General features: G+C 40.1%; 169 protein-coding genes, 13 tRNA genes, 3 rRNA genes and 1 riboswitch (1 of these 186 only partly in view). Of the genes, 69 read left to right on the forward strand and 116 right to left on the reverse strand.

Annotated elements, in window-relative coordinates:
- The 6 genes from ACXYSN_RS06305 to leuS form a co-directional block, all read right to left on the reverse strand.
- Nucleotides 1-299 carry the 5' portion of a toxin-antitoxin system YwqK family antitoxin gene (locus ACXYSN_RS06305; RefSeq protein WP_458636515.1) on the reverse strand. 181 nt of this gene lie to the left of the window's left edge, so the window shows 299 of its 480 coding nt (coding positions 1-299); the start codon lies at nt 297-299; its stop codon lies off the left edge, out of view.
- Nucleotides 300-1,218: 919 nt separating this feature from the next.
- Entirely contained in the window at nt 1,219-1,791 is a 573-nt protein-coding gene (locus ACXYSN_RS06310) for a nucleotidyltransferase family protein (RefSeq protein ID WP_458636516.1), read from the reverse strand.
- Nucleotides 1,772-2,770, reverse strand: a complete 999-nt coding sequence (gene ruvB, locus ACXYSN_RS06315) for a Holliday junction branch migration DNA helicase RuvB (protein WP_317628362.1) — start codon at nt 2,768-2,770, stop codon at nt 1,772-1,774. Before ruvB ends, ACXYSN_RS06310 begins: the two co-directional genes overlap by 20 nt.
- A 180-nt stretch (nt 2,771-2,950) precedes the next feature.
- Nucleotides 2,951-3,373, reverse strand: a complete 423-nt coding sequence (locus tag ACXYSN_RS06320) for a GNAT family N-acetyltransferase (RefSeq protein ID WP_458636517.1) — start codon at nt 3,371-3,373, stop codon at nt 2,951-2,953.
- Between the two features lie 11 nt (nt 3,374-3,384).
- Nucleotides 3,385-4,077: a GNAT family N-acetyltransferase gene (locus tag ACXYSN_RS06325; RefSeq protein WP_458636518.1), complete on the reverse strand. Its 693-nt coding sequence runs from the start codon at nt 4,075-4,077 to the stop codon at nt 3,385-3,387.
- A gap of 362 nt (nt 4,078-4,439) precedes the next feature.
- The gene (gene leuS, locus ACXYSN_RS06330) at nt 4,440-6,941 is read right to left on the reverse strand and encodes a leucine--tRNA ligase (RefSeq protein WP_458636519.1); all 2,502 of its coding nucleotides are present in this window, start codon (nt 6,939-6,941) and stop codon (nt 4,440-4,442) included.
- Between the two features lie 150 nt (nt 6,942-7,091).
- On the opposite strand from leuS, the gene ACXYSN_RS06335 reads away from it, so the two are divergent.
- The 14 genes from ACXYSN_RS06335 to ACXYSN_RS06400 all read left to right on the forward strand — a co-directional run bounded on the left by ACXYSN_RS06335 (nt 7,092) and on the right by ACXYSN_RS06400 (nt 23,676).
- The gene (locus ACXYSN_RS06335) at nt 7,092-8,741 is read left to right on the forward strand and encodes a sensor histidine kinase (RefSeq protein ID WP_458636520.1); all 1,650 of its coding nucleotides are present in this window, start codon (nt 7,092-7,094) and stop codon (nt 8,739-8,741) included.
- The gene (locus tag ACXYSN_RS06340; protein ID WP_004250617.1) at nt 8,734-9,504 is read left to right on the forward strand and encodes a response regulator transcription factor; all 771 of its coding nucleotides are present in this window, start codon (nt 8,734-8,736) and stop codon (nt 9,502-9,504) included. Before ACXYSN_RS06335 ends, ACXYSN_RS06340 begins: the two co-directional genes overlap by 8 nt.
- 299 nt (nt 9,505-9,803) lie before the next feature.
- Nucleotides 9,804-10,844 (forward strand): ABC transporter substrate-binding protein, encoded by a 1,041-nt coding sequence (locus tag ACXYSN_RS06345; RefSeq protein WP_458636521.1) that lies wholly within the window; start codon nt 9,804-9,806, stop codon nt 10,842-10,844.
- Between the two features lie 161 nt (nt 10,845-11,005).
- Nucleotides 11,006-12,052, forward strand: a complete 1,047-nt coding sequence (locus tag ACXYSN_RS06350) for an ABC transporter substrate-binding protein (protein WP_004250612.1) — start codon at nt 11,006-11,008, stop codon at nt 12,050-12,052.
- A 12-nt stretch (nt 12,053-12,064) separates the two neighbouring features.
- Nucleotides 12,065-13,156 (forward strand): ABC transporter ATP-binding protein, encoded by a 1,092-nt coding sequence (locus ACXYSN_RS06355; RefSeq protein WP_004250611.1) that lies wholly within the window; start codon nt 12,065-12,067, stop codon nt 13,154-13,156.
- Entirely contained in the window at nt 13,146-14,804 is a 1,659-nt protein-coding gene (locus tag ACXYSN_RS06360; RefSeq protein WP_004250610.1) for an ABC transporter permease, read from the forward strand. The genes ACXYSN_RS06355 and ACXYSN_RS06360 overlap by 11 nt, the downstream gene beginning before the upstream one ends.
- A 145-nt stretch (nt 14,805-14,949) precedes the next feature.
- A complete protein-coding gene (locus tag ACXYSN_RS06365; RefSeq protein WP_441348773.1) occupies nt 14,950-15,966 on the forward strand; it encodes an NAD(P)H-dependent glycerol-3-phosphate dehydrogenase in 1,017 nt (338 codons plus the stop codon).
- A gap of 21 nt (nt 15,967-15,987) precedes the next feature.
- Nucleotides 15,988-16,887, forward strand: a complete 900-nt coding sequence (galU, locus tag ACXYSN_RS06370; RefSeq protein WP_303943314.1) for a UTP--glucose-1-phosphate uridylyltransferase GalU — start codon at nt 15,988-15,990, stop codon at nt 16,885-16,887.
- Between the two features lie 124 nt (nt 16,888-17,011).
- Nucleotides 17,012-19,546, forward strand: a complete 2,535-nt coding sequence (gene pbp1b / locus ACXYSN_RS06375) for a penicillin-binding protein PBP1B (protein WP_458636522.1) — start codon at nt 17,012-17,014, stop codon at nt 19,544-19,546.
- Between the two features lie 42 nt (nt 19,547-19,588).
- A complete protein-coding gene (locus tag ACXYSN_RS06380; RefSeq protein WP_458636523.1) occupies nt 19,589-20,521 on the forward strand; it encodes a DMT family transporter in 933 nt (310 codons plus the stop codon).
- Nucleotides 20,522-20,584: 63 nt separating this feature from the next.
- Nucleotides 20,585-21,283, forward strand: coding sequence for a 2,3,4,5-tetrahydropyridine-2,6-dicarboxylate N-acetyltransferase (gene dapD, locus ACXYSN_RS06385; protein ID WP_235083502.1), 699 nt, complete (start codon nt 20,585-20,587; stop codon nt 21,281-21,283).
- A 61-nt stretch (nt 21,284-21,344) separates the two neighbouring features.
- On the forward strand, nt 21,345-22,475 hold the full coding sequence (locus ACXYSN_RS06390) for an N-acetyldiaminopimelate deacetylase (RefSeq protein WP_458636524.1): 1,131 nt from the start codon (nt 21,345-21,347) through the stop codon (nt 22,473-22,475).
- A 3-nt stretch (nt 22,476-22,478) separates the two neighbouring features.
- Nucleotides 22,479-23,018 carry a 5-formyltetrahydrofolate cyclo-ligase gene (locus tag ACXYSN_RS06395; RefSeq protein ID WP_458636525.1) on the forward strand — a complete coding sequence of 180 codons (540 nt, stop codon included), beginning with the start codon at nt 22,479-22,481 and terminating at the stop codon, nt 23,016-23,018.
- Nucleotides 23,002-23,676 carry a rhomboid family intramembrane serine protease gene (locus ACXYSN_RS06400; RefSeq protein ID WP_458636526.1) on the forward strand — a complete coding sequence of 225 codons (675 nt, stop codon included), beginning with the start codon at nt 23,002-23,004 and terminating at the stop codon, nt 23,674-23,676. The genes ACXYSN_RS06395 and ACXYSN_RS06400 overlap by 17 nt, the downstream gene beginning before the upstream one ends.
- A gap of 57 nt (nt 23,677-23,733) precedes the next feature.
- On the opposite strand, the gene ACXYSN_RS06405 is transcribed toward ACXYSN_RS06400, so the two are convergent.
- From ACXYSN_RS06405 to ACXYSN_RS06425, 5 genes are all read right to left on the reverse strand, one after another.
- Nucleotides 23,734-25,113, reverse strand: coding sequence for a glycoside hydrolase family 1 protein (locus tag ACXYSN_RS06405; RefSeq protein WP_458636527.1), 1,380 nt, complete (start codon nt 25,111-25,113; stop codon nt 23,734-23,736).
- A gap of 110 nt (nt 25,114-25,223) precedes the next feature.
- A complete protein-coding gene (locus ACXYSN_RS06410; protein WP_458636528.1) occupies nt 25,224-27,077 on the reverse strand; it encodes a proline--tRNA ligase in 1,854 nt (617 codons plus the stop codon).
- Between the two features lie 16 nt (nt 27,078-27,093).
- Complete coding sequence (gene rseP / locus ACXYSN_RS06415; RefSeq protein WP_303943336.1) at nt 27,094-28,350, reverse strand: RIP metalloprotease RseP; 1,257 nt, start codon at nt 28,348-28,350, stop codon at nt 27,094-27,096.
- Between the two features lie 21 nt (nt 28,351-28,371).
- Nucleotides 28,372-29,175, reverse strand: a complete 804-nt coding sequence (locus ACXYSN_RS06420) for a phosphatidate cytidylyltransferase (RefSeq protein WP_414312151.1) — start codon at nt 29,173-29,175, stop codon at nt 28,372-28,374.
- A gap of 7 nt (nt 29,176-29,182) precedes the next feature.
- A complete protein-coding gene (locus ACXYSN_RS06425) occupies nt 29,183-29,935 on the reverse strand; it encodes an isoprenyl transferase (RefSeq protein ID WP_454385602.1) in 753 nt (250 codons plus the stop codon).
- A gap of 213 nt (nt 29,936-30,148) precedes the next feature.
- Between ACXYSN_RS06425 and ACXYSN_RS06430 the strand changes: the two genes are divergently transcribed.
- The 5 genes from ACXYSN_RS06430 to ACXYSN_RS06450 all read left to right on the forward strand — a co-directional run bounded on the left by ACXYSN_RS06430 (nt 30,149) and on the right by ACXYSN_RS06450 (nt 37,583).
- Complete coding sequence (locus tag ACXYSN_RS06430; protein WP_006151340.1) at nt 30,149-30,544, forward strand: helix-hairpin-helix domain-containing protein; 396 nt, start codon at nt 30,149-30,151, stop codon at nt 30,542-30,544.
- A 262-nt stretch (nt 30,545-30,806) separates the two neighbouring features.
- Nucleotides 30,807-31,394 (forward strand): flavin reductase family protein, encoded by a 588-nt coding sequence (locus ACXYSN_RS06435; RefSeq protein ID WP_458636529.1) that lies wholly within the window; start codon nt 30,807-30,809, stop codon nt 31,392-31,394.
- Nucleotides 31,372-31,941, forward strand: coding sequence for a GNAT family N-acetyltransferase (locus ACXYSN_RS06440; protein WP_458636530.1), 570 nt, complete (start codon nt 31,372-31,374; stop codon nt 31,939-31,941). Before ACXYSN_RS06435 ends, ACXYSN_RS06440 begins: the two co-directional genes overlap by 23 nt.
- Before the next feature lie 29 nt (nt 31,942-31,970).
- The gene (locus tag ACXYSN_RS06445; RefSeq protein WP_458636531.1) at nt 31,971-34,622 is read left to right on the forward strand and encodes a valine--tRNA ligase; all 2,652 of its coding nucleotides are present in this window, start codon (nt 31,971-31,973) and stop codon (nt 34,620-34,622) included.
- Between the two features lie 75 nt (nt 34,623-34,697).
- Nucleotides 34,698-37,583 (forward strand): DUF3427 domain-containing protein, encoded by a 2,886-nt coding sequence (locus ACXYSN_RS06450; protein WP_458636532.1) that lies wholly within the window; start codon nt 34,698-34,700, stop codon nt 37,581-37,583.
- Nucleotides 37,584-37,606: 23 nt separating this feature from the next.
- Here ACXYSN_RS06450 and ACXYSN_RS06455 read toward each other — a convergent pair whose 3' ends face one another.
- The 16 genes from ACXYSN_RS06455 to ACXYSN_RS06530 all read right to left on the reverse strand — a co-directional run bounded on the left by ACXYSN_RS06455 (nt 37,607) and on the right by ACXYSN_RS06530 (nt 50,155).
- Complete coding sequence (locus ACXYSN_RS06455; protein WP_458636533.1) at nt 37,607-37,999, reverse strand: (deoxy)nucleoside triphosphate pyrophosphohydrolase; 393 nt, start codon at nt 37,997-37,999, stop codon at nt 37,607-37,609.
- Nucleotides 38,000-38,031: 32 nt separating this feature from the next.
- Complete coding sequence (locus tag ACXYSN_RS06460; protein WP_458636534.1) at nt 38,032-38,631, reverse strand: response regulator; 600 nt, start codon at nt 38,629-38,631, stop codon at nt 38,032-38,034.
- Nucleotides 38,632-39,729: a sensor histidine kinase gene (locus tag ACXYSN_RS06465; RefSeq protein ID WP_458636535.1), complete on the reverse strand. Its 1,098-nt coding sequence runs from the start codon at nt 39,727-39,729 to the stop codon at nt 38,632-38,634.
- On the reverse strand, nt 39,729-40,466 hold the full coding sequence (locus ACXYSN_RS06470) for an ABC transporter permease (protein ID WP_414331268.1): 738 nt from the start codon (nt 40,464-40,466) through the stop codon (nt 39,729-39,731). The genes ACXYSN_RS06465 and ACXYSN_RS06470 overlap by 1 nt, the downstream gene beginning before the upstream one ends.
- Before the next feature lies 1 nt (nt 40,467).
- Nucleotides 40,468-41,352: an ABC transporter ATP-binding protein gene (locus tag ACXYSN_RS06475; RefSeq protein WP_458636536.1), complete on the reverse strand. Its 885-nt coding sequence runs from the start codon at nt 41,350-41,352 to the stop codon at nt 40,468-40,470.
- Nucleotides 41,339-41,533 carry a hypothetical protein gene (locus ACXYSN_RS06480; RefSeq protein WP_000709296.1) on the reverse strand — a complete coding sequence of 65 codons (195 nt, stop codon included), beginning with the start codon at nt 41,531-41,533 and terminating at the stop codon, nt 41,339-41,341. The genes ACXYSN_RS06475 and ACXYSN_RS06480 overlap by 14 nt, the downstream gene beginning before the upstream one ends.
- Nucleotides 41,530-41,736 (reverse strand): hypothetical protein, encoded by a 207-nt coding sequence (locus ACXYSN_RS06485; RefSeq protein WP_025171227.1) that lies wholly within the window; start codon nt 41,734-41,736, stop codon nt 41,530-41,532. The genes ACXYSN_RS06480 and ACXYSN_RS06485 overlap by 4 nt, the downstream gene beginning before the upstream one ends.
- A 125-nt stretch (nt 41,737-41,861) precedes the next feature.
- Nucleotides 41,862-43,529: a DAK2 domain-containing protein gene (locus ACXYSN_RS06490; RefSeq protein ID WP_458636537.1), complete on the reverse strand. Its 1,668-nt coding sequence runs from the start codon at nt 43,527-43,529 to the stop codon at nt 41,862-41,864.
- A 2-nt stretch (nt 43,530-43,531) separates the two neighbouring features.
- Nucleotides 43,532-43,897 carry an Asp23/Gls24 family envelope stress response protein gene (locus ACXYSN_RS06495; protein ID WP_000216443.1) on the reverse strand — a complete coding sequence of 122 codons (366 nt, stop codon included), beginning with the start codon at nt 43,895-43,897 and terminating at the stop codon, nt 43,532-43,534.
- A gap of 153 nt (nt 43,898-44,050) precedes the next feature.
- A complete protein-coding gene (rpmB, locus tag ACXYSN_RS06500; protein WP_001140948.1) occupies nt 44,051-44,239 on the reverse strand; it encodes a 50S ribosomal protein L28 in 189 nt (62 codons plus the stop codon).
- 106 nt (nt 44,240-44,345) lie between these two features.
- On the reverse strand, nt 44,346-45,020 hold the full coding sequence (locus ACXYSN_RS06505) for a LiaF transmembrane domain-containing protein (RefSeq protein ID WP_458636538.1): 675 nt from the start codon (nt 45,018-45,020) through the stop codon (nt 44,346-44,348).
- Between the two features lie 4 nt (nt 45,021-45,024).
- Nucleotides 45,025-45,471, reverse strand: a complete 447-nt coding sequence (locus ACXYSN_RS06510) for a LytTR family DNA-binding domain-containing protein (RefSeq protein ID WP_414273117.1) — start codon at nt 45,469-45,471, stop codon at nt 45,025-45,027.
- A 118-nt stretch (nt 45,472-45,589) separates the two neighbouring features.
- On the reverse strand, nt 45,590-46,093 hold the full coding sequence (locus ACXYSN_RS06515) for a phosphatase PAP2 family protein (protein ID WP_458636539.1): 504 nt from the start codon (nt 46,091-46,093) through the stop codon (nt 45,590-45,592).
- Nucleotides 46,094-46,190: 97 nt separating this feature from the next.
- Nucleotides 46,191-47,951: an ABC transporter ATP-binding protein gene (locus ACXYSN_RS06520; protein WP_458636540.1), complete on the reverse strand. Its 1,761-nt coding sequence runs from the start codon at nt 47,949-47,951 to the stop codon at nt 46,191-46,193.
- On the reverse strand, nt 47,941-49,710 hold the full coding sequence (locus tag ACXYSN_RS06525) for an ABC transporter ATP-binding protein (protein ID WP_458636541.1): 1,770 nt from the start codon (nt 49,708-49,710) through the stop codon (nt 47,941-47,943). Before ACXYSN_RS06525 ends, ACXYSN_RS06520 begins: the two co-directional genes overlap by 11 nt.
- The gene (locus ACXYSN_RS06530) at nt 49,694-50,155 is read right to left on the reverse strand and encodes a MarR family winged helix-turn-helix transcriptional regulator (RefSeq protein WP_458636542.1); all 462 of its coding nucleotides are present in this window, start codon (nt 50,153-50,155) and stop codon (nt 49,694-49,696) included. The genes ACXYSN_RS06525 and ACXYSN_RS06530 overlap by 17 nt, the downstream gene beginning before the upstream one ends.
- A 208-nt stretch (nt 50,156-50,363) precedes the next feature.
- On the opposite strand from ACXYSN_RS06530, the gene ACXYSN_RS06535 reads away from it, so the two are divergent.
- Entirely contained in the window at nt 50,364-51,047 is a 684-nt protein-coding gene (locus tag ACXYSN_RS06535; RefSeq protein WP_458636543.1) for a hypothetical protein, read from the forward strand.
- 44 nt (nt 51,048-51,091) lie between these two features.
- On the opposite strand, the gene ACXYSN_RS06540 is transcribed toward ACXYSN_RS06535, so the two are convergent.
- Nucleotides 51,092-51,808, reverse strand: coding sequence for a YebC/PmpR family DNA-binding transcriptional regulator (locus ACXYSN_RS06540; protein ID WP_006146163.1), 717 nt, complete (start codon nt 51,806-51,808; stop codon nt 51,092-51,094).
- Between the two features lie 96 nt (nt 51,809-51,904).
- Entirely contained in the window at nt 51,905-53,275 is a 1,371-nt protein-coding gene (locus tag ACXYSN_RS06545) for an MATE family efflux transporter (RefSeq protein ID WP_075227037.1), read from the reverse strand.
- A gap of 108 nt (nt 53,276-53,383) precedes the next feature.
- Here ACXYSN_RS06545 and ACXYSN_RS06550 point away from each other — a divergent pair, with 108 nt between their 5' ends.
- On the forward strand, nt 53,384-53,938 hold the full coding sequence (locus tag ACXYSN_RS06550; RefSeq protein WP_006149589.1) for a GNAT family N-acetyltransferase: 555 nt from the start codon (nt 53,384-53,386) through the stop codon (nt 53,936-53,938).
- A gap of 46 nt (nt 53,939-53,984) precedes the next feature.
- Here the strand turns inward: ACXYSN_RS06550 and recA are convergent, their stop codons facing one another.
- The 6 genes from recA to ACXYSN_RS06580 all read right to left on the reverse strand — a co-directional run bounded on the left by recA (nt 53,985) and on the right by ACXYSN_RS06580 (nt 60,068).
- Nucleotides 53,985-55,133, reverse strand: a complete 1,149-nt coding sequence (gene recA / locus ACXYSN_RS06555; RefSeq protein ID WP_178894464.1) for a recombinase RecA — start codon at nt 55,131-55,133, stop codon at nt 53,985-53,987.
- Between the two features lie 54 nt (nt 55,134-55,187).
- The gene (locus ACXYSN_RS06560; RefSeq protein ID WP_458636544.1) at nt 55,188-56,444 is read right to left on the reverse strand and encodes a competence/damage-inducible protein A; all 1,257 of its coding nucleotides are present in this window, start codon (nt 56,442-56,444) and stop codon (nt 55,188-55,190) included.
- Between the two features lie 76 nt (nt 56,445-56,520).
- Nucleotides 56,521-57,597, reverse strand: coding sequence for a glycopolymer--peptidoglycan transferase LytR (gene lytR, locus ACXYSN_RS06565; protein WP_458636545.1), 1,077 nt, complete (start codon nt 57,595-57,597; stop codon nt 56,521-56,523).
- A 4-nt stretch (nt 57,598-57,601) separates the two neighbouring features.
- A complete protein-coding gene (locus ACXYSN_RS06570; protein WP_458636546.1) occupies nt 57,602-58,123 on the reverse strand; it encodes an N-acetyltransferase family protein in 522 nt (173 codons plus the stop codon).
- The gene (tsaE, locus tag ACXYSN_RS06575; RefSeq protein ID WP_458636547.1) at nt 58,113-58,556 is read right to left on the reverse strand and encodes a tRNA (adenosine(37)-N6)-threonylcarbamoyltransferase complex ATPase subunit type 1 TsaE; all 444 of its coding nucleotides are present in this window, start codon (nt 58,554-58,556) and stop codon (nt 58,113-58,115) included. The genes ACXYSN_RS06570 and tsaE overlap by 11 nt, the downstream gene beginning before the upstream one ends.
- Before the next feature lie 90 nt (nt 58,557-58,646).
- Complete coding sequence (locus tag ACXYSN_RS06580; RefSeq protein WP_006149586.1) at nt 58,647-60,068, reverse strand: NCS2 family permease; 1,422 nt, start codon at nt 60,066-60,068, stop codon at nt 58,647-58,649.
- Between the two features lie 193 nt (nt 60,069-60,261).
- Between ACXYSN_RS06580 and ACXYSN_RS06585 the strand changes: the two genes are divergently transcribed.
- Nucleotides 60,262-61,074: a Cof-type HAD-IIB family hydrolase gene (locus ACXYSN_RS06585; protein ID WP_006149640.1), complete on the forward strand. Its 813-nt coding sequence runs from the start codon at nt 60,262-60,264 to the stop codon at nt 61,072-61,074.
- 137 nt (nt 61,075-61,211) lie between these two features.
- Here the strand turns inward: ACXYSN_RS06585 and ACXYSN_RS06590 are convergent, their stop codons facing one another.
- From ACXYSN_RS06590 to uvrA, 10 genes are all read right to left on the reverse strand, one after another.
- Nucleotides 61,212-61,637 carry an SP_0198 family lipoprotein gene (locus ACXYSN_RS06590; protein WP_070678394.1) on the reverse strand — a complete coding sequence of 142 codons (426 nt, stop codon included), beginning with the start codon at nt 61,635-61,637 and terminating at the stop codon, nt 61,212-61,214.
- A gap of 84 nt (nt 61,638-61,721) precedes the next feature.
- Nucleotides 61,722-62,972, reverse strand: a complete 1,251-nt coding sequence (locus ACXYSN_RS06595; protein WP_458636548.1) for a bifunctional folylpolyglutamate synthase/dihydrofolate synthase — start codon at nt 62,970-62,972, stop codon at nt 61,722-61,724.
- A gap of 265 nt (nt 62,973-63,237) precedes the next feature.
- Nucleotides 63,238-63,543 (reverse strand): DUF1292 domain-containing protein, encoded by a 306-nt coding sequence (locus ACXYSN_RS06600; RefSeq protein ID WP_004250503.1) that lies wholly within the window; start codon nt 63,541-63,543, stop codon nt 63,238-63,240.
- A gap of 15 nt (nt 63,544-63,558) precedes the next feature.
- Nucleotides 63,559-63,978, reverse strand: a complete 420-nt coding sequence (ruvX, locus tag ACXYSN_RS06605; protein ID WP_006149608.1) for a Holliday junction resolvase RuvX — start codon at nt 63,976-63,978, stop codon at nt 63,559-63,561.
- Between the two features lie 3 nt (nt 63,979-63,981).
- Entirely contained in the window at nt 63,982-64,248 is a 267-nt protein-coding gene (locus ACXYSN_RS06610; RefSeq protein ID WP_004250500.1) for an IreB family regulatory phosphoprotein, read from the reverse strand.
- A 98-nt stretch (nt 64,249-64,346) separates the two neighbouring features.
- On the reverse strand, nt 64,347-64,919 hold the full coding sequence (locus tag ACXYSN_RS06615; RefSeq protein WP_303943379.1) for an SP0191 family lipoprotein: 573 nt from the start codon (nt 64,917-64,919) through the stop codon (nt 64,347-64,349).
- Nucleotides 64,920-64,979: 60 nt separating this feature from the next.
- The gene (gene spx / locus ACXYSN_RS06620) at nt 64,980-65,378 is read right to left on the reverse strand and encodes a transcriptional regulator Spx (RefSeq protein WP_006149601.1); all 399 of its coding nucleotides are present in this window, start codon (nt 65,376-65,378) and stop codon (nt 64,980-64,982) included.
- A gap of 135 nt (nt 65,379-65,513) precedes the next feature.
- Complete coding sequence (mgtA, locus tag ACXYSN_RS06625) at nt 65,514-68,174, reverse strand: magnesium-translocating P-type ATPase (RefSeq protein WP_458636549.1); 2,661 nt, start codon at nt 68,172-68,174, stop codon at nt 65,514-65,516.
- Between the two features lie 192 nt (nt 68,175-68,366).
- Nucleotides 68,367-68,520: riboswitch (M-box (ykoK) riboswitch) on the reverse strand.
- 53 nt (nt 68,521-68,573) lie between these two features.
- Nucleotides 68,574-69,635: a M24 family metallopeptidase gene (locus ACXYSN_RS06630; protein ID WP_458636550.1), complete on the reverse strand. Its 1,062-nt coding sequence runs from the start codon at nt 69,633-69,635 to the stop codon at nt 68,574-68,576.
- A complete protein-coding gene (uvrA, locus tag ACXYSN_RS06635; RefSeq protein WP_458636551.1) occupies nt 69,628-72,459 on the reverse strand; it encodes an excinuclease ABC subunit UvrA in 2,832 nt (943 codons plus the stop codon). Before uvrA ends, ACXYSN_RS06630 begins: the two co-directional genes overlap by 8 nt.
- 142 nt (nt 72,460-72,601) lie before the next feature.
- On the opposite strand from uvrA, the gene ACXYSN_RS06640 reads away from it, so the two are divergent.
- From ACXYSN_RS06640 to ACXYSN_RS06650, 3 genes are all read left to right on the forward strand, one after another.
- A complete protein-coding gene (locus tag ACXYSN_RS06640) occupies nt 72,602-73,546 on the forward strand; it encodes a magnesium transporter CorA family protein (RefSeq protein WP_458636552.1) in 945 nt (314 codons plus the stop codon).
- A gap of 12 nt (nt 73,547-73,558) precedes the next feature.
- Complete coding sequence (locus ACXYSN_RS06645) at nt 73,559-74,233, forward strand: DUF1129 domain-containing protein (protein ID WP_458636553.1); 675 nt, start codon at nt 73,559-73,561, stop codon at nt 74,231-74,233.
- Nucleotides 74,234-74,432: 199 nt separating this feature from the next.
- Nucleotides 74,433-74,696 (forward strand): SemiSWEET family transporter, encoded by a 264-nt coding sequence (locus ACXYSN_RS06650; protein WP_049496815.1) that lies wholly within the window; start codon nt 74,433-74,435, stop codon nt 74,694-74,696.
- A 57-nt stretch (nt 74,697-74,753) separates the two neighbouring features.
- Here the strand turns inward: ACXYSN_RS06650 and ACXYSN_RS06655 are convergent, their stop codons facing one another.
- The 4 genes from ACXYSN_RS06655 to mutL all read right to left on the reverse strand — a co-directional run bounded on the left by ACXYSN_RS06655 (nt 74,754) and on the right by mutL (nt 78,655).
- Nucleotides 74,754-75,422, reverse strand: a complete 669-nt coding sequence (locus tag ACXYSN_RS06655) for a lysostaphin resistance A-like protein (protein ID WP_458636554.1) — start codon at nt 75,420-75,422, stop codon at nt 74,754-74,756.
- The gene (locus ACXYSN_RS06660) at nt 75,419-75,982 is read right to left on the reverse strand and encodes a DNA-3-methyladenine glycosylase I (protein WP_458636555.1); all 564 of its coding nucleotides are present in this window, start codon (nt 75,980-75,982) and stop codon (nt 75,419-75,421) included. Before ACXYSN_RS06660 ends, ACXYSN_RS06655 begins: the two co-directional genes overlap by 4 nt.
- A gap of 9 nt (nt 75,983-75,991) precedes the next feature.
- Nucleotides 75,992-76,585, reverse strand: a complete 594-nt coding sequence (gene ruvA / locus ACXYSN_RS06665) for a Holliday junction branch migration protein RuvA (RefSeq protein WP_458636556.1) — start codon at nt 76,583-76,585, stop codon at nt 75,992-75,994.
- 120 nt (nt 76,586-76,705) lie between these two features.
- Nucleotides 76,706-78,655, reverse strand: coding sequence for a DNA mismatch repair endonuclease MutL (gene mutL, locus ACXYSN_RS06670; protein WP_458636557.1), 1,950 nt, complete (start codon nt 78,653-78,655; stop codon nt 76,706-76,708).
- A gap of 183 nt (nt 78,656-78,838) precedes the next feature.
- On the opposite strand from mutL, the gene tyrS reads away from it, so the two are divergent.
- Together tyrS and ACXYSN_RS06680 are read left to right on the forward strand one after the other, a co-directional pair.
- Nucleotides 78,839-80,095: a tyrosine--tRNA ligase gene (gene tyrS, locus ACXYSN_RS06675; protein ID WP_458636558.1), complete on the forward strand. Its 1,257-nt coding sequence runs from the start codon at nt 78,839-78,841 to the stop codon at nt 80,093-80,095.
- Between the two features lie 52 nt (nt 80,096-80,147).
- Entirely contained in the window at nt 80,148-80,996 is an 849-nt protein-coding gene (locus ACXYSN_RS06680; RefSeq protein WP_458636559.1) for a putative RNA methyltransferase, read from the forward strand.
- A gap of 54 nt (nt 80,997-81,050) precedes the next feature.
- Here the strand turns inward: ACXYSN_RS06680 and glgP are convergent, their stop codons facing one another.
- Nucleotides 81,051-83,309, reverse strand: coding sequence for a glycogen/starch/alpha-glucan family phosphorylase (gene glgP, locus ACXYSN_RS06685; protein WP_235083538.1), 2,259 nt, complete (start codon nt 83,307-83,309; stop codon nt 81,051-81,053).
- A 22-nt stretch (nt 83,310-83,331) separates the two neighbouring features.
- Nucleotides 83,332-84,849, reverse strand: a complete 1,518-nt coding sequence (gene malQ / locus ACXYSN_RS06690; RefSeq protein WP_458636560.1) for a 4-alpha-glucanotransferase — start codon at nt 84,847-84,849, stop codon at nt 83,332-83,334.
- A gap of 418 nt (nt 84,850-85,267) precedes the next feature.
- Between malQ and ACXYSN_RS06695 the strand changes: the two genes are divergently transcribed.
- The 5 genes from ACXYSN_RS06695 to ACXYSN_RS06715 all read left to right on the forward strand — a co-directional run bounded on the left by ACXYSN_RS06695 (nt 85,268) and on the right by ACXYSN_RS06715 (nt 90,796).
- Nucleotides 85,268-86,536 carry an extracellular solute-binding protein gene (locus ACXYSN_RS06695; protein WP_458636561.1) on the forward strand — a complete coding sequence of 423 codons (1,269 nt, stop codon included), beginning with the start codon at nt 85,268-85,270 and terminating at the stop codon, nt 86,534-86,536.
- 123 nt (nt 86,537-86,659) lie between these two features.
- On the forward strand, nt 86,660-87,949 hold the full coding sequence (locus tag ACXYSN_RS06700) for a carbohydrate ABC transporter permease (RefSeq protein WP_302851376.1): 1,290 nt from the start codon (nt 86,660-86,662) through the stop codon (nt 87,947-87,949).
- Nucleotide 87,950: 1 nt separating this feature from the next.
- The gene (locus ACXYSN_RS06705) at nt 87,951-88,793 is read left to right on the forward strand and encodes a sugar ABC transporter permease (protein ID WP_006149616.1); all 843 of its coding nucleotides are present in this window, start codon (nt 87,951-87,953) and stop codon (nt 88,791-88,793) included.
- Nucleotides 88,794-88,999: 206 nt separating this feature from the next.
- The gene (locus ACXYSN_RS06710; RefSeq protein WP_458636562.1) at nt 89,000-89,800 is read left to right on the forward strand and encodes a DUF1189 domain-containing protein; all 801 of its coding nucleotides are present in this window, start codon (nt 89,000-89,002) and stop codon (nt 89,798-89,800) included.
- 9 nt (nt 89,801-89,809) lie between these two features.
- The gene (locus ACXYSN_RS06715; RefSeq protein WP_458636563.1) at nt 89,810-90,796 is read left to right on the forward strand and encodes a LacI family DNA-binding transcriptional regulator; all 987 of its coding nucleotides are present in this window, start codon (nt 89,810-89,812) and stop codon (nt 90,794-90,796) included.
- 110 nt (nt 90,797-90,906) lie between these two features.
- On the opposite strand, the gene ACXYSN_RS06720 is transcribed toward ACXYSN_RS06715, so the two are convergent.
- The 13 genes from ACXYSN_RS06720 to hisS all read right to left on the reverse strand — a co-directional run bounded on the left by ACXYSN_RS06720 (nt 90,907) and on the right by hisS (nt 105,628).
- Entirely contained in the window at nt 90,907-91,848 is a 942-nt protein-coding gene (locus ACXYSN_RS06720) for a YitT family protein (protein ID WP_458636564.1), read from the reverse strand.
- Complete coding sequence (aspS, locus tag ACXYSN_RS06725; RefSeq protein WP_458636565.1) at nt 91,826-93,589, reverse strand: aspartate--tRNA ligase; 1,764 nt, start codon at nt 93,587-93,589, stop codon at nt 91,826-91,828. The genes ACXYSN_RS06720 and aspS overlap by 23 nt, the downstream gene beginning before the upstream one ends.
- 137 nt (nt 93,590-93,726) lie before the next feature.
- Entirely contained in the window at nt 93,727-93,942 is a 216-nt protein-coding gene (locus ACXYSN_RS06730; protein ID WP_006149636.1) for a hypothetical protein, read from the reverse strand.
- A gap of 18 nt (nt 93,943-93,960) precedes the next feature.
- Nucleotides 93,961-94,602, reverse strand: a complete 642-nt coding sequence (locus tag ACXYSN_RS06735) for a lysostaphin resistance A-like protein (RefSeq protein ID WP_458636566.1) — start codon at nt 94,600-94,602, stop codon at nt 93,961-93,963.
- A 9-nt stretch (nt 94,603-94,611) separates the two neighbouring features.
- Nucleotides 94,612-95,313 (reverse strand): DUF3169 family protein, encoded by a 702-nt coding sequence (locus tag ACXYSN_RS06740; protein ID WP_458636567.1) that lies wholly within the window; start codon nt 95,311-95,313, stop codon nt 94,612-94,614.
- A 14-nt stretch (nt 95,314-95,327) separates the two neighbouring features.
- Nucleotides 95,328-95,678, reverse strand: coding sequence for a PspC domain-containing protein (locus ACXYSN_RS06745; RefSeq protein ID WP_458636568.1), 351 nt, complete (start codon nt 95,676-95,678; stop codon nt 95,328-95,330).
- On the reverse strand, nt 95,675-95,878 hold the full coding sequence (locus ACXYSN_RS06750; RefSeq protein ID WP_458636569.1) for a hypothetical protein: 204 nt from the start codon (nt 95,876-95,878) through the stop codon (nt 95,675-95,677). The genes ACXYSN_RS06745 and ACXYSN_RS06750 overlap by 4 nt, the downstream gene beginning before the upstream one ends.
- On the reverse strand, nt 95,878-96,081 hold the full coding sequence (locus tag ACXYSN_RS06755) for a helix-turn-helix transcriptional regulator (protein WP_000916944.1): 204 nt from the start codon (nt 96,079-96,081) through the stop codon (nt 95,878-95,880). Before ACXYSN_RS06755 ends, ACXYSN_RS06750 begins: the two co-directional genes overlap by 1 nt.
- Nucleotides 96,082-96,244: 163 nt before the next feature.
- Nucleotides 96,245-99,208, reverse strand: coding sequence for a glycosyltransferase PgfM1 (pgfM1, locus tag ACXYSN_RS06760; RefSeq protein ID WP_458636570.1), 2,964 nt, complete (start codon nt 99,206-99,208; stop codon nt 96,245-96,247).
- 23 nt (nt 99,209-99,231) lie between these two features.
- Nucleotides 99,232-100,191, reverse strand: a complete 960-nt coding sequence (gene pgfS / locus ACXYSN_RS06765) for a glycosyltransferase PgfS (protein ID WP_373113880.1) — start codon at nt 100,189-100,191, stop codon at nt 99,232-99,234.
- 77 nt (nt 100,192-100,268) lie between these two features.
- On the reverse strand, nt 100,269-102,242 hold the full coding sequence (locus ACXYSN_RS06770) for an Ig-like domain-containing protein (protein WP_458636571.1): 1,974 nt from the start codon (nt 102,240-102,242) through the stop codon (nt 100,269-100,271).
- A gap of 260 nt (nt 102,243-102,502) precedes the next feature.
- A complete protein-coding gene (locus tag ACXYSN_RS06775; RefSeq protein WP_458636572.1) occupies nt 102,503-104,137 on the reverse strand; it encodes an Ig-like domain-containing protein in 1,635 nt (544 codons plus the stop codon).
- 210 nt (nt 104,138-104,347) lie between these two features.
- Nucleotides 104,348-105,628: a histidine--tRNA ligase gene (hisS, locus tag ACXYSN_RS06780; RefSeq protein WP_458636573.1), complete on the reverse strand. Its 1,281-nt coding sequence runs from the start codon at nt 105,626-105,628 to the stop codon at nt 104,348-104,350.
- 196 nt (nt 105,629-105,824) lie between these two features.
- Here hisS and ACXYSN_RS06785 point away from each other — a divergent pair, with 196 nt between their 5' ends.
- On the forward strand, nt 105,825-106,400 hold the full coding sequence (locus ACXYSN_RS06785; RefSeq protein WP_458636574.1) for an MptD family putative ECF transporter S component: 576 nt from the start codon (nt 105,825-105,827) through the stop codon (nt 106,398-106,400).
- 21 nt (nt 106,401-106,421) lie between these two features.
- Here ACXYSN_RS06785 and ACXYSN_RS06790 read toward each other — a convergent pair whose 3' ends face one another.
- The 12 genes from ACXYSN_RS06790 to ACXYSN_RS06845 form a co-directional block, all read right to left on the reverse strand.
- Nucleotides 106,422-107,114 carry a methionine ABC transporter permease gene (locus ACXYSN_RS06790; protein WP_074324940.1) on the reverse strand — a complete coding sequence of 231 codons (693 nt, stop codon included), beginning with the start codon at nt 107,112-107,114 and terminating at the stop codon, nt 106,422-106,424.
- Between the two features lies 1 nt (nt 107,115).
- Nucleotides 107,116-108,177 (reverse strand): methionine ABC transporter ATP-binding protein, encoded by a 1,062-nt coding sequence (locus ACXYSN_RS06795; RefSeq protein WP_458636575.1) that lies wholly within the window; start codon nt 108,175-108,177, stop codon nt 107,116-107,118.
- Nucleotides 108,170-109,543: a M20 family metallopeptidase gene (locus tag ACXYSN_RS06800; RefSeq protein WP_458636576.1), complete on the reverse strand. Its 1,374-nt coding sequence runs from the start codon at nt 109,541-109,543 to the stop codon at nt 108,170-108,172. The genes ACXYSN_RS06795 and ACXYSN_RS06800 overlap by 8 nt, the downstream gene beginning before the upstream one ends.
- A 125-nt stretch (nt 109,544-109,668) precedes the next feature.
- Nucleotides 109,669-110,535, reverse strand: a complete 867-nt coding sequence (locus tag ACXYSN_RS06805) for a MetQ/NlpA family ABC transporter substrate-binding protein (protein WP_458636577.1) — start codon at nt 110,533-110,535, stop codon at nt 109,669-109,671.
- Between the two features lie 152 nt (nt 110,536-110,687).
- Nucleotides 110,688-111,530, reverse strand: coding sequence for an amino acid ABC transporter substrate-binding protein (locus ACXYSN_RS06810; RefSeq protein ID WP_458636578.1), 843 nt, complete (start codon nt 111,528-111,530; stop codon nt 110,688-110,690).
- A gap of 102 nt (nt 111,531-111,632) precedes the next feature.
- Nucleotides 111,633-111,956 carry an AzlD domain-containing protein gene (locus ACXYSN_RS06815; protein ID WP_458636579.1) on the reverse strand — a complete coding sequence of 108 codons (324 nt, stop codon included), beginning with the start codon at nt 111,954-111,956 and terminating at the stop codon, nt 111,633-111,635.
- Entirely contained in the window at nt 111,946-112,641 is a 696-nt protein-coding gene (locus tag ACXYSN_RS06820) for an AzlC family ABC transporter permease (RefSeq protein ID WP_458636580.1), read from the reverse strand. The genes ACXYSN_RS06815 and ACXYSN_RS06820 overlap by 11 nt, the downstream gene beginning before the upstream one ends.
- Nucleotides 112,642-112,708: 67 nt before the next feature.
- Nucleotides 112,709-113,311: a hypothetical protein gene (locus ACXYSN_RS06825; RefSeq protein WP_458636581.1), complete on the reverse strand. Its 603-nt coding sequence runs from the start codon at nt 113,309-113,311 to the stop codon at nt 112,709-112,711.
- Nucleotides 113,312-113,376: 65 nt separating this feature from the next.
- Complete coding sequence (gene tsaD / locus ACXYSN_RS06830; RefSeq protein WP_458636582.1) at nt 113,377-114,387, reverse strand: tRNA (adenosine(37)-N6)-threonylcarbamoyltransferase complex transferase subunit TsaD; 1,011 nt, start codon at nt 114,385-114,387, stop codon at nt 113,377-113,379.
- Nucleotides 114,377-114,814, reverse strand: a complete 438-nt coding sequence (gene rimI / locus ACXYSN_RS06835) for a ribosomal protein S18-alanine N-acetyltransferase (protein ID WP_303943406.1) — start codon at nt 114,812-114,814, stop codon at nt 114,377-114,379. The genes tsaD and rimI overlap by 11 nt, the downstream gene beginning before the upstream one ends.
- On the reverse strand, nt 114,811-115,494 hold the full coding sequence (gene tsaB, locus ACXYSN_RS06840; RefSeq protein ID WP_458636583.1) for a tRNA (adenosine(37)-N6)-threonylcarbamoyltransferase complex dimerization subunit type 1 TsaB: 684 nt from the start codon (nt 115,492-115,494) through the stop codon (nt 114,811-114,813). Before tsaB ends, rimI begins: the two co-directional genes overlap by 4 nt.
- Nucleotides 115,495-115,604: 110 nt before the next feature.
- Nucleotides 115,605-115,811 (reverse strand): hypothetical protein, encoded by a 207-nt coding sequence (locus ACXYSN_RS06845; RefSeq protein ID WP_235083557.1) that lies wholly within the window; start codon nt 115,809-115,811, stop codon nt 115,605-115,607.
- A 418-nt stretch (nt 115,812-116,229) separates the two neighbouring features.
- Between ACXYSN_RS06845 and ACXYSN_RS06850 the strand changes: the two genes are divergently transcribed.
- Nucleotides 116,230-116,463 carry a DNA-dependent RNA polymerase subunit epsilon gene (locus ACXYSN_RS06850; protein ID WP_006149645.1) on the forward strand — a complete coding sequence of 78 codons (234 nt, stop codon included), beginning with the start codon at nt 116,230-116,232 and terminating at the stop codon, nt 116,461-116,463.
- 1 nt (nt 116,464) lies between these two features.
- Nucleotides 116,465-118,150, forward strand: coding sequence for a ribonuclease J1 (gene rnjA / locus ACXYSN_RS06855; protein WP_006149607.1), 1,686 nt, complete (start codon nt 116,465-116,467; stop codon nt 118,148-118,150).
- A gap of 40 nt (nt 118,151-118,190) precedes the next feature.
- Here rnjA and ACXYSN_RS06860 read toward each other — a convergent pair whose 3' ends face one another.
- From ACXYSN_RS06860 to ACXYSN_RS06890, 7 genes are all read right to left on the reverse strand, one after another.
- The gene (locus ACXYSN_RS06860; protein ID WP_458636584.1) at nt 118,191-119,228 is read right to left on the reverse strand and encodes an aldose epimerase family protein; all 1,038 of its coding nucleotides are present in this window, start codon (nt 119,226-119,228) and stop codon (nt 118,191-118,193) included.
- Nucleotides 119,229-119,241: 13 nt separating this feature from the next.
- Nucleotides 119,242-120,405: an SIS domain-containing protein gene (locus tag ACXYSN_RS06865; protein WP_458636585.1), complete on the reverse strand. Its 1,164-nt coding sequence runs from the start codon at nt 120,403-120,405 to the stop codon at nt 119,242-119,244.
- A 99-nt stretch (nt 120,406-120,504) separates the two neighbouring features.
- Nucleotides 120,505-120,909, reverse strand: a complete 405-nt coding sequence (locus tag ACXYSN_RS06870; protein WP_458636586.1) for a PTS sugar transporter subunit IIA — start codon at nt 120,907-120,909, stop codon at nt 120,505-120,507.
- 3 nt (nt 120,910-120,912) lie between these two features.
- A complete protein-coding gene (locus ACXYSN_RS06875) occupies nt 120,913-121,734 on the reverse strand; it encodes a PTS system mannose/fructose/sorbose family transporter subunit IID (protein ID WP_458625445.1) in 822 nt (273 codons plus the stop codon).
- On the reverse strand, nt 121,721-122,626 hold the full coding sequence (locus ACXYSN_RS06880) for a PTS mannose/fructose/sorbose/N-acetylgalactosamine transporter subunit IIC (protein WP_303943411.1): 906 nt from the start codon (nt 122,624-122,626) through the stop codon (nt 121,721-121,723). The genes ACXYSN_RS06875 and ACXYSN_RS06880 overlap by 14 nt, the downstream gene beginning before the upstream one ends.
- Nucleotides 122,627-122,651: 25 nt before the next feature.
- A complete protein-coding gene (locus ACXYSN_RS06885) occupies nt 122,652-123,128 on the reverse strand; it encodes a PTS system mannose/fructose/N-acetylgalactosamine-transporter subunit IIB (RefSeq protein WP_006149635.1) in 477 nt (158 codons plus the stop codon).
- Entirely contained in the window at nt 123,125-124,912 is a 1,788-nt protein-coding gene (locus tag ACXYSN_RS06890; protein WP_458636587.1) for a glycoside hydrolase family 35 protein, read from the reverse strand. Before ACXYSN_RS06890 ends, ACXYSN_RS06885 begins: the two co-directional genes overlap by 4 nt.
- Nucleotides 124,913-125,236: 324 nt before the next feature.
- Here ACXYSN_RS06890 and ACXYSN_RS06895 point away from each other — a divergent pair, with 324 nt between their 5' ends.
- Nucleotides 125,237-125,953 (forward strand): GntR family transcriptional regulator, encoded by a 717-nt coding sequence (locus ACXYSN_RS06895; RefSeq protein ID WP_006149619.1) that lies wholly within the window; start codon nt 125,237-125,239, stop codon nt 125,951-125,953.
- Nucleotides 125,954-126,220: 267 nt separating this feature from the next.
- Entirely contained in the window at nt 126,221-126,736 is a 516-nt protein-coding gene (locus ACXYSN_RS06900; RefSeq protein ID WP_458636588.1) for a YSIRK-type signal peptide-containing protein, read from the forward strand.
- 47 nt (nt 126,737-126,783) lie between these two features.
- Here ACXYSN_RS06900 and purB read toward each other — a convergent pair whose 3' ends face one another.
- The 24 genes from purB to yfmF all read right to left on the reverse strand — a co-directional run bounded on the left by purB (nt 126,784) and on the right by yfmF (nt 154,855).
- A complete protein-coding gene (purB, locus tag ACXYSN_RS06905; RefSeq protein ID WP_458636589.1) occupies nt 126,784-128,082 on the reverse strand; it encodes an adenylosuccinate lyase in 1,299 nt (432 codons plus the stop codon).
- Between the two features lie 56 nt (nt 128,083-128,138).
- Nucleotides 128,139-129,395 carry a DUF4041 domain-containing protein gene (locus ACXYSN_RS06910; protein ID WP_458636590.1) on the reverse strand — a complete coding sequence of 419 codons (1,257 nt, stop codon included), beginning with the start codon at nt 129,393-129,395 and terminating at the stop codon, nt 128,139-128,141.
- Nucleotides 129,396-129,400: 5 nt separating this feature from the next.
- Nucleotides 129,401-130,492: a 5-(carboxyamino)imidazole ribonucleotide synthase gene (gene purK / locus ACXYSN_RS06915; protein WP_458636591.1), complete on the reverse strand. Its 1,092-nt coding sequence runs from the start codon at nt 130,490-130,492 to the stop codon at nt 129,401-129,403.
- Nucleotides 130,479-130,967, reverse strand: a complete 489-nt coding sequence (purE, locus tag ACXYSN_RS06920) for a 5-(carboxyamino)imidazole ribonucleotide mutase (protein ID WP_000805604.1) — start codon at nt 130,965-130,967, stop codon at nt 130,479-130,481. The genes purK and purE overlap by 14 nt, the downstream gene beginning before the upstream one ends.
- 234 nt (nt 130,968-131,201) lie before the next feature.
- The gene (purD, locus tag ACXYSN_RS06925) at nt 131,202-132,467 is read right to left on the reverse strand and encodes a phosphoribosylamine--glycine ligase (protein ID WP_458636592.1); all 1,266 of its coding nucleotides are present in this window, start codon (nt 132,465-132,467) and stop codon (nt 131,202-131,204) included.
- 121 nt (nt 132,468-132,588) lie between these two features.
- A complete protein-coding gene (gene purH, locus ACXYSN_RS06930) occupies nt 132,589-134,136 on the reverse strand; it encodes a bifunctional phosphoribosylaminoimidazolecarboxamide formyltransferase/IMP cyclohydrolase (protein ID WP_458636593.1) in 1,548 nt (515 codons plus the stop codon).
- 70 nt (nt 134,137-134,206) lie between these two features.
- Nucleotides 134,207-134,761 carry a phosphoribosylglycinamide formyltransferase gene (gene purN, locus ACXYSN_RS06935; protein WP_458636594.1) on the reverse strand — a complete coding sequence of 185 codons (555 nt, stop codon included), beginning with the start codon at nt 134,759-134,761 and terminating at the stop codon, nt 134,207-134,209.
- The gene (purM, locus tag ACXYSN_RS06940) at nt 134,761-135,783 is read right to left on the reverse strand and encodes a phosphoribosylformylglycinamidine cyclo-ligase (protein WP_458636595.1); all 1,023 of its coding nucleotides are present in this window, start codon (nt 135,781-135,783) and stop codon (nt 134,761-134,763) included. The genes purN and purM overlap by 1 nt, the downstream gene beginning before the upstream one ends.
- Before the next feature lie 35 nt (nt 135,784-135,818).
- Nucleotides 135,819-137,261: an amidophosphoribosyltransferase gene (purF, locus tag ACXYSN_RS06945; protein ID WP_458636596.1), complete on the reverse strand. Its 1,443-nt coding sequence runs from the start codon at nt 137,259-137,261 to the stop codon at nt 135,819-135,821.
- 12 nt (nt 137,262-137,273) lie between these two features.
- Nucleotides 137,274-140,999, reverse strand: a complete 3,726-nt coding sequence (locus ACXYSN_RS06950; protein WP_458636597.1) for a phosphoribosylformylglycinamidine synthase — start codon at nt 140,997-140,999, stop codon at nt 137,274-137,276.
- A gap of 63 nt (nt 141,000-141,062) precedes the next feature.
- The gene (gene purC, locus ACXYSN_RS06955) at nt 141,063-141,770 is read right to left on the reverse strand and encodes a phosphoribosylaminoimidazolesuccinocarboxamide synthase (RefSeq protein WP_458636598.1); all 708 of its coding nucleotides are present in this window, start codon (nt 141,768-141,770) and stop codon (nt 141,063-141,065) included.
- A 449-nt stretch (nt 141,771-142,219) separates the two neighbouring features.
- Nucleotides 142,220-143,260, reverse strand: coding sequence for a translation elongation factor Ts (tsf, locus tag ACXYSN_RS06960; RefSeq protein ID WP_006150917.1), 1,041 nt, complete (start codon nt 143,258-143,260; stop codon nt 142,220-142,222).
- Nucleotides 143,261-143,339: 79 nt separating this feature from the next.
- Complete coding sequence (gene rpsB, locus ACXYSN_RS06965) at nt 143,340-144,119, reverse strand: 30S ribosomal protein S2 (RefSeq protein ID WP_006150920.1); 780 nt, start codon at nt 144,117-144,119, stop codon at nt 143,340-143,342.
- A 270-nt stretch (nt 144,120-144,389) separates the two neighbouring features.
- Nucleotides 144,390-145,601, reverse strand: coding sequence for an aminoacyltransferase (locus tag ACXYSN_RS06970; RefSeq protein ID WP_458636599.1), 1,212 nt, complete (start codon nt 145,599-145,601; stop codon nt 144,390-144,392).
- 212 nt (nt 145,602-145,813) lie between these two features.
- Nucleotides 145,814-147,031, reverse strand: coding sequence for a peptidoglycan hydrolase PcsB (gene pcsB, locus ACXYSN_RS06975; protein ID WP_458636600.1), 1,218 nt, complete (start codon nt 147,029-147,031; stop codon nt 145,814-145,816).
- Nucleotides 147,032-147,123: 92 nt separating this feature from the next.
- Nucleotides 147,124-147,618: a rod shape-determining protein MreD gene (gene mreD, locus ACXYSN_RS06980; RefSeq protein ID WP_025170039.1), complete on the reverse strand. Its 495-nt coding sequence runs from the start codon at nt 147,616-147,618 to the stop codon at nt 147,124-147,126.
- A complete protein-coding gene (mreC, locus tag ACXYSN_RS06985) occupies nt 147,615-148,436 on the reverse strand; it encodes a rod shape-determining protein MreC (protein WP_235083574.1) in 822 nt (273 codons plus the stop codon). Before mreC ends, mreD begins: the two co-directional genes overlap by 4 nt.
- A gap of 31 nt (nt 148,437-148,467) precedes the next feature.
- Entirely contained in the window at nt 148,468-149,262 is a 795-nt protein-coding gene (locus tag ACXYSN_RS06990; RefSeq protein ID WP_303943423.1) for an energy-coupling factor transporter transmembrane component T family protein, read from the reverse strand.
- Nucleotides 149,255-150,094, reverse strand: coding sequence for an energy-coupling factor transporter ATPase (locus ACXYSN_RS06995; RefSeq protein WP_373113922.1), 840 nt, complete (start codon nt 150,092-150,094; stop codon nt 149,255-149,257). Before ACXYSN_RS06995 ends, ACXYSN_RS06990 begins: the two co-directional genes overlap by 8 nt.
- Nucleotides 150,079-150,906 carry an energy-coupling factor ABC transporter ATP-binding protein gene (locus tag ACXYSN_RS07000; RefSeq protein WP_458636601.1) on the reverse strand — a complete coding sequence of 276 codons (828 nt, stop codon included), beginning with the start codon at nt 150,904-150,906 and terminating at the stop codon, nt 150,079-150,081. The genes ACXYSN_RS06995 and ACXYSN_RS07000 overlap by 16 nt, the downstream gene beginning before the upstream one ends.
- 2 nt (nt 150,907-150,908) lie before the next feature.
- On the reverse strand, nt 150,909-151,448 hold the full coding sequence (pgsA, locus tag ACXYSN_RS07005; RefSeq protein WP_458636602.1) for a CDP-diacylglycerol--glycerol-3-phosphate 3-phosphatidyltransferase: 540 nt from the start codon (nt 151,446-151,448) through the stop codon (nt 150,909-150,911).
- Between the two features lie 11 nt (nt 151,449-151,459).
- On the reverse strand, nt 151,460-152,287 hold the full coding sequence (gene rodZ / locus ACXYSN_RS07010) for a cytoskeleton protein RodZ (RefSeq protein ID WP_235083578.1): 828 nt from the start codon (nt 152,285-152,287) through the stop codon (nt 151,460-151,462).
- A 40-nt stretch (nt 152,288-152,327) separates the two neighbouring features.
- Nucleotides 152,328-153,608 (reverse strand): EF-P 5-aminopentanol modification-associated protein YfmH, encoded by a 1,281-nt coding sequence (gene yfmH / locus ACXYSN_RS07015; protein WP_458636603.1) that lies wholly within the window; start codon nt 153,606-153,608, stop codon nt 152,328-152,330.
- Nucleotides 153,605-154,855, reverse strand: coding sequence for an EF-P 5-aminopentanol modification-associated protein YfmF (gene yfmF, locus ACXYSN_RS07020; RefSeq protein WP_458636604.1), 1,251 nt, complete (start codon nt 154,853-154,855; stop codon nt 153,605-153,607). The genes yfmH and yfmF overlap by 4 nt, the downstream gene beginning before the upstream one ends.
- 159 nt (nt 154,856-155,014) lie before the next feature.
- On the opposite strand from yfmF, the gene yaaA reads away from it, so the two are divergent.
- Nucleotides 155,015-155,383, forward strand: a complete 369-nt coding sequence (gene yaaA, locus ACXYSN_RS07025) for a S4 domain-containing protein YaaA (protein WP_235083580.1) — start codon at nt 155,015-155,017, stop codon at nt 155,381-155,383.
- A gap of 2 nt (nt 155,384-155,385) precedes the next feature.
- Nucleotides 155,386-156,477: a DNA replication/repair protein RecF gene (gene recF, locus ACXYSN_RS07030; RefSeq protein WP_254727386.1), complete on the forward strand. Its 1,092-nt coding sequence runs from the start codon at nt 155,386-155,388 to the stop codon at nt 156,475-156,477.
- A gap of 55 nt (nt 156,478-156,532) precedes the next feature.
- Here the strand turns inward: recF and guaB are convergent, their stop codons facing one another.
- Nucleotides 156,533-158,011, reverse strand: a complete 1,479-nt coding sequence (gene guaB, locus ACXYSN_RS07035) for an IMP dehydrogenase (protein WP_016466527.1) — start codon at nt 158,009-158,011, stop codon at nt 156,533-156,535.
- A gap of 162 nt (nt 158,012-158,173) precedes the next feature.
- Nucleotides 158,174-159,199, reverse strand: a complete 1,026-nt coding sequence (gene trpS / locus ACXYSN_RS07040; protein WP_458636605.1) for a tryptophan--tRNA ligase — start codon at nt 159,197-159,199, stop codon at nt 158,174-158,176.
- A gap of 205 nt (nt 159,200-159,404) precedes the next feature.
- Between trpS and ACXYSN_RS07045 the strand changes: the two genes are divergently transcribed.
- Nucleotides 159,405-161,027 (forward strand): ATP-binding cassette domain-containing protein, encoded by a 1,623-nt coding sequence (locus ACXYSN_RS07045; RefSeq protein WP_458636606.1) that lies wholly within the window; start codon nt 159,405-159,407, stop codon nt 161,025-161,027.
- A 90-nt stretch (nt 161,028-161,117) separates the two neighbouring features.
- Here the strand turns inward: ACXYSN_RS07045 and ACXYSN_RS07050 are convergent, their stop codons facing one another.
- Nucleotides 161,118-163,760 (reverse strand): YhgE/Pip family protein, encoded by a 2,643-nt coding sequence (locus ACXYSN_RS07050; protein ID WP_458636607.1) that lies wholly within the window; start codon nt 163,758-163,760, stop codon nt 161,118-161,120.
- 129 nt (nt 163,761-163,889) lie between these two features.
- On the opposite strand from ACXYSN_RS07050, the gene ACXYSN_RS07055 reads away from it, so the two are divergent.
- On the forward strand, nt 163,890-164,432 hold the full coding sequence (locus ACXYSN_RS07055; RefSeq protein ID WP_303943431.1) for a TetR/AcrR family transcriptional regulator: 543 nt from the start codon (nt 163,890-163,892) through the stop codon (nt 164,430-164,432).
- 39 nt (nt 164,433-164,471) lie between these two features.
- Here the strand turns inward: ACXYSN_RS07055 and ACXYSN_RS07060 are convergent.
- The 6 genes from ACXYSN_RS07060 to rlmH all read right to left on the reverse strand — a co-directional run bounded on the left by ACXYSN_RS07060 (nt 164,472) and on the right by rlmH (nt 167,506).
- A tRNA-Asn gene (locus tag ACXYSN_RS07060) sits at nt 164,472-164,545 on the reverse strand.
- A gap of 5 nt (nt 164,546-164,550) precedes the next feature.
- Nucleotides 164,551-164,622: transfer RNA gene (locus ACXYSN_RS07065), tRNA-Glu, on the reverse strand.
- Between the two features lie 51 nt (nt 164,623-164,673).
- Nucleotides 164,674-165,426: a competence system response regulator transcription factor ComE gene (comE, locus tag ACXYSN_RS07070; protein ID WP_006150540.1), complete on the reverse strand. Its 753-nt coding sequence runs from the start codon at nt 165,424-165,426 to the stop codon at nt 164,674-164,676.
- Entirely contained in the window at nt 165,423-166,742 is a 1,320-nt protein-coding gene (gene comD, locus ACXYSN_RS07075; protein WP_458636608.1) for a competence system sensor histidine kinase ComD, read from the reverse strand. Before comD ends, comE begins: the two co-directional genes overlap by 4 nt.
- 169 nt (nt 166,743-166,911) lie before the next feature.
- Nucleotides 166,912-166,985 (reverse strand) — tRNA-Arg (locus ACXYSN_RS07080).
- A 41-nt stretch (nt 166,986-167,026) separates the two neighbouring features.
- Entirely contained in the window at nt 167,027-167,506 is a 480-nt protein-coding gene (gene rlmH, locus ACXYSN_RS07085; RefSeq protein ID WP_006150541.1) for a 23S rRNA (pseudouridine(1915)-N(3))-methyltransferase RlmH, read from the reverse strand.
- Nucleotides 167,507-167,689: 183 nt separating this feature from the next.
- On the opposite strand from rlmH, the gene ACXYSN_RS07090 reads away from it, so the two are divergent.
- The 28 genes from ACXYSN_RS07090 to ACXYSN_RS07225 all read left to right on the forward strand — a co-directional run bounded on the left by ACXYSN_RS07090 (nt 167,690) and on the right by ACXYSN_RS07225 (nt 189,367).
- The gene (locus ACXYSN_RS07090) at nt 167,690-168,865 is read left to right on the forward strand and encodes a S1C family serine protease (protein WP_006150556.1); all 1,176 of its coding nucleotides are present in this window, start codon (nt 167,690-167,692) and stop codon (nt 168,863-168,865) included.
- 56 nt (nt 168,866-168,921) lie between these two features.
- Complete coding sequence (locus ACXYSN_RS07095; RefSeq protein WP_235083589.1) at nt 168,922-169,683, forward strand: ParB/RepB/Spo0J family partition protein; 762 nt, start codon at nt 168,922-168,924, stop codon at nt 169,681-169,683.
- Between the two features lie 211 nt (nt 169,684-169,894).
- A complete protein-coding gene (dnaA, locus tag ACXYSN_RS07100; RefSeq protein WP_458636609.1) occupies nt 169,895-171,250 on the forward strand; it encodes a chromosomal replication initiator protein DnaA in 1,356 nt (451 codons plus the stop codon).
- Between the two features lie 158 nt (nt 171,251-171,408).
- Complete coding sequence (gene dnaN / locus ACXYSN_RS07105; protein WP_458636610.1) at nt 171,409-172,545, forward strand: DNA polymerase III subunit beta; 1,137 nt, start codon at nt 171,409-171,411, stop codon at nt 172,543-172,545.
- 66 nt (nt 172,546-172,611) lie between these two features.
- Nucleotides 172,612-172,806, forward strand: a complete 195-nt coding sequence (locus ACXYSN_RS07110) for a DUF951 domain-containing protein (protein ID WP_004250933.1) — start codon at nt 172,612-172,614, stop codon at nt 172,804-172,806.
- Nucleotides 172,807-172,890: 84 nt separating this feature from the next.
- Nucleotides 172,891-174,006, forward strand: a complete 1,116-nt coding sequence (gene ychF, locus ACXYSN_RS07115; protein ID WP_235083591.1) for a redox-regulated ATPase YchF — start codon at nt 172,891-172,893, stop codon at nt 174,004-174,006.
- 72 nt (nt 174,007-174,078) lie between these two features.
- The gene (gene pth, locus ACXYSN_RS07120) at nt 174,079-174,648 is read left to right on the forward strand and encodes an aminoacyl-tRNA hydrolase (RefSeq protein ID WP_004250929.1); all 570 of its coding nucleotides are present in this window, start codon (nt 174,079-174,081) and stop codon (nt 174,646-174,648) included.
- Nucleotides 174,641-178,144 carry a transcription-repair coupling factor gene (gene mfd, locus ACXYSN_RS07125; protein ID WP_458636611.1) on the forward strand — a complete coding sequence of 1,168 codons (3,504 nt, stop codon included), beginning with the start codon at nt 174,641-174,643 and terminating at the stop codon, nt 178,142-178,144. Before pth ends, mfd begins: the two co-directional genes overlap by 8 nt.
- Nucleotides 178,145-178,207: 63 nt before the next feature.
- Entirely contained in the window at nt 178,208-178,474 is a 267-nt protein-coding gene (locus tag ACXYSN_RS07130) for an RNA-binding S4 domain-containing protein (RefSeq protein ID WP_006150557.1), read from the forward strand.
- Entirely contained in the window at nt 178,467-178,835 is a 369-nt protein-coding gene (locus ACXYSN_RS07135; protein WP_458636612.1) for a septum formation initiator family protein, read from the forward strand. The genes ACXYSN_RS07130 and ACXYSN_RS07135 overlap by 8 nt, the downstream gene beginning before the upstream one ends.
- A gap of 6 nt (nt 178,836-178,841) precedes the next feature.
- The gene (locus ACXYSN_RS07140) at nt 178,842-178,964 is read left to right on the forward strand and encodes an SP_0009 family protein (protein ID WP_006146040.1); all 123 of its coding nucleotides are present in this window, start codon (nt 178,842-178,844) and stop codon (nt 178,962-178,964) included.
- On the forward strand, nt 178,957-180,225 hold the full coding sequence (locus tag ACXYSN_RS07145) for a serine hydrolase (RefSeq protein ID WP_303942974.1): 1,269 nt from the start codon (nt 178,957-178,959) through the stop codon (nt 180,223-180,225). The genes ACXYSN_RS07140 and ACXYSN_RS07145 overlap by 8 nt, the downstream gene beginning before the upstream one ends.
- On the forward strand, nt 180,222-181,499 hold the full coding sequence (tilS, locus tag ACXYSN_RS07150; protein WP_006150539.1) for a tRNA lysidine(34) synthetase TilS: 1,278 nt from the start codon (nt 180,222-180,224) through the stop codon (nt 181,497-181,499). The genes ACXYSN_RS07145 and tilS overlap by 4 nt, the downstream gene beginning before the upstream one ends.
- Nucleotides 181,500-181,503: 4 nt before the next feature.
- Complete coding sequence (gene hpt / locus ACXYSN_RS07155) at nt 181,504-182,046, forward strand: hypoxanthine phosphoribosyltransferase (RefSeq protein WP_006150551.1); 543 nt, start codon at nt 181,504-181,506, stop codon at nt 182,044-182,046.
- A gap of 16 nt (nt 182,047-182,062) precedes the next feature.
- A complete protein-coding gene (ftsH, locus tag ACXYSN_RS07160; protein ID WP_006150554.1) occupies nt 182,063-184,021 on the forward strand; it encodes an ATP-dependent zinc metalloprotease FtsH in 1,959 nt (652 codons plus the stop codon).
- A 180-nt stretch (nt 184,022-184,201) separates the two neighbouring features.
- A 16S ribosomal RNA gene (locus ACXYSN_RS07165) occupies nt 184,202-185,246 on the forward strand.
- Between the two features lie 50 nt (nt 185,247-185,296).
- Nucleotides 185,297-185,369 (forward strand) — tRNA-Ala (locus tag ACXYSN_RS07170).
- 124 nt (nt 185,370-185,493) lie between these two features.
- Nucleotides 185,494-188,395 (forward strand): 23S ribosomal RNA (locus ACXYSN_RS07175).
- Between the two features lie 76 nt (nt 188,396-188,471).
- A 5S ribosomal RNA gene (gene rrf / locus ACXYSN_RS07180) occupies nt 188,472-188,587 on the forward strand.
- Together the 16S, 23S and 5S rRNA genes with 10 tRNA genes alongside form the textbook arrangement of a ribosomal RNA operon.
- A gap of 4 nt (nt 188,588-188,591) precedes the next feature.
- Nucleotides 188,592-188,664 (forward strand) — tRNA-Val (locus ACXYSN_RS07185).
- A 2-nt stretch (nt 188,665-188,666) separates the two neighbouring features.
- Nucleotides 188,667-188,739: transfer RNA gene (locus ACXYSN_RS07190), tRNA-Asp, on the forward strand.
- A gap of 18 nt (nt 188,740-188,757) precedes the next feature.
- Nucleotides 188,758-188,830, forward strand: a tRNA-Lys gene (locus ACXYSN_RS07195).
- Nucleotides 188,831-188,835: 5 nt separating this feature from the next.
- Nucleotides 188,836-188,917 (forward strand) — tRNA-Leu (locus ACXYSN_RS07200).
- A 12-nt stretch (nt 188,918-188,929) separates the two neighbouring features.
- Nucleotides 188,930-189,002 (forward strand) — tRNA-Thr (locus ACXYSN_RS07205).
- Nucleotides 189,003-189,029: 27 nt separating this feature from the next.
- A tRNA-Gly gene (locus ACXYSN_RS07210) sits at nt 189,030-189,101 on the forward strand.
- A gap of 7 nt (nt 189,102-189,108) precedes the next feature.
- Nucleotides 189,109-189,194: transfer RNA gene (locus ACXYSN_RS07215), tRNA-Leu, on the forward strand.
- An 11-nt stretch (nt 189,195-189,205) separates the two neighbouring features.
- Nucleotides 189,206-189,279: transfer RNA gene (locus ACXYSN_RS07220), tRNA-Arg, on the forward strand.
- A gap of 14 nt (nt 189,280-189,293) precedes the next feature.
- A tRNA-Pro gene (locus ACXYSN_RS07225) sits at nt 189,294-189,367 on the forward strand.
- Nucleotides 189,368-189,370: the final 3 nt, after the last annotated feature.

Consider the following 189,370-nt stretch of genomic DNA (forward strand, 5'->3'; position numbering starts at 1 on the left):
TATTTCTTTTGAAGCCCATCAGCTGCACCGCAATCTTGAGGATTGATACTTTCAATATTTCCATTAGGATAAAACAATACATTCATTCCATGACGGAACCCATCTTTAATATAACCATAATATTCTAATTTACCATCTGGATATAAATCATAAGCTAAACCTGTAAATGGAATTTCTTCGCCAGATTCGTTCTCACAAACAATCTGTTCATAATACCATCCACCCCAATCAAGCTCTTCTTCAAAACAAACACCATTTTGAAGCACTTCTTCTTTTGTTAAAATCTTTTCTTCCATCATTCTTCAACCTTAGAATTTATTTTATAGCGTTCCTTCCACAACCAAATCATATGGAGCATACGAAAGCTCTTCGCTAGTTAATCGTTAACCAAATTAGTTTTTTTATCACTTTATTCCTCCTATGGACATTATTTACCACACAGATGTAGAGAATGAACAAGACAACAGAATAAATCAGCAATCCTAAAAACTTTGCATAGACCAGGTAAGCTATCAAGGAACCTATCAAACTGATACTACTAATACAAATAAATAAGAAAGCAAGAGTTCCATTTTTCTTTGCTATTTCAAAAAACTCGGAGTACTCAAGGTCCGTAAACAATGCAGGAAAAAGATCCAAGTCTTTGTTATAATAGTCAACTACAAATTTCCCTATGAGTAAGGAAAGACATGTACAGAGAATGAAGCTAGAGTATTTGATAGTAGGTATACTAAAAATCGTTAATCCATTCAGCAATCTAATAATGGGGAGAGAGAGTAATGTGAGTCCAAGAGTGTAGTAGTGCTGATTTTTTGATGTTTTTTCGAGAATTGAAAAGTAAAGTCTCTTTTCTTTTAAGTCAAAATAGACTATTTTGTTTTTATACAATCCTAGATTAACTAGCTTCCTATTGTTATTGATTCTTTTAGTCATCGTTCAACATCTCTTTCTCAGCCCACTGGACTTCCATTTACTCTATTCTCAGAAAATCTCTGGCCTTACTTCTTATACTAGAGAAATCTTTGACCTTTGTCAACATTTCGCAGGTGTTGGCCTTTGATAAAAACCATCATCACCTCGAGTTCGCAACAAAAAAAGCCGCCTGATTGGGCGACTTAATTTTTTTATAGGGAGATTATTATGAAAAAGTTTTAGGAGTATAAGTTAAGCTCTTCTTAACTTATGAGATAAGTATACAGCTCCTATCTTAAAGTTTCCTTAAGTATTTTTAAATGTGAGATTTTTCCATTTTACTTGCCAGTTTTTCTTAGATAAACGCTGTTGATAAAGCTTCATCCGGTCAGGATTTTCTAAGAAATGAGGAGTTGGACGAACCTGAAAGTTCAAAATATCCTCTAAACCATAAGGCGCAAAAAGCTCTAAAGTTGCGTTAGCTTGCAAGCGAAGTCCTACTGCCGTACAACGTTCGGGATATTTACTCATGGCATCGCAGGAATTTCTATACGGAGGCGTATGGGGACTGTGTTGATGCATATAGACTTGATTTTTCAATTCCCATTGGTACTGGGGAAAATCCTCTCTCAGCTTGTTTTCTATAGCCAGCGTTTCTTCATAGCTTACATCTGGATCAAAGAAAATCACATCCACATCTGTTTCACGGTCAAAGGCTGGCTTATCTGACAAGAGATTCCAGATAAAATTTCGGACCGAGCCAGCCGCCAACCAGGAATCTTTCAACTCCAAGTCACGGATGATGGTCAGAATAGCCATCATATCAGGATTTTCTCTGAAAGAGTCTAAGATTTCATCTTTATTTTTCAATGTATTCATACCCCAAATGTTCATAAGCCTTGGCTGTCGCGACCCGTCCTGAACGAGTTCGCATGATAAAGCCTTTCTGGATCAGGTAAGGTTCATACATATCTTCTACCGTCTCACGTTCTTCCGCGATATTAACAGAAAGGGTACCTAGACCGACAGGACCGCCACCGTACATTTCAATCATGGTACGGAGAATTTTCTGGTCAACATAATCCAAGCCTTCATGGTCTACATCCAGCATAGTCAAAGCCTTATCCGTAATCACATCATCAATCAAGCCATCGCCCATAATCTGCGCAAAGTCGCGCACGCGCTTGAGAAGACGATTGGCGATACGAGGAGTTCCACGACTACGGAGAGCCAACTCAGCAGCAGCTTCATGGGTAATTTCCATCTCAAAGATATCTGCCGTCCGCTCGACAATCTCTGTCAAGTCATCATGGGTATAGTATTCCATATGACCAGTAATCCCAAAACGGGCACGAAGAGGATTTGAAAGCATCCCTGCTCGTGTTGTCGCACCAATCAAGGTAAAAGGTGGCAAGTCTAGATGGACACTACGGCTAGCTTCCCCCGCACCAATCATGATGTCGATATAGAAATCTTCCATAGCACTGTAAAGTACCTCTTCTACTGACATGGGCAAGCGATGAATCTCGTCGATAAAGAGCACATCTCCTGGCTCCAAGTCATTCAAAATCGCTACCAGATCACCAGCTTTTTCGATAACAGGACCTGACGTTTGTTTGAGATTGACTCCCAATTCATTGGCAATGACAAAAGCCATGGTTGTTTTCCCGAGACCTGGAGGACCAAACAAAAGAACATGGTCCAGCGCTTCATCACGCATTTTTGCTGCTTCGATAAAGATTTGAAGCTGATCTTTAACCTTGTCCTGACCGATATATTCACGTAAATATTGGGGACGGAGGGTACGTTCTACCAACTCCTCATCACCCATGATTTCATTATCTAAAATTCTACTCATGCTCCTATTATAGCAAAAATCCGGCCCGCAAACAAAAAAGCCACCTGATTTGGTGGCTTCTTTAGGGAGATTATTATGAAAAAGAAAAGTTTAGGATTTCTATTAAATAAAGTTAGGAGGTCTTTACTTAATGATTACATGATACATGAGTAAACTTAAAGTTAACTTAAGATAAAAAAATTATTTTAATTTTTTTCGATCTACCCAAATCATTCCTGTACAATCGTAAGTAGATAAGGTTTCAAACCCCAGAGAACGGTAAAACCCCAATGTTTTTTCTGTCTGTTCAGTCGCTAATTGGACTTGGTAGGCATCCTTATAGTCAGCTAAGGCTTGCTTCATCATAGAACTTCCAATCCCTTGGCGCTGATAGCTAGGCAAAACAATCAAATCCTGGACAAAAACGGATGAAAAACCGTCTCCAACCAAACGCGCTAAACCAACGATTTTCTCACCATCACGGGCAAGATAAGTCGCTAGCGAATGAGACAAGGCCTGGGCCAACATCTGTGGCTGATTGGTATAGTTTGTCCAACCAACTGCCTGGTAGAGATGCAAAACATCATCTAGCTTGACAATTTCTTGCTTTTTAATAGTAATCATCTCAACACCTCTTAAAGCTCTCTCAAGCTCTTGTACTGCCGTCCATTTTTATCAAAGTTTTCAGGATCCAGCCATGCTTCAAAACAAGCTTTAACCCTTGGCCAGTCCTTATCAATCATAGACATCCAGTCCGTATCTCTGGTACGCCCTTTATAAATAACAGCTTGACGGAAAGTGCCTTCGTAGATAAAACCCAAACGTTCTGCTGCTTTTCTAGAAGGTAGATTTAGTGCATCACATTTCCACTCATAACGGCGATAGTTAAGTTCTTCAAAGACATAACGAGCAAGCAAATAGTGGGCTTCTGTTCCCATTCTTGTCTGTTTGAGAGCCGGAGAAAAGGTCACCGCACCAACTTCAACCACGCGATTGGCTTGATCAATGCGCATGAGGGAAAAAGTCCCCAGTGCCTTACCAGTTGCTTTATCGATAATCGCATAATAGAAGCGATCCTTGCGCTCAATCATCTGCTTTAAAGCGACGATTAATTCTTCGAGATTTTCTACTGGTGGTTGAAAGAGATAGGTCCACATCTCTCGAGGTGATTCTGGACCATAAACAGCCAGCAAATCCTCCGCATGCTTTTCCACTGACAGAGCTTCGATAATCGTATACTGTCCTTCTATCTGTACAAGCGACGGTAAAACTCCAGGTGTATCGTCTACAGGTTCACCAATCATCTGACCATATTCATTTACAGGCATAGCTTTCTCCTTATCTCACTCTTATAAGTTTAAAGATGTGAATAGTATATCATATCTCTCAGGTAATCTACAAAAAATCCTTCAGATTCTACTCTGAAGGATTCATTTCTTATTTAACAACGATATTTACGAGTTTAGTTGGCTCAAACAACTTGGGAAACTGTTTAAGGTTGGAAATCAGCAAATAAATTGGTTATTTCACAACAATATTAACCAATTTAGTTGGCTTCAATAGTCCAGTGGACTATTGAAGGTGGCAGATAGGGCTAATAAACTCGTTATTTAACGACGATATTTACGAGTTTAGTTGGCGCAAACAGTTTAGGAAACTGTTTGAGGTTGCAAATGAGCAAATAAATTGGTTATTTTACAACAATGTTAACCAATTTATTTGGTACACTAATCACCTTCACGATTTCCTTACCATCGACCTCTGCTTTGACTTTTTCGTCAGCCAGAGCCACTTCTTGCAATTCTTCACGTGAAAGATCCTTCGCAACCATGAGTTTGGCACGGACTTTACCTTTGATTTGAACGACGATTTCGATTTCGTCTTCAACCAATTTGCTTTCGTCCCATGTTGGCCAAGCTACATAAGAGATTGACTCACCTGTTGCTGCCACTATTTGCCAGAGTTCTTCTGCCAAGTGAGGCGCAACTGGGGCAAGCAATTGGATAAAGCCTTTGGCATAATCCACATAGAGTTTGTCTTCCTTGTTAGCAGCATTGACAAAGACCATGAGTTGGGCAATGTCTGTGTTGAATTTCATTGACTCGATTTGCTCTGTGACAGATTTAACAGTTTCGTTATAAACCTTGTCAAGAGCACCATTGTTTTCCGCAACGATTTCTTTGCTTGTAATCAAACGGTAAACACGGTCGAGGAATTTACGGCTTCCTTCCAATCCTTCTTCAGACCAAGCGATGGAAGCATCGAGTGGTCCCATGAACATTTCATAGACACGAAGGGTATCGGCACCGTATTGTTCCACCACATCGTCTGGGTTCACCACGTTCTTGAGGGATTTAGACATCTTGGCTGGCGCTTGTTCCAACTCTTCGCCTGTTTCCACATGGAAGAAGGAACCGTCACGTTTTTCAACCTTATCAGTCGCCACAAGAGCACCACGATGGTCACGGTAGCTAGTTCCCAAGATCATTCCTTGGTTAAAGAGTTTTTGGAATGGTTCTTTAGTCGGAACGACACCGAGGTCATAGAGGAATTTGTGCCAGAAACGAGCATAAAGCAAGTGAAGAACGGCGTGTTCTGCACCACCCACGTAGATATCGACTGGCAACCATTGTTTGAGAAGGTCCTCATCAGCCAATTTCTCTGTGTTGTGTGGGTCGATATAGCGGAGATAGTACCAACTTGAACCAGCCCATTGTGGCATGGTGTTGGTCTCACGACGACCTTTCACTCCATCCTCACGAGTCACTTCCAGCCAGTCTGTCAAGTTAGCCAATGGGCTTTCACCAGTACCTGAAGGGCGGATGTCCTTGGTTACTGGCAAGACAAGTGGGAGTTCACTTTCTGGAACGGCTGTTGAAGTCCCATCTTCCCAATGAATGATTGGAATTGGTTCACCCCAGTAACGTTGACGGCTAAAGAGCCAGTCACGAAGACGGTAGGTAACCTTTTCTTGACCAAAGCCTTTTTCTTCTAGCCAAGACACGATTTTAGCAATCGCTTCTTCTTTGTTGAGACCGTTCAAGAAGTCAGAGTTGACGTGAAGGCCGTCGTCTGTATAGGCAGCTTCTTCAACATTTCCACCTTCAAGTACTTCTACGATTGGAAGGCCGAATTGGTTAGCAAATTCCCAGTCACGTTGGTCGTGGGCAGGTACAGCCATAACAGCACCTGTACCATAGCTAGCAAGAACATAGTCGGCAATCCAGATTGGAATTTCTTTACCATTGACAGGGTTGATAGCATAAGCACCAGTCCAAACCCCTGTTTTTTCCTTGGCAAGGTCAGTACGAGCCAAGTCTGATTTGAGGCTGGCTTGGTGTTTGTAGTCCGCTACAGCCTCAGCTTGTTCAGGACTTGTGATGGCATCTACCAAGTCATGCTCAGGAGCCAAGACAGTGAAGGTCGCACCAAAAAGGGTGTCAGGGCGAGTGGTAAAAACTGTGAATTCCTTGTCTGTCCCTTTTACCTTGAAAGTTACGTTAGCACCTGTTGATTTCCCAATCCAGTTACGTTGCATGTCCTTGATAGATTCTGGCCAATCCAACTCATCCAAGTCATTGAGCAAGCGTTCTGCATAGGCCGTGATTTTAAGCATCCATTGGCGCATTGGTTTACGAACAACTGGATAGCCACCACGCTCAGATGTTCCATCTGGAAGAACTTCTTCATTGGCGATAGCTGTTCCCAATTCTTCCACCCAGTTTACTGGCACTTCAGCTTCATAAGCCAAACCTTTTTCGTAAAGCTTAGTGAAGATCCATTGCGTCCACTTGTAGTAGTTCGGATCTGTAGTATTGACTTCACGGTCCCAGTCGTAAGAGAATCCAAGCGCATTGATTTGGCGTTTGAAGTTGGCAATGTTTTCTGCTGTGAATTCCGCTGGGTCATTACCAGTATCCATAGCGTATTGCTCTGCAGGTAAACCAAAGGCATCCCATCCCATTGGGTGAAGGACGTTGTAGCCTTGCGCACGTTTGAAACGGCTAAGGATATCTGTTGCTGTGTACCCTTCTGGGTGTCCTACGTGAAGACCCGCTCCAGATGGGTAAGGGAACATGTCGAGTGCATAAAACTTAGGTTTTGAAGCATCTGTTCCTGTCTTAAAAGTATGATGGTCAGCCCAGTATTTTTGCCACTTAGGCTCGATTTCTTTATGATTGTAAAAACTCATGCTGTCTCTCCAATTTTCGTGATGCTCCTATTATACCATTTTTAGAGGGAATTAGCCTCTTTATTCTTAACTCTTTTCTTTTTTGACCTTGCCTTCCATTTTTAATACTGCTATACTTACTTTAACAGACTCTTCCCAAAGAGGTAAATTATGCCCCATTCTTTCAAAAATTCTCTCCAAAAAGAGATTCTTCACCGTAGTTCTTTAGCTGCCCTAGCGACTTCTCTCTTACTCCTTATCCTTCTATTTGGATTTTCCTATTTCCTTCAAAAGCAGCAACTAGCTAAGGATACTCAACAAATTTCTCAACATGTTCAAGACATGAAACAAGCAAATTATGAATTATTGGAAACCATGAATAAAAAAATGGTTCCAGAATTTATAGAAGGTAAACACACTGATAGAGAATTATTTAGTCTATTTTATGAAACAAAAGCTCAACTAAAACTCAGTTCTGATTTTGTCATTCTCGATGAGACTGGCGAACTTTTATTTAGCACCAATCGCAATCATAAAGAAACTCTTTTAGCTCCCTATTATTTAAAATTATTAATTCAAAACACTACCCAAGGATCCATTTCAGAGAAAGTTGCTCTATCGATGGACAAGCAACATTATGCTGTCTTTATTATGCCCATAGTTCACAACCAGCGAGTACAAGTTTACAGTATTTCCTTTGTGAATGAGAACGACTTTGTGTCAAGCATCCCCTTGATTAATTCAAAATACGTCATCACAGACACTTTCGGTAATATATACTCGAGCAATACCAATCAATTCACACAATCAACTCTGGAAAAATTTGATGAGAAATCGCTCCGTTCAAAAACACATTGGTTCGTTGAAAATCCAATTTTGATTGAAAAACGTAAAGTTGATTCAATTTTTTCAATTTACACTTTCCAATCATTCTTTCCTATTCCTAGCTTACTTAGCCTTGCTTCCATACTAACACTTTGTATCTTTCTATTATATTTTTGGCAGGCTAGAAGAATTGCCCATAAAATCGCAACCCATAATGCTGGCCCTATTGAAAGTTTAGTCTTTCAATTACATGAAATTCCTAAGAAAAAAGAAAAGAAACTTACTCTCCATACTGAGGATGAATTTGAACTGATAGCTGAGAAAATTAATGATATGCTGCAGGAGTTGGACGAGCTTCATCAAAAGATGTTAACTATCGAGAAGGAAAAATGGGTTTTTGAAAGAAAGATGCTAGAAGCTCAGTTCAATCCTCACTTCCTCTACAATACCTTGGAAACCATTAAAATCACGAGTATGATTGATGCGAGTATTACACAAGACCTTATTCAAAATCTCACACGCATCCTGCGATACAGCGTGACTGAATTAGAGAAAGAAACGACTCTTGGACAGGACTTAGAGATTATTGAAGCTTACCTAAAGATTCATCAAATCCGCTTTGAACAATTTTCTTATCATATTGACTGTTCTCAAAAACTATATTCCCAAGTCATCCCAAAACTTTTCCTATTACCCCTTGTAGAAAATGCTCTAAAATACGGAAGACAGTATCGTATCGACCTTGCTATCTCTATAAAAATCACTCAAGATCAGGAAAAACTAACCTTTATCGTTATGGATAATGCCGGTGGTTTGACTAAACAAGAACGACTACATATCTTAGAATCTCTGAATAGTCCACATACGCAACATGGTATTGTCAACAGTTATAAACGATTAAATAACTTTTTTGATACTGTCGAATTGGATTTAGGAGTGAACCCTAAAGGCGAAACCTGGGTAAAATTTGTAACGAAAGGAAGAACACATGTTTAAACTTATCATTGTCGAAGACGAACATCTAATTCGAAAATGGCTTGAGATTGCTGTAGACTACTCTTCCTTAGGTATTCAAGTTGTAGGAACCGCTAGTCATGGACAAGAAGGGATGGAACTGATTCAAAAACTAAAACCACATATTGTGCTGACGGACATCACCATGCCAATCATGGATGCTTTCATGATGTTTGAAGCTACAAAGTCTCTCTCTTATGAAAAAGTAATCCTATCTGGTCATGACGATTTTCAAAATGCTAAAAAAGCTATGCAATATGGAGCAGTTGATTTCTTATCCAAACCAATTGATACCAAGGAGTTGACAGAATGTCTTCAAAAAATTGTTTTGCGATTACGAGTTAGCACTCGTCAAGAAACTCCTTTTTTAGAAGAATATCAAACTTTACTCACCTCTATCCAACAAATTGATACACAAAATCAAATCATTCAGCAAATTCTTGAATTTGTGCACCAACACTACTGCATGCACTTTACCATTTCTACCATTGCAGAGAATCTAGGATATAGTGAAAGTTATCTATATAAGGTTATCAAAGAAGACTTCCCAATGACGCTAAATGAATATATCTTACGCTACCGCCTCAAGCAAGCTATAGATAAAATGGCTGAGTCCCCTAATTCTCCCTTAAGCGATATCTCTGAACAAGTTGGATTTTCAGACTATAAATATTTTGCCAAAGTTTTTAAAAAATATCTCCATATTTCTCCAAAAGAATTAAAACTCATGGATAAAAACCATTGATGTAAAAGGATTGCTCAAATCAGGCAATCTTTTTATTTTGTACTTATACTAGAACAAACTAGGAAACTCGCTACAAGCTGCTCAAATCATAGCTTTGAGATCACAGATAAAATGACGTGCTTTGAAGAGGATTACCATCGAAATCCCAGTTACAGTTTCCCCATCCTTGCGCGAGATACCCATTTCCTATTCCCCGTTTTAGATTTCTTTAAGGTTTTTATTATATCCTGTAGAACTCTGCAAATTATAAACATTAAGCAAGTCGTAGAGTAAAAACGTTCGTAAAAAAGGAAATACTTATGAAAAAAATACTATTCTTTCTCTCTTGTGGATGGATATTTCTTACTTTATCAGGATGTTCTTCAACAACAGAAGCGGAAACTAGCGCTGAAAAAGATTCAGATAACACTTTGGTTGTCTACTCGCCTAACCCTGAAGACCTTATCGAAGAAATAATCCCAGCCTTCGAAGAAAAATATGGTATTAAGGTTGACTTAGTACAAGCCAGCACTGGTGAATTGTTTAAAAAAGCTGAGTCAGAAAAAGAAGCTCCTGTAGCGGATGTCATTTTCGGAGGCTCCTACGCCCTCTTCTCTTCTAACGAAAATCTTTTTGAACCTTATATTTCTCAAGAGAACGACCAGATAATCCCTGAATATCACAATGAAACTGGATTCTACACTCCTTATACACTTGATGTCAGTGTCATCATTGCCAATTCATCTCTTACAAAAGGTATTAAAATTGAAGGCTACAATGATCTACTCAATCCTAAATTAAAAGGAAAAATCGCTACTGCTGATCCAAGTAATGCTTCTAGCGCCTTTGCACAACTAACAAACATGCTTGTAGACCAAGGTGGATACGAAAATGAACAAGCTTGGACCTATGTGAAAAATCTATTTACCCTAGTAGATGGAAAAATTGCATCTAGCTCTTCGAATGTTTACAAAGCTGTCGTCGATGGAGAAATGGCTGTAGGACTCACCTATGAAGATCCTGCCTTAAAACTCTTAAATGATGGGGCTGATGTAAAAGTCATTTATCCAAAAGAAGGAACCGTCTTTTTACCTGGTAACGCGGCTATCGTCAAAAACGCCAAACATATGGAAAACGCTAAGAAATTTATCGATTTCCTCCTTTCTCAAGAAATCCAAGATAAGCTAGGAACTGAAACAACCATCAGACCCATTCGTAAAAATGCTAGAACCAATAAAAATATGAAGGCTATGACAGAAATCAATATTGCCACTGAAGATTCCGATTATGTCATTAAAAACAAATCCGCTATTCTTAAAAAGTACAATGACATTTTTACAGATATCCAATCTAAAAAATAAAATTTGACTTACCAGTTATTAACTGCCAAACCCTGCTATAAAATCAAAAAGATTACTTCCGTTTTTGTAGAGAATTTTACCCTATTAGGATAGAATTCTGAGTTTTAAAAACGCTTACATTTTTTTACAATAGTATTATCAAAACTTTGGAGGTATCCATCATGAAAAAGAAATGGATGTATTTTGCTGCTTGTGGACTTGCTATTTTGGGGCTGACTGCCTGTTCTTCTGATGACGCTTCAGGAGATAAAGCTACTGAAAACGGAGGTAGCGATACTCTTGTAGTCTATTCGCCAAACTCAGAAGGACTAATTGGTGCAACAATCCCTGCCTTTGAAGAAAAATATGGCATTAAAGTTGAACTCATTCAAGCAGGAACTGGTGAACTCTTTAAAAAATTGGAATCTGAAAAAGAAGCACCTGTTGCAGATGTCATCTTTGGTGGTTCTTATACTCAATATGCTACTCATGGGGAGCTTTTTGAAAACTATGTTTCTCCTGAAAATGAAAATGTCATCAAAGAATATCAAAATACAACTGGTTACTCAACTCCTTATACATTGGATGGTAGTGTATTGATTGTAAATCCTGACTTAACTAAGGGTATGAATATCGAAGGATATAGCGATCTTATCAAACCAGAGCTCAAAGGAAAAATTGCAACAGCTGACCCTGCTAACTCTTCTAGTGCCTTTGCTCAACTAACAAACATGCTACAAGCTGAGGGTGGCTATACAGATGAAAAGGCTTGGACTTATGTCAAAGATCTCTTTACTTTAATTGATGGTAAAATCGGTTCAAGTTCATCTGGTGTTTATAAGGCAGTGGCAGATGGAGAAATGGCTGTTGGTCTTTCATATGAAGATCCTGCAGTTAAACTTCTAAATGACGGTGCTAACATTAAAGTTGTTTATCCAAAAGAAGGAACTGTTTTCTTACCAGCAAGTGCTGCTATTATCAAAAACGCAAAAAATAAAGAAAACGCTAAGAAATTTATCGATTTCATCATTTCACAAGAAGTCCAAGACACCCTTGGTACAACAACTACTAATCGTCCAGTTCGTAAAAATGCTAAAACTAGCGAAAATATGAAACCAATCGAACAAATTAAAACACTAACTGAAGACTATGACTATGTCATCAAAAACAAATCAGACATTGTTAAGAAATACAACGAAATCTTTACAGATATCCAATCTAAACAATAATAGGGGTTGACCATGAGCGAGATTAAAATTATTAATGCTAAGAAAATTTACAATGATGTACCCGTTATCGAAAATTTAAATGTTACAATTCCTAAGGGGAGCCTTTTCACTCTCCTTGGGCCTTCAGGATGCGGGAAAACAACTTTGCTTCGTATGATTGCTGGATTCAACAGTATCGAAGGAGGAGAATTTTACTTCGATGATACCAAAATTAATAACATGGAACCTAGCAAACGAAATATTGGGATGGTTTTCCAAAACTATGCGATTTTCCCACATTTGACAGTGCGTGATAACGTAGCATTCGGACTCAAGCAAAAGAAAGTTCCGAAAGAGGAACTCATCAAACAAACAAATAAATACCTTGAGTTGATGCAGATTGCCCAGTACGCTGATCGTAAACCAGATAAACTTAGTGGTGGTCAGCAACAACGTGTTGCTCTAGCACGCGCCTTAGCTGTTAATCCAAGCGTTCTCCTCATGGATGAGCCCCTCAGTAACCTAGATGCCAAACTTCGTCTAGATATGCGTCAAGCCATTCGCGAAATCCAACACGAAGTTGGCATTACAACTGTCTATGTAACTCACGACCAAGAAGAAGCTATGGCCATTTCTGACCAAATCGCGGTTATGAAAGATGGTGTTATTCAACAAATTGGTCGTCCAAAAGAGCTATACCACAAGCCCGAGAACGAATTTGTCGCAACCTTTATCGGTAGAACAAACATAATCCCTGCTCGTTTAGAAAAGCAAGCTGATGGAGCTTACATCGTATTCGAAGACGGCTACTCTCTTCGTATGCCAGATCTTGACCAAGTTGAAGAACAAAATATTCGTGTCAGCATTCGTCCTGAAGAATTTATCCGTGATGAAAATGGCACAATCGATGGAACAATTACCGACAGCGTTTACCTTGGCTTGAATACTGAATACTTCATTGAAACAGGATTTGCTCCAAAACTTCAAGTGAGTGAAGAATCTACATTCGAAGAAGATTTAGAAAAAGGAAATCATGTTCGTTTACGTATCAATACTCAGAAACTCAATGTCTTCTCTGAAGATGGTTCTCGGAATCTCATAAAAGGAGTCAGCCATGGAGCGTAAAAAACTTAATATCTGGACTGCATCTTCCTTCTTCATTTTTCTTACATACTTAGTTTTCTTAGTCTACCCAATCGTGACTGTATTAAAACAAGCGTTGATACATGAAGGTAGTTTCTCTTTAGAAAATTTTGTAACATTCTTTAGCAAATCTTATTATTCTGAGACACTCATTAATAGTTTTAAGGTTTCTGTAACTGCCACAATCACTTCTGTCGTTGTTGGTACCTTGCTAGCTTATCTTTTTTCAATGTATGACTTCAAGGGAAAGAAATTTTTACAAATTTTGATTATCATCGCATCCATGTCAGCTCCCTTTGTAGGTGCCTATTCTTGGATTCTACTTCTTGGTAGAAACGGAGTTATCACAAAATTTCTAACCAACACACTACATTTGCCAGGCTTTGATATCTACGGCTTTAAAGGTATTGTACTTGTCTTTACACTCCAACTTTTCCCTCTCGTCTTCCTTTATGTAGCTGGAACTATGAAGAGTATTGACAATTCCCTCTTGGAAGCTGCGGAAAGCATGGGATCTTTTGGCTTTAAACGTATTGTAAAAGTCATTTTACCTCTTTTGGTCCCAACTTTATTAGCAGCAGCCCTACTGGTATTTATGAGAGCTTTCTCTGACTTTGGTACTCCAATGTTGATTGGAGAGGGATACCGTACCTTCCCAGTGTTAATCTACACACAGTTCATTAGTGAAGTTGGAGGCAACTCAGCATTCGCATCTGCCTTAGCAATCATGGCTATTACAATTGCACTGGCTATCTTCCTCATCCAAAAGTACATTTCAAATCGTTATAGCTTCAGTATGAACTCGCTTCATCCAATCGAACCTAAGAAAACGACAAAAGGAAAGATGGCTGCTATTTATGTGACTGTTTATGGCATTATCTTATTCTCTGTATTACCTCAAGTTTACTTGATTTATACATCATTCCTTAAGACATCCGGTATGGTATTTGTTAAAGGATACTCATTAAATAGTTATAAGACAGCCTTTAACCGTATGGGGTCTGCTATTTTCAATACCATTCGAATTCCTCTACTTGCCTTGGTTCTTGTTGTTGTCTTTGCGACCTTCATCTCATACCTTGCAGTTCGTAAGCGCAACCTATTTACGAATCTAATCGATAGTCTTAGTATGGTACCTTATATCGTGCCAGGAACCGTTCTCGGTATTGCCTTTATCTCTTCATTTAATACAGGTATTTTCGGAAGTGGCTTCCTTATGATTACCGGAACAGCCTTTATCCTAATTATGTCCTTATCTGTAAGAAGACTTCCTTATACTATTCGCTCTTCAGTTGCTAGTTTGCAACAAATTGCTCCTAGTATCGAAGAAGCTGCCGAAAGCTTGGGAAGTAGCCGTCTCAATACCTTTACTAAAATCACAACCCCAATGATGCTTTCAGGTATCATTTCAGGAGCAATCCTATCATGGGTAACAATGATTTCAGAACTTTCTACTTCGATTCTCTTATACAATGTTAAAACTAGAACAATGACCGTAGCAATCTACACTGAAGTACTTCGTGGAAATTATGGCGTGGCAGCTGCTTTGTCAACTATCCTCACTGTCTTGACAGTTACTTCATTGTTACTATTTATGAAAATTTCTAAAAACAATAGTATTACACTCTAGTTTTTCTCCTAAAAACAGTCAGATTTCTTATTGGCTGTTTTTTATTTATACTCTCTATAAGTTAATTCTTAATAAATAATATTAATGCAAGTTAGTGCTTTTTATGGTAGAATATAGGAAAGTGCTTTCTCAGAAGGAGGGAAAAATGAACAAACAAACCATCGCTGTTTTAGGGCCTGGTTCTTGGGGTACTGCCTTGTCACAAGTCCTCAATGACAACGGACACCAAGTACGTATCTGGGGAAATATTCCTGATCAAATTGATGAAATCAATACACAACATACTAACAAACGTTATTTTAAAGAAGCTGTATTAGACGAAAAAATTGTTGCCTATCATGATTTGGCAGAAACCTTGAAGGGTGTTGATGCTATCTTGTTTGTGGTACCAACCAAGGTAACCAGATTGGTAGCTCAGCAAGTCGCTGCAGTTCTTGATCATAAAGTGGTTGTTATGCATGCCTCCAAAGGGCTTGAACCAGATAGCCACAAACGTCTCTCTACTGTTTTGGAAGAAGAAATTCCTGCTGAATTAAGAAGTGATATTGTCGTCGTCTCTGGACCTAGCCATGCTGAGGAAACCATTGTCCGTGACATTACCTTGATTACAGCAGCTTCAAAAAATCTGCAAACAGCACAGTATGTTCAATCACTCTTTAGCAACAACTACTTCCGTCTATATACAAATACGGATGTTATTGGAGTTGAAACAGCTGGAGCTCTAAAAAATATCATCGCTGTTGGGGCAGGGGCTCTCCATGGACTTGGATTTGGAGACAATGCTAAAGCTGCTATTATCACGCGCGGTCTTGCAGAAATTACACGTCTAGGAGTAAAACTTGGAGCAAATCCACTGACTTATAGCGGACTTTCAGGTGTCGGTGATTTGATTGTTACAGGAACTTCTGTCCACTCACGTAACTGGCGAGCAGGTGATGCTCTTGGGCGTGGCGAAGCCTTGGCAGATATCGAAGCCAATATGGGAATGGTCATCGAAGGAATTTCAACAACCAAAGCTGCTTACGAGTTGGCACAAGAACTTGACGTTTACATGCCTATCACCCAAGCTATTTATCAAGTTATTTATGAAAATGTTAATATTAAGGATGCCGTTGCTGAACTTATGAGCAATGAGTTCAAATCGGAAAACGAGTGGTCATAATCACCGTTAGAAAGGAAGCTCATGAAGCAAAAAGTGAGAAAAGCCGTTATCCCTGCTGCAGGACTTGGAACTCGTTTCCTACCCGCAACCAAAGCCTTGGCCAAAGAAATGTTGCCAATCGTGGATAAACCAACCATCCAGTTTATCGTTGAAGAAGCTCTCAAGTCTGGAATTGAGGATATTCTTGTTGTAACAGGGAAGTCAAAACGCTCCATCGAAGATCATTTTGACTCAAACTTTGAGTTGGAATTCAACCTTAAGGAAAAAGGAAAAACTGATCTTTTGAAATTAGTTGATGAAACAACTGGTATGCGTCTTCACTTCATTCGTCAAACCCACCCACGTGGTCTCGGAGATGCCGTTTTACAAGCCAAAGCTTTCGTCGGGAACGAACCTTTTGTGGTCATGCTTGGGGATGACCTCATGGATATCACTGATGACAAAGCTGTTCCATTGACCAAGCAACTCATGAATGATTATGAGAAGACTCATGCTTCTACTATCGCTGTGATGCCTGTACCACACGATGAAGTTTCTTCATACGGTGTCATCGCTCCTCAAGGTGAAGGAAAAGATGGACTTTACAGCGTTGAAACCTTCGTTGAAAAACCAGCTCCTGAAGATGCACCAAGTGATTTAGCGATCATCGGTCGTTACCTACTCACACCTGAAATTTTCGGTATTCTTGAAAAGCAAAAACCAGGTGCCGGAAATGAAATCCAACTAACAGACGCTATCGATACACTTAACAAAACTCAACGTGTATTTGCTCGTGAGTTTAAAGGCTCTCGTTACGATGTCGGAGACAAATTTGGATTTATGAAGACATCTATCGAATACGCCCTGAAACATCCTCAAGTCAAAGATCACTTGAAAGACTACTTGATCGATCTTGGAAAAGAACTTTCAGGAGAAAAATAATTGATAAAACCAGGTTCAAAATGTTCCTGGTTTTTTTGCTGCCTAAACACCTCCAAATCTTGTCTAAGCCTAATTTCTTGCAATAGATGCTTTTATGGTATAATAATAAGAAGTGAGGAAAGAAATGAAGAATAAATTGTTAGAACTTAAAGAAAAAGGACTGGCTTTCCTTCAGTCTCTAAAAACAAAACTAAAAAATATAGATTTAGGCAAAATTAGTCGTAAAGACTCTAAGAAGAAAAAACAAACTAAGACCAATATCTGGACAATCTTTGCTAATATCTTATTGGGAATCAAGGCAACCTTTAATACCCTTTTTATCATCGCCTTTCTTGGTGGACTTTTGGGCACTGGGGTTGTTTTCGGTTATGCGGTTTCTCTATTTGACAAAGTAACCGTTCCTCAGACGGAGGATCTGATCAAACAGGTGAATGATATTTCATCCATCTCTGAGATTTACTATGCTGACGGATCCATGATCGGTGCTATTGAGAGCGATCTTCTGCGAACATCTGTTGCGTCGGACGCTATTTCAGATAATCTCAAGCAGGCTATCGTTGCAACAGAGGATGAACATTTTGCAGAACACAATGGTGTCGTTCCTAAAGCTGTTATTCGTGCTAGTCTAGGAAACTTTATCGGTCTTGGTTCTTCGAGCGGTGGATCTACTCTGACACAACAGCTCATCAAACAACAAGTTGTTGGTGATGCCCCTACACTCGCTCGTAAAGCTAGTGAAATTGTGGATGCCTTGGCTTTAGAGCGAGCAATGAGCAAGGATGAAATCTTGACAACTTATCTCAACGTCGCTCCATTTGGCCGTAACAATAAAGGTCAAAATATTGCGGGGGCTCAACAAGCAGCCAAAGGTATTTTTGGGGTTGATGCAAATCAGCTAACAATCCCTCAGGCAGCCTTTATAGCAGGATTACCACAAAGTCCTATCTCTTACTCCCCTTATGAAGCGACTGGTGAGATGAAGAGTGAAGAGGATATGGAACTCGGAATCAAGCGTTCCAAAGATGTTCTCTACAATATGTATAGAACTGGAGTGCTCAGTCAGGAAGACTACGAAACCTATATAGCATATGACATTAAGCAAGACTTCTTGCCAGCAGAAAGTGTAAACCTAACAGCTAAGGGTTATCTTTACTTCACTGCACTTGATGAAGCGACTAAAGTCATGTATGATTATCTGGTCAAAAAAGATAACGTTTCCGAACAAGAGCTTAAGAATGAATCTATTCAGAAATCTTATCGTGAATTGGCTGAAAAAGAAATTCAAAATGGTGGTTACCGTATCACTACTACAATCGATAAAACGATCCATAATGCAATGCAAAATGCAGTGGCAAACTATAGCTACCTTCTAAATGATAGTAGTGGTCAACCTGAAGTCGGAAATGTCTTAATGGATAATAAAACAGGAGCCATCAAAGGATTTGTAGGAGGACGAGATTACCAAAGCAATCAAAATAATCACGCCTTTGACACAAAACGATCTCCGGCTTCGACTACCAAACCCATCTTAGCCTATGGTATTGCTATTGACCAAGGCTTGATGGGAAGTGCTAGCATCCTATCAAACTATCCAACGAACTTTGCCAACGGAACTCCGATCATGCACGTCAACAGTCCGGGAACAGCTATGATAAACCTAAAGGAAGCTCTCAATTATTCCTGGAATATCCCGGCCTACTGGACTTATCGTATGCTTCGTGAAAAAGGAGTTGATGTCCGCTCCTATATGGAAAAAATGGGGTATGAAATCCCAGAATACGGTATTGAAAGTCTTCCTATGGGAGGAGGAATTGAAGTTACTGTAGCTCAACATACAAACGGATACCAAACCTTGGCCAACAATGGTGTTTACCATAAAAAATACATGATTTCGAAAATCGAAAAAAGTAGTGGAGAAGTTATCTATGAACATAAAGACGAACCTGTTCAAGTTTACTCAAAAGCTACTGCAACCATTATGCAAAGTCTACTAAGAGATGTACTTTCATCCCGGATAACTACAAGTTTCCAAAGCGATCTTTATGGTATCAATTCCAGTCTAGCAGGTGCTGATTGGATTGGAAAAACTGGTACAACTAACGAGGAAGGTGATATGTGGCTCATGCTTTCAACGCCTCGATTGACTCTTGGTGGTTGGATTGGTCATGATGATAACAGTCCGTTAGCCAAAGGCGCATATTATCGTAATGCTAAGTATATGGCCCACCTCGTAAACGCTATTCAACAAGCTTCTCCTTCTGCTTGGGGAACTGAGCGTTTCAGCCTTGATTCAAGTGTAACATCTTCTCAAGTCCTTAAGTCTACTGGACAGAAGCCTGGTAAGGTCACTATCAACGGCAAAGAGATTGACCTTACTGGAGAAATGGTAACAAGTTACTGGGCTAACCAAGCTGGTGCTCCGACTACTACCTACCGATTTGCTATTGGTGGAAGTGACTCTGATTACCAAAAAGCTTGGAATACGATTGTTGGAAATTTAATAAAACAAGACAACAAAGATAAAGATAAAGATAAAGACAAGGATAAAGACAAGGATAAAGATAAGGATAAGGATAAAGATAAGGATAAGGATAAGGATAAGGATAAAGATAAAGATAAAAATAATAACAGCTCTTCTTCGAATAGGTCCCAACGCTAACATACTTATTATCAAGAGTATGTCACCTAACTCGACTTTTATATGAATCACTATCAAAAAAATATTTTCAAGGGAACCATATATTCCCTCCTTTCCGGATTAATATGGGGTATTTGTGGTATTTTAGGAGAATTCTTCTTTACACATTATCCAGTCTCCTCTGGTTGGATTACTTCTATGCGACTAAGCCTTGCAGGTGGTTTCGTACTCATCTTGTCCGGCTTTAAGTTTCGTTCACACTTATTCGACCTTTGGAGAAATCGTCACAACTACCTACCTTTTCTGGCTTATGCTATCTTAGGAATTTTCTCCGTTCAGTATTTCTTCTATCTCTGTGTAGAATACTCTAATGCAACAACGGCAACTATCCTACAATTTATCAGCCCTGTTTTCATTCTCATCTACAACCGTCTTATCTACAAGAAAAAAGCTTCTAAAAAAGCAATCTTTTATGTTCTGACAGCTATGCTTGGAGTCTTTTTGATGGCTACCAAAGGCGATTTGTCTAAGCTATCCATTACTCCCCTCGCATTGCTGACAGGCCTTCTCAGTGCTCTGGGGGTTATGTTTAATGTCATCTTGCCCCAACCGTTTGCTCGAAAATACGGTTTTGTGCCAACTGTTGGTTGGGGAATGATGCTGGCTGGACTCTTTAGTAATTTTCTCTATCCTGTTTATAAAATTAGTTTTCAGCTTGATTGGGTGAGCATCTTGATTTGTTTGACCATTGCCTTTTTGGGAACTGCTTTTGCCTTTTTCCTATCGATGAAGGCTGTCTCGCTCGTTTCCCCATTGGTGGTATCAGTCGTCAGTGCTAGCGAACCTTTATCATCTGCTATTCTAAGCGTTCTGTTTCTAGGTCTGGTCTTAGATGGGTACCTGCTACTAGCTATGATCTTGATTATTATTCCGATGATTTTCTTATCCATTGAAGAATCAAAAGATAAACTGAAAGAATCCTCTTTTAACACTTAAGGCTTCAAAATTGAAGCCTTTTTTGGTAGAATAGTAAGCATTACAAAAAGTGAGGAGACACCTATGACTGCTACAAAAATGAATGCACAAGAAATTATCCAATTTATCGCAAATGCTGAGAAAAAGACAAGTGTAAAAGTGACCTTTGAAGGGCAACTTGATGGAGCCATCCCTGCTTCTGTTATCAAGCTTGGGAATGTTCTTTTTGGAGACTGGAAAGATATCGCTCCACTTCTTGAAGGACTTACAGAAAACAAGGACTATGTTGTTGAACAAGACGCCCGCAATTCAGCTGTACCTCTCCTTGATAAACGTGATATCAATGCTCGTATCGAGCCAGGCGCTATCATCCGTGACCAAGTTGAGATTGGTGACAATGCTGTTATCATGATGGGAGCTGTTATCAATATCGGTGCAGAAATCGGTGCTGGCACTATGATTGATATGGGAGCTATTTTAGGTGGACGTGCTATTGTCGGTAAAAATAGTCACGTAGGTGCAGGTGCTGTTCTTGCAGGTGTCATCGAGCCAGCTAGTGCTGAGCCTGTCCGTGTCGGTGACAATGTTCTCATCGGTGCTAACGCTGTAGTTATCGAAGGTGTTCAGATTGGTAGTGGTTCTGTGGTTGCAGCAGGTGCCATCGTTACTCAAGATGTTCCAGAAAATGTTGTGGTAGCAGGCGTTCCAGCTCGTGTTATCAAAGAAATCGATAGCAAAACCCAACAAAAAACAGCGCTAGAAGATGCGCTTCGCACCTTGTAAATAGTAACAGAGGCGGAAACTTTTCCAGCCTCTTTATCGTATTAGTAAAAGGAAAATAGATATGTTAGATTTGATTCAAACTCGACGCGATCTTCACCAAATTCCTGAGATTGGTTTAGAAGAATTCAAGACTCACGCTTATTTACTCAATGTCATTAAGAAATTAACAGCTGACAAGGATTTTGTTCAGATTCGTACTTGGCGAACCGGTATTTTAGTATACTTACAAGGAAGTCAGCCAGAACGTACCATTGGTTGGCGGACAGATATTGATGGACTCCCAATCGTTGAACAAACAGGCCTTCCTTTTGCCTCTCAACACCCAGACCGCATGCATGCTTGTGGGCACGACTTTCACATGACCATTGCACTTGGAAGTCTCGAACGTGCTCTAGAAAAGCAACCTAAAAACAATCTCCTCTTTCTCTTTCAACCTGCGGAAGAAAATGAGGCCGGCGGTATGCTCATGTATGAAGATGGAGCTTTTGGCGACTGGTTACCTGATCAATTCTACGGACTCCATGTTCGCCCCGACTTAAAAGTTGGACAAATTGCGACCAATACCCATACACTCTTTGCAGGAACTTGCGAAGTCAAGATTCGCTTTAATGGTAAAGGGGGACACGCTGCCTTTCCACATGAGGCAAACGATGCTCTGGTTGCAACTAGCTATTTTGTGACCCAAGTTCAGTCAGTCGTCAGCCGTAATGTCGATCCTATCGAGGGTGCTGTCGTCACTTTCGGTGTTTTTCAAGCTGGGACAACCAATAATGTCATTGCTGATACAGCCTTCCTGCATGGAACCATTCGAGCTCTTACACACAATATGAGTCTATTGGTACAAAAACGTGTCAAAGCCATCGCTGAAGGTGTCGCAGCTGCTTTTGATATGGATGTGGAAGTTGAACTCAAGCAGGGAGGTTACCTACCTGTCGAAAACAACCCTAAATTAGCCCAGGAATTGATGACTTTCTTTGATGAAAAAGAGGGAATTGAATTAATCGATATCGAACCTGCCATGACAGGAGAAGACTTTGGTTATCTTCTCTCTAAGGTTCCTGGTGTCATGTTCTGGCTGGGCATTGACAGTCCCTATGCTCTTCACCATCCAAAGATGAGTCCTAAGGAAGAAGCTCTGGCAATTGGAGTTGAGGCTGTATCAAGCTTTTTAGCCAAGAAAGCTGCGGAGTAGACTATGAAAAAAGCCATACGCAAGCAGGTCTTGCAAGAACTCAAATCTATATCCAAAGAAGAAAAGGAAGTCATGGACGCTTGGTTGACTGAGCAACTCCTTCAACATCCTTTTTACAAGGAAGCACAAACAATCGCTACTTATCTATCTTTTCCCCATGAATTTCAGACTCTTACATTCATCGAACAGGCTCAAAAAGATGGAAAGACTATTCTCATTCCAAAAACTTATCCTCATGGGAAAATGGACTTTGTTCTATATGAACCAGAGAAACTCGAAAGAAATTCTTTTGGACTCCTTGAACCCCAAGGAGAGTTCACTATACTTGAACATTCCCAGATTGATTTGATCCATGTTCCCGGCCTAGCCTTTAATACAACTGGCTACCGAATTGGCTATGGTGGTGGCTATTACGACCGCTACTTGGAGCATTTCTCGGGCCATACCATTAGTACGCTTTATCCATGCCAGATTCAGGATTTCCAACCGGATCACTACGATATTCCAGTTGAGGAGGTACTCATCTATGAAAGAGATTTTTGATCGTCGTTATCCCACCACGAGCCTCTTTCTCCTCGTGACAACCCTAGTTTTTATCATCATGTTTCTAACTAGCGGGTTCAATTACACAAGTGCAGCTACCTTGTACCAGTTCGGAGCTATTTATCCTCCTGCTATCAAGGCTATGCCTGAACAAATCTGGCGCTTATTCTCGGCCACCTTTGTCCACATTGGCTTGCAACACTTTTTTGTTAATATGCTGTCCCTCTACTTTTTGGGACGTCAGATGGAGCAGATCTTTGGCTCCAAACAGTTTTTCTTTATCTACCTTCTATCAGGTATGATGGGGAATCTCTTTGTCCTCGTTTTTAGCCCGAATGCTATTACCGCGGGTGCTTCAACTGCCCTCTACGGGATGTTCGCTTCTATTGTCGTTCTTCGTTATGCTTCACGCAATCCCTACCTTCAACAGCTCGGTCAATCCTACCTTTCCCTCTTAGTCATCAACCTAGTAGGTAGCGTTTTAATGCCTGGCATCAGCCTTGCTGGACATGTGGGTGGTGCCGTGGGTGGTGCCCTTCTTGCGATTGTCTTCCCAGTTCGAGGCGAACGAAAGATATACAGCCCAGGCCAACGTGGTCTAGCAACCCTAGCCTTTATTGCTTTATCAACTCTACTACTTTTTATCGGACTATTATAAAACAAGAAAACCATTGAGAAGTTCCAATGGTTTTTTTGAATCTATTTGAAAAGTAGCTTAAAATCCATTATTGTCACTGAGCTCTTTGAACCAGTGGCCGGATTTTTTCAGGCGGCGTTCTTGTGTTTCTAAGTCTAGCTCGACCAAACCATAGCGATTTTTGTAGCTGTTGAGCCATGACCAGCAATCGATAAAGGTCCAAATCAAATATCCTTTACAGTTAGCACCGTCTTCGATAGCACGATGAAGCTCACGAAGGTGACCTTTGACAAAGTCAATACGGTAATCATCCTGAATCATGCCATTTTCACGGAATTTATCTTCACCTTCAACACCCATACCGTTTTCAGTTAACATCCACTCAATATTCCCATAGTTTCCCTTGATGTTTTGGGCAATGTCATAAATTCCTTGCTCATAGATTTCCCAACCGCGGTGCGGATTAATCTTACGACCTGGCATCACGTAAGGTTCATAGAAATGTTCTGGTAAGAGTGGACTATCAGGGTGCTTAGCAAAACGTGGCGCCATAACACGCAAAGGCTGATAATAGTTGACTCCTAGGAAGTCAACGGTGTTCTCACGAATGAGTTCCAACTCTTCGGCTGTGTATTCTGGCAACAAGTCATGCTCAGACAAAATTTCCACTAACTCTTCTGGATATGTTCCTAAAACAGACGGATCTAGGAAAGATTGTGCCTGGAAGAGATCTGCAATACGAGCAGCTTTCACGTCAGCAGGATGTTGGCTACGTGGATAGGCTGGTGTCAAGTTGAGGACAATCCCAATCTTAGAGCCTGGTAAGACTTTATGACAAGCCTTAACTGCAAGAGTGCTCGCCAATTGTGTATGATAGGCAACCTTAACCGCTGCTTTGGCATCTACCTTGTGAGGATAATGGGCATCATAAAAATAACCAAACTCTACAGGAACGATAGGCTCATTGAAGGTAATCCATTGGTCCACAAGGTCACCGTAGGTCTCAAAACAGAAACGAGCATAGTCTTCATAAGCCTTAATAGTTGCTTTATTTTCCCAACCATCCCCATCTTCTTGAAGGGCGAAAGGCAAGTCAAAGTGATAGAGATTGACTAAAAGACGAATTCCCTTAGCCTTGATGGCTTCAAATACCTGACGGTAGAAAGCCACCCCTTGAGGATTGACTTCTCCACGCCCTTGTGGGAAAATACGAGACCACTGGATAGAGGTTCGAAAAGCTGTATGTCCTGTTTCTAACAAAAGTTCGATATCTTTTTCCCAGTTTTCATAGAAGGTCGATGTCTTATCAGGTCCAATGCTATTGTAGTAACGATTTGGCTCTACTTGGTACCAATAATCCCAGAGATTATCTCCCTTGCCGTCACCAGGCACTCGTCCTTCTGTCTGTGGTCCAGAAGTTGAGGAACCCCAGACAAAATCCTTTGGAAATTTTAGCATAGCTCTACCTCTTTATTTACTCTTTTTATGTTTATTTTATCCCATTATAAAGAAAAAACAAGGCAAAAACTAGTTACATTTTTGTCTTGTTTTTCTTCTGATTATAGATTTTATTTGTTGGTTAAGATTTCAAGAGTTTCAAGCAAGTTATCTGCATGAACTTCGATTGTATCTCCTGTCGCCTTAATCTTGACTTCTACGATACCGTCCGCTGCTTTCTTACCAACAGTGATACGGATTGGAAGACCAATCAAGTCGCTATCGCTGAATTTAACACCGACACGTTCGTTACGGTCATCTGTCAAGACTTCATAGCCTTTGTTGACCAAGGCTTCTTCGATACGATTAGTCAATTCAAGACTTGCTTCGTCCTTGACATTAACTGGAATCAAGTGCACATCAAATGGCGCCAATTCTTTAGGGAAGTTGATTCCCCAAGCGTAACGGTATTCACCCTTTGGAGTTTTGTTAACAAAGAGGCGAGCATGTTGCTCCATAACTGCTGAAAGGAGACGGCTGACACCGATACCGTAGCATCCCATGATGATTGGCACAGCGCGGCCATTTTCGTCCAAGACATCTGCTCCCATACTTGCTGAGTAACGAGTACCCAGTTTAAAGATGTGACCAATTTCAATACCACGCGCAAAGTTGAGAACACCTTGTCCGTCAGGAGAAATTTCACCTTCACGAACTTCACGGATATCCACATACTCGGCAGTAAAGTCACGACCTGGGTTTACACCAGTCAAGTGGTAGCCATCTTCGTTGGCACCAGCAACCGCATTACGGCTATCTTGTACCTTGCGGTCAGCGATAATCTTAACATTTTCTGGAAGATTTACTGGGCCAAGAGAACCAAAGTCCGCTCCCAACAATTCTTTCACTTCTGCCTCAGTTGCAGGTTCTAAGAAGTCTGCTCCAAGATAGTTTTTCAATTTAACTTCGTTGAGTTGGTCATTGCCAACGAGTAGAGCCACAACTGGCTCCTCATCTGCAATATAAACCAAGGTCTTGATTGTTTGTTCTTCAGAGACATTCAAGAAAGCAGCCACTTCATCAATCGATTTGACACCTGGTGTTTCTACGCGAGCCACTTGATCTTCAGTCACAACACGATTGCTTGGTTTGTACTCGTTCGTTGCCATTTCCAAGTTAGCTGCATAGCTTGATTCACTTGAATAGGCAATGGTATCTTCACCAGAAACCATCCATTTGAGCAATTCTGCCTTGATTTCTTCTTGCACTTCTGCTGGGATTTCATCAAATGATGAGACAGACTTGTCTAAAACAACCCAACGGTCAAGGTCTGTACGAGCAGGTGTGATGGCCATAAATTCTTGGCTATCCTTACCACCCATAGCTCCACCGTCACCGATGATGGCTTTGAAGTCCAAGCCACTACGAGTGAAGATACGCTCATAGGCTGCCTTGTACTCATCATAAGTTACATCCAAGCTATCATAGTTAGCGTGGAAGCTATAACCGTCTTTCATGATGAATTCACGCGTACGAAGAAGTCCATTACGTGGACGTTTTTCATCACGGTATTTAGGTTGGATTTGGTATAAGTTCAGTGGCAATTGCTTGTAAGACTTGACAGAATCACGAACAATCGCTGTGAAGGTTTCTTCGTGAGTTGGACCTAGGATGAAGTCAGATCCTTCACGGTTTTTCAATTTGTACAAGTCTTCACCGTAGGTATCATAACGGCCAGACTCACGCCAAAGATCTGCACTGAGAAGGGCTGGAGCCAACATCTCAACCGCACCAATCTTGTCAAATTCCTGACGCATGATCTTCTTAGCTTTTTCGATAACACGGTTAGCAAGTGGCAGGTAAGAATAGACTCCTGCTGATACTTGACGAACATAACCAGCACGCAACATAAGTGCGTGGCTGATAACTTGAGCATCGCTTGGCATTTCGCGAAGCGTTGGGATTAGCATTTTACTTTGTTTCATATTTTTCCTCTAATTCTTAAAAGAAGGTTCGCATGATGTCGTTCCATGTAACGGCAATCATCAAGACAACCATAATCACAACTCCGACTAGAGTAACATAGGTTTCAATTTCTTGTTTCAGTGGTTTGCGGCGAATAGCTTCGATGATGTTGAGCACGATTTTCCCACCATCAAGTGCCGGGATAGGAATCAAGTTGAAAATCCCGATATTGATAGAAATCATAGCCAAGAAGAATAGGACGTTTTCAAGTCCATTCTTAGCAGCATCGCTACTTGCCTTAAAGATGGCAACAGGACCACCCAGTTTATTCAGGTCAGGTTGGAAAATCAAGTTTTTCAAGGCATTGAGAATGCGCAAGGCTGAGTCAGCTGCAGATGTGAATCCACCTACAAACATAGACCAGATATCTGATTTTAGTCTCGGTTGAACACCCAAAATATAACGCCCTTGGCTTTCCTCAGGTGTCACACTGACTTGTTTTTCAGTTCCATTTTCAGAGACTGTCACATCTAAAACAGGTGCTGTTTTATCCTTGGTCTCTGCTTCCACTGCCTGAATCAAATCTTGCCAGTTACTGATTTCGTGTGAACCGACTTTAGTGATTTGGGCCGTATTTTCAATACCGACCTTTGCAATCGCGCTATCAGGGATGATACTAAAGTTATTACTTTGTGTATCACGAACACCACCTTGCATGAAAATCAAAATCCAGAAGACGACAACTCCTAGGATAAAGTTATTCATGGGGCCTGCAAAGTTGGTAATCAATTTGCCCCAGACAGTTGCATTTTGATATTGAACGTCTAGCGGAGCGATACGAACTTCCGTTCCATCAGATTCCACAATAGTTGCATCATGGTCTACGGAGAACGTTTTTTCCTCTTCTAAGACCAAACCTGTGATAAAGAGTTTATCCTCAAAGTCATATTGGGTTACCTGCATCGGAAGGGCTGTTTGGTCGACCTTCTTACCAGAAAGATTGATACGCTTAACCTTGCCATCCTCGGCCAAAGTCAAACTAACAGGAGTTCCTGTCTTAATCTCTGTGGTATCCTCGCCCCAACCTGCCATGCGGACATAACCACCCAACGGTAGGAGACGAATCGTGTAAGCTGTCCCGTCTTTCCCGATATGGGAAAAGATTTTTGGTCCCATTCCAATGGCAAATTCACGAACCAGAATGCCAGACTTCTTGGCAAAGTAAAAATGTCCGAACTCGTGAACCACCACTATAATTCCAAAAACAAGGATAAAGGTTAATAATCCTATCATTTAATTTCTGTTCACCTTTCCTTAAAATAAGCCAAAGAGGTGCATAATGGGGAAAACTGCTAGCATAGAATCAAAACGATCCAGTACTCCGCCATGCCCTGGGATAAAGAATCCTGAATCCTTGACTCCAAAATGGCGTTTCATGGCACTTTCAATCAAATCACCTAATTGACCTGCAATACTAAAGAAAATTGCAAAGAGCATCATTTTATAAATGCCGTAAGGAAGGGCAACTGTGCTATCCACTAACATAAAGATGAGTGTGACAAGCATAGCAGCTACAATCCCACCAAAAGCTCCTTCTACTGATTTGTTAGGAGAAACTCTTGGAGCCAATCTTCTCTTTCCAAAATTCATACCCACTAGGTAGGCACCACTATCTGTTGCCCACACGATACAGAGAGCCAAGAGTGCTTTATCCAAGCCAGCGATTCGAGCATCGACTAAAGCGTTGAATCCAAAACCAACATAGAAGCTCATAGCAATTGGGAAGGCGGCATCTTCAATCGTGTAGTTTTTGCTGAAGACAGTCGCTCCAAGCATAACAAAAATTACAACACTGTATGCGACGACATTTCCATCTACGGGCAAAAAGGTCAGATAGTTTTCCAAGGGGATGGTTAGTACGAAAGTTGCTAGCAAGGTTAACAAGCCCTCAGGGGTCATGGTATTTAAACCTTTCATCTGGAGCAATTCACGAACCCCAAGCATGGCTAAAATTCCCATCACAATCTGTAGCCACAGTCCTCCAACCATCAAGAGTGGGATAAAGATAGCTAGGGCCAAAGCGGCAAATATGGTCCTCTTTATTAAGTCCTTTTTCATAATTTTCCTATACTCCTCCAAATCGACGATTGCGACGGTTAAACTCTGCAATAGCTTCCTTCAAGGCTTCCTCATCAAAGTCAGGCCACAAGACATCTGTGAAATAAAGTTCACTATAAGCTGCTTGCCAAGGCAAGAAATTACTCAAACGAAGCTCGCCACTAGTTCGGATGATCAAATCTGGATCGCGTAAAGTTTTCGGCAAATGCCCCGTAAAGAGATATTCCCCAATCAACTCTTCTGTAATATCGCCCGGATTTACCTTGGCATCCAAAACATCCTGCGCAATCAACTTGACTGCCTGTGTAATTTCAGCTCGTCCACCGTAATTAAGGGCAAAATTGAGAATCAAACCTGTGTTTAACTTGGTCAACTCTTCTGCCTTTTTTAAAGCTTCAAAAGTCTGTTTAGGCAAACGATCAGTCTCCCCAATCATTTGAATCTTCATGTTCTTTTGGTGCAACTCAGGAACATACTTATCATAAAATTCAACCGGAAGGTTCATGATAAACTTAACTTCCTGGTCTGGACGAGTCCAGTTTTCAGTTGAAAAAGCATAAACTGTCATAGCCTTGACACCCATATCACTAGCAGCAATGGCTACTGTTCTCAGAGCATCCATCCCAGCCTTATGACCAAAGACACGTGGCTGCATGCGTTTTTTAGCCCAACGACCATTCCCATCCATGATAACTCCGATGTGAGCTGGCACTAGCGCCGGTGTTTCTGTAACTTTATCTTTTTTTAAAAATCCAAACATGATTGTATTCCTATTCAAAAATCTATCGTTTCATTATACCATATTTTTCGCATTTCTTCTAACATCTTTTCTTATTCTAAGGCGGAATTTCCTATATAACTCCTATCTTTCTAAACTAACAAGCCTTGCATTTCCCAAAGAAAGTTGATACAATAAAACATAAAGATTTATCCTTGTTCAGTCACAGGGGTTTTTTATTGAAAGGATCTTATCATGTCAAAAAAACTACAACGTAAAAAACAATTAAGAAACAGTCTTCGTCGCTCAGGCGCACTTTCAAACGCAGTAAACAAGGTTGTCGAAGAAACAAAAAAAGTTGTGAAACACGCTGAAAAAGCTGCAAACAACGCAGGTAAAGCTGTTTCTAAGCAAGTTGAAAAAACTGTAGAAGCAACTAAAGAACAAGCTCAAAAGGTTACAAGCTCAGTAGAGGAATTCGCAGCCAACCTAGGTGGACTTTCAGTCGACCGTGCCAAGACTTTCTACGATGAAGGAATCAAATCTGCTGCTGACTTCAAAAACTGGACAGAAAAAGAACTCCTTGCTTTGAAAGGAATTGGTCCAGCTACAATCAAGAAATTAAAAGAAAACGGCATCAAGTTCAAGTAATCTTTCTTGTTCCTTGCTTTTCCGTCAAAAACTTGTTAAAATATAGCCATTAGAGGTGTTTTGAGTCCCACATTTTACAGAAAGTGGCGGTGCTGAGAAGTCCACAAATGTGTCAAAACTGGTTGCTAATGGATGAAAATGAAATAAACAAAGTTGCGGGCTCTGCCCGAAATTGGGTGGTACCGCGGATAAACACATTCGTCCCTGTCAGATTGATGGCAGGGGCGATTTTTTTGTTGCGACCTAGTAAAAGGAGGTTGTCATGAAACAATCTTTTAAAACCAGCAAACTCTACTTTGGTTTTCCAATCTTCATTTTGGGGTATCAGGACCAGAACTTTGGACACAATATTACGACCTGCAGTTCCTCCTATAGTCTAGGCGATTGGCTGGTCATCGGGGTTGGTGCTGAGGAAAATGCGGCTAACCAGATTAAGCATTACCAGAAGTTCACTGTAAACATCCCTGACGAAAACCTCATGCTTGAGATGGAGCGGGCTGGCTTTATCAGCCATCGGGAGAAATTGAAACACCTGGGACTTGACTATGAGATTTCTGAACGAACTCAGGCTCCGATTTTGGAGGCTTGCCCAGTCGTTTTGGATTGCCAGGTGGATCGGATTATCGAGGAAGATGGCATCTGCCATATCTTTGCTAAGATTCTCGAGCGACTGGCTGATCCAGAGCTCTTAGATGACAAGGGACATTTTATAAATGACCGTTTTGCACCGACTTACTTTATGGGGGACGGCCATCAGCGCGTTTACCGTTATCTAGATGACCGAGTCGATCCCATGGGAAGCTTTATGAAGAAAGCGAGGCAGAAGAATGACAAGAGCAACATTACCTGAACGAATCGAAACGGAGCGACTGATCTTACGAGTCCGTACAGTAGCGGATGCTGAGGATATTTACACCTACGCTAGTCTCCCAGAAGTTTCTTACCCAGCAGGCTTCCCACCCGTCAAGACCTTGGAAGATGAGATTTATTATCTAGAGCATATCCTTCCCGAGCGCAATCAAAAGGACAATCTCCCAGCAGGCTATGGAATCGTGGCCAAAGGGACTGATAAAGTTATTGGCTCAGTTGATTTCAACCATCGCCACGAAGACGATGTGCTGGAGATTGGCTATACCTTGCACCCAGACTATTGGGGGCGAGGCTATGTACCCGAAGCGGCACGTACCTTGATTGACCTGGCTTTTAAAGAACTGGAGCTTCACAAGGTAGAATTGTCTTGCTTTGGTTACAACCTTCGAAGTCAACGAGTCGCTGAGAAACTTGGCTTCACCCTCGAAGCTCGCATAAGAGACCGCAAAGATGTTCAAGGCAACCGCTGTGATGATTTGAGATACGGCTTGCTGAAGAGTGAGTGGGAGACTCAAGGTCAACATTAAAAATAGAATTAATTAGAAAGGACAAACACATGTCTAAAGAACTTTCACCTAAATACAATCCAGCCGAGGTTGAGGCTGGTCGTTACCAAAAATGGCTTGACGAAGATGTTTTCAAGCCTTCAGGCGATAAAAAGGCTAAGCCCTACTCTATCGTGATTCCACCACCAAACGTAACTGGTAAACTTCACCTTGGTCACGCTTGGGATACGACTTTACAGGATATCATCATCCGTCAAAAACGCATGCAAGGTTTTGATACACTTTGGCTTCCTGGTATGGACCACGCGGGGATTGCGACTCAGGCTAAGGTTGAGGAGCGCTTGCGTGGTGAGGGCATCAGCCGTTATGACCTCGGTCGTGAGAAATTCCTTGACAAGGTCTGGGAATGGAAAGACGAATATGCCACTACTATCAAAGAACAATGGGGCAAGATGGGGCTCTCTGTAGACTACTCTCGTGAGCGTTTCACACTTGATGAAGGTTTGTCAAAAGCGGTTCGTAAGGTCTTTGTGGACCTATACAAAAAAGGCTGGATCTACCGTGGTGAATTTATCATCAACTGGGACCCAGCGGCTCGCACAGCCCTCTCTGATATTGAGGTAATCCACAAGGATGTCGAAGGTGCCTTCTACCACATGAACTACATGCTAGAAGACGGTTCACGCGCCCTTGAGGTTGCCACTACTCGTCCTGAAACTATGTTTGGGGACGTAGCCGTTGCGGTCAACCCAGAAGACCCACGCTACAAGGACTTGATTGGTAAAAATGTAGTCCTTCCTATCGCTAATAAACTCATCCCAATCGTTGGAGACGAACACGCAGATCCTGAGTTTGGTACTGGTGTCGTGAAAATCACACCTGCCCACGATCCAAATGACTTCTTGGTTGGTCAACGCCACAACTTGCCACAAGTCAACGTCATGAACGACGACGGAACTATGAATGACTTGGCCTTCGAATTTGCAGGCATGGACCGTTTCGAAGCTCGTAAGGCAGTCGTTGCCAAGTTGGAAGAAATCGGTGCCCTTGTTAAAATCGAAAAACGTATCCACAGCGTTGGTCACTCAGAGCGTACAGGTGTTGTGGTTGAACCACGCTTGTCTACGCAATGGTTCGTCAAGATGGACCAATTGGCCAAAAATGCCATTGCCAACCAAGATACAGACGACAAGGTAGAATTCTACCCACCTCGTTTCAACGACACCTTCCTTCAATGGATGGAAAATGTCCATGACTGGGTAATCTCTCGTCAGCTCTGGTGGGGTCACCAAATCCCTGCTTGGTACAATGCTGAGGGTGAAATATATGTCGGCGAAGAAGCTCCAGAAGGTGACGGATGGACTCAGGACGAAGACGTCTTGGATACTTGGTTCAGTTCTGCCCTTTGGCCATTCTCAACTATGGGCTGGCCTGATGTGGACTCAGCAGACTTCAAACGTTACTTCCCAACTTCAACCTTGGTTACAGGTTATGACATTATCTTCTTCTGGGTGTCTCGTATGATCTTCCAATCTTTGGAATTCACTGGCCGTCAGCCATTCCAAAACGTTCTGATCCACGGTCTCATCCGTGACGAGCAAGGACGCAAGATGTCTAAATCTCTTGGTAACGGGATTGACCCAATGGATGTCATCGAGAAATACGGTGCTGATGCCCTTCGTTGGTTCCTTTCAAACGGTTCTGCACCAGGGCAAGACGTGCGCTTCTCTTACGAGAAAATGGATGCCTCATGGAACTTCATTAACAAGATTTGGAACATCTCTCGCTACATCCTCATGAACAATGAAGGCTTGACACTCGAGCAAGCAACTGCCAATGTGGAAAAAGTTGTCAACAAGGAAGCTGGAAATGTCACAGACCGCTGGATCCTCCACAACCTCAACGAAACAATCGGCAAGGTTACTGAAAACTTTGACAAATTTGAGTTTGGTGTAGCTGGTCACATCCTCTACAACTTCATCTGGGATGAGTTTGCGGACTGGTATGTTGAGTTGACTAAGGAAGTCCTTTATAGCGACAACGAAGAAGAGAAAGTCATCACACGTTCTGTTCTCCTTTACACTTTGGACAAGATCCTTCGTCTCCTTCACCCAATCATGCCATTCGTGACAGAGGAAATCTTTGGACAAATCTCAGAAGGTTCTATCGTTACAGCAGAATACCCAACTGTCAACCCAGCCTTTGAAGACCTTGCGGCTCACACAGGTGTCGAAAGCCTCAAAGACTTGATTCGTGCCGTTCGTAATGCGCGTGCGGAAGTAAACGTAGCACCAAGCAAGCCTATCACGATTCTTGTTAAGACTAGCGATAGCGAGTTGGAAGCCTTCTTTAACAGCAATGTCAACTACATCAAACGCTTCACAAATCCAGAACACTTGGAGATCGCATCAAACATCCCTGCACCTGAACTCGCAATGTCAAGCGTCATCACAGGAGCAGAAATCTACTTGCCACTCGCTGACCTCCTCAATGTCGAAGAAGAACTCGCTCGTCTCGACAAGGAACTGGCTAAATGGCAAAAAGAACTGGACATGGTCGGTAAGAAGCTCTCTAACGAACGCTTCGTAGCCAATGCCAAACCAGAAGTCGTCCAAAAAGAACGCGACAAACAAGCCGACTACCAAGCTAAGTACGACGCGACCGTCGCACGTATTGATGAGATGAAGAAGTTGGTAAAATAAACACAGAAACACGGTGTAATGCCGTGTTTTTTTGGTATAATGAATGTGTTAAAAAGAATAGAAAAGAGAAGCTCTATGCCAGAAGGCGTTACATTATTTCAAGATACCTTGATCAAATCTTTAAAGTTTGGTTTTATTGATAATGTTAAATTTCAAGAAGGAGGATACTCTCCTCAAATATTAATCAATGACCCAGAGTCTAAGCGTTATGTATTGAAGGATATTCAAGAAGAATTATCAAAATGCCAAGCCTTTTATATTTCTGTAGCATTTATTACCCAATCAGGGATTGCTCTGATTAAATCCCAATTATCCGATTTAATGGATAAAGGAATAAAAGGTAAAATTCTTATATCTCCTTATCTTGATTTTAATGATCCAGTTGCTATGCAAGAATTACTAAAGTTGAGAAATGTTGAAGTTCGACTCACTCCTGAGAGTCTTCAAATGCATGCTAAGTTTTATCTTTTTGAGCACGATGGGAAACAAGTTCTTATTTCAGGAAGCTCAAATTTAACTCATAATGCACTAAAGATCAATTACGAGTGGAATATAAAATTAACTTCAACTCACAACGGGGAGTTAATTCAAGCTACTAAAAAAGAATTCGAAAAAATTTGGAAAAAATCCGATATTTTAACGGTAGAGAAGATTGATTCTTATGCTAGAAAGCGTAAGAAAACAATTCTAGTAGAGCAGATTCGAGAAGAGGAGATAGCAGAATATCAGGTATCAAGCATTGAACCTAACAAGATGCAAAAAGAAGCATTGAAAGGTCTGCAGGCTATTCGCGATTCAGGGAAAAAGAAAGCTTTAGTTATCAGTGCTACAGGGACAGGGAAAACATATTTATCAGCTTTTGATGTTCAACAATTTGAACCGAAAAGAATGCTCTTTATTGTTCATAGGGAACAAATTCTCCAAAAATCTTTAAAGGATTTCCAAAAGGTTCTACAGTTCCCGGAATCAGAAGGTTTGATTTATCATTCTGGAGCAGATTTGACAAATAAGAAGTATATTTTTGCGACAATTCAAACATTATCCCGTGATTCACATTTGAATCTATTTACAGAAGATTATTTTGACTATATTTTAATCGATGAGGTTCATAAAGCTGGAGCTGATTCATACAAAAAAGTGATGGCGCATTTCAATCCAGAATTCTTTTTAGGAATGACTGCAACACCTGAGAGAACAGACGGGCAAAATATTTATGAACTATTTGATTATAATATCGCCTATGAAATTCGTCTACAGGATGCTCTTGATAATGATATGCTTTGCCCATTTATTTATTTTGGGGTAAAGGATATTGAGATAAATGGACATCTAATCGATGAAAAGACAAATATATCAAACTTAACATCTAATGAACGAGTTAAACATATTCTTCAAAAAATTGATTTTTATGGCGTAAGCGGAGAAAAAGTAAAAGGGTTGATATTCTGTTCCTCTAAACAGGAAGCACATGAGCTATCTTTAAAATTGAATCAACATGGAAAAGCTTGTCGAGCATTGACAGGCGATGATAATATTGAAACACGAAATGAGGTAGTTTCTCAACTCGAAAAGGGTCAACTAGACTATATTTTAACAGTGGATATTTTTAATGAAGGGATTGATATTCCTTCTGTCAACCAAGTGGTCATGTTAAGAAATACTCAGTCTAGTATTGTTTTCTTTCAACAACTGGGACGTGGTCTTCGTAAACATGATAGTAAAGAATATGTCACGATCATTGATTTTATTGGTAATTATAAGAATAACTATCTAATTCCAATCGCTTTATTTGGTGATAAATCAATGAATAAAGATAATTACCGAAGAGAGCTAAGAGAGCCCAATATCTTAAATGGTCTAACAACTATCAATTTTGAAGAGGTTGCTAAAGAACAAATCTTTAAGTCTATTACTAATACATCCTTATCAAATATGAAAATATTACAGGAAGCATATAAAGACTTAGAAAACAAGTTAGGTCGTTCTCCTTTGCTGGTTGATTACTTAAACTATAACAGTATTGATCCCTTAGTTTTCTTTGAGAATACTCAGTTTAAAAATTACATTGATGTTTTAAATAAATTCTCTAAAAATAATATCATTTTATCTAAAAATGAAATTACTTGGTTAAATTTTTTGACTTTTGAGGTACTGACTGGCAAACGAAAACATGAATTAATTCTCTTATGTCATTTATTGAAAGATGGTAACATATCAAAAGAACATTTTATTTCTATTCTGAGAGATGAGAATTTACCGAATGATGCAAAAACTATTTCCTCGGTAGAGTCTGTTCTAAAATTAACTTTTTTAAAAGCACAAGAGATCAAGAAATTTGGAACCGACCCACTATTAATCTGTACTGATTTTGAATATATTTTGCAAGAGGAATTTGCCCAGTTATTAAAACGAGATGAGTCTAGGCATGCTGTGGAAGACATTATTCAAGCAGGATTGCTCAAATCTATAGAGTATCCATATATATTTACGATCGGTCAGAAATATTCTCGACGTGATGTTGCAAAACTACTCAATTGGTCAAAAGACGAACCGCCATTAAATATTGGTGGTTACAAGATTGATAAATCAACGAATACTTGTCCAATTTTTATCACATATCATAAGAATGATGAAATCAATGATACCATTAAGTACGAAGATGAACTTTTGAATGAGTCAACATTAAAATGGTTTTCTAAGAACAAGCGAACACTAGAATCTCCAGATGTAAAGGCTATTCTAAATTCACCTACTAATGGTTTAGATTTGAAATTATTTATAATTAAGGACGATGCAGAAGGAGGAGATTTTTACTATCTAGGAAATTTAAAACTAATTCCTTCTTCAGTCGAAGAAATGGTACGTCCATTAGAAAAAGGTGATGAAAGTATTGTAACTATGCAATTTAAACTTGATAGTCCGGTTTCCGACACTCTCTATCGTTATATTACAAACAAATAAGAACATGGTTTTATTCCATATTCTTATTTGTTTGTTAATAATTCTACAGCTGGACGGTCAACTGGAGCCCAGTTGAGAGTATCTAGTTCATCGGGAGTTAACCAAGTTGAATTTTGGTGTTCAAGCAACTCTAGATTCCCTGATATCAGCTTTGCATGATAGGTCTTCATGACAACTGTCCCAAAATCATAATCATATGAAGCTTCATTGATATAAGAAATAATTTCAATATCAGAATTTAGCTCTTCTTTAATTTCACGGACTAAAGCTTGTTCAGGAGATTCTCCTATTTCTAATTTCCCACCCGGAAATTCCCAAAAACCTCCTAAACTTTTACCTTCAGGTCTTTGTGCACAAAATATTTTACCATCTCGTTCTATGGCTGCTGCAACAACATTTATTATTTTTTTTGACATAAGTTATCTCCGATAATTTTTTCTTTCTCCCCTCACAACCAGCCTTCTTCTTCGGCAGTTTTGGCTGCTTCGGTTCGGTTGCTGGCGTTTAGTTTGGAGAGGATATTGGTCATGTAATTACGGACAGTGCCGTTTGAGAGGTAGAGCTTATCTGCAATTTCTTGGTTGGAGAGGCCTTGCGCAACTCCATGCAAAACAGCGACTTCTTGCTCGGTCAAGGGATTGGGATGAGTCATCATGACTTCCATCAGCTCTGGAGAATATTCCTTGCGTCCCTCTAACACCGTATGCAGGGTTTGCATGAGCTCAGAGATGCTTCGCTCTTTCAAGACATAGGCGTCGACTCCTGCTTTGACCGCTCGTTCAAAATAGCCTGGACGTTTAAAGGTTGTAACGATAACCACCTTGGTTTCAGGTACTTCTTGTTTGATCCACTCGAGTGCTTCTAGTCCCGTCTTGACTGGCATTTCGACGTCAAGGATAGCAATATCTACTGCTTCTTTCTCCAAAACCTCGATAGCCTCGGCTCCATTTTTCGCCTGCAAGACAGTCTCCACATCTGGTTGAAAGCTCAAGAGCTGGCACATGGCGTCTCTAAGCATACTTTGATCTTCTGCGACTAATACTTTCATCTACTTTCTCTCCTTATAAGGCAGATGCACGCGCACCTCTGTAGGACCTTTCAAACTGACCAGCTCTACTTCCCCTGAGAAGGCTGCAGCACGATCTCGGACTGTATGGAGTTCATTCCCTTTTACAGTTGCAAAGCCTTTCCCGTCATCTCTAACTGTCAATAGCAATTCATGGTCTGTGCGTTCCAGTTTTAGATAGGCTTTTTCAGCGCTGGCATGCTTGATGATATTGGTCGCCAGTTCTAACAAAATCATAGCGGCTGTCGACTCTACATCCTGGGTCAAACTAGCCTTGTCCAATTGATTGTCAACCTCAACCTCAATCCCAGCAATTTCCAGCATCTTCTTAACAGTCTCAAGCTCTGAAGCTAGGGTCCGTGATTTCAGATTTTCCACAATGGTTCGCACTTCATTCATGGAATCCTTACTGATCTGGTGAATTTCTTTTAATTCCTTTTCCACCTGTGGATAAGCCTCCATCTGAAATAACTGCAAGGCTAGATCTGTCTTGACACTGAGCATGGCAAAGGTATGTCCTAAACTATCATGCAAATCCTGACCGATACGACTGCGTTCATTTTCAGCAAGCAATAGATTTATCTGGGCATTTTGCTTGGCCTGAGCTTCTTTCAAATCCTCGACAATGCGAATCCGAACCAAACCCAATGTCATCAGATCGACAAAAGTAAGAATCCCGAGCTCAAAGGCTACAGCCTCAGTTTCGACTGACTGAAACATCATGAGTTGTCCAACAACAAGAACTTGAGCAAGGAGAAAAGTCCAGACATGAAGAGAACGTAGGCTACGCACTCTAAAATGATAAATCAAGAGATTGGCAAGGAAAAAGAAGAACCAGACATAGTTGCCATAAATAAAGACGGTATTCCCAGCTACATAGGCTAGCATGATAATCCAAAAGAGCCAGGATAATCGCTGGCTCTTGGTTGTCAAAACGCCTAAGTAAGCCACCACAAATAGAATATCAACTAGTAAATGCCAGCTAGGAATCTCCCCAACTACTGCAGAGAGGATAGGAAAAACCATAAAAATCAAACTGGCCCAAAACATATAGTGTATGCTTTTCAGTCTTTCAAGCATTAAGCATTCTCCTTATAACCTTGAAGGTAAATAGTCAAACCAAATAAAACTGCTGAAAAAACAAGTAGATAAACTGTGGCTGATAAATTGATGCCACCCTCGTTTAAGAAGGTTTTGAGCAACTCCATCAACTGATAAGTTGGCAGGCACTTACCGATTGCTTGCATCCAGTCTGGAAATAAAGAGATGGGCATCCAGAGTCCGCCTAAAACAGCCAATCCTAGATAGAGGAGATTGCCCACGACAGACATCAGCTGACTAGACGGTAAGAGTGTCAGGATCAAGCCAAGCGCTACAAAGGCTATACTTCCCACAATCAGCAAGAGCGCAGCCCCAATCCAGCTTCCTAGAGGCATATCCACACCCCTGACCAAGTGCCCAACTGAGAAAACAACCAGGATTGAAACCAAATAATCAACCATCATACTTGTTATCTTTGATAGATAATATTCTACCATATTTACTGGAGTATGGCGTAATGTTTTCTGCCAGTTGTTGATTTTATCAGTATGTAAAACAGCTGGGAATGAAAACATAGCTGTCGACATCATGGAAAAGGCCGTCATAGAGATAAGGTAGTCGCGCATAAAATTAGCTGGCCCATCTGGTGTATCCTGGTACATGCCTGAAAAGAATAAATAGAAGGCCGTCGGCATCCCTACGGATAATAGATAATAGACTAATTGTCGTTTGGTCAATAGAAATTCTATCTTGTTTAGTGCGATCCATCGTTTCATCTTAGTCATCTCCCTTTTGTGTTTCTTCAAAGATTGTATCTAGCAAGCTACGGTTATTGACTTCAATTTCTTGTATCCTACAGCCTGCCTGGACTAACAGTTCCCAGAAAGCATTTGCTTCACGTGTGACTACTTGCAGGGCATCTTGTTTTTGCGACCAGTTTTCAACCAAGTTAGACTGTTCGACGACTTCCTTGTAAGCTAGAGGTAGGATGAAGTGCTTTTCAATCTCCTCACTACGCATGGCTAGAGGTGTCGTATCACGAATCAACTCTCCCTTATTTAAGACCAAAATCCGGTCCGCTGTATGCTCTACCTCTTCGATATAATGGGACGAATAGAGAATGGTAACTCCCTGCGCTTTTAGATCCTGGACAATTTCCCAAAAACGTTGGCGTGTTGAGGTATCCATGGCCGCAGTTGGCTCATCTAAGAAGACAAGTTTTGGTCGCCCAATCAAGGTCAAGACAAAAGAGAAAAGACGCTTTTGCCCACCTGACAATTTTTCTGCCAACTGCTCTTTTTGTTGTTTGTCAAACTGCAATAGTTGATCGATTTCCTGATTGTTCAAGGGATTTGGATAAATACTTTGAAAGAAAGCAATCAACTCTTTAACCTTTAATTTCTGAACAATGACATTTTCTTGAGGGAGGTAGCCTCTAATATAGTCTAACTGAGAACTCGTCACTGGCAAGCCTTGGATGGATACTCGACCGCTTGTGACTAGTTTATCTCCAAGCAAACAGTCCAAGAGTGTTGTCTTACCGGCACCATTTGGACCAATCAAGGCGACGCATTCACCTTCAGCTACCTCAAAGGAAATATCCTTCAAAATAGCCTTGCCCTTGATGGTTTTATTTAAGCTTTCTACCTTAATCATGTTCATGATATTCTCCTTTCAGCCACTCCTTTCCCATCGGAAAGGCGATAAAAATCATAAATCCTAGTCCCCAGGCACCGCGAATGACTTGGTGAAGGAAGGCTTGGTCAAACCAACCTGTAAACATTTCGACCAACCATACCACTAGTGATAGTGCAATAAAAAGATAGAGAATCGCTTTTTTCATTTTTCAAACTCCTTTTTCACATCTGAGACCAATTTCAAACCTTCTCGGATTAACCAAGACATCATGCCAAAGCCTGCAAATAACTCCCAAGGAAAATGATAGAAGCCTTCGTCCAATCCTGAAAACATGAGATAAGTCATGACTCCTGCTGCTACTAAACTCATTGCGATAATTACTTTATGTTTCATTTTTTCTTCCTCCATTTGATACATCTAGTATAATTCTTTGAAGGTAGAATCACTAGAAGCTTCTGTCATTAGGAAATATGACAAATGTCACAAAAAAAGAAAGTTGATTTCTCAACTTTCTTTTTCTTATTATTTAATCTTTATTCCACACTGAAAAGATATGGGTAAACCGGTTGTTGACCTTGGTGAATTTCTACTTCAACATCTTCGAATTCTTCTGCGATTTCTTGAGCAATTTCATTTGCCAATTCTTCACTTCCGTCTTCTCCAATATAGAAGGTTACGATTTCACTGTCTTCATCCAGCATATGTTTCAATGTTTCAGTCAAGGTTTGGTGCATATCAGGGTTTGATACGAGGATCTTCCCATCAACCATACCAAGATTGTCATTTTCATGGATTTCCAAACCATCGATAGTTGTATCACGAACGGCTGTTGTTACACTACCACTGATGACATCGCCAAGGGCTGCAGTCATGCGTTCTTGGTTTTCTTCAATTGATTTGCTTGGGTCAAAGGCAAGAAGACTAGTCAATCCTTGAGGAATTGTACGAGCTTCTACCACAACAGCTGGTTGTTCCAATACTTCAGCTGCTGATTGAGCTGCCATGAAGATATTTTTGTTGTTTGGCAAGAAGATGATGTTGCGAGCATTGACTTGCTCAACAGCCTTGACGAAGTCTTCTGTCGAAGGGTTCATAGTTTGTCCACCTTCGATGACATAATCCACACCTTGGGCACGGAAGATGTCTGCCAAGCCTTGTCCAGCTACTACTGCGATAAGAGCATATTCTTTTTCTTCAGCTGGTTTGCTAACTTGAGCTGCTTCTTTTTCTACTTGCGCTTCGTGCTGGTTACGCATGTTATCGACTTTAACCTTGACCAAGCTACCGTATTTAAGTCCTTCTTGCAAGACAAGTCCTGGATCTTCTGTATGGACGTGAACTTTAACGATTTCATCGTCATTGACAACAAGTAGAGAATCTCCAAGGTCGTTCAAGTAGTTACGGAATTCTTCGTAGTCAAAGTCTTTAGCATAAGTTGGGCCTTGTTTGAGGGCAACCATGATTTCAGTACAGTAACCAAAAGTAATGTCTTCTGTTGCTACATGTCCAGCTACAGATTTGTGGTGTTCTGCATTGATCATCTCACTCATGTTTGCTGGAGTCGCTACAAAGTCTTCAGACGCGCTGTATTCACCAGTTAGAGCTGAAAGGAAACCTTCATAGATGAAGACCAAACCTTGACCACCTGAGTCCACAACGCCAACTTCCTTCAAAACTGGAAGCATGTCCGGAGTTTTAGCAAGGGCTGCTTTAGCTCCTTCCAAGGCTGCACGCATAACTTCAACTGCGTCATCTGTCTGCTCAGCTTTTTTCTTAGCACCGATAGCAGCTCCACGTGATACCGTCAAGATTGTTCCTTCAACTGGCTTCATAACAGCTTTGTAGGCAACCTCAACACCTGATTGGAAGGCAAGAGCTAGGTCTTTTCCTGTTAACTCTTCTTTTGTCTTGATGGCTTGTGAAAATCCACGGAAAAGCTGAGAAGTGATAACTCCAGAGTTTCCACGCGCACCCATCAAAAGACCTTTAGCCAAGATGCTTGCAGCCTCACCAACAGTTGAAGCTGGTTTGTCTGCTACTTCTTTAGCACCATTTTCGATCGTCATTCCCATGTTTGTTCCTGTATCTCCGTCTGGAACTGGGAAGACGTTCAATGAATTGACATATTCGGCTTGCTTGTTCAAACGAGTTGAAGCAGCCTGTACCATTTCTTGAAATAAGCTTGTAGTAATATTTGACACGATTATTCTCCTACAACTTTGATATTTTGAATGTAGACATTCACAGTTTGAGCAGTGATCCCAAGTTGGTTCTCTAAGCTAAAGCGAACACGTTCTTGGATGTTTTTTGAAACTTCACTGATTTTTGTACCGTAGCTCAATACAGTATATACATCAACTGCAATACTACCGTCTTCAGCTGCTTTAACGACTACACCTTTTGAATAATTTTCCTTACCAAGAAGGGCTTGGAAATTATCTTTGAGGGCATTTTTACTAGCCATACCGACTACACCAAAAATTTCAGTTGCTGCACCACCTACAACAGTAGCGATCACATCATCTGTCAGTTCGACTTGACCATCTTTTGTATTAATTTTTACAGTCATTTTTTTTACCTCAAATAGTTGATACTCTATTTTATCATATTTCAGCCCAACTGTAAAAGCAGAATGATGTATCGGCGGATATTTGCTTGATTTTTCAAATGATTTCAGCTTTCGAGTAAAAGAAAAAAGACCCCTTAGGTCTTTTCTTGTTTATTAAACGCGTTCTACTTTTCCTGATTTCAAAGCACGAGCTGAAGCCCAAACTTTTTTAGGTTTACCATCGATAAGAACAGTAACTTTTTGAAGGTTTGGTTTTACGGCACGTTTAGTTTGGTTCATCGCGTGTGAACGGTTGTTTCCTGATACAGTCTTACGACCTGTAAAGTAACATACTTTAGCCATTGTGTTTTCCTCCTATTAGATCTAATATAGCGGATGTGCTAGCACCACATACCGTACTATGTTATCACACTTTCTTATTTTTGGCAAGGGAATTGAAAGACTTTTTTTATTTAACGTGGACAACTTCTAGTTTCCCAAAAGCTACGTCTCCACGGATAATCAAGGTTTTGCTGGTTGGTTCTAGAGGGGCATCTGCTTTGGCTGCACCACAGAAAGTCTCCACCTTCAGATCCACTCTCCAGTGTTGAGGCACATAGATAACTGCATTTCCAAAACCGACTTCTATCTTCAAGGTTGCACTATCTCCCAACATCTCTGCATTGTCATAATAAATCTTGGCGTTCCCAAAACCGACTTCAAACTCGTCTTCTACCAATTCTTGATCTTGCTTGTAAAATGTACCTGTCCCAAAAGCGACTTCCTTATCTGTCAGAATAGTCTTTTCACCATTCTTCCACCATTTGTTGCCATTCCATGTTCTGTTGGCATGAGTCAGCATACTAACTCCGAGAACGATTAGAACCCCCGCCCAAAACAAAGATTGGTTTGGAATAGGAAAAATGTTATAAAAATGATTGGCAATCAATAGGGCCACTAGGGCTGTAAAAGAGGCTGAAGTGAAGTGGCGACGAAGCAAAGCTCCAACTGATTGATAGGCAAAAAATCCAATACCAATCAAGGGCCAAATTTCCCCTTCAAGTGAAGGAATTCCAAAATTCCCCTGTAATAATACTAAAGCTGCCAATACTAGCAAGACAATACCAAATGCTTTCTTTTTCATCTTCTTACCTCATGTTTCTTAGATTTTCTTTTAGGAGGGATTGGTAGTGCCGTGACACGTGAACCTCCTTGTGGGTCTGATAAAAGGAAATAGTTCCTGTACCTGAGAAGGACTTATCCACCGAGTAGACCTGCCGAAGATTGGCAATGGTCGACTTGGATACTCGACTGAAATAGCGGGGCAGGATGGACTCCAGTTCATAAAGCTTGAGTCGAACCTCGTAGGCTTCTTTCTGGGTATGGGCGTAAATCTTGTTGCCTTCTGTCTCAAAAAAGAGAATTTCTGACAAGTCTAAGTAATACTCCCCCGTCCCCTTATAAAAAATCAACCTAGGAGCCTTGGTTTCTTGCAAGAGTCGTTGCAAATCAGCTATTTCATCTGTCAGGGCTGCAGCCTTGATGACAATCTCTGTCTCAGTTAATTCACTATCAATCTCGATTCGTAACTTCATCCTATCTCCTTTCTGCATCTACTATACCAAAGCCTAAAAGACTTTACAAGGGCAAAAAAGCAAGTGGTCACTTTTGACCCGTAAGTGGTTACGAGGCCAAGCCCACTTGCTTTGCTTCTTACAAAATAAAGAAAAGAATTCCCAAGAGGAGGCCACAGGCGTAGCCAACTAGAACATCCTTAGGATAATGAACACCACCCAAGACCCGCACAAGACCGAGAAGAGCTGACAAGACCAACAAAATCAAGCCCACAGGCAGATTTGCATGCAAACAAGCCATAGAAATGATGGTTGCCGAAAAAACATGGCGGCTAGGCATTGAATTGCCAGAACTGTCCTTGTCTAGTAGCGGGACAATTTCCCAAGCCTCATAAGGTCGAGGTTGATTGATCCACTTACGAACGAGCGTCAATAGAACAAAGCCAGAAGCTGGCACTAAGATATAAGCATAAAGGTCGTTTCCAATCCCTTTACTTACAAAGTTTGTTCCCAACAAGGTCAAGTAAGCTAAGGGCATCAGAACTGTCATCATACGATTAAAGACTCGCATCAGTTGCAAAAGCTGTGGATGTCTAAGGAGATTTGATTTCCTTTTATCATACCACTCTTGATAGTTTTTCATTATTTCTCGATATTCCTATTCTTTACACAAGAAGCCTGTTAGCTTCTCCTACTCTAGTATAGTGTAGAAAAAGAAGGCCGTCAAGCCTTCTTTTAGTTTATTCTTCTACTTCATCTTCTGTAAATTGACTATTGTAGAGGTCAGCATAGAAACCACCCTGAGCCATGAGTTCTTCATGGTTTCCTTGTTCGATGATGTTTCCATCTTTCATGACTAGGATCAAGTCAGCATTACGGATCGTTGACAAGCGGTGGGCAATGACAAAGGATGTGCGTCCTTCCATCAAACGGTCCATAGCCTTTTGAATTAACTCCTCTGTACGTGTGTCCACTGAGGATGTCGCTTCGTCCAAAATCAAGAGTGGAGCATCCTTGAGTAGAGCACGAGCGATGGTCAAGAGTTGTTTTTGTCCTACTGAAAGAGTTACTGTATCATCCAAGACGGTATCGTATCCGTCAGGTAAGGTTGTGATAAAGTGATGGATTCCTACTGCTTTGGCAGCTTCAATCACGCGCTCATCACTAATTCCTGTTTGATTGTAGATGAGATTGTCTCGAATGGTTCCTTCAAAGAGCCAGGTATCCTGCAAGACCATTGAAAAGGCATCGTGTACTTCTGAGCGCTTCATAGCCTTGGTATCCACACCATCAATGCGAATACTTCCCTTATCAATCTCATAGAATTTCATCAAGAGGTTAACAATAGTCGTCTTCCCAGCTCCAGTCGGCCCAACAATGGCAACCTTCTGCCCTGCACGAGCTGTCGCCGAAAAGTCGTGGATGATGGTCCGCTCAGGTGTATAGCCAAATGAAACTCGATCAAAGACCACTTGGCCCTTCATACCAGACAATTGTGTTTCCTTATGAGATTCGTCTTCCATCTCAGCTTCACCTAGAAACTCAAAGACACGAGTCATGGCTGCACTAGCCTGTTGTAAGCTCGTAATCCCTTGAGCAATCTGTGATAAGGGTTGTGAGAAGGTCCGAACATAGACCATGAAGGCTACAATAATCCCGATACTGATATGGCCTTCAAGAGCTAAAGCAGCACCTACAATAATGACTAGAACATAGCTAAAGTTTCCAACAAAGATCATGGCTGGCATCATGATCCCAGAAATAAATTGAGATTTCCAGATACTATCATGTAGATTCTGATTCAAGCCTGCAAATGTTTCTTTTGTTGGTTCCACAGCATTATAACTAGTCACCACATTGTGGCCAGAGTACATTTCTTCCACATAGCCATTCACAGCCGCTAGGTTGTTTTGTTGAGCTTTAAAGTAACCTTGAGATTTAGCCATAATCACTGAAACTGCCGCAAATCCAACAAAGGTTGAAACAACAGTTACCAGGGCCAAAATCCAGTTCATCCCAAACATGGTAATCAAAACAGCAATCAGTAAAAAACTAGCTGAAAGAACTGTCCCAAGACTTTGGTTGAGAGATTGAGCTGCGGTATCAACGTCATTGGTTACACGAGAAAGAGTGTCCCCTTGAGAATGACGGTCAAAATAAGCAAGAGGCAAACGATTGATTTTCTCAGCAATAGCTGTCCGCAAACGTTTTGAGAAATGTTGGATACTAGTTGAAAAAATGTAGGCTTGTGTATAGTTAAGGATAACACCAATCACATAGAGGATAACCAAAAAGCTAGCAATACTTGACACAGCCTCTAGGTCAATTCCAGTCATCAACCCATCTGAGATCAAGTTGGTGATTTCTTTGATTTTAGTTGGCCCATACACCGTAATAATGCTTGAACATACAGCCGCCACAACTGCGACTAGTAGAGGAAGTTGGAGACCTGCTAGAAAAGGTCTACACTGTTTCCATAAGGACATTTTCTTATTTTCCATGTTCCAATTCCTCCTTCGATAGTTGTGAGTAGGCAATTTCTTGGTAAACTTCATTGCTTGCTAGAAGTTCTTTGTGGGTGCCTTGTCCCACGACTTTACCCTGATCCAAGACTAAGATCAGGTCTGCATCCATGATGGTTGAGATGCGTTGAGCAACGATCAACTTGGTCATGGATTGTGTTTTTTCAGCTAATTCTTGGCGCAAAATACGGTCTGTCTTGTAATCCAAAGCTGAGAATGAATCATCAAAAATGAGAATCTCTGGTTTACGAGCCAAGGCGCGTGCAATGGCCAAACGTTGTCTTTGACCTCCTGAGAAGTTAGTCCCACCTTGAGCCACTTCTGAGTCAAGACCCGCTTCCTTGTCCTCGATAAAGTTTTTAGATTGAGCCAACTCTAGAGCTTGCCACATATCAGCCTCACTTAGTGGTGTTTCTTGACTCTTACCAAAGTCGAGATTGCCCTTGACATCTCCAGAGAAGAGGACCGCTTTTTGAGGAATATAACCGACTTTATTACGCAAGTCTTCCAAGTCATAATCTTGCACATTGACGCCGTCGACTAGGATTTCTCCATCTGAAACATCATAAAAACGAGGCAAGAGGTTCACAAGCGTTGATTTACCAGAACCAGTTGAGCCGATAAAGGCAATGGTTTGCCCTGCTTCTGCCTTGAAGCTGACATGTTCCACAACTGCTTCTGAATTTTTAGAGTAGCGGAAGGTTACGTCGCGGTATTCCACTTGACCGTTCACAGAAGAGTTCGCCGTCTGTGGGTGACTAGGATTCTCAATAGAGGAATGAAGATCCAGTACTTGATTGATACGTCCTGCAGAAACTATCGTACGAGGAAGGACGATAAAGAGAGCTCCCATGAGCAAGAAGCCCATCACAACCTGCATGGCATAAGACATGAAGACCACCATATCACTAAAGAGAGGTAGACGTTCAGTCAGACTAGCATCGTTGATAATATAAGCACCAATCCAGTAAATCGCTAAACTCAAGCCACTGGAAATCGCCATCATAATGGGATTCATAATGGCCATCAAGCGGTTGACAAAGAGATTAAGACGAGTTACTTCGTCGTTAGCTGCTTCAAATTTCTTATCTTGGTAATCCTCAGCATTGTAGGCACGAACCACTCGAATCCCTGTCAAACTTTCACGAGTGATACTATTGAGTTTATCTGTCAATTTTTGGATGACAGATTGTTTAGGAAAGGCTAGAGTCATGAGAACAGTTGTCATTAAAACATTGACAATGACGGCCACTACAACAGCCCAGAGCCAGTATTCTGACTTGCCAAGGATTTTCCCAATAGCCCAGATAGCCATGATAGGCCCACGAGTGACCACCTGAAGTCCCATGGTAAAGAGCATCTGAATCTGCGTGATATCATTAGTCGTCCTAGTCAACAGACTGGGAATAGAGAAACGTTTAATCTCTGTCTGAGAGTAATCCAAAACACGATTAAAAATATCGCTTCGCAGGTTAGTAGTGTAAGATGCTGCGACTCGAGAAGCGAAGAATCCAACTATTACGGATGATAGAAAAGCCAAAAGCGACAAACCCATCATCTTAATAGCTGGTGACCAAAGTGCATCCAACTGCGTTCCTGGTGTTCCTATTAATGCAGTAATTTCTGAAATATAAGTCGGCACTTCTAACTCGAGATAGACCGAGAAACAGGTAAAAAGAATAGTCAAGAGAATCATGCCCCACTCTTTTCCTGTGATACGCTTAGCGAGTTTCTTCATCTGCTCCTCCTATTTTTTCTATATTGGCTTGTAGTTGACCCATGACTTCCTCAAAAATAGCTAGTTTTTCCTCGGATACGCCATCGAGTAAACTCCTATCAATTCGATCAAAGAAAGATTTGATTTGCTGCATTTGAGAACGTGATTTTTCGGTCAAACGAACAAATTTCGCCCGTTTATCACTTGGGCTTGCCTCCAATTCCACCAAACCATTTTGCACCATGCGCTTGACTAAATTACTAGCAACTGACTTGGTAATATTGAGCTCTTGTTCAATATCCTTGATGAGCGTCAGTTCTTGTTCATGTTCACGGTGATCTAAAAAACGAAGGACCTGCCCTTGCGGTCCACCCATAAATTCAATACCACAACGTTTGGCTTCCTTTTGCACCATGAGGTGTATCTGGTGCCCAAAACGTTTAAAGACCAACATCGGTTTATCCATACTTTCTCCCTTCTAATTATAAATAGTTCTCTTAAGAACAATTAAGTTTTCATGAGAACTATTTTATCACTTTCAAATAGGATGTCAAGAAAAAAGTTCCTATGAGAACTATTTTATTTAAAATTGACATTAGGGCTCATTTTATCTATAATAAACACTATCTTACACGAATAAGATTCCACCCTGACTAGAAATGAGAAAGCCACAAATGAAACAAAAAGAAGAGAAAATCTTAGGAATCATTGCTATCATCTTGGGAACCCTTGCACTTCTCGGATCCTGGTTGCCAATTATCAGCGTACTATCTTTTTTCTTTGCTATTATTGCAATAGGTCTAGGTGTTTTTGGTATCATCCTCAATCTCCAAAACCGTAAAATATTGGCGATTATTGGAACCGCCCTAGGCATTGGATCCATTTTCCTTGTTTTGATAACGCAAGTACTCCCTTCTGGTGTTTTTACCGACTTGGCTAGAAATTTTCGTCACCCATACAGAAGTTTAACCTCTTTAACAGATGATGACGATTTCGGAACGCTACCAGATAATAGCACCGATGAGGATAATGATGAGGAAAATACGGAAGATAGCGATTCCTTCACTTGGACCAAGGAACAATTCGATGCTTTGATAGAAGGTGATACTGCAAACAGAGGAAAAGGTGGCTCCAACTACAAAGATATTATCAGCAAGCATGGACAGCCAGATTCTGAAATTGAGTCAACTTCAGGCGACTATGAGATTAAAAAAATCTCCTATGTCTCACTCGGTTCTAATACTAAGACAGTTGTACTGACTTTCGTAAAACAGGAAAATGGTCAGTTCCTTCTCATCCGTAAATTTGCCCTAGGATTAGACAGAACAGAGCGAACTGATGATGGAGTAAGAGTCTAAGATAACTAAAAAGCGAACAGACTTAATAGCTGCTCGCTTTTTTATTAGAATCCATCTACGTTTGTGTAGATTTTTTGTACGTCTTCGTCGTCTTCAAGAACACTGTAAAGTTTTTCAAAAGTTTCCAAATCTTCGCCTGACAACTCAACTTCTGATTGAGGAATCATTTCTAATTCAGTTACTTGGAATTCTTCAATACCAGATTCACGCAAAGCAACGATAGCCTTGTGAAGGTCAGTTGGAGCTGTGTAGACAGTGATTGTTCCTTCTTCTGCTTCTACATCGTCTACATCGACATCTGCTTCAAGCAAAAGCTCAAAGATGGCATCAGCATCATCACCTGCAAAGACGATAACACCTTTGTTGTCAAATAGGTAAGATACAGAACCTGAAGCTCCCATGTTTCCACCGTTTTTACCAAAAGCAGCACGGACATTGGCAGCTGTACGGTTAACGTTTGAAGTCAAGGTATCAACGATCAACATTGAACCATTTGGCCCAAATCCTTCGTAACGTCCTTCTGTAAAGGTTTCGTCTGTATTTCCTTTCGCTTTATCGATAGCCTTATCAATAACGTGTTTTGGCACTTGCGCTTGTTTAGCACGATCGATAACGAATTTCAAAGCAGTGTTTAATTCTGGATCTGGTTCACCTTTTTTAGCTGCTACATAGATTTCTACACCAAATTTTGCATATACTTTAGAGTTAGCTCCATCTTTAGCCGTTTTCTTGGCTACGATATTGGCCCATTTACGTCCCATTAGGAATCTCCTTTTTTCACATTTTAATCTTTCTTATTATAACACAAGTCTAGCTGATTTTCACTAGAGGAAATGGATTTTCTTTTGTAAACCAGGCTAAGATTTTCCACCGACTGCCACGATTTTCTTACCTTCTTTTATCCAAGGATGTTGGGAGAGGGAGAAGTAAAGTTGAACAGTCATCACAAGCCAGAGTAGCGGTTCACATAGGATAACACCTGTGTAGCCTGTCCAAGGGATGATCCAAGCCACGAAAATAATTTTCCCAAACAACTCGATAAAGCTAGATACGAGGGGCAAGAGTTTTTGCCCTAACCCCTGCAAGCTATTTCTATAGATCAATAACAGGCTTAAAAATGGATAGAACACCGAACTAATACGCAGGTATAAAGTCCCGTTTTCAATCAGGTAGCCGTCTGTCGAACTTGCCAGGAAAGAAACTAGGCTAGGACTTGCAAAAAATAGGAAAACACAGGCAAAGGTTGCCCAAGACATACTCAAATAACTCCCTATACGAAGTCCTTGGACGATACGTTCGGGACGTTTTGCCCCAAAATTTTGAGATATAAAAGTTGTCATGGAAGCTGAAATAGCTGTCATCGGCAATAAGGCAAAGGCCATGATTCTGCGTGCTGCCGTTTGGGCGCTGATAATAACTGCTCCAAAACTATTGACAGAGGATTGCAAAATGACGCTTCCGATAGAGACGATTGAACCCATCAAGCCCATAGCTAACCCTTGCTCCAAAAGGTCAACATAGAGAGCCTTATTCCATTTGAAATGTTTGAGACCTGGAAGAAGCTCTGGAACACTCTTGCGAATATAGAAATAACAGAGGATTGCTGACAAACCTTGCGAGATAATGGTTGCAAGACCCGCAGACTGAACTCCCAACTGAAGTTGTGTAATAAAATACAAATCCAGAATCACATTAACAATAGCTGAGAAAATTAAAAAAGCAAGAGCCGCAAGGCTATCTCCAATCGAGCGTAATAATCCTGCAAAGAGATTGTAAGCAAAGCTAACTCCCACACAGCTAACAATCATGGAAATATATTCATAAGATTGGGGGAGAATTTCTGCAGGTGTTTCTAGGTACTGCAAAAGTGGATAAAGACCAAAGAATCCCATCAGCATGACAAGACCACTCAGGATGGCACCCAAAATCCAAGTCGCCGCGACAGCTTCCTTAATCTTAGCGAAATTACGAGCACCGTAAAGACGAGCGATAACAACTCCCATCCCATTTCCAACTCCGAGGGCAAAACCGATAATTAAATCAAAAATGGCTGTCGTAGCTCCGACTGCCGCCAAGGAATCTTGTCCCAAAAAACGCCCCACAATCAAAATATCAGCTGTATTGTATAGTTGCTGAAAGATATTGGATAGTAAAATTGGCAAAGCAAAACTAATCAGTGAAGGAAGGATAGGACCATGAATCAAGTCCACCGTTGATTTTTTATTCATAAGGGTATTATATCAGCTTTCTAGTAGAGGAACAAGGGAGCTTCATTAAGAAAGCGTTGCCTAGATACAAACAATCTGGTATAATCGTGACAGAAAAGGAGGGTAGGTATGACCTTAACCAGCCAGTTAATTACAGATGTATTCCCAGACCTTGAAAAAGTTGAACAATTAAACAAGGAAGCCTTCCCTGAAGAAGAACGCGTCTCTTTGGAAGAATTTTTAAGTTACCAAGATAGAGATGACGCTCACTTTTTCGCCTTTTATAACGAAGAAGAATTTGTTGGATTTGCTTTTGCTATCGCTAACCAAAAAGCATTCTACATCAGCTTTTTTGCCATTATGCCCCATCTCCGCAGTCATGGGTACGGGAGAGAAATCATTGAAAAACTCATTGATTTTTACCAGCGTACCATGATTCTTGAAGTGGAGCGATTGGACGAAGACTGCGATAATCTCGAACAACGAAAGGCCCGCATGGACTTCTACTTACAAAATGGTTTTAAAACTGCCAATGCTTTTTTAGAATATGAGGGAATGAGCTTTGAAATTCTCTATCGTGGCGACCATTTTGACGAAGAAGCCTATCGGAATATCTTTCAAAAATTGCAAGAAGAGAATTACTTTGACTTTCGCATCAAATACCGACGTTTTAGCGAACATTAGTTCTCATGAAATAAAAAAAGTAGCAGTTCTCTGCTACTTTTATTTTTTATTCTTCAATTTCGATTTCAAGAGCATCGCCCAAATCAAGAGTCACTTCTTGGTTAGAACTTGTTTCTGCTGCTGAACTTGCTTTAGAGCCTTCTTCCTCTTCAATCAAACCATATTGAACACGAACTTGGTGGTCAATCTCATCAAAGATTTCTGGATGATCTGCCAAGTATTTCTTCGCATTTTCAGAACCTTGTCCGATTTTTTCACCCTTGTATGAGTACCAAGCACCTGCTTTTTGGATAATATCCAAATCACTAGCAATCTTCAAGAGTTCACCAGTTCTAGAAATACCTTCTCCGTACATGATTTCAACAAGAGCTTCTTTGAACGGTGGAGCAACCTTGTTTTTCACAACTTTAATCTTCGTTTCTTTACCGACGTTAGTATCTTTTTGGTCGCCAGTTCCCTTAATTTGTGTGCTTCCACGAACGTCTAAACGAACTGAAGCATAGAATTTAAGGGCACGTCCACCAGGAGTTGTTTCTGGATTACCAAACATAACTCCAACTTTTTCACGCAACTGGTTGATGAAGATAGCAATTGTTTTTGTCTTGTTGATAGAAGCTCCGAGTTTACGCATAGCTTGGCTCATCATACGAGCTTGAAGACCAACGTGGCTATCTCCGATATCTCCATCGATTTCCGCACGAGGTACAAGAGCTGCAACTGAGTCAATAACGACAAGGTCAACTGCACCTGAGTCAATCAATTTTCCTGCAATTTCAAGACCTTGCTCACCTGAGTCTGGTTGTGACAAGAGCAATTCATCAATGTTAACACCAAGAGCTGCTGCATAGGCTGGATCAAGCGCGTGTTCCGCATCGATAAAGGCTGCAATTCCGCCTTCTTTTTGCGCCTGTGCTACAGCGTGAAGGGCTACTGTTGTCTTACCTGATGATTCTGGACCGTAGATTTCAATGATACGTCCCTTAGGATAACCACCTGAACCAAGTGCAATATCAAGGGCCAAAGAGCCTGAACTCATCACTTGTACTTTTTGCTCTGCGCGTTCACCCAAACGCATGATTGAACCCTTACCGAAGTCTTTTTCAATCAATTTAAGCGCATCATTCAAAGCTTTTTCACGATCAGCTCCAAATTTTTTCCCAATTTCATCTAATTTTTTTGTTGGTTTTTTCGCCATTTTGTTCTCCTATATTTTAATGATTCTAAGAACCTTCTTCTATTATATCAAAAGTCAGTCACTTAATAAAGCTTTGCGAACTAAGTTAAACGCATGCATAACCGCAATCTTACGAACATCCGCTCGGCTTCTTCCAGCTATATTGACTTGAATGACTTCGGTACCTGATGCTTGAGATAGGCCGATGAAAACTGTCCCTGCTGGATGCCCTTCTAGGCTATCCGGACCAGCTACTCCTGTCAAGCTAATCCCAAAATCTGACTGGGTTTTGAGGCGTGCCTGCTCAGCCATTTTTTCCGCAGCAAATGCTGAAACGACTCCATATTCTTCCAACTCTACTTGTGGAATGTCTAACATCTTAGCCTTTTCTTCCAGGCTATAAGTGACAAAACCACCTTTAAAGATTGTTGATGCTCCCGAAAAGTTTGCCAAAGTCGCTTGGAAAAGCCCTGCTGTCAAACTTTCTGCAGCTGTGATGGTTTGCTTTTTCTTTTTCAACTCCTCAACAACTACGCTGGCTAGACTCGCTTCTTCGCCATAACCATAACAGATATCCTTTAAAGCAACCCCTTCAAAGGTCTGACGTGCAAGGATCTTTTCCTCCAGATTATCTAAGGCCTTTTGAGCCTCGTCTTGACTAGTGGCCTTGGTGGACAAGCGCAGAGTCACCTCTCCCGTTTTTGCATACGGTGCTATGGTTGGATCCGTCTGCTCTTCAATCAAATCTGATAAAATCGTCACTAGCTGGCTCTCACCAATGCCAAAGAAACGTAGCACACGTGAGTACAACTTAGCTCCTGTTGTCAATCTTGGTAGTAGCTCATTTAAAACCATTGGTTTCAGTTCACTTGGCGGACCTGGTAGGACAACATAAGTCACGCCATCTACCTCAATCATACCACCAACTGCTAGTCCTGTTTCATTTGGGAGTGGGATTGACCCCTCAACAATTTGAGCTTGGCGTTCATTATTTGGAGTTCGAGCATAGTCTGGGCGATGAGCAAAGAAATCATCCAGTTTAGCCTGTGCTTGAGGATCAAAAGTCAAATGACGCCCTAGAAATTGAGCCAATGTTTGTTTGGTCAAGTCATCCTCTGTCGGCCCCAATCCTCCCGTTAAGATAACCAGATTACTACGTTTCTGAGCAATCTCCAACAGGGATATGAGTCGAGTTTCATTGTCTCCCACGGCCGTCTGGAAGTAAACATCGACTCCGATTTCAGCTAGCTTTTCAGACAAAAACTGAGCATTGGTATTGACAATTTGACCAGTTAGAATTTCTGTCCCAACAGCTATTATTTCCGCTTTCATTTTTTCCTCCTACTTATCTATTCGAATTTCTTTGAAAAAATCGCAGGAAAATTCCTACGATTTCAGTATTTATTTCTTATTGTTCTGGTTGCTCTTGCTGCACTTGAGGCACTTGTTGTCCTTGCTGTTCCTGATCTGCAATAGATCCGGTTGTTTGTGGCAAGCGACCATAAATATTTTCATACAAGACAACATTTGTCTCTAATTCCGTAACTTCTGGTTTGTCCAATGAACGACGCAAAAGATTTTGCATCTCTAACATATGGGCAGATGACACGATTTGGTAGGATGTTCCGTCAATCATTGCATCCTCTCCACGCAATTGCTGAGACTCAATATTCTTAAATGAATCTTGGTAGCCCATCAACTGAGGAATGGTTGTTGTCGTAATCTCGATATTTGTCTGCATATTATCGCTAAGAGCCTTCAGAATTTCTTGGTAGTGACTCACACTATTCAAGCTAAGAATCTTCTCAACAATCTTTTGAATGACTTCGCGCTGACGTTTCTGACGACCGTAATCTCCTTCTGGATCTTGATAGCGCATGCGTGAATACACCAGCGCCTCTTCACCATTTAGAGTTTGCTCTCCAACGCCAATAGAAATCGTATTAAACGGTTCTTGATCTTGGATAGAGATAGGGAAACCTAGAGTGTTGTTTACTGTGATTCCACCGACAGCATCAACCATTCTTTGAAGGCCATGCATGTTGACCATCACATAACGATCGATGTGGATATTCATCATTTTTTGAATGGTTGAAATAGCAAGTTCTGCTCCACCATCAGCATAGGCGGAATTGAGTTTCGCTTCTCTAACACTACCGTCTGGTTGTTGGATTTGTGTCAGAATATCACGTTCCAAACTCATCATAACAACTTTCTTGGTTTTAGGATTTACTGTTACCAAGATCATCGAATCACTGTTACCCGCCCATGGGTCTGTACGTTCAACGTTACCCGTATCCACACCCATCAGTAGGATTGTCAGGGGTTCAGTTGCCTCGATAACCTTCGTTTCTTCCCCGATTTGTTTATAGGTTTTAGCTAGAGTCTGTGTACTTTGTTGGTAGATCGTATAGGCATAAGCTCCCACACCAAGCACTGTCACAAGGACAAAGCCTAAAAACATTCCGATTATTTTTTTTGCCATATGTTTATTTGTCTATCAGTCGACCCATTTGGTAAACGTCAAGAAACTCTCCTCCCTCTATACAAGCACCACGTTCCTGTAAGCCTTCTATGATGAAGCCCATCTTTTTATATAGATGAACAGCCGCAAGATTGCGTTTTTGAACTGTCAGTTGTAAGCGTCGAATACTTCCACTCGATTTGGCCCATTCAATAGCTTCTTCCATGAGGATACTACCGAGGCCATATCCCCAGTATGCTTTTTTAATTCCAAGAAAGACATCACCAATATGTCGAACTCTCGGACGTTGATCCGCCGTTATATTGATTACCCCTGCTAGCTCATCATTCAAAAAAGCTAGTAAAGTAATTTGATTGTCCGATTGGGACTGCTTGTCAATAAAATGCTGCATTTCTGATGCAGTCATTGCAATTCCATTCTCACCTAAACTGGTAAAGCTAGATTCGTGACCAATCTGATCCAAAAGTGCAATAAGAGCTGAAGCATCTTGGATTTCTGCTTCACGGATTAAAAGATCATACTCCATCCGTCAACCTCTGCAAGAGCTCTGTTGCTCGTTGCCCGTGGGCATGAAAGACAACTTCGCGTCCCTCTCCATCTTTCAAGATTTCTAATTCTAGATAATCTGATGGAAGGTCCTCACCCAATAGGTGCCCCCACTCAATAACTGTCACACCTGATCCAAAAAGAAATTCATCCAAGTCGATAGAATCTGCGTCCCCTTCAATACGATAAACATCCAAGTGATACAAGGGTAGACGACCTTCATATTCTCGAACAATGGTATAGGTAGGACTCTTAATCATTTGATGAATCTCTAGACCTTTAGCTAGACCTTTTGTAAGTGTTGTTTTCCCCGCACCTAATTCTCCAGTCAAAATCAATACATCATTTTTCTCTAGTAAAGAACCTAACTCTTGTCCAAGAGCAATGAGTTCATCTTCATTTTTTATGTGCATGTAATCATTATACCAAAAAGTTTTCTTTTGCGACATTTCTACTAATAAAAAAGGAGGAGAATCCTCCTTCTTTTTTTAAAGTTTTTATCATTAGTTAAGAGCCATGCTGATGTAGTTCAAGATGAACAAGGCATCCAAAATCCAGATCATGACATGGACTTCTTTGATTTGACCTTTAACAATCTTTGTCAAAGTGTAAGTCAAGAAACCAACGGCAATTCCTTGAGTGATTGAGTAGCTGAATCCCATAAAGATAGAAGTGAAGAAAGCTGGAACAGCTTCTGACATATCATCCCAAGGGATATTTTTCAAGTTAGAGAGCATCATAATTCCGACAATAATCAAAATTGGTGCAGTCGCAGCTGTTGGAACAATCGCTAATAGTGGGCTAAAGAAGCTAGATAAAGCAAAACAGATAGCAACAACTAAGGCTGTCAAACCAGTACGTCCACCAGCACCGATACCGGCTGCTGACTCAACATAAGTCGTAACGTTTGAAGTTCCTGCAATGGCACCAATTGAAGTTGCTACCAAATCAGAGTAAAGAGCTTTATCCAATTTAGCTGACTCATGGTTTTCACCACTTGTCGCTACGATACCTACTTTTTCACCAGTACCGATAAGTGTACCAATAGTATCAAAAATATCTGTCAATGAGAAGGCAAGAATGGCCATCAAAGTTTCTGGTAAGCGAGAAGTGTTTGAAATCAAAGATCCTAAACCTTCTGAACCAAGAGCAGCACCAAACAAAGTTCCTAGGTCGTTAACTGCTGATGAAAGATTGTTGCTAGCGAAGTCAATCCCTGACACATTAACAAGACCAACTGCAATGGCAAGAACAGTCGTTGTTAAAATAGAAAGGATGATCCCACCTTTGATACCTTTAACAACAAAGAAGATAGTAATAGCAAGACCTGCAAGAGCTACCAAAACTGCTGTAGTATTGAAATCTACTAATCCTGGAACGGCTGAAGCATTTGCAGTAATCGCCGCTTGAGCCTTATCTGCTCCTTCACCTGCTACAGTATAAGTACCTGGGTCAATTGAGAATTTCAAAAGACCAGCATTCTTAATACCAACGTAAGCAAGGAAAACACCAATACCAGCTGAAATTGCTGAGCGAAGTGTTGTAGGAATAGATTCAATGATCATTTTACGAACATTGGTCAATGTAATAATCAGTGAAATAACTCCACAGATGAAGACCATCCCAAGAGCTTCTTTCCAAGTATAACCCATCCCAAATACGACGGTAAAGGTAAAGAAGGCATTTAGTCCCATACCTGGAGCTTGTGCATATGGCAAGTTAGCATAGAAAGCCATCATCAAAGTTCCCACAACAGAACCGATGATTGTTGCCAAGAATACACCTTGAACAGGCATTCCTGTTTGTGAAAGCATTTGAGGGTTTACAAAGAGAATATAACTCATTGCAAAGAAAGTTGTTAAACCAGCAAGAACCTCTGTACGGACGTCTGTCCCGTGCTCTTTTAGTTTAAATAGTTTGTCCATTTTTAATCTCCTTTGTCTTTTTACGAACAATATGACTATTATAACACCAATCATTCATCTTTTCAAGGTATTTTTACTGAATTATAAAAATCTTATCTGATGCTATTCTTCGTTTTACTTATTGTCAGCTTTTCTAGCCACTTTTTGATATAATAGAAAACATCTTATCTGAAACTAGATTCGGGAGGATTTTATGACTAAAAAAATGATTGCCGTCGATTTAGACGGAACTCTACTCAACTCTGAAAGCAAACTTTCTGACTTTACTATTGAAACAATTAAGAAAATCTCTAAAAAAGGCCACCAAGTCGTTATTGCAACTGGTCGCCCTTACCGAATGGCCAAAGATTTTTATAACCAACTTGAACTCGAAACGCCTATGATTAACTTCAACGGTTCACTTACTCATCTGCCAGGTAAGACTTGGAAACATGAAAAGTGTCTGACTGTGGACAAAAAATACCTCTTGGATATCGTAAAACGAAAAAAGGAGATTGAGGCAGACTTTATCGCTGGTGAATATCGTAAAAAGTTTTACATTACGGCCCCAGACCAAGAAATCGCCGATCCCAAATTATTTGGTGTTGAAAACTTTCGCCCTGAAAATCAATTCAAGTCTGACTTAGTGACCAAGGGGCCTAACTGTATTTTATTACAAACTAGGGCCGACGATAAATATGCACTAGCAGAAGAGATGAACAGCTTTTACAAACACCAACTCAATATTAACACTTGGGGGGGTCCTTTGAACATTCTAGAATGTACTCCAAAAGGTGTCCACAAGGCTTTTGCCCTCGAATACCTTCTCAATGTCATGAATATCGACAAACAGAATTTGATTGCCTTTGGTGACGAACACAATGACCAAGAAATGCTTTCTTTTGCAGGTAAAGGCTATGCTATGAAAAATGCAAATCCTGCTCTCTTACCTTTCGCAGACGAGCAATTACCATTAACCAATGAAGAAGACGGAGTCGCTCACTTTTTACAAGAACGATTCCTATAAATCATAACCTATAAATCAGTAGTTCTATACTTTTGGCTAAAATACGGGCCATTGAGTAAAGAACTTTTTTTCATATAATTATCCATAAAAAAAAAGATTTGCACCTGTTTTATCCAGATCCAAATCCTTTAAAATATCTATTTTTTTAAAACAATACGATCTGAAACCTCACGGTCCATGTCGTCGATAATAATCTGGTTCTCTTCTGCCACATAAATCTTGACATCGTCTCCGATGATGACTTTCTGATTTTCTGGTTCAAAGGTTACCTTCTTAACTTCCTGTACTCCATCCGCTTCCACTTCTGTCCACGTTCCGGTATTACCAGTAACGACAAGCGTAATGCTATCACCCTCGTCCTGCCCCTTATAGGTACCATCCATATTGACGGTTGTAGCATTCGTAGCGCTAGCTGTTGTTGACTCAGATACCTGACTTGTTATCACTTCTGAACTAGTGCTTGCTTGTGGTGTCGAAGTTGTTTGTTCTTTTGTTGAACAAGCAACTAAAAGACTAAGACTTGCCAAAGTGGCAAGAGAAAGTGTGATTTTTTTAAATGACATAATAGCTCCTTTCTTTTGGTGGCTAAAAGTAGCAAAAGCTGCTGAAACATTCCACCTCAACTATATCAAATAAGGGAAGGGAGGTCAATCAATAGATTCATAACCCATGAGGTATGCACGGACCTCTGATATAAAGTAGAGAGAACCTGTCACAAACAGTAACTCTTTCTCCCCTACAGAACTTTCAAAGCCATCTAAAAACTCTCGATAGGAAGCAACCTTCTGATAATCTCCCAAGTCCTGCTCCTCCAAAGAACCTTGATAATCAAAGCTAGTAACATAGAGAGGAAGGTCTGGTAAATGTTTCGTCAGATATCCAAGCATACCACTGTAATCTTTACGCTTTAAAGCTCCAAAAAGAATTTGAGCTTGATAACCTTGTTGATTTTTTTCCTGGATAAATTCAACCAAACGCTCCAAGGCTGGTAAGTTGTGAGCCCCATCCAGATAAATGTGCTCAGTGATAGCTTCTAGTCTTCCTGCCCATCTGGTAGCTCGCAAGGCAGCTCGTACTGCTTCTTGATCAACCGTCTCACCTCTCTGATTCATAAACAATAGAAAGGCTTGTATGGCAAGAGCTGCGTTTTCCTCTTGATAAGCCCCTTCCAAACCTAGTTTTAATTGGTTCAGATTCGCAAGAGAAGAAGAAAAATGACCATCCTTGAAAGAAAAATCTTGGTCAGCTTGGTAGAGAGTTACTCCCAAATTATGAGCAGCCATTTGACAAACGAGCTGAGCTTCCGGCGCTAGATTGGCAACAACGGCTGATTTACCTGACTTAAAAATCCCTGCTTTCTGCTCAGCAATTAACTCTAGACTATTGCCCAAGGTCTCCTGGTGATCTAGGCCGATTGATGTAATAACTGCGATTTCTCCAGTTACCACATTAGTGGTATCAAGTATTCCACCAATCCCAACTTCCAGTAACACCAAATCTACTTCTTGCTCTTTAAAATAAAGCAAAGCAATCAAGGTCAGCAACTCAAAAAAAGATAACTGATCGTGGGTTTCTAGAAGTTTCAGCTCCATTTCCTTAACTTGATCAGCTATACGAATAAAATCGGCATCTGATATAGGTTGACTATTGATACAGATACGGTCATGGATGCTGACAATGTGGGGCGAAGTAAAGGTTCCAACCTTTTTACCATGGGAAACAAAAAGTTCCCTCATAAAAGCAATAGTCGACCCCTTCCCATTTGTCCCCGTCACATGGATAATTGGATAGGTTTGCTCAGGATTTCCCAGCAAATCCACCGCTCTTTGCATTCGTCCTAAACCTGATCTAAAATTCAATCCAATCCGGCTATGGAGCCATTTTTCTACTTCAAACACGCTTATCTCCTTAATCCTTAATAAAAAAGCGAAGATTCTCTTCGCTTTTTACTTCATTTGCTAGAACCTAGCTTGTTTTAATTTCAATATGGGGTAAAAATACCCCCCGGATGTTCCAACTCTTTCTAGTTTCTAGGAGTTGGGCTAAAAACATCCACTAGACTTACTGACGGTTCTTATTTTTAGCGTCAGGCTAAAAACGTTCCCCGAACTTACTTACGGTCTTTATTTTTAGCGTAAGGGTAAAAATGTTCACTGAACATTTTTACTCCTCCATAAAGCTGTTGAAGACTTCTTCAATCATGTTCCATTCGTCGTCTGAATCTTCAGGGATTGGTTGCAATTCGCCTTCTGTTCCGTCTTCATTTTCGATGAATGAGTATGCTTGGATTTCAACTTCTCCGTTTTCATCTTCTTCTGCATTAACTGGTACAAGAAGGACATAGTTTTTACCAAATTCTTCTTTTCCATCAATAGTCAAAAGGATTTCAAACAAAGTTTCGTTTCCTTGCTCATCTACAAGTGTAATAAGTTCACGTTCTTCGTGATCGTGGTTGTGATCGTGTGACATAATTTCTCCTCTGTCTTAAAATTTTCTATCTAAATAATTTTGCAAAATCAATTGAGCCGCTAATTTATCAATAACTTTTTTACGCTTATTACGACTAATGTCTGCTTGCTCAATCAACATGCGCTCTGCAGCAACCGTAGTTAAGCGCTCATCCTGATACTCCACTGGCAAACCAAAGAGCTCTTCCAGTTTTGCTCCGTACGCTTGACTCGCTTCCACCCGCGGTCCACTGGTATTGTTCATATTTTTAGGTAAACCAACAACAAAGCGCTCCACCTTATAGGTATCAACCAATTCTTTGAGTCGTTCAAAACCGAACTCCCCTTGTTCTTCATTGATTTGGATGATTTCGAGTCCTTGCGCTGTAAAACCTAACGGATCGCTAATCGCTACTCCTACTGTTTTGGAACCAACGTCCAACCCCATAATTCTCATTGGTTATAGATCGACTCCTTGTCCCTTAAGGTAGTAGCGAACCAATTCTTCAACAATCTCATCGCGTTCGTATTTACGGATTTGATTTCTAGCGTTATTGTAGCGAGGAACGTAAGCTGGGTCTCCACTGAGAACATAGCCCACAATTTGATTAATAGGGTTATACCCCTTCTCATTCAAGGAAGCATAGACTTCTGTCAATGTTTCGCTAATCTCTTTTTTATTGGAATCGTCCAATTTAAAACGTACGGTTTCTTCAGTAAATCCCATTCTAACACCCTCTTTCCTTAGAATAGTACTATTATAGCACATTCACAGCCGTTCTACAAATCACACAGTCTGATTTTGCCTGATTTTCTGCGACTTCTTTACTGGACAGTCGCACCACTTGCAACTCGACTTACGATATACTCTTCTGGTTCGTTTTTTAATAGATTTTCCAAGCCAACATTTTTTAAATATTCGCTTTCGCTTGCCTTTTTAACATCTAGAACCTGAAAATCATAACTGCTTTTAGTTTCAATCTCCGTTTCACTTAAGAGAGTGGTTTCGAGACTAAAACCAGGGATTTTACGAGCAGCTTGGACTGATTCATCCTTGTCTTCCTCTTCTTTCAAGGCCGTCTTTGCTTCCTCTAATCCATGCTCGGCAATGTAGTTCTTGAGTTCTTCTGAAACTTGCCGTTTTTGCTGAATCGTTAAGGTCAAGAATTGTTTACCCTTATAGGTAATGGTCTGAGTTTGCTGAACTCCATTTTCATCAGTGGGTAGGACAAGTGTCTTGGTTACTACTGTATTGTTATTCGCATTTTCTAGGACTGGTAGAGTTGATCGGAGAGCTTCTGTTGTCGTATCTTTAGTAGGCTCCGCAGATTCTTTTTTCTGACCACAGCCAGCTAGTAAAAATAGAAACGCAACTGTTCCGATAACTATCTTCTTCATGTTCATTTTTCCTTATTTACCTATCAAATAAGGCCAGGAGTCACTCCCAGCCTTTATGTTTTATAGTGCTGCACGTAAACGTGCTTCTGCATTTTCTACATTGCGGACAGAGCGTGGCAAGAAGGCACGAATGTCATCTTCTTTATAGCCAACTTGCAAACGTTTCTCGTCAACAAGAATTGGGCTTTTTAGGATACGTGGTGTCTCCATTATCAAAGTGAGCACTTCATTGACACTCAAATCTTCGATATCAACTCCAAGAGCTTTAGCGTAGCGATTCTTTGATGATACAATGCTCGCAATTCCATTGTCTGTTTTTGTTAGAATATCTAATAATTCTTCTCTAGAAATCCCCTCTTTACCGAGGTTTTGTTCTTTATAACTTAACTGGTGGGCATTAAGCCAGGTTTTCGCTTTTTTACAGCTAGTACAACTTGAGACTGTATAAATTTTGATCATGTACCTACCCCTTTCGCTACATGTTACTATCAGTTTATTCTATTATACCATAAAAAACATCCGACTTGCGACCTATTTTTAAAAAAATTTAACTTTTTTGCTCATTTTTCTCCTTTTTTCTTAACAAAACACGAACTATAACCACTCTTTGTACTTCTTAATGTATAACTTCTTAATAACGGTGACGCTAAACATGTACAAGAAAATAATACCGACTAAAAACAAGAAGTATGGAAGTCCCAATGGAGCTAAACGAAGGATATTCACTAGTGGGCCATAAGGTAGACTAGTTACGAAGAAAGCCGCAACCAAAGTTGTAAAAATCACAAGCCAAGCTGGTCTGCTTTGTACAAAAGGAACTTTTGCTGTACGAAGCATATGGATGACCATGGTTTGAGACCACATAGATTCAATGAACCATCCTGTTTGGAACAAGATAATAAACTGAAGGGCAGATTCAGAACCATGAACATAATGATAGCCTGTCACCAAAGGAACAATGATAAAATAGAGGAAAATAAAGGTCAAAATATCAAAGATCGATGAAATCGGACCCATCCAAACCATAAATCGAGTAATAGATTTTGCTTCCCATGTATGAGGTTGTTTGAGGAAGTCTTGATCCACATTATCAAATGGCAATGCCACACAAGACAAATCATAGACTAGGTTTAAAACAATGAGATGAACAGGAGCCATTGGTAAAAATGGCAAGAAGATACTCGCAACAAGGAGTGAGAAGATATTCCCAAAGTTTGAACTGACGGTCATCTTGATGTACTTGGTCATGTTGGCGTAGACCTTACGACCTTCAACGATACCAGTTCCAAGAACCATGAGATCCTTGTCTAACAAAATAACATCCGCTGTTTCCTTAGCGATATCGACTGCTGTATCTACAGAAATACCGACATCTGCTACCTTCATAGATGGGGCATCATTAATACCGTCACCCATATAACCAACTCCATGACCGTTTCTCTTCAACTGTAGAATGATACGCGCTTTTTGGTCAGGTGACAATTTAGCAAAGACTGTTACTTTTTCAACAACATCTGCCAATTCTTGGTCTGTCATTTGGTCGATATCAGCTCCCAAAAGGATGTGTTCAACATCCAAACCAACCTTTTCACAAATAGCTTGGGTTACTTTTTCGTTATCCCCAGTTAAAATTTTTGTTTTGACACCATGCTCAAGCAGAGCCTGAATAGCTGGTGCTGCAGATGGTTTTGGTGGATCCAAGAAAGCAAGATAACCAGTAAGGATCATGTCTCTTTCATCAGTCACGGTATAAGCATAGTCTTCACGTAGACCTGACTTGTAACCAACACCTAAGACACGCAAACCTTGACGGTTTAATTGACCAACTTCTGCCAACACTTCTTGACGAATGTCTTCAGTAAGAGGGATGACTTCTCCACGGTACTCCACATGTGTCGAAATGTTCAACATTTCTTCTAAAGCACCCTTGGTAACCATACTAACAACATTGCTATCGTCTTTGACAATGACACTCATGCGTCTGCGCTCAAAGTCAAATGGAAGCTCGTCGATTTTTTGGAAACTAGTATCTAAATTTTGTAGGATAGCGTGTTCTTTGGCCTCTTTTTCAGTTCTACTGATGATAGCACGGTCCATCAAGTTTTTCAAACCTGTTTGGAAATGTGAATTTAGATAAGCTCTTCTTAAGACTGCCATATCCAAATCGCCATGGATATCTAATGGGTATTCTAAAACAATCTCATCTTGCGTTAGAGTTCCAGTTTTGTCCGTACAAAGGATATCGATTGCCCCTAAGTCTTGTATGGCATTAAGTTTTTTGATGACCACCTTTTCCTTGGCCATGATAATGGAACCTTTTGCCAAGCTAGCTGTAATAATCATTGGCAGCATTTCTGGTGTAAGTCCAACACCAACGCTCAAGGCAAAAACTCCAGCCTCTAGCCAGTCTCCGTCGGTCAAACCATTTGCGAAAAACACGATTGGAACCATGACAAGCATCAAACGGATCAAGAGCCATGAAATGCTGTTCATTTCACGTTCAAAAGAAGTTGGTTCATCGTAGGTGTTGAGAGTCTGTTCAATAGCTCCCATCATGGTGTCATCCCCAACTGCTAGAACCATAGCTGTAGCACTTCCTGAGATAACGTTTGTCCCCATGAATGCCAAAGATTCTGCTTCTAAAAGGCTATCTACATTTTGGCCAGTCGCTTTATTTAAAGCAAGTTTTTCGACTGCATCACTTTCTCCAGTCAAACCTGACTGTTGAACGAAAAAGTCGCGGGATTCGAACAAGATAACATCTGCTGGAATCATATCTCCCGCACTCAATTTCACGAGATCTCCTACAACCAACTCATCGATGGGTAACTCTTGTTCAAGACCATCACGAATAACAGTTGCAGTGTTGACAATCATTTTTGAAAGGTTGGTTGTTGCCTTGTCGCTCCGCAATTCTTGGACAAAACGGATGCCTCCTGAAATCAAAACCAAGACAACGATAATGATAGAGGTTGTCGGGTCCTCTTGACCAGGTTTGGCAAGCCAGACGTTTGTAACGAGAGAGATAAAGGCAATCACAAGCAAAATGATTGTGAAAGGATTGATAATGGACTCATAAATCTTTTTAAAGATGGAATCCTCTTGACCCTTTGTGATGGTGTTTTCACCATATAGGTCACGGTTTTCTTCGACTTGTTCTGAATCTAAGCCTTTTAGACTTGTATGGTAAAAAGCTAGACTCTCTTTAAATGGAGTTTGAATAGCTGCTGCTAATCTTTCTTTTGTAGTTTTCATTGGTTTCTCCTATCTGTATGAATGGTAATTTCATACACAGGGACCAATCACTTTATAAGGACAGAACGACACAAATCAGCGATTGGCTGTGTATGTGCGGTTCTGGATGATCGTCAATTTGCATCGTTTTTCTCCTTTCTTTGTTTTAAAACAGCAGAAAGTCCTGCCATAAAATGGCAGGACTAAAAAACTGATTATCTGTTTTCGTTCAAGCTTTAACTCCATAGGGCGATGTAATGAGCTTAGTCTTGACCTTCGCGACCAGGACTGTTGACCAACGAGTAGTGTCTCCACTGCTTTGCGGTAGTCATCCGTATCCCTATGGTAGCCTCACCTACCGTTTTCGCCTTTCAGTATAAACCTTTAACTAGTAAAAGTCAACGATTTATCTCATTTTTCTTAGATTACGATTAATTCTTTTGGAGCAAGGGTTAATAGCTCACAACCTGTATCTGTAATCAGGATATCATCTTCGATACGAACCCCGTATTTACCTTCAATATAAATACCAGGTTCATCAGTCAAGACCATACTAGATTTAATAACTTCTTTGGAAGTTTGGCTAAAGTAAGGTTCTTCGTGGATATCAAGTCCGATACCGTGCCCGATACCGTGAGTAAAGTATTCTCCATAGCCTGCTTCCACAATAATATCACGAGGGATTTTATCAAAATCACGGAAACCTAATCCATCCTTAGCTTGGTCAATCAGAGCTTGGTTAGCCTTCAAAACAGTGTTGTAGATTTCTGCTTGGTCATCACTGACATGACCTAGGTAGATAGTACGTGTCATATCACTAACATAGTGGTCGTAAAGGCAACCGAAGTCCATGGTAATAGCTTCACCTAGTTCTACTGGTTTGTGCATTGGGTGGGCGTGAGGTTTAGAAGAGTTGATTCCACTAGCTAGAATCGTGTCAAAAGACAAACCAGCAGCGCCTAATTCACGCATACGGAAGTCCAGGAAGTTGGCAATTTCAATTTCTGTCTTCCCTGGCTTGATAAAGTCAAGAGCATCGTGGAAAGCTTGGTCTGAGATGGAACAAGCCTTACGAATAGTCGCAATCTCTGTCTCATCCTTAATCATACGAAGGGCTTCAACAAACTGTGTCTGTGGAACTAGTTCTAAACCTTCAAAGGCGGTTTGCATGCGATGGTAATAAGAAACTGAAATCTCATCTTCAAAACCGATACGAGAAAGGCCCATATCTTTTGCAATCTTTGCGATAGTTGACAACTCATCACGTTCTGCAAAAATCTCAAAGCCAGTAACTTCTTGCTTAGCAGCGATGATATAGCGAGCATCTGTCACCAAGACCTGACGGTCACGACTGATAAAGACTGTCCCATTTGAGCCCCAAAATCCTGTCAAATAGTAGACATTTTTAAGGTTATTGATAATGATTCCATCTAGTTCTTTTTCTTGCATTTTATCTAAAAATGCTTGCACACGTTTATTCATGATGTAACTTTCCTTTCAAATACTGTCCTGTATAGCTAGCTTCATTGGCAGCTACTTCTTCTGGAGTTCCTGTTGCGATAATAGTACCACCGCCAACACCACCTTCTGGTCCTAGGTCGATAATATGGTCTGCTGTTTTGATGACATCCAGATTGTGCTCAATAACGAGAACTGTATTACCATCATCGACAAAGCGGGACAAAACGGTGAGTAGACGAGCGATGTCCTCAGTATGCAACCCAGTCGTTGGCTCATCTAGAATGTAGAAGGACTTACCGGTCGAACGCTTGTGGAGTTCACTAGCCAGCTTCATACGCTGGGCCTCCCCTCCAGAAAGTGTCGTAGCTGGTTGTCCCAAGGTCACATAACCTAGACCAACATCTTTGATAGTCTGGAGTTTGCGTTGAATTTTCGGAATGTGTTTGAAAAATTCAACCGCATCGTTGACGGTCATATCCAAGACTTGCGAGATATTCTTTTCCTTGTAGTGAACTTCTAGAGTTTCACTGTTGTAGCGAGTCCCATGACAGACTTCACAGGCTACGTAAACATCTGGCAAGAAGTGCATCTCAATCTTGATAATCCCGTCACCCGAGCAAGCTTCACAGCGACCGCCCTTGACGTTGAAACTGAAACGCCCCTTCTTGTAGCCACGAATCTTGGCTTCATTTGTCTGAGCAAAGAGGTCCCGAATGTCATCAAAGACACCTGTATAAGTAGCGGGATTAGATCTCGGTGTTCGTCCTATTGGACTTTGGTCAATGTCTATCAGACGATCGATATGCTCGATTCCTGTAATGGATTTAAACTTACCAGGCTTGTCTGAATTGCGATTGAGCTTTTGTGCAATAGCCTTTTTGAGGATGCTGTTAATGAGGGTAGACTTCCCTGAGCCAGAAACGCCTGTTACCGCAATGAATTTCCCGAGTGGGAAGCGAGCGGTGATATTTTGCAAGTTGTTCTCACGCGCACCTGTCACTTCGATAAAGCGACCATTGCCTACACGGCGTTCTGTCGGTACTGGGATCGCACGTTTACCTGACAGATACTGTCCAGTGATAGACTTGCTGTTGCGAGCTACCTGCTTAGGCGTTCCTGCCGCAACAATTTCTCCACCAAAGACACCTGCACCAGGGCCAACGTCTATCAGATAATCAGCCTCTCGCATGGTGTCTTCATCATGTTCTACCACGATCAAGGTGTTCCCCAAGTCACGCATCTTTTTCAGACTGGCAATCAAACGGTCATTGTCCCTTTGGTGAAGACCGATAGACGGCTCATCAAGAATATAGAGAACTCCTGAAAGGTTGGAACCAATCTGAGTCGCCAAGCGAATACGTTGACTCTCCCCTCCTGATAATGTTCCTGCTGAACGAGAAAGCGTCAGATAGTTAAGGCCCACGTTATTGAGGAAGGTCAAGCGATCCTTGATTTCCTTAAGAATCGGACGAGCAATGATAGCTTCATTTTCAGATAGGGTTAGTTGATCAATGACCTCCAAATGGTCTGCGATGGAGAGGTCTGAAATTTCTCCGATATGGAGTCCTTTTTCTCCCCCTACTCGAACAGATAAGGCTTGGTCATTGAGACGATAACCATGACAGGTACCACAAGTTAGCTCATTCATATAAAGGCGCATCTGAGTGCGAGTGTAGTCGCTATTGGTTTCATGATAGCGACGCTTGATATTTCTGATAACACCTTCAAAAGGAATATCGATATCACGAACTCCGCCGAATTCATTCTCATAGTGGAAATGGAATTCTTTCCCATCTGAACCATAAAAAATGAGATGTTTATCCTCCTCAGACAAGTCCTCAAAAGGCGTATCCATATCCACTCCAAAGGCCGTCATGGCTTGTTCCAGCATATTTGGATAATAGTTAGAAGAGATAGGGTTCCAAGGCGCTAAGGCTCCCTCGCGAAGGGTCTTGCTAGCATCTGGCACTACTAAGTCCGTATCAACCTCTAGCTTGATTCCTAAACCGTCACACTCGCTACAAGAGCCAAACGGTGCATTGAAGGAGAAGAGACGAGGTTCTAACTCCGGAACCGTAAATCCACATACTGGACAAGCATAGTGTTCTGAAAAGAGCAACTCTGAATCATCCATAGTATCAATAACGACATAACCTTCAGCGATACGTAGAGCTGCTTCAATCGAATCGAAGAGACGACTACGGATACCTTCTTTGATAATGATACGGTCTACCACCACATCAATGTTGTGTTGCTTATTCTTTTCAAGTTCAGGAACTTCAGTCACGTCGTAGACAACTCCATCGACACGGACACGGACGTAACCATCCTTTTGAATCTTTTCAATCAGAGTCTTATGTTGCCCTTTTTTCTTACGAATAACAGGAGCCAAAATCTGCAGACGCTGGCGTTCTGGCAATTCCAAAACCTTGTCTACAATCTGCTCTACAGACGAAGCCTTGATGGCCCCATGTCCATTGATACAGTAGGGTGTCCCTACACGTGCATAGAGAAGACGTAGATAATCGTTGATTTCCGTCGTTGTTCCAACCGTCGAACGAGGATTTTTACTGGTCGTTTTCTGGTCAATGGAAATGGCAGGGCTGAGACCATCGATAGAGTCCACGTCTGGCTTTTCCATATTGCCCAAGAACTGACGAGCATAGGCTGACAGACTTTCAACGTAGCGACGTTGCCCTTCTGCATAAAGGGTATCAAAGGCCAAACTAGACTTTCCTGATCCAGATAGTCCCGTCACCACAACTAGCTTGTCACGCGGAATTTCCACATCTATATTTTTTAAATTATGGGCGCGTGCCCCATGGATGACAATCTTATCTTGCATGTTACTTCTTTCTAGTCCATTATTGCTTTCCATTATACCAAAAAAAGTGAAATTCTATTACCAAAAAAGCCGATTTTGTAGTATAATAGTACGGTGTCAAAAATCACTGAAACACGGATTAGATTAGGAAAGGATAGGAGATATGAAACAAGTCTTTCTCTCAACAACAACTGAATTTAAAGAGATCGATACGCTCCAGCCGGGCACTTGGATCAATCTCGTCAATCCTACTCAAAGCGAATCGATGGAAATCGCCTCGGCCTTTGATATTGATATCGCCGATCTCCGTGCACCGCTCGATGCGGAAGAGATGTCACGTATCACCATCGAAGATGAATACACCTTGATCATCGTAGACGTCCCAATCACAGAGGAAAGAAATAACCAGACCTACTACGTGACTATTCCCTTGGGGATTATCATCACAGAAGAGGCTATCATCACCACCTGCTTGGAGCCTCTCCCACTTCTTGATGTCTTTATCAATCGTAGACTTCGGAATTTCTATACCTTTATGCGTTCACGCTTCATCTTCCAGATTCTCTACCGCAACGCGGAGATTTACCTAACCGCCCTCCGTTCAATCGAACGTAAGAGTGAGCAGATTGAGAGCCAACTTCACAAATCTACTCGAAATGAAGAATTGATTGAACTCATGGAGTTGGAAAAGACCATCGTCTACTTCAAGGCCTCTCTTAAGACAAACGAGCGCGTGATTAAAAAATTGACCAGCGCAACTAGCAATATTAAGAAATACCTTGAAGACGAAGATCTACTTGAAGACACCTTGATTGAAACGCAACAGGCCATCGAGATGGCGGACATCTATGGAAACGTCCTTCATTCTATGACAGAGACCTTTGCCTCTATCATTTCAAACAACCAGAACAATATCATGAAAACCTTGGCCCTTGTGACCATCGTTATGTCCATCCCGACCATGATCTTCTCGGCCTACGGTATGAACTTTAAGGATAATGAAATTCCTTTAAACGGAGAACCGCATGCTTTCTGGCTCATCGTCTTTATCGCCTTTGCTCTGAGTGTTTCTCTCACTCTTTACCTCATCCATAAAAAATGGTTCTAAACAGGAGTTATTATGTCACAGATTGATTTAAAAGATTTAACAAAGAAAAACCAAGAATTTATCCATATTGCCACCCAGCAATTTCTAAAAGATGGGAAAACTGACGCTGAAATCAAGGCCATCCTTGAAGAAGTCATTCCTCATATCCTTGAAGAACAACCAAAAGGTATAACCGCTCGTTCTATCTACGGAGCACCAACTCACTGGGCTCATAGTTTCAGCGAAAAAGAGCAATACGAAAAAGAACATCCAAAAGAAAACGACGATCCAAAATTGATGATGTTGGATTCAGCCCTTTTCATCACAGGATTATTTGCAATAGTTAGCGCCTTGATGAGCTTCTTCTCAAACCAACCTGTGGCCTACGGATTGGTAACACTTATCAGTGTAGGGGCCTTTGGGGGAGTTGCCTTTTACCTGCTCTACCACTTCATCTACCGCTACTACGGACCTGATACTGACCGTAGCCAACGCCCACCATTCTGGAAATCACTTTTGGTTATGTTAGCAACCATGTTTGCATGGGTCTTCATTCTCTTCTTGAGTAACTTCCTTCCACAAGCCATCAACATCAGTCTCCCACCACTTGTATTGTTGGTCATTGGAGGAGCTCTCCTTGCCCTACGTTTCTACCTCAAAAAACGTTTCAACATCAAGAGTGCAAGTGCAGGACCTGCTAGATATTAAGATAAACAAAAAAGTAGTGTGTTTTGTAGACAGACTACTTTTATTATGGCTCCAAAGCATTTTTTGATTCTCCAAAGAAAAGTAGCTACATTTTCTAAAAACGTTCTAATGTAAAGGCTTCCCTTAGAATCCCGAGGTTTTATCCTTGAATCCAAGTTGTTTTTCTGTTATGCTAATAAAGTAATAAGGAGAAATATATATGACTAAACAGAGAATTAATCAAATTGTCGGTTCAATTGGTGCCTTTATCGGGATTATTGTATTTATAGCCTACATCCCCCAAATTTTTGCCAATTTACAAGGAAATAAAGCTCAACCTTTCCAACCTTTATCAGCAGCAGTCTCTTGCTTAATCTGGGTCATTTACGGATGGACAAAAGAGCCTAAGAAAGATTGGATTCTAATCATTCCAAACTCGGCTGGGGTTGTCCTTGGCGGACTGACCTTCCTTACTGCTCTATAAGAATGCAACTACTATAAAAAGCAACCACATCGAGCGGTTGCTTTTTTATGTATAAGATTAAGACAGGGCTAAGATAATAAAGGAGAGGCTATTGCCTAACATGTGAACAAGTAAGGGATAGTAGATATTCTCCTTTTCTTTCACATAAATAATAGAAAAGGCAAGGCCACCACCTAGGTATCCGACTGCACCGACCCACTCTGATAAACTTAAATTATGCATATGAGTCAGTGCAAAGATAAATCCTACCAGAAGAATGCTTAACCAACTTGGCAGTTTTTTCTGCAAGTGATGCAATAAGAGCTGACGGAAAAAGAGTTCTTCCACCAAAGGGCCAATGATGCAAGCGAAAACTGCTATCAGTAGCGGTTGTTCTTGAAAGGTACTTTGAATATTCGACTGGTTTAGACCTTGTCCGACCAGCCCAAAAAACTGCCTCAACATCTCTGATACAAATCCAAAGATAACAGTCATCATAATGAGAAAGAGCCAGCCTTTTAAAACTCCAAAGAAGTATTTTCTTTTAGTCTTTCTAATCTCATTCCATTGTTGAATCAATCTATCCTTGAACAAGAAAGAGCTATATAAAGCTAATACTACATAGACTAGATAATTTGCAATGGTAGATGGCATCAAAGGATCCAGCAATTTAACGCCATCAAGCACAAAGAGAACTGTATAGAGAATCCCAAAAACCAGAACTCCCTTATATTTGTTAGCCATCATTTAAGTCCCTTCCATTCACATTCATTCTCGTGGTCATCAACTAGCCCTGCTGCTTGTAGAAAAGACAAGACAGCAACTGGACCTGTGAACTTGAAACCACGTTTTTTGAGATCTTTGGATAATTTCTCAGATAGAGGCGTCTTAGCCGGAGCCTGGCTGTAGTCAGGTACATCATTCACAATCGTCTTCCCACAGACAAAAGACCAAAGATAAGCATCAAAAGAGCCATACTCTTTCTGAACTTGTAGAAAGGCCTGGGCATTAGCTCGCGTCGCAAATATCTTGGCACGATTTCGGATGATAGCTGGATTATTCATCAGAGCTTCCAATTCTTCATCCGTCATGTCTGCAACAGCTTGAATTTGGTAACCATGAAAAGCTTGACGGAAGGCTTGGCGTTTATTGAGCACCGTTTCCCAAGAAAGACCAGCCTGATAGGTCTCCATGCAAAGCAACTCAAAAAGGGCTTGGTCGTCATGGAGGGGGTGTCCCCATTCTTCATCGTGGTAGGCTACATAAAGCGGGTTGTTCATTTTAACCCAGCCACAGCGTTTTGGCATCTTCTTCTCCTATTTCACCAACATCTTAAGGGCAGACTTGATGTAGTTTTCAGCTGTATCAGAAGTTCCTTCAAAGAATTTCTTGATCTTCTTAAGCTCGGTCGACTTGTAGCCCAAGGCCAACATGGCTTCCATGGCTTCTTCCAATTCTTGATTGTCACTGCTAGATGGAGCAGCAGCCTTAGCAGGGAGGTCGTCCCCCGCCACAACCACTTTCCCTTCTAAGTCCAGCACCATCTGCTGGGCTGTTTTCTTGCCAATTTTAGGGAATTTGGTCAAGTAGGTGATATTCTTGGTCTCGATGGCTTGAACGAGACCAGCATTGTCATCCGCAGCTATAATAGCAAGTGCAGAGACTGGCCCAATGCCTGACACTGAGATCAAGCTGAGAAAGAGCTTTTTCTCAGCTTCCGAGCGAAAACCGTAAAGTAGATGGGCATCCTCCCGAACAACTTGATGGACATAGATTTGCGCTTCTTGGTTGACTTGTCCTGAGTAAGCATAAGGATTAGCCACATGCAGGATATAACCGATACCGTTAGCTTCAAGAACGATGTATTTAGCAGTAATTTTGGTAATGATACCTTTTAGATATTCGTACATAATTTTCCCTTCAATTTATACTCAATAAAAATCAAAGAGTAAACTAGGAAGCTAACCGTAGGCATAACTTGAGTTAGGCAAGGTATGGCTGACGCAGTTTATAGAGATTTTTGAAGAGTATTAGTATTTTCCTAGCTCTCGTAGGCTAGTATGATTTTCCTGAATGCGACGGAACATCTTTTCCATGTCTGACTTGGTAAAGTGAACCAGAACAGGACGTCCATGGGGACAGTTGTATGGGTTGTCACATTGAGAGAGTTGGTATAGAAGTTGTCTAGCCGAGTGGTCATCAATACGGTGGTTAGCCTTGATAGACCTCTTGCAGGACATCATAATCGCTAGCTCTGCTCGGTATTTCTTGATAGAAACTTCCTTGGTCAAGAGGAGCATGTCACACATCTCATAGATTCCAGACTCGATTTCCTCCTCTGCCATCCAAATCGGATGTTCGCGCAGGATAAATTGATTTTCTCCATACTCTGCTAGAAAGACGCCTACTTCCTCTAAAAGAGACATTCTTTCCTTGAGACGAAGGGCATCATCTGCAGGGAATTCAAAGATGTAGGGCACTAGGAGTTGCTGTTGGCTCTGGTCAACATTGCCAATGCTTTCACGGTATTCCTCGTATTTGACCCGTTCCTGTGCCGCATGCTGATCTATGATGTAAAGGCCATCTCGACCTTGGGCAAAGAGATAGGTCCCATGCATCTGCCCGAAAAATTCCAACTCTGGGAAGCTGGATGATTCTTCTCGCTCTAACTTGTCATAAGCCTTATCCAGACTAGCCATATCCAACTCTGGATGGTCCAGTTGATCATAGCTGGCTGGCTTTCTCTCTGCAAAATGCAGTTTTGCTGGCTTGGTCAATTGGTCCAAGGTTTCCTTGGCAAACAAGGTCAAATCCTGACTTTCTTCAGGCAGATTCACCTGATGGTCTGCTACCTCAGCTTGTTTTGGTCTTGTCGGTTCATTTTTTTCATAGTAGAGCGTATTTTCTCTCAATGGTAAAGTGGTTTGCTCTACTTTTTCACGATTGCGAATGGTAGATTTGGCCAGATTTTCCAAGGCATCTGGAATCAAGGTCTGTTCCTTGAGACTCTTTGCGATAGCCTCTGAAACCAGCGCCATCAGCTCTCTTTCCTTGGAAATCCTTACCTCTTGCTTGGTTGGGTGCACATTGACATCTGCCAGATATGGGTCAATCTGGATATGAATCACAGCTAGCGGAAAACGTCCCACCATAAGCTTGCTGCCATAACCATCTAAAATAGCACGATTGAGCAAGAAGTTTTTGATATAACGACCATTGATAAAAAGACTGATATAGTTGCGATTTGCACGTGTTAATTCCGGCAATGAAACAAAACCTGAAATTTCAAAATCTAGGTCCGAATTCTCAATCTCAACCATCTTTTTGGCACTGGCTAAACCATAAATTCCAGCAATGGCTTGACGCAGTTGACCCGTACCAGCTGTCCGTGTCATTTCCTTGCCATCGCTAATCAGGCTAAAAGAAATCTCAGGATGGGCTAGCCCCAGACGGTTAACGATATCGATGATATGAGATAACTCTGCCTGCTGGCTCTTCATATACTTGAGACGGGCTGGTGTGTTGAAAAAGAGATCCTCCACACAAACCTTAGTCCCTACAGGGCTTGTCGCTGGGATGATTTCTTCAACTTCTCCCCCACGAGCAACTAACTTGGTCCCGTGACTTGCTCCATCCACTGCTGTCAAAAGAGTCAGTACACTAACAGATGCGATAGAAGGCAAAGCTTCACCACGAAAACCGAGGGTCCGAATCCGAAAAAGATCTGCCTGATTCTTAATCTTACTGGTTGCATGACGGCGAAGAGCCAACTCGACTTCATCGTGGGGAATCCCGTGACCATTATCGGTGATTTGGATTTTCTTAAGACCAGCTTCTTCGATCTCAACGATAATCTGGCTTGAACCAGCATCGATAGCATTTTCGACCAACTCTTTAACTACGCTGGCAGGACGCTCGATCACTTCTCCTGCTGCAATCTGGTTGGCCAAGACTTCTGGCAATTCAATAATATGAGACATCTTTCAGCCCCTTTCTTAACGATTTTTATCTATTTCTCTGAAAATAAGCTAGTGCTATTATACCATATTTCACTCGTTTCCAAAAAAGTCCAAGCAGCAACTTTCTTCCCGATTTTACTAGGTTATTTACCAAGTTTGTGGTACAATAGGTAGAAACAATATTTTAAAAAGGAGAAAAGACACATGCACATTTTTGATGAGCTAAAAGAGCGTGGTTTGATTTTTCAAACGACTGATGAAGAAGCTTTGCGTAAAGCCCTAGAAGAAGGTCAAGTTTCTTATTATACTGGCTACGATCCAACTGCTGACAGCCTTCACCTAGGTCACCTTGTCGCAATCTTGACAAGTCGTCGTTTGCAGCTAGCAGGTCACAAACCTTATGCGCTCGTTGGCGGTGCTACAGGTCTCATCGGAGATCCGTCCTTCAAAGATGCTGAACGTAGTCTCCAAACAAAAGACACAGTAGATGGCTGGGTCAAGTCTATCCAAGGACAACTTTCTCGCTTTCTTGACTTTGAAAATGGTGAAAATAAAGCTGTCATGGTCAACAACTACGACTGGTTTGGCAGCATCAGCTTCATTGACTTCCTCCGAGATATCGGAAAATACTTCACTGTCAACTACATGATGAGCAAGGAGTCTGTGAAGAAACGTATTGAAACAGGGATTTCTTACACTGAGTTTGCCTACCAAATCATGCAAGGTTATGACTTCTTCGTTCTTAACCAAGAGCACAATGTAACCCTTCAAATCGGTGGTTCTGACCAGTGGGGAAATATGACAGCTGGTACCGAATTGCTTCGTCGTAAGGCTGACAAGACTGGTCATGTCATCACTGTCCCACTGATCACAGACGCAACCGGTAAGAAATTTGGTAAATCTGAAGGAAATGCTGTTTGGCTCAACCCTGAAAAGACTTCTCCATACGAAATGTACCAATTCTGGATGAACGTCATGGATGCTGACGCTGTTCGCTTCTTGAAGATCTTTACCTTCTTGTCACTGGATGAGATTGAAGACATCCGTAAACAATTCGAAGCAGCACCACACGAACGCTTGGCTCAAAAAGTCTTGGCTCGTGAAGTTGTGACTCTTGTCCACGGAGAAGAAGCTTACAAAGAAGCCCTTAACATCACTGAGCAACTCTTTGCAGGAAATATCAAAAACCTTTCTGTCAAAGAACTCAAACAAGGACTTCGTGGCGTGCCAAACTACCAAGTACATGCAGACGAAAACCACAACATCGTAGAACTTCTCGTATCATCTGGCGTGGTTAACTCAAAACGCCAAGCCCGGGAAGACGTTCAAAACGGTGCCATCTACATCAACGGCGACCGTATCCAAGACCTTGACTATGTCTTGAGTGACGCAGATAAGTTAGAGAACGAACTCACTGTTATCCGCCGCGGTAAGAAAAAATACTTCGTTCTAACATACTAAAAACAGACTGGATGCATTTGCTATCCAGTTCTTTTTTTGCTAGACTAAAACTATGAATACAAACCTCAAACCTAAACTCCAGCGCTTTGCTTCTGCTAGTGCCTTTACCTGCCCTATCTGCCAAGAAAATCTGACCTTGGTAGAGTCCAGTCTCAAGTGTGAACATCGCCATTCTTTTGACCTAGCAAAATTCGGCTATGTCAATCTAGCACCCCAAATCAAGCAATCTGCTAACTACGACAAGGAAAACTTTCAAAACCGCCAACAAATCCTAGAAGCTGGCTTTTATCAGGCTATTTTAGAAGGTATCTCCGACTTACTTGCCACTAATCCATCCGCAAAAACCATCTTGGACATCGGTTGTGGCGAAGGCTTCTACTCTCGTAAACTCCAAGAAAGTCACTCTGATAAAACCTTTTACGCCTTTGACATTTCAAAAGACTCAGTCCAAATCGCGGCTAAAAGTGAAACCAACTGGGCGGTCAATTGGTTCGTTGGCGACCTGGCTCGTCTTCCTATAAAGGACGCCAGCATGGATGTCCTGCTTGATATCTTTTCTCCTGCCAACTACGGAGAATTTCGACGAGTCTTATCAGAGGACGGCATCTTAATCAAGGTTATTCCTACTGAAAACCACCTCAAGGAAATCCGCCAAATGGTACAGGAACAACTGACAAAGAAAGATTATTCTAACCAAGATATCAAAGAACATTTCCAAGAACATTTCAGCATCCAATCTAGTCAAATCGCTTCCCTGACCAAGCCCATTACAGCAGAACAACGCCATGCCTTACTCAGCATGACGCCCCTGCTCTTTCATGTCGACCAAAGCAAGATTGACTGGAGTCAGTTGACAGAAATTACTATCGAAGCAGAGATTCTGGTTGGGAAAGCACTGTGAACTAGTTCAAATACGAAAAAACGCATCTATATAAGATGCGTTTTTTGTTTAATCTTAGTTCAAGTGCCAGATATCTTCGTTATACTGAGCGATTGTACGGTCAGATGAGAAGAATCCTGCTTTAGCAATGTTGACGATGACTTTATCCAACCATGCATCACGGTCTTCGTAGTCAGCAAGCATTTGCTCTTTAACTTTGATGTAGTCTTCCAAGTCAAGAAGAGTCATGAACCAGTCTTTGTTGATCAATTCGTTGTAAAGACGTTCCAAGCGCTCTTTCTTACCGACTGCAAGAACAGCATCGCTTACGATGAAGTCAACCAATGGTTTGATCGCTTTACGAGCGTAGAATTCGCTTGATTTGTATGCTGATTTCGCATAAAGGTCGATAACAGTTTCTGAATCTTCACCGAAGATGTAGATGTTTTCATCTCCAACCAACTCAGCGATTTCCACGTTAGCACCATCCATAGTACCAAGAGTCAAAGCTCCGTTCAACATGAATTTCATGTTACCAGTACCTGAAGCTTCTTTAGAAGCCAATGAGATTTGTTCTGAGATATCACATGCTGGGATCAAGAAGCTTGCTGCAGTAACGTTGTAGTTTTCAACCATAACCACTTGTAAGTGTGGTGCTACTGCTGGATCGTTGGCAATCACTTCTGACAAGCAAAGGATCAAGTGGATGATATCTTGAGCGATTGTGTAGGCAGGAGCTGCTTTACCACCAAAGAATACTGTGATTGGACGAGCAGGGATGTTACCAGCCTTGATGTCCAAGTATTTGTGGATCACATACAAAGCGTTCATTTGTTGGCGTTTGTACTCGTGAAGACGTTTGATTTGGATATCAAAGATAGAGTTTGTATTGATTTCCACACCTTGGTGCTCTTTCAAGTGACGAGCCAATTTACGTTTGTTGTGAGCTTTGATGCTTTCCAATTTTTCTTTGACAGCAGCCTTGTCTTCGTATGAAAGAAGGTCTTCTAATTTAGAAGCTTCATGGTGCCATTCGCGTCCAAGGATCTCATCCAAGTAGTGAGACAATCTTGGGTTAGCATGCATGAGCCAACGACGGAATGTGATACCGTTTGTTTTGTTGTTGAATTTTTCTGGGTAGATGTCGTAGAAAGCTTTCAACTCTGAGTTCTTCAAGATTTCAGTGTGAAGAGCCGCAACCCCGTTTACGCTGTATCCGTAGTGGATATCCATGTGAGCCATGTGAACACGTCCGCTCTCATCGATGATTTGAACAGCTGGGTCTTTGTATTCTGCTTTAACACGACGGTCCAATTCTTTGATGATTGGTACCAAGTGAGGAACCACTTCTTCCAAGAATTCAAGAGGCCATTTTTCAAGGGCTTCAGCAAGGATTGTGTGGTTAGTGTAGGCAGTCATGCTACGAACGATAGAGATTGCTTCATCAAGTTCGATACCACGTTCAGTTAAAAGACGGATCAATTCAGGGATAACCATTGATGGGTGAGTATCGTTGATTTGTACAACTGCGTAGTCAGCAAGGTCATGCAAGTTGCTTCCTTTTTCGATTGCTTCATCGATGATCAATTGTGCACCGTTTGAAACCATGAAGTATTGTTGGAAGATACGGAGCAATTCACCTTGTTTATCGCTATCGTCTGGGTAAAGGAAAAGAGTCAAGTTACGAGCGATGTCTGTCTTGTCAAAGTTGATACCATCTTTGATGATTGAAGAATCAACTGAATCCAAGTCAAACAAGCGCAAACGGTTTTTAGTAGCTGTTTTGTATCCAGGTACATCGATATCGTAAAGAGTAGATGTCAATGTGAAGTGTGCAAATGGCACTTGGTAGCTACGACTTGAGCGAACCAACCAGTTTTGGTCAGTCAACCAAGCGTTAGGAATAGTTTCTTGTTGGTTGTTTTTGAGAACTTGTTGGAAAAGACCGAAGTGGTAGTTCAAACCAACACCGTCACCATTCAAACCAAGTGTAGCGATTGAGTCGATAAAGCAGGCTGCTAAACGTCCCAAACCACCATTACCAAGTGATGGTTCCAATTCTACTTCTTCGATTTCGATCAACTCTTTACCTGCATCAGCAAGTTCTTTTTTAACTTCGTCATAAAGACCAAGGTTAATCAAGTTGTTTGACAAGAGTTTACCGATCAAGAACTCAGCTGAGATATAGTAAACTTTTTTCTTACCAGTGTTGACTGGTTTTTGGCTGCTAGCAAGTTTGCTGTAGTTAAGAAGAGCAAGGTAAAGCTCTTCGTTGCTACATTCTGCGATAGATTTATTGTAACGATTATGTACAAATTCTTTTAATGGTAACATTTTTATGTCTCCTGATATTGTCTTATTTCTTTAATTCTACCAAATTTTCATTGATTCGGCGATAAATTGTAGTCAAGTCAAGCAAAGTTTCTTCGACAGCAGGAGTCAATTGATCCTCTGTCATACGCCATGACCAGTTTCCACCAAGAGTAGATGGGAAGTTCATACGAGCTGAACCATCCAACTCTAGCAAATCTTGCATAGTAGCGATAGTCATAAAGCTTACTGATGAGAAGGCTGTACGAAGCATAGCATGTACTACTGTTTCATATTCCTTGCGGTTTGTATAACGTGCCATGTACTCACGAGTTGGATCATCAATCTCATCACGGTACCAACCAAGAACAGTGTTGTTATCGTGTGTTCCTGTGTACATAACAGAGTTAGCTGGTGCCAAGTGTGGGCTGTCAATACTTTCGTGCTCCGGGTTGAAGGCAAATTGGAGAACCTTCATTCCTGGGAATCCAGTGCGCTCACGAAGCTCGATAACTTCATCAGTCATGAATCCAAGGTCTTCTGCGATGATGTTCAAGTCACCTAGTTCTTCTTTAACAGCTGCAAAGAGTTTGTAATCAGGTCCTTTCACCCATTTACCAGGTGCCGCTGTTTTAGAACCAGCAGGGATTTCCCAGTATGATTCAAATCCACGGAAGTGGTCAATACGAACGATGTCATAAATTTTAAAGCTTTCGCGCAAGCGTTCAATCCACCATTTATATCCATCACGGTCCATAGCTTCCCAGTCATAGATTGGGTTCCCCCAAAGCTGACCAGTCTCAGAAAACTCATCTGGTGGACAACCTGCGATACAAGTCGCTTTCCCGTTTTCATCTGTCTTGAAAAGATGAGGATTCGCCCACATGTCGCTTGAATCTTCCGCCACATAGATAGGCATGTCTCCTACGATTTCGATGTGGTTATCGTTGGCGTATGCTTTCAATTTCAACCATTGTTGGAAGAAGAGGTATTGAGTTACGCGGTGGTAAACAAGCTTGTCAGCTAATTTCTCACGATAACTTTCAAGAGTTGAAGCTTTGCGAGCACGAGCATCAGCATCTGGCCATTCTGTCCAAGCAAGGTTGTCAAAATGCTCTTTGATCGCCATATACTCTGCAAAGAGTTCAAGCCATGATTGATTTTCTTGCGCAAATTTTTCGAAGTCTTTGACATCTCCAACTTCAAGGAAACGTTTGACAGCTTTCTCTAAGAGCGGACGACGTGCATAGTAGATTTTAGCGTAGTCAACTTCAGTTGGATTGCTACCAAAGTCAATCCCTTCAAGATCACTAGCTTCTAGTAAACCTTGCTCAACCAAGATATCAAGATCGATAAAGTGAGTATTCCCTGCAAAAGCTGAGAATGATTGGTATGGAGAATCTCCATAGCTAGTTGTTCCCAAAGGAAGGATTTGCCAGTAGCGTTGCTTAGTACGAACTAAAAAGTCAACGAAATCATAGGCACTTTGACCAAATGATCCGATTCCGTAAGCCCCTGGAAGTGATGAGATGTGCATCAACACACCACTTTGACGTTTTTTCATATTAGCACCTCGCGTGTTTGTAGTTAAGAGTTTCATATTTATATGCGCAAACGTTTGCGCTACTTTAAGTATAACCCATTTCCAAAAGAAATGCAAGCGTTTGTAAAAAAAGTTTTTTGATTTTATTTAGATTGTTAAAAATGAAATTTACTATATCTTCCTTTGTCGCTTTAATTATTTTTTAAAAAAAATGTGCAATCGTTTCCATTGGCCTGTTTTTTGAAAATTTCTTCTCAAATATTTACTTTTTTCTACTATTATATTGACATTTTTCGTTTCTTCTAAATTTTAAACTTTTTAAAAATTTTTCAAAAAAGTGCTTGCAACCGTTTTCCGTTTGTGCTATACTATGGTCATAAGGGAAAACGTTTGCGTTTCCTCGAAATTAAAATTTGTTATTCTTTAGGAGGAATACACTATGTCAACTAAATTCATGAAGAGCGCTGCCGTACTTGGTACTGCTACTCTTGCTAGCTTGCTTTTGGTAGCTTGCGGAAGTAAAACTGCAGATAAAGCTGCTGATTCATCTGCATCAGGAAGTCAAGAAATCACTTTCTACGTTGAAGATCAATATAAAGCCTTCGCTGAATCAGCTGCAAAAGCTTACGAAAAAGAATCTGGTGTAAAAGTTACTATTAAAACTGGTGACCAATTAGGTGGACTTGACAATCTTTCACTTGATAACCAATCAGGTAAAGCTGCTGATGTCATGATGGCACCATACGACCGTGTAGGTAGCCTTGGTACTGACGGACAACTTTCAGAAGTTACTTTGAGCGACGGTGCTAAAACAGACGACACTACTAAATCTCTTGTAACTGTTGGTGGTAAAGTTTATGGTGCTCCAGCCGTTATCGAATCACTTGTTATGTACTATAACAAAGATTTGATTAAAGAAGCTCCAAAAACATTTGCTGACTTAGAAAACCTTGCTAAAGATAGCAAATACGCTTTTGCTGGTGAAGACGGAAAAACAACTGCTTTCCTAGCTGACTGGACTAACTTCTACTACGCATACGGACTTCTTGCAGGTAACGGTGCTTACGTATTTGGTGACAACGGTAAAAATCCTAAAGATATCGGTCTTGCTAACGATGGTGCTATCGCAGGTATCGAATACGCTAAGACTTGGTACGACAAATGGCCTAAAGGTATGCAAGATACTGAAGGTGCTGGAAACTTGATCCAAACTCAATTCCAAGAAGGTAAAACAGCTGCAATCATCGACGGTCCTTGGAAAGCTCAAGCATTCAAAGACGCTAAAGTAAACTACGGTGTTGCAACTATCCCAACTCTTCCAAACGGCAAAAACTACGCAGCCTTTGGTGGTGGTAAAGCTTGGATTATCCCATCAAGCACTAAGAACCTTGAAGGCGCTCAAAAATTTGTAGACTTCCTTGTTTCAACTGACCAACAAAAAGCATTCTACGATGCTACTAACGAAATCCCAGCTAACACTGAAGCTCGTGCTTACGCTGAAGGTAAAAACGATGAGTTGACTACAGCTGTTATCAAACAGTTCCAAAACGCTCAACCAATGCCAAACATCTCTCAAATGTCAACAGTTTGGGACCCAGCTAAAACAATGCTCTTTGACGCTGTAAGCGGTAAGAAAGATGCTAAAACAGCTGCTAATGATGCTGTAACATTGATCAAAGAAACAATCCAACAAAAATTTGGTAACTAATTGATTGATTCAAGGGAGATAATTTAAACATCTCCCTTGATTTTTAGATACACTGACAATGTTTTCAACAAACTTGCTGATTAGCATCGAGCCCAGAGCTCGTATCTTATGAAAGGAGCACTCATGGAACAACAACCAAAAAAAGCAGCCTTGCTTTCATTGATTCCTGGGTTGGGACAAATCTACAACAAACAAAAAGCTAAAGGTTTTATCTTCCTTGCTGTAACAGTGGCTTTTGTCCTCTATTTTATAGTACTTGCAGCACCAGAATTGAGCAACTTGATCACGCTCGGTGAAAAACCTGGCCGTGACAACTCTCTTTTCATGTTGATTCGTGGTGCATTCCACTCTATTTTTGTAATTGTTTACCTAGCCTTTTATATTCTCAATATTAAAGACGCTCACACTATTGCAAAACGTATTAATAATGGCATTCCTGTCCCATTGACATTGAAGGATATGATTAAAGGAATCTATGAAAATGGGTTCCCATACTTACTCATCATCCCATCTTATGTTGCCATGACATTTGCTATCATCTTCCCAGTTATTGTAACCTTGATGATTGCCTTTACCAACTATGATTTCCAACATTTACCACCAAATAAATTGTTGGATTGGGTTGGATTGACTAATTTCACAAACATCTGGAGCTTGAGTACCTTCCGTTCAGCCTTCGGTTCTGTTCTTTCTTGGACTATTATCTGGGCTTTATCTGCATCTACTTTGCAAATCGTACTCGGTATCTTTACAGCTATTATTGCTAACCAACCATTCATCAAAGGGAAACGTATCTTTGGTGTTATCTTCCTTCTTCCTTGGGCTGTTCCAGCCTTCATCACTATCTTGACATTCTCAAACATGTTTAACGATAGTGTCGGAGCTATCAATACTCAAGTTATCCCTCTCTTTGCTAAGGTTCTTCCTTTCCTAGATGGAGCACTTATCCCTTGGAAGACAAACCCAACTTGGACTAAGGTTGCCTTGATTATGATGCAAGGTTGGCTTGGATTCCCTTATATCTATGTCTTGACTCTCGGTATCCTACAGTCTATTCCAAACGACTTGTACGAAGCAGCTTATATCGATGGTGCAAACGCTTGGCAAAAATTCCGCAACATTACATTCCCAATGATTTTAGCTGTTGCGGCACCTACTTTGATCAGCCAATACACCTTCAACTTCAACAACTTCTCTATCATGTACCTCTTCAATGGTGGGGGTCCTGGTAGTGTCGGTGGTGGAGCTGGTTCAACCGACATCTTGATTTCATGGATTTACCGCTTGACAACTGGTACAGCTCCTCAATACTCTATGGCAGCTGCCGTTACCTTGATTATTTCAATCATTGTCATCTCTATTTCTATGATTGCATTCAAGAAACTACACGCATTTGATATGGAGGACGTCTAAGATGAATAACTCAATCAAACTCAAACGTAGACTGACTCAAACCCTCACTTACCTCTACTTGATTGGACTTTCAATCGTCATTATCTATCCGCTTTTAATCACGATTATGTCAGCCTTCAAGGCTGGTAACGTAGTGGCCTTTAAACTCGACAGCAATGTCAACTTTAGTCTTGATAACTTCAAAGGACTCTTTACAGAAACCTTGTACGGTACATGGTACCTTAATACTTTGATCATTGCTTTAATCACAATGGTCGTTCAGACAAGTATTATCGTACTTGCTGGTTATGCCTACAGCCGTTACAACTTCTTGGCTCGTAAGCAAAGTTTGGTCTTCTTCTTGATTATCCAAATGGTACCTACAATGGCCGCTTTGACTGCCTTCTTCGTTATGGCACTCATGTTGAACGCCCTTAACCATAGCTGGTTCCTCATCTTCCTCTATGTCGGTGGTGGTATCCCTATGAACGCTTGGTTGATGAAAGGTTACTTTGACACCGTACCAATGTCTCTTGATGAGTCTGCAAAACTTGATGGTGCAGGACACTTCCGCCGCTTCTGGCAAATCGTTCTCCCTCTTGTTCGCCCAATGGTTGCTGTACAAGCACTCTGGGCCTTCATGGGACCTTTCGGAGACTATATCCTCTCTAGTTTCTTGCTTCGTGAAAAAGAATACTTTACAGTTGCCGTTGGTCTACAAACCTTCGTCAGCAATGCGAAGAACTTGAAGATCGCCTACTTCTCAGCAGGTGCTATCCTCATTGCTCTTCCAATCTGTACACTCTTCTTCTTCTTGCAAAAGAACTTCGTTTCAGGACTTACAAGCGGTGGCGACAAGGGGTAATATACCCTCGCCACCCTTTTTCTTTTTGAACTTGTAACTAGATTGTCTGATGAGAAATCGAGCTTATCGAGAAAGCCTTCTTGTTTGTTTGTGAACAGATGTTAACAAACATTCACTTTTACCAAGGATTCTACTATCCCCGCTTGAAATAAAACCCATTTCTCTATATAATACTCGTATAGAAAAATGCCTATAGAAAGAGATTTATGTTACCATATCCGTTTTCTTATTTTAATAGTATTTGGGGATTCCGTAAGCCCCTCTCTCATCGTTTTGGTCTAAACTGGTTTCAACTGATTTTTACCAGTATATTCTTGATTAGCTTGTCTATGGTTCCTATTGCCATCCAGAATAGCTCTCAAGAGACTTATCCCTTAGAAACTTTTATCGATGATGTCTACGCTCCTTTGACGGACGAAGTCGTTCAGGATCTAGCTAAGAATGCTCAGATTGTAGATGGTAAACTAAGCTATACGGGTTCAACTCCTCATCAAGCTTCTGTTCAAATTGGAGATACTTCTAGTTCAAGTTTCCCTGAGGAATTGCTCCTTAGCTTTGAACCCGAGAATCTCGTCATCAGTAAGCAAGGAAAAGAGTTAACCAGCATCCGCTATCATGCCATCACAACCGATAGTTTCCAAAGCAAGGAAAGTTTAACCCAAGCTATTTCCAAAGATTGGTATCAACAAAACCGTGTCTACATCAGCCTCTTCCTGGTCTTAGGTGCTAGTTTCCTCTTTGGACTTAATTTTTTTATTGTAGCCTTAGGTGCTAGCCTTTTGCTCTACTTTACAAAGAAATCACGTCTCTTCTCATTTAAGACCTACAAAGAGTGCTATCATTTTATTTTGAACTGTTTAGGATTACCAACTTTACTGACCATGATTCTAGGTCTCTTGGGTCAAAATATGACGACTTTGATTACTGTTCAAAATATTTTATTTGTTCTATACCTGGTCACTATCTTTTATAAGACTCATTATCGTGATCCAGACTACCAAAAGTAGGAGATTATTATGCCTGTTACGATTAAAGACGTGGCCAAAGCTGCAGGAGTTTCTCCTTCAACCGTAACCCGTGTTATTCAAAACAAATCAACGATTAGTGACGAAACCAAAAAACGAGTTCGAAAGGTAATGAAAGAACTCAATTATCATCCTAACCTTAATGCTCGAAGTCTTGTTAACAGTTACTCACAAGTTATTGGTTTGGTTCTTCCAGATGATTCAGACGTTTTCTACCAAAACCCTTTCTTCCCTTCTGTTCTTAGAGGGATTGCACAGGTTGCCTCAGAGAATCACTATGCCATTCAGATTGCGACCGGCAAGGATGAAAAAGAGCGTTTAAATGCCATTTCACAAATGGTCTACGGAAAACGTGTAGATGGGCTTATCTTCTTGTATGCTCAAGAAAATGATCCCTTGGTGCAATTAGTTGTCGATGAGCAATTCCCCTTCCTCATTCTTGGAAAATCGCATTCCCCTTTTATATCGCTTGTTGATAATGATAATATTCAAGCAGGTTTTGATGCGACCGAATACTTCATCAAAAAAGGATGTAGTCGAATTGCTTTCATTGGTGGTACCAAGAAGCTCTTCGTTACTCAGGACCGTCTGACAGGTTACGAGCAAGCACTTCAAGAACATCATCTAGCTCTTGATAGCCACCGTACCTTCTTTGCAAACGAGTTTCTAGAAGAAAAGGGCTATAACTTTAGTAAACAACTCTTTAAACACGACCCTCAGACCGATGCTATTATCACAACAGACAGTCTCTTAGCTGAAGGTGTATGTAACTATCTCAACGAACACCAGCTTGATGTTCCAGTCCTCAGCTTTGACTCAGTAAATCCAAGATTGAATCTGGCTGCCTATGTTGATATCAATAGTCTTGCTCTTGGTAGAACTTCATTTGAAACCATTCTTCAAATCATTAATGATGTCAAAGAAAATCGTCAAATCTGCTATCGTCAGGTGATCGCACACGAAATCGTCGAAAAATAAAACCCAACTCTCTTTTTGAACTGCACCCCCAAAGTTAGACAGAAAAAATCTAACTTTGGGGGTGCAGTACATTTTCGAGTTGGGTTTTTGTATTCTATTTATCTGAACAACTAGTTTTCAACTTCGACAAATCGGCCTAAAATATGTACATTCTCAGATACAGAAACAAAGGCTGTTGGATCAACTTGTTTCATGATGTGTTTAAAATCGTTGAACTCTGCACGAGTGATAACCGTAATCAAAACTGCCTTACGTTCGTGATTATAGGTTCCTTCAGCATCATGGATCATGGTCGCACCACGGTGTAATTTATTGTGAATTTTCTCAATGACTGCATCTGGATTACTAGTAACAATCATAGCCTGCATGCGTTTTTGTTTGGTGAAAACTGCGTCTGTTACACGACTTGAGACAAAGATGGTAATCATAGAATAAAGAGCGTATTTCCAACCAAAGGTCAAGCCAGCAATCAGCATGATTGTCCCGTTCACCAAGAAGGAGATACTACCGACGTTTCGACCTGTTTTCTTACGAATGGTTAGGCTGACAATATCTGTTCCACCGCTGGAGATATTATGGCGTAGAGCAAAGCCGATACCAAGTCCCATGACTACCCCACCAAAGAGAGCATTGATGATGGGATCCTCTATCAAGACCACCACTGGCACAAATTGGATAAAGAGCGAGCTCATGGATACCGTGATAAAGGTAAATATCGTGAACTTATGCCCAATCTGGCGCCAAGCTAAAATCATGAGTGGTATATTGATACAATAGAAAGCTACAGAAATTGGAATATGGAAATTAAACCAGTAGTTACTAAGGCTTGAGATAATCTGAGCTAAACCTGTTGCTCCACTTGAATAAACGTGTCCTGGTTGGAAGAAGAAATTGACGGCTACTGCTGATAGAAAACCATATACCAGAGAAGCTGAAATTTTTTCATCGTATTTTTCTCGGGAGATACTTTGCAAAACACGTAAAATCTTCACCCGATAAGCAAAGCGGCGCAGATAATGGTACCACTTTTTAGTTAGTTTCGTTTGTTTCATCTTGTTCTACTTGTAGATTGAGTTCCTCTAATTGTTTAAGAGCTACTGTTGATGGTGCTTGCGTCATTGGGTCAGTTGCCTTGTTGTTCTTAGGAAAGGCAATCACTTCACGGATATTATCTTCTCCAGCTAAGAGCATGACAAAGCGGTCAAGTCCGATAGCCAAGCCACCGTGTGGTGGGAATCCATAGTCCATAGCTTCCAAAAGAAAACCAAACTGATCATTGGCCTCTTCTGCTGAGAAGCCAAGAGCTTTGAACATACGTTCTTGGAGTTCTTTTTGGTTGATACGAAGGCTACCACCACCAAGTTCATAACCATTCAAGACGATATCGTAGGCAATGGCACGAACCTTGGCCAAATCTCCTTCAAGTTCATGAGCTGTTTCTGCTTGAGGAAGGGTAAATGGATGGTGGGCACTCATGTAACGACCTTCTTCTTCTGACCATTCAAACATTGGCCAGTCAACAACCCAGAGGAAGTTGAATTTGTCATTATCAATCAGGCCTAGTTCCTTCGCAATACGTCCACGAAGGGCACCAAGTGTTGCATTAGCTACTTCAAGCGTATCTGCTACAAAGAGAACCAAGTCCTTATCTTCAAGACTAAGTGCTCTTGTCAAATCTTCCTGATTACCAGTCAAGAACTTAGCAACTGGACCGTTTAATTCACCGTCAACAACCTTGACCCAAGCAAGACCTTTAGCCCCATACTGCTTGGCTACTTCTGTCATCTTGTCGATGTCTTTACGTGAGTAGTTATCTGCTGCACCTTTGACGACAATGGCTTTGACGGCAGGTGCTTCTGAAAAGACTTTGAAATCAACACCCTTGACAACTTCTGTCAAGTCTTGAAGCAACATCTCAAAACGAGTGTCAGGTTTGTCAGAACCATAAAGAGCCATGGCATCATCATACTTCATACGAGGGAATGGTAATGTCACTTCGATGCCTTTTGCTTCCTTCATCACGCGCGCAATCAAGCCTTCTGTGATGTCTTGAATTTCTTGCTCAGTCAAGAATGAAGTTTCCAAGTCGACCTGAGTAAACTCTGGTTGGCGGTCTCCACGCAAGTCTTCATCACGGAAACATTTAACAATTTGGTAGTAACGGTCAAATCCAGCATTCATCAACAACTGTTTTGTAATCTGCGGACTTTGAGGAAGAGCATAGAAATGCCCTTTATTGACACGAGATGGTACCAAATAGTCACGCGCCCCTTCTGGCGTTGATTTAGAAAGGAATGGTGTTTCCACATCGATAAATTCCAACTCATCCAAGTAGTTACGGATAGAATGCGTTACCTTGGCACGAAGTTTAAGATTTTCCAACATCTCTGGACGACGAAGATCAAGGTAACGGTAACGTAGACGCGTATCATCGTTTGCTTCAATGCCATCCTTGATTTCGAATGGTGTTGTTTTAGCTGTATTAAGCACAGTAAGAGCTGTTACATTCAATTCAACCGCTCCAGTCGCCAACTTGTCATTTGCTTGCTCACGTGCAGCAACTTGTCCAGTCACCTCGATAACATATTCGCTACGAAGGCTTTCAGCTGTTACCATCACCTCTGCAGATACTTTTTCTGGATTTATGACCAACTGCATGATCCCTTCGCGGTCACGAAGGTCGATAAAGATCAATCCACCCAAGTCACGACGACGAGCAACCCAGCCTTTCAAGGTAATTTCTTGTCCGATGTGCTCCTCACGAACACGACCAGCATACATACTACGTTTCATGTTTTCTCTCCTCTTTTATTCTGTTACTATTTTACCATAAAAGCGCAGGCTCTTCATGAAAATCATCAGAAAAGTTGAGAGAATCCTCTCATAAATGAAAAAATCCAGCAAAGTCATTCGCTGGATTTGGGTTTTCTTTATTTTTTACGCTTTTCCGCAATCTCTGCCGCCTTTTTAGGGAGAACAATCTCCGTTGCATAAGCTGTCGCAAATCGCATAATCCCTGCAATTGGTGCGAAGATAACTGCTAGATAGTTATAAAAGAAATCCCCTTTTAAAGCATAGGCAAGCGCTCCAATGATAAAGAAGAGAACAACTGCCTGAATCACTGCTAATAATATCACTCGTTTCATGACTTCCTCCTGAGTCTATTATAGCATGAGAATCATTAAAAATCCGATTAAATTATTTAAAGCATGTAAAGCAATGCTGTAAGCCAGTCCACCCTTGCTGATATAAGCCAATCCCATGCTAAACCCAAGTGAAGCATAAACTAAGAACTGTAGTAGAGTTCCAGGGAAATGAACAAGAGCAAAAATGAGACTACTTACAAGAAGAAAGAGAGCTGTCTGCTTGATGTTATCCTGTTGAGGGAAGACATAACGAGCTAGCATACCTCTAAAAGTTAACTCTTCTGTCAGGGGCGCAAAGACAACTATCATGAAGAAAGCGAAGAGAGGTTGATTATGAGTCAATTGTTCTGCCGTCTGTTGATTGACTGATGGATCATTTGGCAAAAAGAATTGGGCAACAATGACAAGGGCCCATACCAAGGCAGGTAACCAGATGTATTTGTTGAGGGCCGTTTTTTCAATCGTAACGGTTCCTGTCTTATACCACTTGTAGGTAACGAAGGTGAAGATTCCTGCTAATAAGACATAAACAGGGACAAAAACGTAGTCAGGTGCTCCCAACTTCATCGCTGCCACACCTACACCCTGAATAAAACTATAAATCATAATAAATGATAAGAAAGTAAGACTATACCAGCCAATCTTTTTAAGTGTTTTCATAAGATTCTCCTATTTGAAATAACGTTTTGTTTTGCGTAGCTGTGCAACATTCGTGTACAAATGGATGACAACTGCCACAAGCAGAGCAACTAACTGTACTTGTCCCAATACTAGAGATAGCACGACTAAGACAACATAGATACCAGGAATAAGGAGCTGATTGACCTTGAACAAGATCAAGTAAGCTTCTTCCATCTCAGCCTGCTTTTCTCCCTCATCATAAGTATCCAGGTATTCCAAAACTTCCTTAGGAGTCGCCATAACAGAAAGTTTATAGTTACGGATCTTGCTAGTGATTTTGAGACAGTAAGCACCCGACCAGATACCTAAAACTATCAAAAGTAAGGATGTTGCTGACGGGCCTAAACCTCCCAAATCTATAAGTAAGCAGGCCGTCATACTAATTTGGCAAACATTCCAAGCTACCGTACCATAATCCAAGAAACGATACATAACAAGATAGTCTTGTTCGTTTTCTTCGTCCTCTTCTTCTCTTTGGTAGCTCTGATAGGCCTTATGGCTTTTTCTAATAAAATAAAATGTTAGGATCGTCGTAATCAGCCCTAGAACAAGAAAGAGTGATTCCAAGGCAATGACTACTTGAGCTTGACTGATACCTAAAGGATTAACACCAAGGAAACCAGCAAGTATTCCTAATAAAACTCCGGCAAGAAAAAGCTTCAGTGCAAAAATAATATGTTTCTTTTCCATATTTCAACCTCTTTCTAAAACAAGCCAGACAACCATTGACCAAAAGCTTTACCTGATTCGAAGATAGCGGTCAAGCCTTCTGCTCCAAGTGATACCAAAAGCAAACAAACAACTAATAAGAGAATAGCTTGGTTTCTTGCTTTCTTCGCTCCATCTCCCAAGGGCTCATTCCCAAGCCAACCTGCTAGATAAGCATAGAGAGTCACGGTTATAATCCCAATCTCTGTCGAAGAGAGGAATAAGAAGACTGTCACCAAACGAATGATATTGGCTTGAATGTTAAAATAATTTCCTAAACCTGCACAAACACCTGCAAGTGCTTTGTTCTCAGTATCTACTTGAAAACCTGCTAAAAACTCTTTCATAACTTTTCTCCTTTTAGGATCTCTTTAAACTTCATCTTTCTCTCTACCCATCTAAAGACTAATAGTAAAACTATGTTAATCCAGAAGAGGTATTTACTTTCAACAATTGTAAACCAACCAAATAGGCTTCCAATCATAGCCAAAAGATTCACGATAAACACAACGATACATAGATAATAAATCAATTTATACTTGTTCATCACTCATCCTCCTCTAAACGAAAGACCGACTCGACCGGCTCATGGAATATCTGAGCAATCTTCAGGGCAATGACGATGGATGGAGTGTACTCATCTCGTTCTAGCAAACTGATGGTTTGCCTGGACACGCCTGCTAGCTTGGCCAGCTCAGTTTGATTCAGGCCATCGCGAGCCCGAAGCTCTTTTAGACGATTTTTTAGCATGTCTTTTTTCTCCTTTGTTCTTTATCTTGATTTTATTGTAACACATCTTTTTATTTTTGACAAGCATATTTGTCAAAAAGTTTAATATTTTTGTCATTTTGTAAAAGAAAAAGGTCAGGAATGGTTCCTGACCGTATTTTTCTTATAGTTGATAGAAGATTGCTTACTTAGGCGATGGAGCTCCGGAATCTTCTTTTACTTGCTTTTTATCTTCTTTTTTGTAATCTCTTCTGATGATATACAAAGTTGATAGACTGATGAGAGTCAGTAGAGCTCCTGTAATCCTTCCTTTTTGAGAGAAAACAAATTCTACCTTATGTTGTCCGGAAGTAATCGGGAAGGAAATAAAACTGTTCCAAGCTTTTGTCACAGGAACATACTTACCGTCAACTTTCACTTTCCAACCTTCACTATAAGGGATGGAAGTCATCATATATTTACTGTCGTCCGTGATATTCACTGAACCGACGATATAAGTATTTGAGAATTTCTCAACTTGTAGGCCTTGTGCCTTCCGTTTTTCTAAAGCACTTTGAATTTGACTGATCTCTGCACGATAAACACCTGCGTTTGAAAGGTCAACTTTATCAGTTTTAAAACGGAACTCAAGTACAGATTCTTGATCAACTGCATTATCTGCGATTTGCCAGAGTTGACGTTGCGTGTTTCTCTTAGAATGAGTAAACCACTTGCCATTTAAGAGGACTGAGTAATCTTTTTCTGAATTTAGACTTGCAGGCACAAAGAAGTAATAAGTCAAGTCTGTTCGAGGAGTAATTCGGTAACGAACCACTGCATCTTTAGAAGAATCCACACGCTTGTAGACTGCAGTTCCCTTTTCTTTGTCAACATTTTCCTCTGTAAGATTTTCTGTCTCAACATCTCCGTAGGCTAGAGGTTTGAAGTAGTCGAGGTAGTTTTCCTCGCCTTTTTTCACACCTTCCATAGAGTTGAGGATGATGTTTTGATTTTGAATAGCGTTATTCTTACCAAAGTTGATATTTCTTACCAAATCATTTGTTCCATAAGCTAATGGGAAAGAATTTGGATTTTCATACACAATATAGCGCTCATCTTCATAGACCTTACTCGTGAAATAACGGCGCATGTCAAAACGGCTGGCAAAACGAGTGAAATACATTCGCTCAGGATGAGCTTCTTTCTCAGCTGGTTCCAGATCCTTGACATCCATATAATAGCGAACACCGTATAAGGCATCTGTTAACAAGGTCCCATTTTCATACTCAGTTGCTGCGTTAATCCCTTGGTCCCCCATGTAAGCAAATTGATCCATGGTTGTACGCTCTAAGCTAGAACTAAAGGTACTTAGACCTGGGTAAGACACAAGTGACGGCACTGTTTTTGAATAGGCAAAAGTAGTAGCGATTCGATAGAATGGTTGATCTGCCTGTTTTTGAACATCATCTGTGACCTGTTTTACAGATACTGTTGCATCTACAAATTTATCTACGTCTGCATAACCAAAAGTCACTTGAGATAGATAAGCATTATAGCCTAATTCAAAGATGGTTAGGGCAGACAAGGTAAGAATTGCCAATCTGGTCATTCTTGTGCGCAGTAAGAAGATAACTGCCAAATAGACCAGCAAGGTTAAGACAACCTGAGATAAGAGATAACCCGTTTGGAGAAGAATTCCTAGAAGAAGAACGACAGCCCCAGCTATCAATAGCACCATTTTTTTCACTTTAGGAGCTTTACAAGAACGACTCCAATAGAGATAAGAATAGGCACCTGTAGTAGCTATTAGTAAAAGCCAAAATACGATAAAGTTCTTTGATAGAAATTGAGTCAAAGCTTCAGGTTGAGTTTTTGGAAGATAGGTGAATTTCTTTGTATAGAGATAAATTGCTGATAAAACCAGTAACACCACTGAAAGCAACTTCCCTCTACGAGAAATTTCTACTTGTCCCTTAACTACCTGATAGGCTAAGACGAGCATAAAGAACGAGAATAACCATGAAAAACGGAAGAAGAATCCAGCTGGATTTTGTCCCATATGCCAGATTTTACTTACAAATTCATTAACAAAGGAAATCAAGAAGATGAGGGTGACAGCACCTGCAGCCCAACGTTTTTCCTTGGCTACCTGTTTCGATGTAAAGTAAAGGATGAAACCTATGAATCCTAAAGCACCGATATAGATATTTGGGAGGTTAGGTCCAGTCGACCAACCAGAAGTCGTATCAAAGCCACCGATAGCAAGCTTCGATAGGATATCCACAGGATTAATTTGAAAGGCAAAAGAAAACCTCATGGCATCTCCAACCTGCCCCTTACTCTCAAGAAGATTGTAAAAGACTGGCACAATTAGTACCGAAGCTGTTGCAACTCCAATGACAGAGAAGGCAAATGCTTTTACCAAAGGATTCAAGAAGTGTTTCAGCTTCTGTTTCAGAGTTCCCTGGATTGAGAGACGCGGTGAAACATAATAACAAGAGTATAGGACGATAAAAATTGAAATCATATAGCCCATATAAAACTGTAGAAAGACCGTCAGCCCTAAAATAAAGGCATAGCGATAGGGTCTTCCACCATCCAAGAGTTCTTCCAGATAAACGATAACGAGCGGTAGCATGATCATGGCATCATAGAAAATGACGTTCATCTGATAGGAAACGAGCATTCCTGAAAGAGCATAGGCTGTTGCAAACAAAGGTACCAACCACATACGTGATTCTGCACCCTTATAGCGCTTGATCAGAAAATGAGAGAAAGAAAGTCCGATTGCGCCGTATCTGAGCCAAATAGTTAGAAAGACTGCTAAACCATAGTGTTTGAAGGGGATAATAATATAAAAAATATTAAAAGGACTCATTAAGTAATAGCCTAAAACCCCTATCATATCTCCACCGAGAGATTTCGTAAAGGAGTAGGTTAGACTGCTTAAATCACCAGTAAGTACCGCATTCTTAAGTAAGCCAAAAAAGCTGATATACTGCTGACCAAAGTCAACTGCCATCAGACTTTTATTCCCAAAGGGATAGCTACCCATGAAGAACCAAACAACCAACATGATGGTCATTGGTAATAAGGCACTCATCGTATAAAGCAAGGCTTTGGGATGTTTTCCCTTCAACTCTTGCCAACACTTTAACCACTTATTCATGATTGATTTCTCCTAATGTCATTTTAACCGATCTTATCTTTTTCAGCTTGGTCAATATTGCTTTTCGCGATGACAAAGTGAGGACGTTGTTTCACCTCGTAATAAATCTTTCCAATATACTCTCCAAGTACACCGATGAAGATCAATTGCACACTACTAAACAAGATAATCGCTGCTATTGTCGTGAAATAGCCACTCGTATAGTCTGAAGAAAAGATAAATTTGCAAAACTCATACACAATGTAGAGCAGAGACAGAACCATACTGACAAATCCAAATTGGATACAGATTCTGAGCGGACGATCGTTAAATGAGATAATTCCCTGGAAAGCATAATTCATAGACTTTTTAAAGCCGAATTTACTTTTTCCTGCTATACGCACTTCATTTTTATAAGGGATAACCTTCTCTTTAAAACCAATCCACTCATAAAGTCCTTTGTTGAAACGATTATACTCTGGAAGGGAAACAAATACATCCACAGCTCTCTTGCTTAGGAGACGTAATTCTGATTTCCCGTCTGTTAACTTGACATCCATGGAGTGGTTAGAAAATTTATAAAAGCTACGAGCAAAGAAACTTCCTACGAAAGACTCTCCTTCTCGACTTCTCTGACCACTGACAATATCATAACCTTCTTTATAAGCATCTACAAAGAGGGGAATCAGATAAGGCGGATGTTGCAAGTCGCCATCCATCACCATAACAGCATCGCCAGTAGCATATTTAAAACCAGCAAGAATTCCACTCTCGCGTCCAAAATTTCTACTAAAGCTGATATACTTGACCCGCGGGTTTTCGTTTGCAATAGCATTGATTAGTTCTAAAGTACTATCGCTACTACCATCGTCTATATAGAGAATTTCATAATCAGATAGTTGTTTCGACAATATCATGCTCTCTAGCTGTTCAGAAATAGCTTTATGAGTTTGAGATAGAACTAATTCTTCGTTTAAAAGGGTAATTAGAATTGATAGTTTCATCTAAATGCTCCATAGTCTTTATACTTTTAAAAAGGAGAGAGCACTGCTCTCTCCTCTCTAAAGAAACTCATCTAATATTATTTAGAAAATTTACGTTTCATGACAACAGTACCTGACAAGATTACTAGACCTGCCAATACAAGTACAGTACCAGTCGCTTCACCAGTAAATGGAAGTTCAGATCCTTCTTCTGTTGTTGATACAGAAGGTGCTGGTTTTTCAGAAGTTGTTTCTGTTGTTTCTGTTACAACTTGCTCTTCTGGAGTTGTTGTTTCAGACACAACTGGCTCTTCTGGAGTTGTTGTTGTTGAAGTAGTCGTTGGCTCTTCTGGAGTTGTTGTTGGTTCTGTACCTGGGTAATATGGCATTGTTGTTTGTGGCGTTGTTGTGGTTGTTGAAGTAGTCGTTGGCTCTTCTGGAGTTGTTGTTGTTTCTGTTACAACTTGCTCTTCTGGAGTTGTTGTTGTTGAAGTAGTCGTTGTTGGCTCTTCTGTTGTTGTGGTGGTTGTTGAAGTAGTCGTTGTTGGCTCTTCTGTTGTTGTGGTGGTTGTTGAAGTAGTCGTTGTTGGCTCTTCTGTTGTTGTGGTGGTTGTTGAAGTAGTCGTTGTTGGCTCTTCTGTTGTTGTGGTGGTTGTTGAAGTAGTCGTTGTTGGCTCTTCTGTTGTTGTGGTGGTTGTTGAAGTAGTCGTTGGCTCTTCTGTTGTTGTTGAAGTAGTCGTTGTTGGCTCTTCTGTTGTTGTTGTAGTTGTTGTTGTTGTAGTTGTTGTTGTTGTAGTTGTTGTTGTTGTTTTTTGGTCTACAATATTCTTAGCTACAGGAGCTTTTGGTGTTTTGAATTCACCAGCTTCAACTACAGTATCAGCTGCCAACTCATAACCTTCTGGAGCTTTAACTTCTTTAATGATGTATTTGTCACGCAAGATGTTCTTAACAGTGAATTCACCATTAGCATCTGACTCAAACTCACCAATGATATCTTGGTTAGTTGCACGGATAACCTGGAATTTCGCACCTTTAAGTGGAGCACCGTTTTCGTCTACTTTTTTCACTTGAATGCTAAATTCGTAACCGACACCTTCACCACCAGCGATTTGGATGTTTACTTTACTATTTGAAGGGTACTCCTCTTTGTTATCACCTTTGATTGTCGCTGTATTCTTAATTTGTTCGCCGTCAACAGTTTCATAGTTAGCAACTGCTTCATATTCTACTGCAAAGTGATCGTTAGCAGAAATATTACCAAAGTCAATAGAGAATGACTTATCTGTTGCGTTTACAGTATAGTTAGCCGTAACGTCTTGTTTATTCTTAAGAGTCCATTTTCCATTAGCGTATTCCCAAGTACCTTTGAAGATTTTGAAACTATCCTTTTTGTAGGTAACCCCTGCTGATGTTATTGAATCTGAAAGGACTGCATTGTTGATTGCTTCGTTAGTTCTGTTTACAGAGATACGGAATCCAAGGTTCTTGTGGTCTCCATTATCCCAACCAGATTTGATGATTGTGTAACGTTTACCTTCACCAACTGTTGTACTTGTTACTTTACCGTTGAATTTTACATTACCGTTAACAGACACATTAACAGGAACTTCACCATCATTTGGGAATTTATCTTTGTTAACACCAGCGTAGAAGAAGAATGAACCTGAAACATCATTTTTTTCTTCAACGAATTTAGTAAATGTCAAGACAATCTTACCAGTTTTTGCGTCAACTTTTGCATCGGCAATCTTTTTACCAGTGATTGTGTCGTTGATTTCAAAATCCTGAGACTTGATATCGATTGGTCCATCGATAGTGACTGCAGTTGTATCCCCTGCTTTAACATTTTTTCCTTCTAAAGCAAATTTTGCATTCAGACGGAAACTGTCATAACGACCTAGGCCGGTTGCTAATTCTTCACCTTGGGCATTTTGGATCTTGAACTCCGTGATCACATCCACTTCCTTGGCTGCAGCAGCTTGTACAGTACCTACTGAGACCATGAACAATACCGTCAATACCGATACAAATAATGACAGTAAAAATTTAGTTTTTGCAAACTTTTTCATTATGGTTTCCCCTTTTTTTATTGAATGGTAAAATGAGAGCGTCATTTTCAGAATTGATTATATCATATTTATTTACTATTGCAAGTGATTGAAAGTATTAAATTATTTTTTTTCGATTTTTTATATATATTTAGCTTTTTTGTGTTTCTATAGTACAAATATGTTATTATTCAAGACAACTATAGGTTGATAACGTTCGTTTTTTTATACACAAAATTATTATAATATTTAAAAAAAGAGAGGGGTTGACTCTCTCTTTTTTATCTGTTATATCTACGATTCAACACAACTATAGCTGATAAGATAAAGACACCTGCTGTTACTAAGCCAGCTTCCACTGTTTCCCCAGTTTTAGGAAGCTGAGGTTTATCATCTGTCGTTGTTGTTGATGAGACTTCTGTTGATTGCGTTGAACCTTCAGGAGTTGTCGTTGTTGAGCTAGTCGTTGGCTCTTCTGTTGTAGTTGTAGTAGTTGTCGCTGGTTCTTCTGTTGTGGTTGTTGTAGAAGTTATCGCTGGTTCTTCTGTTGTGGTTGTAGAAGTTATCGCTGGTTCTTCTGTTGTGGTTGTAGTAGTTGTCGCTGGACCTTCTGTTGTGGTAGTTGTAGTAGTTGTCGTTGGACCTTCTGTTGTGGTAGTTGTAGTAGTTGTCGTTGGCTCTTCTGTTGTGGTAGTCGTTGAAGTTGTTGGCGGTGCTTCTGTCGTTGTCGTCGTTGAAGTTGTTGGCGGTGCTTCTGTCGTTGTCGTCGTTGAAGTGGTTGACGGCTCTTCTGTTGTTGTCGTTGTTGAGCTAGTCGTTGGCTCTTCTGTTGTGGTAGTCGTTGAAGTGGTTGACGGCTCTTCTGTTGTTGTCGTTGTTGAAGTCGTTGTTGAAGTTGTAGTTGTGGTTGTTCTATCACCACTTCCTTCACCTGAACCAGTTTCTAAACGCGTCAAAGCTTCAATCGAACGTGACTTGTTAAAGTTACTTGCTGACCATTCCAAAACATTGGCAACTTTAGTACCTTTTGGAAGTTCTGACGTTAATTCTGTTGTGTACTCAATGTACATTGCCCAGTTCCAGTTGTCACCAAAGTTAATGGTGAACCCTGTGATCTTACCATCCGCATTTCGAGTAAATTCGGCTTTTTTGCTAAAGTTATCGATTGGTTCCAATTTAAGAAGAGCTGCTTCATTTGGAATCTTCTCTGGTTGAGTTGCATAACGGACTGCACGGAAGGAACTTTCTACCAAGACTTGTCCACTATCACTAAAGTCATCCTTGATAACCATGTTGTTTAATTTATCTTGAACTGCGTTCAAAACAACACGCCACTTGATGCGGTTAGGATTTTCTGAATCTTGGTAACCATATTTCATTTCATAGTCACCAGCTTCACCATCTGTTTTATCATAATTAAGGGTATAATTTTCTGTCCCGAATTGGAAAGTATATTTCCCAGACTTTGGCAAATTCGTTACGTTAGGACGAACAGCGTATTTCAAAGTCATAATCTTATCTTTGTAGTTCTTAGAGAAATAATCTGTAAAGGTGATGGTCACTTTTTGAGTACTTGGATCTGTTACTGCATTCCCAATAACTTCACCACTGCTATGGGTAATTGGAAATTCTAGTTTAGTAATCAAGCCCAATTCTTTAGGAAGATCAAGTACCAGTACATCGCCTTCCTTAATTTGTTGAGTATCAGGGAAAGAAATGGTATTGGTTGCTTCCAACACTTTACCTGTGCTGATTTGAGTTTCCGATGTCAATGGTTGACCATCAACAGTGATTGTTGTTTTATTGGTATAGTCTGTAACATCAGTCGCAAACACCGTCGTAAGCACCGTCAAAGATAAGACAAGTATACCCACAAATCCAAACATACGTATCGCATTCTTTTTAAAGTTCTGCATAATCGACTCCTTTTCTTACTTAGATATATCATAGCACTTTTTGTATCCGTTTACAATATTTTGAATAATGTCATCCCTTTTTATCCAAAATTATCAGCATTTTCCTGACTATTTTTAAAAATATCAGTTTTAATAATCGGCTTCCTTATAAAGTGATTCATGATAATTATAAAAAAAGCCGGGACCTGCTTCCCGACTTTACTTTTACTGTTAAAATCCTAGTTTTCCAAAGACTTCTTTGAAATTCTGACCGATGGTATCAAGAGAAACTTCTACTTCTTCTCGAGTTTGGTTGTTCTTGACTGTCGCTTGTCCGCTTTCGACTTCGCTCTCTCCTAGCGTTATGAGGGTCTTAGCCGCAAAGACATCAGCTGACTTGAACTGAGCTTTGAGTTTACGGTTGAGATAATCTCGCTCTGCTTTGAAACCTTGCTGGCGAAGAGCTTGTACCAACTCCAAGGCCTTGACATTTGCTCCTTCACCAAGAACAGCAATATAAACATCTAGAGCGTTTTCGATAGGGAGGGCTACACCTTGCTTCTCAAGGACCAGAAGAAGACGCTCCACACCAAGTCCAAATCCAAAGCCAGCAGTTTCAGGGCCACCAAAGTAGGCAACCAAGCCATCATAACGACCACCTGCACAGACTGTCAATTCATTGCCTTCGATCTCTGTGATAAACTCAAAAATCGTGTGGTTGTAGTAGTCCAAACCACGCACCATGTTGGTATCGATGATATAGTCTACTCCAAGATTTTTCAACATTTGACGAACAGCATCAAAGTGGGCTTGGCTTTCTTCATCGAGGTAATCCAAGATAGATGGTGCATTCTCCACTGCTGCCTTGTCTTCTTTTTCCTTAGAGTCCAAGACACGAAGAGGGTTTTCCTCCAAACGACGTTGGCTATCCTTAGACAAGCTATCTTTGAGCGGTGTCAAGTAGTCAATCAAGGCTTGGCGGTAAGCCGCACGACTTTCAGGATTTCCAAGAGTGTTAAGATGTAGTTTCACACCTTGAACACCGATTGCTTTCAAGAAGTGGGCTGCCATAGCGATCGTTTCCACATCTGTGGCCGGATTACTTGATCCAAAGCACTCCACACCAATCTGGTGGAATTGGCGTAAACGACCTGCTTGTGGACGCTCATAGCGGAACATTGGTCCCATGTAGTAGAACTTGCTTGGCTTTTGCACTTCTGGTGCGAAGAGTTTGTTTTCCACATAAGAACGGACGACTGGAGCAGTTCCTTCTGGACGGAGGGTAATATGGCGGTCACCCTTGTCATAGAAATCATACATTTCCTTGGTTACGATATCGGTTGTGTCCCCAACAGAACGGCTGATGACTTCGTAATGTTCAAAAATAGGGGTACGCACTTCTGCGTAGTTGTAGCGTTTGAAGATTTCACGCGCAAAGCCTTCAACGTACTGCCACTTGGCAGACTCAGCAGGTAAAATATCCTGCGTTCCTTTTGGTTTTTGTAATTTCATAGGGAATCCTCTTTATAACTTAATAGTCCTATTTTACCATAAATGAAAGGATTGGAACAGTCGGAGGAGTAAAGAAATAGCTTTAGTCTGTTCCTTTTTCATCTAGTTTACGGACAAATAGCAAATGTCGGCCAGCATTTACAATCTGAGCCAAGCATGGTACAATGAAAAACATCAGATATACGAAGGAGAATTTATGAAAAAGAATATCTTGACGACCCTTGTAGCTGCCCTTGTCTACTTTCTCTGTATCGGAGTGGGGGTTCTACTAGGAAACCTTGTCGACCACACTGGAAATATGTTTTATGCCCCTGCTTTTTCTGCTCTTGTGGGAGGTAGCGTCTATATGCTACTTTTAACAAAAGTACCTCGTTTTGGGGCGATTACAACGATTGGGCTCGTTATCTCTCTCTTTTTCCTCGGGAGCAAGCATGGTGCCGGAGCCTTTCTTCCAGGAATCATCTGCGGGCTTGCAGCGGATGGCATCGCTCATCTAGGTCACTACAAAGATAAGATCAAAAACCTTCTTTCCTTCCTAATCTTTGCATTTGGTACTACTGGCCCTATCCTACTGATGTGGCTAACTCCTCAGGCTTATATAGCAACTCTTGTAGCTCGTGGCAAATCTCAGGACTATATTGACCGCGTCATGGTCGCACCTAACTCTGGCACTATCCTTCTCTTTGTAGCAAGCGTCCTTATCGGTGCCCTACTTGGTGCCCTTATTGGACAAGTTCTTATTAAAAAAAATTCAGAAAAAAAACCATCATAAAAAGAGCCGGTTGGCTCTTTTTTATTTATGACTTAATTTCTTGGTCAAGAAGTCTCCCAAGAATTGGATAGAAAAGATGATCAAAATGATAATGATAGTCGCCAAGATAGTCACATCGTGATTGTAACGGTTAAATCCATAAGCGATAGCTACGTTACCGATACCGCCAGCACCTACTGCTCCCGCCATAGCTGTCTCACCGACAAGGGAAATCAAAGTTACAGTCGTCACACGGATCAAGTCTGGCAGACCTTCTGATAAGTACACTCCTACAATGTCCCAAAATGTAGCTCCACTTGCCTGAGCTGCCTCAATGACACCACCATCAAGTTCTGATAAAACCACTTGAACCTGACGAGCAAAGAAAGCAAACACCGCAAAAGATAGTGGTACAATAGCGGCATTCGGCCCAATACTTGTTCCTACGATTAGATGTGAGAAGGGCGACAAGACTGCCAAGAGAATGATAAAGGGAACAGCACGGAAGATTGAAGTAATCTTATCCAAAACCCAAAAGACAAATTTATCTTCTAAGACGCCACCAGGAGCTGTCAAGACAAGGAAAAGTCCTGCAACTAGTCCTAGGAATCCTCCAATGATAAAGGAAAAAACTGTCATATAAAGCGTCAAATAAATAGCCGTTCCCCAGCCTGCTTGACCTAACCAGCCCATCTTGTAGACGTTTGGTAAATATGTTTGAATCAAATCTGCCATCTTACTGTCCTCCCTTCAATACTTTTAGTTGCACACCAGCCTGACGGATGGCATCTTGAGCGCTTGCCAATGCTTCTTTTTCTCCAGACAAAACAACAACAAGCTCACCCACAGGGGTACCATCCAAAATTTCAATATTTCCATAAAGAATATTGGCTGTTACTTGGTAGTGTTTGTACAGCTCATTTAAAAGTGGCTCATCTGTAGAAGCACCTGCATACTTGAGTTGCACCAAAATGCTGTTTTCAGATAAGTGCTCTACAATTTCTTGTTTCTCAATCTTGACCATGGCTTCATCAATACCTGTCGCAGTTGAGATAAAGTCCTGAGTCAATGGTTGCTTAGGATCTGAGAAGATTTCAAGAACACTGCCCTCTTCAATCAAGCGACCATCCTGCATCACAGCTACACGGTTAGCAATGTCTTTGACAATCTGCATCTCATGTGTAATCAAGACAATGGTCAAACCTAGCTTACGATTCAAATCTTGCAAGAGCGACAAGATTTGTTTAGTTGTCTTAGGGTCGAGAGCTGAAGTTGACTCGTCTGAAATCAAGATTTTTGGATCATTGGCCAAGGCACGTGCAATAGCCACACGTTGTTTTTGCCCTCCAGAAAGTTGTGAAGGATAGTTTTCGGCACGGTCAGCCAAGCCGACCAAGTCTAATAATTCAGCCACTTTAGCCTTCTTATCTTTCTCGCTAAGTCCAGAGTGTTTGAGGGCGAAGGCTACGTTTTCCTCTGCTGTTTTTTGACTCATAAGGTTAAAGTGTTGGAAAATCATCCCAATATCTTGACGTTTGCGGCGCAATTGTCCCGCAGTCAAAGTCACCTTGTTATCAAAGATTACATCATCATCAATGGTAATTCTACCTGCAGATGGTTTTTGCAAAAGATTAATAACACGAACCAGGGTTGATTTTCCTGCTCCAGAATATCCTACAATTCCATAAATATCCCCTTCTTTGATGTGAATGGTCACATCCTTGACCGCTGTGATGGTTCTTTTCTTTTGGTGGAAAGTCACATCAATCTGGTCTAATTTGATAATGTCTCTACTCATAACTTCTAATCAGCTCCTCTACTAATTCAATATGGGTGTAATAATCGGCGATTCGCACATTTTCATCTCCACCATGGTCTCGGCTATTAGCATTTCCTAGACCAAAGGCAACCATGGGTACTTCTAAGGCATCAAAGACTGTATGCATAGGACCTGTCCCAGCCGTTGTTGGCAAGACCGATACGCCCTGTGGATAGAATTTCTTGGCCAGCTCAATGACATTGAGAATAGATGGTGCACTCATATCACTTCGATAACTCATCTCACCCAAGGTATAGTACAATTCTACCTTATCAAAACCATTTTTGTCTAGTTGTTTCCGGATTTTCTCTAAAACATCATGTGGTTCTAGCCCAGGGACCAAGCGAACTTCTAGCTTGGCGCTAGCTTCTGCTGGCAAAATCGTTTTAACTCCTTGACCTTGATAACCTGACTGAATTCCTTCGATATTGAGTGCTGGTTCAAAGAAGAATCGTTTTAGAAAGGCTTTACGTTCCTCTTGTAAAAGCGGCAATTCCAAGCCATAAATCTGGCTGATCTCCTCTGGATTGCGTTGAGCATAGGTTTCAACCAAGGCCAACTCACGTTCATTAGGCTCCTGCACATGATCGTACAAGCCCTCGACTAAAATACGTCCATCCGCAGATCGCAAACTGGTCAAAGCTTGAATGAGATACCAGGGAGCTGACTCTACAATTCCACCATAACTAGAGTGGATATCCACATCGGCACTCTTAACCTTGGCATCAAAGGTCACAATCCCCTTGTTCCCACCAGAGATTTCTAGCTGTTCCAAAGCATTTTTGGTTCCTTGTTCCCAGACCAACAAATCTGCACCACGAAGCTTGTCCGCGTGTTTTTCTAGATATTTGTCCAAATCCATAGAGGCAGACTCTTCAGCTCCTTCCATGATGAAGCTGATATTGACTGGTAGATCATCATGGTCCTGCATGTATTTTCTAAGAGCACTCAAGCGAGCAGTGATATGCCCCTTGTCATCATCAACCCCACGCCCGTACATGATGCCATCACGGACAGAAAGCGTAAATGGATCCTCTGTCCAGATCTGGTCACTATCCGCAGGTACTGTATCATAGTGGTTGTAGAAAATGATTGTCTTGGCATTTGGTCGTGAACTTTTGAAATATGCCATGACAAAAGGCGCCGTATAGCTCTCGTCAATCTCAACTTCTGCGCCAACACGTTTAAAAATCTCGCCTAGATAACGAGCCACCTCTTTCAGACCGACCTGTTGGGCAAAGACTGATTTTTTAGAAATCAGGGTACGCAAAACTTCAAAGTAATGTTGCGCTACATGATCCTTTTCAAACTTTTCAATTTGTTCTTCTTGGCTAGGGAAAACCATTTTCTCTCTACCTTTCTACTAGGGCTTGTACCTTTGAAATCAATACAAGTGGATTTCATTTGTTTTAGGCTCTATATAAATAAAAGCAAGAGGTGGAAAAAATCTCTCCCACCTCCCTGTATTTATTACCAAACTGGTTGATCCAAGCCGTCTGAAGTTTCTTCGATAACTTTTTTAACTTCATCAGTGTGGTAAGCAGCGATAATTTTCTTGATTGCACTAGCTTTAGGCGATGTTTCCCAATCACTCTTAGCAACGATGATGTTGTACCATTGTTTTGAGTTTTCGTCAGCTTGCTCTTTAAAGAGTGCTTTCTTGTAGTCCAATTTTGCTTCTGTAACAAAAGTGTTGTTTACAACAGCCGCATCAACTGATGATAATGAACGAGCTGTTTGGCTAGCATCCAATTCAGTGATTTTCAAATTTTTTGGATTTTCTTTGATGTTTGCGATGGTAGCAAGTTCTGTTCCTGAAACATCCAATTTAATCAAACCAGCTGATTGAAGAAGGTAAAGGGCACGGCTTTCGTTAGTAGCATCGTTTGGAATTGCGATTTCACCCTTGTCTGGGATTTCATCTACTTTAGTGTACTTGTTTTGACCATCTTTTGTTCCAGAGTATAGACGAATTGGTGAGATGTAAGTATCTGCAATCGCAACAAGCTCTTGTCCATTTTCTTTATTCCAGTTATGCAAGAAGTTATAGTGTTGGAAAGCATTTAAATCTACTTCATCGTCAGCAACTGCTTTGTTTGGTTGTGAGTAGTCTGTAAACTCAGTAAATTCCAATTTAATGCCGTCTTTCTCAACCAATTCTTGGATTTTATCCCAACGTGCTTCTTCTGAACCGCTACGGTTTACAGTTGCGATTTTAACTGTTGTTTCCTTAGTTGCTTTTTCAGCCGCTTTTTCTGCTGAAGATGCACAAGCTGCAAGTGTAAGCCCTGCTACTGTAGCGACTGCTGCTACGCCTAACCATTTTTTGATTTTCATGATTCATTCTCCTTTAAAAATAATACCGTAATAGTATCTCATACTTTATTTGATTTCGCAAATTGTTATTAGATAGGCAGACGTATAGTTTGAAACTATATGTCTAAAAGTTGCAAAATCATCCATCTCTCAGTGATGGATGATTTACAAACTTATTTAATATCAGCTTCTGCTGGGAGGTAAGAACCACCAAAGAACTGTTGAGACAGTTTTTCAAGAGTTCCGTCTTTGTATAGTTCTTGGATGCGTTTGTCCACAAATGCCTTCAACTCATCTTGACCTTTTGCAAGAAGTGGATATACGTAAGGTTGTTGGTCGCTTGGAAGTTCGATAACTTTCAAGTTATCCAAACCTTGGTCCTTGATGACTGTCTCTACACCGATTTTATCAAAAATCTTGTAGTCAAATCGGCCATCACTCAAACGTACCATGATTTGTTGGAAGTCCCCTTTAACGTAGTTAAGGATAGTTGGGTTATCTGGGTGTTGTTTGTTGTAGTCTTCTAGCTGTTTAGCAGATGTTGTTCCTTGAACAACTTCTGTTGATTTTCCACCGATATCATCAAACGATTTGATGCTAGAGTCATCTTTTTTCACTACAAGAACGTTAGGGTTTTTAGCAGTTGGAGCTGCATAAAGATATTTTTCAGCACGTTCTTTAGTGTAGCTGATGTTGCTAACAGCCATTTGGTAACGATCAGCATCAAGTCCTGCAAAAACACCTGACCACTCTGTCTTCTCAAACTTGACAGTATACTTGTCAGAATCTTTAAAGATAGCGCGAACCACTTCAATCTCGTAACCAGTCAATTCGCCATTTTCTTCATAGTTGAATGGTTTTGGTGTAGCATTGGTTACAACGATAATTTCTTTCTTACCAGATGTTGCTTCACTAGTTGCAGCATCTTTCTTCTCACCACCTGAGCAAGCTGCTAATACACCTGTGGCAACAAGCCCTAGGGCAGCAAGTGATGAATATTTAACGATTTTTTTCATGATATTTCCTCCAAAATAAAATACAGTCTTATCTTAACAGAAAAAAAGTAATTGCGCCATTATATGATTTCTATCTTTGCCATAAGTTTTCTTTATGGCTGACTAAAAGACCAAACGTAGGACTGCTATCAAGGCCACTCCAAAGAGAACTGTACCCACCAGATTGCGGTAGCGAAAGGCGACAAAGGCCGTCGGAAAGACTGCTAAAAAGTCTAACCATTTTATCTGTGGGAAGCTTCCAATTTTTCCTGTCACTACACTTGAAAGAATCAAGGCGAAGATAATAGATACAGGTAAAAATTTCAAAAAACGCTCTACGATTTCTGGTAATCCTTTGTACTTAGCAAGGATGAAAGGAATCATTCTCGGAATCCAGGTCACCAAGCCAGATAAGATAATTGCCATTAAAATATACTTACTGACCATCCAAAATCACCCCCATAGTACAACCTAGCAAGGTCGCAAACAGTACAGCTAGTGAATGGGACACCACTGTCAAAAGCAAAAAGAAAGAAAGGGCAACAACTCCTAAAATGATGAAGAGGTTGCGCAAGGGAATCCGTCTTTGCATCATCTGAAACTGAGAAGCAAAAATCCCGATAAACATACCAACCAAGGCAAAATCAAGCCCAAAAATCTCAGGATTTGGCAAAAGCCCACCTAAGGCAGTCCCGACAACTGTCCCCACAAACCAAGCTAGATAGCTATTGAGATTATTTCCATGCATCCACATAGGATTAATCTTGTCCGTATGGACCAACTCTCCCATCAAGACGCCATAGGTCTCATCGGTCAAGAGGCTGGACATGCCAATATTGTGCCCTAGGCTAGTATGACGGAAATAGGTAGACGCATGTAAACTCAGCAAAAAGAGACGTAGATTGATCAAAAAGACCGTCATGGCGATGGCTGCCACAGGCGCTTGAACTGCAATTAAGGCTAGCATTGCAAACTGGGCGCTCCCGGCATAAACAAAGAGGCTCATCAAGCCCATTTCCACAGGTGTTACATAGGGTGCACCGATAATCCCACAAGCCAGACCAATACTAACATAGCCTAGAGCCGTCGGCATCGCAGCCTGTACTCCCTCCCAAAATCCTTTTTCTTTCATAAACCTCCTCATTCTTACAAATATATCATTCGACTGCCAAGCGTTCAAAACAAGGACCCTAGGGCGACTACCACTGAGATTGATCGATGCGAATATTATATTGGTTAATCTCAGGATTGTCATCATCCTCATATTTTGTAGGATAAATATCAATCCAGGGCTCTCTCAGTTGCCCTTTCAGTTTGATCTTAAACCGATAACCACCATCATCCTCGACCAAGGCATCAACTTTCAAAGACTGAAAGTTAGGTAGAGCTTCGATTTCTGCTTTCATGTCTTGGGTCATCTGATAAAAGATCTCTTTCTGTTGAGCTTTAGAAGCTACAGGGAAATAAACCGACGCCCCTTGTAAACGATGTGATTTTGAAAAAGTAAAGGTCACGCGACCACTATAACCTTTCCATTTAAAATTTTCATAGTCGTAGAAAAGACGCCCAGTTTTATAGAGATAGGGATCTTTTGCACGCCAAGGATTGTGATAGCCTGTTTCTGTCTCTTCTACTATTTCATTAGGTTTTCCAAACACTTTTTCAACGGATTCGACAGGCATGTTAAGTGAAATAGAGTCAAACATGACCAATTGCGTCTTTTGAAACATCTGGAAAACCATTAGAGACAGCAACAATACCCCTAGGGCAAGTACAATACTAATTGTTTTTTTAAATTTCATATGTCTACTATACTAAAAAGTTCCAGCATTTGTCCAAACAAAAAAGCCAGCCTCAAGCTGACTCTTTATTCTATGGTATCAAAAGCAAGACTAGGTTTGGCATTGAGGTCTAAGTCTGCAAAGTTTTCTTTGTTCCACTCACTAACGCTAGCATAGGCAATCATACCCGCATTGTCTCCGCAAAGTCGAAAAGGTGGAATGATAACCTTGACGTCGGTGATTTCAGCTGCTAGGCGTTCTCTGAGACCTTTATTAGCTGCTACACCACCAGCCACAACTAGAGTTTTAACAGGGTATTTTTCTAAAGCCTTCTTGGTTTTTGCCATGAGAATATCTAGGACTGCTGCTTGGAAGGAAGCAGATAGGTCTTCCTTGGATAAGCTTTCTCCCTTTTGCTCGGCATTGTGGTGCAGATTGATAAAAGCAGACTTCAAACCTGAGAATGAAAACTCCAGATTATCCTCCTTAATCATGGCACGAGGGAAGTTATAAATATCCTGACCTTGGTGGGCTAACTCGTCAATCTCCCGACCTGCTGGATAGGTCAAGCCCATGACACGACCGACCTTGTCATAGGCCTCGCCAACCGCATCATCTCGAGTTTCACCAACAATCTTATAATCACCAGCCTCAGAAACATAGACCAACTCTGTGTGCCCACCACTAACCAACAGAGCTAGCAAGGGAAACTCCAAGGGCTCAACACTTTGAGCCGCCATGAGGTGACCAGCCATGTGGTTAACAGGGATAAGTGGAAGTCCATGTGCCCAAGCAAAGGCCTTAGCAGCTGACAAGCCAACTAGCAAGGCTCCGACCAAGCCTGGTCCATAGGTAACGGCAACAGCTGTCACGTCCTCTTCGGCAATCCCTGCTTCTGCTAGAGCTTCCTCGATACAAGCTGTGATAACTTCGACATGGTGACGACTGGCGACTTCTGGCACTACACCACCAAAGCGCTTGTGACTTTCAATTTGACTAGCAATGACGTTGGACAAGAGCTCATCGTCGTTTTTTAAGACGGCGACACTGGTCTCATCACAGGATGTCTCAAATGCTAAAATATATCTATCCTTCATCTATTTCTCTCTTCATGATAATGGCGTCCTCAACTGGATCATGGTAGTAGGCCTTTCTCTCAGCGATGACCGCCATTTTTTCTTTCTTGTAAAATGCTTGTGCTCGTTGATTTGACTTTCTGACTTCGAGGAAAATCTCCTTGTCCGTCGGTAAAGTTGCAAACAAGTCTGATGCTATCCCCTGTCCTTGATAGGCTTTTTTGACAGCGATTTGCAGGACTTCTGCTTCAAAAAAATTCTCCTGAACCGCTAGAAAACCAATCACTTCTACCCCATCAAAAGCAAGAGCATACCAGGTCTGATCTTGAGATAGGTCTGCTTGGATTTGTTCCAAGTTCCAAGGGCTAACTGTGTAAACATCCGTCATGACAGCGTAAATTGCCTGTACCAAGTCAGGTTGCTGTTGGATTCGTTTGATTTCAATCATAGGCGTTTGATGTAAGATTCGCCAGACTCAGTGTGATTTTTGAGCCAATTTTCCTCAGCTTCGACACGTTTGAGATAGTTTGGTACAAAATCGTGCAAAGAGTCGACTTCCTTGTCCCAAGCCCAGAGGGCTAGATTCGCTGCATTTGGTAAGGTTTCCTGATAGTTAGCCTGTGGTAAACGCTCTTGGATTTGCTCAGCAAAGGCTCCCACTTCTCCGACAAAAGTGACTTGTTCAGCATCCTTGACTTGCTCTAAAACTTCCGCAAAAGACAAGTGGGCTTCGGGAAGGACAGGATTTTCATTTTCATAAAACCCTGCATAAACATTATTACGACGTGCATCCATCAAAGGAACAACCAAACCTTCCTGCTGGCTCGGTACCAGAGCTAAAAGACTAGACATCCCCACCAACTCAATGTTCAGGGTATGTGCCAAGGTCTTGGCAGTTGCTACTGCGATTCGCAAGCCAGTATAACTACCAGGCCCCTCTGCCACAACGATTCTATCCAAGTCCTTTGGTGTCAAATCTAGACAGGTCATCAAAAAATCGATGGCTGCCATAAGGGTAATACTGTGATTTTTCTTGATATTAATTGTGGTCTCGGCAAGAAGCTGCTTGTCCTCTAAAATGGCTAGAGACAGAGCCTTGCTAGACGTATCAAATGCTAATACTTTCATAACACATTCCTATCTTTTTGTCTGTTTACTATTATACTACAAAAGCCCCCGCATGGGAATTTTCTTAGTTTTGAAACAAAATTGCCCTGCCAAATAGACAGGACAAGCACTCAAGAATTCAATCCGAAGTAAAACACAAGCCAGACCACATAGGTCACCAGAAGGAGGAAAATGGAATACAGTGTTACAAAGAGAATTTTCCAATATACAGCTAGTTTTCTATGTTCTAGACGAAGAAATAGTAAATTGCCACCGTAAACACAGGCAACAAATACCGCAAAGGCCAGAAGACGAATGACAATAGCTAGTTGAAACATAGAGAGCCTCCTTTCTCCAATTCTAAAGGCAAATATTTCAAAATCATCATCTAATGAAAAGGAGCAAATAGCCTCAAAAGGAGCCAGAGCAGTTGCAGCAATATGTAGAATCTCCATCCAAATAGGTGAAACACAAAATCAAGCATAGCTAGTCCTCCTTAATCAAGGAAAACCTCTTTTCTAACTTTATTATAGCACTTGCATCTGATGCCTTCAAATACTTATACAAGGTAAAATGAAACGCATTTTAAGCTCCTTGCTTTCATGTTTCCTGCTTTTACTAATTCCCCTTTTTATGTTATAATTGAGATAATTGTAACGAATCAAGGTCAATCCAGACAGAAAATGAAATGGAAACAAACAGCTTCAAGCTGGTAATTTTTTGAATACAGCTGACCTGAAAACAGAAAGGAAACACATGATTTACAAAGTTTTTTATCAAGAAACTAAAGACCGTAGCCCACGTCGTGAAACAACACGCTCACTTTACTTAGACATCGATGCTAGTTCAGAACTTGAAGGACGCATTATTGCCCGTGAACTTGTTGAAAAAAACCGCCCAGAATATAACGTAGAATACATCGAACTCTTATCTGACAAACTACTTGACTACGAAAAAGAAACTGGCGCATTCGAAATTACGGAGTTCTAATATGGCCTATACTCTTAAACCAGAAGAAGTAGGCGTTTTTGCCATTGGTGGTCTAGGAGAAATCGGTAAAAACACATACGGAATCGAATACCAAGACGAAATTATCATCGTTGATGCAGGGATTAAATTCCCTGAGGATGACCTACTTGGTATCGACTACGTTATCCCTGATTACTCTTACATTGTCGAAAATATCGACCGCGTCAAGGCTCTCTTGATTACCCACGGACACGAGGACCATATCGGAGGGATTCCGTTCTTGCTCAAGCAAGCAAATATCCCTATCTATGCAGGACCTCTAGCTCTTGCCTTGATCCGTGGCAAACTCGAAGAGCACGGACTTTTGCGCAACGCTACACTTCACGAAATCAACCACAATACTGAGTTGACCTTTAAAAATCTTAAGGCAACCTTCTTTAGAACAACCCACTCTATCCCAGAACCTTTGGGAATTGTCATCCACACCCCTCAAGGGAAAATCGTTTGTACGGGTGACTTCAAGTTTGACTTTACACCTGTTGGTGAACCTGCAGACTTGCACCGTATGGCAGCTTTAGGTGAGGACGGAGTACTTTGTCTTCTCTCTGACTCGACAAATGCTGAAGTGCCAACCTTTACAAACTCTGAAAAGGTCGTTGGCCAGTCTATCATGAAGATTATCCAAGGTATCGAAGGACGGATCATCTTTGCATCCTTTGCCTCAAATATCTTCCGTCTCCAACAAGCAACAGAAGCTGCTGTTAAGACTGGGCGTAAAATCGCTGTCTTTGGGCGTTCTATGGAGAAAGCCATTGTCAATGGGATTGAACTTGGCTACATCAAGGCTCCTAAGGGGACCTTCATCGAGCCAAATGAAATTAAAGACTACCCTGCGAGTGAGATTCTTATCCTCTGTACAGGGAGCCAGGGTGAACCTATGGCGGCTCTCTCTCGTATCGCTAACGGAACTCACCGTCAGGTGCAACTCCAACCTGGTGATACCGTTATCTTCTCATCTAGCCCAATTCCAGGAAATACCACTAGCGTTAACAAATTGATTAACATCATTTCTGAAGCTGGTGTTGAAGTAATCCATGGTAAGGTTAATAACATCCATACCTCTGGACACGGTGGTCAGCAAGAACAAAAACTCATGCTCCGCCTCATTAAACCAAAATACTTCATGCCTGTTCACGGTGAGTATCGTATGCAGAAAGTTCATGCTGGACTAGCTGTAGATACTGGAGTAGAGAAGGACAATATCTTTATCATGAGCAATGGTGATGTGCTTGCCCTCACCGCAAACTCTGCTCGTATCGCAGGTCATTTCAATGCTCAGGATATCTACGTCGATGGTAATCGTATCGGTGAAATCGGTGCAGCAGTCCTAAAAGATCGTCGCGATCTATCCGAAGATGGTGTCGTCCTTGCTGTCGCAACCGTTGACTTCAAGTCTCAAATGATTATTTCAGGTCCAGATATCCTCAGCCGTGGATTTGTCTACATGCGCGAGTCTGGTGACTTGATTCGTCAAAGTCAACGTATCCTTTTCAACGCTATTCGTATCGCATTGAAAAACAAAGATGCCAGCATTCAGTCTGTCAATGGTGCCATTGTCAACGCTATTCGACCATTCCTATACGAAAACACTGAACGTGAACCAATCATCATCCCGATGATTCTCACACCAGATGAAGATGAAGAATAATAAAAAATTCTCTGAAATCTTATGATTCCAGAGAATTTTTTTATTTAACGACAATTTCGTAACGTGTTTTGCTTGTGAAAGTTTCACCTGCTTTGAGGATAACTTGATCTTTAAAATCACTATGAATAGCATCTGGTAAAGCTTGCGCCTCAAGAGCAATCCCATTGTGCTGAATCATTGGTTGACCAGCGATGATGACACTCTCATCCACAAAGTTAGCTGTATAGACTACAAAGCAAGGAGCTTCTGTTTTAAAAAGCAGGAAGCGACCTGATCCTTGGTCATAGAGGAAACCAGCATTATCATGTCCTGCAGGAAGAGCAAATGGATGGTCCAATCCAGATACGAGTTGAATCTGCTCATCTTCGTCTGCAAAGATATCTTTCAACAAGGCACCATTGTAGATATGCTTAATCACGTCACGATTAGCATCTGGAGTTTTAGCTGGCACACCGTCAGGAGCGATTGGGTAGATGCCTTCTGTATTCAGTTGGAAAACATGGCGGTCAACCGTCTGAGTGAAATCCCCAGACAAGTTAAAGTAACTATGGTTGGTCGGATTGACCAAGGTATCCTGGTCCGTCGTCACCTTGTAACTAACTTCGTAAGCACCATTTTCTTCCAAGTGGTAGCTGATCCAGATTTTAAGATTTCCAGGGAAACCTCCTGTACCGTCTGTTCTTTCTGTGTAAAGAGTCAAACCATGGTCGCTGACTTCAACCAATTCAAACAAACTAGAATCCCAACCTGTCGAACCGCTGTGGTTACAGTTGCTAGCGTTGTTGACTTCGAGTTCATAGGTTTTCCCATTCAATTCGAATGTCGCACCTGCGATACGACCTGCAACTGGACCTACACTCGCTCCATGTTTAGGACTGTTACCTACATAGCTGTCAAAATCATCAAAGCCTAGGATAACATTGGCAAAATTACCAGCCTTATCAGGAGTTACATAGCGTAGAATCGTTGCACCATAGGTCATGACTTCTAGTTGGTAGCCTGCTTCTGTTTCAAAGCGATAAGCGACAACATCCTTACCATCCACTTTTCCAAATACACGTTCTGTGTATGCTTTCATCCTTATCTCCTTATTATTTGAATTCGTGAATAATAACACCTTGAACGACACGGTTGACTGTACCTGTAGGTGATGGTGTATCCGGTCTGTTGCCAACTTTAAGCGAAGTCAAAAGGGCAAATAATTGACCATAAACAATATAAGGGAATACGCGGTAAACGTCATTCAGAACTCCACCACAGCCAAGCGCTACTTCCTTGACATTTTCAAGGCCAAAGGTTTGGTCACTCAAGAGAACAACGCGACGAGCAATTTTGTCACCAGCAACTTCACGAACCAAGTCTAAATCATACTGACGAGTATAATCTGTTGTAGAACCAAAGACTAAAACAACAGTATCTTCATTGATAAGAGATTTTGGCCCGTGACGGAAGCCAACTGGGCTTTCATACATAGTCGCAACTTGACCAGCAGTCAATTCCAAAATCTTGAGTTGGGCTTCATGAGCAAGTCCGAAGAATGGGCCTGCACCTAAGTAAATCACTCGATTAAAGTCTAAGTCAACCAATTCTTTGACATCCGCTACATTATCAAGAACCTTACGAGCAAGACTAGTTAGTACTTCAAAACGTTCAGCCTTAACAGCAAATTCAGTTGGGTCAAAGACCAAGAGAGCTGTCAACATCATAGAGGTAAAACTAGAAGTCATGGCAAATCCAGCATCGTTAGAAGCCGCTGGTTGCAAAAGCAAGAGGTTGCGGACATCACCGTGTGCTTGGAGCGCTAATTTCCCTTCAGCCGCACATGTGATTGTTACTTGATAAAGTTCATCAACCAAAGCCTTGGCCAAGTCAACTGTTGCCACACTCTCAGGTGAGTTCCCGCTACGAGCGAATGATACCAAAACAGTCGCTACATCTTTTTTCAAATAGGTTTGTGGATTGGCAACAATATCTGTTGTCGCAATGGAGTTGAAATTCCATTTACGTTCGTCATAGACTTCCTTAAAGTATGGAACCAAGGTATCACCTACATAAGCTGAAGTCCCAGCACCAGTCAGGATAACCTTGATGTAGTCATGTTTATCTGCAATTCCTTGCAAGAATGCTGCAATTTCATCACGGCGGGCTTGATAAGATTCAAAAGCTTCCTTCCAAACATCTGGTTGTTGATAAATTTCTCGTGTAGTGATCTCTGCTCCCAACTCAAGCAAATCTTCTTTTGTATAATCTAGCATTGAAAACCTCTAATCTAATATTGTTTCTTGATTGAAAACATGGGAATGGGAGCTGCTCCCATTCCCATGTATATTCTCTATAAGACGTTCTATTCCATCTTATTCATCTTCATCGTCATCGAAGCTAGCTAATAAATCATTAACTTTCACAATGCTTTCTGACGCACGACTCTTATAGTCTGCATCGATACCTGTTAGGCTTGCATTGATAAACTCAATGACCATTGGAAGGTTCATCCCTGCATAAAGTTCAATGTCGCGACCTTCCATAATTAGACGGCTCACCACGTTACATGGTGTTCCACCAAGAAGATCTGCAAAGACTAGTAAATCATCAAAACCTTCAACAGCAGCTTCAAATTTCGTAGCAAATTCTTCTGGTCCATCTTCTGGAAGAAGAGCTACCGCATGAATGTTTTCTTGTGGTCCCATAATCATTTCTGTGCTACCTTTAAGTTCTTCACAGAAACGACCGTGACTCACTAAAATCAATGATTTAGTCATAAATTATGCGCCCATTCCAAGTGCAAATTTACCAAAGGCAGAAAGAGCCAAGGCAAGCACGATAATGATACCGATAGCTTTTGTAGAGTTCATACCTTTCTTACCAAGCAACCAGAAGATGAAGGCAGTGAAGATTGCTGGAAGCAAACGTGGGAAGATTGAGTTCAAGATGTCTTGGAAATCAATCATTTTTTCACCGATTGGCAATTTGTAAGAAATATCAAAGTTGATCATTGTTGCTACAAGAGCACCCATCATGAATACACCAAGTACAGATGCAGCTTCAATCAAAGCTGTCAAAGTACTTTGCATGTTGTTGATAAGGTTAACCCCTTCTTTGTAGGCAAATTCCAACTGTTTCCAACGGAAGATGTCATACGCTACTGCAACTGCGATCCAAAGGAAGATACCCCAAGGTTGACCAGCGATAGCCATTGTTGCAGCGATAGATCCCATGATAGCAGGAACAAGTGAACCAAAGATAGTATCTCCAAGAGGAGCGAATGGTCCCATCAAACCTGTCTTGATACCGTTAACCGCATCTTTTGAGACAACGCCATCTTTTTCTTCCATGGCAAGGTCAAAACCAGCGATGATTGTGTGGAAGAATGGTGAAGTGTTGAAGAATTGAGTATGGACTTTCATCATTTCTTTCAACTCAGGAGTTCCATCTCCATACATTTTACGCAATTGTGGCAAGATCATGTAAAGGTAACCTGATGCTTGCATACGTTCGTAGTTCCATCCCAATTGGAAAGTGAACAAGCTACGTTTGTTAATTTGATTAAAATCTTCTTTTGTTAATTTGTAATTAGAATTCGTCATCTTCAATTTCCCCACTTTCTGATGGTGTAGAAGGTGCTGCTACAGCAACTTTTTGGCTGTTCTTGAAGTGAACAACTGCAAGGAAAATACCCACAATAGAGATACCGATCATAGACAATCCTTTGAAGTTGTTTGCAAAGCCAATTTTTTCAGCAACGTCAGCAGGAAGAGTGCCAATGATACCAGCAACTGCTCCACCAAGACCTGTTACGTATGAGTAAAGTACAGTCAACATAGCTGTCAAACCGAATCCCATAGCAAGGTAGTGAAGGTTACGTTTAACTGGAAGGTAACGAAGCAAGATAGCGAATCCAAGACCTGGAAGCATACGACCTGCAAGAGTCAAACCGTCTGCAACCCATTGGTATTTTATAACAAGGTTTACAACACCTTGTACGAATTCTCCACCGAATTGAAGGGCGAAGAATACTGGAAGGGCACGAGATAGAGCCCAAGGAACTGCACCAAGAAGATAGTTACGTTCGATTCCTTTGTAGTCAAAGCGTTCGATTGCAGCATCAATACGGTGTGCAAAGAATGTTGTAGTCATACGACCAAGTACGTCGAAGTAAGTCAAAAGTGCTGCTACTGGTACAGCGATTGTAGTGATCGCAAGGTCTGTTTCGATACCTTGTGAAACTGAGAAAGCAGTCGCAAGAACCGCACCAGAAGTTGCGTCGATACGAGAAGCACCACCGAAGGTACCTACCCCAAGTACGAACAACTGCAAGCTACCACCGATAAACAAACCAGTTGTCAAATCTCCCATGACTAAACCAGTAATAAAACCAGCGAATACAGGCGAACCTGCAGAAGAAACGATCGTCAACTCATCACAGATTTGATAAGCTGAGTACAAAGTGAGAAGTAAAATTTGCCACCATTGTATCATAACAATGACCTCCTAAAAATTTTTCCTATTTTAATAAGCTCAAAAAGTCTGAAACTGGATCATTTGGAACCATTTGAGCAGTAAGTTTAACACCTTTTTCCGCCAATTTGTGGAAATCTTCCACGTCTTTATCTACAACGTTGATAGAACGTGTGATAGCACGAGTTTCTGGTGTTTGAGACATGTTGCCGACATTGACTGTTTCAAGTGGCACGCCTGCTTCAACCAAACCAAGAAAACGATCAGGTTTGCGTGCTACAATCAAGAGACGTTGGCTATCATATTTACCAGCAAGGATATTCGCTGCTGCTTTATCAACTGGCAAAATACTAAGTTTTACACCTGGTGGTGTTGCAAGTTTCAAGCCACTTTTTTCAACGTCGTTGTTCACAACTTCATTGTCAACGACCATGATACGTGAAACATTAAGTTTAGCAGACCAAAGGTTTGCGACTTGTCCGTGAATTAAGCGCCCATCGATACGGCATCCTACAATTGTCATAAGTTTTCCCCCTTTATGTGTTTGAGTGTAGGTTTACGAGTTAAATGTATGTGTCCCTTATACTCCCCTTCTGTTTCAAAGATAATGATGCGGTTCGCACCTTCCTTGAGATAGCTATGCGGAATATAAAGCGATAAGGTTGGACCGACATTCCAGAAACGACCTAGATGATGTCCATTGATATAAGCAATCCCTTTCCCAAACTCAGATAAGTCTAGGTAGGTATCCTTTGGTGCCTCAACTTCAAAGTCATAGGCGTAAAAGGCAGGTTGCCCTTCTGTCCATTCTTTTGAAAAATCAATCTTCTCAGGATTATCAAGCGGAAGCGGATATTGTTTCCAGTTGAGCAAGAAATGCAAATCTTTACAAACACCTGTGCGAATTCCTTTTCGCTGGGTATCAGCTAAGAATTTGTGCCCATAGTTGACACGTCCCATATTTTCAATGAGTATATCAATGTTGGAGAGCGCTTTCTTTTTTCCTTGACAAAAGATATCTTCGCCGATTTCTGTCTGGTATTGAGTAGCAATCCACTTGCCATCTACAAAGAGCTGTGCTCTATCTCGTCCATCAATAATTCGAATGCGTTCTTCATCTGCATCCCAACTAGCTTCTGTACGATAGAGTAGGTAGCCATAACTTTGCCCAAGTTCTTCCATTTTCTTTGGATAGAGACTTTCAATCGGACTTGATAGGTCATCCAAGGTTTCAAATAGAGAAACCTTCTCGACTAGCGGAATTGCTTCAACTTCCATACTTTCCTTGTAAAGTGGCTCAGATTGCAGATACTCAGGATAGTGAGTCGCCATCATCTCTTTCACTGCGAAATATTTAGCAGTTGGATTTCCAGCTTCGTCTAAAAGACCGTCATAATCATAAGAAGTTACTTGTGGTAAATCAATCGTTCCTCGAGCTGAGCAACCATTCATAAAACCAAAGTTTGTTCCACCGTGGAACATGTAAAGGTTGATAGAGCCTAGCTCCAAAACCTCGCGAACTGCTTCTGCTAATTCTTCTGGGTCACGCTTGATGATAGGTTCTTTCCAACGATTAAACCAGCCATCCCAGAATTCCATACACATGAGTGGCCATTTCTTGCCATACTCATCTAAGAATTCTTGCATCTGTGAAAAATTATAAGTAGCTTTGGAACCAAAGTTCCCAGTCACAAAGAGATCATCCTCAATTAAGGTACCTGCCTTAAGAGTTGCTCGCCATGGACCATCTGATGTGAAAAGCGGACAAGTAACTGCTCGTTCTTCCATCAAACGTCGAATTTCCCTCAAGTAGGTCTTGTCTTCACCATATGAGCCATACTCATTTTCGACTTGCATCATGAGAATGTTCCCACCGTTTTCCAATAATCTCGGAACTAGACGTGGAAGTAACTGATCATAGTAGTGGCCAACCATTTCAATGAAAGCTGGATCAGACGATCGAATTCTCATATCCTTGGTCAAGAGCCATGCAGGTAAACCACCGAATTCCCACTCTGCACAGATAAATGGAGAAGGACGTACAATTGCGTATAAGCCCAGATCTTGTGCAGTTTGAAGAAATTTCTCTAAATCAAGATTTCCTTCAAAGTTAAACTCTCCTTCAGCAGGTTCATGCATGTTCCAAGGAACATACGTCTCAACTGTGTTAAAACCTAAAGCCTTGAGGTTATACAATGAATGATGCCAATCTTCCGCAGGAACTCTAAAATAGTGAATGGCACCGGACAAAATCTTGAATGGTTTTCCTTCCAGATAGAAATCATCTTTAATTTCAAATCTCGCCATTCTTCCTCCCCTAAAAACGAAAAAGTTTGCGCTTTCATGTATTGTTATATCAACTATAAACTAATCGGGGGTTAATGTCAATACCTTTTGAAATTTTCTTTAAAATTTTTCTATTTTTTTACTGAATCTTTTCTAAAAACCTTCTCAAAGCCCGTTAAATCAACATTTTGAAAAAACAAGCAAAAATAAGGAATAAAACACAAATTATTTATATGTATTCTAATTTCTTATTCCGATATTTTAAATTTTTCCAGTGCTTTTCTACTCTTTTTTTCGATTTTATGTTAAAATCATAAATGGAGAAGGAAAAAATGAGGTGAAAATATGGCAATTCCAAAGTATCAATACATTAAAGATGAATTGAAAAATAAGATCATTTCTGGTCAATTTGCTAGTGGAGATAAATTCTACACTGAAGCAGAATTGATTTCCATGTATGATGTTAGTTCAATCACAGTAGTTCGTGCCTTGAATGACCTTGCTAAAGACGGATACATTGTTCGTCAACAAGGTAAAGGAACATTTGTAGCTCGTGCTCGCAAGCATAAACTCGTTGAATTTTCTGATGTAGAAATCTTCGAGACCAAAGACGATAAGGTAACTGTTCTTTCTATCGAACGCGGGAACGATCTTAAATATCTAGAAAAGCTCGGCCTACGTGGTGATCAATTCTACTACAAGATTGAACGTGTTCGTGAAACAAACGGCATCACCTATATCTATCATAGTTCATACATCCCTGAACAATACATCAATGCCAACTATCCAAACCTTGAATACTATAGTTCTATCTATAATCGTTTCAAATTGGACTACCACATTCACATGAATGACGAGCATTTTGAAGAAATTAATGAAATTGTATTTCCAACTCCAGAACATGCCGCTTCTATCCTAGGAATCGACACTCAATTCCCAACTGTTTTCCAAACTAGGACAACTAAGCTTGAAGCAACTGGTCAAGTTTTGGAATACATCGAAACTTATAAACGTTCTGATTTCTACAAAATTAAATTCATCTCTTGTGACCGTGGTCACTAATGTTTAAAAACCTGAGACAACTGTCTCAGGTTTTTTATATACCCATTATAGCATCAGCTCCCTTTCCTGAGAATAGCATTTTAAACAATTCTATAATTAGTAACCTTTTTACTAAAAAATAGTCAAAACTTGGAAAATATATCTTAATTTATAATTTATTCTATTTTTTATAGTAATTTCCTCAAAAACTTGACTTTATTTTTGTTTGAACATACAATAAAGCCAGTGTGTGAAAACGCTATCAAAAATGCGAAAAGGAGGTTTTTAATGAAACCAGAAAACAAACAGCGCTTCTCTATTCGTAAGTATGCAATCGGAGCAGCTTCTGTATTAATTGGATTTGCTTTTCAAGCCCAGGGTGTTGCGGCTGACGGAGTTGTACCTATCACAACAGAGGATCAGCCTACTATCCAAACTACTGGAGAATCCGCTCCACAAACGAGTGAAGAAAAGCTCGAGACTGCTCCGTCAACAGAAAATGTGACTCCAACTGCTCCAGTAGCAACTACAACTACTGAAGCTCCAAAAGTTGAAGTTGCTCCTGCGCCTACTGTAGAAGAACCTGTTGCAACCGAGGTAGCTCCAGCTAAACCAGTAGTAACTGAAGAAGCTAAGAAGATAGAATCTGAAAAAGAAGAAAACAAAGAAGCTGCTCAAGTCGAAGCCCCTTCAGCCAAAGAATATAAACTTCCTGAAACAGGAAACCAAGAGTCAGAATGGTTGATTGCTACAGGTTTGATGGCTGCACTCACAGCTTATGAACTTAGCAAGAAAAAAGATTAAGCACAAATAAAAAAGCGAGATACAATCTCGCTTTTTTATTATTATGATTAATCACCCAAACCGATGCGTTCGAAGATTTCATCAACACGTTTAGTGTAGTAAACAGGGTTGAAGATTTCGTCGATTTCTTCTTGAGTGAGGCGTGATATTACTTCTGGATCTGATTCAAGAAGTGGTTTAAAGTCTACTTGGTTATCCCATGATTGGGCAGTCTTTGGTTGAACAAGGTCGTAAGCTTGCTCACGTGTCATGCCTTTTTCAATCAAATTAAGCATGGCACGTTGGCTGAAGATCAAACCAAATGTAGAGTTCATGTTGCGGATCATGTTTTCTGGGAAGACTGTCAAGTTCTTAACGATGTTTCCGAAACGGTTGAGCATGTAGTCAATCAAGATGGTTGTGTCTGGTGCGATGATACGCTCAGCTGATGAGTGAGAGATATCACGTTCGTGCCAAAGCGACACATTTTCATAAGCTGTTACCATGTGACCACGGATCACACGCGCAAGACCTGTCATATTTTCAGAACCGATTGGGTTGCGTTTGTGAGGCATTGCTGAAGACCCTTTTTGACCTTTGGCAAAGAACTCTTCCACTTCCCGTTGTTCTGATTTTTGAAGACCACGAATCTCTGTTGCCATACGCTCGATAGAAGTTGCGATGCTCGCAAGAACTGCAAAGTACTCAGCGTGAAGGTCACGAGGAAGGACCTGTGTAGAGATTTCTTGAGCACGAATACCAAGCTTGTCGCAAACGTATTTTTCAACGAATGGTGGGATGTTGGCAAAGTTACCAACCGCACCAGAGATCTTACCAGCTTCGACGCCAGCAGCCGCATGCTCGAAACGCTCGATGTTCCGTTTCATTTCGCTGTACCAAGTAGCCAATTTAAGACCAAAGGTTGTCGGCTCAGCATGCACACCGTGGGTACGACCCATCATGATAGTGAACTTGTGTTCTTTCGCTTTGTCAGCGATGATGTTAAGGAAGTTTTCAAGGTCTTTGCGGATGATGTCGTTGGCTTGTTTGTAGAGGTAACCATAGGCAGTATCGACCACGTCAGTAGATGTCAAACCATAGTGAACCCACTTACGCTCTTCACCAAGAGTTTCAGAAACCGCACGTGTGAAGGCAACCACATCGTGACGAGTTTGCTGCTCGATTTCCAAAATACGGTCGATGTCAAAGTCCGCTTTTTCACGAATCAAAGCTACATCTTCCTTAGGGATTTCCCCTAACTCAGCCCATGCTTCGTCAGCTAAGATTTCCACCTCAAGCCAAGCACGGTATTTATTTTCTTCAGTCCAAATGTTCGCCATTTCTGGGCGTGAATAACGTTCGATCATGTTTAATTTTCCTTTCTTTTGATGTATCACATCAGTTAGCAACCGAGGGATATTTATTATAACTGTTTATCTTCAATAGCTTTTGTTTGCCTGTATTCAAATGCTTCAGCATCTTCATTCAGCTCCACTGTTAATTCTTTATGGGTTGCTAAAATACTTCTAATTTCATCAAAGGGAACTTTGAAATACTCTTTTCGTCCATTCACCTTATTTACTTTATAATTAGCAAGTTGATTGTGCAATTCTGTTTCCAGTGTAAATGCTTCTTCACTAAATATCAACGCATGAACATCAAATTGGAATGGTACAGATGCACTACTCAATTCCCTAATTCGTTCCAATGGCTCTAAACGACGAGTTACTCCAATTTTATATACATCTTCACCAAAAGAACCTATGTTAGATATCACATACACATAACCTGCCGTTGCATGACCTTCTCGATAATCAATATCTTCTTCAATTTCATCTAATTCAGATAGTTTATCTTGATATTCGTTCAATTGGCGTCTGAGTTCATCTACTTCATTATTTCTTGCTTCTTTCAGTAACTCTGTTACCTTGGCAACCATATTCTTAAAGTGGTCTCTGTCCTTCTCCAGTTGTTTTCGTTTCGCTTTAATCTCAGCTTGAAGTTTTTTATCTTCTCGTTCCTTTTCCCGTTGTTCACGAAGCAACTCTTTTTCTTCTTGTTTTTGAAGTTCGTACTCAGCTGCTAAACGTAGCTCTTCGATTTTCAAGTCTAAATATGGATAAGTGATTTCAATTAAATTCCGTGAATACATTTTATTCAACTGTTCAAATACTTTTCTTAAAGCTTTAATTTTATTATCAACATTTACCACTGAAACCTTGACTAAAAGAGCATCAGCCTCACCATTAAAACCTCTTAAAGCTGCTTTAATTAATTGATTCTGCATAGCCTTTCCCTTACTTTTACTATTATCTAAAAGCATAGGAGTGACTATTCTTCCAGCAGTTCCATTTTTAACCATGGATTTTTGTTGCATTCTTAAAGAATCTAATTTATCTTTATACTTTATACTATCAGAAAAGCTATATTGTCTTTCAAAGAAACCAAATTCCTGTAAATTTAGATTGCCATTTGCCACAGCAATTTCCTCATTTAATCGGGCTAACTCATTCCTCTTTTGAGAAAGTTCAGTATCTAGCGAGATTACTTCTTTCCCTTTTTTTATTTGTTGCTCCAATTTGGCTAGATCTACCTTTTTTATTTCAATATCATCAGTAAGCTTCTGTAGCTTAGCTTCTAATATTTCATCTTTTGGTTTTCCAAAATTAAATAATCCCATAATTTTTACTCAAATTCTTCTTTCCCAAATTCCTCAACCTCATCCGGCACACTACTAAACAAAGTCACATGTCCCATCTTGCGGTTGTGCTTCGCTTCTATTTTACCATACATGTGGAGGTGGGCGCTTGGATTTTCTGCAACATACTTTTCAGCGGCCTCAACGTGTTGGCCGAGAACATTGAGCATGACTGCTGGTGCATGAAGGGCGATTACTGGAAGTGGTGCTCCCAGAACACCCAAAATATGTGTGTCAAACTGGGAGAAGTCGCAAGCTTCGATTGAGTAATGGCCTGAATTGTGTGGACGTGGTGCGATTTCATTGACGATGATGTCATCAGCTGTCGCAAACATTTCCACGCAGAGCGTTCCAGAAAGGTTCAGCTGTTCTGCGATTCGCACTGCCATCACTTTGGCTTTTTCAGCTAGACTTTCTGAAATGCGAGCGGGCACAATGGTTTTTGAAAGAATGTTGTTGCGGTGGATATTTTCCTGAACGGGGAAGACTGTCACGTCCTTACCATTACCAGACACGATGACAGAAATCTCAAGGTCAAAGTTGACGAATTCTTCCAAGACACAGTCTGCTGAATCAGCTAGAGCATAGGCCTCTTCCAAATCTGCTTCTGAACGAATAACCTTTTGACCATGACCATCGTAGCCACCGGTCGCTGTCTTGAGGACATAATTTTTCGACAGATCGATATCTGTCAAATCTTGGCTTGAGGTCACAACCTTGTAAGGAACCACAGTGACTTGGGCCTTGTTGGAAAGAAAGTCCTTCTCAAAAATGCGATTTTGGGAAATGCGGAGTAGGTCTGTTCCTTGTGGAAGCTGGCCTTCTTTGATAACGGCATCCAAACCATCAGCATCGACATTTTCAAATTCATAAGTGAGAATATCACAGCGGTCTGCCAACTGACGAAGGGCTTCCACATCGTCGTAAGGAGCCACGATGATTTCCGCTACGCGAGAGGCCGGACAATCCGCTGCAGGATCCAGCGCGATAACCTTGTGACCCATATAGATAGCTGAGATTGCCATCATCTGACCAAGCTGACCGCCACCAATAATTCCGATTGTTTTAGATGAGCTCATTTGTAGACTCCTCTGCAATTTTTCCTTGTTCTTCTGCAAAATCCGCTAACGCTGTTGCAATAGCCTGGTCCTCTACTGAAAGGAGACGGAGGGCAAAGAGGGCAGCGTTAGTCGCACCCGCTTCACCGATAGCCATGGTTGCGACTGGCACACCACCTGGCATCTGAACGATGGAATAGAGCGAGTCCACACCGCTAAGAGCACGTGATTTGACTGGTACACCGATGACAGGAAGGGTTGTTTTCGCTGCGACCATCCCTGGCAAATGGGCTGCGCCACCCGCACCAGCGATGATAACCTTGATGCCACGGCTACGTGCTTCTTCGGCATGTTTAAACATGAGATCTGGTGTACGGTGAGCGGAAACAACTTTCTTTTCGTAGGCTACACCAAAGCGGTCTAAGACTTCTGCTGTTTTTTGCATGGTTGCCCAGTCGGATTTTGAGCCCATGATAATGGAAATTACTGGTTTCATTTCTTCTCCTTTTTTAATAATCGTCTAATGTAGTGCAGACGTAAGCGACCGCCTGAGGCGTTCCATTACTAAAACTGGAGCCTGAGTCTCCAGTTTTCCGCTCCTAGTAGCAGAGCTACTAGGAGTTCCACTACTGCGACAATTATCCTATACTAGCTCGCTAACGCTCGCAAATTAAGCGACCATTATCTTACTTTGGCTCGCTTTCGCTCGCCATGACAAATTTAGTAGCTGTTAATCTTTTATGGCTTTGCTTCCGATATCCGTACGATAGAAGAGGCCTTCTGTGTTTTGTTTGTTGAGTTCGTTGTAGATAATGTTTTGGCCGTCTTTGACGGTGTCTGCTGTTGTAACGAGCATGTAGACACGTCCGCCGTTTGAGAGGAGATCTTGGCCATTTTCAGCGAATTTAGCTCCAGCATAGTAAGTGATGATGTCACCCTCTGTCTTGGCTGGAAGTTTGACACCCTTCTCATAAGCGAGTGGGTAGCCGTTTGAGGCTACAACCACGCCTAGTGTCACACCCTTGTCCGTCCAAGTGATGGCTGGCTCTTTGCCTTCCAAAATATCGGTGATATTTTGTGCAAAGTCAGATGTCAAGCGAGGCAAGATGATTTGTGTTTCAGGATCGCCAAAGCGTGAGTTGAACTCAATGACTTTAGGGCCGTCAGCTGTCAAGATAAGTCCAGCGTAAAGGACACCAGTGTAAGGACGTCCTTCTTTAATCATGCCTTCAAGGACTGGCTTGACAATAGTGTCAACTGCTGTGTCAACCACGCTCTGTGGCAAGTGAGGAACTGGCGCATAGGCACCCATCCCACCAGTGTTAGGGCCCTTGTCGCCATCATAGGCACGTTTGTGGTCCTGAGCTGTTGGCATGATGTAGAACTTGTCCCCATTGACAAAGGCAAAGAGAGAGAATTCTTCCCCGTCAAGGAATTCCTCGATGACCATACGCGCACCTGAATCACCGAATTTATTGTCCAACAGCATCTCGTGAGCAGCTTCGACGGCTTGCTCAACCGTCTCCGCAACGACGACCCCTTTCCCTAGGGCCAAGCCGTCTGCCTTGACGACGATTGGACCGCCTTTCTCCTCGATGTAGGCCTTGGCTTCCTCAAAATTTGAAAATGTACCATAGGCTGCTGTCGGAACGTCGTATTTGACCATGATTTCCTTAGCAAAATCCTTAGACCACTCCAGCTCAGCCGCAGCCTTGGTCGGACCAAAGGCCTTGAGACCAGCTGCATTAAAATCATCTACGATCCCAGCTGCAAGAGCATCATCTGGACCGATAAAGGTCCAAGCAATATTGTTGACTTTTGCGAAGTCAATCAGCTTAGAATGTTCGGAAATAGAGATATTTACCAAATCAAGTCCATCTAAGGTCATCCCGTCATTCCCAGGAGCCACGAAAACTTGCTCAACATCTTTAGACTCCAACAACTTTTTGGCAATCGCATGCTCACGACCACCTGAGCCGATAACTAACAGTTTCATCCATCAACCTCTTTTGCGAATTATTTACTAACATTATATCATAAACGTTCGTTTTAATCTTGTTTCTTTAAGTTTTTTTAAACAAAAAAGGAAAGAAACTATTTTCTTCCCTTTCGTTTTCTTAATGTCTAAAATGTCTCACGCCTGTGAAGACCATAGTCAAACCGTATTTATCAGCAGCCTCGATAGACTCTTGGTCACGGACTGAGCCACCTGGTTGGATGATAGCCTTGATACCTGCCTTAGCAATTTCTTCCACATTATCTGCAAATGGGAAGAAGGCATCTGAAGCAAGAACAGCACCATCAAGACGGTCTTTAGCTTGGTCAATAGCAATACGTACTGAAGCCACACGGTTGGTTTGACCTGGGCCAACACCAAGTGTCATGTGATCATTGGTCACGATGATACCATTTGATTTGACATACTTGATAGCCTTCCAAGCAAATTCAAGAGCTGTCGCTTCTGTCTCAGTTGGTTGGCGTTTAGTAACCACTTGCCAGTCAGCTGGACTTTCTTTGACCACGTCTTGGTTTTGAACGAGGAGACCTCCAACAACACCTGTGTATTCTGCTTCTGCTTCGCTGGCATCTTGTGCATCAAATGGCAAGGCTAGGATGCGCAAGTTTTTCTTCTTGGTTGTCAAAATTTCAAGCGCCTCGTCTGTGTAGCTTGGTGCAATGATGATTTCGAGGAAAACGCCGTGCATCTTTTTAGCTGTCGCAGCATCTACTTCACGGTTGAGAACGACAATACCACCAAAGATAGACACTGGATCAGACTCATAAGCGTAGTCCCAAGCAGTTTCGATATCGTCAGCTTGACCAATCCCACATGGGTTCATGTGTTTGAGAGCCACAACTGTTGAACGATCTTTGAAGTCACGGATGATACGGATAGCGGCATCAGCGTCACGAATATTGTTGAAGGACAATTCTTTACCGTTGAGTTGTTTAGCTGAAGCAATTGAGTAAGCAGTTGGCAAACCCTTTTGGTAGAAGTCTGCATCTTGTTGAGGATTTTCACCGTAACGCATTGGTTGCTTAAGGTCGTAAGTCAAAGTAAGTTTTTCAGGTTTTGTTTCACCCACTTGAGCTGTGAAGTATTCTGCGATCAACGCATCATAGGCTGCTGTGTGGCGGAATACTTTCGCTGCAAACCGTTGGCGAGTTTCGTAGCTTGTTTCACCGTTGGCTGCCAATTCATCCAAAACCACAGCATAGTCAGCAGGATCTACCACAACTGTGACGCTAGCGTGGTTCTTCGCTGCTGAACGAAGCATGGATGGACCACCAATATCGATATTTTCAACCGCATCCGCGTAAGTCACGTCCGGTTTAAGAATCGTTTCCTTGAATGGGTAAAGGTTGACCACAACAAGATCAATCAATTCAATTTTGTTATCCTTAGCAGCCTCTAGGTGGCTATCGAGATCACGACGAGCGAGAAGGCCACCATGGATATTTGGGTGGAGGGTCTTGACACGACCATCCATCATCTCTGGGAAACCAGTCACATCATCGATGGCGATAGTATCCACCCCAGCATTGTCAAGGGCAACTTTAGTACCACCAGTTGAGATGATATCCCAACCAAGTTTTTTGAGTTCTTGGGCAAATTCAACAATGCCCGCTTTGTCTGAGACTGAAATAAGTGCTCGTTTAGTCATTTTTCTCTTCCTTTTTAAAAAGTTCTTCAGCTACTACAGTCGAAATTATTCTTTCAGTTCTAGCACTTCCTTATTTGCGTGCAACTCCCAAATGTTCCAAGACTTCTGGATAGAGTTTGTACTCTGTTTCGTGGATGCGAGTCTCGAAAGTATCAAGGGTATCCCCTTCAAGGCGTGGCACACGGACTTGTTTGATGACCTTGCCTGTGTCAACGCCCGAATCCACCCAGTGAATGGTCACACCGCTCTCAGCAACACCTGCATTCCAAGCATCCTCAATACCATGAGCGCCTGGAAATTCAGGGAGATAGGCTGGATGAATATTGATGATACGGCCTTCATAAGCTGCTAGCAAAGTTGGTCCGACGATTTTCATGTATCCTGCGAGACAAACGAGGTCAATCTGGTGTTCATCCAAGAGTTCGACAATGGCTCCTTCATAGTCTGCCTTGTTTTCAAATTCCTTGAGTTCAAAAGCGTAGGATAATACCCCAAGATTCTCTGCACGCTCAAGTACATAGGCATCCCGATGATCTGAAAAGACAAATTCTACTGGAAATTGTTCCGCAATCACCTGAAAGTTTGAGCCGTTGCCAGAGGCAAAAACAGCGATTTTTTTAGCCATTACTTAATCACCACACTTGCGCCATCTTTCTTCACAATTCGACCGATTTCATAAACTGGTTCGTCAAGAAGTTCTTTGACCCGTTCCACATTCTCTGGTTTAACCGCAAGCATGAGACCAATCCCCATGTTGAAGATTTCAAACATTTCTTCATGTTTGATTTGGCCATATTTTTCAAGAGCTTTGAAGATCGGAAGAACTGGCACTTTGCTTTCGTCAATTTCAGCAGCCAAGTCATCTGAGAACATACGTGGCACATTTTCGATGAAACCACCACCTGTGATGTGGGCAATTCCGTTGACCAATTCTTCTTTGATGAGCGGCAATGCTGCTTTGACGTAGATACGAGTTGGTTCCAAAAGGACGTCTTTAAGCTTCTTACCTTCTAACTCAGGCAATACTTCTTCCCCTGTGTAATCAGCAAAGACACGACGAACAAGTGAGTATCCATTTGAGTGGATTCCGCTTGAAGCAAGTCCGAGAAGGACGTCACCCTCTGCTACTTTTGAACCGTCGATGATTTGAGATTTTTCTGCAACACCAACAGCAAATCCAGCCAAGTCATAGTCGTCTTCGCCATACATACCAGGCATTTCAGCAGTTTCACCACCGATAAGGGCTGCACCGGCTTGTACACAACCTTCAGCCACACCAGCAACGACTTGTTCTAGTTTAGCTGGTTCATTTTTACCAGTTGCGATATAGTCCAAGAAGTAGAGAGGCTCTGCACCTGCAGCAATGATATCATTGACACACATGGCCACACAGTCCTGACCGATAGTATCGTGTTTGTCATACTTGATAGCCAGCATGAGTTTAGTTCCGACACCGTCCGTCCCTGAGATCAAGACCGGCTCTTTGACACCTGTTTTTGAAAGGTCAAACATACCACCGAAGCCACCAAGAGCTCCCATGACACCCGCACGCTCCGTACGTGCTACGTGTTTTTTAATCCGTTCTACAACCTCATAACCCGCTTCAACATCCACACCCGATTGAGCATAAGCATTCTTATTTGTCATTTTTCTATTCCTTTTCCTTTCCTTCAATGGGAATTTTATTTGTAAAAACTCGTTTTCTCTTCCAAACTTCTACGATATTCTTCTTCATAGTCATAGAGAGGAGTTGGATATTTCCCATCAAAGTAAGCGACACAGAGCCCACCATTTGGAGCATCTGTTTCAATCCCAATAGAGTTAATCAATCCATCAATCGAAAGATAAGTCAGGCTATCCGCACCAATGATTTGGCATGTTTCTTCAACCGTATGATTAGCCGCAATCAGCTCCTGACGTGTCTGGATATCAATCCCGTAGAAACATGGGTAGGCAAGAGCAGGGCTCCCAATAGCAACGTGCACTTCCGATGCTCCCGCCTCTTTCAAAAGTTGGACAATACGACGAGATGTTGTCCCTCGTACAATGGAGTCATCAATCATGACCACGCGCTTGCCTTTCACGACACCAGAAACAGCAGAAAGTTTCATCCGAACCCCTTGCTCACGCAATTCTTGAGTTGGCTGGATAAAGGTACGTTGCGTATATTGGTTCTTGATAAGTCCCATTTCATTTGGCAGACCTGATTCTTCAGCAAAGCCCATAGCTGCGCTGAGCGAGGAATTTGGTACACCGACTACGATATCCGCTTCGTGCTTGAACTCACGTGCCAATTGCGCTCCCATTCTCTTACGGGCTGTATGGACATTGACACCATGGATGTTGGAGTCAGGACGAGCAAAATAGATATATTCCATGGAACAGATAGCCAACTGAGTATCGTTTGTGTAGCTATCATACTGGATACCATTGTCGTCAACAATGACAATCTCGCCTGGTTTCACGTCGCGAATCCACTCAGCGCCGATGACTTCAAAGGCACAGGTTTCAGATGAAACAACAACTGCTCCATTGGCCATTTTCCCGATTGATAGAGGTCGGAACCCGTTTGGGTCAAGAGCTGCAATCAACTTATCTTCAAACATCAAGAGATATGCGAAACCACCTTTGACAAGACTAAGTGCTTCTTTGACTTTCCCCATCAAGTTCGGATTGTGGCTACGGCGAATGAGGTGAGCCAAGATTTCAGAGTCAGAGGTTGAGCTGAAAATCGCTCCTCTTTGTTCCAATTCTTGCTTGAGTGATTCTGCATTGGTCAGATTCCCATTATGAGCCAAACCAAACTGCATATCGTGAAAACGGAAGAGGAAAGGTTGGATATTGTCTACAGAAGCTTCTCCCGCAGTCGCATAACGCACGTGCCCAATCGCTCCAGTTCCTGTCAATTTATCCAAATTCGCAGGATTTTTGAAGACTTCTGATAAAAGCCCCATATCACGATGACGCTTCAATTTCCCTTGGTCATTGGAGAGGATTCCTGCCCCCTCCTGACCACGGTGCTGAAGACTATGGAGTCCAAAATAGGTCAATTTGGCAGCATCTGGGTGACCCCAGATACCAAAAACACCACATTCTTCATTAAGAGATTTTACTTCGTATGTCATTTTTTATACCTTTTATTTTCCAGTAAAGTATTTCACAGCTGATGCAAAGAGATGCTGGTCTTTATTTCCTGGAATATTTTGGAAGAGACCGTCTTCGAAACGTTCTGAGTGACCCATCTTACCAATAATTTGACCGTTCTTACTTGTGATACCTTCGATCGCATTAACAGAACCATTTGGATTGTATTTAGAATCCATGCTTGGTTTACCATCAAAGTCAACATATTGGGTAAAGATTTGACCATTGTCACGAAGCTCTGCAAATTCCTCAGCTGTCACGACAAACTTACCTTCACCGTGTGATACTGGGATAGCATGGATGTCACCAATTTCTACTCCCGCAAGCCATGGTGAGTTCGTGTTGGCAATACGTGTTTCCACCATCTTAGCCACGTGTTGGTTAGCATCATTGTAGAAGAGGGTTGGACTCGTGCTACTTGCATCTTCAAAGTTACCATATGGAAGAAGACCAGATTTAACAAGGGCTTGGAATCCGTTACAGATACCGATAATCAAACCACCACCTTCGATGAAGCTATCGATAGCTGCACGTACTTTTTCATTGAGCAAGATGTTCACGATAAATTTAGCTGATCCATCTGGTTCATCGGCTGCTGAGAAACCACCTGCAAAGAAGATAATATTAGCTTTTTCGATATTATCAACCATAGTGTCAACAGACTTGACAATCGCTTCTTCATTAAGTGTTACAAATGGTACCAAGTTGACTTTGGCACCTTCTTTTTCAAAGGCCTTAGCTGAATCGTACTCAGAGTTAGTACCTGGGAATACTGGGATGTAAACCACAGGTTTCTCAACTGTTTCTTTAGCTTTGATCACAGCATCTGATGCCACAGCAGGTACTTCTTCCAACTCAGTTGCTTGTGCAAATTCCGTTGGGTAAACCTCTTCCAATTTACCTTGAAAGGCACTGTCAAGTTTGTGTCCATCAAGCGTTACACCATTGACAGTAAGTGTAAAGTCAGCTGCTGTGTGTCCAATCTTGGCAACACCTGAAATCTCTTCCGGAGATGTGAAGACGAATCCGCCCAATTGAGCTGTCAAGGCAGTTTCAAGATTTTCAAGGGTTACAGTGGCACCAATATGGTTACCAAATGTTGCAAGGGCAAGAGTTTCAACCACACCACCATATTTGACAGCTGATGCAGCTGTGACTTTATGGTCAGCTTGGATGGCTTCAAACTTAGCAAAGTTAGACTTGATGAGATCGAAGTCAATTTCTTGTGCCAAAACTTGACCAGAAATATAGTAAATATTTTCACCAGCAGCTTTGAATTCTGGAGAAAGAACCTTACGGCTATCGGCAGTTGTTACCCCAAAAGCAACCAAGGTTGGTGGTACTGTCAATTCTTCAAAGGTACCAGACATAGAGTCTTTACCACCAATAGATGGCAACCCAAGTTGAATCTGAGCTTCGATTGATCCAAGGAGAGCTGCTACTGGTTGACCAAAACGCTCTGCTTGTTTATCCATACGCTCGAAGTATTCTTGATAAGAGAAACGAGCCTTAGACCAGTTGGCACCAGCAGCAACCAAACGAGCTGTTGCTTCGATTACTGCATAAGCAGCGCCATGATATGGAGACCATTCTGCTACATAAGGGTTAAATCCTTGCGCCATGACAGAAGCAGTTGTAGTCACGCCATGTTGGACTGGCAATTTCTGTACAGAAGCTTCGGTTGGTGTGATTTGGTAGCGACCACCAAGTGGGTGATTGACTGTTGAACGACCAACTGAACTATCAAAGATAGTTTGTAACCCTTTTTGACTGGCATGATTCAGGTCAGCCAAGACTTCAAGAGTATCAGCTTCAAGGGTTTCAGCAGATGTTTGACGTTCTTCTGGAAGCTTGACATCCTTGTCAACGACCTTAGCATCTACAACCACACGTACACCGTTTGTATCAAGGAAACGACGTTCCAAATCAACGATGGTTTCACCATTCCAGTGCATGACAAGATTTGGTTTTTCAGTTACTGTTGCAACGACAACAGCATCAATATTTTCTTTGTTACATGCTGCAACGAAGGCATCTACATCTTCTGGACGAACCACTACAGCCATCCGTTCTTGAGATTCAGAGATGGCAATTTCTGTACCGTTCAAACCTTGGTATTTCAATGGCACTTTGTCTAGATCAATTTCAAGACCATCTGCCAATTCACCGATAGCCACGCAGACACCACCAGCACCAAAGTCATTTGATTTCTTGATCAGACGTGTCACGTCCCCATTACGGAAAAGACGTTGAATCTTACGTTCTTCGATGGCATTCCCTTTTTGAACCTCAGCACCAGCTGTTTCCACAGACTCAACCGTTTGAACTTTAGAAGAACCTGTCGCACCACCAACACCGTCACGTCCAGTTTTACCACCGAGCAAGATAATCACATCACCTGCTTCAGGTTTTTCACGGACAACATTTTCTTTAGGAGCCGCACCGACAACTGCACCTAGCTCCATACGCTTAGCAACGAAACCTGCGTGGAAGTATTCACGAACATAAGTTGTTGCAAGACCAATTTGGTTACCGTATGAAGAATAACCGTGAGCCGCTGTTTTAGAGATCACTTGTTGTGGCAATTTACCAGCACGAGTCTCTGAAATTGGAGCTGTAATATCACCAGCACCTGAGATACGCATAGCTTGGTAAACGTATGAACGACCTGACAATGGGTCACGAATGGCACCACCGATACAAGTAGCCGCTCCACCGAATGGTTCGATTTCTGTTGGGTGGTTGTGAGTTTCGTTCTTGAACATAAGAAGCCATGGTTCTTTGATACCATTGACATCTACCTCAATTTCAACAGAGCAAGCATTGATTTCATCAGACACTTCCATGTCATCCAAACGACCATTGGCACGCTCATAACGTCCAAAAATAGTCGCCATATCCATCAAGGTTTGAGGTTTTTCTGTACGTCCCAACTCATCACGCATAGCAATATACTTGTCGTAAGTCGCTTGCAATTGTTTTTCAAATTTAGAAGCTGAGAAATCGATGGTTTTCAACTCAGTCTCGAAAGTGGTATGACGGCAGTGATCAGACCAGTAAGTATCCAACACCTTCAACTCAGTCTCAGTTGGAACACGTCCAATAGACTTGAAGTAATCTTGAATGAAGAGAAGGTCATCCACTTCCATTGCCAATCCTTGCTCTGCCTTATACTGTGCAAAATCTTCTGCCGTATAAGTTTCAAAGAAATCCAAGCTTGGAATGGTCTTGTCAGACTCAGAGAAATCCTGTTTCGCAATGCCAAGAGTGATATCTTTGAAACGAGAATCCACTGGGTTCAAAAGGTAGTTTTTGACAGCCGCCAACTCATTTGCATCAATATCCTTGTTAACCAAGTACAATTGTGCTGTGTTCACTGTTACATCATTTGAACTACCCAACAACAGCAAAGCTTCCTGTGAAGATGCCGCACGTTGGTCAAATTGACCAGGCAAACTTTCGATAGCAAAGAAAGCATACTTTTCAAGATCGGCCTTAACTGCAGCTTCGTCCAAAACAGTATCGGTCACTTGCTCAGAGAAGATATGTTTTTCCGCACGCGCAAACAAGTCCTCTGCCAAACCAAAAACATCGTAAACCTGAACAATCCGAAGATCCTTCAACGTTTTCAACTGAAGATTATGCTGCAATTCTTTTACTAAAGACTGAGATTTCACACGAAAATCAGCTTTTTTCTCAACGAAAATACGTTTATCCATTTTATTTCCTTTATTTCTATTCAAATAGGTTATCGAAGACGAAGGTTTTCCGTTTCAAAAAGATCACTTCAAACCTTGCAATTTTTCTAAAACAACTTTATATACATCCGTTAAGCTGCCCAAATCTCTACGGAAAACATCCTTGTCCATATGGTGCCCTTCCGCATCCCAAAGGCGGCAGTTATCTGGTGAGAATTCATCTGCCAAGATAATTTTGCCATCCTTATCAAAACCAAATTCCAATTTGAAGTCAATCAAACGCAGACCAATTTGTGCAAACCAATCTTTCAGCAATTCATTGATCCGACGCGTTTCTTCCTTGATATAGGCAATTTGTTCATCATTGGCAATATCCAAGAACTTGACGTGTTCATCATTGATAAATGGATCGTCCAACTCATCGTTTTTATAGTAAAATTCAACGATTGGAGTTTCCAAATCCAAACCTTCTTCAACGCCAAACCGTTTGGAGAAAGAACCTGCAGTCACATTACGAAGCACAACCTCCAAAGGAATGATGGTCACCTTCTTATTGAGTTGTTCGGTATCAGAAATACGCTTGATAAAGTGCGTCTCCACTCCAGCAGCATTCAATTTTTCAAAAACAAGAGACGAAATCTGATTATTCAGCACACCTTTGCCTTCGATGGTCTCTTTACGAGCCCCATTCAGCATAGTGGCTTGGTCCTTATAAACGGACTTAATCACATGTTCGTCTTCTGTACTATAAATATCTTTAGCTTTTCCCGTATAAATAAGTTTGCTGGACATTTTCTTGTTCGCCTTTCGTATTACTTTACATCATTCTAACATAACAAATACTAAAAATCAAATATTTCACGAACTATATTTGATACCATATTTGAAAAAGTACAGAAAAATCGCAAACGATTTTTCATTTGCGATTTTCTAATATTGATTTGAGTTAAAATGAGAACTTTATTCTTGTTTCAAAAAAACAAAATATGTATTCAAAATCACAACGTGGGTATCAAGAAAATATTTTAACCTATTTTTCAATCCACTGCTTAATTCTTATAATTTCTTTTCGGTAGCGTATGTCAATCTCACCATTACTCACTATTAAAATCTAAATTGAAACAAATTACTACTAATCAATTTATCTTAATCAATTAAGGAAAAAATAAAAATTGCACTCTAAAAGTTAGATATAAAAATCTAATACTTAGAGTGCAATTCATTTACTTTGTTTTTAATTTTTAGTTATTCAAAGCTGCTGCCATTGTAGCTGCAACTTCTGCTTCAAAGTCATTTGCAGCTTTTTCGATACCTTCACCAACTTCAAAGCGAGCAAACTCAACTACTGTAGCGTTAACTGATTCAAGGTATGCTTCAACTGTCTTGCTGTCATCCATGATGTAAACTTGTGCAAGAAGTGTGTAGGCTTGGTCAACTTTAGTGTTGTCAAGCATGAAACGATCCATTTTACCAGGAATAATTTTATCCCAGATTTTTTCTGGTTTACCTTCTGCAGCTAATTCAGCTTTAATATCTTCTTCAGCTTGAGCGATGACTTCATCAGTCAATTGAGCTTTAGAACCATATTTAAGGTGTGGAAGAGCTGGTTTACCAACCATTGCACGGCTTTCGTTATCTTGGTCGATAACGTGGTTCAATTGTGCCAACTCATCTTTAACAAATTGCTCATCCAATTCTTTATATGAAAGAACTGTTGGTTTCATGGCAGCGATGTGCATTGAGATTTGTTTAGCAAGCGCTTCGTCTCCACCTTCGATTACAGAGATAACACCGATACGTCCACCATTGTGTTGGTATGCTCCGAAGTGTTGTGCATCTGTTTTTTCAAGCAAAGCAAAACGACGGAATGAGATTTTTTCACCGATTGTAGCTGTTGCAGATACATATGCAGCTTCAAGAGTTTCACCTGAAGGCATTGTCAAAGCAAGTGCTTCTTCGTTGTTAGCTGGTTTACCTTCAGCGATTACTTTAGCTGTAGCATTTACCAACTCAACGAATTGAGCGTTTTTCGCAACGAAGTCAGTTTCAGCATTTACTTCAACTACTGCTGCAACGTTACCGTTAACAAATACACCAGTCAAACCTTCTGCAGCAACACGGTCTGCTTTTTTAGCTGCCTTAGCCATACCTTTTTCGCGGAGCAATTCGATCGCTTTTTCGATATCACCTTCAACTTCAACCAATGCTTTCTTAGCGTCCATAACACCAGCACCAGATTTTTCACGCAACTCTTTTACAAGTTTAGCTGTAATTTCTGCCATTTTGATTCTCCTATATTTTTTTAAAAATAGGAGAGCTGGGCTAAGCCCCGCCCTCCTAGGTAATAATTACTTATTTGAACTAAGCGTTGTCGCCTTCTACAACTTCAACGATTTCTTCGATTGAGTCTGCTTGAGCTTCTGAAGCTGCAAATTCAGCTTCAACTGCCGCTGCGTCTTCACCTTGACGACCTTCGATAACAGCGTCAGCCATTTTCGCAGTGATCAATTTAACAGCGCGGATAGCGTCATCGTTCGCTGGGATGATAACATCGATATCATCTGGGTCAGTGTTTGTGTCGACCATCGCTACAACTGGGATACCCAATTTCTTAGCTTCTTTAACAGCGATTTGTTCTTTATGTGGATCAACTACGTACATTACGTCTGGGATACGAGGCATGTCTTCGATACCACCCAAGAATTTTTCAAGACGTGCACGTTGTTTGTTAAGAAGTGCAACTTCTTTCTTAGGAAGAACGTCAAAGATTCCTTCTTCTTCCATGCGTTTGATTTCTTTCAAACGAGCGATACGTTTTTGGATAGTTCCCCAGTTAGTAAGAGTTCCACCCAACCAACGGTGGTTGATGTAGTATTGACCTGAACGTTCTGCTTCTTCTTTAACAGCGTCAGCAGCTTGTTTCTTAGTACCAACGAACAATACAACTGCATCGTTAGCTGCAGCATCACGCATAAAGTCGTATGCTTGGTCAGCGTATTTTACAGTTTGTTGCAAGTCGATAACGTGGATTCCGTTACGCTCAGTGAAGATGTACTTAGCCATCTTAGGGTTCCAGCGACGAGTTTGGTGACCAAAGTGTACACCAGCCTCAAGAAGTTGTTTCATTGAAATTACTGCCATGAGTATTTCTCCTTTTTTGTTTTTTCCTCTTCTTGATTTCAACTTGCAAAACAACCAAAAGGCAACAGTTTCACAATTCATCAAGAATGAGTATTATCGTTCACACGACAAGTTTCATTTTATCATAATTGGAGCTTTATTTCAAGTAATTTTGTTATTTTCTCCTTATTAAATTACTATTTAAAAGCTCTAAATTTAAAACATCTCAACATATACTGCTGAGATGTTCTAATAGCTAATTTTTTAAAATTTAATGTAGGGGTGTTTATGCTATCTACTTCGAAGTTTCTTACGAATCTTATAAGCTAGATTAAACAAGAAATATAATGAACTAGTTGGATAGTTAAACTCACCAGCAAACTCCTCAATAGTGGGATTAAACTTAGATTTAAAATTAAATAACCCGCCTTCTAAGTTGTTTTCAATTCCACCCATATTATGAGTCTCTGCCCCACGTTCAAATGAATGTTGAGCTGTCTCAAACCATGTAGGAATAGCAGGTTGATAATGTCTAAATTCCTCATTCATTCCAGCATATAAGTTTTCAGAAGTTTTCCCAAATTCGATGGTTAAAGTTCCAGACAATGGAACGACACTGTACCCTCTATCAATATGGCTCTTAAGAAAAGAAATTTCTTCCTCTAATCGTTTTCTCTCTTGCTGATTCTCTTTTATTTTGCCTTCTTTCGTTTTATCAGTAAATTTCTGCGCTATTTTAAGATTCTTTTCGAGTTGCTGCTCAACTTCTTTCAGTCTATTAGGTAAATCTAAGTAGCTTAGTGTGATAAAAGAGTGATTAGGATAAGTAGTCAGTAACTTTTGATAATAATCTTTGCCTCGTAAACTGATATTCTTACGAGACTCTGTTTTCTTCATTAAAAATGAAAATTCATCTAATAAATCAATTCCACCGAATTTCACTTCCAATCCTTTATTCCTTGCAGTTCGGATTGCCTGTCTAGTGGACTTGGATAGTTGATCCAACGAAAAGTTCTCTTTATGAATATTAGCTTGAAAACGTGGTTGTATATTTTCTGCCATATCCTTTGTTAAGCCTGTCCAATAAACTTTATTTTTTTTCAGTTCTTCAATAATTTCTAAAGTCCTAGAATTTTGGACAGTTTCTTGCCCAATAAGACCTCTACTGATAAATAAACTTGGATCAAATTTAACCATTATTGCATGGCTTTTTTTAGCAAGTTTTTTCAATGTTAAAAGCACAAATTTCAGAAGTTCTTTATCTTTATAATCAATAACTGGACCTCGTGGAATATAGAACATAGAAAGTCCTAATGGTAGTGGCTGAATTAAGATATTCGCCACTCCAACTAGTTGATCCTCTTTATAAAAGCCAACTCTTTCATTCCCCCAAGCATCCTTTATCTTGGACCAATCACTACTCTGCAATAAATTTCCTTGAGGATGATTTTGTAAAAATAAATCCCACTCTTTGACATCAACATTCGTTTTATAAGTAAACATAATTCCAGTACCAATTCCCTTTAGAAACCATTTTTTATTAACAAGCTACACTCGTACTAAATCTCTAAATTTCATCTAACTTTAACTAAATAATTATTAAGAATAGAATACAAAATAAGTTCAAGTAATTATATAATGAAATTTATTTTTCAGCACTATACAAAGGGTGAGATTAATAAAACCTCACCCTAAATTTAGTAATAATCAGTATATTAGTTTGGATAAATGTATCTTACTGTACCACGTGATGCTGTAGGATTAAACCATCCACGATAATTTCCAATTGGTTGATTTCCACTACCATCATAGTTACACTCAGAAACTTGAATGCGCGTTGTTGATTCAACGGCTGTAACAACTGCTACGTGTCCATATCCACCATCATCCCAACAAGCAATCGCACCAACTTGTGGTGTAGAACCTGTACGGAAACCTGCTGCTGCTGCACTGGTAGCCCACTGACCACCATTACCCCAATAATCACCGGCCCATGGAGCCAAGGTCTTAGCACCCCATGTACATTGACCTACAGGGTAACTTGAAGCGCTTGAACTATAAGTTGGTCGTTGACTTACAGTAGTTGCTGCAGGTGTGTAGCTTGAATCATCATCTGATGATGAAGCTGATGAAGAACTTGAAGTTGCTTGTACTTGTGCAGCAAAAGTTGTGTTGGCTGAAGCTGCGAGTGATTGTTGTTGACTTGCTTGTTTAGCTTTATAAGCTGCTTCTGCCTCTGCTGCTGCTTTAGCTTCTGCCTCTGCTGCTGCTTTTTTCTCAAGCAAGCTAGCTTTTTCGTTTTCTGCTGTAGCTTTTTCAGCTGCAAGATTCAACTCAGCTACTTTCAATTCTGCTTGTTTTGTTGTCAAAGCTTGAGCATCGTCAGCAAGCGTTTGTTGGTTAGCAATGACTGTGTTGATTGCTTCGTTGTTTGCAACTTGTTTTTCAGAGATAGCTTTCTTATCTTCTTTTTGTTGCTGCAACATTTTATTGTTTGCTGATACGATTTCACTCATGGCTGCTACACGAGAAATAGCTTCTGTGATCGAGTCAGAGTTAATGATCGTATTGATGTAACTTGTAGCAGTTCCGTTTGTTTGTGCACTACGAGCTTGGTTTTCAAGCGATTCATTACGTGCTACGATATTTTTTGAAAGCTCTGCGATTTCACCTTCAAGTTTTTTAGATTCTTCTTGAAGTTTTTCGTTTTCAGATTGTAATTTTTCTTGCTCTGATTGAATAGCTGAAACTTTAGTTTGAATTTCGTCTACTTGTTTTTGAGCTTCTTTCTGTTGAGTTGTCAACTCACTAATTTTGCTATCTTGAGCAGCAATTTTTTCATCTGTTGTATTGGCTTTAACACTTGAAAGTACAGCTCCATTTGAAAGCAATACTGTACTTAACATAAGTGATGCTAGAATTTTTTTCTTCATAAGTGTAATACTCCTTCTTTAAAAAGACAATACTAGTATATCAAAAAAAGGCCTAATAAATATTACGCCTTTATTACAGTTTTGTTTCTTTCTTATAGATATATTTTTTCAAAAATATATTGAAAAACCAACATCCATAAACAGTTCAATATCATAGTAGGTACAAGACTATAAACCATAAAAACGGATAGATTTTCAGCAGTTAGCCCGACCACCTCTGCCAACATAAAGCTTCCAAACTCAAAAATGAAAGTCATCATTAAGACAGCTAGCAATCTGGTCCATCTATTTAACAAAATGACAGAGTTACTTTTATAGACAATTGCTCCAATAATCACAAAAAGAAGACTTGCAATTCCAATCAGATGGAAGAAGTAAACATCGTATAATAGACCTAGAACCAAACAATAAGCTAAAAACAGATACTCTGATACTTCAATTGTTTCAAATAATAAGAAGATAAAGATAAAGTGGCTAACAATTTGTAAATGTGGGAAAAAGCTATTTACAAGCTGCCCTAAATGGCTATCTATTAAGACAATCAAGGGTAAGAGTAAGAACATTCCTATCTGCTTAACAAGTCTCATGACGCATTCCCCACTAACTCTACAACCTTAAGATTCATTGGATCAGCGTGTAGCTTAACCATAACTTCTCTTGTTAGATAGTCAGTACTATGTGTCACTGATACGACTTCTCCTACAGAAATATCTGTAGCATTAAAGTTTCCCAAACCTCCAGTCACCACTTTGTCGCCTTGGCTAATGTCGCTATTGCTATTGAGCTGGCTGATTTTCAAAAGTTCTTTTTCCTTATCATAACCGATAATAATACCATAAATGCTACTAGAACCGTGCTGGATTTTAACGGAAATCTTCTCTGTATTCTCAGCGTTTGTCAATAAATTGACCACAGTTGAGTTGTCTTCTACTTTTTCAACACTTCCAACCAATCCTCCACCAGCAACAACAAGCATGTTTGTTGTTGCTCCTTGTTGAGAACCAACGTTAACTGTTAATTCTTGTTTCCAGGTTGATGGGGTTCTCATGATGACATCCGCAGCAATTAACTTGGTCGCATTTAATTTGGACTTCATATCTAATAACTTACGTAATTGCTCATTTTCTTCCTTCAGACTGTCTGCTTCATTCGTTTCTTTTTCCATTTGATAGAGTTCTTTTTTAAGAGTTTCATTCTCATTATAAGCTCTCGTCAAATTTCCTAAATCAGACTTTGTGGATTCTAACCATTGGAATGGCTTTTGAACAACTCTATCTATCAGAGAAATGCCATCTCCAACTTTTGTCACAACCGCACTTGATTTCGTCATCACTAAAAAAACTGAAACCACTAATACAACGACAAATAGAACAATGATATATTTTGATTTTTTAAAACGGTTCATACCTCTACCCTATCTCATTCTATACTTCACTCTAGGATTTTAACAAAAATAGAATACCGCCCAAGACACAAATAAGTAATAGAGCTACACTATCTTTATTCATCCAATTTAACTGTCGATACTGGCTGCGTCCGTTCCCACCTTGATATCCTCTAGCTTCCATGGCTGTAGCAAGGGAATCCGCTCGTTTCAAACTTGTAGCGAATAAAGGAATCAAAATAGGGATCATAGCCTTAACTTTTTGGATTACATTTCCTTCTCCAAAATCTACCCCACGCGCCTTTTGAGCGTTCATAATTCGAATCGTATCATCCATTAAGGTTGGTACAAAGCGCAAACTCATAGACAACATGAGCCCGATCTCATGAACAGGAACCTTGAATCTTTTCAAGGGTCCAAGTAAGGACTCAACTGCTGTAGCCAAGCTTAATGGCATGGTCGTCAAGGTAAGCAAGGTTGAGAAAAAGATAATCAACACAAAGCGGCAAAAAATGATTCCTGCCTGTTCAATACCATGACTCGTGATTTTTATGAATCCCATCTCGAACAAGACATCTCCACCAGAGATAAAGAAAAGTTGAAAAAGGGTTGTAAAAGCAATCAGAAAAAACATAGATCGCAAACCTTTTATGAAAAAGGATAAGGGAACTTCAGATAAGGCTACAAATATACCTGTTGCAACGAAAAGGATCACATTAGTTATTGGATTATTAGCCCAAAAAACGATAATAATTAATAAAATCATTGCCACTAACTTACTACGAGGATCCAAACGATGAACAATCGAATTTCCTGGTATGTAACGACCTAAAATCATGTTATCCATTGATGAACTCCTTAAACTCCTCTATCGTTATCGGCAATTGTTTAAAAGAAACTCCTCGTTCAGCTAGTCTTTGAGCAAATCTTGTGATTTTTGGAACACCCAATTGGATTTTTTCCATAAATTCGACATTTTGAAAGACAAGACTTGGTTTCCCACTCTTAACTAATTTCCCTTTTTCCATTACGTAAACTTGGTCAGCAAATTCTGCTACATCATCCATAAGGTGAGTCACCAAAACAATCGTGATACCATCTTGATGAAGCTTTTTAAACAAGGTCATCAACTCTTTTCGGCCAATTGGATCCAAGCCCGCGGTTGGCTCATCTAAAACCAAAATTTTAGGTTCCATTGCTAAAATCCCAGCAATAGCAACCCTTCTCATTTGTCCTCCTGAAAGTTCAAATGGACTACGTTCAAAAAGTGACTCGTCAATTCCCACTAAAGCTAGTTTTTCACGCGCGATAACTTCTGCCTCTTCTACAGAAACTCCAAAATTTTGAGGTCCAAATGCCACATCTTTTAAGACTGTTTCCTCAAAAATTTGATTTTCAGCAAACTGAAAAACCAAGCCTACTTGTTTGCGAATTTGACGAATTTGCTTATTGACTGATGTTGATGTAATCAATGTATCAAAGACACGAACACTTCCCTCTGTAGGAACTAGCAAACCATTCAAAAGTTGAAGGATTGTAGACTTTCCGCTTCCTGTATGCCCAATAATCGCAGTATAAGAGCCATCCTCTATTGTCAAACTGACATCAGACAAGGCAACTGAGGCAAACGGCGTTCCTTCTTGATACGTATAACTAACATTGTCTAGAATAATTCCCATAAAGCCTCCTCAAGTTCCTCTTCTGTAAGATAGAACTCTGGCAAATTCAAACCACTAGTACGTAATGATTCTTTCAATTGGTTGACAAAGGGTTGATCTAAGCCAATTTGATCTAAATCTGACCTAGAAAATAATTCTCTAGGAGTGCTTGTTGACTCGACTTTCCCTTTTTTCATTACTAAAACACGGTCACTCATAGCAACCTCATCTAAATCATGCGTAATAGAGATAACTGTCATCTGGTGGTCTTGGCGAATCTTCTGGACTATCTTAATCAACTCTAGTCGCCCTTCTGGATCCAACATACTTGTAGCCTCATCCAAGATTAAAATATCTGGTCGCAGAGCTACAACTCCTGCAATTGCCACTCTCTGTTTCTGACCTCCAGACAAGCGAGCTGGTTCTTTTTTTGTAAATTTCGCCATCCCAACTAATGACAGAGCTTCAGAGACTCGTTTCTTCATCTCTTCAAGTGGAATCCCTTGGTTTTCTAGGCCAAAAGCTACGTCATCTTCAACAGTTGCTCCTACGAACTGATTATCGGGATTTTGAAACACCATACCAATCTTACGTCTTTTCTCCCAGACATTTTCTGGTGTTAGGCAATCACCATCTATCCAAATTTCTCCAGATTCAGCCTCGAGTAAGCCATCAATCAAGCGAACTGTAGTTGATTTCCCACTCCCGTTGTGACCAACGATTGACAACCATTCTCCACGTTTCACGTGAAACGAAATGTTATGAACATCATAATGTTCTTGATCTGCCTGGTATCGAAATGACAGATCCTTAATTTCAATAATCGATTCCATATCTAGCGAAAGGTTCCTTTAAATAAATATGCGCTTCCCTTGAAGTAATCATAACCAGAATAAACTGTGAAGAACAAGGCAATATAAAGAGTTATTTGACCGAGCAAATTCCAATGGAATAACAAGAAGATAATCGCGAACATCTGACTAAATGTCTTGATTTTTCCTGGCATTGCTGCAGCTAAAACAGTACCTCCGGTTTCAACTAAAAGCAAGCGCAAACCAGTAACTGCAAGTTCACGACAAATGATAACAGCCACTACCCAAGCAGGAGCCATATCTAGGCCAACTAGCATAATAAAGGCCGACATTACCAATAGCTTATCAGCCATTGGATCCGCAAATTTCCCGAAATTGCTAACGACTTGCCATTTTCTAGCTAAATAACCGTCTAAATAGTCAGTGATACTTGCAATGGCAAAAATAATTGCTGCTATTTTATGTAACACAGGAGATGAGCCAAATGATAGAAGGAGAACAAAAATCGGAATAAATAAAATTCTACCAAGCGTAAGTATGTTAGGAATATTTTCTTTTTTCATATTATCCTTCCTTAGTTTGAACTCACTGTTAGTCTAATCCAACCAGTTTGACCAGTTAATTTTGCAGTGTCAATTTCTTGATTATCAATTTTAATTTTAACGCCTTTTACAACGCCTAATGTGATTGTTACCGGAGAGCCTTTAGAAATTGTTGTTTTAGCTGTTTTGTTATTTGGCTCGAGAGTAGTTCCTCCAGCTAGATCCGTATCTGATACACTTATCCAACTTGTTGCATCCGTCACAGATAATTGAAGTTCAGCAGTATCTTTAGAAGTTTTATACTCTACTGATATCACATCTCCCTGACCTGAAACAGTCACAGTTGATGCTTCACTCGAACTTGATGGACTAGTGGTTTGGTTGCTAGTTGTTGTTTCACTAGTTGTTGCATTTGTAGTAGTAGTTACAACATTATAGTTAGCTGAAGTTGTTTCTGTTGGTTGTGTTTGAATATAATTCCAAACATAATAGGTTACGAATACTAAAATTGATAAGGAGAATAAGACGAAGTAAAAAAGTGGAAGCAGGGAACGTTTCTTTCGATTAGAACGTCTACGACCTGATAGTTCTATCTCATCAACATCAACTTCTTCATAGGTAATCATACTACCTGAATCATAAGCATCTAGAACTATACTTTCATCCAATTCAACTGCCCAAGCATACTTTCTCAAAAAAGAGCGAACATAAAAGGGACTAGGTAATTTATCAAAATCATCTGACTCTAAAGCTTCTAGCATATCCAGTTGAATATCTGTCTTGCGCTGCAACTCCTCTAAACTCAACCCCTGGTTTACTCTTGCTAAACGTAATACTTCACCGATTGTTTTTTTCCTCATACTTATCATTCCTTCTTTCTAGTCTCATTTTTTTCAATTATTATAGCGGAAAAATCGTAAACTCAACCATTTCACTATTATCAATAAAATGATGACCTACCTCAAGAACATCTTCTAAGGTCATTTCCTGTATAATCTTTGGCAAATCAAACAAGGTTGATTCATCAACGTGCGACTGATATTGAGTCGCAATAAATTCTAAAGAATTCAGATTATGGATAAACTCTCCATAAATTTCACTTTTTATTAAATCAAGATGCTCCTCTGACACATCCGGATCAGTTACAAAATTTTTTATTGCCTTTCGAAATTGGTGTGAAATGGCAACAGGTTCTTTTGTATCCATTGTCAGCATCAAAAAATTAAAACGATGATTGATTTCAACCTCCATAGATAATGAAGAATCTAGTTTCCCAGTTTCATACAAACTTTGAAATCTTTTTGAGGTCCATCCAAACATCATCGAAAACAAGGCCTTCAACAAAACACCGTATCGATAGCAGTCTTTACTCTCCATCTCAGCATTTGTTCGAACTCCAATAGCTAATTTAGGAGAAGCCACATCCATACGAATACTCTCAACCTTCTTTACAGGGTGTAAAGCGATTGTTTCTCGTGGATTTTGAACTATACAAACTCCAACATCCTTTTGCAAGAAATAATTCTGTATCAACTCTAAATCAAAATTTCCAACGAGAAAAATATGGCTATTGACAGGTGTGTAAAATTCATCAAAATTATCTTGTAAATCCTCTAAACGAATATCTTCTATCGAATTTTCAGTACCAACAATATCCGAAGCTAAAGGACTTTCTGGATAAAGATTTGCAAGAGTTTTAAAGAATAAGCAAGAATCAGGATCATCCTGATACATTTCGCGCTCTTGTTGAATGATATCCTTTTCTCGTTCAACAGATTCTTCAGTAACGTTAAAGCAAGTAACAAGCTCGTCAAGCAAGTCTAAACACTCAGCGACATTGTCAGAGGTTGAAAAAAGATAACTTGTATTTGTAAAGCTTGTAAAGGCGTTACTATCTGCACCTAATTTGGTAAATGCAGCCATGATATCTTCAGAATTTTCTCTTTCAAAAAGTTTATGTTCTAAAAAATGAGCAATCCCACTAGGATAATCTTCCTTTTTACCATTTCTAGCTGTAAACTTTGTATCAACCGAACCAACTTGGACAGTGGCTACCCCGTAAACTTCGTTAAAGTCATTTTTCGGAAGTAAAGTAACTGTCAAGCCGTTTTTTAATGTTGCTTGATAAAGAGTTTCCTTTACAGCAGGATAAAATTTCTCTTGAAAAGTAACTCTAGTCATTCTGCTCCTTCCATAAAATAAATAGCCTGCAATTTCAAACTAGATGCCGCCCTACAGATTTCATCCCTGTCAACTTGCTCTAGTTGCTCTATCAAAGTTTCTTGGTCTAAAACTGATTTACCAAAAAAGATGCTCAAGTATTCTCTATCTATAATCGAATCTTGATTATCCTGACTCAACAACATCGTCCTACGAATCATTTCCTTAGTTTGAGTAACTTCAGCATCTGTAAATCTACCATTTTTGATTGCTAACAATTGATCATTCATCAATTTTCTTGCCTTGTTGCGATTTTGACGATTTATTCCAGCAAATAATCTTAAAAATCCACTAAAGAGATCTAAGTGACTAGAAACAGTGTAGGCCAGTCCTTCTTTTTCCCTAACTTGAGTAAACAATTTAGAGTGTGGGAAAGCTCCAAGCAAACCATTCACGAGAAGCAAGGCCATCTTTTGAACATCTCCATAACCAATTGTACTATGATAACCCATTTCTAGAATAGACTGACCTAGGTTTTTCCTGGCAATTCCTTCTCTAAGAATATTTGAATAACCTTGCTGATATTGAATATTTACAGTTTCTTTACGACCTGTCAAGTTAAATTTCTTCAAGTTTTCTAAGACTTCAATTTCATTAAAATCACCTAAAAAGAATAAATCAATCCTATCTTCTTTCAGCATTTTTTGAAAACTTGAATAGCAAGATTTAGATGTCTCTTCGGAAATTCTGGCAATTAAATCTTTAGGAACTAACTGCATTGATTCTTCTTGAAAAAACAACTGATCCAATTCTTTATGAGCAAAGAAGAAAGGATCCTCTAATTCTGATTCTAGTCTCGCCAACAATTGTTTTTTTTCAATTTCAAAGGCATTGGTCTCAAATTCATCTTCATTTGACAATGGATTAAATATGACTTGATACAATAATTCTAAAACCTGAGCAGTTAATACGTTTTTCTTACTTAAAAATTCATCTCGAACATAAGTCAAACTCACGTCTACTAAGTGACTTTGTCCCCTTCTATAAGCATGAGTTGACAAATCTGCTCCATACAATGCTGCCAGATGTTTTCTAAGAACCTGGGCAGTTGGATAGCCTTTATTAGCAGTTTCAAGCATACTGGCACTTAGCATGCGACCAGAGATTAAATCCAGAGATAATGGAGCTGTGAAACGCATGGTTATTTTATTTGTCTTAAACTTTTTAGATTGGATAAAATGCACTGCAATTCCTGGGAATAGCTCCATCTTTTACCTCCTTTTACATAGAGTTCTATTATACCATGAAAATGAAAATTTTTCTTGTTCTCTTTGACTTTTTTGAAATTAAAATCGTTTTCACTCAACGGGTTTCTTCTCCACTATTTTAAGCAAAATATGGTATAATACCAAAGATTGAGGTGAACTATGGAATACAAATTATTTGAAGAATTTATTACTCTCCAAGCTCTTTTGAAAGATCTTGGAATCATCCAAAGTGGAGGTGCTATTAAATCTTTTTTAGCGGACCATCTTGTATATTTTAATGGAGAATTAGAAAATCGTCGAGGCAAAAAAATTAGAGTCGGAGATTCTATTGAAATCCCTGATTTAAAAACTCAAATTATTCTAGTTCAACCAAATCCTGAAGAACTTGAGGAATTTAAACAAGATAAAATCGAGAAAGAGCGTGTAGCTAAACTTGTTAAAGAAATGAATAAAAAGGTTCAAAAAAAGCCAGACAAAAAGAACCAGCCACCAAAAGTAAAAAGTGCACCACGTTTCCCAGGTAGGTAAATATGTGGCTGAAAAACTTATGCATTAAACAATTTCGTAACTATCGTAATACAGAAATTGATTTTAACCCAAAATTAAACGTATTTGTTGGCCGGAATGCTCAAGGAAAAACAAATCTTCTTGAAAGTATTTATTTTTTAGCTCTAACAAGAAGTCACAGAACAAAGACCGACAAAAATTTAATTCAATTTGAAGAAGAGCAACTACAAGTCTCTGGAATCTTGCAGAAAAAAACGGCAACTATACCACTTGAAATAGACCTTACACAAAAAGGTCGAATTACAAAAGTAAACCATTTAAAGCAAGCTCGTCTTTCTGATTATATCGGACATATGAACGTTGTCTTATTTGCTCCAGAAGATTTACAACTTGTCAAAGGTGCTCCGGCCATTCGTCGTAAATTCATTGACATGGAGTTAGGCCAAATCAAACCAATTTACTTGTCAGACCTGTCAAGTTATAACCACATCCTTAAACAGAGAAATAGCTATCTAAAATCTACACAAAATATTGATGACACTTTTTTATCTGTCCTTGATGACCAACTTGTAGAGTACGGATGTCGTGTAATGATTCATAGGGATGACTTCATACAAAAAATGGAACTCTTTGGAAAGAGGAAACACTTTGATATCTCAGACCAGTTAGAAGAGTTGTCAATTTGTTATCAACCTTCTGTAAACTTCGTTGACAAAGAACTTTTAGCTGATTCTTTCCGTATAGCACTTCAAAAAAGTAGATCCAGAGATTTATTTAAGAAGAATACGGGAGTTGGACCTCATCGGGATGATATGACTTTCTTAATCAATGGAATAGACGCAAGTTTTGGTAGTCAAGGACAGCATCGTAGTCTAGTTCTTTCTATAAAACTTGCTGAAATCGAATTGATGGAGAGCATTACTAAAGAATCTCCAATTCTTTTACTTGATGATGTTATGAGTGAGCTTGACAATACCCGTCAACTTAAATTGTTAGAAACGATTTCTCATAACATCCAAACCTTTATTACAACTACTAGTTTAGACCATCTTCAAAACTTACCTGATACTCTCAGTGTATTTACAGTAAACAACGGTCAAATAGTTGTAAATTAAAGTTTATAGTTTTGTCAAAACAAAAAAATCTCCTGTTTGACAGGAGATTTTTTGTTTACATTGAGTAATTTGGTGCTTCATTAGTGATTTGCACATCATGTGGATGGCTTTCTTTTAGACCAGCACCAGACATTTCGATAAATTGAGCATTGTCATGCAATTCTTTAAGGTTAGCTGCACCACAATAACCCATACCAGAACGAATACCACCAATCATTTGGAAGACGATATCAGCTGCTGCTCCTTTATAAGCAACACGTCCTTCAATTCCTTCTGGAACGAGTTTGTTTGCTTCATTAACAGAACCTTGGAAGTAACGGTCGCTTGAACCTTTCTTCATTGCGGCGATTGAACCCATACCACGATAAGTCTTGAACTTACGTCCTTGGAAGATTTCAGTTTCCCCTGGAGCTTCATCTGTTCCTGCAAACATTGATCCAAGCATTACTGCATTTCCACCAGCAGCAAGAGCCTTAACAATATCTCCAGAATACTTGATTCCACCATCAGCAATGATTGTTTTGCCATATTCACGCGCCACTGCTGCAGCATCGTAAATAGCTGTAACTTGAGGAACTCCAACACCTGCGATTACTCGAGTTGTACAGATTGAACCTGGTCCAATACCAACTTTAACAACGTCAACACCCGCATCATAAAGGGCACGTGCACCTTCAGCCGTCGCAATATTCCCAGCAATCAGTGTACGATCTGGGAAGTGAGCACGAATCTCAGCGATTTTGCGAAGAACACCTGCTGAGTGACCGTGAGCAGTATCGATAACAATGGCATCCGCACCTGCTTCAAAAAGTGCTTCTGCACGTTCAAATGTATCTGAGGTAACCCCTACAGCACCCGCAACAAGGAGACGACCAAATTCATCTTTAGCTGCGTTTGGAAACTCAATTACTTTTTCAATATCTTTAATAGTAATCAAACCAGAAAGACGACCATCTTCGTCAACCAAAGGAAGTTTTTCAATACGGTGTTCTTGAAGAATACTTTCAGCTGTTTCAAGATCTGTCCCAACAGGAGCAGTAACGAGGTTTTCGCTGGTCATATGGTTTGAGATTGGTTGATTGTAATCTGAAATAAAACGAAGGTCTCGGTTTGTTAAAATACCAACCAATTTACGATTTTCAAGTGTTTCAACTACTGGAACACCACTGATACGGTAACGACCCATGAGTTCATCTGCTTCAGCAATGGTATGTTCTGGAGTCAAGAAGAATGGATCAATGATAACACCATTTTCAGAACGTTTTACCTTACGAACTTCATCTGCCTGTTGCTCAATAGACATATTTTTATGGATAACTCCAAGTCCACCTGCACGCGCAATAGCAATGGCCATTTGGCTTTCTGTTACAGTATCCATCGCAGCGGTAATAATTGGGATATTTAAAGTCAAATTATCTGCCAATTTTGTAGTTAAATCCGCATCATTAGGCAACACATGACTCTCTGCCGGAATAAGCAATACATCATCAAAGGTAAAACCTTTTTTCAAAAATTTAGTGTCCCAATTAGACATTGAAGTTCCCTCTTTTCTTTCTTTTTGAGCTTAACGCTTTTTGTATTGTATCTATCATACCATTCTATGAAAATTTGTCAATTAAATTTATAAGAGAACATATAAAAAAACTATCCCTCTTATTTTAAAGAAGAAATAGTTTTATAGTTCATATTTTATCTATTAATGAAAGTAATTAAGACCCATTGCAGCTTTTACTTCTGATAAGGTCTGACCAGCAACTTCACGAGCTTTTTCACTACCTTTTTGTAGCATATTATAGACTTCACCCATGTCTTTAGCATATTCTAGGCGACGTTCACGGATTGGACCAAGCTCTCTTTCCAAAATTTCAAGGAGGTAACGCTTAGTCTTAACGTCCCCAAGACCCCCACGTTGGTAGTGTTCTTTCATTCCAGCAATTTCTTGAGCATCCTCTGGACGTCCAAATACATCTAAATAATGGAAAACCATATTGCCTTCAATCTTACCTGGATCCTCGACACGAATGTGATTTGGATCTGTATACATACTCATCACTTTTTTTCGTAAAATATCAGCATCGTCTGCTAGGTAAATACCATTATTGAGTGATTTCGACATTTTCGCATTTCCATCAAGTCCTGGTAAACGTCCTGCACCTTCATGCTCAGGGTAAATTCCTTCTGGTTCTACTAAAACATCACAGTTATAGGCATGATTGAAAGAACGTACAATTTCACGTGTTTGTTCAATCATCGGTTTTTGATCATTCCCTACTGGAACTAAGTTTGCTTTAAAGGCTGTAATATCCGCTGCTTGTGAAATAGGATACACCAAGAATCCAGTTGGAATGCTTTCTCCAAAACCTTTCTGTGAAATTTCTGTTTTTACAGTTGGATTTCGTTCCAAACGAGCTAATGAAACTAGGTTCATGTAATACATAGATAGCTCTGCCAATTCTGGAATCTGACTTTGAATAAAAATTGTTGATTTATTAGGATCTAATCCCACTGCAAGATAGTCCAAGGCAACATTCCCAATTGATTCTACAATTGTTTGAGGATCTTTTGCATGGTCAGTTAAGGCTTGCTGATCAGCTAAAAAAACAAACATGTCATATTTATTTTCTTCTTGTAGTAAGACACGATTTTTCAAGCTACCAACGTAGTGCCCAATATGTAATTTCCCCGTTGGACGATCTCCTGTTAAAATAATGGGTTTACTCATAATATTCTCCTTTGATATGGTCCTTTCAATTATAGCATTTTTTTGATAAAAAGACAGATAATTTTTTCAATCAAACAATAGTTTTCTAGCCATATATCCGTAAAGAAACTGTCAACTTACTTTACAAAAAATTGACAAATAAAAATTTGAATATTTACTAATTTTCTAGTAGAATTAGAGTATTACATATAATAGGAGAAAAACATTGCTAACAGTATCTGATGTTTCACTACGTTTTAGTGATCGCAAACTTTTTGATGATGTCAACATTAAATTTACAGAAGGAAACACCTATGGTTTGATTGGTGCTAATGGTGCCGGAAAATCAACCTTTTTGAAAATTTTAGCTGGTGATATTGAACCAACAACTGGTCATGTCTCTCTAGGACCAGACGAACGTCTTTCAGTTCTTCGTCAAAATCACTTTGACTATGAGGACGAACGTGTTATTGATGTTGTCATCATGGGAAATGAAAAACTTTACAACATCATGAAAGAAAAAGACGCCATTTATATGAAGGAAGATTTTTCAGATGAAGATGGCGTTCGTGCTGCTGAACTTGAAGGAGAATTTGCTGAACTAGGTGGTTGGGAAGCTGAGAGTGAAGCTTCACAACTTTTACAAAATTTGAATATCCCAGAAGAACTTCATTATCAAAATATGAGTGAACTTTCAAATGGTGACAAAGTGAAAGTACTCCTTGCTAAAGCTCTATTTGGTAAACCGGATGTCCTTCTTTTGGATGAGCCTACCAACGGTCTTGATATTCAATCTATTACCTGGTTAGAAGATTTCTTGATTGATTTTGATAACACAGTTATTGTCGTATCTCATGACCGTCACTTTTTGAACAAAGTATGTACTCACATGGCCGACCTTGACTTTGGAAAAATCAAACTCTACGTTGGTAACTACGACTTCTGGAAGGAATCCTCTGAACTTGCAGCTAAATTACAAGCTGACCGTAATGCAAAAGCAGAAGAAAAGATCAAACAACTTCAAGAATTCGTTGCTCGATTCTCTGCCAATGCTTCTAAATCAAGACAAGCGACTTCACGTAAGAAAATGCTTGATAAGATTGAATTAGAGGAAATTGTACCTTCTAGTCGTAAATACCCATTTATCAACTTTAAAGCAGAACGAGAAATCGGTAATGATCTCTTAACAGTAGAAAACTTATCTGTCAAGATTGACGGTGAAACTATTCTTGACAACATCAGCTTCATCTTGCGTCCAGGTGATAAGACAGCTCTTATTGGGCAAAACGACATCCAAACAACTGCCTTGATTCGTGCGATTATGGGTGATATCGACTATGAAGGAACTGTCAAGTGGGGAGTTACAACTAGTCGCTCTTACTTACCAAAAGACAATTCTGCTGATTTTGCAGGTGGCGAGTCGATTCTTGACTGGCTCCGTCAATTTGCAAGTAAAGAAGAAGATGACAATACCTTCCTTCGTGGATTCCTCGGACGCATGCTCTTTTCTGGAGACGAGGTTAACAAGCCTGTAAACGTCTTGTCAGGGGGGGAAAAGGTGCGCGTGATGCTTTCAAAACTCATGCTTTTGAAATCAAATGTTCTTGTACTTGACGATCCTACAAATCACTTGGATTTGGAATCTATTTCAAGCTTGAACGATGGATTGAAAAACTTCAAAGAATCTATCATCTTTGCCAGTCACGACCATGAGTTTATTCAAACTTTGGCTAACCATATCATTGTCTTATCTAAAAACGGCGTCATCGACCGTATCGATGAAACCTACGATGAATTCCTTGAAAATGAAGAAGTTCAAGCAAAAGTCAAAGAACTTTGGAAAGATTAAGTATAACTTTAAAAAAACTCAGTTGGTTAAACCAACTGAGTTTTTTTATTAATTACTTGTAAATCATTCATTGTTTCACGTGAAACTTTATTAATCTTCGTCCATTTTTTTAGGTTGATAAGCTAGCATACCTAATCCTATGAATAGAACTAAAGTTACGAGAAGGAAAATTATCTGACTATGAATATTCCCTGTCATAGAAATCGTTTGTCTCAATCCTGAAACTGAATAACTCATTGGCAACCAAGGATTAACAGCTCTAAAGAAATCATTTGTCAAAGCAAGTGGATAAGTTCCTGCACTTGATGCTAATTGCAATAATAGCAAAATAAGTGAGAAGAAAGCACCTAATCGACTATTCCATGTTGTTAATGCCGTCACCATAGACATAAATGTTAAACTTGCGATAATAATTAAGAATAAAGTTCTCATTTCATGATTTGCAGTTAAACCAATAAGATGAACGCCACCATAGACTAAGACAGCGGCTAAAACAGCTATAACTCCATTTATCTCAAAGCGAGATTTGAACCAAGCCCAGCGAGTTTCAGGATGACGACCTGAAGGTAATTTAGCAAAAATCATATTTGTTGATAATGCAGCAACAAAAAGTGCAACTGATATCATGTAAGGAGCCATTGCAATCCCATTTACAGGAACCTGATCATTATCTGTCTTTGAAAGACTTAAGGGTTCCGCTAATGTTTCTGCATTTTTTGACTCTGTTGATGCTGATTTTAATTGATTGCTTGCGTTACTTAATCCTTGTCCTAGGTCAGTAGTTCCTATTTGTAAACTTTCAATACCAGCAGTTAACTTTGTTCCACCTTCTGCAAGTTTCCCAGATCCATCTGCCAATTTATTAGCTCCATTCTCTAATTGAGAAGCACCTGAAAGTAACTGACTGGATTTGTCTGCTAATTGACCAGATCCTGATTGTAATTTATCAACTCCTGCCATTAATTCTTGACTCTTTTGATTCAATTGGTTAGAGCCAGTTGATAATTTTTCAATACCAGATACTAATTCTGGAGTTTTTTCAACTAATTGACCAACTCCCGCTGTCAAGCTAGAAGATTTTTGTGTCAAGGTAGTTGAGCCTGAAACTAGTTGATCCAAACTACCTATCAAGGTGGAATTTTTTTCACTTAGTTGACTTGCACCCTGAGAAATTTTATCAACACCTGCAGTATATGAATTTACACCTGATGCAATCGACTGACTAGCAGGAACTAATTTACTCGTCACTGCTCCCTGCATTTCTGTTAATCCACTTGACAATCCTGTCAAAGAAGTAGAAGCAAGCGGTAATACTTGATTGGCTTGATTTTGTAATGTCGAAAGATTTGAAGATTGATTTTGTAAGTTTTCTAAACTTCCCTGTAAACCTTGTACTAAAGCTATAATTGACTGAGCCGATTGAATACTATCAGTCGAATTTTGAGATACAGAAGCGCTTATCTCAGCTTGTTGCTCACTTGTCAATGATTGATAAGCTGCTGTCGATTGAATATTGGCTAATGTAGTTGCTTTTTCAGACTGAGCACTTGCTAGCATTTGATTAGAAAGAGAAACTATACTTGATAAAACAGAAGATAATTGTTTTGTATCTCCAACATCAATATTTTGAATGGCTTGATTTAACTGATTTAGACCAGAAGATAATTGATTAATTTGATCTTTTTGCTCAGACGAAGTATCTAACTTGCTAGAAAGTTGTTGAATCCCTTCACTTAATTGCTCCACACCCATTCGAAGTGTAGCTGATTGACTAGATAACTGATTTGCACCTGTTGCAAGATTTCCCACTCCATTTGTATAGGCACTAACACCAGATGAAAATTGATTAAGACCAGTATTGAGCTGAGAAACACCGCCAGTATAGGCCTCTACCCCAGTATATAATTGATTGATTCCTCCTACTAATTCAGGACTTTTAGAAGCTAATTGACCTAATCCGCTATCTAATTTACTTACTGCACCAGTATATGTAACTAAACCACTATTAAAAGTCCCTAAGCCAAGATGAAGTTGTTCAACACCAGAAACATAAGAGGATAATCCTTTAGTAAACTGCTCCGTTCCATTTGAAAATGTTAAACTTGAATCTGCTAAAGAGTGTAGGTTAGTAGTCAATGTCTGACTTCCTACAGCTAACTGACTGGCCCCGTTAGCCAATTGTTCACTTCCATCGGCTGCCTTCGTTAAACCGGATTTTAAATCACCCATCTTTTGAAATAAAGCTTTCGTGTAAGTCTCAGTTACACTGGCAGAAACATTTTGTTTTAACTGTGTCATAGCAGAATCACTCATCTTACTTGCAATGAAGCTATGTCCACTAGAAGTTTGATAGTCAATGTTCATTTGTTCTGGGTGATCTGTTAAAATAGAAGCAGCCTTTTCAGACAAATCACTTGGCAAAGTTACTACCATATAGTAATCGCCATTCTCTAGTCCTTTTTTTCCTTCTTCCTCATTTACAAAATGAAAATCCAAGGATTTATTTTCCTTTAAATTAGACACCATGTCTTTTCCGATAGCCATTGTATTCCCATTGTAAGTCGCTTCCTTATCATTATTTACAACCGCTACAGGCAACTCTGATAATTGACCATATGGGTCCCACATGGATGATAAAAATATGATATTGTATAAAGCTGGAATAAGAGAAATCCCTATCATTACAATGATAAAGGTTGGTTTTTTAAAAATTGCTTTCCATTCTTTAAACATATTGTCTCCTTTTTTTACACATATTGTCTAAAATTTTGATATAATAGATTATACATTAAAAAATCAAAATTACAAGGTAAAAACTTATTTTTTAGACATTACGTCTATTTTTGTTCACAAGGAGGAACTATGACAGAGAGTAACAAACGCTTAAAAACAAAACGTATTATCGAGAATGCTATGGTTCAATTATTAATGGAACAACCATTTGATCAAATTTCTACTGTTAAGCTAGCTGAGAAAGCCGGAATTAGTCGCTCAAGCTTTTATACACATTACAAAGATAAGTATGATATGATTGAGCACTACCAAAGCAAACTTTTTCATACCTTTGAGTACATTTTCCAAAAACACGCCCATCATAAAAAAGATGCTATTTTAGAAGTATTTGAGTATCTGGAGTCTGAACCATTGCTAGCTGCTCTTTTATCTGAAAATGGTACAAAAGAAATACAAAACTTCCTGAGAAATAAACTTCATATCATGCTTAGCACTGACCTCCAGAAACGCTTTATGCAATTAAATTTAAACGACATTGAGTTAGAATATAGTAGCATCTATCTAACCAATGCACTATTTGGTGTTTGCCAGACTTGGATTGCACATGGAAAAAAAGAAAGTCCGCAAGAAATGACAGACTTTCTAATGAAAATGTTAGGAGATTCAAATTAGAAACAAAAAAGAACACCATTGGTGTTCTTTTTTGTTTGACTCCGCCAGTAGGACTCGAACCTACGACATCATGATTAACAGTCATGCGCTACTACCAACTGAGCTATGGCGGATAATATAGTCCGTACGGGATTCGAACCCGTGTTACCGCCGTGAAAAGGCGGTGTCTTAACCCCTTGACCAACGGACCATCTATCTGTAGCAGATATAACCATTATATCAATTTCTTACTAATTGTCAATCACTTTTTAGATTTTTTCTCCAGAATATCTTTTAGTTTACGGACTTTCAGACGAGTAATTGGACAACGATGATTTTCATAGAAAACTACTTCTAAATTTTTTCGATCAATTTCTCTAATATTTCCTACATTGACAAGAAATGATTTATGAGCGGAATAAAATCTTTGGGTTTCTTTATCTTTTTCTTGGATATCCGTCATGGTTCCATAAAATTCTTTAGCGAAATTCTTACCAATAATCCGTAACTTATGAGAAACACCTGTTGTTTCAATATACAAAATATCATGGTAGGGAATCTTCAAATCATTCCCCTTATAGTTATAGTCAAAATAATCCACAACATCTTTATTTTCAAGCAGCATATTTTTGGTATACAAGATACTCTGCTCGATGCGTTTTTTAAACAATTCATCATTGATATCTTTATCCACAAAATCCAAGGCGGATACTTGATATTTGTAAGTTAAGGTAGCAAATTCTGATCTACTAGTGATAAATACGATAATTGCATAGGGATTGTGGTGACGAATAAACTGTGCGACTTCAAATCCTTTTTTCTCAACTCCATGAATATCAATATCTAGAAAATAAAGCTGGTTTACTTCGTCATTTTCGATATATTCCTTAAATTCTCGTTCTTTACCTGTTGTTTTATAAGAAATAGGAATATTTAATTCCTTTGAAATTTCATCCAAGGTTCTTTCTAGTCTGACTTGATGTTGAATAACATCTTCTAAAATTAATACTTTCATTCAAACTCTCTCTTAAATCTAATAATCTGTCTAAATGTACTATCTTCCATCTCTGTTTCTAAAATGATATTTTCATACTTATCCAAAATTTCTTTAACATTATTAAGACCTATTCCTCTACTTCTACCCTTTGTAGAAAAACCTAGCTCAAATAAATCTTCCGAAGGATTCATAGCGATATTACATGAATTTTGAATCACGATAACTGTCTCCAAATCCATCTTAATCACTGCAACTTCCATTTGTTTCAAATAACTTTCTGCAGCACCTTCAACAGCGTTGTTTAGCAAAACACTCATAATCCGAACAAGATCTAGTAAATCGATTGACAATCTTGTAACAACATCCTTTACCTCAAGTGTAAACTCCACATCATTATTTTGTGCATATACAATGGATTGAGCAATCAAACTTCGTAAAGCTGAATCTTCTATGTTATTTAAATCAAAGTAGGTATATTTATCTGAACGTAATTTCTGATTAGCTTTCACTAAAACTTTATTGTAAATTCTGTCAATTTCCTGTAAATCACCGCTGTCAATCGCCATTTGCATACTGACAAGCATTCCTGCATAGTCATGACGAAAACCGCGGATTTCATTATACAAACTAACAATTTCATCAGTGTAAGTCTGTAAATGTTCTTGTTCAAATTTCTTCTGTTTTAGAGCGATCTCTCTTTCAGCTTGAACCTTATGAGCGTTCATTGCAAAGAAGATTAGTAATAAACAAATAAAGACAATTGTTGCTAAAATACTACTGAAATTATTAAAATGAGCATGAATACCCACCATATCTGAAATGAATAATAGAACTTGTAAAGTAAAGAAAATTAAAATGACCTTTTTGAAAAATGGATAAAGGTAATCTTTATCAAAATAAGTAAGTTCAAGATGAAAATAAGTAATAATTTTTTTAGTGATAAAATACGTCAGCATCAAAACCACTACAAAAAATAAATCTTCATATTTTATTAAGAAAGAATCACCTGTTATAGAGGATATGATTACTGCTATAAATGTATGAGTACTTTGATATAATAAAGACAATAATAAACTAATAAAAATAGCTTTGAACTTATTATATTTTTTAAATCCTATTAAATAAGCAAAGATAATACAGGTAAATGAAATTTTTTCCATTCCTAATCCATGTAAAGAAGTTAAATAGAATAAAATTTCAACAATAGACTGTAATATAAATACCCAAGAAATAAACAGATATCTTTCTTTTTTTGTTGCCTTACAAATGAGTTCATAGCTATTTGTTAGAATAAGAATATGAAGAATAACTATGAGTATTTTCAATAAATCCATTATATCTCCCTATAATGTTTTCTCTTTTTTCTTATAAATGAACTTACAAATCTATTATACAAAATGTGATTTATATTATAAACAATCATTCTCAACTGTACATTTTTGTACCTGAACTGTCATTTTTTTACAAAAAACGCTGGGTTACCCCAGCGTTAAATCTAGTATATGATCCCAGCAGGATTCGAACCTGCGACCGTTCGCTTAGAAGGCGAATGCTCTATCCAGCTGAGCTATGAGACCTAACTAGTTTATCTTATCAAAATAATTAAGAATAGTCAATCCTATTTATGATAAGGAGAGCCTTGTTGAATGGTAAAAGCTCGGTATATCTGCTCTGTTAATACGAGACGCATTAATTGATGTGGGAGAGTTAAACGGCCAAAACTTACTGATAGGTTAGCTCGTTTTTTCACTTCATTAGATAATCCTAAACTTCCACCGATAACAAAGGTTAAGGTTGAAAAACCATTAATAGATGCTTGTTCTAGCTGTTTACTGAATTCTTCAGAAGACAAAGTTTTCCCTTCAATAGCTAAAACAACAACAAATTCTCTATCCCCAATTTTGGAAAGAATTCGATTCCCTTCTAAATCCAAGATTTTTTCGTTTTCAGAATCACTAGCACGATCTGGTGTCTTCTCATCAGCTAATTCAACCATTTCGACAGTAGCAAAACGAGAAATTCTCTTAGAATACTCAGCAATTCCATCTTTTAGATACTTTTCTTTTAGTTTTCCAACTGTTACAATTTTAATTTTCATGCTTCTATTTTATCACAATCGTATTTTATTCACATCTTATTCACAAATAAAAACAGGGAAAATAGTGATAAATTCACAAGTTTTTAATAATTTTCCACAGATTGTGAAAAATTTAAACTTTTTTAAGTTAGGATTAAGTTAATAATTTTATAATTTTATAAAATAAATTTGGAGGATTCTTCTATGAAGAAAAATTTAAAAAAATGGGGACAACTTTTATTAGTCATTCTCATTAGCTTTTTTAGTGGTATTTTAGGTACTTTTACAACATTACAGCTCAGTCAAAAACAAAATAGTGGTACGACAACTACCACTACTGTCAGTAAAGCAGCTGTAAAAAATGAAAACTCAACTACACAAGCAGTCGATAAAGTTAAAGATGCTGTTGTATCTGTCATTACTTACTCATCAAACTCTCAAAACAGTTTAATCACATCTGATGAAACTGATACGGATACCAATGCTGAACAAGTATTCAGTGAAGGTTCTGGTGTCATTTATAAAAAGGAAGGGGATACTGCTTATATTGTAACAAATACTCACGTTATTAATGGCGCTAAAAAAGTTGATATTCGTTTAGCAGATGGTACAAAAGTTCCTGGTGATATTGTGGGTTCTGATACTTATTCAGATATTGCTGTTGTAAAAATTGCTGCAGATAAGGTCACAACAGTGGCCGAATTTGGTGATTCTAATCAACTAACAGTTGGAGAAACAGCTATTGCAATCGGAAGTCCCCTAGGTTCTGAATATGCCAATACTGTGACACAAGGGATTGTATCAAGTTTAAATAGAAATGTCTCTCTAAAATCCGAAGATGGACAAGCTATCTCAACCAATGCTATCCAAACAGATACAGCTATTAACCCTGGTAACTCAGGTGGTCCTTTGATTAATATCCAAGGCCAAGTTATCGGTATTACATCAAGTAAGATTGCCTCTAATGGTGGAACATCTGTCGAAGGTCTTGGTTTTGCAATTCCTGCAAACGACGTAATCAACATTATTAAACAATTAGAAAAAGATGGAAAAGTAACTAGACCTGCTCTTGGAATCCACATGGTTAACTTATCAAATCTTAATACAACTGATCTTCAAAAACTAAAACTTCCTGGAAATGTTACTTCTGGTGTAGCTGTTCGTTCTGTTCAAAAAAATATGCCTGCCAATGGACATCTGCAACAATATGATGTCATTACAAAAATAGATGATAAAGCTATTTCTTCCACTACTGAATTACAAAGTGCTCTATATAGCCACTCTATTGGAGATGAAATGACTGTAACTTATTACCGTAATGGTAAAGAAGAAACAACTAAAATCAAGTTGGACAAGAGTACTAGTGATTTAAATCAATAGTTTACAGATTTGTAAACTTACTTTACAGAATATCAAAGTTGTGATACTGTAGAAACATGGAAGAATTTAAACTCATTCGTATAAGTGATATTCAAAAAAATCCCTATCAACCACGTAAAGAATTTTCAGAAGAAAAAATAAAAGAACTTGCTCAATCTATCAAAGAAAATGGATTAATTCAACCCATTATCGTCCGTCAATCTCCAGTTATTGGATACGAAATTCTAGCTGGAGAAAGACGGTATCGTGCATCCATAGCAGCTGGACTTTCAGAGGTACCTGTAATCATCAAAAAACTTTCTGATCAAGATATGATGATTCACTCAGTCATTGAAAATTTGCAGCGGGAAGACTTAAATCCGATTGAGGAAGCAAAAGCTTATCAATCTTTAATTGATAAAGGGTATACTCATGCAGAAATTGCTGACAAAATGGGAAAATCACGTCCCTATATTACTAATCTTGTTCGCTTACTTACGCTCCCTGATTTTATTCTAACGGAAGTAGAAACTGGAAAATTATCTCAAGCACATGCTCGACTCCTAATCCAGCTACCTGTTGAAGAACAAAAAAAATTACTTCATCGTATTCAGACAGAGGATTTATCAGTTCGGCAAGTAGAACATTTACTTCAAGAGGAAAAAAAGAAGAAGAAAATCAGAGAAAAAGATTACTTTATCAAAGAAGAAGAAGAAAATTTAAAAAAATTGTTGGGATTAGATGTCCAAATTGTCCTTCAAAAAAAAGAGGCAGGAAAAATAACTATCTCTTTTCATAATCAAGAAGAGTACCAACGTTTTATTAACAGCCTGAAATAAGGCTGTTATTTTATTTTTCTCAACTCACAGACTTATCCACCAAATCAATATAAATAAAACCAATAAAATCATAAATAATAGCTGTTATCCACAGCTTGTGGATAAATCTTTTAAACATTGTGGATTGTTTTTCACAAGTTGTGGAAAAAATGCTTGCAATATGATAAAATAGGTGTGAGATTATACCTTTTAGAAAAGGAGGAGTTTGTTGTTGAAAGAAAAACAATTTTGGAATCAGATTTTAGAATTAGCTAAAGAGCGATTAACACGATCAATGTTTGATTTCTACGCAACACCTGCTGAATTAATAAAGGTCGAGGGAAATGTAGCTACCATATTTTTGCCAAGATCTGAAATGGAAATGGTTTGGAGTACAAAACTCAACGATATAATTGTAGCTGTCGGTTTCCAAATCTACGACACTGAAATAAAAGCTCAATATGTATTAACTAAGGAAGATTCTAGTACCTCCGATATAGTAAGCAATGTTGAAAGTGATCATCATCAGGAACAAACTGAAAAATCTATTCCTTATTCAGAAACAGGATTGAGAGATATTTATACTTTTGATAATTTTATCCAAGGTGACGGAAATATTTGGGCTAAGTCTGCTGCTTTAGCCGTCTCAGAAGATCCTGGACTAACTTATAATCCTCTGTTTATATATGGAGGACCCGGTTTAGGAAAAACTCACTTACTCAATGCTCTGGGGAATGAAATTCTCAAAAAAAATCCTAATGCGCGTGTTAAATACATTCCTGCTGAAAGTTTTATTAATGAATTTTTAGATCATCTAAGGCTTAATGATATGGATAATTTTAAAAAAACCTATCGAAGTCTAGATCTCCTTCTTATTGATGATATTCAATCTCTTAGTGGAAATAAAGTGCAAACTCAGGATGAATTTTTTAATACATTTAACAAACTTCACAGTAATAATAAACAGATTGTTTTAACGAGTGACCGCAGACCAGAACAACTAGAAAATTTACCTGAGCGTCTTGTCACGCGCTTCTCATGGGGATTAACAACGGATATTACTCCTCCAGATTTTGAAACTCGTATTGCTATCTTAAACAGTAAAACGGAAGATCTTGATTATCATTTTCAACCTGACACAATCGAATATTTGGCTGGCCAGTTTGATTCAAATGTGCGTGAATTAGAAGGTGCCCTCAAAGATATTAGCCTCATGGCTAAAGTCAAACAAATCAACACTATAACTGTAGATATTGCATCTGAGGCTATCCGTGCTCGAAAACAAAGCGTCAGCACCATGGTTGTTATTCCAATTGAAAAAATCCAAGAGGAAGTCGGAAACTTTTATGGTGTTAGTGTTAAGGAGATGAAGGGAACTAGACGTGTTCAGAATATTGTTCTAGCTCGTCAAGTTGCTATGTATCTAGCTAGAGAGCTAACAGATAACAGCCTTCCAAAAATCGGAAAAGAATTTGGTGGTAAAGATCATACGACAGTCATTCATGCTCATGCAAAAATCAAATCTATGATTGAAACGGATGATAAATTACGTATAGAAATCGAAACTATCAAAAAGAAAATCAAATAGTTTGTGGATAAGTGTTTACATTTTTACTAATTTATACACATCTTTTAAACAAGTGTAACTTCTTGAATTTTCTAAACTAAACTTGGTTTTCCACAGATTTCACACAGCCTACTATTACTATTAACCTTCTAATAATAAAAATAAATAAAGGAGATTCCATGATTCATTTTTCAATTAACAAAAATCTATTCCTGCAATCATTAAATATTACTAAACGTGCTATTAGTTCCAAAAATGCTATTCCTGTTTTATCAACTATCAAAATCGATGTTACAAATGAAGGAATTACATTGATTGGATCAAATGGTCAAATTTCAATCGAGAACTTTATTTCTCAAAAAGATGAAAATGCAGGTCTTTTGATTAACTCTTTAGGTTCTATCCTTTTAGAAGCTTCATTCTTTATCAATGTTGTATCTAGTCTTCCAGATGTGACTCTTGACTTCAAAGAAATTGAACAAAATCAAATTGTATTAACAAGTGGAAAATCAGAGATTACGCTTAAAGGAAAAGACAGCGAGCAGTATCCACGTATCCAGGAAATTGCAGCAAGTAATCCTTTAGTTCTTGAAACAAAGCTTCTTAAAAAGATTATCAACGAAACTGCCTTTGCAGCTAGTGTTCAAGAAAGTCGTCCAATCTTGACTGGTGTACACTTTGTCCTAAGTAATCATCAAGAATTAAAAACAGTAGCAACAGACTCACATCGTCTCAGCCAGAAGAAATTGACGCTTGAGAAAAATAGTGATAATTTTGATGTTGTTATCCCAAGTCGCTCTCTACGCGAATTTTCAGCTGTTTTTACGGACGATATCGAAACAGTAGAGATTTTCTTCGCAAACAACCAAATTCTCTTTAGAAGCGAAAATATTAGCTTCTATACACGCCTCTTAGAAGGTAATTATCCTGATACAGATCGTCTGATTCCAACAGATTTTAATACGACAGTGACTTTTGATGTTGTGAATCTACGTCAATCTATGGAACGTGCACGTCTTTTATCAAGTGCTACTCAAAATGGAACTGTAAAATTAGAAATCAAACAAGGAGTAGTTACAGCTCATGTAAATTCTCCAGAAGTTGGTAAAGTAAACGAAGAAATCGATACAATTGCTGTATCTGGTGAAGATTTGACGATTAGCTTTAACCCAACCTACTTGATTGAAGCACTAAAAGCCTTGAACAGCGAAAAGGTTACAATCAGCTTTATCTCATCAGTTCGTCCATTTACTCTGGTACCAGCTGATACAGATGAAGATTTTATGCAGCTGATTACACCAGTTCGTACAAATTAAGTTAAAGAGGTTGAGCCTAGCTCACCTCTTTTATGATATAATCGAAAATAGAAAAGGAGACTAGCTATGTATCAAGTTGGAAATTTTGTTGAAATGAAAAAACCACACGCTTGTACAATCAAATCTACAGGCAAAAAAGCGAATCGTTGGGAAATTACACGTCTAGGTGCAGATATCAAAATAAAATGCAGTAATTGTGATCATGTTGTCATGATGAGTCGCTATGATTTTGAAAGAAAAATGAGTAAAATTATCGACTAAATGCAAGGAGTTAGAGGGTTAGCAAGTTTTCCCTTTTTGTGTTATAATATTGAAGATTGAAATGTGAACGGAGAATGAGAAATTATGGCTTTAACAGCAGGTATCGTGGGTTTGCCAAACGTTGGTAAATCAACCCTATTTAATGCAATTACAAAAGCAGGAGCAGAGGCTGCAAACTATCCATTTGCAACTATTGATCCAAACGTTGGGATGGTAGAAGTTCCAGATGAACGCCTACAAAAATTGACTGAAATGATTACTCCTAAGAAGACAGTCCCAACAACCTTTGAATTTACAGATATTGCAGGGATTGTAAAAGGTGCGTCAAAAGGAGAAGGTCTCGGTAATAAATTCTTGGCCAATATCCGTGAAGTTGATGCCATTGTCCATGTAGTTCGTGCCTTTGATGATGAAAATGTCATGCGTGAGCAAGGTCGTGAAGATGCTTTTGTAGATCCATTGGCAGATATTGATACCATTAACCTAGAATTGATTCTTGCTGACTTAGAATCTGTTAATAAACGCTATGCGCGTGTGGAAAAGATGGCACGTACGCAAAAAGATAAGGAATCAGTTGCAGAATTTAACGTTCTCCAAAAGATTAAACCTGTCCTTGAAGACGGTAAATCAGCTCGTACTATTGAATTTACAGATGAAGAGCAAAAGGTTGTCAAAGGTCTTTTCCTTTTGACCACGAAACCAGTTCTTTATGTAGCTAACGTTGATGAGGATGTGGTTGGAGACCCAGAATCTATTGATTATGTGAAGCAAATTCGTGAATTCGCAGCAACAGAAAATGCAGAGGTAGTGGTCATTTCTGCGCGTGCGGAGGAAGAAATTTCTGAATTAGACGATGAAGATAAAAAAGAGTTTCTTGAAGCTATTGGTTTGACAGAATCGGGTGTGGATAAGTTGACTCGTGCTGCTTACCATCTACTTGGACTTGGAACCTACTTTACGGCTGGTGAAAAAGAGGTTCGTGCTTGGACCTTTAAACGTGGCATGAAAGCTCCTCAAGCAGCTGGAATTATCCACTCTGACTTCGAAAAAGGCTTTATTCGTGCAGTGACTATGTCTTATGATGATTTGATTAAATACGGATCTGAAAAGGCTGTAAAAGAAGCTGGACGCTTGCGTGAAGAAGGAAAAGAATATGTCGTTCAAGATGGCGATATTATGGAATTCCGCTTTAACGTATAATCAACATTTTTAATAGTGTCAATTAGGTTGGAAAAAAATTCCAACCCTTTTGGCTTTTGAAAGGAAAAATAAATGACAAAATTACTTGTAGGATTGGGAAATCCAGGGGATAAATATTTTGAGACAAAGCATAATGTTGGTTTTATGTTGATTGACCAACTAGCAAAAAAACAGAATGTATCTTTTACACACGATAAAATATTCCAAGCTGAATTAGCTTCATTTTTCCTTAATGGTGAAAAAATTTATCTAGTGAAACCAACAACTTTTATGAATGAAAGTGGGAAAGCAGTTCATGCTTTATTAACTTATTATGGTTTAGACATCGAAGATTTACTGATTATTTACGATGATCTTGACATGGAAGTAGGAAAAATTCGACTTCGCGCTAAAGGATCAGCTGGCGGCCATAATGGTATCAAGTCAATTATCCAACATATTGGTACACAGGTTTTCAATCGTGTAAAGATTGGTATCGGTAGACCTAAAAAAGGAATGTCTGTTGTTCACCACGTTTTGAGTAAATTTGACAAGGATGACTATATAGGTATTTTACAGTCTATTGACAAGGTTGACGATGCTGTAAATTATTATTTACAAGAGAAAAACTTTGAAAAAACAATGCAGAAATACAATGGGTAAAGAAATGTCATTAATCGAATTCTTTTTAGAGAATAAACAAATCCTGTCTTGGCATGAAAATTTAACACAGAAGCAAAGACAATTACTATTAGGATTTTCTGGATCAGCAAAGTCTTTAGCTATTGCAAGTAGTGTTAAAAGTCAGAACAAGATTTTAGTAATGACATCTACTTATGGAGAAGCTGAGCGTCTAGTAAATGATTTAATTTCTATCCTGGATACTGATATGGTTTATCCATTTTTAGTAGATGATTCACCAATGGTAGAATTTTTAGTATCGTCTCAAGAAAAGATTTTTTCGCGAATTGAAGCCTTGCGTTTTCTAAGAGATAAATCTCAAAAAGGAATATTAGTTTGTAACATGGCAGCTAGCCGTTTATTCTTACCAGATCCTCAAGTTTTTGATAACAGTGTGTTAAAACTTGAAGTTGGCGAAGAATGTGAACAAAGAGAATTAAAAAATCAATTGATTTCACTTGGTTATAAAAAAGTTACTCAAGTTCAAAGTCAAGGCGAATTTAGTCTTCGAGGGGATATTTTAGATATTTTTGAAACTTCGCAACTATCTCCTTACCGAATAGAATTTTTTGGTGATGAAATAGATGGGATTAGAGAATTCGACGCAGATACACAATTATCAAAAGAAAGTCTTTCTGAAATTTTTATATATCCCGCTAGCGATATTTTACTAAGTATTGAAGATTACAATCGTGGACAACAATTTTTAGAGCATGAGATTGATAAGGCACTTTCTCCAACTTTGAAGTCATATCTAGAGGAAGTCTATAGTAGTGCTAAGCAACAGAGTATCCCTTCTGATATTCGCAAGTTTTTGTCTGTTTTTTATAAAAAACAATGGACACTGTTAGATTATTTACAAGAAGTACCTCTCATTTTTGATGATTATCAAAAAATCATGAACCAGTATGATACTTTCGATAAGGAAACAGCTAGCTACTTTACAGAAAATTTACATAATAGTAAAGCAGTATCAAATTTACAATACTTTGCTGACGTAGAAAGTCGATTCAAAAAATATTTACCAGTGAGTTTCTTTTCGAATTTTCAAAAAGGTCTTGGAAATCTAAAATTTGATCATCTTTATCAATTTAATCAGTATCCAATGCAAGAGTTCTTCAATCAATTTTCTTTTTTGAAAGAAGAAATTGAACGTTATAAAAAATTAAAATATACCATTGTTCTTCAGTCAAGTAGCAAAACTGAACTCAAAAAACTGTCAACAATTTTAGACGAATACGAAATTAAGGTTGACAATAGTAATGGAAGTGAAATCTGTAAAGGAACTGTAAATCTTGTTGAAGGAAATCTTCGTCATGGCTTTCATTTTGTAGATGAAAATCTTGTATTTATCACTGAATATGAAATTTTCAAAAAGAAGATTAAACGTAAATATAGAAGACAAAATATCAGTAATGCTGAGCGATTAAAGGATTATAATGAGCTCCAAAAAGGAGACTACGTCGTTCATCAAATTCATGGTATTGGGCAGTATTTAGGAATCGAAACGATTGAAATCAAAGGAATTCATCGAGATTATGTGAGTATCCAATATCAAAATGGAGATCGAATTTCTATTCCTGTAGAACAAATCCAAACCTTATCTAAGTATGTTTCAAGTGATGGAAAAGCTCCAAAGCTAAATAAGTTAAATGATGGACATTTTAAAAAAGCTAAGCAAAAAGTTAAAAATCAAGTTGAAGATATTGCGGATGACTTAATTAAACTGTATGCTGAGAGGAGCCAACTGAAAGGATATGCATTTTCAAAAGATGACGAAGACCAGGCTGCTTTTGATGAGGCTTTTCCCTATGTTGAAACAGAAGATCAACTTAGAAGTATAGAAGAAATCAAAAAAGATATGCAAGCACCTCAACCAATGGATCGACTCTTAGTTGGAGATGTTGGTTTTGGTAAGACAGAAGTTGCCATGCGAGCTGCATTTAAGGCTGTTAATGATCATAAACAGGTGGTCGTTTTAGTACCGACTACCGTTCTTGCGCAGCAACATTACAGTAATTTCAAGGAAAGATTTGAGCAATTTGCTGTAAACGTAGATGTTTTGAGTCGCTTTAGAAGTAAAAAAGAACAGACTGAAACACTTGAAAAATTGAAAAAAGGACAAGTGGACATCTTGATAGGAACTCATAGAGTTTTGTCTAAAGATGTTGAATTTGCAGATTTAGGATTGATCATCATTGATGAGGAACAACGTTTTGGTGTCAAGCATAAGGAAACACTTAAGGAATTAAAAAAGAAGGTTGATGTCTTAACCTTGACAGCTACACCAATTCCTCGAACTCTTCATATGTCTATGCTAGGTATCCGAGATTTATCTGTCATTGAAACCCCTCCAACAAATCGATATCCTGTTCAAACCTATGTTCTTGAACAGAATGATCGTGTGATTCGTGATGCTGTGTTGAGAGAAATAGATCGTGGCGGCCAGGTTTACTATCTTTACAACAAAGTTGACACGATTGAAAAGAAAGTTTCAGAACTACAAGAACTGATTCCTGAAGCTTCTATTGGTTTTGTTCATGGTCAAATGAGTGAAATTCGTTTAGAGAATACATTACTTGATTTTATTGAAGGCGAATATGACATTTTAGTAACTACGACAATTATCGAAACAGGGGTAGACATTCCAAATGCTAATACCTTGTTTATTGAAAACGCAGATCATATGGGCTTATCAACCTTATATCAATTAAGAGGTCGGGTGGGTCGTAGTAACCGAATTGCTTATGCCTATCTCATGTATCGGCCAGATAAATCATTAACTGAAGTTTCAGAGAAGAGATTGGAAGCTATCAAAGGCTTTACTGAATTAGGTTCTGGTTTTAAAATTGCTATGCGTGATTTATCCATTCGTGGAGCTGGAAATCTTTTAGGTAGTTCGCAATCTGGTTTTATCGATTCAGTTGGTTTTGAATTGTATTCTCAGTTACTTGAGGAAGCAATTGCTAAGAAAAATGGAACTGACAAGAAACGTGAAAAAGGAAATGCTGAGTTAATTCTACAAATTGATGCCTATCTTCCAAATGAGTACATATCAGATGAGCGCCATAAAATTGAAATTTACAAGAGAATTCGTCAGATTGACAACCGTGTCAACTATGAAGAATTACAAGATGAGTTGATAGACCGATTTGGAGAATATCCAGATGTGGTTGCTTATCTTTTAGAAATTGGATTAGCCAAAGCATATCTTGACAAAGTATTTGTCAATCGTGTAGAAAGAAAGAATAATAAGCTTGTCATTCAGTTTGAAAAAATATCGCAACAACTATTTTTAACACAAGATTATTTCCAGGCTCTTTCTCAGACAAGTTTGAAGGCCAATATTTCAGAAAATCAAGGTTTAATAGAAGTTGTTTTTGATATTCGAAATAAAAAAGATTATGAGATTTTAGAAGGTATTTTAACTTTCGGAGAATCGTTAGCAAAGATAAAAGAATCAAAAGAGTCACATTAGGAATTACCTTTTTTCTTCTATAAAAGGGATAAAAATGGTAAAATAATAATTTGAGGTATTAAGATGAGATTAGATAAATATTTAAAAGTATCACGAATTATTAAACGCCGTACGGTAGCTAAGGAAGTTGCAGATAAAGGGCGAATCAAGGTAAATGGCATCCTTGCTAAAAGTTCAACAGATTTAAAACTCAATGATCAGGTTGAAATTCGCTTTGGAAATAAATTGTTACTTGTAAAGGTGCTGGAAATGAAAGATAGCACTAAAAAAGAAGATGCAGCTGGAATGTATGAAATTATTAGTGAAACAAGGGTAGAAGGCGATGTATAAAAAAATAGTCCAAATGAATAACTCTTTTATTCAAAATGAACACCAACGACGTAAATACATGATGGAAGAACGTCAAAAACGTAATCGTTTTATGGGTTGGGTTTTGATTTTGATTATGTTATTATTCATCTTGCCAACTTATAATTTAGCGCAAAGTTATCAACAATTATTAACACGTCGCCAGCAACTAGCTGATTTGAAAAAACAATATCAGGATTTGAGCGATGAAAAGGATAAGGAAGCTAGTTTAGCAACTAAGCTAAAAGACGAATTCTATGCAGCTAAATATTCCCGTGCAAAATATTATTATTCGAAATCATGGGAGGAAGTTTATACAATTCCGGACTTGCTTCCTAGGTAATGTGAAATGGAAAATTTATTAAAGATTGTTGAACAATTTTTAAGTCAATCAGATGAAAAATTAGAGGAATTATCTCAAAAAAATCATCTGTTACGACTGCAAGAAGAAGAGGGGAAAAAGAATGCGTAAATTTTTAGTGATATTACTACTTCCAATTTTTCTAAAAAGTGTTCAAGTAGTAAGCACTGAGAATCCAGTTATCATTCCAAACCAAGAAGTTTATTCCTTAACCCACGCTTCGTATCATTTTTATTATCAAGATGTTATAGAATCTCCAAAATTTTATGGTGAAACGCCTGTTTATTCTACAGAAGACTTAATTAAAGAATCAGGAAAAGTCAATGCAGATACAAAATTATCTATTTTAGAATGGCGATTAAATAAACAAGGACATCCTGTCTTTAAATTGTCTAATAATCAATTTGTGATGGCTGATAAACGACTTTTATACGATAGTTCAATCGTCAACAATTTCTCTAAACGAGTGTGGTTAGAACCTGGATTTGTTGTCTATAATAGTCCTTATGATAAACAAGAATTAAAATCTACTTTGGCACCTTATCAAGAGGTTGAAGCAGACATGTCTGTTTTTGCTGAAGGTCGTGAATTCTTACATATCAAACAAGCTGGTTGGATTTTGACGGATTATATTTCTAATGATGATAATAGAATCCAGAAAGTACAGGAGTTACTATCTGCAAATTATCAAAATGAACAGTTTTCTATTTATGTTAAACAATTGAGTACAGGCAAGGAAGCTGGGATTAACGAAGAGCAAAAAATGTACGCTGCTAGTGTTATGAAATTACCTTATCTTTATTATGTTCAGGAAAGAATCAATCAAGGTGATTATCAACTTGACACGAAATTAAAGTATGTTTCTGAAGTTAATGATTTCCCTGGTTCTTATAAACCGGAAGGAAGTGGAAGTCTCTCTAAAACAGCTGATAATAAAGAATACACTATTAAAGATTTAATTACAAAAACAGCGAAAGAATCTGACAATGTGGCTCATAATATTCTTGGTTATTATATTACGAATAAATCAGATGACGTCTTCAAAAAAGAGATGACTAGGGTTGCTGGTAATGAATGGGATGTAAATGATAAGTTAGCTTCAGCTAAAATGGCTGGGCAAGTTATGGAATCTATTTATAATCAAAATGGTTTTGTTTTAGAATCGCTATCGCAGACTTCTTTTGATAATCAACGTATTGCTAAAAATATTTCTGCTAAGGTAGCCCATAAAATTGGGGATGCAGATGAATTTAAACATGATGTGGCAGTAGTCTATACAGATTCTCCTTTCATTATTTCGATTTTTACTAAAAATTCTGATTATGATACCATTTCTAAAATTGCTAAGGATGTCTACGAGGTCCTAAAATGAGAGACCGAGAATTTTTAAATCATTTTTTAGAAAAAGGTTATTTTAGACATCATTCAAGAGTCCTACTAGCCTTGTCTGGTGGGTTGGATTCGATGTTTCTCCTTCATCTCCTTTCAACCTATCAAGAAGAACTTGGGATTGAATTATTTTTAGCTCATGTGAATCATAAACAACGACCAGAATCAGATATTGAAGAAAATGAATTAAGAAAACTGGCAGAACAAGTTGGAGTTCCAATTTATGTAGCTTGTTTCACTGGAAATTTTTCAGAAGCAAATGCTCGTCAATTTCGCTATGAATTTTTTAGAGAGGTAATGGCGAAAACGTCATCTACAGCTCTTGTGACAGCTCATCATGCAGATGATCAGGCTGAGACGATTTTTATGAGAATAATTAGGGGTGTTAGATTACAACACTTATCTGCCATCAAAGAAATACAAGAGTTTGATAAGGGAGAATTGATTCGTCCTTTGCTATCTTTTTATAAGAAGGATTTTCCTGAAATCAAGCATTTTGAAGATGCGACGAATAAAGAAAATCACTATTTTCGCAATCGTATTCGAAATCTCTATCTACCACAATTAGAAACAGAAAATACTCAGATAAAAAAGGCATTTTTAGAGTTTGGAAAAGAAGTATCTGATTATCAAATTGCTCTTGCTGAATTCTCTAAAACGGTTGATGTGGAAGATTTAACACAGTTTTTATCTTTTAGTGAAGCAACACAGCGAGTTTTATTGCAGCAATATCTTAGTCATTTTCCAGATTTAAGTATTACAAGAGAACAATTCCGACAGGTCCATCATATTTTAAGAACCAAGAGTCAATATCGTCATCGATTAAAAAATGGATATGAACTTATAAAAGGATATCAACACTTTCAAATTTGTAAAATCAGACCAAAGTCTGATGAAAAAAGTAATGAGTGTGTGTTAAACTATCAAAATCAAGTTCATTATGAAGGTTATTTATTTTCATTTGGAATCCCTCTAAAAGGGGAAAATGTTCAAAAGATAAATGTTTCTCGTGAAACATCGTTGATTTTAAGGCATCGAAAGTCCGGTGATTATTTGATAAAAAATGGTCATCGAAAAAAATTAAGACGACTTTTTATTGATTTAAAAATTCCTACAGAAAAACGGGGAAATGCTATTATTGTTGAGCAATTTGGACAAATTTATTCAATTTTAGGAATTGAACTCAGTGATTTGAGTATAAAAATGAAAAATGATATAATGAACACTGTACTTTATATAGAAAAAATAGATAGGTAAAATCATGTTAGAACAAGATATCAAGAAGATTTTGATTTCACAAGATGAAATTACAGAAGCTGCTAAGAAATTAGGTGCTCAATTAACAAAAGATTATGAAGGGAAAAATCCAATTTTAGTTGGAATTTTAAAAGGATCTATTCCTTTCATGGCAGAATTAGTTAAATATATTGATACACATCTTGAAATGGACTTTATGATGGTTTCTAGCTATCATGGTGGTACTGTAAGTAGCGGTGTTATCAATATCAAACAAGATGTAACTCAAGATATTAAAGGTAGACATGTTGTTTTTGTGGAAGATATTATCGACACTGGTCAAACCTTGAAAAGTTTGAGAGATATGTTTACTGCTAGAGAAGCGGCATCTGTTAAGATTGTAACTATGTTAGATAAACCAGAAGGCCGTACTGTAGAAATTGAAGCAGATTATACATGTTTTACAATTCCGAATGAATTTGTTGTAGGCTATGGTTTAGACTATAATGAAAATTATCGTAACCTTCCTTATGTAGGTGTATTGAAAGAGGAAGTTTACTCAAAATAGAAGGGTAAGTTATTGAATGCAAAAACAAAATAATGGTTTTATAAAAAATCCATTTCTTTATTTGTTGATGATATTCTTGATAGTCACTGGCTTCCAGTACTTCTTTGCTGGAAGAGCTGCAGGTCATAGTCAACAAATTAAATACTCAGAATTGGTGCAGGAAATCACCAACGACAATGTAAAAGAAATGACCTATCAACCAAGTGGTAGTGTTATTGAAGTGTCTGGTGTCTACAAAAATGCTAAGACAGAACAGCCGGAAACAGGTATTCAGTTTTTCACACCTTCTGCAACCAAAGTAGAGAAATTTACTAGTATTATCCTTCCATCAGATACTACTGTAGCGGATTTACAAAAACTGGCTGGCGAACATCAAACACAAATTGAAGTGAAACATGAAAGTTCAAGTGGTATGTGGATTAACATCCTGGTTTCAGTAGTACCATTTGCCATTTTATTCTTCTTCCTATTTTCTATGATGGGCAATATGGGTGGAAATAGTGGACGCAATCCGATGAGCTTTGGACGCAATAAAGCTAAGGCTGCTAATAAGGAAGATATCAAAGTACGCTTTTCAGATGTAGCAGGAGCTGAAGAAGAAAAACAAGAACTTGTTGAAGTTGTTGAATTTTTAAAAGATCCAAAACGATTTACAAAATTGGGTGCTCGTATTCCAGCTGGTGTTCTCTTAGAAGGACCTCCGGGAACTGGTAAGACATTACTTGCCAAAGCGGTTGCGGGAGAAGCTGGTGTACCATTCTTTAGTATTTCAGGATCTGACTTTGTAGAGATGTTCGTCGGTGTCGGTGCAAGTCGTGTACGTTCTCTCTTTGAGGACGCTAAAAAAGCAGCACCAGCTATTATCTTCATTGACGAAATCGATGCCGTTGGTCGCCAACGTGGTGTCGGTCTTGGTGGTGGTAACGATGAACGTGAACAAACTTTGAACCAACTTTTGATTGAGATGGATGGTTTTGAAGGAAATGAAGGAATTATCGTTATTGCGGCAACAAACCGTTCAGATGTTCTTGATCCAGCCCTTCTCCGTCCAGGACGATTTGACAGAAAAGTGTTAGTAGGTCGTCCAGATGTTAAGGGACGCGAAGCAATTCTGAAAGTACATGCTAGAAATAAACCTTTAGCAGAAGACGTAGATTTGAAATTAGTGGCACAACAAACTCCAGGTTTTGTTGGTGCTGATTTGGAAAATGTGTTAAACGAAGCAGCCTTAGTTGCAGCTCGTCGCAATAAATCAGTGATTGATGCTTCTGATATTGATGAAGCTGAGGATCGCGTTATTGCTGGACCATCTAAAAAAGATAAAACAGTTTCTCAAAAAGAACGTGAAATGGTTGCTTACCACGAAGCAGGACACACTATTGTTGGTTTGGTCTTATCAAACGCACGTGTAGTGCATAAAGTGACAATTGTTCCTCGTGGTCGTGCGGGTGGTTACATGATTGCTCTTCCAAAAGAAGATCAAATGTTACTATCTAAAGAAGATATGAAAGAACAATTAGCAGGTTTGATGGGTGGACGTGTCGCTGAAGAAATCATCTTTAACGTTCAAACAACTGGAGCCTCAAACGACTTTGAACAAGCTACACAGATGGCGCGTGCTATGGTTACTGAGTATGGTATGAGTGAAAAGCTTGGACCTGTTCAATATGAGGGCAATCATGCAATGTTTGGTGCTCAAACTCCACAAAAATCTATTTCAGAGCGTACAGCTTATGAAATTGATGAAGAAGTCCGAGCGTTACTGAATGAAGCACGTAATAAAGCGGCTGAAATTATTCAATCAAATCGCGAAACGCATAAATTGATTGCGGAAGCCTTGTTGAAATATGAAACATTGGATAGTACACAAATCAAATCTCTTTATGAAACAGGAAAAATGCCTGAAGAAGTAGAAGAAGAATCACGTGCGCTATCATATGATGAAGTCAAATCAAAAATGGCTGAAGAAAACTAAAATATTAGTGCGCTAGATACAAGAGAGGATAACATCATATCCTCTCTTTCTTGTTATAAAAAATAACATATGAAAAAATAGTAAAAAATTTCAGAAAAAATAAACCCAATATCTTGACAAGCGTCAAAAAGTAGGTATAATAGAAAGAGTTGACAAGCTCAGGGTCCGTTGGTCAAGGGGTTAAGACACCGCCTTTTCACGGCGGTAACACGGGTTCGAATCCCGTACGGACTATGGGTGGGATTTATTGGGCGTAAAGCGAGCGCAGGCGGTTAGATAAGTCTGAAGTTAAAGGCTGTGGCTTAACCATAGTACGCTTTGGAAACTGTTTAACTTGAGTGCAAGAGGGGAGAGTGGAATTCCATGTGTAGCGGTGAAATGCGTAGATATATGGAGGAACACCGGTGGCGAAAGCGGCTCTCTGGCTTGTAACTGACGCTGAGGCTCGAAAGCGTGGGGAGCAAACAGGATTAGATACCCTGGTAGTCCACGCCGTAAACGATGAGTGCTAGGTGTTAGACCCTTTCCGGGGTTTAGTGCCGTAGCTAACGCATTAAGCACTCCGCCTGGGGAGTACGACCGCAAGGTTGAAACTCAAAGGAATTGACGGGGGCCCGCACAAGCGGTGGAGCATGTGGTTTAATTCGAAGCAACGCGAAGAACCTTACCAGGTCTTGACATCCCTCTGACCGCTCTAGAGATAGAGATTTCCTTCGGGACAGAGGTGACAGGTGGTGCATGGTTGTCGTCAGCTCGTGTCGTGAGATGTTGGGTTAAGTCCCGCAACGAGCGCAACCCCTATTGTTAGTTGCCATCATTCAGTTGGGCACTCTAGCGAGACTGCCGGTAATAAACCGGAGGAAGGTGGGGATGACGTCAAATCATCATGCCCCTTATGACCTGGGCTACACACGTGCTACAATGGCTGGTACAACGAGTCGCAAGTCGGTGACGGCAAGCTAATCTCTTAAAGCCAGTCTCAGTTCGGATTGTAGGCTGCAACTCGCCTACATGAAGTCGGAATCGCTAGTAATCGCGGATCAGCACGCCGCGGTGAATACGTTCCCGGGCCTTGTACACACCGCCCGTCACACCACGAGAGTTTGTAACACCCGAAGTCGGTGAGGTAACCATTTGGAGCCAGCCGCCTAAGGTGGGATAGATGATTGGGGTGAAGTCGTAACAAGGTAGCCGTATCGGAAGGTGCGGCTGGATCACCTCCTTTCTAAGGATAAGGAAAGCACATTGGTCTTGTTTAGTCTTGAGAGGTCTTGTGGGGCCTTAGCTCAGCTGGGAGAGCGCCTGCTTTGCACGCAGGAGGTCAGCGGTTCGATCCCGCTAGGCTCCATTGGTGAGAGATCACCAAGTAATGCACATTGAAAATTGAATATCTATATCAAATAGTAACAAGAAAATAAACCGAAAACGCTGTAGTATTAATAAGAGTTTATGACTGAAAGGTCAAAAAGTAAGGTTAAGTTAATAAGGGCGCACGGTGGATGCCTTGGCACTAGGAGCCGAAGAAGGACGTGACAAACGACGATATGCCTTGGGTAGCTGTAAGTAAGCGATGATCCAGGGATTTCCGAATGGGGGAACCCAACAGGTACTACCTGTTACCCATATCTGTTAAGGATATGAGGAGGAAGACGCAGTGAACTGAAACATCTAAGTAGCTGCAGGAAGAGAAAGCAAAAGCGATTGCCTTAGTAGCGGCGAGCGAAACGGCAGAAGGGCAAACCGAAGAGTTTACTCTTCGGGGTTGTAGGACTGCAATGTGGACTCAAAGATTATAGAAGAATGATATGGGAAGATCAGCCAAAGAGAGTGAGAGCCTCGTATTTTAAATAGTCTTTGTACCTAGCAGTATCCTGAGTACGGCGGGACACGTGAAATCCCGTCGGAATCTGGGAGGACCATCTCCCAACCCTAAATACTCCCTAGTGACCGATAGTGAACCAGTACCGTGAGGGAAAGGTGAAAAGCACCCCGGGAGGGGAGTGAAATAGAACCTGAAACCGTGTGCCTACAACAAGTTCGAGCCCGTTAATGGGTGAGAGCGTGCCTTTTGTAGAATGAACCGGCGAGTTACGATATGATGCGAGGTTAAGTTGAAGAGACGGAGCCGTAGGGAAACCGAGTCTGAATAGGGCGCCTTAGTATCATGTCGTAGACCCGAAACCATGTGACCTACCCATGAGCAGGTTGAAGGTGCGGTAAGACGCACTGGAGGACCGAACCAGGGCACGTTGAAAAGTGCTTGGATGACTTGTGGGTAGCGGAGAAATTCCAAACGAACTTGGAGATAGCTGGTTCTCTCCGAAATAGCTTTAGGGCTAGCGTCGACATTAAGATTCTTGGAGGTAGAGCACTGTTTGGGTGAGGGGTCCATCCCGGATTACCAATCTCAGATAAACTCCGAATGCCAATGAATTATGGTCGGCAGTCAGACTGCGAGTGCTAAGATCCGTAGTCGAAAGGGAAACAGCCCAGACCACCAGCTAAGGTCCCAAAATAATTGTTAAGTGGAAAAGGATGTGGGGTTGCACAGACAACTAGGATGTTAGCTTAGAAGCAGCTATTCATTCAAAGAGTGCGTAATAGCTCACTAGTCGAGTGACCCTGCGCCGAAAATGTACCGGGGCTAAAACAATTTACCGAAGCTGTGGATACCTTTATAGGTATGGTAGGAGAGCGTTCTATGTGTGGCGAAGGTGTACCGTGAGGAGCGCTGGAACGCATAGAAGTGAGAATGCCGGTATGAGTAGCGAAAGACAGGTGAGAATCCTGTCCACCGTAAGACTAAGGTTTCCAGGGGAAGGCTCGTCCGCCCTGGGTTAGTCGGGACCTAAGGAGAGACCGAAAGGTGTATCCGATGGACAACAGGTTGATATTCCTGTACTAGAGTATGTAGTGATGGAGGGACGCAGTAGGCTAACTAAAGCAGACGATTGGAAGTGTCTGTCTAAGCAGTGAGGTGTGAACTGAGTCAAATGCTTAGTTCTATAACATTGAGCTGTGATGGGGAGCGAAGTTTAGTAGCGAAGTTAGTGACGTCACACTGCCAAGAAAAGCTTCTAGCGTTAAACATACTCTACCCGTACCGCAAACCGACACAGGTAGTCGAGGCGAGTAGCCTCAGGTGAGCGAGAGAACTCTCGTTAAGGAACTCGGCAAAATGACCCCGTAACTTCGGGAGAAGGGGTGCTGACTTTAAGTCAGCCGCAGTGAATAGGCCCAAGCAACTGTTTATCAAAAACACAGCTCTCTGCTAAATCGTAAGATGATGTATAGGGGGTGACGCCTGCCCGGTGCTGGAAGGTTAAGAGGAGTGCTTAGGAGTAATCCGAAGGTATGAATTGAAGCCCCAGTAAACGGCGGCCGTAACTATAACGGTCCTAAGGTAGCGAAATTCCTTGTCGGGTAAGTTCCGACCCGCACGAAAGGCGTAATGATTTGGGCACTGTCTCAACGAGAGACTCGGTGAAATTTTAGTACCTGTGAAGATGCAGGTTACCCGCGACAGGACGGAAAGACCCCATGGAGCTTTACTGCAGTTTGATATTGAGTGTCTGTACCACATGTACAGGATAGGTAGGAGTCTATGAGATCGGGACGCCAGTTTCGAAGGAGACGTTGTTGGGATACTACCCTTGTGTTATGGCCACTCTAACCCGGATAGGTGATCCCTATCGGAGACAGTGTCTGACGGGCAGTTTGACTGGGGCGGTCGCCTCCTAAAAGGTAACGGAGGCGCCCAAAGGTTCCCTCAGAATGGTTGGAAATCATTCGCAGAGTGTAAAGGTATAAGGGAGCTTGACTGCGAGAGCTACAACTCGAGCAGGGACGAAAGTCGGGCTTAGTGATCCGGTGGTTCCGTATGGAAGGGCCATCGCTCAACGGATAAAAGCTACCCTGGGGATAACAGGCTTATCTCCCCCAAGAGTTCACATCGACGGGGAGGTTTGGCACCTCGATGTCGGCTCGTCGCATCCTGGGGCTGTAGTCGGTCCCAAGGGTTGGGCTGTTCGCCCATTAAAGCGGCACGCGAGCTGGGTTCAGAACGTCGTGAGACAGTTCGGTCCCTATCCGTCGCGGGCGTAGGAAATTTGAGAGGATCTGCTCCTAGTACGAGAGGACCAGAGTGGACTTACCGCTGGTGTACCAGTTGTCTTGCCAAAGGCATCGCTGGGTAGCTATGTAGGGAAGGGATAAACGCTGAAAGCATCTAAGTGTGAAACCCACCTCAAGATGAGATTTCCCATGATTTTATATCAGTAAGAGCCCTGAGAGATGATCAGGTAGATAGGTTAGAAGTGGAAGTGTGGCGACACATGTAGCGGACTAATACTAATAGCTCGAGGACTTATCCAAAGTAACTGAGAATATGAAAGCGAAGGTTTTCTTGGAATTTGATAGATATTCAATTTTGAGTAGGTATTACTCAGAGTTAAGTGACGATAGCCTAGGAGATACACCTGTACCCATGCCGAACACAGAAGTTAAGCCCTAGAACGCCGGAAGTAGTTGGGGGTTGCCCCCTGTGAGATATGGAAGTCGCTTAGCTCTAGGGAGTTTAGCTCAGCTGGGAGAGCATCTGCCTTACAAGCAGAGGGTCAGCGGTTCGATCCCGTTAACTCCCATAGGTCCCGTAGTGTAGCGGTTATCACGTCGCCCTGTCACGGCGAAGATCGCGGGTTCGATTCCCGTCGGGACCGTAATAACGAAAGTTATTTGACTCGTTAGCTCAGTTGGTAGAGCAATTGACTTTTAATCAATGGGTCACTGGTTCGAGCCCAGTACGGGTCATATTTGCGGGTTTGGCGGAATTGGCAGACGCACCAGATTTAGGATCTGGCGCTTAACGGCGTGGGGGTTCAAGTCCCTTAACCCGCATAATAGAAATCAGCCGGCTTAGCTCAGTTGGTAGAGCATCTGATTTGTAATCAGAGGGTCGCGTGTTCAAGTCATGTAGCCGGCATTTTTTTTAGGTTAAAGCAGAGTCGATGCGAACGTAGTTCAGTGGTAGAACACCACCTTGCCAAGGTGGGGGTCGCGGGTTCGAATCCCGTCGTTCGCTTAGAGAGGCCGGGGTGGCGGAACTGGCAGACGCACAGGACTTAAAATCCTGCGATTGGTAACGATCGTACCGGTTCGATTCCGGTCCTCGGCATATAATGATGAGCACCCTTAGCTCAACTGGATAGAGTACCTGACTACGAATCAGGCGGTTAGAGGTTCGACTCCTCTAGGGTGCATTAACAATTTAATTCGGGAAGTAGCTCAGCTTGGTAGAGTACTTGGTTTGGGACCAAGGTGTCGCAGGTTCGAATCCTGTCTTCCCGATTG

It is taken from the genome of Streptococcus sp. V869, from assembly GCF_054353515.1.

What these genes read in the sequence shown, in the direction of transcription:
- ACXYSN_RS06310 (WP_458636516.1), bottom strand. Translation starts at nt 1,791, where the DNA reads ATGAATACATTGAAAAATAAAGATGAAATCTTAGACTCTTTCAGAGAA.
- ruvB (WP_317628362.1), bottom strand. Translation starts at nt 2,770, where the DNA reads ATGAGTAGAATTTTAGATAATGAAATCATGGGTGATGAGGAGTTGGTA.
- ACXYSN_RS06320 (WP_458636517.1), bottom strand. Translation starts at nt 3,373, where the DNA reads ATGATTACTATTAAAAAGCAAGAAATTGTCAAGCTAGATGATGTTTTG.
- ACXYSN_RS06325 (WP_458636518.1), bottom strand. Translation starts at nt 4,077, where the DNA reads ATGCCTGTAAATGAATATGGTCAGATGATTGGTGAACCTGTAGACGAT.
- leuS (WP_458636519.1), bottom strand. Translation starts at nt 6,941, where the DNA reads ATGAGTTTTTACAATCATAAAGAAATCGAGCCTAAGTGGCAAAAATAC.
- ACXYSN_RS06335 (WP_458636520.1), top strand. Translation starts at nt 7,092, where the DNA reads ATGCCCCATTCTTTCAAAAATTCTCTCCAAAAAGAGATTCTTCACCGT.
- ACXYSN_RS06340 (WP_004250617.1), top strand. Translation starts at nt 8,734, where the DNA reads ATGTTTAAACTTATCATTGTCGAAGACGAACATCTAATTCGAAAATGG.
- ACXYSN_RS06345 (WP_458636521.1), top strand. Translation starts at nt 9,804, where the DNA reads ATGAAAAAAATACTATTCTTTCTCTCTTGTGGATGGATATTTCTTACT.
- ACXYSN_RS06350 (WP_004250612.1), top strand. Translation starts at nt 11,006, where the DNA reads ATGAAAAAGAAATGGATGTATTTTGCTGCTTGTGGACTTGCTATTTTG.
- ACXYSN_RS06355 (WP_004250611.1), top strand. Translation starts at nt 12,065, where the DNA reads ATGAGCGAGATTAAAATTATTAATGCTAAGAAAATTTACAATGATGTA.
- ACXYSN_RS06360 (WP_004250610.1), top strand. Translation starts at nt 13,146, where the DNA reads ATGGAGCGTAAAAAACTTAATATCTGGACTGCATCTTCCTTCTTCATT.
- ACXYSN_RS06365 (WP_441348773.1), top strand. Translation starts at nt 14,950, where the DNA reads ATGAACAAACAAACCATCGCTGTTTTAGGGCCTGGTTCTTGGGGTACT.
- galU (WP_303943314.1), top strand. Translation starts at nt 15,988, where the DNA reads ATGAAGCAAAAAGTGAGAAAAGCCGTTATCCCTGCTGCAGGACTTGGA.
- pbp1b (WP_458636522.1), top strand. Translation starts at nt 17,012, where the DNA reads ATGAAGAATAAATTGTTAGAACTTAAAGAAAAAGGACTGGCTTTCCTT.
- ACXYSN_RS06380 (WP_458636523.1), top strand. Translation starts at nt 19,589, where the DNA reads ATGAATCACTATCAAAAAAATATTTTCAAGGGAACCATATATTCCCTC.
- dapD (WP_235083502.1), top strand. Translation starts at nt 20,585, where the DNA reads ATGACTGCTACAAAAATGAATGCACAAGAAATTATCCAATTTATCGCA.
- ACXYSN_RS06390 (WP_458636524.1), top strand. Translation starts at nt 21,345, where the DNA reads ATGTTAGATTTGATTCAAACTCGACGCGATCTTCACCAAATTCCTGAG.
- ACXYSN_RS06395 (WP_458636525.1), top strand. Translation starts at nt 22,479, where the DNA reads ATGAAAAAAGCCATACGCAAGCAGGTCTTGCAAGAACTCAAATCTATA.
- ACXYSN_RS06400 (WP_458636526.1), top strand. Translation starts at nt 23,002, where the DNA reads ATGAAAGAGATTTTTGATCGTCGTTATCCCACCACGAGCCTCTTTCTC.
- ACXYSN_RS06405 (WP_458636527.1), bottom strand. Translation starts at nt 25,113, where the DNA reads ATGCTAAAATTTCCAAAGGATTTTGTCTGGGGTTCCTCAACTTCTGGA.
- ACXYSN_RS06410 (WP_458636528.1), bottom strand. Translation starts at nt 27,077, where the DNA reads ATGAAACAAAGTAAAATGCTAATCCCAACGCTTCGCGAAATGCCAAGC.
- rseP (WP_303943336.1), bottom strand. Translation starts at nt 28,350, where the DNA reads ATGATAGGATTATTAACCTTTATCCTTGTTTTTGGAATTATAGTGGTG.
- ACXYSN_RS06420 (WP_414312151.1), bottom strand. Translation starts at nt 29,175, where the DNA reads ATGAAAAAGGACTTAATAAAGAGGACCATATTTGCCGCTTTGGCCCTA.
- ACXYSN_RS06425 (WP_454385602.1), bottom strand. Translation starts at nt 29,935, where the DNA reads ATGTTTGGATTTTTAAAAAAAGATAAAGTTACAGAAACACCGGCGCTA.
- ACXYSN_RS06430 (WP_006151340.1), top strand. Translation starts at nt 30,149, where the DNA reads ATGTCAAAAAAACTACAACGTAAAAAACAATTAAGAAACAGTCTTCGT.
- ACXYSN_RS06435 (WP_458636529.1), top strand. Translation starts at nt 30,807, where the DNA reads ATGAAACAATCTTTTAAAACCAGCAAACTCTACTTTGGTTTTCCAATC.
- ACXYSN_RS06440 (WP_458636530.1), top strand. Translation starts at nt 31,372, where the DNA reads ATGACAAGAGCAACATTACCTGAACGAATCGAAACGGAGCGACTGATC.
- ACXYSN_RS06445 (WP_458636531.1), top strand. Translation starts at nt 31,971, where the DNA reads ATGTCTAAAGAACTTTCACCTAAATACAATCCAGCCGAGGTTGAGGCT.
- ACXYSN_RS06450 (WP_458636532.1), top strand. Translation starts at nt 34,698, where the DNA reads ATGCCAGAAGGCGTTACATTATTTCAAGATACCTTGATCAAATCTTTA.
- ACXYSN_RS06455 (WP_458636533.1), bottom strand. Translation starts at nt 37,999, where the DNA reads ATGTCAAAAAAAATAATAAATGTTGTTGCAGCAGCCATAGAACGAGAT.
- ACXYSN_RS06460 (WP_458636534.1), bottom strand. Translation starts at nt 38,631, where the DNA reads ATGAAAGTATTAGTCGCAGAAGATCAAAGTATGCTTAGAGACGCCATG.
- ACXYSN_RS06465 (WP_458636535.1), bottom strand. Translation starts at nt 39,729, where the DNA reads ATGCTTGAAAGACTGAAAAGCATACACTATATGTTTTGGGCCAGTTTG.
- ACXYSN_RS06470 (WP_414331268.1), bottom strand. Translation starts at nt 40,466, where the DNA reads ATGAAACGATGGATCGCACTAAACAAGATAGAATTTCTATTGACCAAA.
- ACXYSN_RS06475 (WP_458636536.1), bottom strand. Translation starts at nt 41,352, where the DNA reads ATGAACATGATTAAGGTAGAAAGCTTAAATAAAACCATCAAGGGCAAG.
- ACXYSN_RS06480 (WP_000709296.1), bottom strand. Translation starts at nt 41,533, where the DNA reads ATGAAAAAAGCGATTCTCTATCTTTTTATTGCACTATCACTAGTGGTA.
- ACXYSN_RS06485 (WP_025171227.1), bottom strand. Translation starts at nt 41,736, where the DNA reads ATGGAGGAAGAAAAAATGAAACATAAAGTAATTATCGCAATGAGTTTA.
- ACXYSN_RS06495 (WP_000216443.1), bottom strand. Translation starts at nt 43,897, where the DNA reads ATGACTGTAAAAATTAATACAAAAGATGGTCAAGTCGAACTGACAGAT.
- rpmB (WP_001140948.1), bottom strand. Translation starts at nt 44,239, where the DNA reads ATGGCTAAAGTATGTTACTTTACAGGTCGTAAGACTGTATCAGGAAAC.
- ACXYSN_RS06505 (WP_458636538.1), bottom strand. Translation starts at nt 45,020, where the DNA reads ATGAAAAAGAAAGCATTTGGTATTGTCTTGCTAGTATTGGCAGCTTTA.
- ACXYSN_RS06510 (WP_414273117.1), bottom strand. Translation starts at nt 45,471, where the DNA reads ATGAAGTTACGAATCGAGATTGATAGTGAATTAACTGAGACAGAGATT.
- ACXYSN_RS06515 (WP_458636539.1), bottom strand. Translation starts at nt 46,093, where the DNA reads ATGAAAAACTATCAAGAGTGGTATGATAAAAGGAAATCAAATCTCCTT.
- ACXYSN_RS06520 (WP_458636540.1), bottom strand. Translation starts at nt 47,951, where the DNA reads ATGGAAAATAAGAAAATGTCCTTATGGAAACAGTGTAGACCTTTTCTA.
- ACXYSN_RS06525 (WP_458636541.1), bottom strand. Translation starts at nt 49,710, where the DNA reads ATGAAGAAACTCGCTAAGCGTATCACAGGAAAAGAGTGGGGCATGATT.
- ACXYSN_RS06530 (WP_458636542.1), bottom strand. Translation starts at nt 50,155, where the DNA reads ATGGATAAACCGATGTTGGTCTTTAAACGTTTTGGGCACCAGATACAC.
- ACXYSN_RS06535 (WP_458636543.1), top strand. Translation starts at nt 50,364, where the DNA reads ATGAAACAAAAAGAAGAGAAAATCTTAGGAATCATTGCTATCATCTTG.
- ACXYSN_RS06540 (WP_006146163.1), bottom strand. Translation starts at nt 51,808, where the DNA reads ATGGGACGTAAATGGGCCAATATCGTAGCCAAGAAAACGGCTAAAGAT.
- ACXYSN_RS06545 (WP_075227037.1), bottom strand. Translation starts at nt 53,275, where the DNA reads ATGAATAAAAAATCAACGGTGGACTTGATTCATGGTCCTATCCTTCCT.
- ACXYSN_RS06550 (WP_006149589.1), top strand. Translation starts at nt 53,384, where the DNA reads ATGACCTTAACCAGCCAGTTAATTACAGATGTATTCCCAGACCTTGAA.
- recA (WP_178894464.1), bottom strand. Translation starts at nt 55,133, where the DNA reads ATGGCGAAAAAACCAACAAAAAAATTAGATGAAATTGGGAAAAAATTT.
- ACXYSN_RS06560 (WP_458636544.1), bottom strand. Translation starts at nt 56,444, where the DNA reads ATGAAAGCGGAAATAATAGCTGTTGGGACAGAAATTCTAACTGGTCAA.
- lytR (WP_458636545.1), bottom strand. Translation starts at nt 57,597, where the DNA reads ATGGCAAAAAAAATAATCGGAATGTTTTTAGGCTTTGTCCTTGTGACA.
- ACXYSN_RS06570 (WP_458636546.1), bottom strand. Translation starts at nt 58,123, where the DNA reads ATGGAGTATGATCTTTTAATCCGTGAAGCAGAAATCCAAGATGCTTCA.
- tsaE (WP_458636547.1), bottom strand. Translation starts at nt 58,556, where the DNA reads ATGCACATAAAAAATGAAGATGAACTCATTGCTCTTGGACAAGAGTTA.
- ACXYSN_RS06580 (WP_006149586.1), bottom strand. Translation starts at nt 60,068, where the DNA reads ATGGACAAACTATTTAAACTAAAAGAGCACGGGACAGACGTCCGTACA.
- ACXYSN_RS06585 (WP_006149640.1), top strand. Translation starts at nt 60,262, where the DNA reads ATGACTAAAAAAATGATTGCCGTCGATTTAGACGGAACTCTACTCAAC.
- ACXYSN_RS06590 (WP_070678394.1), bottom strand. Translation starts at nt 61,637, where the DNA reads ATGTCATTTAAAAAAATCACACTTTCTCTTGCCACTTTGGCAAGTCTT.
- ACXYSN_RS06600 (WP_004250503.1), bottom strand. Translation starts at nt 63,543, where the DNA reads ATGTCACACGATCACAACCACGATCACGAAGAACGTGAACTTATTACA.
- ruvX (WP_006149608.1), bottom strand. Translation starts at nt 63,978, where the DNA reads ATGAGAATTATGGGGTTGGACGTTGGTTCCAAAACAGTAGGAGTAGCG.
- ACXYSN_RS06610 (WP_004250500.1), bottom strand. Translation starts at nt 64,248, where the DNA reads ATGGGATTTACTGAAGAAACCGTACGTTTTAAATTGGACGATTCCAAT.
- ACXYSN_RS06615 (WP_303943379.1), bottom strand. Translation starts at nt 64,919, where the DNA reads ATGAAGAAGATAGTTATCGGAACAGTTGCGTTTCTATTTTTACTAGCT.
- spx (WP_006149601.1), bottom strand. Translation starts at nt 65,378, where the DNA reads ATGATCAAAATTTATACAGTCTCAAGTTGTACTAGCTGTAAAAAAGCG.
- mgtA (WP_458636549.1), bottom strand. Translation starts at nt 68,174, where the DNA reads ATGAAAACTACAAAAGAAAGATTAGCAGCAGCTATTCAAACTCCATTT.
- ACXYSN_RS06630 (WP_458636550.1), bottom strand. Translation starts at nt 69,635, where the DNA reads ATGAATAAACGTGTGCAAGCATTTTTAGATAAAATGCAAGAAAAAGAA.
- uvrA (WP_458636551.1), bottom strand. Translation starts at nt 72,459, where the DNA reads ATGCAAGATAAGATTGTCATCCATGGGGCACGCGCCCATAATTTAAAA.
- ACXYSN_RS06640 (WP_458636552.1), top strand. Translation starts at nt 72,602, where the DNA reads ATGAAACAAGTCTTTCTCTCAACAACAACTGAATTTAAAGAGATCGAT.
- ACXYSN_RS06645 (WP_458636553.1), top strand. Translation starts at nt 73,559, where the DNA reads ATGTCACAGATTGATTTAAAAGATTTAACAAAGAAAAACCAAGAATTT.
- ACXYSN_RS06650 (WP_049496815.1), top strand. Translation starts at nt 74,433, where the DNA reads ATGACTAAACAGAGAATTAATCAAATTGTCGGTTCAATTGGTGCCTTT.
- ACXYSN_RS06655 (WP_458636554.1), bottom strand. Translation starts at nt 75,422, where the DNA reads ATGATGGCTAACAAATATAAGGGAGTTCTGGTTTTTGGGATTCTCTAT.
- ACXYSN_RS06660 (WP_458636555.1), bottom strand. Translation starts at nt 75,982, where the DNA reads ATGCCAAAACGCTGTGGCTGGGTTAAAATGAACAACCCGCTTTATGTA.
- ruvA (WP_458636556.1), bottom strand. Translation starts at nt 76,585, where the DNA reads ATGTACGAATATCTAAAAGGTATCATTACCAAAATTACTGCTAAATAC.
- mutL (WP_458636557.1), bottom strand. Translation starts at nt 78,655, where the DNA reads ATGTCTCATATTATTGAATTGCCAGAAGTCTTGGCCAACCAGATTGCA.
- tyrS (WP_458636558.1), top strand. Translation starts at nt 78,839, where the DNA reads ATGCACATTTTTGATGAGCTAAAAGAGCGTGGTTTGATTTTTCAAACG.
- ACXYSN_RS06680 (WP_458636559.1), top strand. Translation starts at nt 80,148, where the DNA reads ATGAATACAAACCTCAAACCTAAACTCCAGCGCTTTGCTTCTGCTAGT.
- glgP (WP_235083538.1), bottom strand. Translation starts at nt 83,309, where the DNA reads ATGTTACCATTAAAAGAATTTGTACATAATCGTTACAATAAATCTATC.
- malQ (WP_458636560.1), bottom strand. Translation starts at nt 84,849, where the DNA reads ATGAAAAAACGTCAAAGTGGTGTGTTGATGCACATCTCATCACTTCCA.
- ACXYSN_RS06695 (WP_458636561.1), top strand. Translation starts at nt 85,268, where the DNA reads ATGTCAACTAAATTCATGAAGAGCGCTGCCGTACTTGGTACTGCTACT.
- ACXYSN_RS06700 (WP_302851376.1), top strand. Translation starts at nt 86,660, where the DNA reads ATGGAACAACAACCAAAAAAAGCAGCCTTGCTTTCATTGATTCCTGGG.
- ACXYSN_RS06705 (WP_006149616.1), top strand. Translation starts at nt 87,951, where the DNA reads ATGAATAACTCAATCAAACTCAAACGTAGACTGACTCAAACCCTCACT.
- ACXYSN_RS06710 (WP_458636562.1), top strand. Translation starts at nt 89,000, where the DNA reads ATGTTACCATATCCGTTTTCTTATTTTAATAGTATTTGGGGATTCCGT.
- ACXYSN_RS06715 (WP_458636563.1), top strand. Translation starts at nt 89,810, where the DNA reads ATGCCTGTTACGATTAAAGACGTGGCCAAAGCTGCAGGAGTTTCTCCT.
- ACXYSN_RS06720 (WP_458636564.1), bottom strand. Translation starts at nt 91,848, where the DNA reads ATGAAACAAACGAAACTAACTAAAAAGTGGTACCATTATCTGCGCCGC.
- aspS (WP_458636565.1), bottom strand. Translation starts at nt 93,589, where the DNA reads ATGAAACGTAGTATGTATGCTGGTCGTGTTCGTGAGGAGCACATCGGA.
- ACXYSN_RS06730 (WP_006149636.1), bottom strand. Translation starts at nt 93,942, where the DNA reads ATGAAACGAGTGATATTATTAGCAGTGATTCAGGCAGTTGTTCTCTTC.
- ACXYSN_RS06735 (WP_458636566.1), bottom strand. Translation starts at nt 94,602, where the DNA reads ATGAAAACACTTAAAAAGATTGGCTGGTATAGTCTTACTTTCTTATCA.
- ACXYSN_RS06740 (WP_458636567.1), bottom strand. Translation starts at nt 95,313, where the DNA reads ATGGAAAAGAAACATATTATTTTTGCACTGAAGCTTTTTCTTGCCGGA.
- ACXYSN_RS06745 (WP_458636568.1), bottom strand. Translation starts at nt 95,678, where the DNA reads ATGAAAGAGTTTTTAGCAGGTTTTCAAGTAGATACTGAGAACAAAGCA.
- ACXYSN_RS06750 (WP_458636569.1), bottom strand. Translation starts at nt 95,878, where the DNA reads ATGAACAAGTATAAATTGATTTATTATCTATGTATCGTTGTGTTTATC.
- ACXYSN_RS06755 (WP_000916944.1), bottom strand. Translation starts at nt 96,081, where the DNA reads ATGCTAAAAAATCGTCTAAAAGAGCTTCGGGCTCGCGATGGCCTGAAT.
- pgfM1 (WP_458636570.1), bottom strand. Translation starts at nt 99,208, where the DNA reads ATGAATAAGTGGTTAAAGTGTTGGCAAGAGTTGAAGGGAAAACATCCC.
- pgfS (WP_373113880.1), bottom strand. Translation starts at nt 100,191, where the DNA reads ATGAAACTATCAATTCTAATTACCCTTTTAAACGAAGAATTAGTTCTA.
- ACXYSN_RS06770 (WP_458636571.1), bottom strand. Translation starts at nt 102,242, where the DNA reads ATGAAAAAGTTTGCAAAAACTAAATTTTTACTGTCATTATTTGTATCG.
- ACXYSN_RS06775 (WP_458636572.1), bottom strand. Translation starts at nt 104,137, where the DNA reads ATGCAGAACTTTAAAAAGAATGCGATACGTATGTTTGGATTTGTGGGT.
- hisS (WP_458636573.1), bottom strand. Translation starts at nt 105,628, where the DNA reads ATGAAATTACAAAAACCAAAAGGAACGCAGGATATTTTACCTGCTGAG.
- ACXYSN_RS06785 (WP_458636574.1), top strand. Translation starts at nt 105,825, where the DNA reads ATGAAAAAGAATATCTTGACGACCCTTGTAGCTGCCCTTGTCTACTTT.
- ACXYSN_RS06790 (WP_074324940.1), bottom strand. Translation starts at nt 107,114, where the DNA reads ATGGCAGATTTGATTCAAACATATTTACCAAACGTCTACAAGATGGGC.
- ACXYSN_RS06795 (WP_458636575.1), bottom strand. Translation starts at nt 108,177, where the DNA reads ATGAGTAGAGACATTATCAAATTAGACCAGATTGATGTGACTTTCCAC.
- ACXYSN_RS06800 (WP_458636576.1), bottom strand. Translation starts at nt 109,543, where the DNA reads ATGGTTTTCCCTAGCCAAGAAGAACAAATTGAAAAGTTTGAAAAGGAT.
- ACXYSN_RS06805 (WP_458636577.1), bottom strand. Translation starts at nt 110,535, where the DNA reads ATGAAAATCAAAAAATGGTTAGGCGTAGCAGCAGTCGCTACAGTAGCA.
- ACXYSN_RS06810 (WP_458636578.1), bottom strand. Translation starts at nt 111,530, where the DNA reads ATGAAAAAAATCGTTAAATATTCATCACTTGCTGCCCTAGGGCTTGTT.
- ACXYSN_RS06815 (WP_458636579.1), bottom strand. Translation starts at nt 111,956, where the DNA reads ATGGTCAGTAAGTATATTTTAATGGCAATTATCTTATCTGGCTTGGTG.
- ACXYSN_RS06820 (WP_458636580.1), bottom strand. Translation starts at nt 112,641, where the DNA reads ATGAAAGAAAAAGGATTTTGGGAGGGAGTACAGGCTGCGATGCCGACG.
- ACXYSN_RS06825 (WP_458636581.1), bottom strand. Translation starts at nt 113,311, where the DNA reads ATGAAATTTAAAAAAACAATTAGTATTGTACTTGCCCTAGGGGTATTG.
- tsaD (WP_458636582.1), bottom strand. Translation starts at nt 114,387, where the DNA reads ATGAAGGATAGATATATTTTAGCATTTGAGACATCCTGTGATGAGACC.
- rimI (WP_303943406.1), bottom strand. Translation starts at nt 114,814, where the DNA reads ATGATTGAAATCAAACGAATCCAACAGCAACCTGACTTGGTACAGGCA.
- tsaB (WP_458636583.1), bottom strand. Translation starts at nt 115,494, where the DNA reads ATGAAAGTATTAGCATTTGATACGTCTAGCAAGGCTCTGTCTCTAGCC.
- ACXYSN_RS06845 (WP_235083557.1), bottom strand. Translation starts at nt 115,811, where the DNA reads ATGTTTCAACTAGCTATTGTCATTCGTCTTCTGGCCTTTGCGGTATTT.
- ACXYSN_RS06850 (WP_006149645.1), top strand. Translation starts at nt 116,230, where the DNA reads ATGATTTACAAAGTTTTTTATCAAGAAACTAAAGACCGTAGCCCACGT.
- rnjA (WP_006149607.1), top strand. Translation starts at nt 116,465, where the DNA reads ATGGCCTATACTCTTAAACCAGAAGAAGTAGGCGTTTTTGCCATTGGT.
- ACXYSN_RS06860 (WP_458636584.1), bottom strand. Translation starts at nt 119,228, where the DNA reads ATGAAAGCATACACAGAACGTGTATTTGGAAAAGTGGATGGTAAGGAT.
- ACXYSN_RS06865 (WP_458636585.1), bottom strand. Translation starts at nt 120,405, where the DNA reads ATGCTAGATTATACAAAAGAAGATTTGCTTGAGTTGGGAGCAGAGATC.
- ACXYSN_RS06870 (WP_458636586.1), bottom strand. Translation starts at nt 120,909, where the DNA reads ATGACTAAATCATTGATTTTAGTGAGTCACGGTCGTTTCTGTGAAGAA.
- ACXYSN_RS06875 (WP_458625445.1), bottom strand. Translation starts at nt 121,734, where the DNA reads ATGACGAATTCTAATTACAAATTAACAAAAGAAGATTTTAATCAAATT.
- ACXYSN_RS06880 (WP_303943411.1), bottom strand. Translation starts at nt 122,626, where the DNA reads ATGATACAATGGTGGCAAATTTTACTTCTCACTTTGTACTCAGCTTAT.
- ACXYSN_RS06885 (WP_006149635.1), bottom strand. Translation starts at nt 123,128, where the DNA reads ATGACAATTGTAGGATGCCGTATCGATGGGCGCTTAATTCACGGACAA.
- ACXYSN_RS06890 (WP_458636587.1), bottom strand. Translation starts at nt 124,912, where the DNA reads ATGGCGAGATTTGAAATTAAAGATGATTTCTATCTGGAAGGAAAACCA.
- ACXYSN_RS06895 (WP_006149619.1), top strand. Translation starts at nt 125,237, where the DNA reads ATGGCAATTCCAAAGTATCAATACATTAAAGATGAATTGAAAAATAAG.
- ACXYSN_RS06900 (WP_458636588.1), top strand. Translation starts at nt 126,221, where the DNA reads ATGAAACCAGAAAACAAACAGCGCTTCTCTATTCGTAAGTATGCAATC.
- purB (WP_458636589.1), bottom strand. Translation starts at nt 128,082, where the DNA reads ATGATCGAACGTTATTCACGCCCAGAAATGGCGAACATTTGGACTGAA.
- ACXYSN_RS06910 (WP_458636590.1), bottom strand. Translation starts at nt 129,395, where the DNA reads ATGGGATTATTTAATTTTGGAAAACCAAAAGATGAAATATTAGAAGCT.
- purK (WP_458636591.1), bottom strand. Translation starts at nt 130,492, where the DNA reads ATGAGCTCATCTAAAACAATCGGAATTATTGGTGGCGGTCAGCTTGGT.
- purE (WP_000805604.1), bottom strand. Translation starts at nt 130,967, where the DNA reads ATGAAACCAGTAATTTCCATTATCATGGGCTCAAAATCCGACTGGGCA.
- purD (WP_458636592.1), bottom strand. Translation starts at nt 132,467, where the DNA reads ATGAAACTGTTAGTTATCGGCTCAGGTGGTCGTGAGCATGCGATTGCC.
- purH (WP_458636593.1), bottom strand. Translation starts at nt 134,136, where the DNA reads ATGACTAAACGAGCACTTATTTCAGTCTCAGACAAAGCGGGCATTGTT.
- purN (WP_458636594.1), bottom strand. Translation starts at nt 134,761, where the DNA reads ATGGCTAAAAAAATCGCTGTTTTTGCCTCTGGCAACGGCTCAAACTTT.
- purM (WP_458636595.1), bottom strand. Translation starts at nt 135,783, where the DNA reads ATGACAAATAAGAATGCTTATGCTCAATCGGGTGTGGATGTTGAAGCG.
- purF (WP_458636596.1), bottom strand. Translation starts at nt 137,261, where the DNA reads ATGACATACGAAGTAAAATCTCTTAATGAAGAATGTGGTGTTTTTGGT.
- ACXYSN_RS06950 (WP_458636597.1), bottom strand. Translation starts at nt 140,999, where the DNA reads ATGGATAAACGTATTTTCGTTGAGAAAAAAGCTGATTTTCGTGTGAAA.
- purC (WP_458636598.1), bottom strand. Translation starts at nt 141,770, where the DNA reads ATGTCCAGCAAACTTATTTATACGGGAAAAGCTAAAGATATTTATAGT.
- tsf (WP_006150917.1), bottom strand. Translation starts at nt 143,260, where the DNA reads ATGGCAGAAATTACAGCTAAACTTGTAAAAGAGTTGCGTGAAAAATCT.
- rpsB (WP_006150920.1), bottom strand. Translation starts at nt 144,119, where the DNA reads ATGGCAGTAATTTCAATGAAACAACTTCTTGAGGCTGGTGTACACTTT.
- ACXYSN_RS06970 (WP_458636599.1), bottom strand. Translation starts at nt 145,601, where the DNA reads ATGTTTACTTATAAAACGAATGTTGATGTCAAAGAGTGGGATTTATTT.
- pcsB (WP_458636600.1), bottom strand. Translation starts at nt 147,031, where the DNA reads ATGAAGAAAAAAATTCTAGCATCACTTATGTTAAGTACAGTATTGCTT.
- mreD (WP_025170039.1), bottom strand. Translation starts at nt 147,618, where the DNA reads ATGAGACTTGTTAAGCAGATAGGAATGTTCTTACTCTTACCCTTGATT.
- mreC (WP_235083574.1), bottom strand. Translation starts at nt 148,436, where the DNA reads ATGAACCGTTTTAAAAAATCAAAATATATCATTGTTCTATTTGTCGTT.
- ACXYSN_RS06990 (WP_303943423.1), bottom strand. Translation starts at nt 149,262, where the DNA reads ATGGATAACATGATTTTAGGTCGTTACATACCAGGAAATTCGATTGTT.
- ACXYSN_RS06995 (WP_373113922.1), bottom strand. Translation starts at nt 150,094, where the DNA reads ATGGGAATTATTCTAGACAATGTTAGTTATACGTATCAAGAAGGAACG.
- ACXYSN_RS07000 (WP_458636601.1), bottom strand. Translation starts at nt 150,906, where the DNA reads ATGGAATCGATTATTGAAATTAAGGATCTGTCATTTCGATACCAGGCA.
- pgsA (WP_458636602.1), bottom strand. Translation starts at nt 151,448, where the DNA reads ATGAAAAAAGAAAATATTCCTAACATACTTACGCTTGGTAGAATTTTA.
- rodZ (WP_235083578.1), bottom strand. Translation starts at nt 152,287, where the DNA reads ATGAGGAAAAAAACAATCGGTGAAGTATTACGTTTAGCAAGAGTAAAC.
- yfmH (WP_458636603.1), bottom strand. Translation starts at nt 153,608, where the DNA reads ATGACTAGAGTTACTTTTCAAGAGAAATTTTATCCTGCTGTAAAGGAA.
- yfmF (WP_458636604.1), bottom strand. Translation starts at nt 154,855, where the DNA reads ATGGAGCTATTCCCAGGAATTGCAGTGCATTTTATCCAATCTAAAAAG.
- yaaA (WP_235083580.1), top strand. Translation starts at nt 155,015, where the DNA reads ATGGAATACAAATTATTTGAAGAATTTATTACTCTCCAAGCTCTTTTG.
- recF (WP_254727386.1), top strand. Translation starts at nt 155,386, where the DNA reads ATGTGGCTGAAAAACTTATGCATTAAACAATTTCGTAACTATCGTAAT.
- guaB (WP_016466527.1), bottom strand. Translation starts at nt 158,011, where the DNA reads ATGTCTAATTGGGACACTAAATTTTTGAAAAAAGGTTTTACCTTTGAT.
- trpS (WP_458636605.1), bottom strand. Translation starts at nt 159,199, where the DNA reads ATGAGTAAACCCATTATTTTAACAGGAGATCGTCCAACGGGGAAATTA.
- ACXYSN_RS07050 (WP_458636607.1), bottom strand. Translation starts at nt 163,760, where the DNA reads ATGTTTAAAGAATGGAAAGCAATTTTTAAAAAACCAACCTTTATCATT.
- ACXYSN_RS07055 (WP_303943431.1), top strand. Translation starts at nt 163,890, where the DNA reads ATGACAGAGAGTAACAAACGCTTAAAAACAAAACGTATTATCGAGAAT.
- comE (WP_006150540.1), bottom strand. Translation starts at nt 165,426, where the DNA reads ATGAAAGTATTAATTTTAGAAGATGTTATTCAACATCAAGTCAGACTA.
- comD (WP_458636608.1), bottom strand. Translation starts at nt 166,742, where the DNA reads ATGGATTTATTGAAAATACTCATAGTTATTCTTCATATTCTTATTCTA.
- rlmH (WP_006150541.1), bottom strand. Translation starts at nt 167,506, where the DNA reads ATGAAAATTAAAATTGTAACAGTTGGAAAACTAAAAGAAAAGTATCTA.
- ACXYSN_RS07090 (WP_006150556.1), top strand. Translation starts at nt 167,690, where the DNA reads ATGAAGAAAAATTTAAAAAAATGGGGACAACTTTTATTAGTCATTCTC.
- ACXYSN_RS07095 (WP_235083589.1), top strand. Translation starts at nt 168,922, where the DNA reads ATGGAAGAATTTAAACTCATTCGTATAAGTGATATTCAAAAAAATCCC.
- dnaN (WP_458636610.1), top strand. Translation starts at nt 171,409, where the DNA reads ATGATTCATTTTTCAATTAACAAAAATCTATTCCTGCAATCATTAAAT.
- ACXYSN_RS07110 (WP_004250933.1), top strand. Translation starts at nt 172,612, where the DNA reads ATGTATCAAGTTGGAAATTTTGTTGAAATGAAAAAACCACACGCTTGT.
- ychF (WP_235083591.1), top strand. Translation starts at nt 172,891, where the DNA reads ATGGCTTTAACAGCAGGTATCGTGGGTTTGCCAAACGTTGGTAAATCA.
- pth (WP_004250929.1), top strand. Translation starts at nt 174,079, where the DNA reads ATGACAAAATTACTTGTAGGATTGGGAAATCCAGGGGATAAATATTTT.
- mfd (WP_458636611.1), top strand. Translation starts at nt 174,641, where the DNA reads ATGGGTAAAGAAATGTCATTAATCGAATTCTTTTTAGAGAATAAACAA.
- ACXYSN_RS07130 (WP_006150557.1), top strand. Translation starts at nt 178,208, where the DNA reads ATGAGATTAGATAAATATTTAAAAGTATCACGAATTATTAAACGCCGT.
- ACXYSN_RS07135 (WP_458636612.1), top strand. Translation starts at nt 178,467, where the DNA reads ATGTATAAAAAAATAGTCCAAATGAATAACTCTTTTATTCAAAATGAA.
- ACXYSN_RS07140 (WP_006146040.1), top strand. Translation starts at nt 178,842, where the DNA reads ATGGAAAATTTATTAAAGATTGTTGAACAATTTTTAAGTCAATCAGAT.
- ACXYSN_RS07145 (WP_303942974.1), top strand. Translation starts at nt 178,957, where the DNA reads ATGCGTAAATTTTTAGTGATATTACTACTTCCAATTTTTCTAAAAAGT.
- tilS (WP_006150539.1), top strand. Translation starts at nt 180,222, where the DNA reads ATGAGAGACCGAGAATTTTTAAATCATTTTTTAGAAAAAGGTTATTTT.
- hpt (WP_006150551.1), top strand. Translation starts at nt 181,504, where the DNA reads ATGTTAGAACAAGATATCAAGAAGATTTTGATTTCACAAGATGAAATT.
- ftsH (WP_006150554.1), top strand. Translation starts at nt 182,063, where the DNA reads ATGCAAAAACAAAATAATGGTTTTATAAAAAATCCATTTCTTTATTTG.